Below are 230686 nucleotides of genomic sequence, written 5' to 3' on the forward strand. Positions count from 1 at the left end.
GCGGGTTCTTATTCTGTAACCAGAACTTGGACCGCTACAGATGCTTGTGGAAATTCATCTACTGCGTCTCAAACTATCAATGTTCAGGATACAACTGGTCCTACAACGACGACCGCATTTAGCGCAACTATAGATGTAAGTTGTGATGCTATTCCTGATAAACCGGCACTCGTTTTCGTAGATAATTGCTCTACAGCGACTGAAAAAGAATATACTGTAGGTCCTAAAATTAATGAGGTGGCAGGCTCCTATTCGTTTGTGAGAACATGGATTGCAACCGATAATTGTGGAAACGAATCTACATTTAAACAAATTATTAATGTAGCTGTTACTAATAGTCTGGTGACAATACCAAGCACAGCTTGTAATAATGGAGAGGTGACAACTGTCAATCTAACTAGTCTATTACCTGTTGGAACTCCTACTACCGGAACTTGGACAGCAGTAAATAATGCTGCAGCCTTACAAGGAGATGTACTTACTGTTTTTGGTCTTCCTATTACAACTCCAGAAAATCCTGCTTATGTTTTCGAATATAAAATTACTGATGCCGATTGTCCTAGAACTATTCGAATAAATATGACCATTGATGATTCTTGTGCAGGTATAGTGTTACCATGTGGTGTGGTATTGGTTCATAACGCCTTCTCTCCAAACGGAGATGGAATAAATGAAAATTTTATAATCGACAATATTGATGATATTAACTGCTACCCAACTAATACGGTTGAAATTTATAACCGTTGGGGAATATTAGTTTTTGATACTACTGGTTATAATAATACATCAAGGGTTTTCAATGGTATTTCACAAGGCAGATCAACAATCAGCCAATCTTCTGGATTACCAAGCGGAGTTTACTTTTACATTTTGAATTACACTTCAATAGACGGTAATGGTAACCTTCAGACCAATAAAAAAGACGGGTATTTATACCTTACGAAATAATTAAATTTAAAATCCTGAGGACTTATGAGTCCTCAGGTTATTATTAAAATAGAATCCAATGCTCCTATCTTCAATTGATAAACACTAAGACTGTTATCAATTTGACCTGTTGAACTCTTTATTTATTCGTTCGATAGTTAATTTAAAATAATAAATATCTACTATGAAAACAAAACTATTTTCTTTCGTTTTGATGTTTACAGCCATGTTAAGTTTTGCTCAACAAGATGCTCAATTTACACAATACATGTACAACACCATTAATATTAATCCCGCTTATGCAGGATCAAGAGGAGTGCTGAGTATCTTTGCTTTGCATCGCACCCAATGGGTAGGGCTGGACGGCGCGCCAGTTACCAATACGGTATCTGTTAATACGCCGCTGAACGCAAATAATTTGGGACTGGGAGTCTCTCTCGTTAATGATAAAATAGGACCCACTCATGAGAATACACTCTCCGCTGACTTGTCCTATACCGTCCCAACTTCCGAGACTTTTAAACTTTCATTTGGTATCAAAGCTACTGCTAATCTCTTCGATTTAGATGTATCCAGATTGAATCCAGCTGATGATGATCCTAGCCTACATGATTATAGTAATAAATTCACCCCTAATATTGGTGCTGGGGTTTATTTACATTCTGACAAGGCTTATGTTGGTTTTTCGGTACCTAACTTTATCGAATCTAAAAGATATGATGATAATGAAGTAGCAATTTTCAAAGAAAAAATTAATTACTACTTAATTGCCGGTTACGTATTTGACTTGAATAATGACATCAAATTCAAACCTGCGGTACTTACTAAAATAGTGGCGGGAGCCCCGCTTCAAGTCGATGTCTCTGCTAACTTTATGTTTATTGACAAATTCGTGGTTGGCGCAGCCTATAGATGGAGCGCCGCATTAAGTGCAATGGTAGGGTTTCAAGTTTCAGAAGGTTTATACATAGGATATGGCTACGATCATGAAACGACCAATTTGAATCACTATAATTCCGGTTCGCATGAAATATTTTTGCGATATGAATTATTTAAAAATGATAACAAAATAATTACACCGAGATTTTTCTAAAATCAAGTATTATGAAAAATAATATAATTCTTTACATCACAACAACACTAAGTTTTATATCATTTAAAATTTACTCCCAAAATGAAAATTTTTATGTGACCAATAAAATAAATGACAAGTATGCATATATCGATGTGATTAAAACATACGAAAGAGTGGCGGAAAAAGGATATAAATCAGTGGATTTGTTTCAAAAGCTAGGAAATTCCTATTACTCCTATGCTGAAATGGAAAAAGCTGCAAAATGGTATGGTGAACTATTTGCACTGACTAGTGATCTAGATCCAAAATATTATAATCAATATGCCCAATCTTTAAAATTCATAGGTGAAATTGGTAAAGCCAATGAAGTGTTGGAAAAGTTAAAGCAAAAATTAGAAGCAGTCGCTTCTAAAAGAAATCAAAAAAAAAGATAAAATCAGTACTCCAAGATTCTTCTAAAAATTAATTATTATGAAAAATATTACACTCCTTTACATAACAATAGTAAGTGTTTTTTCATTTAACATTTACTCCCAAAAAGCTAGGGTAACTGCAGCCGATAAAAAATACGATAACTATGCTTACATAGATGCTATAAAAACCTATGAAAGAGTAGCGGAAAAAGGATATAAATCGGCAGATATGTTTAAAAAATTGGGAAATGCCTACTACTTTAACGGCGAACTTGATAAAGCGGCAAAATGGTATGGTGAATTATTCGCAATGGCTACTGATACTGATTTGGAATCGGAATATTATTACCGCTATGCGCAATCTTTGCGTTCTATTGGTCAAAATGATAAGGCCGACGAAATGTTACAAATATTTATTCAAAAATCTGGAAACGACAGTAGAGGAAAGCTGTTTAAACAAAATGTGAATTATTTAGAAGCAATCAAAGCTAATTCAGGAAGATACCAAATAGAAGATGCAGGTATTAACTCTAAATACTCTGATTATGGAACTGCTATCTATTCAAACAAGATTGTTTTTGCATCAGCCAGAGATACAGGGAGTTTAGCACATAGAACTAATTCGTGGACTGGTCAACCGTTTACAAATCTTTATGCTGCTGATTTAGTAGACAACATGATTCCGGGATCACCAAAGAAATTTGATAAAAACATAAACTCAAAATTTCATGAAGCCTCTCCTGTTTTTACAGCTGACGGTAAAACAATGTATTTTACCCGTAACAACTATCTTGCTGGAAAAAAAGGCAAAGATGGAAATGATATTACTTTAATAAAAATCTACAAAGCGAGTTTAGTGAATGATAAATGGTTGAATATAATGGAATTGCCCTTTGACAGTGATAATTATAGTACAGCGCATCCTGCTTTAAGTCCCGATGGAAAAACATTATATTTTGCTTCCGATATGCCCGGAACATTAGGACAATCTGATTTATTTAAAGTGACAATTAATGAGGATGGCAGTTTTGGCACTCCTACTAATCTTGGAAATACAATCAATACCGAAGGAAGAGAAACATTTCCGTTTGTAAATGATGAAAATGAGATATATTTTGCCTCAGACGGGCATCCGGGCCTTGGAGGATTAGATGTTTTTATGTCTAAAATAAATGAAGATGGGACATTCAGTGCCGTTCAAAATGTAGGTGCCGATGTAAATTCTCCTAAAGACGATTTTGCCTATTTGATTGATACAAAATCAAGAAGAGGTTTTTTTAGTTCCAATAGAGATGGTGGACAGGGTTATGACGATATTTATAAATTTCTGGAAACTAAAAGACTGATTTGTGAACAACTGTTATATGGGGAAATAACTGATCTTGTTACAAAAGAACTTCTACCTGACGCAAAAATCAGTCTGTATGATAGTCAATTTAATCTTCTTAACTCGACTGTTTCAGATGACAAAGGCAACTACACTTTTAAAGTGGAATGTGGGAAAACATATAATATAAGAGCTGAAAAACCAGAATACACCACAAAAGAAGAGAAAATTACTATTGCTGACACAAACGGAAAAACATATTTCCCAATAACGTTGGAAAAAGCAAAATGTAAAGTAACTATAGGTGATGATTTAGGTAAGTGCTTTGGAATAAAAATGATTTACTTTGATTTTGATAAATCTAACATTAGACAAGAGGCAGCTTTAGATTTAGAGAAAATATTAGATGTTTTAAATCAAAATCCAACTATGAAATTAGATATACGTTCACATACAGATAGTCGTGGAACATTCAAATACAATGAGGCTTTATCGCAAAGAAGAGTCAAATCTACTATAGGATGGTTGATTAAAAATGGGGTTGATTCGAATAGATTAAGCGGAAGAGGATATGGAGAAAATCAACTAGTTAACAATTGTTCTGATGGGATCAAATGTACTGAAGAAGAACATCAGTTGAACAGACGAAGCGAGTTTATAATTACTGCTTTGTAAAAATTAAAAAGAGGCTGCGACTTGGGGAAGACAGCCTCTAATTCCAAAATAAAAAACTCAACTTATATTTTTGCAAAAATGTTAGTGTAATATTTTCTACCATTCGTTGGATTCTCTCTAATTGATATTCCAAAATGAGTAAAATTACCTTCGATATTCTCTTTATGTCCTGGACTTGCTAACCACGCATTTACCGCAGCTTGAGGGGTACTATAGTTATATGCTATATTCTCACTAACAGTTTTAGCACCTAAAACTTTCATTATATTTTCAGAGCGAGCAACAAAATCATTATGGTTCACTACATTATTAGCAATCATGTAATTGTCATGCTCTTCTGACTTGTACGACATGTGATTGATCTTTTCTAACGGATTTAAACCAACACTAACTCTGTAAGTATTTATTAATTCCATTGTTTGTAATTCTGTTGCATTGTATGTGTATTCTGCTACTTTTAATGATGAAACATCTGTCGCCGATGAAGCATTATCTGAAGAACAGGAATTCAAAGTGCATACCATTGAAACAATCAACAATGTACGAAGTAGATTTCTTTTCATAAAAATAGTAGTTTAAGTTTAAAGTAGATTGTGGGGCAAACTTCTTTAATGTATTAACAAACATTTTGCTTTAATAATATTTAAAACTACATTTTTTATCGTTAAAACACCAAATAAAATCGATGAACTACATCATAAAAATAAATAATTATGTATATTTCCTACATTAACAAAATATTAACCAGTTTATTAATGGTAATCTTGGCACGTCAAAAATGAAAATTAAACAAAAGTTATATACAATATTTCTTGCCAAATTGTTAAAACATAAGGTGTTAAACATTATTCCAATAAAGCTTTAGCTAGATATATAATTACAGAATTGTAATTAAAAAAAAAAGACCGCCTTTTGGGGAAAAGACGGCCTCTAATTTTAAAAAAAAAAAATAACTCATATTTTTACAAAAATATTCGTATAATATTTTGCCCCATTTGCAGGGTTTATTCTAATTGCAATACCAAAGTGATTAAAATCCCCTTCAATATTTGCTTTATGACCTGGACTAGCCAACCACGCATCAAAAGCGGCCTGTGCTGTATTATAGTTATAAGCAACATTCTCACCAACAGTTTTCGCACCTACAACATTCATTATGTCCTGAGAACGAGCAACAAAATCATCATGATTAACAACATTGTTTGTAATCATGTAATTATCATGCTGTTCTGACTTTAAAGAAATGTAATTAATTTTTTGCAGAGTATTTAAACCAATACTAACTCTGTAGTTGTTTATTAAATCCATCGTCTGAATTTCTGAACTATTATAAGAATAATTAGTTGCTGTTAGAGAAGAAGTGCTTGATGCTGGATTTGCAGAAGAATCTGAAGAACACGAATACATAGTATTCACCGCTAAAAAAAGTAATAATGTACGAAGTAAATTTAATTTCATAAAACCTAGTAGTTTAATTTTAAAGTAGATTTTGGGGTCAAAATTCTTTAAAAATTTAAAATATTATTCTTTAATAATACTCAAAACTACTTATTTTACCGCTTAAGAGCCAAATAAAATCGACAAACTACACAAATCAAATAATTTACTCTATGTTTTTCTTACACTAAGGAGATAAACGTTCAATTTTCCAGTCAAAATCTTCTTGACTTGTATATCGAATCCTGTCATGCAATCTATTAGGTCGTCCCTGCCAAAATTCAACTTCTACAGGAGTTACCAAAAATCCTCCCCAATGCTCTGGTCTTGGAATTACAATTCCCTCATAATCAATCTCTAACTGTTTTAAGTTTTCTTCCAAAAAAGCACGTGAGGGAACAACTTCACTTTGATTTGAAACTATAGCTCCTAATTTACTTCCGTCTGGTCTGGATTCGAAATAATTGTTTGAAGTAATTTCTGAAGTTTTACTTGCAATTCCTTTTATAATAACTTGACGTTCCATAGTATGCCAAAAAAAGGAAAGACATATCTTTGGGTTTTGAGCAATTGCCTTCCCCTTTTCTGAATTGTAATTGGTATAAAATATAAATCCTTCTTCTGTGAATTTTTTTAACAGCACAACTCTTGATCGTGGAAATCCATCTAAACCAATTGTAGCAACAGTCATAGCATTGACTTCTTCATTTCCTCCAAAATCTTCTACCTCATGAAACCATCTATTAAAAAGATTAATGGGATCTTCAGGAATATTAGATTCTAATAACTCGCTCTTTTCATACGATTTTCGGTAATGACTTAAATCTTCCATATTTTATATTTTTTGGTATTCTAGAGTATTCGATTTTTATAAATTCAGGTTTTAAATTTAAAACTCAAAACATTTTCCATCATCAGCTAACAGCACTTCGGGAAAAATAGTTTCGGCCTCTTCTTTAAAAAAAGTTATACTTTCATATCGTGTAGAATAATGTCCTAGAATTAATTGTTTTGCATTAGATTTTAAGGCAATCATTGCCGCTTCTTTTGCCGTAGAATGAAGTGTTTTTTTAGCTAAATTCTCTTCCGATTGTAAAAAAGTCGATTCATGATACAAAACATCTATATTTTCAATAATAGGAAGTATAGATTCATTGTAAGCAGTATCAGAACAAAAAGCATAATTCTTTGCAGGAACAGGATCAAAAGTTAATTTTTCGTTTTCAATTACTCTCCCGTCCTCAAGAGTAATATCTTTTCCGTTTTTTATTTTTTGATAGTAACAAGTATCAATTTCATAATTTTGTACAGCATCTAAATTAAGTTTCCTCTCCCCTATTTTTTCTTGGAACAAAAAACCATTCGTATAAATACGATGTTTTAATGGTATGGTTTTCACCAAAACCTTTTCGTCTTCAAAAATCACTTCACTTTCTGCAGATTCTAATTCATGAAAAAACAAGCCGTAATTAGTCCCGGAATTCGATAATCTCAATTGTAACTTGATGATTTCTTTAATTCCTTTTGGACCATAAATATGCAAATCGGTTGTTCTATTCAATAATGTAAAAGTGGACACTAATCCTACCAAGCCAAAAAAATGATCCCCATGCAAATGAGATATGAAAATGTGATTAATCTTCGAAAACCTGATCTTGTTTTTCCGCAATTGCACTTGAGTCCCCTCTCCACAATCAATTAAAAAAAGTCTGTTTTTAATTTCTAAAATCTGAGATGTCGGATTGGTAAAAGTGCGAGGTGTAGCTGCATAGCAACCAAGTATTGTTAGTTTCAATTTCTTGTTTATTCGGTTATTTATTGATTTGATTTAAAAACCTAAATCTCTTTCAATTTCTTCCATTTCAATAATATCATGTGCTTCTAATAAAGATGGTACAACAGTCAATTTGCTTGGGACTGCATTATAGTCAAAATCTGAGGTCACTATTACAAATGATTTTTTAGCTTTTTTATGCTGTTTGGATAATGGCATAAATGATTTGATATCATCAGTAGAAAAGCCTTTATAAAGCAAAAGATCAATAATCAGATTATGCTTTTCAAATGTTTTATATTGATGTGTAACTTTCATCAAAAAAGAGGTAAAATCACCTTGTGTGTCTCTAATGGTTATCGTGTGGGCTTTTTGATCTACTTTCATTTTTTTATTAATTTCAGAGAATGCAAAATCGCAAATTTTATGAATAGCTAAGTTACTAAGTTTTCAATTGAAATTACTGAATTTTTGAAGCTAAAAGATAAATAACTGCCATCCTTATTGCTACACCATTTTCTACCTGGTTTAATATCACAGATTGATGAGAATCAGCCACTTCACTTGTAATTTCGACTCCACGATTAATGGGCCCTGGGTGCATGATTACGATTTCTTTATTGAGAGAATCCAATAATGTTTTATCAACACCATACTGTTGAGCATATTCTCTTGTTGAGGGAAAATAATTCACATCCATTCGTTCATTTTGAACACGTAACATATTAGCAACGTCACACCATTCAAGCGCTTTTCTTAAGTTAGGCTCAACAGTTACACCTAGAGACTCAATATGTCGTGGTATAAGCGTTTTAGGTCCGCACACTTTCACTTCTGCACCCTGCATTTGCAAAGCATATATATTCGATAACGCTACTCTTGAATGCAAAACGTCACCCACAATAACTACCTTTTTACCAGCCACTTCTCCCAGTTTTTCTCTAATCGAATAACTGTCTAATAAAGCTTGTGTTGGGTGTTCATGTGCTCCGTCACCTGCGTTTACGATACTGGCTTTTACGTTTTTGGACAAGAAATAAGCAGCGCCAGGATTAGCATGTCTCATAACGACCATGTCCACTTTCATCGAAAGTATATTATTTACAGTGTCAATTAGCGTTTCTCCCTTTTTTACAGAAGATTGTGCTGCTGAAAAGCTAATCACATCTGCTGATAATCGTTTTTGTGCTAATTCAAAAGAGAGTTTTGTTCGTGTACTGTTTTCGAAAAAAATATTGGCAATTGTAATATCTCGTAAGGAAGGCACTTTCTTTATTGGCCTATTAATGACTTCTTTAAAATGATCGGCTGTTTCAAAAATTAAGTCAATATCATTCTTGTTGATGTATTTTATACCTAATAAATGATTTACGCTTAATTCTTTCATTTCTTTTTACGATTATTAGTTTTTTAATAGTTAGATTTTAAAATTAAAATCTAATTTGTTATCAAATAAACGGCATCTTCACCATCATTTTCTTTCCAGCTCACCTTAACTTTTTCGTTATTTATAGCATCTACCTGCCTTCCTCTATAATCTGGTTGTATGGGTAAATTTCTACTGAAACGTCTATCAATTAGAACCAATAATTCTATTTCAGAAGGTCTTCCAAAAGACTGAATAGCAGTCAAGGCTGATCTAATGCTTCGTCCTGTAAATAAAACATCATCTATAAAAATGACTTTTTTATTTTCGACAATAAAATTAATCTTGGTTTTATTTGCTTCCAATGGTTTATCGGTTCTGCGAAAATCATCTCTAAAGAAAGTAATATCCAAATAACCCAATTGAATTTCAGGAGTTTGGTATTCATTTTCTAATATTTCTTTCAAACGTTCTGCTAAGAAAACGCCTCTTGGTTGAATCCCTACCAAAATAGTATCTGAAAAATCCAAGTGTTTTTCAATTAACTGACAGGCCAAACGATGTAATATGATAGTAACTTCTTTTGCAGTAAGTAATACTTTTTGACTCATGTTAAAGTGTGTTGTTTGGTTTTGCAAATATACGAATTCCCCCTTATGATTTTATAATTATAAAGCGAGAAAATGGTTGCACTTATTTTTTACCAAATGAAATCCATGTTGCTTTGTGCCAAATATATTCTAAAGGTCCTTGCTTATGCGTTTTAAGCCACCAAGTACAGAAAGATAATTGGATAAAAAACAATACAATTCCTATCAATAAACAGTAAGTAGCCCCAGTATACTCAAAAAGACCAAGACCATATCTATAATAAATAAAAGCCCCAATCATGGATTGCATAATATAATTTGTCAAACTCATTTTCCCGAAAGGAACTAATTTAGACAAGGCCTTGTTTATCGATTCCTTTTGATACAGTAAAACAAATGAAGAAACAATGACTAACATGAATGCGACATTTGACCATGATGCAAAGATTATTGTCAGTTTATTTGACAATGTTACTCTAGTTACTAAGTCTACCATATAAGTCTTTAAAAAATATAATGGTATGAAGAAAGCAATTGCATAGCCTAATACTTTGCTCCAAAATTGGTTAGTTGCAAGAGTTGTTGTGAAAAGTTGTTTTCTACCTACTAACATTCCAAACATAAACAAAGCCGGAGCTTGGAAAAACCTCCCATTTTCCCATGACCATAATAAAGAGGCGGTTTTCCCTAATGTCAAGTCTCCAATTACATAATCTATAAAAGAACCATGTTTCATATAATAACCTATACTTTCATAATAGGCATTAGATAAATTAGGAGGAGCCACATAATCTGGATTTAAAATATAATAAATACATCTTGCCCATTCCAAAGGTTGCAACATCAAAATAACAGCAGTAATAAACACCGCTTTATTACTCCAATTTACAACTGGTATCAATAAAAGTCCCAGAAAAGCATATAAAGTAAGAATATCACCCTGGTAAAAAGCCGTATTAAAAAGTCCAAAAACTAACAACAGCATCATTCTCCAAAAGAAACGACCTCTAAAATCATTTCCTTTTTTAGCTTGATTGTCATTTTGAATATAGAAACTAAACCCAAAAAGTAGTGCGAAAATAGCGTAGGATTTACCACCAAAAAGGAAAAATAGCGAATCCCAAACAATTTTATCTAATGCTACGAGCCACGTTGGAAAATTTTCCGGCAAATGATAATATTCAAAATGTTCCACATTATGTAGTAACATAATTGACATAATGGCAAAACCGCGCAACGCATCAACCACTTCTATTCTTGGAGATTTTAAGTTTAATGTAATGTTGGTCATAATGATGGCATGCGTTAAATAAAATAGTAAACCTCAAAAATATATTTTTTTGGATAAATAGTAGTTAAAAAAAATATTTATAAACATCCATTTTGTGATTTTTTGGATAAACTATTCAAAAAATTATACAAAACTCTGTAGAAATTATATAACTAATCAGTCCATTGATTTTGTACCTTTATGTAAATAAAAACTAAAAAAATAAAAACCCATGCAAAAAAAAATAACAAGATTATTGATGCTGTTCATAGTGTTAATTTCATTTACAAGCTGTTCAGTAATAGAAGGTATATTTAAAGCCGGTGTTGGTGTTGGTATTTTTATCGTGGTTGCTATAATTGCCATTGTTGTACTTATTATAAGCAAAGTCTTCGGTAAGAAATAATTAAATATTATCAGCATTTAGACCTTTTACAAAGGCATACGCCACTATTTAAAAAAAACGCCAACTGAAAAGTTGGCGTTTTTTTTTATCAAGATAAACGGCTGTTTAAATAGTATACATTTTAGTTCTTAATTCCTGAACTTTTTCATCATCAAGATAATCATCAAAAGTCATATAACGGTCAATTGCTCCGTTTGGAGTTAATTCAATAACACGATTTGCAACCGTTTGAGAAAATTCATGATCATGAGTGGTGAAAATTACAGATCCTTTGAAGTTTTTCAATGAATTATTGAAAGCTGTAATAGACTCTAAGTCCAAGTGATTCGTTGGTTCATTAAGCATCAAAACATTTGCACGCTCCATCATCATTCGAGACAACATACAACGTACTTTTTCTCCTCCGGACAATACTCTGCAGGTTTTCAATGCTTCTTCTCCTGAGAAAATCATTTTACCAAGGAAACTACGAATATTAACCTCATCACGCTCTTCCTCCGTTTTTACCCATTGGCGTAACCAATCCACAAGGGAATAATCGCTCTCAAAAAAAGAATGATTTTCTACTGGCAAATACGCTTGATTTGTAGTAACTCCCCAATCAAAAGTACCTGAATCCGCTTTTTGATTTCCATTTAAAATTTCGTAAAATGCAGTTGTTGCACGTGAATCTTTTGAGAAAAGGACAATTTTATCCCCCTTAGCCATATTCAAATCAACTCCTTTAAACAAAATATCTCCATCTATTGAAGCACTTAGATTTTGTACATTCAAAATTTGATCTCCTGCTTCACGCTCCTGATCAAAAATAATCGCTGGATAACGACGGCTTGATGGTTTTATATCCGAAATATTCAACTTACTAATCATTTTTTTACGAGAAGTAGCTTGTTTTGATTTGGCCACATTCGCACTAAAACGGCGTATAAATTCTTCTAATTCCTGTTTCTTTTCTTCAGCTTTTTTGTTTTGTTGCGCACGTTGTTTTGCTGCTAACTGGCTTGATTCATACCAAAAAGTATAATTACCTGAATAATGGTTTATTTTACTAAAATCAATATCCGAAATATGGGTACAAACGGAGTCTAAAAAGTGTCTGTCGTGAGAAACTACAATTACTGTATTTTCATAGTTTGCCAAGAAATTCTCCAACCAAGCAATGGTTTCAAAATCCAAATCATTGGTAGGCTCATCCATTATAAGTAAATCTGGATTTCCAAAAAGTGCTTGTGCCAAAAGGACACGAACTTTAATTTTACCCTCAAGATCCCCCATTAAAGTATAATGATGTTCTTCTGAAATTCCAAGATTTGACAACATCGATGCGGCATCAGAGTCAGCATTCCAACCGTTCATTTCTTCAAATTGAACTTGCAACTCCCCTATTCTATCTGCATTTTTATCATTGTAGTCTAAATACAAAGCATCCATTTCTTTTTTGATCGCATACAATGTTTTATTTCCCATCATTACGGTCTCAAGAACGGTGCTTTCGTCAAACATATTGTGGTTTTGGTTCAAAACCGACATACGTTTTCCGGGTTCCAAATGAATATGTCCTGATGTAGGATCCATTTCACCTGCAATTATTTTAAGAAAAGTAGATTTTCCAGCACCGTTGGCTCCGATAACTCCGTATATATTACCGTGTGTGAAGGTAGTATTTACTTCATCAAACAAAATTCGTTTGCCAAACTGAACTGATAAATTATTAACTGTTAACATAAATATTTTTTATAAAAATTTTTGCAAAAGTACGAAAAAAATACTGATTTTTATAAATTGTAGATAGCTTAACATTAAAATAGTAGTCCAGAAAAAATGCGATGAAAATTCATTCGATTTGCACTATTATTTTCTTTAAAATTAACAGCCAAACAAACTTAGTTTTAATACTTATTTATTTGATTTCATCACTGACTTAATTTTTTCAAACTAGCTAAAACTGCCACTTCAACATCCGCTGGGCTTCTTGTATTAAATTGTTCTAATAAACCATTTATTACATCAAGGTTAACTGTTTTTTTATTTTCTACAACTAGTAAAAGTTGTTCCGATATCTCCTTTAAATTTTTGGATAAAGGCAAAATTGGTTGAATCAACGGAGCATTCGCACTTAAATTAATTAGATCCGCATCCATTGCAATCCATTTTCTAAAAAAATTGGTTACCAAAGTTTGATTTTCTATATTTTTATTTTCTAAATAGTTGTTTACCGCTATATCAAAATCATATGCATCAAAAGCATCAGCAGTGCAGGCATCAGCAAATAAAGTCAAAGGAGAAAACATAAAATATTTTTTTCCTCCACCATTTCGCTTGTAATTTTTTAGGGGTTCACAAACATTAGAAAAATCTCTCAATGCTTTTATTTCCTGATTGTTGGTAATATTTCTTAAGATTACGTCTTTATTTCTCAGATGCATAATCCCTAATTCTTCCAATCTAAAAGAGATTGTTTTCAATCTTTTATGCAAACTATTCAAATCAGTAATATTTTCATTAGACCACAATCTTTCGGCAATAGCTGCTGTTCTTGGCCAAATTCTGGAGTCAATATTCAAAGGCGTTACCAATTCACTCCACATCGTAGCTTCGCCACCTAATATTCTTGCTTTTTCCTCGGCAGTAAGAACAATGTTTTTTGGTATCGGATCGTTCAAATAATGACTTTGAATCCCTAACATTAGATCAATGTAGTAACCATTGGACAGAACTGTTTTATACCCGTTTTTTGCAGCAGCGATAAGAGAGCCTCCTGGAACAACGCTTTCATTTACCCCTTTCCAGGAATGAATTATAGCCTCTTTGGACATGTTTTTTGTCATTATTTCTTCCCAACCCATTAATTCTTTATTATGTTTTTTTAACATTGGAATCAATTTCATTGTGAAATAGGTCTGCAATTCATGATTGTTGGCTAATCCGTTTTTCTTTTTAAATTCTTGTATTTTAGGATTTGCATCCCATTCTTTCCCTTGATTTTCATCACCTCCAATATGAAAATAGTTTCCTGGAAACAATGGACAAACTTCATCGAAAATATCACCTAACAATTGATATGTTTTTGGGTTTGTCGGATCTAATGTTGGTGTATAAATTCCTGATCTTCTTCCAACAGTATAAGTAACCTCATTACTTACTTTACTTCCTATTTCTGGATACGCAGTCAATATTGCAGAACCATGGCCAGGAACATCTATTTCCGGGACTACTAAAATTCCTCTTTCAGAAGCATATTTTACGACCGTTCTAATTTCCTCCTGAGTATAATAATATCCATCCGAAGCTAGTTCAGTCAATTTGGGATGTTTTTTAATTTCAATTCTCCAACCTTGATCATCTGCTAAATGCCAATGAAATACATTCATTTTCATAGAAGCCATTGCATCGAGATTCCTTTTAATAACATCTACAGGCTGAAAATGTCTTACTGCATCTATCATCAATCCTCTCCAAGTAAATCTTGGAGAATCCGTAATTTCAACCACTGGAAAATAATACGAAGTACTTGTGTTTTGCAATAATTGCAACAATGTTTCTAACCCATGCAATGCACCAAGATCTGTTGCCGCATTAATCATTATTCTATTCGAAGAAATCGTTAATGCATAACTTTCGTCTTCATTCAATCCTACTTTTCCATTTCGAACACAATTAATTTGTAATTCTGCAGCAGGAACTTCATTGTTCTTTGTTATAAAAGCCTGTTCCAGAAATAATCCAGTTCTACCATCTAATCGTCGTAAAAAATTGGTCGCTCCTACAAAAATTCGAAGGTTGGGATTACCTGTAATATTTAATTTAAAACTTTTAGATAAAGCAAAAGTTCCTGAGGTCAAATTTATATTTTGTGGCCAAGGCATCAGATCTAATTCTTCTTTTTTAATTTGTGAAATAGATAAAAAAGGAATAAACAGTAGGATTAAGATGTATTTCATGTTTTTATTGTTCTTTTTAATAATCAAAACGCTTAAAAGCTTCAATCGCTTCGTATTCCGCTAAACCTAAGTCATCATACAATTTAGCCGTATGCTTATTGCGATCTTCTGCTCTTACCCAGAATTCTCTGGAGTCATTTCCCTGAAACATCACTCTGTCTTTTTGAGATTGGTGATATAAAATAGCATGCCTTTTTAGTAGCACTTCATCTGGACTCAAAGGTACGGCCATGTCAATTTCATGAATATCCCATTCATGCCAAGCCCCTCGGTACAACCACAACCAACAATCATTCATGTATTTCTCTGGCTTCAATTGTTTCATTGCCGCAAATATAGCATTAAGACAAACTTCATGTGTACCATGTGGATCTGCTAAATCTCCTGCGGCAAAAACCTGATGGGGTTTAATTTTTGCGATAATAGCTTGAACTATTGCAATATCTTCAGGACCTAATGGATTTTTCTTTATATGACCTGTTTCATAAAACGGCATATCCAGAAAATGAATATTCTCTTCCTTTAATCCAATATATCTTGTTGCTGCATAAGACTCTCTGCGTCTAATCAATCCTTTCAATTTTCTAGCCTCAACTGTATCGACTTCATTTTCTGATTTATTATTTAAAAAATCTATAACCGCTTGAAAATTCATTTTAGTTTTAGCATCTCCAATGAAATCATTACAAACCTCAGCAAATTTCAAAGCTTCATCGTCTGTTACTGCAATGTTTCCAGAGGTTTGATAAACCACATGAACATCGTGCCCTTGTTTTATTAATTTAGAAAAAGTTCCTCCCATAGAAATCACATCATCATCAGGATGCGGACTAAAAAGGATTACTCTTTTCTTAGCAGGATTTGCTCTTTCCGGCCTATGTGAATCGTCAGTATTAGGTTTACCTCCTGGCCATCCGGTTATGGTGTGCTGCAACACATTGAACATGTTTATATTCAAGTCGTAAGCTGAACCTTCTAATGCTAAAAGATCAGACATTCCATTGTTATTGTAATCTCTGTCGGTCAATTTCAAAATGGATTGATTGGTACTTTGACACAGCCAAACAATTGCTTTGCTTTTTAACTCTTGAGTCCAAATACATTCTCCAACTAACCACGGTGTTTTGAAACGGGTTAATTCTGAAGCTGCTGCTTGGTCTAAAACGAACGTAGCATTAGCGTGATTTTGCAAAAATGTCGCAGGAACTTCAGAGCTAATTTCACCCTGAATAGTTCTTTTAATAATATCTGCTTTGTTTTGGCCCCAGGCCATTAACACAATTCGTTTAGATCTAAGAATAGTAGATACACCCATGGTAATTGCTCTTTTAGGAACATTGTCAATCCCATTAAAATCAGATGAAGCATCGACTCTTGTAATGTGATCCAGAGTAATTATTCGAGTACCTGAGTTGATATGAGATCCTGGTTCATTGAACCCAACATGACCTGTACGACCAATACCTAATAATTGAAAATCAAGTCCGCCAGCATTTTTAATATTCATTTCATAATCAATACAATATTGATTCAGCTCTTCAATGGCTACAGTTCCGTCTGGAATATGTATGTTTTCAGGCTTAATATCAATATGATTAAAAAGATGCTGATGCATAAAATAATGATAGCTCTGATTGTTCTCTTTAGTCATTGGATAATATTCATCCAGATTAAAAGTGATTACATTACTAAAACTAAGTCCCTCTTCTTTGTGCATTCTAACTAGTTCTTCATACACTTTAATTGGTGAAGAGCCAGTAGCCAAACCAAGAACACAAGATTTATTTTGCTTTTCTTTTGATTTAATCAATTCAGCAATTTCCTGCGCTACAATTACAGAAGCTACTGTCGAGTTTTTGAAAATTTCATTGTGAATTTTTTCAAATCTAGTTTCTTCAAATTTACCTGCGCTTTTATAGCTGATGTCTGGTTTAATTTCTAAAGCACTTTTCATTTTTATTCTGTTTTAATTCTAATTTATAAAGATATGCATTTTTTTAAATGGTGTAAACGCTCCGGAATGCATTTAGGTTGGACATTATTTTAGTCTTTTCATGTAAATATAGCTTTAACGTGATTTTAGAAAAAATAATTTATACCAACAGCACCTAATATTCAACCAACGACATTTTTTTATCAACAACGCGTTTTAAAAAACGACAAATGAAAGCGTTGATTTTTACTGATTTCAAATTATTGATTTTCGTAAATAAGTGTTTTTTTGCTATAAGATTGATTAAATTGCACTATCAAGATCACTAAAAACATTTAATATTTTTTTCTATTAAATTCTCTTGGAACATTCCATAGATACTTTTTAAATCTCTTTTAGAAAATGTTTGTGAACATGATGGCATAAATAATGGCAGATTAAAAATAAAGATTAATTGTTAAGTCACTAACGGAAGTACCATGAGTTTTGAAATTCTGAATAATTTTGTACTTTCACCACATACAAAAACAAAAAGGTATTGGTACAATAAACACTAAGAAGCGGTTGAAATTAATTTTCAAAAACCAATACACTTTCGAACATAAAGTAAAGTTAAATTATTATATCATCTCTTTACAAATACCTATTCCTTATGAAGATTAAATGTGTTTTAGTAGATGATGAACCATCAGCTATAAAAATCCTGCAGAATTATTTCACCAATTTTGCGGATTTTGAGATTATTGGCACTTTTAGCAATGCACTGGAAGCACTGGAGTTTATCAATAACAATAGCGTAGATGCCGTATTTCTCGATATCAATATGCCTATGATGACTGGTTTTGAATTGATCCGATTGATAGAGTATAAAACTAAAATTGTAATCACCACAGCCTTTAGAGAATTTGCTGCCGAAAGCTATGAATTAGATGTATTGGATTATTTACTAAAGCCAATCCCTTTACCCAGATTTATTAAATGCATCAATAGGATTTCAACAGAAATCAATTTAAAGAATAACACAAAAATTGAAGCGCATCGGATTGAACCTCATATTTTTATCAAAGTAGATAAGAAAATGATAAAAATAACAATCGAAGAAATTCTTTTTATTGAAGGAATGAAAGAATACATTAAGGTCGTGACGAGCGATAAAACTTATATTACACACAAATCATTAACTTCCTTATCAGACGAATTACCAGTGGATCGATTTGTAAGAATTCATAAATCGTTTATCATTGCAATAGACAAAATAAAATCTATAGAAGGAAACCGAATTCAAATAATTTCTTACACTTTGCCCATAGGACGAAATTACAGCAAAGATGTAAAAAGTAAAATTTTAGAATAGAAGTCATTTCAATATTTTACTTGAAAGCGTAAAAAAATAAAAAAAAAGCATCATTTTTTAATAAAACGTGATTATTCTATAATTTTAAGAATATTTATTCTAAATAATTTTTTTTTAATTTACTTAACAAATATATTTACCATCTTACTGCAAAAAAAAACAAAAAATTAAACTAAAAAACCAAAAAAAATTATGAATTCAGAACAGACGAAGTCGAATAATTCGGCTCTTTATACCTTAATTACAGTATTCTTCTTTTGGGGATTTATTGGAGCATCAAATGGTGTTTTCATCCCTTTTTGTAAAGCTAAATTTGGTTTAGACCAGTTCCAAAGCCAGCTTATCGATTTTGCTTTTTACGGGGCTTATTATATAGGAGCGTTACTGCTTTTCATTTTTAGTAGCTTAGCAAAAAATGATATTCTAAATGCTTGGGGTTTTAAAAAAGGAATTATCAACGGATTATTAGTAAGTACTTTTGGAGCTTTATTAATGATTTTGGCCGTATCTCAAGGAAGTTATTTATTCATTCTTGGTGCTTTATTCATAGTAGCTTTAGGTTTTTCTTTACAACAAACTTCCGCACAACCCTTTGCAGCTTCCTTAGGAGAAGCTCATACAGCATCAAACCGTTTAAACTTAGCTGGTGGAATCAATTCACTTGGAACCACAATAGGACCAATAGTTGTTTCTTTTGCCTTATTTGGAGTTATTTCCGGTGTCAGCATTGAAGAATTTGCTCAAAAAGAAGACTCATTAGATTCCATGAGAATACTTTATGTATTTGTTGGAGGTTTATTCTTATTGGCCGCCGCCTTATTCTATTTTTCAAAAAAATTACCATCCGGTAAAAGTGATTCTACTTTTGAACCTGCAAGCAAGGCAATGAAAACGCTTATAGCAATTACGGTAATTTTAGTAGCAATATTTGCTTATATATTCTCTCGATATGAAGATCAAGAGTTCATCACTCGTTTTATTGACAATAAAGAAAAGGATTATTTAGGTTTAGGATTGACAGTTGCAACATTATTAGTTGTGGTTATAGGGTTATTATTCGCTAATACCACAGCACAAAAAAATCCTGAAGGATGGGGAGCAATGAAATACCCACAATTAGTTTTGGGAATGTTAGCGCTCTTTACTTATGTAGGTGTCGAAGTAACCATTGGTAGTAATCTTGGATCATTATTAGAAACGGATACTTTTGGTAAAATTGCAGGTCCTGCATTAGCACCATATATGTCAATGTACTGGGGAAGTTTAATGATTGGTCGTTGGGCAGGAGCAATTTCAGTGTTTAATCCATCTTCTCAATTAAAGAAAATTTTACTTATCGTAATTCCTTACGTAGCTTTTGGAGTAGTATTAGCTGCTAATGCAATCTCTGGCCAAGATGTTACACCATTATACGGTTATGCATTCGTAATTTTGTTCCAAATCGCAGGTTTCTTTTTAGGAAAAGATCATCCATCAAGAACATTAATGATTTTTGGTTTAATGGGAATGACAGCAATGCTAATTGGTTTATTCACTACGGGAACAACAGCAATTTATGCTTTTATGAGTGGTGGTTTATTTTTAAGTATCATGTGGCCATCTATTTTCTCATTGGCAATCGCTGGTTTAGGAAAATACACTTCTCAAGGTTCTGCCTTTTTAGTAATGATGATTTTAGGAGGTGGAATTATCCCACCCTTACAAGGAAAAATATCCGACATTATTGGGATTCACGATTCTTATTTCATTCCTGTTTTATGTTTTGCTTTTATAGCATTCTATGGTTGGAAAGTGATTGCAATACTAGAAAAACAAGGAATTGGACACGAAATAGAAGTTGGTGGAGGACACTAATTTTCAAATAGAATAACAAACCAAAAAACCAAACCAACTAAAAAATCCCATCAACCTAGGTTGAAGGGATTTTTTTATTCAATTCATTGAGACTAAAAACCGCTCACTGAAAATTTCTTTTATTTGTTTCCTTTTTCGAAATCAGCAACAAACTGCGCTAATCCAATATCAGTTAAAGGATGCTTTAATAAACCGTAAATTGCAGAAAGTGGTCCAGTCATAACATCAGCACCAATTTTAGCACAGTTTACAATGTGCATTGTATGACGAACAGATGCAGCAAGAATTTGAGTTTCGTAACCGTAGTTGTCGTAAATCAATCTGATTTCTTCAATCAAAGCCAAACCATCAGTAGATACATCATCTAAACGACCAATAAACGGAGAAACATAAGTAGCGCCCGCTTTAGCAGCCAATAAAGCCTGTCCTGCAGAGAATACTAAAGTTACATTCGTTTTTATTCCTTTATCCGAGAAATATTTAGCAGCCATAACTCCTTCTTTAGTCATAGGCAATTTTACAACGATTTGATCGTGCAAATCAGCTAATTCTTCACCTTCTTTAATCATTCCGTCGTAATCCAAAGCATTCACTTCAGCACTTACATCACCATCAACTAGGTTACAAATATCTACATAATGCTTCAAAATACTGTTTTTTCCAGTAATTCCTTCTTTTGCCATCAATGATGGATTTGTAGTAACTCCATCCAAAACGCCTAATGCTTGTGCTTCCTTAATTTGAGCTAAATTAGCCGTGTCAATAAAAAATTTCATAGTATTTATATATTTAATTGTGTGTTTTTTTATTTGGGCGTGACCGCAAGGGTCAGGCTTTTCGCTATATCCTAGCTAAAAAGCGAGGGATGCCGCTACAATCCTTCACGCAAATTCGGTGCAAAATTACAACTTATAACGGTTCATTAGTATTTTTGTTTTTTGAATTATTAGAAATTTTCAATTCATCTCGAATTTCTTCTAAAATAGTTGTTAAATTTTGCTTATAATCTTCAGCATCGTTAATTCTATTACTGTAAGCTTTAACAATTCTACGAATAAGATACCAAAAAGAAATAACAATTAAAACTGTTATTATACCCGAAATAATTTCAGTGAATTTTCCCATAATTTTATAATTTATAATGGTTCATCAGCATTTTTTCATACACTTTATCTGGTAAAACTCTTTTCAGAACAATAGAGAACTTTTGCATAAAAGCTCCTACTTTATAATGAACTTGTGGTACTGGAGTTTTAATAATCTTATAAATCGCTTCGGCCATTTCATTTGGATTGCTGCCGCTATCCACATGTTCATCCATTGTTTTAAGGGTATTCCCATACGGAATTTCATAAGCAGAACCTTTAATTAAAGGAGCATGAAAACGTCCCGAAGCAATATTAGTCGCAAAATCTCCCGGAGCAACATTCGTAATATGGACTCCAAAAGACTTCACTTCCATTCGTAAAGCTTCTGTGATTATTGAAAGAGCTCCTTTTGAAGCCGAATAAATACTTCTGTAAGGCAAACCCATATATCCTGCAATAGATGTTACATTAATGATTAAACCCGATTTCTGCGAACGCATTTGTGGCAAAACCGCTTTCATAACTTCTATTGGTCCAAAGAAATTGGTCTCAAAATTATTTTTGATTTCATGCATTGGGATTTCTTCCAATGGTCCGGTAATTCCAACACCAGCATTATTTATTACAACATCCAGTCTTCCAGAAATCGCAATTACTTTGGCTACAGCCGCATGAATCGAATCCGTATCCCGAACATCTAAAGCTACCAAAGGAAAAACCGAATTCAAAACCCTTTCCGGATTTCTGCTGGTACCATAAACAACAAAACCTTTATGATGCAAAAATTCACCTATAGATTTCCCTATTCCCGATGAACCGCCTGTAATTAGAACTACTTTACTCATTGTTTTTTGTTTGAGGTTAAAAGTTACATATCCTTTAAAAAAGAATTTTATTAAGACTCTTCTCTTTTATGGAGTGGTCCAAAAATAAAAAAATCCTCCCGAAGGAAGACTACTTTTGTACGAAATAATTCAAAAAAAAATCTCCCGAAGTGGAAGATAAAAAAAAATGGCAAGCGACCTACATCGCATCGCTCAACCGCTTACCCTTGCTATGTTCCCATCCTGGGGGAGTCTGCAGGAGCAGATCGTGTAGGACTTGCCGGTGCAAATATACAATACTTTTTATATTTTTGCAATACCTTTGCACCTATAAAATAACGTTGTATATTGTCTTATTAAAATTTTAAACTATGAAAAATTATAACTTCCTATCTATCATTTTATTAGGAATTACGCTAGCAAGTTGCAGCGATACAAAAAAAGGAGAAAATTCTATATTTACTATCGATAATACTAATTTTAAGGCAAAATATCAGCCTCAAGAGTCACTTCAGATAGGTGTTTTAAACCCAAACAAGGAGACTATAGACAGTATTATCTACTATGTAAACGATAAAAAAATAGCTTCAAAAAAAGGGCTTGACAAATTGACTTTTGAATTAAAAGACCAAAAATTAGGCTACCAAAGCCTAAAAGCATTAGTTTATTTTGGAGGTGAGAACTCAGAAGCTACAGCTAGAGTAGAATTGGTTTCGAATGTGCAACCAAAATTATTGAAATACAAAATAGTAAATACATTTCCGCACGACACAACCTCTTTTACTGAAGGATTAGAATTTTATAAAGACACTTTATATGAAAGTACAGGACAAAATGGTGCTTCTCATTTTAGAAAATACGATTATAAAACGGGTAAAGTTTACAAACAGGTAGATCTCGAAAATAAATATTTTGGAGAGGGAATTACTTTTGTAAACGGAAAATTATTCCAATTGACTTGGCAAGAAAAAACAGGTTTTATCTATGATGCCAACACATTAAAACTGGAAAAAACCTTTACTTATGATAAAGATATTGAAGGTTGGGGAATGACAAATGACGGGAAATACATTTATCAAACAGACAAAACAGAGAAAATTTGGAAAATGGATCCAAGCACTCAAAAAATGATTGATTACGTTAATGTATATTCTGGAGAATCAAAAATTCCAAGCATAAACGAATTAGAATGGATTAATGGAAAAATTTATACCAATGTTTGGCAAAAAGATGCGATTGCAATCGTAAATCCTAACAATGGTGCGGTAGAAGGAATTTTAGACATGTCAGGTCTGAGAAAATTTGTAAAAAATAAAACTGCTGAAGTTTTAAATGGTATCGCTTACAATCCAAAAACCAAAACCATTTTTGTAACCGGTAAAAACTGGGACAAAATTTTTGAAATAACAGTTTCAGAATAATTTTATAAAAAATGACAACCTTAATCATCAATATCAAAGAATTACTTCAGGTTCGAGATTCCTCTATTTTGAAAGTATCCGGCGCTGAAATGGCAATTCTGCCAACAATAAAAAACGCCTATTTGATCATTCAAAATGGGCATATTTCTGATTTTGGTTCAATGGACGATTTACCAAACATAAATCCAGAAAAGTGTATTGACGCCGACGGAAAAATAGTTTTACCTTCCTGGTGCGACAGTCATACTCATATTGTTTATGCGGGTAATCGGGAGCAGGAATTTGTAGATCGAATAAATGGCTTGACATACGAGGAAATAGCCAATCGTGGCGGTGGGATCTTAAATTCTGCTGCGAAATTGAACGAAGCTACTGAAGAGGAAATTTTCGACCAATCAAAAAATCGTCTGGAAGAAGTGATTAGTTTGGGTACTGGAGCTGTCGAAATCAAATCAGGTTATGGATTAACAGTTGATGGAGAACTAAAAATGCTTCGTGTTATTCAACGTTTAGCACAAAATTATCCAATAACCATAAAAGCGACTTTTCTGGGTGCTCATGCATTCCCTCTAGTATACAAAGAGAACCACAAAGGTTATATTGATTTAATCATCAACGAAATGCTTCCTGAAATAGCGAAAAACAAACTGGCTGATTATATCGATGCCTTCTGTGAAACCGGTTATTTTACAGTTGAAGAAACAGAACAAATCATGAAAGCGGGAATTCGTTTTGGCTTAAAACCAAAAATCCATGTCAATCAATTCAACTCTATCGGAGGAATTCAAGCTGGAGTAAAATACAATGCACTTTCTGTAGATCATCTGGAAATTATGAAACCCGAAGATATTGAGGCATTAAAAAATACAGAGACCATGCCTGTTGCTTTGCCTTCGTGTTCCTATTTCTTGAGTATTCCTTATACTCCAGCACGTGAAATGATTGCCGCGGGCCTTCCATTAGCACTCGCAACAGATTACAATCCGGGTTCTACTCCATCAGGAAATATGAATTTTGTTGTCGCAACCGCCTGCATAAAAATGAAGATGACACCAGAGGAAGCTATAAATGCGGCGACACTTAACGGAGCTTATGCAATGGGAATTTCTGAAACGCACGGAAGCATAACCATTGGTAAAAAAGCCAATCTGATTATTACAAAACCTATTCCCTCCTATTATCAATTACCTTATGCTTTTGGCAGTAATCTAATTGATACTGTAATTCTAGAAGGAGAAATAATCGTATAAAAAAAGAGGAACCGAAGTTCCTCTTTTTTTATGCGAATCCTTTAAAATATTATTTTAAAGAAAAACTTGTTTTAGAAACTAATTGATCTTTATCAAAAATATTTACAAAATAAGTTCCTTTTGGAAAGTCTTTACCTCGTAAATTCTCTGTTACATCAACTGTTTTGTTTTCATAATTAACATTAGACATAAAACTATAAGTCAAAGTGTTATCACCAAAAGTTTCTGTTTTTTTATCTCCTAAAACATTGTTTTTACTGTCAATAACTTGAACATAATAAGATTTAGTCCCTGATTGTGCTACTTGATTTTCAGCAATAGTAAAACTTATTTTAAGAACATCCGCTCTACTTGCTTTGTCTGTAGCAACTTCTTTTCCAGAACTTTTTAGTTTATAAGCTGAACCTCTTGTATTCAAAACAGTTAATTTTGCTGCTTTTTCAACTACTTTAGATAATTCTTCATTTTGTCCAGCTAACGCTTCATTAGATTTTTTAGCTTCTCCTATTACAACTACTGCGCTATCACGTTGTGTTGTTAAGGTTGTATTTTGTTTTTTCAACCCTTCATTTTCAGCCATCAAAACTTTCATTTTTGATTGTAAAGCAACTGATTGCGTTTTGTATTTTGCTAATGAAGCCACATCTCCTTTTGATTTACTAAGATCATTCATCAAGTTTACCACTTTATCTCTCTCTTGAGTTAACTCATCAGACATTGAAGTGTTTTCTGAAATTGCAGCATCATAAGTAGATTTTAATTCCTGCAAATCTTTCATGACGGACTCTTTTTCAGTTAATGTTGTTTTTAATTCTGTCTTAACAACATCAGTATCAGAAGTCATTTTAAAAATATATACTAAACTTCCCACTAATAAAACTGCTAAAACTGCAATAACCGCTTTTAGACTTGAACTGCTTTTTTGATTTTCCATATTCTATTTAATTTATTTTTTACAAATTTAACAATATATAACTACCATATAACGTAAGTTAACACAATTATAGTATTTTTGGAAAAAACATTTTCTTAAAATGGAAAAGATTACCCCTTTTACAATCAATGACCTTGCTAAAGTTACCAACCACAGAAGTGGTGAAATAAAATTTGGTGAGAAAATGATAACAATACCAAAAGATAGCGATGCATTAGATTTTCTTAAAACGTCTGACGCTAAATATGTACTATTTGGAATCCCGGAAGATATTGGCATACGCGCTAATTTTGGGCGACCAGGAGCAGCATCTGCGTGGGAAAGTGCAATAAAAAGTATTGCTAATATTCAGCATAATCGGTTTTGCAAAGGCAATCAACTAATTGTTTTAGGCCAATTAGAGGTTAGCAAAGAAATGCAGGAAGTTGAAAATTTAGATTTTAATGACATTGACGATCGAGCTAAACTAAGTCAACTGGTAGAGCAAATAGATAAAGATGTATCTCATATAATTTTTAATATCGTAAAATTAGGAAAAACCCCAATAATCATTGGTGGTGGACACAATAATTCTTACGGAAATATTAAAGGGTCGGCTCTTGCCAAAGGTAAATCTGTAAATGCAATAAACTTTGATGCCCATTCCGATTTTAGAATTTTAGAAGGACGTCACAGTGGTAATGGCTTTTCCTACGCTTACGAAGAAGGTTTTCTTAAAAAATATTTTATTTTTGGTTTACACGAAAACTACACCTCAAAAAGCGTTCTTGATATAATTAAAAAAATTGAAGATCGGGTGCGCTACAATACGTATGACAGCATCAACATTAGAAGAGAAAAAGAGTTTAATCAAGAAATGGAACAAGCTTTAGAATTCATAAATGATGACTTCTATGGTATCGAAATTGACTTGGATGCTATTCCCAACATAGCTTGCAGCGCAATGACGATGAGCGGTTTCTCTGTTGAACAACTGCGACAATTCATTTCCTTTTTTGCAAAATATAAAAATGCTACTTATTTACATATTTGTGAAGGTGCACCGGATCTGGGAGAAGATAAAAACAATCATTTAATTGGAAAACTTATTGGTTATCTCGTTACTGATTTTATCAAATCGAACCAACAAATCTCATAACTGTTTATACTATAAATTGCTTAAACGCATAACCCATTTACCTAATCCATAAATAACACTATCTTTGCAGCACTATCTATGTACCTAATACAAGATATTTAATATTAAAAATATGTTATTCGAAGATTTTTCACTTTCAAAAAGTATACAAAGGGCCGTATTTGAACAAGGCTATTTAGAAGCAACACCAATACAAGAACAAGCAATTCCAATCATTTTATCAGGCAGAGATATGATTGGTTGCGCACAAACCGGTACTGGAAAAACTGCCGCTTTTGCAATACCTATAATTCACCAGTTGCATAGAATAGTAGGCTCATCTAAAAAAGCAAGCCCAATTCGTGCCTTAATTATTACGCCTACAAGAGAACTAGCTGTACAAATTGGCCAAAACTTTGACCAATACGGAAAATATACAAACTTAGTCCAACTTACCATTTTTGGAGGAGTTTCCCAAGTACCTCAAGTAGAAATGCTTAAAAAAGGTATTGATGTTTTGATTGCCACTCCGGGACGTTTACTAGATTTAGTAAAACAAGGTTTTATAGATTTAGATCATTTACATACTTTGGTTCTTGATGAGGCAGATCAAATGCTTGATATGGGATTTGTAAATGATGTCAAAAAAATTGTAAAATTGACACCTAATAATAGACAAACACTCTTTTTTTCTGCAACAATGCCAATTGCCATCAGAGAATTAGCCGAAATGTTTCTTAAAGATCCTGTAACTGTTACCGTTTCTCCTGTTTCTTCTACAGCTGAAAATGTCGAGCAAAGAGTTTATTTTGTAGAAAAAACAGAAAAAAGAAATTTATTATATCATTTAATCAAAAATGAAAATCTATCTGATGTATTGGTTTTTTCAAGAACCAAACATGGGGCAGATAATGTTGTCAAAGCGCTTCGAAAAAATAACATTGCTGCTGAAGCCATTCATGGTGACAAATCTCAAAACGCAAGACAATGTGTTTTAGATGCTTTCAAAAATAAAGAAATTGGTGTTTTAGTTGCAACTGATATTGCCGCCAGAGGAATTGATATTGATCAATTACCTTTTGTCATCAATTTTGATTTACCAAATATTCCTGAAACTTACGTCCATAGAATTGGTAGAACAGGTCGTGCTGGAAATGGTGGAGTAGCAATTTCTTTTTGCAGTAAAGACGAGCATACTTATTGGAAAGACATTCAAAGACTGACAAAGACCGATGTAAAAATAGTAAGTGATCATCCTTATCCATGGCATTCAGGAAGTCCTGAGACAGCTCCTGGAGCAAAGCAAAACAACTCTAATCGCAGTGGAGGAGCTCACAAGTCAAGAAAATCTGATGTTTCAAAACAGAATAAAAAACGCTGGTATTAATCTATTCTTAGTTTAAATTTAGACCTTTACGAAATGCCATAAAATAAGAAATAGAGTATTTATTTTATTCAAACAATTAAAAATCGTTAAATCATTGGAACTATTAAATTTTCCATTTTGATTTAACGATTTTTATATTTTAAAGGAAATTAAAAATTTCCCTGAAATAATTAATTGGAAATAAAATCTATAATTCCACCTTTCTTAAGTTTTTAGAACTAAGATTATCAATACATTTAAACAATGTATTTGAATCAAAAGGTTTTACTATAATGTCATTTATTCCTGCTGAAAGAGCTTCCTCCGTTATTTCTTCTTTATCAAAAGCAGTTAGTGCAACAATTGGTGTTTTTATACCAATATCCCGAATTCTTTTTGAGGTCTCAAACCCGTTCATTAATGGCATATTAATATCCATAAATATAATATCAAATTCTTCTTCTTCCAGTAGTTTTAAAGCCTGAAATCCGTCATCTACAATGCTACAGGTGTAGTTGTTTTTTTTGAGTATTTTTTCAGTTACAATTTGGTTAATTCTATTGTCTTCTACAACTAAAACCTTCAACAATTTGTTTAACGATAAATCAACTTGAATGTTATTTATTATTTCGTTGCTTTTATTAGTATCCGATTCAAAGGCTATCGTGAAGGCAAACTCGGTTCCAACACCAACGCTACTTTCTAAAGAAATATCGCTTCCAAACAATTTAAGGAGACGTTTGACTATAGACAAACCTAAACCAGTTCCTTGATAATCGTCTTCTTTTCTTCCGACCTGCACAAATTTTTCAAATATCTTATCTTGATCCTCCATGGCTATACCTACTCCATTATCCTTGATCTTGAATTCAATAAAATGAAATTTATTTGTTATTTTTAATAAATTCACCGCAATTAATACTTCTCCATTAGTGGTGAATTTCAAAGCATTGCTTACAATATTTATAAGAATTTGGGAGAGTCTTAATTTATCACCAATTAAATTCTCAGGAATTGTTGACCCAATCTTCAAAACAATTGTATTGTTATTATTTTTTGCTAAAAACAAAAGGGAGTTTTTAATCATATTTAATTCATCCGAAATATTGAATGTTAAATTTTCAAGTACAACTCTATTCTCCTCTATTTTATTAATTTGGAGGACGTCATTAACCAACGACAATAAGTACCTCGCTGAAAATTTTAAAGATTTTAAATGTGGACTATCAGCTAATTCTTTATGCTCATCTAAAAGCATATTAGTAATTCCAATAACACCATACAAAGGCGTTCTCAGTTCATGAGTTATTGTTGAGACAAATTGTGATTTTAATAATGATGCTTCTTCTGCTTTATTTTTTGCAAGAATTAATTTGTCATTAGTAAATGAAAGCTCAGTGTTTATTTTTTTCTTAAAATTATTATTTTTAAACAGTGTATAAATGAGTAATAATAAAACACTTAAAACAATAATAAATAAAAGAACAATAATTTTGGATTTCCTTAGACTTTGAGATTGCAATTCTTTTTCAATTTCAATTTTTTCTATCTCTCTTTTATACTCATCCAGCTCAAGATTAATTCCGGCCATTTTCGCCTTCTCATTCATCTTTTTATTAAAAAGATCAATCGTTAATTTATCGTAAAGGACTAAGTTTTCGTACGCTTTTTTATAGTTCCCGTTTTTGAATAAATACTTAGAATATTCTTGATGAGTATAAGACAAATCTAATTTTTCATTTCCTTCATTTCCTAGTTTAATTCCTTTTAAAAAAGAATCGGTGGCCCTTTTATCATCGTCTTTAAATCCATAATACATGCCATTAAGCATATTTAGGGCTACAATAGTAGTTTGATCTCCAAATTTTTTATGGTAGGCATTAACGAACTTCAAATACGGGAAACCATCATCGTAAAAACCAAGATCAAAAAAAGCCCATGCTATATTGAGTTTAGTTAAAACTATTTTGCTTGTATCCGCTATCTTATAACAATTCTCTAAGGATGTTTTGTAGTAAGTAATTCCTTTTTTATATTGCTTTTTTTCAAAACAATATATATTTCCTAAATTATTATTAATAATATATTTAATAGTATCATTATTGGTGTTGTTAACGTAAGAAATCGCTTTTTTGTAAAAAAAAAGAGCTTTGTCAAATTCTGATAATTCCTCGAAATTTGCACCGATGGTTTTGTAACACTTTGCGATAAGGTTATCATCCTTGGCTTTAATTGCATGGCGCAAGGCAAGTCTCGCAGTCACTAATGATTTTTCAAAATTAGAATTATAATAATAAATAGCTGCTTGTTTGGTTAATATAGCAATTTCTTTATTGGAGGGTGGTTTAGTTAATGAATAACAATTTACGCTAAACAAGCTAAGTATTGTAAGAAGTAATAAAAATCTCATTTGCTGCATAGATAATTTTTTATTTAACTCAAATGTACAATATATTAATAAAAAGACAATTTTATTTGTAAATATATTCCTAAGTATATCTTATAATACGCCTAAAATTAGCACAATATTAAATTAAGCCTTTTACTACTTCACTCGGTTTTTTTAAGGTATGTAAAGACATAATTAAAAAATTATGAGCAAAAAAAACCCATTTGAAAAACAAATGGGTTATATGAGACTATTATTTTATTTTCAAATTGTATCAGTTGGTACCGTTTCAATTTCATCTCCCGCTTCCCATTGGCCTACAACTGAAGTGGCTAATGCATTTCCTAAAACATTAGTTGCACTACGAAACATATCACAAAAATGATCTATTGGTAAAATAAGTGCAATTCCTTCTATTGGAATTTTAAACATACCACAAGTAGCGGCAACAACAACTAAACTAGCTCTTGGTACACCGGCAATACCCTTACTGGTAAGCATTAATACTAGCAACATGGTCATTTGTGTCCCTAAATCTAAATCAATTCCGTAGGCTTGTGCAATAAAAATACTGGCAAATGTCATATACATCATACTACCATCTAAATTGAAAGAATAACCCAGAGGCAACATAAAAGAAACGATACGATCTTTAACCCCAAAACGTTCCAATTCTTCTGTAAGCTTTGGAAAAACAGCTTCGCTACTAGTTGTACCAAAGGCTATGATTAAAGGACTTACAATACGCTTAAGCAATAAACTCATTCTGCTTTTAAGGAAAATATACCCTACAAGTATTAAAACAACCCATAAAGACGATATTCCAATTAAGAAAGATCCAAAGAATTTAAAATAAGTAATTGCTAATTCCTGAAAATCTCGTACTGCAAATACGCCCGCAATAGCACCAAAAACACCTATTGGAGCAAACTTCATTACATAGTTTACCATTTTTAAAACAATGTGCGAGGTTTTATCCAAACCATTTATAACTGGCTTTACATAATCTCCTAATGCAGCTGCAGCCAAACCAAAGAAAATAGAAAAAATTACAATCTGTAAAATTTCATTGGTTGCCATTGCTTCAAAAATACTTTTAGGTACAATATGTTCAATAAAATTTTCGAAGGTCAAACTTTGTGTTTTAGCGGTAACTTCGGAAGCTGAGGCTAAATCAACATTCGATAAATTAAGTCCAACTCCTGGTTTTAATATATTCACAAAAAACATTCCCAATAACAAAGAAATGAATGAAGCTGTAAAGAACCATCCTAATGCTTTACCTCCAATTCTTCCTACCGCTTTAATATCCCCTAATTTTGCTATTCCAACAACCAATGTCGTAAAAACTAATGGAGATATAATCATTTGAACCAATCGAATAAAAACGGTCGCCAACATCTTTATTTTGCCACTAAAGGATTGGGCTGTGTCGGCATCAGTTGAATTATGAATAATAATTCCTAGAACAGCCCCGAAAAGCATTGCTATTAGAATTTGACCTGTTAAGCCTTTAAAAAATGATGGTTTCTTAGTTGTAGTTGTATTCATTAATGTAACAAATTGATTTCAAGGTTATGGTTCAGGATTTAGCTCGTCAAAATCCTGAGTATGCAATGCTATTTTAAATAGGTTTTGTTTATTAAATAAAAATCTGCAAGAACAATCGCTGCCATGGCTTCAACAATAGGAACAGCACGAGGAACAACACAAGGGTCATGACGTCCTTTACCAGTCATTTCAGTAATATTACCTTGATTATCCAATGATTCTTGTTTTTGCATTATCGTTGCAACAGGTTTGAAAGCGACACGGAAATAAATATCCATTCCGTTACTGATACCGCCTTGAATTCCACCTGAAAGGTTAGTTTTAGTGGTTCCGTCAGGATTATACAAATCGTTGTGCTCGCTACCTTTCATTTTAACACCTTCAAATCCGCTTCCGAACTCAAATCCTTTTACGGCATTTATAGAAAGCATGGCTTTACCCAATTCAGCATGAAGTTTATCAAAAACAGGTTCTCCTAAACCAATAGGCACATTCTGAATTACACAAGATACGGTTCCTCCCACAGTATCGCCCTGTTTACGTATGTCACGAATATAATCTTCCATTTCAATCGCCATGGCTTCGTCTGGACAACGCACCGGATTACTCTCTGTTTTAGAAAAATCCAATTCTTGGTATGGTTTTTCTAAAAAAATAGGTCCTACCGATGAGACATAAGCATTTATTTTAATTTCAGGCAACATTTGTTTTGCTACTGCGCCCGCAACTACTCTGCTGGCTGTTTCACGAGCAGAACTGCGTCCTCCACCGCGATAATCACGAACACCGTATTTTTTTTCATACACATAATCGGCATGACTTGGTCTGTAATTATCTTTTATATGAGAGTAATCGTCTGATTTTTGATTGGTATTAGGAATAATGAAACCAATAGGTGTTCCAGTTGTTTTCCCTTCAAAAATTCCTGACAAAAATTGCACATCATCCGGTTCTTTTCTTTGGGTAACTATCGCTGACTGACCAGGCTTACGTCTTGACATTTCAAGTTGAATTGCTTCTAAATCAATTGTGATTCCTGAAGGACAACCATCTATTATTCCGCCTAAAGCTTCTCCGTGTGATTCTCCAAAAGTTGTTAATCTAAATAGGGTTCCATAGCTATTTCCTGCCATTGTAGTAAGTTTTGAACAAATGTATGATTTTAGTTTAAAGTTCAAAAGTTTATCCCGAGATTTCAGAATAAACTTTTAAGAAATCTTTAAGAATTATTCACTTTAAATTAATCCCAGCTCCTTTTCTTAACCTTTAATTAAATTTCAATTAATACCAAGGTCCTTAATTTGTTAAAATTCAAAAAAGAATCAATTGAAAAAAAGAAAAGTTGAAGTAGTTGTGATTTCTGATGTACATCTAGGAACTTATGGAAGTCATGCTAAAGAGCTTTATAATTACCTATCCACTATAAAGCCCAAAATTTTGGTATTAAACGGAGACATTATAGATATATGGCAATTTAGAAAATCCTATTTTCCAAAAGCCCATTTAAAAATTATTCAAAAAATTATAAGTCTGGCAACGAAGGGAACCAAGGTCTATTATATAACAGGGAATCACGACGAAATGCTACGGAAATTTAGCGATATGAACATGGGTAATCTTACTCTGACAGATAAATTGATACTTGATTTAGACGACAAAAAAGCTTGGATTTTTCATGGAGATGTTTTTGACACTTCCGTTCAACACTCTAAATGGATTGCAAAACTAGGTGGTTTAGGATATGATTATTTGATTCTCTTGAATCGACTTGTAAATTGGTGTTTATTAAAAATAGGAAAAGAACCTTATTCCTTTTCTAAAAAAATAAAGGCAAGCGTAAAAAAAGCGGTAAAACACATTTCTGATTTTGAAAAAACAGCTACTGAATTGGCCATTGAAAAAAAATACGATTATGTTATTTGTGGTCATATTCATGAGCCCAAAATGGTGCTAAAAGAAAATAAGAATGGTTCTACTATGTATTTGAATTCAGGGGATTGGGTAGAAAATTTAACAGCCTTAGAATACAACAAAAAACGATGGAAATTATATCGTTACGCTGAAGCTAACTACCCAATAGAAGAAAACCTCCTAGAAATGGAAGACATTTTAAGCAATGAACTAATAGCATCAATACTATTTCCTAAGTAAAATCTTTTTATTAAGTTTCCGTTATTAAAAACTTAAAAATGATGAAAAGTGGGAATTATATAACAATTAACAAAAATTTTGTAAATTGATTAATCGACTTTCAATCTATCTTTGTACAACAAAAAATCACTTATGAAAAAAATTATTTTATCAGTTATAATGCTAGTTGGATTAGCATTTACTGCACAGGCTCAGGATATTTCGAAAAACGCATTAGGTCTACGTTTAGGAGGCAATAATGGTTTTGGTGGAGAACTTTCTTATCAAAGAGGGTTGTCTAAAAACAACAGACTTGAATTAGATTTAGGTTGGAGAAACAGAAATAACTATAACAATAATGGTTATGATGACAATGCAATCAAATTAGCAGCATTATACCAATGGGTTTGGAACATCGATGGTGGTTTCAACTGGTATGCAGGTGTTGGTGGTGGTTTAGGTAGCTACAGCTATGATGATAACAACAACAATCACTATAATGACACTTTTGCATTTGCAGCTGGAGATATAGGTATTGAATATAATTTTGACATTCCATTATTGATCTCTTTGGATTTCAGACCAGAATTTGGTGGAAACGGTTATTATGAAAACAATTATGGTTCTGATATTGCTTTAGGTTTAAGATACCAATTCTAATAATTAGAAAATATATTTTAAAAGAGAGCTCCAAATGGAGCTCTCTTTTTTTATGAGTAGAATTATCCCAATAAATGTTAATTAAAATTTATTGGCATAGTTCTTGGATTTACAAAAAAAGTATTAACGCCAAGAGTTAATATTAAATGATTACTAATTAAATATTTGAAAAGATGAAAACATTAAAACTACTCGCCTTAGGAATAATCCTTTTTGCCTCAAGTGCCATACATGCACAAGTCTCAGTGAGTTTGAATATAGGAACAGCTCCTGCATGGGGTCCCGTAGGATACTCTGAAGTAGACTATTATTATTTGCCTGATGTTGAAGCCTACTATGATATCAGAGCTACACAATTTATTTATTTCAATGGTGGAAGATGGACAAGATCTAGATATTTACCAGGACAATATAGAAATTATGATTTGTATAGTGGATACAAAGTTGTGTTGAATGATTATCACGGGTCAAGACCTTATAGTAACTACCGAAATGATAGAGTGAAATATTATAGAGGATATCATGGTAGACCACAAAGAAATATAGGGTATCGTAACAATGATCGTAGAGAATATGAAAATCGCGGTAACTACGGAAATCAAAGACACGACAATCGTGAATATGAAGGACGCCAGAATCATGGAAATGAAGGACGCGGAAACAACGGTCACGGAAATAAACATGGACGTGGCCATGATAAAGACTAATTAATTACTGATTAAAGAAATGATAAAAAGAGAGAACCTTGATTGGTTCTCTCTTTTTTGTTGTATACCTTTTCTTTTTTTAAAGAAAATCAAAAACATTTCAAAAAAAATTTAATTAATTCCTACATTTGAAGCTATTGCAAATAAATTCTAGAAAATGCAAAATAAATATATACAGACCTTTATACTTTTCCTTTTTTGTTTTCAAATAGCAATCGCGCAACAGCCTCAGAAACTAAATTCGGTAGAAATTTATAACCAGATTCAAAAGCTTAATTTTTTAGGATCGGTACTTTATGTAGCTGCACATCCTGATGATGAAAATACCCGATTAATTTCTTATTTGTCAAACGAGAAGAAAGCAAGAACCGGTTACTTATCTCTAACACGTGGCGACGGCGGCCAAAATTTAATAGGCCCTCAGTTGCGAGAATTATTAGGAGTAATACGCACACAGGAACTTATTGAGGCCAGAAAAATAGATGGCGGCGAACAGTTTTTTTCACGTGCCAATGATTTTGGGTTTTCTAAAAATCCTCGGGAAACATTAGAAATTTGGGACAAACAAAAAGTACTTTCTGATATTGTATGGGCAATTAGAAAATTTCAGCCTGATGTAATTATCAATCGATTTGACCATCGTTCATCGGGAACGACACATGGTCATCATACAGCATCAGCACTATTAAGTGTAGAAAGTTTTAATTTAGCGAACAATCCAAGCATTTTTCCGGAACAATTAAAATTAGTGGAGCCATGGCAACCTAAACGCCAGTTTTTCAATACATCATGGTGGTTTTATGGAAGTAAAGAAAAATTTGATGCAGCAGATAAATCTAATTTAATAGAAATGAAAACCGGCATTTATTATCCCACCATCGGTAAATCAAATCAGGAAATTGCCGCACTAAGCAGAAGCAGACACCAGTCTCAAGGTTTTGGAAGTACAGGAACCCGAGGGGAAGACATAGAATATCTTGAGTTTATAAATGGTACTGCATTGCAAAACAAGAATTCACTTTTTGAAGGGATTGATACCAGTTGGAACCGTGTAAAAGGCGGAAAACCTGTCGGAGAATTATTGACAGCCATCGCTTCTCAATTTGATTATAACAACCCTTCGGCCAGCATTCCACATTTGGCGAAAGCCTATACCATGATGCAATCTTTAGAAGACAAACATTGGGCAACTATAAAATCTTCGGCAATAAAAGAAATTATTGCCTCTTGTTCCGGTTTGTATCTAGAAGCAGTAGCTCAAAATCAGGAAACTACTCCCGGAAGTACTATAAAACTAAAACTTGAAGCCATAAACAGAAGTTTAATTCCAATGCAATTAATGAGTGTAACCACTTTGCCGGAACAAAAAAATATTTCTCAGAACATAGCATTAAGCAATAACATTTTAAAAAACATTAATATCGATTTACAATTACCTATTTTCATTGACTATACACAACCATATTGGTTAAAAGAAAATGGAACAGTGGGAATGTACACCGTTACTGAACAAAAAAATATAGGAATTCCTGATATAATTAGAGAAGTAAAAGTGGTTTTTAATGTCTTAATTAATGACATAGAAATTCCTTTTGAAAGAACGGTTGTTTATAAATACAATGATGATGTAAAAGGCGAAATGTATAATTATTTAGATATCGTTCCTGAAGTAACAACAAGTATTCTTGATAAAGTTTCTCTTTTTAAAAACGGGAAAAATAAAGAAATAGCCGTAAAAATAAAATCTGGAAAAGATGCTGTAAAAGGAGATTTAATATTGGAATTACCTAATAACTGGATTGTTTCACCAAAAGTAATTCCTTTTAGTTTAGAAAAAAAAGGAACAGAACAAATCGTTTATTTTCAAGTAACACCACCTAATCAAATCCATGAAGCAATAGCCAAAAGTATTGCCGTTGTTGATAATAAACGATACGATAAAGATCAAATAAGTATTGATTATAGTCACATTACAAAACAACAAGTTTTGAAACCCGCTGAAGCAAAATTTATCAAATTAGATTTAAAAACTAATGAAGAAAAAATTGGTTACATAATGGGAGCTGGAGATGAAGTTCCTAAGAGTTTATCACAAATGGGGTATAAAGTAACACTTCTTAAACCCGAGGAAATAACTCCCGCAAAACTAGCCAATCTTGATGTTATAATGACCGGAGTTAGAGCCTACAATACCGTGCAAGAATTAGCTAATAAACAATCTATACTTTTTGATTTTATCAAAGAAGGAAAAACAATGATTGTACAATACAACAATCCTAATGATCTTGTAACTAAAAACATAGCACCTAATACCCTGAAAATTTCTGGTGACAGAGTAACCGAGGAAAATGCAGAAGTTCGTTTCTTAGCGCCTAATCATCCTATACTGAATTTCCCAAATAAAATCACAGCTAAGGATTTTGAAGGCTGGAAACAAGAACAAGGATTGTATTATCCAAATGAATTTGATAAAGCCTTCACTCCTATTTTATCATCGAATGACAAAGGAGAAACTCCTAAAAATGGCGCCTTATTAGTCGCTCCTTATGGAAAAGGATATTATATTTATACCGGTTTAAGTCTTTTCAGAGAATTACCGGAAGGTGTATCAGGCGCTTTTAGATTATTATCCAACATGATTTCATTGAAAGCAAACGTGAAAATTCCTGCTCAAAGTATTAAGCCTTAATATCTTCAAAAATGGAAACAAAAAAAATAAAAACTTGGAAAAAAAACTACACCTGGGTTCTTGTAGTCAACGCCATCTATATTTTGATTTTTTATCTAATAATGCACTTATACTCATAACTTATGCAACTATTTGATTGGATTGTTCTAATAGTCACACTACTTTTTATTGTTATTTATGGCGCTTGGAAAACCAAAGGAAGTAAAAATGTAGAAGATTTTATTCTTGGCAGCAACGAGACGCCTTGGCATGTAGTGGGGCTTTCAGTTATGGCAACCCAAGCCAGTGCCATTACGTTTCTATCTACACCCGGGCAAGCCTATCATGATGGAATGGGGTTTGTACAATTCTATTTTGGACTCCCTATTGCCATGGTCGTTATTTGTGTCACTTTCATACCAATCTATCATAAATTAAAAGTATACACTGCTTACGAGTACCTTGAAAAAAGGTTTGATCTTAAGACTCGTTCTCTTGCTGCTCTTCTTTTCCTGTTTCAACGAGGATTAGGAACTGGGTTAACCATTTATGCACCTGCTATCATTTTATCGGCATTATTGGGTTGGAATCTTACCATTATGAATATTATTATTGGTGTTTTAGTAATCATATATACCTTCTCTGGCGGGACAAAAGCGGTAAACGTAACGCAGAAACAGCAAATGTTTGTAATCATGTCCGGAATGTTTATCACCTTTTTTCTGATTTTACATTATTTGCCAAATGATATGACTTTTACCAATGCTTTGCATATTGCCGGCGCAAATGACAAAATGAATATTGTTAGCTTTTCAATAGATCCCGAGGAAAAATATACTTTTTGGAGTGGTATTACAGGCGGTTTTTTTCTGGCGTTAGCTTATTTTGGGACTGATCAATCTCAGGTTGGACGTTATTTATCAGGAAAATCGGTAAGGGAAAGCCAAATGGGATTGATCATGAATGGTCTTTTAAAAGTTCCTATGCAATTCTTTATTTTACTTACCGGGGTAATGGTTTTTGTCTTCTTCCAATTCAATCCAGTTCCATTAAATTTTAATCCAAATAATAAAATTATAGTTGAAAAATCGGCTTTTAAAGGAGAATATCACGCATTGGAAAAAAAATTGGATGATTTATCCGAAGACAAAAAAGTGATTAATCTACTCTATATCGAGCAGTTAAATCAAGATTATGACAATCCAATTCTTCGAAAAGAATTAATAACTTTATCCAATAAGGAAAAAGATTTAAGAGATCGAGCTAAAGAAATTATTCTAAAAGCCGATAGTGGCAGCGAAACTAACGACAAGGATTATGTTTTTTTTCACTTTATCCTGCATTACTTACCTAAAGGCCTTATTGGTTTATTACTGGCAGTTATTATTTCCGCAGCCATGTCTTCAACAGCTTCTGGACTGAATGCACTGGCGTCAACCACAGCAATTGACATTTACAAACGCAATCTAAAAGAAGAAAAATCAGAAAGGCATTATTTGAATGCCACTAAGTTTTTTACGCTGCTTTGGGGAATTGTCGCTATTCTTTTTGCTTGTATTGGTACTTTATTTGAAAATCTGATTCAATTAGTAAATATAATCGGATCTATTTTTTACGGAACAGTTCTTGGAATTTTTCTGGTAGGATTTTATGTTAAACAGGTAAAGTCTCAAGCTATATTTTATAGCGCCGTATTTAGCCAAATTACAATTTTTGTTATATACTATTATGCGATTTATATTTACCCAAGCGGTGAAGAAAAACTGGGTTATCTCTGGTTGAATTTTATTGGAGCAATGTTATCAATTATAATTTCGTCAATATTACAAACGACTATTTTTAGAAAGGAAAAAGCAGTCGCTTAGCAGTACAAACTTTTAAATCAATTAATCATTTACAATAGAAAATCCCGTCTTGGAATTAACAAGACGGGATTTTCTATTAAGTTTAAAAAACAAAGTATTAATTCTTACTCCATTCTGCTATGCTTTCTTTATTCATTTTTACGTAGTCTTGGTTTTTTGCTTTTTCAGCTGCAGCCAATGAAATTTTAGCAGTTTCAATAGCTCCTTTTTTATCACCAAGTTTTGCTTGTATCAATGATTTTAAACGGTAGTAAAAAAATGGTTTGTCCTGATTCATATCTAACGCTTTATTCACATAAACTAATGCTTTAGCATTATCGCCATTTGATTGATATAAAAATTGTGCCGCAGAAAAATAATCACCTGCAGTTGGACCTGCTAATGCTTTTTCTATACTTGCCATTGCCGTTTTTTGAGTAGGTACATCAAATTTTAAAGCTACATAAGAACTTTCCCAATACATTTCTAAGTAGGCAAAATTATTATCTAAATTACTTATTCCGATGGTAAAAGTTTCAACTGGTTTTGGCAAAGTCTCTTCCTTTACAGTTGTTCTTAATACGACATTAGCTTCGTTCCAAACTTCTGGATTTCCCCAATTATCAGTCGTAGAATAAAATATTATTTCCCAGCTTTCTATTTTAGGTACAGTGTACAAAGCATACTTACCTTTTTTGAGAGTCTTACCATCAATAACTACATCATCACTAAATGATATTGTTGTATTTTCATTAGCTCCCGTTCTCCATACTTTTCCAAAAGGGATTAAATTACCAAAAACAGCTCTTCCTCTGGCACTTGGTCTGGAATAATTAATTTCAACTTGGGTTAAACCAACGGTTTGATTGATTATCGCTCTAGGACTGGCTTGCGGTGTTTTAACTTGTGCTTCAATGGTGAAATTTGCAATAATGATAGCAAATGCAATTAGAATGTTTTTCATAGTGTCTATTTTTATGTTTTCCAAATTTACAAATTCAGGTATTCTAAAATGTTAATTATTCCTTAATTTGGAATCCATTTTTTTTACTTCCTCGAAATCCAATTCATTGAAATGATTAATTATAATATCTGCTTCCGATAAATCTTGATCTTTTGAATGAATGCTATTATAACCTACACACAAAATTCCAGCAGCTTTTGACGCTCTGACCCCGTTAGTACTATCTTCAATTACAATACAATTTTCTTTAGGAGCAACTGATAAACTCGCCGCATGTTCAAAAATCGCGGGATGAGGTTTTGATTTAGGAAAATCTTCTCCACTAACCACATGGGTAAAATATTGATGCAACCCAAAGCGCTTAAAAACACGCTCGATAGTAACTTTTGAGGCCGAAGAAGCCAATATCAATTGCATTCCGTTTTCGTGTAAATCTTTGATTAATTTCCCAACGCCCTCCAGCAATTCTAAATCTTCTTTACTGTCAAAAGCATCATTAAAAATGTTTCTTTTTCTTTGAATTAAATCCTCAACATTATGATTCAATTGAAAAGCTTCTTTCAAAGTCTGGAATGTATTTCTTGTGGAAAAACCAGTAAATGAGGTATACATTTCTTCAGTAACAGCAATATTTAATTCTTCAAATTGTTTGAAATAAGCATAACGGTGTACTGGTTCTGTGTCGACAATTACGCCATCCATGTCAAAAATTACTGTTTGTATCATTTTATTTTTAGATTATTAGACCTTTTAGATTTCTTAGATTTTTAGAACTGAATTCTGACAACTATTTCTTAAGCAAATACCGAATCGCCGTTTCCGCAGCATACAAACCAAATAATCCTGGCATATAACTATTCGTTCCGTAAAATGATTTTTTAAAATTGGAACCATCCGTCATTTTTAAACTGGATTCGTCTTGAATTTCAGAAGAAAAAACGACTTTCAATTTGTCAATTTTAAATTCTTTTAATCGTCTTCGGATGGTTTTTGCAAAGAAACAATTGACAGTATTTGTAATATCAGTCACTTTCACTTTAGAAGCTTCCATTTTTCCGCCAGCACCCATACTGCTTATAATTTTTACTCTTTTCCTTTTGGCTGCAATAATCAAATTCAGTTTTGGAGTTACGCTGTCAATGCAATCCAAAACATAATCAAATTCATCCGAAACAATCTCGAAAGCACGCTCAGGCGAAAGAAATTCCTGCACACGGGTCAATTTCAATTCAGGATTAATATCCATTAGTCGATCGCCCACAATAGTAACTTTGGGCTGTCCCACAGAAGAATGCAAAGCGGGTAACTGTCTGTTTATATTGGTAATATCAACTACATCTCCATCTACAATTGTCATTTTTCCCACTCCTGCTCTCGCCAAAAATTCGGCAGCAAAAGATCCCACACCACCAAGTCCTACGACTAGTACATTTGCATTTTGTAATTTATTTAAACCTTCTTTTTTAAATAAAAGTTCGGCTCTTTCCGTCCACTCTGCCATAATAAAAGTTTATTCGTTAATTTGGTTATCTGTTTATTTGTTTAAAAATAGTATCAAAATTACTATTCACCAATTCCTGTATTTCTTCTACCGAAACTCCTTTGTATTTTGCTGCCAAAGCATAAACGGTAGCCAAACTTTCTACAGCAGTATCCGTTTCCAAGAAAAATCGATCATTCGGCATACTTTTAAAAACGGTTTCCAGCTCGGGATTTAACAATAAATATTTCCCAAACGAAATATAAAATCCGTTTTCCAATAACTGTTTCGCTAACTGTTCACTTTTGGAAAACCCATGAATTAATATTGGAACCGTAATATTTAATTTTTGTATAGTTTCAATTAATTCCTGAAAAGCCGCAACACAATGAATCACAACTGGTTTTTGATATTTCTGTGCCAAAAGCAATTGCTTTTCGAAAACCAACTGCTGTAAATCCATTGGAACTTCAATGCGCTTATCAAGTCCGCATTCACCCAAAGCTAGGCAACTTGGTTCTTGCAATTTACTTTCTAATACTTCAAAATCAGATTCTAATCGTTCTTCAACAATAAACCAAGGATGAATTCCAATCGAATAAAATGGAATCGTTTCATCAAATTCCCAAGGATATTGATTTACTAATTCCAAAACTCCCGGTTGATTCGTGAATTTATGGGTATGTAAATTAAAGAACTCCATTAGTCATGGAATTTTTTAACTCCGGCTTTTATTTCGATATTCAAATCGTTTTCCAAAGGTACTTTTGGACAAGAATATTTATGACTGTAAGCACAATACGGATTATAGGAAGTATTAAAATCAATAACCATCGCTGCGCCTTCAGGAACTTTCATATCAATATATTTTCCACCTATATAGCTTTCATTACCGCAAGTCAAATCTGAAAACGGTAAAAATAAATAGTCTTTGTATTCCTCTTTTTTTGAAAGTTCAATATTTTTGTAAATATTCAGTTTAAAATCTTTTCCATCTAAAACAAAATAAGCTTCACCGTATTTTACATACATTGGTTTTCTTTCCCCGGTCGTCTTCATTTCAAATGGCTTTTCATTTTCTGTTCTGACAAATTTTGCGATCACAAAGAACTTCTCGTTTATAGGATAAAAATCTAACGTTTTAAAAACCGCTAAATCTTCCGCCAATAAAGGACTTGTGTTTGCATCGGCATACTCCGAGTTTATGACTTCTTGAAATTTAGTAACAGATGATGCATCGAATTTTTCTTGGCCAAAGCCAAAATTCAATTGCACTAAAAAAACGAATAGCAGAATAGTTCTCATTTTTATAATTTTAAGCAAAAATAGTTTAAAAGTTACAATGCTACAAAGACGCATCACTACAAAGTTTTCTACCTTTGCAAAATTAGAACTTTATATATGATCCAAACCGCTTTCCAACGCTACATTAACAATTTTAGAGGATTCACAAGAGAAGTATGGATTCTTACTTTGATTACTTTTATCAATCGCGCTGGCACGATGGTTTTGCCTTTTTTATCCAAATATTTAAAAGAAGATTTACAATTTTCTTACGCACAAGTAGGATGGATTATGGTTGCTTTTGGTTTTGGTTCCATGTTAGGTTCTTGGCTGGGTGGTAAATTATCTGATAAAATTGGCTTTTATAAAATCATGGTTTTCAGTTTATTTACCAGTGGAATTCTTTTATTCTTAGTGCAATACATTCGTACTTTTTGGGGATTGTGCATTGGGATGTTTATTATTATGACCGTCGCCGATATGTTTCGTCCTGCCATGTTTGTTTCCCTTGGCACGTATGCAAAACCTGAGAATCGCACCAGAGCATTGACTTTAGTACGATTAGCTGTTAACTTAGGTTTTACTGCAGGACCTGCTTTGGGAGGTTTAATCATAATGAATTTAGGATATAGCGGGCTGTTTTGGGTAGATGGAAGTTCTTGTATTGTTTCCATTTTGATTTTTGCATTATTGGTAAAAGAACGCAAAAAACCCGCCGACTTAAACTCGGTAAATAATGAAACCGAAATCCCTGCATCTGTTTTCAAAGATAAAATATTCTGGATCTTCCTGTTTGTATGTTTTGCCACTGCGATGTTATTTTTCCAACTTTTCACCACTTTACCCTTATATCACAATGAGAAATTTGGTTTAACTGAATTTCAAAGTGGACTTTTGTTATCCCTGAACGGATTATTAATCTTCTTTCTGGAAATGCCAATTGTCAGTTTCAGCCAAAGAAAAGGTATTGATAAACTCAAAATTATCCTTTGGGGCAGCTTACTGATGTCCATAAGTTTTTACCTGCTTTTGATAAATACTTGGGCAGGAATATTAGTAATCAGCATAATCATAATCACTTTTGGTGAAATGTTCATCTTTCCTTTCTCCAATTCTTTTGCTCTAAGCAGAGCTCCAAAAGGACATGAAGGACGCTATATGGCGTTATTTACCATGAGTTTCAGCTTAGCGCATATTGCGAGTTCTAAGACTGGACTGGAACTCATTGGTCATTTTGGCTACCAAACCAATTGGTTTTTCATGGGAACCCTAGGATTACTTTCAGTGTTGGGCTGCATTTGGCTGCAAAAATTAGTGCAATTAGAAAATAAATAGCTGGTCTTTTAACACATTATTATTCGATTTTTTCATCTAAATGATTTCGGTTTCAGTTTCAAACTTAAAATTTAGTTAAATAACTATAAAAATAGTTTGCAAACTAAAAATATAGTTGTACGTTTGATTTAAATAAAGAAATCATGCAAAAGTTAACTAACAAAGAAGAAGAAATCATGCATATTTTATGGAAGCTAAAAAAAGCATTCGTAAAAGAAGTCATGGCAGAAATCACTGAAGATCAACCTCATTACAATACCCTTTCAACTATTGTACGTAACTTGGAAGAAAAAGAATTTGTGTCACACAATGCATTTGGAAACACACACCAATACTTCCCCATCGTGAGTATTGAAGACTACAGAAAACGCTTCATGAATACAGCAATTGATAATTACTTTAATAGCTCGTATAAAAACATGGTTTCCTTTTTTGCCAAAGAAGAAAAAATTTCTGCCGCCGAATTACGAGAGATCCTGACCATGATTGAAAATCAAGAAGAAAAAAAATAATTCCTGATTAATAGTAGTTTTATTCAAACCAAAAAACACAACCGCAATAATTTATAATCCAAAGCTTATGGAAGCACTATTTATTTATCTCATCAAATCCAGTGGATTAGTTGCTCTATTTTATATAGCTTATGTTTTACTGTTACGCAAAGAGACCTTTTTCAACAGTAACCGTTGGTTTTTATTGGCTGGATTAGTTACTTCAGTTGTTTTACCATTTGTTTTTATCACAAAAATAATCTGGGTTGAACCTGCTGCAACTCCTATAAATTGGTCAAATGTTCCCATGACTAATCATTCAGAGGAAAAAACATTCGAAGATTATTTACCACTGCTTACAGCTCTTTCGTACGGAATTGGAATACTGCTTTTATTGGCCAAATTTGCTTTTGATTTTTATAGTTTGAATACAGTTCTAAAAGGAAAATCCATTCAACAACAAGCCGATTTTAAATTTATAGATACCAATGAAAATGTAGCGCCATTTTCCTATTTCAATACCATCGTTTACAATTCGGCTTTATACACTGCCTCCGAATTAGAAAATATTCTGGAGCATGAGAAAGTACACAGCGAACAAAATCATTCCGTTGATGTATTGATTTCGAGATTATTTTGCATCGTATTTTGGTTCAATCCATTCATTTGGTTGTACAAAAAAGCAATTTTACAAAACCTTGAATTCATTGCAGATAATGAAGCCACGAAAAAAATATCCGACAAAAAAGCCTATCAGATTACGCTTTTAAAAATAACAACACACGAGAATTGTGTTGCCATTACCAATCATTTTTATCAATCATTAATCAAAAAACGAATCGTTATGTTAAACAAAAATCAATCAAAAAAGTGGAATTCATGGAAGTATGCTTTAGTGGTCCCTGCATTAATCGCTTTTGTCCTATTATTTCAAATTGAAGTAGTAGCGCAGGAAAAAGCAAAAGAAATGACAACTACTGTCAAAGAAAGTTCTGATAAGGAATTACAAACGGAACTTAACCTAAGTACAGCAGACACTATTAAAAAAATCACTGTACACAAAAAAAAAGAGGGCAATAATACTGTAGATGCAGATGTAATTAAGACTATGAATGTTAATAAAGACGGTGACAAGTCAACTATTAAAATAATCACTAAAAATAGTAATGATATTCCGGACGACACTCAAATTTTTGTAAACGGAAAAAAAATAAGCAAAGAAGAATTAGACGAATTAGATCCAAATGAAATTGAGACAATCAATGTAAACAAATCTGATTCAAAGAATTCTACCCAAAACACAATAAGAGTAGTTACTAAAAAGAGAACTCAATATTTAAACAATAAAGAACTTCCTGAACCTCCAACTCCACCTACGCTACCAAAATTTCCAAGTGGACCAATGCCAACAGCTCCAAAACCTGATATGTCAAAAATGCCAGTTCCTCCTACTCCTCCTAAGGATAAGACGGATAGAAAAGCAATGGTTCAATTTGAGAAAAAAATGAAAGAATTCGAAAAAAAAATAGAAGCATTCGAACCAGACATGCGCGCTTATGAAAAAGAAGTAGAAGAAGTAATGACTAAGCGCGAACAAATATTTGAAAAAGAAATGGCTAAGTACGAAGAAGCTATGGAAAAGTACAGAGAAACCATGGAAAAACGCAATAATTAATCTTAAATTTCTGAAAATCATTATAAAAGACGGCCTAAATCAAGACCGTCTTTTTTTATATCTTTGAAAAAAAACAACATGTATAAAATCCTGGCAAAAATCAATAAAATATTATTACCTAGTTTTACTAAACAGCGATTGGATTTGGCTAAAGCCAAGAAATGGCAAATGGCAATTATTGGTTATCGATATTACGTAACAACTCATGCTTTAACTAATAAGTAATCGCAGCAAAAATCTCATTTCCATTGATTTTTGCTCTTCCGTTTAGGAAAGCCAATTCCATCAAGAAATTGCATTGCACGATTTCACCACCCAATCTTTCTACCAGCTCACAAACCGCTTTTGCCGTTCCTCCCGTTGCCAAAACATCATCGTGAATCAAAATTCGGTCTCCGTTTTGAATCGCATCGATGTGAATTTCTAAAGTATCCGTTCCGTATTCTAAATCATAAGCTGCAGAAATCGTTTTATAAGGTAGTTTATTCGGTTTTCTAACCGGAATAAAACCAACATTTAATTCCTGTGCGATAAGCATCCCAAAGAAAAATCCTCTGCTCTCTACTCCTACAACCTTGTCTATTTTTTTATCTTTTAGTGTTGAAACCAATAATTCAAGGCATTTATTCCTAGCTTCTGGGTTAATTAATAGAGGAGTGATGTCTTTGAACAAAATTCCTTCTTTAGGAAAACCCTGAATATCACGTATATACTTTTGTAAGGACATATTTTTTTATTTTTTTACAAATTTAGACTTGCAAATTACACATTTATCCTTATATTTGCACCCGCTAAGACGCCTTAATAAGATGTCAACAGCAAAAAAATGGCCTTGTGGCGCAACTGAATAGCGCACTTGATTACGGCTCAAGAGGTTACTGGTTTGAATCCAGTCAAGGTCACAAAACCCCAATAGATATTGGGGTTTTTTTATGTTTTTTATCGAAATTATACGAGCCAGGATAATGAAAAAACATCAAAAAGCAAATACATCCCAAATGCATTATTTTATACGCTCTCTGAATTTGTCCCACTTTGGAGTATCGCCAATTTATTTAAGAAAACTGCAGTCCATAAATTAGATTTCTAAAATTAATGACCTCCACTTATTTTATTATCAAAATTAATTCCTTGACTTTTAAGAATGCTACTTACTTTCCACGCATAGAAACATAAGTAAGAAAAACATAATACACCTACAATATAACTATTTTGAATGCCGATACTTTCAGAAACAAATCCTTGAAACCAGCTGATAATTCCGCCACCCATAATCATCATAATCAGGAAACTACTCCCTTGACTTGTATTTTTACCTAATCCGCTTACAGCTAATGTAAATATACAAGGCCATAATGTGCTGCAAAACAAACCAACGCTTGTAATTGCGTAGACACTTGCAATACCGCTAGTTAACATTCCTATTAAGAGGGATACTATTCCTAAAGATGAAAATATAAGCAACATTCTCGCAGGATTTCCCTTACTAGCAATATCTGCTGCAATAAGCACCAAAATGATTAATCCGTAAACATAAAAGGGAGTTAAATCATGTTTAGCAATCGCATTTACTATTAAAAAAACACCAAAAGCTAAGTAGGGAGCTAAAAATCTCAGAATTTTTCGCAATTTAATCTCACTGGTAAAAGCCTCTACAGCTCCGGTCCATCGGCCAATCATTAAACTCGCCCAATACAATGAAATGTAAGGTGCAACGTCTTGAGTCAAGAAACCTAATTTGGTTTCCATATAAGCAGGTAAATTGCTTGCTGTTGAAACCTCAACCCCTACATATAAAAATATAGCAAACATTCCTAAGACCAATTGAGGGTATTCCAAAGCAGATTTCTTCGCGATTTTTGTTTCATCGACTACTTCAGCTATGGTCTTTGGTTTATCAGGAAGCGAGGAAAATTTTAATAAAACAGCAACTAATAAAAATGCAAACCCTAAAATTAAATAAGGAATCTTAACACTTTCTATACTCATTGTAGTACTACCATTTGTATTTGAGCCAAAAATCGCAAAACTAACAATTAAAGGACCGATTGTTGTTCCTAAATTATTGATCCCTCCAGCCATCGTGAGACGTTGTGATCCCGTGGAAATTGGACCTAGAGCAATAGCTAAAGGGTTCGCAACGGTTTGTTGCAAAGAGAAACCTAATCCTACGATAAATAATCCGGCTAACATTAGCGTATATGACCCTGAATTAGCAGCAGGATAAAACAATAAGGTTCCTAGAGCCGAAATAAATAAGCCTAATGATAATCCATTTTTATAACCTATTTTATTAACTAAATCCTTTCTTATCAATATAGAAATCCCCATGTAGAGTAAGGAACCAACTGTATAGGAAATATAAAAAGCTATTGAGACAAACTGACTTTGCCCCTGTGATAAATCAAAAGCTTTTTTAAATACAGGGATTAAAATATCATTACTGGCAGCAACAAATCCCCAAAAAAAGAATACTACGGCTAAAGGGATAAATTGTCTCCATTTTGTTTGTAAATTTTCTGAATTCATAATCGAATAAATTGTTATTTTTAGATTGGTTAATTACTATTTCAATATTCTTTCTATAAATATTGATTGTTTTATGGTCTTGCTAAATTTCAAGCTTACATTAATTTTTTTAAGCTTTTATAAACAGCTAACTCAACATCAGCATGCTTTTTAGAATTACATTGTTCCAATAAATTATTTAATAAAGAAGGATTAACTTTTTGTTTGTTTTCTATAACTAATAAAAGTTGTTCGGAAATATCCTTAAGACTGTTGGATAAAGGTAAAAGTGGTTGAATTAGTGGAGCATTTGAACTTAAATTAATTAAATCCTCGTTCATAACTATCCATTTTCTAAAAAAACTAGTTACCAAAATCTGATTCCCTATATTTTTATTTTCTAAATAGTTGTTTACTGCTCTATCAAAATCAAATGCATCAAAAGCATCAGTTGTACAAGCATCAGCAAATAAAGTGAATGGAGAATACATCTGATATTCGGTTCCGCCATTATTTCGGGAATATATTTTCAATGGTTCACAAACATTCGAAAAATCTTCCAAAGCAGCTGTATTTTGATTGTTACTGATATTTCTTAAAATCACTTCTTTGTTTCGCAAATGTGTAATTCCAAGTTCTTCTAATCTAAATGAAATCATTTTCAATCTTTTGCGCAGGCTATTTAAATCGGTAACATCCTCATTAGACCATAATCTTTCCGCTATTGCTGCTGTTCTTGGCCAAATTCTGGAATCAATATTCAAAGGAGTAACAAGTTCGCTCCACATTGTCGCTTCTCCTCCTAATATTCTTGCCTTTTCCTCAGCGGTGAGTACAGTATTTTTGGGTATCGGATCGTTCAAATAATGATCAGCCACGCCTTGCATCAAATCGATATAATAACCATTCGATAAAACGGTTTTATACCCGTTTTTTGCGGCTGCAATTAGTGATCCTCCAGAAGACATTCCTTCATTTAAACCTTTCCAAGAATGAATGATAGCATTTTTAGACATGTTTTTTGTCATGATCTCTTCCCATCCCATCAATTCTTTATTATGCTTTTTTAGCATCGGGATTAATCGCATTGTAAAATAAGTTTGCAACTCATGGTTATTAGCCAACTTATTTTTCTTTTTAAATTCTTGTATTTTAATATTTGAATCCCAATCTTTACCCTCATTTTCATCTCCTCCAATATGAATATAATTCCCAGAAAACAGCGGACAAACCTCATCAAAAATCTCACCTAGTAATTGATATGTTTTTGGATTTGAAGGATCTAATGTTGGTGTAAAAATCCCTGCATTTCTTTCGATCGAATACGTTGTCAATGCTGAAGATTGCATTTTACCTTTTGAAGTTCCATTAGTGAAATTAGTTGTCTTACTTCCAATTTCTGGATAAGCAGTCAATAGTGCCGAAGCATGACCAGGAACGTCAATTTCCGGAACTACTAAAATACCTCTTTGATCCGCATAATTTACAATATCCTTAATTTCTTCCTGGGTAAAATATTCACCATCCGAAGCCATTTTAGTAAGTTTTGGGTGTTTTTTTATTTCAATTCTCCAACCTTGATCATCCACTAAATGCCAGTGAAAAACGTTCATTTTTACCGCAGCCATGGCATCTAGATTTCTTTTGATAACAGCAACTGGCTGAAAATGTCTTGCCGCATCAATCATGAGTCCTCTCCAGGTAAATCTTGGTGAATCCGTAATAATAGCAGTTGGAAAGTAATACGAAGTGCTATTATTTTGCAACATTTGCAATAACGTTTCCAGTGCATGAAGCGCACCAAGATCTGTTGTAGCATTAATAATTATTTTATTAGACTTAATCTCTAATTGATAACTTTCGTCTTCATTTATCCCTACTTTCCCGTTTCGAACACAATTTATTTGTAATGCTGCTTCTGGATTTTCATTGACTTTTGTCAAAAAGCCTTGTTCAAAAAACAAACCTGTTCTTCCGTCTAATCTTCGTAAAAAATTCGTCGCTCCTATAAAAATTCTAGCATTAGGATTGCCGGTAATATTTACGTTAAAATTTTTGCTTAAAGCAAAAGTACCGGCAGTCAAATTTATATTTTGTGGCCACGGCATAAGATTTAATGACGTAGATTGTATTTGAGCATTAGAAACAAAAACTGCGAATACTAAAATTAAGGCGTATTTCATTTTTTTATTCGTTTTTTAATAATCAAAACGCTTAAAAGCTTCAATAGCTTCATATTCAGCTAAACCTAAATCATCATACAATTTAGCAGTATGCTTATTACGATCTTCTGCTCTTACCCAAAATTCTCTCGAGTCATTTCCTTGAAACATTACTCTGTCTTTTTGCGATTGATGGTATAAAATAGCATGTCGTTTCAGCAAAACTTCATCTGGGCTTAAAGGAACAGCCATATCTATTTCATGGATATCCCATTCGTGCCAAGCTCCACGATACAACCACAACCAGCAATCATTCATATAAGATTCTGACTTCAGTTGTTTCATTGCAGCAAAAATCGCATTCAAACAAACTTCATGCGTACCGTGAGGATCTGCTAGATCACCGGCAGCGAAAACTTGATGGGGTTTAATTTTTGCGATGATATCCTTTACAATTGCAACATCAGCAGTACCTAATGGATTTTTCTTTATTTGGCCCGTTTCATAAAAAGGCATATCCAGAAAATGAATATTCTCTTCTTTTAAGCCAATATATCTTGTGGCAGCATACGATTCTCGACGTCTGATGAGGCCTTTTAGCTTTCTGACTTCTAATGAGTCGATTTCATTCTCCTTTTTTATTTTTAAAAAATCAATAACCGCTTGAAAATTCATTTTAGTTGTATCATCTCCAACGAAATCGTTGCAAACTTCGGCAAATTTGAGTGCTTCATCATCTGTAACAGCAATGTTTCCGGAGGTTTGATACACCACATGAACATCATGCCCTTGTTTTATTAATTTTGAAAAAGTTCCACCCATGGAAATTACATCATCATCAGGATGCGGACTAAAAAGAATTACTCGTTTCTGGGCTGGATTGGCTCTTTCGGGTCTATTAGAATCATCAGTATTGCGCTTACCTCCCGGCCATCCGGTTATGGTATGCTGTAATACATTGAACATATTGATATTTAGATCATACGCAGAACCTTCCAAAGCCAAAAGATCAGACATTCCGTTATTATTGTAATCTCGGTCTGTCAGCTTTAGTATTGATTGTTTTGTTTCTTGGCAGAGCCAAACAATAGCTTTACGTTTTAATTCTTCTGTCCAAATGCATTCTCCAACTAACCACGGAGTTTTAAACCTAGTTAACTCTGAAGCCGCAGATTGGTCTAAAACGAAAGTCGTATTGGTATGATTTTGTAAAAAGGTAGCAGGAATTTCAGAGCTTATATCACCCTGAATAGTCCTTTTTATGATTTCTGCTTTATTTTGGCCCCAAGCCATCAACACAATTCTTTTGGATCTCAGAATCGTAGAAACTCCCATTGTAATCGCTCTTTTAGGAACGTTATCAATCCCATTAAAGTCAGAGGAAGCATCAACTCTGGTAATGTGATCCAAAGTAATTATTCGAGTTCCTGAATTAATGTGGGAACCCGGTTCATTAAATCCTACGTGACCAGTACGACCAATTCCCAATAATTGAAAATCAATCCCACCAGCATTTTTTATTTTCATTTCATAATCAATACAATATTGATTTAGGTTTTCAATTGTAACGGTTCCATCAGGAATATGTATATTTTCCGGCTTGAAATCAACATGATTAAAAAGATGCTGATGCATGAAATAATGATAGCTTTGATTATTCTCTTTTGTCATTGGATAATATTCATCCAAATTAAAAGTGACTACATTACTAAAACTAAGTCCTTCTTCTTTATGCATTCGTACCAATTCCTCGTAAACCTTTATAGGTGAAGAACCAGTTGCCAAACCAAGAACACAAGATTTATTTTTCTCTTGTTTGGATTTAATTAACTGCGCAATTTCTTGAGCAACAACAATGGAAGCTTCTGTTGAGTTTTTGAAAATTTCGTTATGAATTTTTTCAAATCTTGTTTCTTCAAATTTACCGGCACTTTTATAGCTAATGTCTGGTTTAATTTCTAAAGCACTTTTCATTTTTGTTATTTTTAGTTCTTAATAATCAAGATATGTATATTATAATAATTTCATTTTTAATAATTTCACCTCATCTCCGTTTGCTGTTTCACTAGAATCGGTAATGGCCGATGAATGATAAAAGGAAGCATTTGTTTTTTGTTTTAATAATGCAATATTGGATGACCGCAAGCCACCACCAGGCATGATGGCGATTCGATTGTTAGCTTTTCCGACTAATACAGCCAATACATAAATTCCTTCGACTACATTTTTTTCTTGTGCTGACGTTAAAATGGTTTTAAAACCACATTCAATTACAGATTCAAGCGATTGATTTATGACTTTTACCACATCAAAAGCGCGGTGAAAAGTACATGGAAGCGGATGTGCCAGTGCTACTAATTCCTTGTTTTGCTCTTTATTAACGCTTCCATCTTCTTTTAAAATTCCAAAGACAAATCCATCAACATTTAGTTTTTTGAATTGTTCAATTTCCGTTTTCATTTGCTCAAATTCGCCATCCGAATAGACAAAATTTCCACCACGAGGCCTAATCATTACATTCAAATCGATAGAGAGAACATTGCGGACAGCTTTAGTTATTTCAAAATCAGGCGTCGTTCCGCCTTCTTTCATATTGGCACACAATTCTACTCTATCAGCACCATTTTCTTGTGCAATAATGGCCGATTCACGATTAAAACACGCTATCTCCAGTTTACTTTGTTCCATTTATTTCATATGTAGTTCCTATTGTTTTTATTGGAATATGTAATTCGCATAATATGATGAGTGTTTGCATTAAACTCTGGTTATGCTTATTTCAAAAAATAATCGGCATCAATTAATCGGTTTCCCGTTGCATCATTAACAGCATAGTTAAAACCTCCTTGTATACAATAAGAGCCATATTCTCCTTGCTTATTCAAGGCAATAAAACCAACTTGAATATCTTTTAACTCTTTATTTCTATTCTTATTCAATTTTACAATTCGAGCAACTGCTTCTTCACACGCTTTTTGTGGTGATTTACCTTGACGCATCAATTCGACGACCAAATGACAACCTGAAATCCTGATCACTTCTTCTCCGTGACCTGTGGCTGTGGCTGCTCCAATTTCGTTATCAACATATAATCCTGCTCCAATAATTGGGGAATCTCCCACACGGCCGTGCATTTTGAAAGCCATTCCGCTTGTAGTACAAGCACCGGAAAGGTTTCCGTCTGAATCCAAAGCAATCATCCCGATAGTATCGTGATTTTCAATATTGGCAATAGGCTTATATTGACTGGTTTTCAACCACTCTATCCATTCTTTTTCGGATTCTTCTACTAATAAATTCTCTTTTTTAAAACCTTGTGATAAAGCAAACTGCAAAGCACCGTCTCCTACTAACATTACGTGAGGTGTTTTTTCCATCACTGCTCGAGCCACTGAAATAGGATGCTTAATATATTCCAAACAAGCTACCGAGCCAATATTAGCATTTTCATCCATGATACAGGCATCAAGTGTAACCCGCCCATCTCTATCAGGTCTTCCGCCATACCCAACACTCCTTTCTTTTGGGTCTCCTTCCGGAATTTTCACCCCAGCTTCAACAGCATCAAGGGCGCGTCCGTTATTTTTTAAAATTTCCCAAGCGGCAGCATTCGCTTCAATTCCAAATCGCCAAGTAGAGAGCACAATGGGTTTCTTTACTTTTTTGGATAAAAAACCACTCTCCTCCTCCGGTTTCCCATTAAATGAATTTAATGCCACAGCAACTGAACCTATCGCTGCGGTTTTTATAAAATTTCTACGGTTTGTCATATTTTCTATTTTATATTAACCCTGATTTCATTTAAAAACTAGTACACTTGAACAAATTCTTTAAATATTAAAACACTACATTTTACACAGTAAACTGGTTGCTCCCAGCAAAGCAGCTATTTCATTATCGGCAGAAACCAAAACAGTAACTTCAATGCCTGCAATCTTTATTTTCTCTTGAAAAGAAGGAAGGAAATAAGCACTTGCATTTGCAATTTTTCCCCCAATTATGAAACTGTCAGCCCCAAAACTTTTTAACCACGGAATTACAATCTCCGCTAAATCCTCTCCCATTTCCTCAAGTACTTTTATTGCCATAACATCTCCAGTTTTAGCAAGACAAAAAAGTTCAAGACTATTGCTGATTTCTAAACCACTTGCAGCTTTATAACCAGATAAAAGCCCTCGAGCTGAAACATAATCTTCCGCAATTCCAGTTTTAAATGGAATATTATACAACTCGCCATCTGCAGGTACTTTAGTTCCTGAATCTATTGCTTTGCCATTGTCTATAAAAGAAGCTCCAAGACCAGTCCCAAGTGTAACTGCCATAAGTTTTTTTGAACTATTTTCTACATTTTTAAAAAATTCTCCTTTACCAAAACAATTCGCATCATTATCGAAAACAATCGGTAAATCGTTAGACAAATTCAGTCTTTCTCGAATTAATTCACGAATGTTTAAACTATAAAAATGTTCGTATTTTGCTTGGTCTTTTATCCAGCAAATACCATTTGTGTAATCAAATGGACCTGGCACGCAAACTGCTAAACCTATCAAATTTCCTATACCAGAATTCTTCCATGAAGTACGGATAGCTTTCTCCCAAATATCCAAAATCTCATCGGCAGGCAAGTTAGAATCAAAAGACTCTTTATGCACTGAAAAATCAAGCACTCTCATCTCGTTAATAGCTATAACTGCCACAGTAATGTGAGTTCCTCCAATATCTAAACCTAATGCATATTCTTTATTCATTTATTTTTTTCTTGTATTTACTTTTTGTTTCATTATCTCTAATCTATTCTACTATAATTTCATCCGCAAATAACCATCCCGATTTTCCTGCTCCGCTATGACCTGGAGGACAAAGATTATTTTTAGCCGTTACTCTGATATATCTTACTTTTTGCATTGCAAATGCTGCACTGAAATCATATAAAACTGTTTTCTGATTAATATCAATTGGGTTGTTGATTGTTTTTATTTCAGTAAAGGTGATTCCATCAGTTGACACTTCAAATTTCACGGATTGCGGCAAAAAAATCCAGCTGCCATAATTTTGCAAACAGCCTAATGAAATACTTTTAATTGGTTTTGGTTCACCCAAATCAACTGTTGCAATCATATCTTTCCCACTGAATCCATGCCAATATTTACCAACCGCATTAGTACCTCGAACACCATCCGTTAAAGAGTTTGGACCATCGGCCAAGTAATATTGGCTTACTGGATTAGTATATTGTACCGGTCTTCCAAGAGCTTTATGCATCACAAAATTTTGTTTTGCAGCTTGTGGACCCTTTATCTGACCATCTACAACAGTGGATGCTTTTAGCACAAGAGAAGATTTGACAGCAATAGGTTGTTCGTATTTTTCGCTTTGCAAAGTAGGTTCTGAACCATCAGTTGTGTACCGAATTTCTCCGTTCAGTGCTTCCGAATAAAGATTCACCAGCAATTGACCGTTTTGAGAAGAAGGTTTAATATCTACCGTAAAATTACCGGGAGAATAATGCAACCCTTTTTGTCCGTATCCTTTAAACTGATATTGCAATCGTTCGCTAAAGTTATCCCAATTTTTATTTTCTTTGGGAGACCATAAAACTTCTGCTAAAGCTGCCATACGAGGCAGTACCATGTATTCCAAATGCTCTGTAGTAGTAATAAATTCTGTCCAGACGTTACCCTGAGCACCTAACACATATTTCTCTTCCTCCGCATTTAACTCTTTTGGAATAGGTTCATAATCGTATACTTTTTTTACCGTATTAAAACCGCCAATAGCAAAAGGTTCTCCTTCTGGTCCTGCTTGATAATGGTCAAAGTAACATGGAGAACCCGGAGTCATCACTACATTATGTTTCATTTTTGCCGCTTCGATTCCACCAGCTTCACCACGCCAGCTCATCACAGCTGCTTCGGGAGCAAGTCCACCTTCTAAGATTTCATCCCAGCCAATCATTTTTCTTTGCTTGCTGATGATAAACTTCTCCATTCTTTTCATGAAGTAACTCTGCAACTCATTTTCATCTTTCAGTCCTTCTGCTTTCATTCTTGCCTGGCAACGGGAGCATTTTTTCCAAGGGGCTTTGTCAACCTCATCTCCACCTAAATGGATATAAGTTGACGGAAAAAGTGCCATGACTTCAGTTAAGACATCCTGCAAGAAAGAGAATACTTCGTCATTACCGGCACAATAATTAGATGACATATTGGTATAATTCCCACCTGTTAAGGGCAACTGCGGCTGTTGTGTACAACTCAATTGCGGATAAGACGCAATAGCAGAAGCCACATGTCCAGGCATTTCGATTTCAGGAACAATCGTTATGTTTCTTTCTGCGGCATATTTTACAATGTCATTAATCTGTTCTTGTGTATAAAATCCGCCGTAAGTTGGCTGTTCTCTTTCTTTAGCCTGAGGTCTTTCTCTCCAATTCAAATTGGTATGATCCACTCTCCAAGCACCAATTTCAGTAAGTTTTGGATATTTTTTTATTTCAATCCTCCAGCCTTGGTCGTCTACAAGGTGCCAGTGAAACACATTCATTTTATAAGAGGCCATAAGATCAATGTATTCCTTTATTACGTCAGGACCAAAGAAATGACGACTTACATCCAGATGCATTCCTCTCCATTTAAAACGAGGATAATCATTCACTTGCATAACAGGTACTTCCAAAGCTGCATTAGTACGTATCGCCGATAGGGTTTGGAATACCGATTGCATACCGTAAAAAATACCTTTAGAACTGCTTGCTTTAATGACAATAGCAGTTGGCGATACATTTAACTGATATCCTTCATCTTGAATGTCTTTATCAATTACAAGCTCAATTTTTTTCGCTGCCGTCTTATTGGATTTCAAAGAAAATCCTGAAATATTTTTAATATAGGAAGCAAAAAAATGGGCAGTTGCTTTAAGCTCTTTTTGTGATTTTTTGTATTTAATAGCCGTATTTCCATCAATCGTAAAGTAGCCATTTCCTATTTTAAGATCAACAGGTTTTGGAATAATGGAAGGAAGTTGTTGCGCATTTATTAACATTGAAGTTACGAAAAGAAGTAGTACAACTGTTTTTTTTAATATCATAAGGTTTTTTTTATAGTGAATCCATTTTTATAGATCCAAATTTAATTATTTAGTAGTTTTTATTTTATAAATGGCATCTAACATCCCATTTCTCGGACTATCTAAAACCAGTTCCCAAAACATAATACCACCCAGTTTCTTTTGCATTACATAGTTCGTTTTTGCTTTAACTGAAGAAATATCATCGCCAGTTGCAAATAATTTTTCTTTTGCATTATACCAGTAAGGCGCTTTTGCTTTTTTATCCCAAAAATAGTTCCAACCCTTAGGTTCAGTAAATGAGGTCGAATATTCTCTAAAATTTACACCACTAGTTGGTTCACCAGATTGATATAAACCGTTATTAACAGCAGCTACCTCTTTCCAAACCCGGGTATAAAAGGCTGCTCCAATAACTAGTTTCTTGGCTGGAATTCCTAATTTCAATAAATAACTTACCGCTTTATCTGTAGATTCTTCATCCTTTTTCGTACTAAACAATGGCGTATGATGTCCTGTGACTTTTGAATAACCGTTGATTAAATCATAACTCATAATGTTTACTCGATCTACCAATGGCATTATTTTTTTCCACTCCACGGATTCGTCTAAATATTTCTGAAATCCTCCTGCCGCAAAGCTCAATTCATTCTTATTTCCTAAAGCTTGACGAAGTATTTTTATAAGTTCCGTAAAATTCTTTTTATCGGCTTGTTGATATAAATGACCTGGATATCCTTCAATGGTAGGATATTCCCAATCCAAATCTAATCCATTGCACTTAAAATAAGTATTGACTTCCTTTACCGATTTTGCAAAAACGGCTCTTCCTTTTTCAGTTGAAAAAACATCGGAACAAGGAGCGCAACCTCCCCAGCCTCCTAAAGACAACATAATTTTGAGTTGTGGATTTTTAGCTTTTAAGGATACCAAATATTTAATGGTGATAGAATCCTTAGCGGTGTCGACATTTAATTTACCATCCTTCAAATGACAGAAACTATAGATGATATGCGTCAGTTTATTGACCTCAAATTCATTTATTAGTTTATCATCACCCGTATAATAAGCAATTACAGCTAATTTTTTATTGCTTTGAGCAGTTATGCCGTTAGTAATAAGAAGTAACAAAAAAAGGAATTTTATACTTTTCATTTTTACATTATTTATTGATTTTTACATTGTAATTGTAATTGATATGTCTATATCTACATAAAAATAGGCACGCATATCTCGCAGATTTACGCAGATTTTAAAGCAACAAAATGAAGCTATGATTTTCTTATAGATTAAAAAATTGTTTATTTTAAAAGCTAATGCCATTACAATTGATATGCTTAAATATTTTTATCTTTTAAAATTTGAGGATATTTGATACTTGTATGAACAATCAATTCGCCAAACAATGTATTCGCCCAAGCAAACCATTTACGGGTAAATTTTGTGACATCGTCTTTGTGAAAGGATTCATGCATAAACCCCGTATCTGCATTTGTTTTTATCAAATTGCTAATACATTTACTAATTTCTTTTTCATCTACGCTTGTAATTGCTCTTAAAATTATACTCATAGGCCAGATGGTATCAGCGCCAGTGTGCGGACCTCCAATACCTTCTCCAGCTTTTCCGTTATAGAAAAACGGATTGTTTTCTGAAAGCACTACTTTTCGAGTATTAAGATATAAAGCATTATTAGGTTGAATGGCTCCTAAATAAGGTAATGACAATAAGGAAGGCACATTCGCATCATCCATCATGTGAAAACTTCCATATCCATTTACTTCAAAAGCGATGATTTTTCCAAATTTTGGATGCTCAATAATTCCGTTTTCTTTTAATCCTTTCTGAACCTGTTCCTGCAATTCTTTTGCTTTAGCGACCAAATCAATATCCTTCATTTCCGGCAAAGAGAAAATCTCCATTAAATAACCGAGCACTTCAATGGCAAACATATTACTCGGAATCAAATACCCAAACAAAGTACTGTCATCACTTGGCCTGAAAGTAGAAACGATTAATCCGCAAGGTTTTACCGGATAACCATAACCACTTAAAGGAACTCCGTCAGTTGCCCAAGCCGTTTCGCGCTGAAAACTGTAAGGCCCTTTATCATGCATTCGTTGTTGTTCTTTGAACGTTTGCAATACTAAAAGCATCGCTTCTTTCCATTTTTTATCAAACAAGCTTGTATCTCCAGTTTGTTTCCAATACCCATGCGCCAGTCTGATAGGATAACACAAACTGTCTATCTCCCATTTGCGCTCATGAATACCGGGTTTCATTTTTGTTATGTCATTTTTCCACTCACTTACTTTCGTGAAATCTTTATAAAAAGCATTCGCATACGGATCGAGCAAAATACATTTAGCCTGACGGTTGATTACTCCTTTTACCAATTCCCCAAGTTTAGCGTCTTCTTTTACAAAAGGGAGATATGGCCAAATCTGGGCGGTACTATCCCGTAACCACATGGCATCTATATCTCCAGTTATCACATACGTATCCGGTTTACCATCGATGATTTCAAAATCGACTGTAGTGTCTAATGTGTTTGGAAAACAGTTTTCGAACAACCAAGCCAACTCAGGATTCGCTATTTGTTTCTTGATGCGTACAATAGCGGCTTCTACTGCTTTACTGGTGAATTTTCTCTCGGCCAATGGAGGACGTTTGCTAACAAAATCCTTCATTGGAAAATTAAAAATATTAGACTCAGAAGCAAAAACTTTCGATTGAACTGCTAATAATCCTGCGGATAAAATCCCTGTGTTTTTTATAAATTTTCTACGTGTTTGCATCGTATTATTTTGAAGTTGAATAAGAATATGGATAACTACTCGCTGAAGTTCCTCTTGCTAGGTTCGGTGTACTAATCATGTCAAAATTCAACTCGGCACCTTTCAAAACATCAAAATGATTGATATAGTTCTTTGTGTAGGTTTCATTATTCCATTTTAACTCCTGAACATATTTATTATCTCCGGAATTATTTGGGGCATTTATAATTACTTCTTTTCCGTTTTCTAATTGCAGTGTAACTTTTTTAAATAACGGTGCACCAAGTACATATTCCTCTGTGGCAGGACAAACGGGATAAAAACCCATAGCTGAGAAAACATACCAAGCCGAAGTTTGTCCGTTATCTTCATCACCACAATAACCGTCTGCTGTTGGTTTATACAAACGATTCATTACTTCTCTGGACCAATACTGCGTTTTCCAGGGCTGACCAGCATAATTATACAAATAAATCATGTGCTGAATAGGCTGATTGCCGTGTGCATACTGTCCCATATTCATGATTTGCATTTCGCGTATTTCATGAATAACCGAGCCGTAATAACTATCATCAAAAACTGGAGGAGTTGTAAAAACGGCATCTAATTTAGCTGTGAATTTTTTCTCACCACCCATTAAATCAACCAAACCTTGAACGTCATGAAACACACTCCAGCTATAATGCCAGCTATTTCCTTCGGTAAAAGCATCTCCCCATTTAAACGGATTAAAATTTGCCGGAAAGCTCCCATCTTTATTTCTACCGCTCATCAATCCCATCTCTGGATTATAAAGATTCTTATAATTCATCATTCTCTTTTCGAATAAACTGATTTCTTTTTTAGGACGATTTAAAGCTTTCGCCAATTTCCAAATCGCAAAATCATCATACGCATATTCTAATGTTCGTGCCGCATTTTCATTAATTTTTACATCATAAGGAACATAGCCTAAAGTATTGTAATACGATACTCCTGTTCTTCCTACCGCGTCCATTGCTCCTTCATTATTGGCTCCGTGCAATAATGCTTCGTACAACTTATTAATATCATATCCTCGCAATCCTTTTATATAAGCATCAGAAACTACGGAGGCCGAATTGTTCCCCACCATCACATTTCTAAATCCAGGACTGGACCATTCCGGTAAAAAGCCACCTTCTTTATAATCATTAATCAAACCTTCCTGCATTTCTTTGTTTATAGAAGGATAAACTAAATTAAGCAAAGGATATAAGGCACGAAAAGTATCCCAAAAACCAGTTCCAGCGTACATATAACCGGGTAGAACTTTTCCATTATAAGGACTGTAATGAACAATTTTCCCCTTCGAATCTATTTCATATTGCTTTTGGGGGAAACAGGCAGTACGGTACAAACAAGAATAAAAAGTTTTGAATTGTTCGTCACTTCCACCTTCCACTTTTATTTTTCCTAAAACTTTATTCCATTCTTCTTTTGATTCCGCAACAGTTTTTTCAAAAGAAGCATTCCCTAATTCCGTTTTCAAATTCAACTCAGCTTGCTCGACACTTATAAATGAAGAAGCGACTCTAACATTGATTTTCTCCCCTTTTTTAGTTTTAAAACGTACTACAGCACCTGCATGATTGGCTAGACTTTCCAATTTATCTTTTTCCAAAACAGTGTCTTTCCAGGTATAATTTGATGAAAAAGACTTATCGAATAGTAGCACAAAATAATTTTTAAAATTAGCAGGAACACCACCGCTATTGCGAGTTGTGTATCCAATAATTTTATTTTCGGAAGGGATAATTTTAATATAAGAACCTTTATCGAAAGCATCAATTACGATGGAAGATTGCTCATTTTCCGGGAATGTAATTTGAAAGTGCGCTGCTCTTTCGGTTGTTGTTATTTCAGTCGTCACATCATAATCAGCCAGATATACGCTGTAATAATACGGCTTTACAGTTTCGGCTTTATGACTGAACCAACTGGCTCTTTCCTCTTCTTTAAAAACTAATTTTCCTGTAACGGGCATGATAGAAAACTGTCCGTAATCATTCATCCACGGTGAAGGCTGATGTGTTTGTTTGAATCCTCTAATTTTTTCAGCGGTATACGTATAAATCCATCCGTCTCCCATTTTACCGGTTTGCGGTGTCCAAAAATTCATTCCCCAAGGTCTTGCAATCGCCGGATACGTATTCCCATTAGAAAGACTGTGCACCGATTGTGTACCCATCAAAGGATTTACATATTCTACTGGATCTAAAACTTTAGTTTGTGCATTTACAACAACACAGAGTAACGATAAACCAAAAATCAAACTCTTTATCTTCATAATTTTAATATAAAATAATTCCTAAAATCCTCTCCCGATTCTCTAAACTGTTACTGATTACTTTTACAGCGGTCTGTCTTCTTTTTTTACACCCCAAGTTCCTGAAGGTTTACTTCCCATATACAATTTCAACTCTCCTCCTTTAGTAATCATTTCATGAGTGATATAGGATTTAGTATAGGATTTCCCATTGTATTCTGCTTTCTGAATATAAATATTAGTGCTGCTGTTATCTATTGCTTTCAATGTAAATGAAATACCATCTTTATTCTTTACAGTTGCATTATTCACCAATGGGCTTCCCAAAATATAAATTCCATTCGCCGGATTAACCGAATAAAATCCCATCGCGGAGAAAACATACCAGGCCGACATTTGTCCCAAATCTTCGTTACCGCATAATCCATCCGGTTTTGTGGAATAGAATTTATCATCAATTTCCCGAATCAGTTTTGCTGTTTTCCAAGGCTGTCCAGCGTATGCATATAAATAAGGAATATGATGATTCGGTTCGTTTCCTTGCGCATATTGTCCAATCAAACCACTAATATCCGGAGAAGCTTCTTCGCCTTCCACTTTGTCAGTTATCAAAAACAGAGCATCTAACTTGGCTAGAAATTTATCTTCACTTCCAAATAAATCAATTAAACCATAAGGATCTTGAGGCACCAACCACGTGTATTGCCAAGCATTTCCTTCTACATAATCGTCTTTGCGATGAGCAGATGAAAGCGGGTTAAACGGTGTTCTCCAGTTTCCATTGGCCAATTTCCCTCTCATAAACGTTGTTTCTTTATCAAAATAAAGTTTATACAAATTAGCTCTTTTTGAAAAATAAGTATAATCATCGGTCTTGTTCAAGGCTTTTGCCATCTGAGCCACGCACCAATCGTCTATAGCATATTCCAAAGCATTTCCAACAGTTTCTAACATCGTATCGGCAGGAATGTATTGCAGTTTTTGAACATAATCCATTCCGTCACGGGTTTGCATCGCCGTTTTCTTGATGGCTTCATACGCAAGTGCCGTATCGTAATCACGGTATCCTTTTAGATATGCATCGACAATAACTGCAATCGAATGATTTCCGTTCATTGTGTTAGTTTCGTTACCCATCAAATGCCAAACCGGTAATCTTCCTTGCTGCTGATAAATGGCCAAGAATGATTTGACAATATCATTAATTTTGTCTGGTTGTGTAATGGTGTACAAAGGATGTAAAGCACGATAGGTATCCCAAAGTGAAAAAGTGGTATAATTAGTGAAATTTGCTTTTTCATATACTTTTTTATCTGTTCCTCTATAATCGCCATTGGCATCATTAAAAATAGAAGGTGCAAAAACCGTATGATACAACGAAGTGTAAAAAACTTTCATCGTTTTTTCATCGGCCTTAATCTGAATTTTATTTAATTCGGTATTCCATTTTGAATTGGCTTGTTTCACCGTTTTTGTAAAATCCCATGTTGGAATCTCCGCTTTTATATTTGCGGAAGCATTCTCATAACTCACCGGAGAAAGACCAACTTTGACTAAAACCTGTTTATTTTTTAAAGTTGCAAAATCTATTACCGCTTTCATTCGGACACCTTCTCCTTGATTTCCTAACACCGCTGAAACATTGTCATACAAGGAAATATTCGAAATAGGTTCCGAAAATTCCATTGCAAAATAAACTCTTTGATCATCAGCCCAACCTTTCGAATGGCGATAACCAACAATAGTCTTAGCTCCAGTTTTTTTAATGAATGTTTTCATTGGTTTATCCCAACCCACACCATCAGCTAAATCAAGTAAAATATGGGAATCATCAACAGAATTAAAAGTGTATTTATGAAAACCTACTCTTTCGGTAGCCGTTAATTCCGCTTTTATTTTGTATTTATCAAGTAAAACACTGTAATATCCTGGCTTAGTAATTTCATTTTCATGCGAAAAATAAGAACCATAACCAGTAACCATATCTTCCTTTGTTCCTTTGGTAAGTGGCACTTTTCCTGATACCGGCAACAAAAGAATGTCATTCAAATCTCCAATTCCTGTGCCACTCAAATGGGTATGTGTAAACCCTAATATTGTATTACTCGCATAATTATAACCACTGCACCAATCCCAGCCTTCAAAAACATTTACCGGTCCTAACTGAACGGCTCCAAAAGGAACATTGGCACCCACAAAAACATGGCCGTGACCAGCAGAACCAATCAGAGGATTTACATATTGGGTGTAATCTAAATTGTTTTGTTTTTTGGTTTTTACCTGTGAAGTAACCGGTAAAGTGCATAATACACTAAGAGCGAAAATTCCAGAGAAAACTATTTTGCTATATCTTGTAAACATTGATTCTGTTATATTTTAAAGTAAGTTAAAATTAGCCAAAGTTCAACTGATCAACAGTGGCTTACATCATATTTTGTTTGGTTTTACTTGTATCGATTAATTACATCGTACAATGACATAACCGTTATAATTGGCTTTGTTAGTTTTCCTTCAAACGAAATTTTCATTTCTTCTCCAGCTTTCAAATCCATATAATTAGTACTTAGTTTTCCTTTGTATCCTTTAATTTCCACATAGACATATTTGGCTGGTTTCAAGGCTTTAATGATTATTTCATTTCCTTTAATAGTCCAACTTATTTTAGGATTTTCCAATTTCAAATCTATAGGTCGAGTCAGGTCAATCTCAGGAGTTTTGTCATCCCGATACGCTTCCCGCATGGCATACCAAGCTGCTTTGGGTTGTCGGTTATAATAATCCGTAACACTCCAACTCGCCACAGGCCAACAATCATTCAATTGCCAAACTAAAGTTCCCATATTATAAGGCGCTTTGGAACGATGAATCCCAATAATATTCTTTAGCGAATAATACTGTAAACACTGTGTGAGGTAGGTATAATCGGCCACTTTCATGTTTTTTACTTTGGTGGAATCAATAAAATAGCGATTCAAATAGGAGTTTAACTTGGTAAACCCTTTTCCCGCTTTTTGATGTGCTTTTAATACATCCGAAAATAAATGACGGTCTTCAGGTAACGTAAATTTTTCTATTGAAGAATAATTCGGCATGGCTTGCATTCCGTATTCACTAACAAAATGTCCTGTTTTATTTTTAACCACTTCAATATCTTCCAATCCCCACCAAGTTCCCCAATAATGGCTATCTCCTTCTGTAATACTTTGCTTCCTACCCCAACCAAATAATGGCGAGCTGCTGATATATGGTCTTTTATCATCAACTTCTTTTACCCATTTTGGAATACTGTCCTGAAACAAGCGAACATAATCTTTCCACAAACGAGTCGAATCCTGCTTTGACATATTCATCGATTTTTGCCAGCCCCAGTTTTTAAATGCTTCGTCAGATTCGTTATTCCCACACCACAAAACAATGCTTGGATGATGACGCAAACGCTTTACTTGGTACTGTACTTCCTCTTTCACATTATCGAAAAACGCTTTATCACCGGGAACCATCGTTCCGGCAAACATGAAATCCTGCCAAACATTGATTCCATATTTATCACATAAATCATAGAAATAATCGTCTTCATAAATTCCGCCACCCCAAACACGAAGCATATTCATATTGGCATCTTTAGCAGACAAAACTATCTTTTCGTAATCTTTTTTGGTAACTCTCGAAAGAAAAGCATCCGATGGAATATAATTCGCCCCTTTCATATACACCGGCTTGTCGTCAATTTTAAAATAAAATGATTTTCCAAGACTGTCCGGTTGTTGCACCAATTCAATCTTACGATTTAAAACATAAGGCCTCTCTGGTGTTTTTTCATCGAAAGTTTCCAATCGTACTTCTTTCCAAATTCCACAGGTAGTAAATTTAGGTCCCCAATCCCAACCAAAATGATACTGTGCTTTCCGAACATAAGCACGAGGATTGTCTGGAATTACAAAAGGCAAATCTTTCTTGGCAAGTAAATCCACTACATTTTGTGCCGATACAAAGACAACAACTAATTTATTCGTACCGGGATTCAAATACTTTTTCACATCAACACGCCATTGACGGAACATGTTATTCGCTTTTAATATCTGTTTTCCATTCAAATAAACCGTTGCATAGGTATCCAATCCGTCAAAAACGAGTGCTGTATTTTTTTTCTTTAATGTTACTGGATTTACCTGAAATGAAGTTTTATACTCCCAGTTCTTTTTTTCAATCCATTGGAGTTTTTTTTCATTATCACGATAAAATGGATCTGGAATGAGTTTGTTATTCAGCAAATCAGTATGCACTTCTCCCGGAACTGTAGCGGCATTCCATTTTACCGTTTTCTCCTGACGAAATTGCCAGCCGTTTTTGAGAACTACTGAACTATTTTGAGCATTCGCCACAAAAAACAGGTTTATAAAACAAAGGATCCCAAACCAACAAAAGGATTTATTACATTTCATCGTGGCTGATTATTTGGTTATTGTGTTGCTTTTTATCTTTCATAAAAGTAAAATTTCTATTATTTGATTCCAATATTTTTATGACAATGTATTTCCCAATTTGCTCTCCTTGCAAAGCGCCATTTTCAATGGCGTCCCTAAAATGAATACCTCCGTACAACCTTGAAATAGCTGCTTCTTGCGATGCCTGTAAAAAGGATTTAAATTTTCTTTCAGGCAAACCAAATTCTGTTTCAGTTGTATCTGTAAAGGAAAAATTATCTCCGAAAATTTTAGTAAGCACAGTTGCCGCCGCCGTAGATATCACACTATGTCCTGAGGTATATTCCGGAAAAGGCGGTGTTTGTAATAATGGCTTCCATCTATTGTCTATCCATTTATTAATCGCCGTTTCTGGTCTTACCCTATTCGTTTTAAATTTTCCATCCCAACAGGAAATAAATGCATCGGTTAATGTAATAGCGACAGTTGTATGAATAAAAATAGTTTGCTCTAAACTTGTTTCCTTTTTTAAACAGGCCTTCCCCGTAATACCAATCCAATGTCCACCTGGAGATATTTTTTTAAACCCAAATTCTACATGTCCAATCTGCTGTAAAGCAAAAGGATTACAATCCCAAAAACTGGCTATTGCTTTTTGTTTTTTGGTCAATTTGTTTACAATATTATAAACCTCGTCCATTTGTTTATAGAAAGAGGATGTTTTCGCAGTATCGAATACAATGGGAGCAATGGGTTTAAATTGTTGGGCAGAATCCAATAAAAAAGGTCGTATTTGGTTCCAGTTTGGTTCCACTGCTTGCATATACCCCGGTCCGGTTGGTTGCCAATGTCCGTCACCGCTTAATGGCGTATATTTTTTAAAGTTGCTTAATTTTCGAAAATTATCAGCTCTTATATACGGTGTGATTTGAGCTATTGCAATTTGCACCAGCTGTGAAGTACGCTTCGTTTGTTCTTTAGAAATTCCTTTTTTTACAGCTACCCGCATTAAAGAATCTGCTTCGGTTGAAAACTTATATCCAGATGGCAACAGTTTTTCTGCCATTTTATAAACGGTATACACGGATGCTAAAGAAGCGTCACTTTTTGTGATAAGCGTATCGGCAACCTCTACTTTTGGAAAACCATTGAGCGATTTCGAAAAAGATCGCTCCGGCATTTGAAATAACGACATTACTTCATTCGACGCAAGCGTTACATAAGCATAGTATCGGGCTGCTGCCACTGGTGATGTAACATCATTAACCATTACATCGGTTACTTTTTTTAAAGCTGAAACATAATCCTTTGAAGAAAATTTTTCAGAATTCTGGGAAAAACATGTAGTTCCCAGAAAAAGTATAATCGCGATAAAAATATATTTTCTCATATTGGATATATTAATATTTGTAAACCGCAGGAAGCTGATTGTTGATAGAAAACAAGACCTTTTTTTTACCCTTAGATTCTATAGAAATAATGTCCTTTACGCAGCCCTTTACATTCAAACCAGAACTTAGTTGAGGTATATAAGTAAAGTTCCCTTTTCCGTCTCCTGTCAATAAAACACCATAATTAGCATCTATTTTTCCAATTTTTATTCTTGTTTTTTCTATATTTCCTCCTAATAGAATGTCATTTTTACCATCATGATTATAATCTGCGATGGCAATAGCATAAACAGGAGCATAATTTGCCTGCATGGGTAAACTGTGTGGCATGAAAATACCATTCTTATTTTCGAACCAACTTGTTTCAAAAGAATCCGCTTTCAGAACTTTTCCCAATTGCAATTGCTCTGGTGATAAAACGTCATTGATAGTTGCTTCTGAATAGGAGTCATAAGTAGGAAAGCGTTGTCTGAGGCTCACCATCTGATCGGTCAATTCATCTCTACTCGCCACAGGAAAAGATTTGCCCTGAATGTATTGACATAAAAATGGATCTACAGAACCGTTTTTGTCAAAATCGCCATAATAAAGTGTGGCAGGTTCCGTATTGCTAACCTTGATTTGACTGTTGGTACCCCAGTTTGCGGCTACCAAATCTAAATCGCCATCACCATCTAAATCGGCTGAAGCCAATCGGTTCCACCAACCAGATAAAGCAGTGGGGAAATATTTTTGAGTGGCATCGACAAGCTGACCATTTTTGTTTTCGAAACAAGATATTTTCATCCATTCCCCACAAACAACCAAGTCCGGTTTTCCATCGTTATTTACATCCATCCATATGGCATCAGTAATCATACCTAACCGTTGTAATCCAGGTGCCACTGTTGCAATAGCATTCGTAAACTTCCCTTTTCCATCATTCAATAATAAAAAACTCTCGGGTGCTTCAGGATATTTTCCAGAAATAGCACGACCACCAATAAATAAGTCAGGATCGCCATCACCATCTGCATCCGCTGATTTCACACAAGAACCAATACTTGTTTCTATCGGTAGCGCTTCCTGACTTTTTATATACGTTCCATTGTCATTTATGTAAATTCGGTCCTGTAAAGCCGCGTCATTTTCATCAAATGCATAACCACCGCTTACGACATACAAATCCATATCTCCATCCATATCGGTATCAAAAAATAATGCATCTACATCCTCAGAAAGACTGTCTTCAACAAATGCCTTCTGGGGGGAACGAATAAAACTTCCATTTTGCTGTTGCAATAATAACTGCCCTGCCTGATTTTTAGCTCCGCCAATGAAAATATCTTCCAGCCCGTCTTTGTTGATATCAGCTTTGGCAATTTGTGGTCCGCTATATGAAAGCATACTCGTCATTAAAGGCTGTGTTTTAAAATCATTCGTTTCTTCTTCAGTATGTCTGTAAGGAACAAAAACATCTGCTAAAGAAAATACAGTTGAAGTACTAGTTGAAGCAGGATAAATACGATTTGGATTATTATATGTAACATGTATCGTTTGATTTACGGTGTTATTTTTAAGTGTCTCCAATTTGCCATTCGGCCAATAAACAGCAATCGAATCAATTACAGCTGAAGGCAAACCAATATGCATTGGCTCTTGCATTGCACTTTGAAAACCGTGTACCGGATAATTTTCCTGTGTCACTATACCGGCGGGAGTATACACTTTTACTTTCGCTCCCAAAGCATTTCTATTTTGCCCCGGCATTTGCAATACTACGTTAATATAATTCCCCGTTTTATTTATTTCAACAGCATTATTACGATATATGGCTGCCACATCATTCATCCTGTTTATTACCAAATCAAGATCTCCGTCATTATCAAGATCTGCATAAACTGATCCATGAGAAAAATTTTCGTCTTCAAGTCCCCAATCCATGGAGCAATCTTTAAACTGAAGATTTCCTTTATTTTCAAAAATATAATTGTGAAGTGGTGTAGATTGGATTCCTTCCAGCATTTGAAACATTCTTTCTCCGGACTCTCCTCGCAAATATTTCAATCGTTCATTGGCATAAAATTTTGCAAAATCGCGGTTTATCATATCCCTGCCATAACCATTGGAAACAAAAAGATCTTTATTACCATCATTATTAAAATCGGCAAACAAAGCTGACCAACTCCAATCCGTATTAGAAATTCCGCTTAATTGTCCCGTTTCGCTAAAGGTGTTATTCCCATTATTTACCTGTAACATATTACGCATTAACTGGTGGTAAAATCCATTTTGTAAGGTGTTGTTATAGAGCTCATAATTATCTGGAGCGTATAATAATTTCTGTCTTTTATTATCTGCAGGCAACATGTCCAAAGTATAAATATCTGGCCATCCATCATTATTGATATCTGCTATATCAGCTCCCATAGAAAAATTAGAAATATGACCCATTTGCTCTTTTAAACGATCCGTAAAAGTTCCATCTCCATTATTGATATAGAGATAATCTTCTTCTACATAATCATTGGACACATAAAAATCTGGCCATCCATCATTATTAACGTCACTTACAATAACTGAAAGCCCATATCCAAGTGGATTGGAAATAATTCCAGCTTCTACAGTTACATCTGTGAAATGATTGCTATCATTACGATAAAGTCGGTCACCCGCATAAGGGTCTACCATCTTTTTGACAAAAGCAGCATCAAAATTCCGTAATTCTTTAATGTTATGATTCAATACAAAAAGATCCAAATCACCATCACGGTCATAATCAAAAAAAGCGGCTTGGGTAGAATAGCCCGAATCAGCAACACCCATTTCTTCAGCTTTATCTGTAAATGTAATTTCACCGTTGACAGAGGGAGAAGGTCCATTATTTATAAACAACTGGTTCCTTCTCTTTTCAGGTTCGGTATCGCCGGAATAACTAACATACAAATCCAGCCATCCATCCCCATTAACATCTGCCACACTTACTCCTGTTTTCCAACCTTTGTGCCCTTCTACACCAGCACTTTTTGTACTATCTTCAAATTTAAAGTCTCCTTTATTTAGAAATAATTTATTAGGGACTATGTTTGCCGTAAAATATAGATCTATTAATCCATCATTATTAAAATCTCCGGCAGCTATACCACCACCATTATAAAAATATTCATAAGTTATTATGTTCAGTTGAGGTGTTTCTTTCAAAAGGTTATTGAACGTAATTCCAGTTTTTTCAGCAGGGAGCAAAGAAAACAATTTTGTCTGCTGCGAAAAAACAGGTAAAAAGAACAGTAAACCAATCCCAATAGGTAACAAAAACTTTTTCATACTTTCTTGTTGTTATTAATATCGATAGCTAAATTTAAAATAAGTCGGGTAGGTTTTACTACCCGACTCAGATTAAGTTTCATCTAAACTACTACTTTAAAATCAAGGCTTATCCCACCAAACTCGAGTAGTGAATTCATCGGTACCTTGTTGTGTAATAGCTGTATTATAATTAGTGGTATTATTAACACGTTCGGTTTCATCATAAATTAAACGTCTTGGTAATGTACCGCCAGTTAAATTACCAGGAAAATTTACTGGTATTATAGTAGGATAACCCGTTCTTCTAAGTTCAGCAAATGCTTCTAATCCATTGAAGAATAATACTATCCATTTTTGTGTTCCTATCTGATTTAATTTAGCGGCAGTTGTACCCAATGTCATAAAAGGATTTGCGACTAAATAAGCAGCAACTTCAACATTACTTACAGGAGCCACGGCATTTCCATATACAGTAAGCATTTGCATAGCAGTAGTTACTCCGTTGTTGTAATAGGTTTGTGCATTTCCGGAATCCCATCCTCTTACAGCTGCTTCAGCTAATAAAAATTGTACTTCGGCATAACTCATAATAATATCTGGGGCATCCTGACGCAATATAGTCAAGGTATTAGGATCAGAATACGCTTTAATTCCTGCAGCAGTCCAACTCGGATGTGCTGTAATTGTTCCTGAAGTATACCCATTAGGTAATCCTTTTTGAGTAGCAGGTGTATTGTCACCCGTGCTTTCAATACGAGCATATATACGCAAACGCGGATCACTGGTGTTTTGCAATTGATCAACAAATGTCTTACCTAGTTTTGTACTACCATTTCCTTCTTGTAAATCTTCACGTAAAAAAGGAGTTGTATAAGGATTTCTGTTTACGCCGTCTGGCCCAGTAGCATGATTTAAAACTACATTATCAGCATTGGATTGAAAAACGCCTCCAGCAATTGCTTTACCAACCCAAAGTTGTGCTTTTGCAGGATCTACTTTAGACATGCGCATTCCTAATCTAAGCATCATAGAGTAAGAAAACTTTTTCCATTTAGCAACATCTCCAGAATAGAACAAATCTGAAGAACCAAAAAACGGTTTGCTTGCATCCAATGCCTGCGCTGATTCGTCTAATTCTTTCAAAAGATCAGTATAGATATCTTGCTGCTTGTCATATTTAGGTTTCAAAATTAAACCTGTATATCCTTTCCCAGCATCGAAATAAGGAATATCACCGTATAAATCAGTTAAACGATGAAATAAATATGCTTTCATAATTCTAACAGCACTACGCTTATTTACATTTTCTGGAGTATTAGGAATTGTGGATAACAATTGTGATGTTTCCTTTATTCCGTTACTATAAGTTGATCCAAAAAAAGCACCAGACCACTCGGTTGAATAGGCATATTTATCTCCAGAATAGGCAAATGAACCTAAATGTTGAACCATAGCACTGGCATAAATTAAGTTTGCTCTATGATTTTCATAATCTTGTCCATTCATGTACACTTCTGACAAAGAAAAAACGGAATTTACATCAGGAGTTACATAGGCATTAGGGTTTTTATTTAAATCTTCAAACCCATTATCGCAGGAAGTAAGTACTAGAATACATCCTAAACCAGCGCTTAAATACTTTATTAAATTATTTTTCATTTTCGTATGTTTTTTTTATTAAAACTTAACATTCAGGTTTACTCCAAAGCTTCTGGTTACAGGCACTCCACCTCTTTCAAGTCCTTGTTCATTACCATTTTGATAATTTGATTCAGGATCAACATTAGGAACCTTACTATAAAGACTAAGTAAGTTACGAGCTACGAAAGAAATATTAACACCTTCGATATGTGATTTTCCTAACATGCTTTTTGGAAAGTCATATCCTAGCGATACCGATCTCAATTTGATGAAATCAGAAGAATAAACAAAATTAGACGTTTGTCCACGTGCCCATGCTCTCCAATAATCCTGTGCATTTGCAGTTACATTTACCGGAGCTCCATTTACATCTACCCCACTCACCGGAATACCATCTTCTCTACCTTCTAATGTTCCTTTATGCAATCCCAATCGATATCCTAAATAATTACTGGATGAAAATACATCACCGCCAAATTTAGCATCAATCAATACTGACAATCTGAAGCTTTTATAAGATAAATCATTAGTAAAGCCCAAACTATATGGAGCTACACCTTTACCGGCAGTAACTAACTTGCCTCTGCGTAAAGTACCATCGGGATTGTATACCAAAGCTCCACTGGCATTTCTTTCATAATCATACGCTTTAATGATGCCAAACGGTTGCCCTTCTTCCAAAACAATAAAAGCATTCCCATCTCTGTTATCTGCTAAAGTTTTTGATTTAAGCTCATCTGAAAGTTTTACAACTTTGCTCTCATTGTATCCCATATTGAAACCGGTGTTCCATGTAAAATTATCAGTTTTAAAAGGGATTCCGCTTATTTGAAGTTCTATTCCTTTATTAGATATTTCACCTACATTTATTTTTGTTGAATTATAGCCTGATGAAATAGACACATTTGCATCAGCAATGTCATTGGTGGTCGTTTTATTATACCAAGTCACATCTAAGCTCAATCTGTTTTTAAAGAAAGAGTTTTCTGTACCAAATTCTATAGTTCTTACATTATACGGTTGTAAATTTCCATTAGGTATAGTATTTCCATTTGTTCCAACCAGTGGTTGTCCAAAATAACCTTGTCCTACAGGATTGTAAGTTAATACCAAAGCATAGGCATCAGGCAAAGCACCTCCTACATTCCCCCAACCTGCTCTCAACTTTCCATAGCTCCACCAGTCTGGCAATTTTACAGCATCCGAGTAAATAAAACTGGAACTAACAGAAGGATAAAAGGTATGGTTGTTTTTTGGACTTAAGGTAGAGAACCAGTCTTCACGTCCGGTAAGGCTGATAAAAAATAAATTTTTATAACCCAAATCAGCAGAACCAAACAACGAGTTCACTTCACTTTCTGCAAAATTTTCATTGGAAGATTTATTTTTCAGGTTGCCATAAAAATACTGAAAAGGTACAATGAATTCACTACCGCTAAGGCTGATTCCCTTGCTTCTATTGTGCTGACGGTTTGCCCCTACAAAAGCATTTACTTCAAAATCTCCAAAAAATGTATTTTTATATCCAAGGATACCCTCAGCATTATATTCATATCTGGTTTGTTGGATAACATTCATCCCTCCTTTTGGGTTATAAGCTATACCAGTAGGCTCAATATCAGTATATTCATAATTAATATGGTCAATACCTAATTTACCTTTTGCATAAATATTTTCATTTAAGTTATAAGTAATACTGGAAGAACCAATAAATCGGTTTCTACGATCAAAATTCTTTACATAATTTGTAGCAAAATAAGGAGTTTGAGAATAAATATTACCTCCAAAATGATTCGCTTCAAACCCGTTTGCATCTACACCAGGTTGCAGCCATCTAACATCTGTATTGGTAGCCAATTGATAAACAGATAGATTCGCATTCTTTGGTGAATCCGAAAGAAATGGTCTGTTAGTTGCACCTTCAATAACATATTGTGCATTGGTCTCCAAAGTAATTTTGTCATTAGGAGTTGCATTCAACGCTAAAGTGAAGTTTTTTCTATTAAAACCGGCATTATGCAAAATGGCTTTATTCTCAACATTTCCTAATGAAAATCGATAGTTAATTTTATCATCCCCACCAGTTAAAGCAATAGTATTCGAATTAGTCGTACCATTATTATAGAAGTTTTTCATGTTGTCCTTTTGAGCACTATAAGGATGCATCAAACCATCGATAGAAAGTACCTGAGAACCATCTAATTTTGCTCCCCAAGAATAATTATATAAATCCTGCGCATCCGCTAAATTTGCTGGTTTTTGTCCTCTGTCTCCTGAACCATAAACATATTGCCAATCGGTAGTTTTAAATACTTTTTCAAAAGTGTAGTTTGATGTGTATTCCACGCCTATTCCATGCCCGGACTTCCCTCTTTTGGTAGTAATCAAAATAACTCCATTTGACCCTCTATATCCATAAAGTGCAGAAGCAGCACTCCCTTTCATAACAGAAACTGAAGCGATATCATCTGGGTTAAAGGATGATAAACCATCCCCTTTATCGGCACCACCCCATTTACCAGCATTGCCCTGCTGTGTATTGTCTATTGGAATTCCATCAACAACGTACAAAGGCTGATTAGATCCAGAAGCTGAAGTAGCCCCACGAATTACCACTCTACTAGAACCTGCTGGCCCTGTGGCGGTTCCGGAAACGTTTACTCCAGCAACTCGACCTTGCAAAGCATTTCCTAAGTTGATTTCCTTTGCTTTTGATAAATCATCCCCTTTTACCTGACCCACTGCATATCCAAGCACTCGTTTTTGTTTTTTTACTCCTAAGGATGTAACGACAACTTCACCAAGCTCTTGCGTGCTTATAGCTAGTATAACAGTAATATTATTTTCATTTTCAGTAACATCTACTGATTTTGAAGCAAACCCGATAGAGGATACTGTCAGAGTTGCTTTACCCGAAGGGACCATGACCGCAAAGTGTCCGTCCGAATCTGTTATGGTACTAATGGATTTCCCTTTTACCTTTACGGTTGCAGAAACAATACCCTTGTTTTCTGCATCTGCGACTACGCCTGTTATGGATCGGTTTTGTGCTATTGCGCCAAAGCAGCTGAGCATAACCAATCCTAACACTGCTAAAATTCGTTTCATAAGCAATTGTTTTAGTTTGTTTTTGGTTTTGTTTAAAATATTAATAAAAAATAAGAACTTAATTTCAAAATAAGACTAGAATGAATTCTTCAATTCAACCCTAATTCCCCGTATTTTAAAAAATGTAAATCGACGGTAAATCGATTTAGTAATTAGCCGTAAAAACATCTATTGTCATTAAATAACTTCAATATTTTCACTTAACAAAAATTGAATAGAGCAATTATCAATTTACTGACTAACAAAAAAATATGAATTTCAACTTGCAAATTGTCATCTCAACTCTTTAAAAGAATTGTATGAAACAACTATATCTATTTAGTACTTATATAAAAATCAACTATATTTTCATCTTTTAAATAATATCTTCTTCGAATAACAAATTATTTAAATTTACTAAATCGTTTTAGTAAATTGATAAAAAAAACAGATTAATCATTTTTAGCTACAAAATGACCAATCCCAACTCTAAATTATACCGATTCCCTTAATACTAATTTCCCTTTTTGAAGCACTTTCTCAATAACAAAATCAGTATCATTCCTCATTTGACCCATAAGCAAATCAACAGCTTTTACTGCTATGGCATCTATTGGCTGTTCAATAACAGATATTGATGGTGTATGCAATTTAAAACTGTAATGATCATCAAAACTAATAATAGACAAATCCTCTGGTATCTTTAAACCCATTTTACGAAAAGCCTGAAGTCCTGCAAGACCCATATAATTAGCAGCGAAGAGTACTGCATTAATCATTGGATTCTTTTCAAAAAAACGAACTATTGCCTCAATTTTACTATCTTCAGTACTATGATAATCTAAATGAAGCATAAGAGATTCATTGTAATAACCTGCCGCTTTCATGGCATCAACATACCCTTTTTCTCTTAATTGCATCTGTATCATTCCAGATGTATTGTTTATAAAAGCAATATTATCATGACCGTGTTTAATAAAATATTCTGTTGCCGAGAAGGCTTCTTCATAATTATCCATTACAACATGACTAACATTTTGTCCCGGAAAATACCTGTCAATTAATACTACAGGCATTTTTAATTTTATTAGGTGATCGATACTTTTCTCCAGCTTTTCTGTTGGGGTAATAATAAAACCATCCACATTTGCTTGAAGAAGACTTTGTATCAATTCAGCAGAGCGTTCATCGTCATTTCCTGTACTACAATAAAACACTCTATATCCCAACTTTTTTGCTTCATCCTCTATTACTCTGGCGAGATCAGAAAAAAACTGATTGGAAATATCTTCCACAATAAGACCAATAGATCTTGTTTTCCCAGTTCGAAGACTACTCGCAATCATATTAGGCCTGTAATGTAACTTTTCAGCGACATCCTGCACCTTTTTAATAACAGCCTTGCTAATGTTCATTTTTTCACCTTTGTCATTAAGGACAAAAGATACTGTAGAGATAGAAACCTTAGCTTCCATGGCAATATCTTTAATGGTGATCTTTTTCATTTAGCGCGTTAATTTTATATTAAACTGTTATTAATTCTGTCACAAATATATATAAAAACAATTACTAAAACGATTTTGTAACTATTTTTTTTAAATAAATTATTTTTTTAAAGTTAATAAACTAGTAAACACACAGTATTTAAGGATATATACAGAGATATCCCTATATCTGAATAATAAACCAATTCGCATTAAAATTTGGTTCCGCCTAATGTTAATCTGATAAAAATAACTGTATTTAGTAAAAATAATAACTACTTAAGAAATAAATATTTCTTAAGTGGAAGCTTTCCCATTGAGGACAAATGTTTTCATGGCAGCAGGAATTAAAACGGTATCCCCTTTTTCATATTGCCATTTTGAATTGTTGCACTCAATTTCAAATGATCCTTCTACACACATATAAACCGTAAAGGTTTTGCCTGTTTTAATAGCCGTAATTTCACCATCTTGATTTATAATCACAATAAAACTCTGGCTTTGGAAAAAAAACTTGCCCAAATAAACAAAGAACTCCAACAGCAACAAGTCACTTTCGAAAAAAGACAAAAACCATATAATTAAAAAATGAAACAGCAGCACGCAGAAATTGAACTTATATAAAAGAAATAGTAGATATAATTTGAAATTAATTGCGCAACAATCACCCTTAGTTGGAGGTTTCATATTTTCTTATTGTATTATAAATTCCTATTATGTAGTTTCTAACCAATTGTGGTAATGTTTCTAATTCTTCAGACGCATTTTCGTCAATTTTACAAATATCACAAATCATTAAACAAGTGATATAACTACCTAGTTTAGTTATCGGGTTACCTTACACATCAGTAATTGGAATACCTCTTACTTGTTAGATCGCTAAATTTTATTTAGAATAAATTTAAATAAAAAATTTGTTTGTTACAGTTTAGGTTTTATATTTGCAGAAATTATTTTAATTCAATCTAAATTAACTAAAATGAACTTTAAAAAATTATCTCTTTCCGCATTACCAATTTTGCTATTAGCACTTGCTTCTTGTTCAAATGATGATAATGCACCAGTTGAAGAAACTTTTAATTATACTGTTCCACCAACTTACACATTCGAAAGAAATGCGGTAACTTCTGTAGATTATTCAGGGCAATCAAGTCGATTATTAATGCTTGATGAAATGGGTAATTATTTTAAAACAAGCGCAACAAATGGAACTGTTGCAGATGATGCAGTACTATCTGATATGTATGCTAATGTCAATAACCGTTTTACGGGAACGGGTTTAAACACTTCAGGGAAACAATTAAAAGATAAAACGGCTGCTTCAAAAGATTATTTTTCATTATATCTTGGTGGTGGTTCAATTACTGAACAAGTTAGTGTTCGTGATTTATTTGAAACCCAATTCGACAATGCCGATGCTGCCAGTCAAGGAGCAACAGCTGCTGCGGGTGTTTCCGGTGTTTATTTAGATGGAACAAGCAAACGGTTATTTGCTGCAAATGGATTAGAGCCACAACAAGTATTATTAAAAGGAATGATGGGGGCTTGCTTTATGGATCAAATAGCTAATAATTATTTAAGTCTGAACAAGCTTGATGGCGGAACTAATAAAGTTGACAACACGAACAAAGTATTGTTAACTGGAAAGAGTTATACTGAAATGGAGCATAATTGGGATGAAGCTTATGGCTATATTTATGGTGCAGATAATTTAACTTTTACACCAAATGTTTTCAAATTCTGGAGTAGTTACATCAATCAAGTTAATGCCGATACTGATTTTAATACTCTTAAAGCAGATATTGACTTGGCTTTCCGTAAAGGTAGAGCAGCAATCGTAGCTAATGATTATAAAGTTCGTGACGCTCAAATCGATATTATCAAAGCAAAATTAGCAATGGTTCCTGCGGTTAGAGCGGTATTTTATTTACAAGAAGGAAAAGGTAAATTAGCAACTGATAATGGAGCAAAAGCTTTCCACGCTTTATCAGAAGCATACGGTTTTATTATGTCATTACGTTACACAAATAAACCGGGAACAAACAATCCTTATTTTACAAAAGCAGAAGTAGATGCAATGTTAGCTTCTATGGTAAGCGGAACAAATGGGTTGTGGGCTATAGATACTTTAGGAGCAAAATTAGATACTATATCTGCACAAATTGCAACGAAATTTGGTTTTACGGTAACTCAAGCTGCAACGGTAAATTAATTCAGTAAAAAAAACAAAGCAAGAGAAATTAACCCTCTTGCTTTTGTACTTTTGCGTAAATTTTTAAGAATATGAAAAAGATACTATTAATTTTAAGTTTTGTTGCCGTATTTGTAGGTTGCTCATCAAATGATGGTGCAAACAATACGGACGGGAATAATTACGATAGAACAGCACTTTTAACCAACTGGGCTGATAATATTATTGTTCCAAGTTATGTAAATTATCAAGCGAAAGTACAAATATTGGTAACTAGCACAAATACTTTTGTTGCAACTCCAACGGAAGCAAATCTTCAAATTCTAAGAACTTCTTGCTTTGAGGCTTACAAGGCATATCAATATATATCGATGTATAATTTGGGTAAAGCAGAAGAAATTAATCTTAATATGGCTTCCAATACCTATCCAACAAATACAATTGGTATTGAATCAAATATTTCATCCGGAACTTACAATCTGGCATTGTTGTCTCAATTTGATAAACAAGGTTTTCCAGCATTGGATTATTTGGTAAATGGATTGGGTGGAAATGATGCTTCAATTGTTGGTTTTTATGCTACAAATGCAAATGCTGCAAATTACAAGCAGTATTTAACAGCTGTTGTAAGCAAACTAAAAACTAATGTTGATGCAGTTGTAACCGATTGGAATTCAGGTTTCAAAAATAGTTATGTAGCGAACAGCGGGACTTCGGTAAGTAGTTCAGTGAATAAAACAACAAATCTATTTGTAAAAAATCTTGAAAAAGATATTCGTACAGGTAAATTAGGAATTCCGGCAGGTGTTTTTTCAAGTGGCGTTAAATATCCGGAAAAAGTGGAAGGGTATTATAAAAATGATATATCTAAAGAGTTGTTAAATGTTTCATTAAAAGCGCAACAAGATTTTTTTAATGGAAAACATTTCAATAGTACAGCTACAGGTGAAGGTCTAAAAAGTTATTTGGATTTTTTAAATGTGATTAGAAATGGTCAAAAATTAAGCGATATCATAAACAATCAATTTGCTGCCATTTATACTGTAACCAACACGCTTAACAACAGTTTTTCACAACAAGTAACTACTGACAATTCAAAAATGATTATCACTTATGATGCTTTACAGCAAAATGTAATCTACACAAAACTAGATATGATGCAAGCATTAAACATCACTATTGATTATGTAGATGGGGATGGAGATTAATTATGGGTTTTAGTATAACAAAATATCTAAATAAATATTCAGAGGCATCAACGCTAGCTTTTTTCAGGCTAGCGTTTGGCTTTATGATGGTTTTAAGTCTAATACGATTTGCGAGTTACGGTTGGATTGATAAATTTTATATCCAACCCCAATTTCACTTTACGTATTATGGCTTTGAGTGGGTTAAACCGCTAGGGAATTACACCTATTTATTATTTTTTATTTCAGGATTAGCTGCTTTATTTGTCGCCATTGGATACAAATATAAATTATCGATCATTACCTTTTTCCTGATCTTTACCTACATTGAATTTATGGATAAAACCACGTACCTGAACCATTATTATTTTATTACGGTTGTGAGTTTTATATTGATATTTTTACCGGCAAATGCCTATTTTTCAATTGATGCCTATAGGAACCCTAAAATTGCCCATCAGAAAATCCCGAGTTGGACTATTGATATTTTAAAATTACTTTTAGGTATTGTATATTTTTATGCAGGCTTGGCAAAACTCAATTCCGACTGGCTTTTTGAAGCGATGCCACTCAAAATCTGGTTACCCAATAATTCAAATTTACCTATAATTGGTTCTTTATTAAACGAGAATTGGGTGCACTACGCATTTAGCTGGACGGGAATGATTTACGATTTAAGTATACCTTTTTTATTACTGTATAGAAGAACTCGTTTATTCGCTTTTGTTTTAGTGGTAGTCTTTCATATTCTGACTAAAATTCTTTTCCCCATTGGTGTTTTTCCTTATATAATGATTGTAAGTTCATTACTCTTTTTTGATGCGGATTTTCATAAAAAGTGTTTACAATTTATTTCGAAATTATTCAATTTCAGTATAACTGTTTTTGAGAACGGAAAAGAAAAAATTCAGAATTTCAATGGTATTTATAAAACAAAAATAGCCTTTTTAACCTGTTTTTTAGCTTTTCAGTTCCTGTTTCCTTTTCGATATCTATTGTTTCCGGACGAATTATTTTGGACAGAAGAAGGTTTTCGGTTTTCGTGGCGCGTGATGCTTATGGAAAAAGCCGGTTATACCCAATTTATTGTTACCGATGCGAAAACGAAAGAAAATATAATGATAAATAACAGTCATTTTTTAACCACTTTTCAGGAAAAGCAAATGTCGTTCCAACCGGATTTTATTTTGGAATACGCACATTTTTTACATGATTATTACCAAAAAAAAGGCATTCAAGAACCCGAAGTCAGAGTACAAAGCTACGTTGCTCTCAACGGAAGATTAAGTCAAAAATATATCAATCCAAAAATAAATTTAGCCAAAGAAAATGAAACTTTCAAACACAAAACTTGGATATTACCTTTTAACGATGAAATTAAAGGATTTTAGTTGCATTCTACTTTTATTATTTACCATAAATAGTTTTTCCCAATATAAAATTTCAGGAATAACTAAAGCTGACAATGGTAGAATACTAGCTTTCGTTGAAGTATATAATAAAACTTCCGGGACTAAATATTTATCTAATCCTAAAGGAGCGTTTTCAATCGAATTAGACAAGTCAGGGAGTTATGAACTTGTTTTTTACAAAGAAAACTATGCTGTTTTAGAAAAAACAGTTTCAACATCTGATGAAAGCATTGTTATTGTTTTGGATAAAATCACCAACCTTTCGGAAGTAGTTATCAATACACAAAAGGAAAAAATATTTGCACTCAATAAATTAAAAGATATTGATGAAACGGCCATTTATGCCGGAAAGAAAACCGAAGTAATCTCATTAAACAAACTAACGGCAAACAAGGCAACCAATAATGCACGTCAAATATTCGCGCAAGTTGTAGGATTAACAATCAACGAAAGTTCCGATGGCGGTTTGCAATTAAGTATTGGTGGACGAGGATTAGATCCAAACAGAACATCGAATTTTAATACCCGTCAAAACGGCTATGACATAAGTGCTGATGTTCTGGGTTATCCTGAAAGTTATTATGCCACACCTACCGAAGCATTAGAAGAAATACAAGTAGTTCGCGGCGCAGCATCTTTACAATACGGAACGCAATTTGGTGGATTAGTTAATTTTAAATTAAAAACACCCAGCAAAAAACCATTCGAATTTACAACAAGAAATACTATTGGGTCTTATGGATTGTTCACCAATTTTACTTCATTAAGCGGTACAAAAGATAAATTCAGATACTACACCTTTTATAATTACAAACAAGGAAACGGTTTTAGAGCCAATTCTGAATTTGAAAGCAAAAATTATTTTGGGAATTTGAATTATCAGTTCAACGATAAAACATCATTGCATTTTGACTACACATATTTTAATTATTTAGCCCAACAAGCCGGCGGATTAACTGATGTGATGTTTAACGAAAACCCTACACAAAGCAATAGAACCCGAAATTGGTTTGCTGTAAATTGGAATTTATATGCATTGCGATTAAAACATAAATTTAATGCTAATGCCGATTTTTCATTGCAATTATTTGGGTTAGATGCTAGTCGAAAAGCAGTTGGTTATCGTTCTAATAGGGTTTCTAATCCTGATGTAGTAGGTACGGAAAGAGATTTAATAGTAGGCCAATTTGTCAATTGGGGTGCAGAAGCACGATTTTTAAAACGCTATAAAATTAAAGAAAACACTAGCGCATTTTTGATTGGCGCAAAATACTATCAATCTAAAAATTCTGGAATTCAAGGTCCGGGAAGTTCGGGTAGTGATGCCAATTTTAATGTTGCTAATACAGAATTTCCTTTTTATCAAAATCAATCCAATTATACGTATCCAAACTTGAATGTTTCGGTTTTTGGAGAGAATATTTTCAAAATAACTTCTAATTTTTCTGTGACACCTGGTTTTAGATTTGAAAAAATAAAAACAAAAGCAGAAGGTTCTTATCGAAAAATAAATCTGGATTTAGCCGGAAATGTAATTTTAGATGAAACCAAGTTTGAGAATAATATAAAAGACAGAAATTTTGTTTTATTAGGTATAGGATTAAGTTATAAACCATTGAATAGAATAGAGTTTTATGGGAATATTTCACAAAACTATCGTTCGGTAACATTCAACGATATTCGAACCGTAAGCCCAAGTCAAGTGATTGATGAAAATATTACGGACGAAAAAGGCTATACATCAGATATCGGAGTACGCGGACAATTAGGAGATAAAGTAACATTTGATGCCAGTATATACGGATTGTATTATGATGACAAAATAGGCGAATATGAAACCAGAAACCCCAATGGTTCAGCGGCAATTGTAAGGTTTCGGGACAATATAGGAACTGCCGTGACATATGGTTTCGAAACGATGTTTGATTGGAGTTTGAATAAAACTTTTTTCAAAGAAAAAGAGAACTTTGTTTGGAATGTATTCTCCAATATCGCTATTACAGATTCGGAATATTTAAAATCGGACGCACCAAATATTGAAGGAAATAAAGTGGAATTCGTACCGCTTTACAACTTAAAAACAGGAACAGGGATTGGATATAAAAATTTTATTTCGAGTGTACAATTTACCTATGTATCTTCTCAATTTACGGAAGCAAACAACAGTAAAACAGATGTGAATGACAATACGTATGGTATTTTTGGTCAAATTCCTGCCTATTATGTAGCTGATTTTTCAACTTCCTACAAATGGAAAAAATGGAAACTGGAAGCTGGGATTACTAATTTTACAAACAATAGTTATTTTACAAGAAGAGCGACTGGTTATCCCGGTCCCGGAATAATACCATCTGATACTAGAACTTTTTATACTACGCTTGAGTTTGTATTTTAATATATTAAAAGCCTATTTTTTTAAGACAGAAACTTTTCAAAAGTATTTATTATTTTGCTCTTCTTTAAAAACACCTCAACTAAATTCCAAAAACAATATGACCTATTATAATTCCAATCATAATCAATTTCTTTTAATTGTTGAAAAAACGGTCAAAGACATTGATTAAAGATATTTGTTATTATACAATAAATATGTCCAGCCTTTTGTTTCTTATTTCCATAAATAACTAAAATGTCTGTAAGCCGTGTAAAAAAGTGCCAACCAAATTGAAATGATAATTGCTGCAAATATCCAATTGTTTTTTTTAATTTTTTTCGGATTATCTTTTATACTTTGTCTAGCTTCTGTCAAAACGACTGAGGGAATTAGTTTGATAGAAAGTGTAATTAGAAGAGGAACAATAAGTAAGTCGTCAAGATATCCTATAACCGGAATAAAGTCAGGTATCAAGTCAATCGGACTTAACAAATAGCCAACTGTTAGTCCTATGATAATTTTTGCAGACAGCGGTGTCCGTTTGTCAGAATAGGCTAAAATCAAAACTTGTGCTTCCGATTTTAATTGTCTTGCTTGTTGCTTTAGTTTATCTATTAATTGCATTGTCGTTTTTTTTTAGCTTTCCGTTATTAGGCGATTGTGCTTTTTGCCTCATAGGTTATGGATTATTTATAATTACTGATTTAGTAAATCTAACTTTGTGATCAATAATAGAATCCCAATCCCACAGTTGCATTTTTTCCAATAGAAAATCCCTCGAGAAAATTTCATCTATTTGTTTAAACCCTATCCATTCATAACCTTCATGTTCATCAGATAAATAAATGGCATCTGTCATCATCTCACTAAAGTATATAATACCTGTAATTTGACATTTATCATTATGCATATAATTCCAAGTATCAATCACTTTAATTGGTTTAATTTCAATATTCAGTTCTTCAAATATTTCTCTTTTCAGCGTTTCTTCGGCAGTTTCACCAAACTCCATTCTACCACCGGGCAAGTCCCATAATTTTCGACCATCTTTGAGATTATAAACCGCTAAAAACGTATTGTTTTTAATAATTAAGGTTTTTACAGAAAAGAATGTTTTTTTATCCATGTCAATTAATTTTTACAAACTTAATCATAATGCTTTATTTTTGAAAAAGTTGCGAATTTGAAACTACAAATTTTCGATGTCTGCTAATAATATTCAAAGCTACTTTATTTTTTTGGTTACAGATAGTAATTGTTTCTAATTGGAGAGACACAGCTATTAACTTATAAATTTCAAGAGCAGAACAAGAGCTAATGGAAGGAGCGTTTATCCGTTATGAAATCAAGTACTAAAGAAACATTGTTTCCAAAAACAAACCTCGCTTAAAATGACTTAAGCGAGGTCGATTTTTATGTTATTTAGTGTCGATTTAGATTCTTATAGAAGTCGGCAATGGCTGCCAATGTTGTGTAGTGCTTATATCTAAACTATTATAACCTAATTTTAACTCCGCCATTCAATATAAATCCATCTGTTGGCGTGTAAACTTCTCTAAATTGTGGGTTTTGAATTGTTCCCGAATACATATACTCCCATTTAGATTGTCGGCTGTCTAAAAAGTTTTCAAGGTTCAAGAATAAACTAAAATATTTAAACTTGTATTCTCCCGAAACTCCCATAACCCAATAATCCCTAACTTTTTCGTTGTTTGTCAAATACTGGTTTCCAACATAAAAAACTTCGTAAGCAATTCGCAATTTTTCTTCCCACTCATACATTAGGTTTGCGTTTATTCTATGTTTTGCTGTTAATGGATTTACGGTTGAGTTATTATCAAAATTTCTTTTTGCGTCAATGTAAGTGTAACCAATGTAACAGGAAATGTCCTCAAAACGAAGCTTTACGTTTGTTTCAAAACCTTTGGTTTCTATATTTCCGTTGGCATTTTCAAAGGCATAATTTATAGAAAACGGAACTTGATTAAGTACTAACGGATTTTTGATAATGGTGTAAAAAAACATTTGATTAATGGCAAAACTTACTTCGTCAAAAATGGTAGTTTTATAATTGACATCAGCATTTAATCCATATGATTTTTCAGGATTGACTTTTGAAAAGTCCAGTGAATTTATATTTTGAAACGCTTTTTCTTCGGTTTCTTCCGAGAAAATGGTAGGTGATTTGTAGCCTAAACCACCGCCAAATCTTGAAGATAATTTTTCGTTGATTTTGTACAGTAATGATAGACGAGGCAAAACAAAAACATTGCTTCTGTTTGTAATGTCTAAACGTAAACCGCTTTCCAAAATAAATTTTTCGGTTATGTTCAGATTGTTTTGAGCAAAAACACCTAAAGCTGCATTGTAATAATCTAATTTATCAGCGACTAAATTAATTTGCTTAAAATTATCCGAAACTAAATTCGCTCCCAAATTCCATTCTGATTTTTCGTTAGCGATAAGATAATTGGCTTCTGTAAAAGTGGCTATTTGTTGTCCTTCAAAATTATATGTTTGTTTTTCTATTTTCCGGTTAAAATACCCAACACTATTTTTAATTGTCAATATGTTTTTATTCTCAAATATCTTTTCAAACTTTGCCTGTGTTGAATATCGTTTACTGTTATTTCGCTCAAAAAACGTATCTGCAGCATCTCTATTATTATCAATCACTTCCATATCTCCACCTATCCGTTTTTCAAATCCTGCGTTTACACCTAAACTAAATGTTGTTTTTTCGTTTGGATAATAGAAGAATTTTGAATTTATCGTAAATCTTTCGAAATTTGGAATATCCGAAAACCCATCGTTATTTACATCGCTTGCTTTTTGAGAATTACTTGAAGCATAAATTGTAAGTCCTGATTTTTTGTATTTTTCGGCATAAAAACCGCTTAAATCCAGCGCTTGTGTTTGATTTATGTTTGTCAAAAACGAAATTTCTCTTGTCTCGGTTGGTTCTTTTGTAATCAAGTTTATCAATCCCGCAATGGCTCCGCCGCCATAAAGTGTTGAAGTGGAACCTTTGATAACTTCTACACGTTTTAAATTCAATGGTGGAATTTGCAAAATACTCAAACCACTTGCAAAACCTGAATACAAAGGAAATCCGTCTTGTAAAAGTTGCGTATATTTTCCGTCTAAACCTTGAATACGAATACTCGCACTACCTGAAACTTGGGAAGTTTGTTGCGTTTGAATTCCTGTACTTTCAGTAAGCAACATTTTTATATTCCCTGGTTGCATTGAAGATTTTTCTTCTAATTCTCCCGCTGCAATCGCTTCGATTCGAGTTGGAGCGTTTTTTATTGTTCGACTACTTCTCGTTGAAGTAACTTTAACTTCTTCTAATTCTTCCGATAATGGTTCTAGAAATATTACAATGATTTCATTTTGAGGAAATAAAATGTTTCTTTCCGTTTTTCGGTAACCAAAAGAACTGAAAACAATGGTTTGCTTACCGTTGGGAATGTTTTCAATTACTACAAATCCTTTTTCGTCAGAAGTGGAACCGCTTTGAGTTCCGGTTAGAAATACAGAAATGCTGTCAAGTGCTTCTTTTGTTTTTTCATCTTTGATGATGGCTTTAAAAGTGTTTTGGGCTGTTGCTAAAAATGGAAATAGCAAAAGAATGAATATTATTTTCTTCATTTTAAATTTAAATAAAATTGTTCTGAAATAGTAAAACTGGAAACTGCGTAGCAATTACCTAAAAAAGACAAATCAGAAAATCATCAAATCAAGAAAGAAGAATATAGGATAAAAAGCTTATCCTGTTTTGGAAAGAAAGAGCTTTTGTAAAATGAAATGCATTTAGATGCAGGTAGAATTCCATTTAAATGAAATTGAATTGGCGTGTTACAATTAATGTCGCAATGCGGAATACTTTGTGTTACGCTCTTTGCAAATATTTGACTACAAAATTGTTGAATATAGGCATGACTTTCATTTTCAAAATTAGCCTTCTCCTCGGTCTCCGAAAATTCAAAAACGGTGTTGAAATAGCAACACGATATTAGAATTAGAAGTACTATTTTAATGTATCCTTTCATCGTCACAAATGTACAAACAATAATTTTGTTTTGTCGGTAAATTGACTGTAATACATAAATGAAGGATTAAGTTGTAAATTACAAAGGATTTCTAATCATAACAAAAAGATACCTCTCAGCATCTTCTATATCTTCCAATTACTCTTCCAACTATCATTACAAAAATAATCCCTCCTAAGCTCATAAATCTTCCCCTCAGGTAAAGACCTAAAAACCAAAAAAAAAATAAATCCTATTTTTTCATACCATTCCATACCTCAAATACAGTAGGTAAAAAATTTCCTTTTTTAGAGTGAAATCAGAGAATCTGTTTTTGATAAGCTTTAATCCCGAATTAATAAGTATTCCTTTTCTCCATAAAAACACAAAAGACACCTCACAGCATCTTTTCCTATATAATCCTATGGCAATAGCAATTCAATCACAAATCCAAAAAGCTGGCATTAGATTAGCCACTTACTTTTTCTTTTCTTCGTCAACAATTAGTTTCAAAGAATTGATATAATCAGTATCAAATTCTATAACTCTTATTTTGTTTTGCTTAAAAGTCATTTCACCCTCAAATTTCCCTTCGGTTCCCAAAAAATCTATTACTAGTTCTTCCTCATTTAGTTCTATAAGTTTACCTAGATAAACAGCTTTGTCTGACTTTTTTGCAATCTGAAAAATCTCATATTTATTAGCCAGAAAATTTGTAATTGAAGACAAATCTTTAAGCGGAATTATTTCGGCTGTACTTGTTTTTAAACCTTTTAGTTTAATTACTCTTTCTGTGAATTCATGATCCTTGTCTTGAATAATTGACTTTACATTTTCGTTTTTTAATACCGTATAGCCATCAATTATAAAATCAAAAGGGTTATTTTTCAGTAAAATCCAATCTTCTGTCCAATCAATGAGAAAACCACTAAAGATTTCTTTTTTGTCATCAAATTCTATTGAAATTAATTGTCGTAAGTATTTTTCCATTATGCTTTTTTAAGTTTCAAGAACAGTTTACTACTAACGTCAGTTCTCCCGAAGCATCGGGGAAAAAACCTCGAAACGAACTTCATTTTGCACATTATCGACGATTTTGGACTCCAGGTCATCAACAATGAGAAACAGATGATATTGATGGATTTGATAGAAGATCGCAATCAAAAAAGAGCTACTATTTTTTGTTCACAACTACCGATAAAAAACTGGCACGATCTGATAGAGCAAAAGGCAATAAGCGATGCGATTTTAGATAGGATAATTCACTCGGCCATACGCTTCGAATTACAAGGTGAATCCATGCGTAAAAAAATGAAAAAATAGTAAAAAAATTTATCTAATTTTAAACCAAGAAATCATCAGTAAAAAAACTGTCAATTTTGCTTCGGAATTACCTGTCCAGTTTACCCCGGAATAGGGTGTACACTTTCACCGGAATAAGCACTATGTTTTTTTTGTCACAAATAGATACTCTTTTTGTTACACAATTAATCGTCATAATATAGTCCAAACGTTTGGGTATAATAGCGCTGTATATTGCATTTAATCCAATAAATTGGACTAGTTTGAAATCACTAGCGGTACTAAAATTAAAGCAATTATTTTGTCGCAAAAACAGGAGGTATTTGCGACAAAACAGTAAAAATAATTCAAGTCCAAACGATAAAAAAAAGGAGTTCACGATAATTAAAAAGACAAAATGTATGTTATTTCAAACATAATTGCTGTTTTTGTATATAATAACGAACATTATTAAAAATGACAACTAAAAAACAAACCATTTTCCCAAAGTATGACAAAGTATTGGGACAAATGGGAGAAAATATAAAGATGTCTCGTAAAAGGCGAAAATTGACTATGTTACAAGTAGCCGAACGAGCAGATATCGCAAGATCAACGTTGCACTTAATCGAGTTAGGAAATTCAAGTGTGGCAATGGGAGCCTATTTCAATGTGCTCCGAGTATTGGGGTTGCAAGACGATTTTCTAAAGCTAGCTGCAGATGATGAACTAGGAAGAAAACTCCAAGACCTCGAACTTCTAAAATAGTAAATATATCGTCAGTTCGAGTGATTTTTACACAATGCATGGAGTAAAAATAGTATCGAGAACCATCTAATAATCTAAAATGGCCACAAAAACCAACATATACGTTTACGCACATTGGCAAGATTTGATTTTAAGAGGAGGACTGCCAGTGGCAGTCAGGTATAATCTCAATTTAACAATATAAGATGTCTATAAAAACTGAAATATACGTATATGCACATTGGAAGGGTTTACCTGAACCCAAAATCATTGGTGTTTTGTCTGCACAACAAGCTACAGGTAAAAAAGCATTTAGCTTTGAATACGATAACAACTGGATAAAATCGGGACAAAAATTCTTATTAGACCCAGACATTCAACTGTATGGTGGACCACAATACCCGAATCAAAAAGAAAACTTCGGAATATTTCTGGACAGTATGCCCGACACTTGGGGAAGAACTCTCATGAAACGGAGAGCGGCCCAAGAAGTAAAAGAAAAAGGAGAAAAAGCACCAACACTTTATGATATTGATTTTCTGTTAGGAGTATACGATGAAAGTCGTATGGGAGCCCTGCGCTTCAAGACAGATCAAAACGGTGAATTTCTCGACAAAAACAAAACAGCTTCTACTCCACCATGGTCATCCATTCGTGAGTTGCAAAACGCAGCTGCTAATTTTGAAAATGAAGATGATAATGATGCCGTAAAAAAATGGTTGTCTGTCTTGATGACAGCAGGTTCCTCACTCGGTGGTGCTAGACCAAAAGTGAATATTCTAGACAATGATAAAAGCCTTTGGATCGCCAAATTTCCATCCAAAAACAGACACCACAGACAAAGGAGCTTGGGAGTTCCTTGCCTATCAACTAGCAATTAAAGCAGGTATAGAAATGGCTCCCTGTCGAATAGAAAAAATAATGGGCAACCACCACACCTTTTTTACCAAACGATTCGACCGGGAAAATGGAGAAAGAATACACTTCGCTTCCGCAATGACCATGACAGCCAACAATGAAGATACCATCCGGGACAATCCGGCAAGCTATTTAGACATAGATGAATTCATTAGCAACCATGGAACAAATATAGAAGCTAACTTGCACCAATTATGGCGCAGAATAATCTTCAATATTTCTATATCCAATACCGATGACCGTCTAGAAACCAAGGCTTTATCCTGACCAAAGGAGGTTGGATATTATCACCGGCCTATGACCTCAACCCATCAATTGAAAAGGATGGCTTGGCTTTAAATATCGATACTGATAACAATGCCCTCGATTTTGAATTGGCAAAAAATGTTGGAGAATATTTCAGATTAAACGAAAAGCAAATGGTGACCATCATAAAGAAGTACTAGCGGTAACAACAAATTGGAAAACCATAGCTAAAGAAATTGGAATTTCAAGAAGTGAACAAGAACTGATGTCTAAGGCATTTAAATTAGAAAGTAGCAAATCATAAACATCACGGGCAATCCTTTAACGGAAAATTGTGTTTTAAAATCTTTAAATTTGAACATCCATGAATCTAGTTCAATCTATTAAAAGAAACTATTAACATAATAAGTAGAATTTTAAGTCCTTATACAATTATTCTTAAGAATATAAAAATAATCCCCAACTATGAACTCAAAAAATACAAAACCCGTACTCCTCTTTGATGTAAATGAAACTTTGTTAGACATGACTCCGCTTAAGAATGCGATCAACACTTTACTGGAGGAACCACTGGCGTTCAAAATTTGGTTTGGAATGGTATTGCATTATTCGCTAGTGGATAATTGTACAAATCAGTATCATGATTTTAGCGCAATAGGTGCTGCGATGCTTGAAATGGCGGCAACTTCTTTAAATAAAACCATAACCGCAGATGAAATTAAAAAAACTCTTTCAATAATTCGGAATCTGAAAGCGTATCCTGATGTTTTGAAAGGATTACAGCTGTTGAAAGAAAATGGTTTTAGATTAGCCACTTTGACAAATTCGCCTGAAAACGCACTTAAAGAACAATTAATTAATTAATTCAAATCTGACTGATATATTTGAGTTTGCTCTAAGTATTGATACCCTTAAAATATATAAACCAGACCCTAAAACCTATAAATGGGCAGCAACTAAATTAGATCAGCAACCGCAAAATATAATTATGATTGCGGCACACGGATGGGATTTAGCCGGCGCGATACATGCTGGATTGCAAACCGGTTTTGTAGCGCGTGAAGGACAATCATTGTATTCCCTTTCGGACAAACCTACCTATGAAGCCAAAGATATTTATGAAATGGCAATGGTTCTGATTGAAAAATACAAATAAAGATCTACGGAAGTGGAAAACAAAGTTGTTTTTATCGCCTTTTGATCATCTTGTAAAGCAAAATAGATAGTATTAAATAATTCAACAAATAATACAACAAGTATTTGCAAAAAACGACCCGTTCGCGCAGAATTGCACTCTGTGCCAATCCATTTAATATACAATAACTAATTACCTCTCATTTTTCACCTCTCTACACTTAGAACACTAAACTAATAATCGCCATCCAATAAAAGAATGATAAAACTGCTTTATCTTTGAAGTAATTTAAAAGAAACCATCCTTTTATGCATTATACAAAAATAGTATGCCTGAAAAAATCAACGATAAGACCATTTTTTCGCTGCTGGAGGTCACTAACAGTATCAAAAAAACATTAGAACAAAGATATAATAGTGCGTTTTGGATTAAAGCTGAAATGAACAAACTGAATCATTACAGTCAATCCGGTCATTGCTTTCCCGAATTAATAGAAAAAGTAGACGGTAAAATAATTGCTCAAATAAAAGCAACATTATGGCGTGACGATTACCAGAATATCAATCGCAATTTTATAAGAATACTAAAGGAACCCCTCAAAGATGGAATTAAAATTTTATTCCTTGCCAAAATATCCTTCGATCCAGCTTTTGGACTTTCACTTCAAATAATAGATATTGATCCCCAATACACGTTAGGAGATTTAGAAAATGAAAAGAGGGAAACGATAAAAAAACTACAGCTTGAGGGTATATATGATCAAAACAAAAAATTAGAACTCTCTTTTTTACCCCAAAGAATTGCCATAATTTCGGTAGAAACCAGCAAAGGCTATGGTGATTTTATAGATGTAATTGAAAAAAATTCGTGGAATTACAAGTTCTTTTATCTTCTATTTCCATCCATACTGCAAGGAGACAAAGCAGTTCGCGGCATCATGGCGCAATTAGAAAGGATTAAAAAAGTAATCCATCATTTCGATGCAGTCTCCATTATTAGGGGTGGCGGCGGTGATGTGGGCCTGTCATGTTATAACAATTATGAATTGGCCAAAGCAATTGCGGTATTTCCTATCCCAGTTATTACCGGTATTGGCCATGTCACAAATGAAACGGTCTGCGAAATGATTGCACATACCAACGCAATAACACCAACAAAACTTGCCGAGTACCTCATTCAAAAATTTCATAATTTTTCGGTTCCAATTCAAAAAGCAAAAGAAAAAATAGCAGACAAATCCAGACGGTTGCTAAGCGAAGAGAATACAAAACTAGAATCCGAACTTAAATTGTTTCGCTCCATAACGGTTTCTATTTTGAACACCAATGAAAACCGTATCAAAAATGCCAGCTACGCAATTCAGCATCAATCACAATTTATAGTAAAAAACAACCACGAAAAGTTAAACGTATTACAAGCAAAAACACGCATTGCAACTAAATTCAATCTAAATCAATTAAAAGTAGCTATAATTCAATTGCAAGAAAAATTAGAATTGCAACCCATACTGTATCTTAAAAATTCCGAACTTGCGTTGGAAAACATAGAAAAAAACATCCAGATCATGGATCCTATAAATGTTTTAAAAAGAGGTTTCAGCATCACGTATTCAAATGGAAAAGCTATCAAAGATGTTTCCCAATTACAAGAAGGCACAGTAATAAACACAATGCTATTTAGCGGTACAATAGACAGTACAATCACAAAAATCAAAGAATAAAATGGAAGAAGAATTGAATTATACGAATGCTTTTGAGGAATTACAACTAATTGTTACCGAAATAGAGCAAGGAGAAATCTCGGTTGATGAACTTTCTGAAAAAGTAAAAAGAGCAACGGCACTAATTAAATTTTGCAAATTAAAATTAACCACAACGGAAGAGAACGTGAATGCAATTTTGAAAGAACTAGAAAATTAATAAATTGAGTTATTTACCTAATAAACAACTAAAGGTCTAGGATTAAGTTTTGAAGTAATTAATGAAAAAACAGATGCTGAGTTAGAACTTTTGTTTAACATAGATAAAGAATTAAATGTCAATATTAAATCACTATTCAATTTTGAAGGAATTTAAAACAGAAAAAGATGCGTGGGTATCTTTTTCTGTTTTAGAGCGGTAAAGAATACTTATCAATTCGCTATGCTAGAGTCCAAATCCGCATATTGTGTTAAGAAATGATTCAAGATGTGATCAAATTAAAACGCTAAAAAACTAATTTATCAAAAAGAGCTGTTTGAAAGAGTTGCATATTTTTTGAAGAAAGAAATATCTTTGCAAAGACAACGACCAATTGAAATTATTTTTTTTAAATTTTTGTTAATTATCTGTAAAACAAATTAATATAATTATTTTTATTAGTAATTTTAATCCTCAAAAAAAAAAACTCCAAAAGTAAAAAGGAAACTGGAATGAGCAGAAAGTTAGTTCCAGCAAAAAATTGAATTCTTAAGTGATGTCTACCGTATTTTTGGAAAAAAATGCTTGAAAATCCCAAATCGAGCTTAGTAATACCGTTTAATCTTTGAAAATACCGTACAAAGTTTTGTGTAGCATTCATATCCTGTAATTGAATGCTACAAAAAGTCCTGATTTTCATTCAATTGAATTTATATACAGATTATATTTCTATCATTATATTTAAAACACATAAAATGAAATCAAAACTAAAAAAAGTCGGGACATTATTGTTAGCTATTGCTTTTTCTGGTGAAGTAGCCGCACAAACAAAAGATGCTTCACAAGATCCGAACATTGAAAGCAATATCAGAGGTTTTTTAAAAGTCCTTAATTCAGGAACTGGCAAGCCTATAGAACAATTACCCCCTCAAGAAGGTCGGGCAGTGCTGAGTGGCTTACAAACATCTGTAAAAGTTGATATATCTGGAATAATTGTTACAGAGAAAACAATTGTTGTGGATGGCCAAAATATTAAACTAAACATCGTTAAACCTAAAAATTCGAAAGACATATTGCCGGTATTTATGTTTTTCCATGGAGGAGGTTGGGTCCTTGGAGATTTTCCTACCCATCAGCGAATGGTTAGAGATTTAGTGGTGGAATCTGGCGCAGCAGCAGTGTTTGTTAACTATTCACCATCTCCTGAAGCGCACTACCCTGTCGCTATTAACCAAGCCTATAACGCTACTAAATGGGTAGCTGAACATGGGAAGGAAATTGGAGTTGATGGTAAAAGACTAGCGGTTGCAGGAAACAGTGTCGGAGGAAACATGGCTACCGTGGTTGCACTGATGGCTAAAGAAAAAAAAGGGCCGAATATTAAATTGCAGGTTTTATTTTGGCCGGTTACCGATGCTAATTTTGAAACCGAATCCTATAACTTGTTTGCTAAAGATCGATTCCTGACTAAAAATTTGATGATGTGGATGTGGGACAATTATACAACTGACCCGAAACAACGTAAAGAAATTTATGCCTCTCCTTTGCAGGCTACAAGTAGTCAGTTGAAAGGGTTGCCGCCAGCATTGGTGCAAACCGCACAAAATGATATTTTAAGAGATGAAGGAGAAGCGTATGCCCGAAAATTAGACGAAGCAGGGGTAAAAGTTACTGCAACACGTTACAATGGAATGATTCACGATTGGGGGTTATTAAATCCAATAAGTACAATTCCCGGAACTAAATCAGCTTTATTACAAGCAGCTTCTGAAATAAAAAAAGCATTAAAATAAAACTTGATTTTGTAACGATGGCTACAAGTTTTAACAAATTACTTTGGGGTAAGCCCAGGTATTAATCTGGGAAAAGTTGCCTTTTTAGTTCGATGAAAACCTACGTTTTTAAACTTTCCTTTTTTGAAGTAGAGTTTCGAGGAATTAAACCCAAAAGAGATTAAATTTTGTGCTGAATATTTTTGGAGCTAAATACGACATTAAATTTCAACAATTACTTATTTACAAAAACTTACTTTTTCAACACTGGAAAACACTGCCGTTCCTGACATAAATACCAAAGGATTGACTAAAGAAGATGTAATAAAAGGCATGAAAAAAACCGGAGCAAAATAAACAAATTATAAAACAATAAATAACAGCAAAAATTTAAACTTAGATACATAATTATAATCCTAATCCATTTGATTATTATTTATTTAAGTTCTAATATTCCCAAACCTAACACACCTACTGCATCATTAATTAATATCATTAGTAACCTTTTAATTGTGTAAATTATGAAAAATGTAGTAAAGATTAAAGAAGTAGAACCTTCCTTTACCGACAGGAGGAAATTCCTTAAAATCAGTGGACTCACTATTGTGGGCACAGGCTTATTATTAACCGGTTGTAACAAAGACGACGATCTCTTTATTAGCCCTAATGACGTTAATTTAACGGCAAAATATGGTGGAGGCCATTTCCCTGGGTTAAAAGATGGTATATTTGATTTAGGAGGGAACGATTTAGGAGTGTTGACCTATGCATATGCCTTGGAACAATTAGAAGCCGATTTTTATACTAAAGTGGTAAATGCTACTGGTTTTACAACAAATTTCACAGCCGAAGACCAACAGGTGCTGACCGATTTGTACTACCATGAAGTCATTCACCGAGAATTCTTTAAAGCGGCTTTGAGTGGCGCGCTTCCAAATCCAAAAAAACAATTACTTCCTAATCTAGCTTTTGATTATGGAAGTTTAGATTTCAGCAGTCGCAACCAGGTTCTAGCTACTGCTAAAGCCCTTGAAGACACTGGGGTCGCAGCTTATAATGGCGCAGGAAGATTACTCTCAAACCCTGATTATCTGGTGTTAGCCGGAAAAATAGTTTCGGTTGAAGCGAGACATGCTTCTGCCATCAGAAGTTTAATTAATCCTAATTCTGATGATTTTGCCGGGGATGATGTCGTAGATCCTACAACAGGGCTTGATGTAAAGAAAAATCCATCAGAAGTCCTCGCTATTGCTGACGGATTTATTACAACTCCATTCACTGCATTATACTTACCATAACATTCACATTTAAATATAGAAATTATGAACATATTAAAATTTATACAGTCTTTTGCTAATGAGAGTTTAATGCAAAGTAAAGGCTCCAGAAGAGAAAGTTTTGGACAATTTGGTCAATTGGGAAAAAATCTGGCATTGGCATCCATTCCATTCGGACTGTCATCACTTACAAATTCTGCCTATGCAGCAGACATTACCCCAACGCCAAGCACGCCAATCGGCGCCCTGCAACTTGCCCTGACATTGGAATACCTTGAAAAAGAGTATTATATCATGGGATTAGAATCGGGTGTTATCCCTGCAGGCGGAAGAGATGAGAAAGTTTTCATGCAGATTTCAGACCATGAAACGGATCATGTTACTTTTTTAATCAATGGATTAGGTGGGGTTGGAAGCCCTAATTTTGTTGCAAAGCCTACATTTGATTTTACAGTTGGCGGAGCTTTTGACCCGTTTAATCATTATCCGACATTTCTGGCTTTGGCACAAGCTTTTGAAGATACAGGCGTAAGAGCTTATAAAGGCCAGGCCGGAAATTTAATTTCAACACCTGATTTATTGACAGCAGCTTTGCAGATCCACTCCGTTGAAGCGCGCCATGCTTCTGAAGTAAGAAGATTACGTGGACTCAAAGGGTGGATTACATTAAATGAAAGAGGAGCAGGAATGCCGGCAGCAACTCAAGCTGTTTACGACGGTGAACAGCTTACAATCCAAGCAGGTTATAACACAGCCGAATTATTTGGTGCCGCTGCAGGATCAGAAGCTTATGACGAGCCATTAACAACCCAAGAAACGGTTAATATTGCCAATTTATTTATTGTGTAGCTAATTTGATTACAAAATTATCCTTAGGTGGCATACTGAGAAAAAACATTTGATTGTCCCATGACGGTTCCCGTTTACCAAAGGCAAAGTAATAAACGGCCCCGCAACCTCCGATTTAAAAAAAATCATTACTAACAAAGAACCTAAAGTTTAAAGTTAATACCGGTCTAAAAATACTCATTTCAAGTGGTAAAATAAATTAACAAATTTTATTTATTATGGCAAAGAAGGAAACATCAAAAACAAAAGAGATTGATAATCTTAAAATTAATGACCTTGCTAAAAACACAGAGAGTGGTCAGGGTGAATTTTTAACCACGAATCATGGATTGCGAATCAACGATGATCAAAACTCATTAAAGGCAGGCGAACGTGGCGCGACTTTGCTGGAAGACTTTCACTTTCGTGAAAAGATTACGCACTTTGATCATGAAAGAATTCCAGAACGCATTGTGCATGCAAGAGGAAGTGCGGCACACGGATATTTTGAACTTCACGAATCCATGTCAAAATATACCAAGGCTAAATTCTTGCAGACTCCAGGCAAGCAAACTCCCGTATTTGTAAGGTTCAGTACCGTAGCGGGATCGCGTGGGTCATCGGATTTAGCGCGTGACCCACGGGGATTTGCAGTTAAGTTTTATACCGAAGAAGGCAACTATGATTTAGTCGGGAATAATATTCCTGTGTTTTTTATTCAGGATGCCCTTAAGTTTCCGGACCTTATTCATGCAGTAAAACCAGAACCACACAACGAAATGCCACAGGCGGGATCCGCACACGATACCTTTTGGGATTTTGTTTCTCTGATGCCGGAGAGCATGCACATGATTATGTGGGCGATGAGTGACCGTGCTATTCCGAGAAGCTTGCGGATGATGGAGGGATTTGGCATTCATACTTTTCGTTTCATAAATGAAAATAATAAATCAGTATTTGTAAAGTTTCATTGGAAACCCGTGTTGGGTGTTCATTCTGTTACATGGGATGAGGCACAAAAAATTTCGGGAAAAGACACTGACTATCATCGTAGAGATTTATGGGAAGCTATAGAAACCGGCAACTTTCCGGAATGGAATTTTGGAGTGCAGATTGTAGCGGAAGAAGACGAACATAAGTTTGACTTTGATTTGCTTGATCCTACCAAAATTATTCCTGAGGAAATTGTTCCGGTGCAGATAATTGGTAAAATGACATTGAATCGCAACCCCGATAATTTTTTCGCAGAAACCGAGCAGGTAGCTTTTCATCCCGGTCATATTGTTTCAGGAATTGATTTCAGTAATGATCCTTTATTACAAGGTCGATTATTCTCCTATACAGACACACAGCTCAGCCGACTGGGAGGCCCTAATTTTCATGAAATACCGATCAATCGCCCTATCGCACCTGTACACAACAATCAACGGGACGGAATAATGCGTCAAACCATTAATACAGGTCAGTCGAGTTATAATCCTAACGCGACAGGAAATGGATGTCCGTTCCAAGCCGGAGCGGCAGATGGAGGATTTGTTTCGTACAATGAGCGAATCGATGCCAGAAAAGTCCGTGCACGCAGTCAAAGTTTTTTTGATCATTTCAGTCAGGCAACATTATTCTACAACAGCCAAAGTGAAACCGAAAAAAATCATATTGTCGATGCCTTGCTATTTGAATTAGGTAAACTGGAAACAGAGACTATTCGCGTGCGGGTAGTAGGCATGCTTACACAAGTGGACAAAACGCTGGCTGAAAAAGTTGCGGATGGCTTAGGCATACCTGTTCCAAAAGCCCCTGAACAACCAATGAATCAAAGTATTCCTGCTGATGGTTATCCAATGAAATTTCAACCCATAAAAGTGGAATCTTCATTGAAAAGTTCAGCAGCACTAAGTATGGAAAATACAGTTAAGGATAGTATTAAGACCCGACAAGTAGCGATACTTGCCGCTGATGGGATTGATGAGATTTCATTAAATACAATGAAAGAAGCACTCGAAGCCGCAGGAGCACAAACAAAAATTATTGCGCCTCACTTAGGATTTATTGCAACGGCAACAAGTAAACAAATCAAAGTTGATCAAAGTTTTTTAACCGCAGCTTCCGTTTTATTTGACGCAGTATATGTGCCGGATGGAAAGCAAAGTGCTACTGCATTAAAAGAAGAACCTGATGCTATTCATTTCATTAATGAAGCGTATAAACATTGTAAAGCTATAGCTGCAGATGGATCTGGTGTAGATTTCATATATCTGACTGCTGTCGGGGTTAAAATTCAAAACGAAGACAAAGCAGATAAAAGCAACCTTGCAACCGGAGTGTTGCTCAATCGTGATTCTAAAGAATTTATAAATGCAATCGCACAACATCGTTTTTGGGAACGCGAAAAACGGGGTAAGGTTCCCGCTTAGGATGAATTATCGCATGACAAACACTTCGGATAAAATAATTATAAACCATGAATCTAAAGTTTAAAAATTAACGGCAAAAGTTTACAATAAATAACAATGATTCTTAACAATTTAAAAATAAAATGGATAAGGAAAAATAAATTGAAGTGCTAAACAAATTCATCTAAATCAACAACGAAAGAATTGAAGAGTACGAAAACTTATTTTTAAAATTATATAATGCTTTCTGGCATTAACTGGGATACTTTTAATTAACTTCTAAATCATATTTTATGTCATTACTTACTGTATTACTTGTATTAATTGTTGTAGGTGTTCTTCTTTGGCTTGTCAATACCTATATACCTATGGATGGCACAATAAAAAAATATTTAACATTGTGGTGATTATTGTTGTGATTATTTGGCTTCTCAAGGTGTTTGGACTTTTCAATAGCTTGATGGATGTACATGTATAAAAATGCATGTTGCATTCAAATATCGATTCTGAAATCGAACAATTTTCAAAAACAATAATCAAATTCAAAAATTAAATTTTATAGCAACAAATCTTTAAAACTAAAAATCATGAATCTAAAAAGAATCTTTGAAGCGTAACTTACTGCTCTCGGAATAGGTGGTCTTATTTATACTGCTGTAATATTTATGGATACCTCTGGTGGTAAACTTGACATTATTATACTCGTCATTTATGGTATACTGGGCCTTATACTATTCATATCAGGCATTAGTTTAGTTCGTACAACAAAAGATGAATCATAGTTTTTGAAATTAAAAAAATAATTAATTTAATAGTATTTATCTGATTGGTGGGTCGCCCGTAACGGCAGCTAAAGCATAGAACTTTTTAAACCTTCCTTCTATTACCAACGAAGGTATAAGAGCTACATACCCGTTAAACCGTAAATGCTTTTGAAATACCCATACAAATTAGTAATTGATTTGCATTTCTAACTTTTTTTTAAAAAGAAGCACGGTTTGGCTCATCAGACAGAGACGATAAATGTCCTGATTCTGATAGAGACGTTGTTGCCGCTACTGATAACCGTTGTTTAACTACAAAAAGGAACTATCCTAAAAATCAGATTGTCCTGAAATTATTCCTCAGGATATCAAAAAAATCAAGGATATCGCCAATACACTTTTCTTCAAAAACACCAACGATAAACTAAAAATAGTTACTTTGATTCAACTAGACGAGTTGGAAAATCCAGTAAACCGTCACAAAGGTACATACTTGTTTATTGAGAGCTGTAGACAACAGATGTTTACAACTTAGATCGCTAACATAGTTATACCGATTCTGTAAAAGATCCTTAGCTGGTTGAGCAATCTCCAATACTAATTTAAAACTATAAGATTTGGTAAAAGTAAACCAATAGTGAGTAAATAAGACTTCTTTTGGTCGTGCAAAAAACAGATCTGTCTAATTGAAAACATCGTATTAAAGAGATATATTACCTGGTTCAATGTTAGTTTGGAAGAAGAAGTTGTTAGTCATCAACAGCTTTTTTTGTTTAAAAATTTTGAAAAAAATCTGTGTCTAACTACAAGAATTTTAAATGTTTTATTTGCTTCACAAGGAATCCCTATAAAAATTTTGCGAAGTTATTATACAAACCTCCTAACTAGTTTACATGGCTAATAACCTACCAATATTAATTGCGGGCGTTTCTTTTATAACAACTTGACAATATGTAAATAACATAACTTTTTAACAAATTTTTGCAACGGATTTTAACATTAGAAATCGAACTTTACATTTCAATAGCGAAAACAATTAGAAAAGTTATTGTCTTCTTGCTAATGTTTTTTTTAAGTAAGCCAATCAAAATAAGAAATCATGATAGCGGGTAAAAAAGAAAGTATACTATTTATATCCTAGCGGCTGCGGTAATGGACTTACAAAATTCGATAAAAGAAATTACTCGATTGCCTTAGCCTTCATTTAAACCCGAATTGATATGGGAATTGAAATAAGAAGTAAAGAATGTGTGTTTCCTTATTGCTAAGGCATTATGTAGAAATACATTTTAACTTTTTTGTGGCGCTGTCGACAAACGGATAGTTTACACATCTGTTGGTCAATATTAATTACTGAAAGAATTAATGCCTAATACTAAAAAAATGAGAAACAGATTCACAACTAAAAGTTCCAAATTACGATCTGCAGGACGTCAAAAAAAAGGGTATTCTTCTGAGTCGAGTGCTATATGTATTCCTGAGCCTAAAATGAAGTTGCCCGAAATTTTATTTATTACTTCGTATCCTCCTCGCGAATGCGGCATTGCGACTTATTCTCAGGATTTGATCAAGGCATTGAATAATAAATTCAAACATTCGTTCAAGATAAAAATATGCCCGCTAGAATCCAAAAATGAGCAACATGTTTACTCCGAGCCAACACAATATATTCTGAATACCGACCATACAAATGCTTTCCAAAATTTAGCAACCAAAATTAATGACAACAATGCTATTCAAATTGTATTGATACAACATGAATTTGGATTGTTTAGAAAAAAAGAGGCCGATTTTAGACAGTTTTTAAATACTCTTCTAAAACCGGTAATCCTTGTTTTTCATACCGTATTGCCAAATCCAAATGAATCATTAAAAGAAAACGTAAAAAAAATAACCGAATCGGCCCATTCTATTATTGTAATGACCAGTTCATCCGCTAAAATTTTAATAAATGATTACGGGGTTACTTCAGATAAAATAACCATCATCGCGCATGGAACGCATTTAGTTCCTCATTCTGACAAAGCACTTTTGAAGGAAAAATATAAATTAACGGGTAGAAAGGTACTTTCCACTTTTGGGTTACTTAGTTCCGGAAAGAGCATTGAAACCACATTAGATGCGTTACCCAAGATAATCAAAGAAAATCACGATGTATTGTTTCTAATTATTGGAAAGACACATCCATCTGTCGCAAAAGAAGAGGGAGAAAAATATCGATTAATGCTTGAAGCGAAGATTGAAACCCTGCAACTGCAAAATCACGTACAATTTATTAATCGCTATTTGTCGCTATCGAATCTATTGGAATATTTACAACTTACCGATATTTATTTGTTTACATCCAAAGATCCAAACCAAGCTGTCAGTGGCACTTTTTCTTATGCGATGAGTTGCGGATGTCCAATTGTCTCTACCCCTATTCCGCATGCCAGCGAAGTATTGTGTGGTGGATCTGGAATTATTGTAGATTTTGGAAACGTTCAACAATTAGCCATAGAAGTAAACCATTTGTTACTAGACGAGCAGTTGAGAAAAAACACCAGCGCCAATGCATTGCACAAAATAGCACCAACAGCATGGGAAAATGCGGCAATTGCTCACGCTTTATTATTCGAAAAAATTGCAGAAATCACGCTTTCTTTGCATTATAAAATGCCCAAAATTAATTTGGATCACATAAAAAAATTAACCACTTCTTTTGGAATGATTCAGTTTTCAAATATCAATAAGCCAGATATAAATTCCGGCTACACATTAGATGATAACGCAAGAGCTATGGTTGCAATGTGCCAACATTTTGAATTGACAAAAGACGTAACCGATTTAGAATACATTTATATCTATTTTGATTTTATCAAATATTGTATGCAGCCTGGAGGACATTTCTTAAACTATATAGATGAATACCACCAATTTACAAATCAAAATAATACCACTAACTTATCCGATTCCAATGGAAGAGCTATATGGGCATTGGGATATTTAATTTCTATAGGTGATTTGATACCACAAGATTTAGCGAAAGCCGCTCAAACTACCATGGATACCGCTTTGTTGAATGTCAATAAAATATATTCTACCAGAGCAATGGCATTTATAATAAAAGGAGTGTATTATAGTAATGCAAAAAATAAATTAGCACAAAATGTAGTTTTAATAAAAGAACTGGCCAATCGATTGGTTCAAATGTACAGACATGAATCCGACAAAAAATGGGCTTGGTTCGAGAGCTACCTCACTTATGGAAACAGCATTTTGCCCGAAGCCTTATTATGCGCTTGGTTAGCAACTGGAGATGATGTTTATAAAAAAACTGCCAAATCCTCATTTGACTTTCTTTTGTCAAAAATATTCAGAGAAAATTGCATAAATGTAGTTTCTAACAAAGGGTGGCTGCATAAAGAAAAGGAGTCTATTCCGACACCATTAGGCGGTGAACAACCAATAGATGTTGCTTATACCATTTTGGCGTTAAGCAAATTCTATGATGTATTTAAAGAAGACGCCTATTTACAAAAAATAGAAATTGCTTTCAGCTGGTTTTTAGGAAACAATCATTTGAAACAAATAATTTATAACCCCTGTACCGGAGGATGTTATGACGGGCTGGAAGACACTTATATCAATTTGAATCAAGGAGCAGAATCTACAGTAAGTTATTTAATGGCAAGGCTAACCGTTAAAAAAACATTCAAAAAAATACTTAAACATTTCAGGACCACTGAAAGTCAAAGGGAGCTTTATTTGAAATTGAACAGCAAAAATCAATTTGCATAATACCTTTATGATATCAGGATCTTAGAAGCAGTAAGAACACTTATCTTCTAGCTTACTCATAATCCAAATATTTATATTAAATAAGCCGTCTCACTACATTGAGATGGCTTTATTTTATCTAACATAAACATTTGTTTTTGGGATATTTGACTAGATCTTACCTAAACAAAAAAACAAATTTGTTATCTAAAAATCAATATAAAAGCTACGAAATAATTAAAGGTGAAGAGTGATTTGTTGCTTTTAACATCTTTATATTATTAAAATAATTTATGTAATAAAACTATTAATTAATTTAACAATCAGATCATTAATAAACTATTTAGTATTAATATTTAATTACAGTAAAGCTTTAGCTAAGTATGTTGTCTTGTTTAGTTTTTTTGATGCAATACCTAACTTAGTTGCACTAAAATTTAGTCACTTTTAGTTGTTTTTTAGACGACTTTCAGTTTAAATTAGGAGATAGATTTTGTTCCCCACATTTTATATTTCTATGCTTGACGGTTCCCTTCAATAATTTTTACTTGGAGATGACTTAGCAGAAACCATTATCTATCAATATTTATAGATACTAATAGTGTGCGATTTTTCCCTAATAAATTATAGAAATGAAATCGCTACCGTATTTTAAAAATAGTTTGCAGAACACTACACTGCAAAAACTGATATGCAATAAGAGAAACAAATCTCTCTTTATCCGCAAAAGAAAACCAAAAAATTATGTTTTGGTTTTTCTGTTTTTAAATAAGTTCTTATTTTATACTTTTTACGACTTACACTATTGATCCTAAATGCTGGGTAGTCTTTATAAAAGAAATTTGAAGCCTTCACCTTACATGTGAGACGACATTATTCAGTTAAAGTCTGAAGGATAGAGCTAATAGAAATTAATATTTAAAATTTGGTTGCCATCAATCATCTGGCCTTTAAAAAAGCATTCGCTCCGTAAATCAAATATTAACACTTATTTTATTATTATTTTTGTAATTTTGATATAATCACTTAACGAAAGTTTGAGCTTCCAAAATTCCCAACTTCTTAACGTGATTCGTGCTGAAACAGGTTGAGACCGATAACGTCAACAAAATGACTTCAGAACAAAAGAATAAAGTCTTTTTGCATTAGCATTTCAATAATTTTATTTACTTCATCAACGCTTGGCCTGGGTATCAACACTTTTTGGACAGGTTTAGAGGTAGAAGTCACTTGGAGCGAAAATGTAAACGTTTCAAACAAATACCCTTCTAGGTTCGTCTAAAACAGGAACCAGCTACGAGGTAATAAACTTAAACGACTTTTTATCGCTACATAAAAAAGCGTACTTAATTTTATTATAATTTTAAAAATAAAGCTATGCGAGTTCCAGTAATCCGAAAAAATATAATATTCACTCCTGATTCCAAGAGGGTTGTTGCCCGGTATTTTATGAATGGTGATCAACGGACGCAACAGATGGTGAGCCGCATAATGATGTTGGATGAAAAACAAGTTATAGACACACTAGAACATACACTCCGGGAATTTGCCAGACGCCATAGAAATATTTCAAGTATATTTTTTAAGCATTGCGAAAAAATTAGAAGCATAATTGAAGGGATGCAAATCGACTATGACGGTCTGTCTCAGGAACGAAAAATGCTCATCGGTTCCTATTGTACAATGGAATATGCTATAGAATCCGCCGCCATTTTCAACCCTTCCATTGTGGAAGATTTCGACCAGTCGGATCTCGAAGAAGGAGAGAAACGTGTTATCATTTCTTTCCGTGCCACTGGGGAAGGTCATATCTCATCTATTGTCTTTAGAAGAGGAATCTTGGATAAGAATAACAATCTCCGAGTGATGAAAATTGGTAATAACATTGATAAAGCAGAGATTGTACACAAAACCTTATACAACAAAGAACGATTTCTGATGAAATTGGCAGAAATGCATACCTCTGACAAATACTCAACACGCATTATGCAGGACCTGCCAGACGAATTTGAGTACGCCATATTAAAAAGTTTGGTGAATAAAGCATTAAGCGATCCAATGATCCGCCAGGAGAGAAGAACTGCACTCGAAGAAGTAATCTGGTTGGCGGATTCATTTTATGATTTGCAATTCAAACACGATTCCGATATCACCGAGCGTGTTATATTTCCGATATCTGATTCTGAAAGCCGTGGTATTGAAGATGCCCGTTTTGTGCGCTTTGTGGATGATGATAAATCAGATAAAGTAATGGCTACATATACGGCTTATAATGGTCATGTAATTCTTCCAAAACTCATTTCTACTGAAGATTTTTATACGTTCCGTGTAATGCCCTTATATGGAATCGGTGCTCAAAATAAAAACCTGGCATTATTCCCTAGAAAAATCAAGGGTAAGTATGCTATGCTGTCCAGAATTGATGGTGTTAACAATTACCTTATGTATTCCGAGAGGCCTACGCAATGGAATGATCCAGTTATCCTCCAGGAGCCCCGTTATACATGGGAGTTTACGCAAATTGGAAATTGTGGATCGCCGCTTTGGACCGAAGAAGGCTGGCTGGTTATTACTCATGGTGTAGGTGCCATGAGACGGTATTGCATAGGTGCTTCACTGTTTGATCTTGATGATCCTTCAAAGGAAATTGGAAGACTTAAAGAGCCCCTGCTTTCACCACTGGAGGATGAGCGGGAAGGTTATGTACCTAATGTAGTGTATTCTTGTGGTTCGATTATTCACAACAACAGCCTTATATTGCCTTATGCCGTTTCAGACTATTCATCTACTTATGGTGTAGTCGATTTGGTAGAATTGATCGAGGCTTTGAAAAAAAGTAAATGATGACTTGAGGCGTTAATGTCTTTACTGATTTCATTGACGAGAGTTAAAATTATTCTAATAATTGTTATAAAAAACTTGCGCTATCTGAATCGTTTACTACCTGAATATACTTAGTTAAAGTGGATATGTCGGTACGAATAAATTAATATCTTTGTTAGCTTTATTAAATATATGATAGTCCACTCAAAAGCTTCAGATCTTCTAAAAAATGGTTCGAAAATTGTCCCGACAGGGTCACAAAAAAACCCTAAACATTGTAAAATGTTTAGGGTTTTTGCTTTTATTACTTCTTTACAATGTAGCCATATCAATCACAAAACGATAACGAACATCACCCTTTGTCATTCGGTCATAAGCGTCATTAATATTTTTGATGTCAATCATTTCAATTTCTGAAACAATACCATGTTCAGCGCAGTAATCTAACATTTCTTGCGTTTCTGGTAATCCCCCTATTAAAGATCCAACAAGACTTTTTCTTCCTCCAATTAAGCTAAAAGCATGAACTTCATATGGTGTGGGTGGAACACCTACACAAATGTGAACTCCATCTCTTCTCAGTAAGGACAAATATAAATTTAAATCATGCGGCGCAGAAACTGTATCCAGAATAAAGTCAAAATAACCAGTCACACTCTTAAGCTGTTCAGCGTCTTTTGTAACCACAAATTTATGAGCTCCCAATTTTAAAGCATCAGCCTCTTTTTCGGGAGAAGTACTCAATACAGTAACTTCCGCACCAAAAGCAACACCAAATTTAACTGCCATATGACCTAAACCGCCCAATCCTAATACAGCCAGTTTGTGTCCTTTTCCTACTTTCCAATGTCTTAATGGCGAATAAGTTGTAATTCCTGCACACAATAAAGGAGCAACTGCTGCTAAATCTAATTTATCAGAAACATGCAATACAAAATCTTCATGTACTACAATGGTATTAGAATAGCCGCCATATGTAGGCGTTTTATGATCTTGCTCTAAACTATTATAGGTTGCCGTGCTCCCGTTTATACAAAACTGTTCCAAACCTTCCTGACAGTTTTCACAAGTTCTGCAAGAATCTACCAAACAACCCGTACCTGCTAAATCACCAACTTTAAACTTCTTTACATGGCTACCCACTTTTATAACTTTTCCTACGATTTCATGTCCTGGAACCATTGGAAAGATAGATCCACCCCAATCATCTTTGATTTGATGCAAATCACTATGGCAAACGCCGCAAAATTGAATATCAAATTGTACATCATGTGGCCCCACTTCTCTTCTTTCAAAATCCCATGGAGCTAAATCCGTCTTTGCATCCTGCACTGCATATCCTTTTGTCTGTATCATAATTATTATTTTTTTTATAAAATTAATCCTTTTATTCGAACTCGTTGTTATACATTTTGTGAAGAAAAGTATAAAATTTAGTGAAGTAACATGCTCTAGATAGTCCATAAAAAAGTTGTAAAATGAATCTAACATTGTTTTTTTGCATTTACAAAATTTGTTTCATCCAAAAGAACTTGTTTTTACTACCTTTAAAATTTTAAAAGAAAATCATGGAAACTCAATCTTATAAAAATCACATTCGGTATTATACACCGCATCATTTTATCTATTATCCAATTATAATTGCATTGATGTCCTTCAGCATTTATTTTAGTTTTACAACTAAGGATCAATTAATTTGGACTTTTATCAGTGGGATTTTTGTTGTGTTATTTTGCCTGGCATTTATGTTGCGTCAACATTATGCCTTAACATTGCAAAACCGAATCGTGCGACTAGAACTTCGGTACCGCTATTTTTCTATTACAGGAAAAAGATTGGAAGATTTTGAACACCAATTGAATGACGATCAATTATTTGCTTTGCGGTTTGCACCAGATAAAGAGCTTCCAGCACTTATCGAAAGTACTTTGAACGAAAATCTCACAGGAACAGCAATTAAAAAAGCGATTATCAATTGGAAAGGTGATTACGAAAGAGTTTAAAGTTTCAAAATATTTTTTGCCTACCTGAATTTTATAGATTCAGAATTTTGTTACTTTGTCCCGTAACACAATCCTATTAAACCTGAATTTAAAACCCATAATGCCAGAATACTTATTAGATGTCGAGTACAACAACATCATTTATAGCGAAGAGGAAGTCAATTTTAAGGAATTTGAATGTTGTACGTTTACAAACTGCAACTTTTCCTCCTGCGTATTTCTGGCAGTAACCTTTATTGATTGTACCTTCAACGATTGCACTTTTAGCGGTACCAAGATCAATTACGTAGCCTTTAGAACCGTAACTTTCAATCGTTGCGAAATCAAAGACGTTAATTTTTCTATGTGTGATAAATTGATTTTCGAAATTGCCTTTACGGACTGTATTTTGGATTTTTCCAAATTTTATACGCTAAAAATTAAAGGTACATCTTTTACCAACTGCAGTTTAATTGCAGTAGATTTTATGGCTACAGATTTGACCGAAGTTCTATTTGAAAATTGTGATTTATACCGTTCTGAATTTGCAAAAGCAATCGCTAACAAAGCTAATTTCAAAACAAGCTATAACTACACTATTGATCCAACCAAAACCAAAATTAAGAAGGCTGTTTTTTCTCTGGAAGGACTTAAAGGATTGCTCTACAAACACGAGATTATAGTTAGATAGTTTTACGAAATAATACTCCCATCCTCCATAGTAATGATTCTATTAGTCCGTTCAGCAAAATCAGTATCGTGAGTAACGACCAATAAGGTTTGATTTTTTTCCTGTGTCAATTTTTTAAAAATATCAAAAACCAAATCGCTATTTTTTTTGTCCAAGTTTCCTGTAGGCTCATCCCCCATTATAATCAGCGGATCGTTTATCAAAGCACGTGCGATAGCCACACGCTGCTTTTGCCCTCCACTTAATTGATTTGGCATTTTCAGGGCTTGGTCTTGCATGTCCAATGTTTTCAAATGTTCCATCGCTCTATGCTCCAGTTCCTGATTGGTGAATTTACCTAATTTCATTCCTGGAAGCATCACATTTTTCAAGACATTATACTCCGCAAGTAAATAATGAAACTGAAATACAAAACCAATCTTTTCATTTCTAATCAAGGCTAATTCTTTGTCAGTTTTTCCTGTTACAAGTTCGTTGTGAATAAATATTTCACCGTCATAATCTGTATCCATCGTGGAAAGCAAATACAATAAAGTCGATTTTCCACAACCTGATTTTCCTACAATAGAAACAAACTCACCGTGATTGATGCTCATGCTAATTTCCTTCAGTACTTGAAATTTTACAGGATCGTAAAAATATTTGCTTAATCCAACAGCCTCTAAAACTTTATTATTTTCCATCTTTATTTTCCTCTGATAATTTCTACGGGATCAATTTTACTGGCTTTCAGAGCAGGAAAAAGTCCGGCAATTGTGGTTGTAAATAATGCAAAAGTGATTCCAATGATGTAATATAACGGATTGTAATTGATAGGATAGGTTTTTACAGTGGGTAATGAAGCCGTTTCAAAAGGAATAATATCTATAATAGAGGAAAAAATATACCCAAACAACAAGCCGAATAATCCGCCTGCAAGACCTATAATTATGGCGAGCGAAACAAAAATCCATTTGACATCATTACCTGAAAAACCAGTGGCTTTTAGAATCGCGATGCTATCCATCTTTTCATAAATCATCATATTCAAAATGTTGTAAATTCCAAAACCAGCTACAATTAGTAACACTACCCCTACTGCATAGGAAATAATATTTCTAATGGTGCTTCCTGTTTCAAATTGGGAATTAGCCGTTCGATAATCTATAGTATCAAGATTGAATTTATTATGAAACTCTTTGGCAACAGCCGGAGCTGTAGTCATATCATACAACTTGATTTGAATATCGGTAATGTAATTTGTGGGTTCACCCAATATTTTTTGTGCTGTGGTTAATGATGTATAGCTCATAGTATTATCGATTTCAGCAATTCCAATTTGTGAAATGCCTACAATTTTCAAAGAAGCCAAATTCCCTTTGGAAGAAGTGATTTTTATAATGTCACCTTTTATTAGTAGCATTTTGTCCGCTAGTCCTTTTCCTATTATTATACTGTTGTTTTGCGATAAATCTGCAATATTCCCTTCAATTATATAATCGCTGAATTTAAATAATTTTTCTTCTGCCCGAATATCAATTCCATTGATCAGCCCTGATATTTCGATAGTTCCTGAATTAAAAAAAACGGGAGTACTGATTTTTGGTGCAACATCTAAAATACGAGGGTCTTTTTTTAAATAACTGATAATCGATTTGCTGTTGTAAATTGATTTTCCAATATCTTTCGGTTTTACTGAACGAATGAAATTAGCATTATCCTTATAGCTTTCGGATAATAGTATTGGCTGATTTGCTGATGGTTTTATTTCATTATACAAAAGAACATGTGGTGTTCTGTTCAGCATGAGTCCATCCAGCAAATCATTTAAACCGTTCATGAAACTTACTAAAGAAATAAACATCGCAATACCAAAAGTGACACCCACAGCCGCAACGACAGTTTGCTTAAGCCTGGCTTGGAGTAGATGCAATGCAATATTTAAAATAAGTTTAAAATTCATCTCTAAGGTTTGTAAATCGTTTCTCCTGCTTTTAAACCTTCTAAAATTTCTACTTTTTGATAATCACTTAAACCTATTTTTACTTTGCGTTTTTCGTCTTTGTTTACCAAAACATAGTCACCTTGAATCAAATAACTCTTAGGAATAGTCATTGCATTTTTTATAGTTTTAATGACAATATTAGCCTCGGCGGTAAGATTGGGATACATTTTTTTTGGAGGACTTACAAAGTGGGCTTCAATTTTAAAAGTACGGGAACGCTCCTGCATAATAGGGTAAATTTTATCAATAGTTGCTTCAAAAACTTCACCCTTATAACTATCCATAGTCACTAAAGCCTGTTGCCCGATATTGACACGAACCATATCATTTTCATCTACTTCCAATTCCAATAAAAAGGAATTCGCTTTACCAATAATTGCTAAAGGAACTTGTGCACTAATTAGCGCCCCTTCTTTGACTAAGACGTCAAATAATTCTCCCGAGAAAGCACTTTTTATAGTAAAATCATTTTGTGACTTCTGACTGATTTTAAGATTTATATTATTTCGATTTTGATCATTTTTTAATTGTGCCTTGAGCTGCGCCAATTGCTTTTTAGTTGCTTCATAATTGACTTTGGAACTTTTGTATGCCAATTCTACTCGTTCAAAATCCACTTCTGAGATTCCACCTTGATTTTTAATGACTTTGTTCCTAGTGTAAATGGATTCATCTAAGGTCAGTTTATCTTGTGCTGATTGGACTTTCATTTCCATTTCAGCAATTTTATCCTGGATAAAACTATTACTTTGCTGACTTAGTTGATAAGCCAACCGTGCGTTTTCAGTATTTAGCTCCGCTTTTTCACTTTCTAGTTCGAATAGTGATTGTCCTTTATGTATCGATTCTCCCGCAGTCACATTTATTTTTTGCAGCGTTCCATTTACAGTTGAAAAAACAGTGTATTGACCTTCAGCTTTTACGACTCCTGAAGCATAAACGCTTTCCGTTACGTCTCCTACAGTGGGCTTCGTTTCTTCATTACCTTTCTTAGAACAAGATAATACACTGAAAATAAGCAAATAAAATAGGGATATTGATTTAAAACTCATTTTACTTTTATTTAAAACATCGATAGGTTTGAAATGGTTCATACTATCAAATGTACGAAAATATACATTTTGGCCGCAGAATCATTCTTACATAATTACGTTAAAAAAACAAAGATTTAAAAACAATTATAATTGCTTTTCCATCACATAATCTTCCATCAAATAACCAAAATCCAATTCAATATCTTCTTCGCACACCACTTTAAAACCTATTTTTTGATAAAATGAGAGCGCTTTATTAAATTTATTTACATTTAATGAAACAGCGACGGAAAGATTTTCCATAGCTAGACCTTCAATGGTATCAATTAATAGCTTTCCGGCTCCTTTACCTTGTGCTTCAGGGATTAGGTAAATTTTATGCAATCGAGTAACATTTTTATCTAAATAATTATGCTCATAAGATGCAAATCCTATGCAGCAGCCATCTTCATGAACGAGTATGAATTGATGCCCTTTTTTATTTAAATTCTCGCACAAAGTTTCATCCGAATAAAACAAATTAAGCATATACTCAATCTGTTCTTTAGATAAAATCGTACCGTAAGTAGCTGGCCAGGAACGATACGCAATTTCTCTAATTAATTTGATATCTTTAATTGTAGCCTGCGAAATTAGTATCATTAAGTATGTTTTTTTGAATTTATTAAAATTATACCATATCTACTTTGGGGAGGAAAATAGAGAATTTTGCACCTTCATTGGGTTGACTTTTTGCCCATATAAATCCGTTATGGTTATCTACAATGCGGCTACAAATAGCAAGTCCAAGTCCTGTTCCCGAATACTTTGGGTCAGTTTCTAAGCGTTTAAATAAAAGAAATATTTTTTCAGCATATTCTTGTTTGAATCCAATTCCGTTATCAGCTACTACTATTTTATAATAGTCCTCCTTATTGATTATTTTGTATTCAGACGCTTCTTCTTCCGTAATTATTTCTGAAGTGATGCTTATTTTAGGTATTTGCGTTTCTTGACTATAGTTAAGCGAATTACTGACGAGATTTATAAAAAGTTGCTTAATCTGGAAAGGAATAGCCTTGATGGTCGGTAATTTTCCAATTTGAATCACTGCGTTTTTCTCCTCCACATTTATTGATAAATCTATTAATGTCTCGGTTATCATTTTGTTTAAATCTGTTTCCACAAAAACTTTATCTCCTTTTACAGTTCGGGAATAGTTAACTAAGTCAATAAGCAATGTTTGCATTCTGTTGGCTGCCACTCTAACTTTAGAAAAATAGTCCCTTCCTTGCTGTGAAAGTACATCAAATTCTTTTTCTTCCAGTCGAGATATAAACATTTGAATCTTACGAAGTGGCTCCTGCAAATCATGGCTTACAATATTGTTAAAAGATTCGAGCTCCGTATTTATATATTTTAATTCTTTGTTATTTTCCTCTAGTTCAAGCGTCTTTTTATACTGATTTGTAATATCATAATTCACTCCTATTTTGATCAAATCTCCATTGCCATCCTTAGTAAAACTGCCAACACCCATGATATATCTCACCTCATTAGTCGCGGTTAAAAAGCGGAATACAATAGATGTAGATTGATGATTTATCAGTGATTCTCTATGAACTTTTGTCACATATTCCAAATCATCAGGATGAAAATATTTGATTGTATTCTCTAGATTAGGTTCAAATGCGTTGGGCTCAACTCCCATAAGTCGATATAAATTATCTGAAAAAGTATAGGTGTTTGTTTCTAAATTAACCATCCAGTGCCCAAAACCAGCCGTTTTTTCGGCGGTGTTAAAGGATTCATTTAGCAACTTTAATTTATCGTTTGCCTCTTTAAGGGCCTCAATGTCAATATTGGTTTTATTAAATGAAAGCAACAGAATCAAAAGTGACAGAATAATTAGTAAAAAAGCGGTCATTAACGAATCCTGAAGCTCAAATTGATGATTTGAATTTTGAAATTTAGCTTTCAATCTTTCTGAATTAATGACCTTGTACACGAACAATTTCATCATTTCAGTGTAATCATTACTTCTCTTCAACTTCAATTTAAGCCCTAATTGGTCTACATTATTACTTTTAGCGGCAATTAATGTTTCTCTGAATAATTTAAACCTGTAATTAATGAGTTTTTCAAGTGTTAGGATATCTTTTTTTCTTAATGGATCATTAACAGTTAAGACCTTTAATTTTTTTATGCCCTCTTCAATAATTCCTCGGTTCAAAAAACGATTTTGTAAATAAGACTCGTCATTAGTAATTATATAATTTCGTAAACTGTAGTCATAGCTGTTTATTATGGATAAAAGCTTTTCTAGTTCCAGTTGAGTATCATTGGATTTTGCAATTAGCTCCAGTGTTGAAGTAAGTTTTTGCATTTGGGAAAAAAACTTAGACCCAAAATAGCAAACAACAAGAATAGCAACACCCAAGGCTAATTTAAACACTTGAGAATTTTTAAATAATTTTAAAAATTTCATTAGTTTTTTTTATTAAATGCTAAAGAAAAACGTTTCTATATTTAACCCTGAGGTATGAAATTGCCAATTCATATTTATCACTTCCTTAATTACTTTTTTTAATGCCGAAAAGTCATTTGGTTTTTTTATATAAATATTTGCCCCTTCTATAAAGGTATCTTCAATGTCTTTTTCTGACGACGATGTAGAATATATGGCAACAGAAACATCTTTAAAACGAGTATTTGCCCTAATTTCTTTTAAACATTCTATCCCTGTTTTCCCTGGCATATTTAAATCTAAAAATAAAATATGAGGCAACTTGATATCTGGTAGCACTAAATAATCCATTAAGCCATTACCATTTGTAAATAAGGTCAGCTTATTATCCATCTTAAGCTCCATTATAGCTTCGCTAAAAAAAGCACGATCATCTTCGTCATCGTCAGCTAAAAGGATATGCATTGGATCTTTATGTGCAATCATATTGTATATGGTGTATTATATATTTTATTTATTCGTATTTGATTTATTCTGTATTTGATAATTTCCTTCTTTTGTCGATGACTCTTTTAAACATGGAAGGAGTTAATCCCGTCACTTTTTTAAATTGCGTTGACAAATACGCTACACTGCTATAATTTAGTTCATAAGAAATCTCTGTTAAACTTAATTTTTCTTCTATAATAAGCTTTTTCGCTCTTTCAATTTTCTGAATTATAATAAAGTTCTCTATAGATGTATAGGTATATTCAGAAAAAACATTCGTTATATAACCATATCTATAGTTCAATTTATCTGACAAATATTGAGAAATCGTTGTGTTAGGAAATTTGTCTTTATTGTAAACAATTTCAATTATTGCATCTTTTATTTTCTGTATTAATTGTGCTTTTGGGTTATCGATAATATGAATAGCAAATCTTTTGAGCGAAGTTTGAAGTTCATCAAAACTTTCCTCAGAAATATTATCACTAATTTCAATTTGACCTAAATCCAGTAATTGATAGCTTATATTTAATTTTTCTAACTGATCCTGTAATATTGTTCTGCATGCAATATTTCCATCATAATTATAATTGAGCTTCATTGCAGGTACTAATTATTAGAGTTGAATTTAAAAATATAAATGTATATTAAAAATTATAAATTGGTGCCAAATTACTACTATTTATAACCAACATTGTACTATTTAAAAACAAAATCAACTATAAATAGCTGATTTGTAATTGGTTTAAAGCGTTTTAAAAAAAAGATCCAATTCTTAATTTTAATAAAAAAATTAAGAATTTTAGCCGTGTATGGTTTCGTTTTTTCCGTAATTTTCAATGATAGATGCCTCAAATTCGATCCACTCTCTCCATCGTTTTTCAACATCTACTCCTACTCCATACTTTCTAGCATAAGTGATAAATGTTGTATAATGTCCAGCCTCACTTTCCATTAAATCCCTGTAGAATATAGATAATTCTTCATCTTGAATATTTTCTGAAAGCACTTTGAAACGTTCACAACTTCTAGCTTCAATCATTGCAGAAAACAACAACCGTTCCACCAAACTGGAAACTCGGCTCCCATTTCCACTTTTTTTCATATACAAATACAATTCATTCACATAATCATCTTTTCTTTCGCGCCCCAACTTTAATCCTCGTTTGATAATGATATTATGCACTTGTTCAAAATGATCAATTTCTTCTTTGGCTAAAGCCAACAAATCCTGAACTAAATCCTGATGCTCTGAGTTATTAGTGATAATTGTAATGGCATTTGTAGCAGCTTTTTGTTCACACCAAGCATGATCCGTCAAGATTTCCTCGATGTTTTTTTCTACAATATTTACCCATCTTGGATCGGTAGGTAATTTTAATCTTAGTACAGACATGTTTTAAGTCTTAAAGTTAGAAAGTCTCAAGTCTTAAAGATAAAAGTCGAAAGTCGAAAGTCGAAACTAAGAGAGAATATAAAATTCTATTCCAAGACTTTCGACTTTCGACTTAAAAACTTTAAAACCTATTATTTAGTATACGAAAATAGCTCTTTCGCTCATCATTTCGTTTACTTCATTAGCCACTTCTTCGATAATATCTTCATTAGTGTGGTTCATTAATACTCTGTCAATAAGTTCCACAATAGTTTCCATATCTTCTTCAACAAGACCACGAGTGGTAATAGCTGGAGTTCCTACACGGATACCTGACGTTACAAATGGTGATTTATCATCAAATGGAACCATGTTTTTATTAACGGTAATTTCTGCTCTTACTAATGCGTTTTCAGCATCTTTTCCAGATATATTTTTGTTTCTTAAATCAATTAACATCATGTGATTATCTGTTCCGCCAGAAATAATTTCATATCCTCTTTTTACAAAAGCATCAGCCATAGCATTAGCATTTTTTTGCAATTGTAAAGCATAAGTAAAAAATTCATCTTTCAAAGCTTCACCAAAAGCTACTGCTTTTGCAGCAATGATATGCATTAATGGACCTCCTTGATTTCCAGGAAAAACAGCTAAGTCTAATAAAGAAGACATCATTCTGATTTCGCCTTTTGGAGTAGTTAAACCAAATGGGTTTTCGAAATCTTTACCCATCAAGATTAATCCTCCACGAGGACCACGCAATGTTTTATGTGTTGTAGTCGTTACAATATGACAATGAGGTAATGGATCATTCATCAAACCTTTAGCAATAAGACCAGCAGGGTGAGAAATATCAGCCAATAAAATAGCACCAACACTATCCGCAATTACTCTGAAACGCTCAAAATCCATATCACGAGAATAAGCCGAGGCTCCTGCAATAATTAATTTTGGTTGCTCTTTAGTAGCTATTTCTTGAATTTTATCATAATCTAATCTTCCGGTTTCCTTATCTACACCATAGAAAGAAGGTGTATATAAACGTCCAGAAAAGTTTACAGGAGAACCGTGAGTTAAATGCCCACCGTGAGATAAATCAAAACCTAAAATTTTATCGCCTGGTTTAATACAAGCGTGGTAAACAGCTGTATTGGCTTGAGAACCTGAGTGTGGTTGTACATTTGCATAAGCAGCACCAAATAATTCTTTGGCTCTGTCAATAGCGATTTGTTCAATAACATCAACTACTTCGCAACCGCCGTAGTATCTTTTGCCAGGATATCCCTCAGCATATTTATTAGTTAAAACTGAACCAGCTGCTTCCATTACTTCGTCACTTACGAAGTTTTCTGAAGCTATAAGTTCTAATCCGTGAATTTGTCTTTCTTGTTCTTCTAGAATAAGGTCAAAAATTTGTTCGTCGCGTTGCATTTCTTTGATTTTCGTTAATATGATGCAAAAATACAAAAAAACGTTTGGTAAATAGTTAGATTATAATATATTTGATGAGTAATTTTCAACAAAATAATTAACACATCATGCCTATAACAGCTAACGATACTAATAGAAAATCATGGCTGGAAGTCCTAGAAAACAGTGACTTTCCCATCCAAAATATTCCTTTCGGAGTCTTCCTCACTAAGGAAAATGTAGTCACAGTGGGAACACGAATAGGTAATTTTGCAATCGATTTGGGTGCTTTACAACAATTAAACTACTTTGAAGGCATTGAATTAACAGATGATATGTTCATGCAGGACACTTTGAATGATTTTATCTCTGATGGCCAAAAAACATGGAGATTGGTTCGAAATCGTATTGCTGATTTATTCGATGAAAAAAATCCAAAACTAAGAGACAATATAAAGGACAAGGATATTATAATCTTCAAAATGGAAGATGTAGAAATGCAATTGCCAGTACTAATTGGTGACTACACAGATTTTTATTCCAGTAAAGAGCATGCAACTAATGTAGGAAAAATGTTCCGTGATCCAGAAAATGCTTTATTGCCAAACTGGCTTCACATTCCTGTAGGTTACCACGGTAGAAGTTCTACTATCGTTCCTTCTGGAATTCCAGTTCACAGACCAATGGGACAAACATTGCCGGCTGGGGAAACAACACCTGTTTTTGGCCCTTCCCGTTCAGTTGATTTTGAGTTAGAAACTGCTTTTATCACCACTGATGTCAATATCATGGGAGAAAACATTCCCGTAACGGAAGCTGAAGATTATATTTTCGGAATGGTTTTATTGAATGATTGGAGCGCACGTGATATTCAAAAATGGGAATATGTACCGCTGGGACCATTCCTTGCAAAGAACTTTGCAACTTCAATTTCTCCTTGGATCGTTACTATGGATGCTTTGGAACCTTTTAGAACTAAAGGTCCTAAGCAAGAACCAACTCCGCTTCCTTATTTACAACAAAAAGGAAAACATTCGTTCGATATTAATTTAGAAGTGGCTATCCAACCTGAACACGCAGAGCCTACGGTTGTTTCGCACTCTAATTTTAAATATTTATACTGGTCCATGTGTCAGCAATTAGCACATCACACCTCTAATGGTTGTCGCGTAAATTCTGGTGATATGATGGGATCTGGTACAATTTCAGGCCCAACCGAAGATAGTTTTGGATCAATGCTGGAATTAACTTGGGGCGGAAAAAATCCTATCAAGCTAAAAGACGGATCTGAACGTAAATTCATCAATGATAATGATACCGTAATTATGAAAGGATTCTGTCAAAACGGGCAGGTTCGTATTGGTTTTGGTGAAGTTTCCAGTAAGTTACTACCTCCTTTTGTGAGAAAATAAAAAATTAAAAATGCATATTTCAAAACCTAACATTTATTCTATTTTTGTTAGGTTTTTTTATGACAATTTTTAAAAAATTTTCAATCAAAAAATAGAATTAAGACTTCAAATACACATTTTTAATTTTTTATCCTCATGAAAAAAATTATACTTTTATTATCTTTCTCTATCCTTGTTTGTTCTTGTGGCGTCAAGCAAACCCAAAATTTACTAAGTTCAGGAAATTATGATCAGGCAATTGACAATGCCATTTCTAATTTGCGAACCAATAAAGATAAAAAAGGAAAGCAGGATTATGTTTATTTACTCGAAGAGGCTTTCGCCAAAGCAAAAGAACGAGATCTAAATGCCCTAAATTTATTGGCAAAGGATGCAAATCCGGTACAATTGGAAAAAATATACAATACCTATTTACAATTAAATAATCGACAGGAAAAAATCAAACCTTTGCTTCCTTTAAGATTAATTAAAGAAGATCGAAATGCCATTTTCCCCTTTGACAACTATAACAATCAGATCGTAAAAAGTAAAAATGATTTGTCCGCTTATTTATATGCTAATGCAAAAAAATTAATGACAACTTCTGACAAGATGAATTTCCGAAAGGCGTATGATGATCTGGATTATTTAAATCAAATAAATCCAAATTACAAAGACGTTTTGCAATTGATGGATGAGGCAAAATTCAAAGGTTCGGATTATGTTTTTGTCAATACAAAAAACGAAACAAATATGATTATCCCAACCCGTCTGCAAAACGACTTACTGGATTTCAGCACTTATGGGCTGAATGATAAATGGACCGTTTACCACAATAACAAACAAAAAGGAATTGATTATAATTACGGAATGATGATTAATTTTAGACAGATTTATATTTCGCCCGAGCAAATAAAAGAGAAAGAATTTGTAAAAGAGCGCATCATAAAAGATGGTGTTAAAAAACTTATAGATGCTAATGGAAAAGAAGTCGTTGATGAGAAAGGTAAAGTTGTAATGGTGGATAACCTTAAAACTGTAAATGCTCGTATATACGAATTTAGACAATTTAAGTCTTGTCAGATTACCGCTAAAGTGGATTATGTAAATTACAGAAGCAATCAACTTTTACAATCGTTCCCAATAACTAGCGAGTTTATATTTGAAAATATTTATGCTACCCATAAAGGTGACAGACGCGCCGCTGACGACAATTATTATTCCTATTTTGACAAAAGAGCAGTAGCTTTTCCTAGCAACGAACAAATGGTTTATGATACAGGTGAAGATTTGAAAGCCAAAATAAAAGAAGTAATTTCTAGAAACCCGTTTAGAAACTAATTAATTAGCAACAATCTATTTCAAAACCTCCTTGGGCAATCAAATTTCACAAGGAGGTTTTACATTTTAAAAATACAACAATACCTTAATTTTTTGTTAGAAAATGCAAAATCAGTATTGAGTTATAAAAATTAGTGTACTTTTGCACCAATGAATAACACCAGTATAAATATAACTCCTATCTCACGGACAAACAAACCGACTACTTCTCCCGAAGTACGGATGCTATTAGTATAGTTTCCACAAGTCTTTTGTTTTATTTTTATTCATTTTTCATTTTGCCGTTTTGAAATCACATTTATTTCCCATTGGAATAGTATATTCCAAAATCAGTATACATTTTTCATTAATATCTTGTAATTCAATTTATTGGACTATAAATTCGTATTTTAGTTTCTTATTTCAATGCGAGAAAGAGTGTATTTCAGAACAAACTTACAACTCATTTTATAACTCAAAAATTCAACTCTTGAAATGAATATATCAATAATTATAACTCAGGAAGAGCACTATAAGTATTCACAAGAAATATGTGAAACCATTGAATTATCAGCCTTATTGAGAGGTACTGGTATTGCAAAGAGAACTCCTGAATACATTCAGAAAAAAATGGAAAGCAAAGATGCCGTTATCGCATTAGACAACGGAAAATTTGCTGGTTTTTGTTATATCGAAAGTTGGGAACACGGTAAATATGTGGCGCATTCAGGATTGATTGTTCATCCTGATTATAGAAATTTAGGTTTGGCAAAACAAATCAAATCAAAAGTCTTTGAATATTCTTTAGAGAAATATCCGGATGCCAAAATATTCGGAATTACAACTGGACTAGCTGTTATGAAAATCAATTCTGATTTAGGTTATAAACCAGTTCCCTTTTCGGAATTAACAACTGATCCGACCTTTTGGGCCGGCTGTAAAACCTGTACCAATTTTGAAATTTTGCAAAGCAAAGACAACAAAATGTGCTTGTGCACCGGAATGTTGTTTGATCCAAAAGAAAAACCAAAAGATCCGCCAAAACATCCATTTAACATAAGAGTTCTCAATAGATTAAAATTAATTAAACAAGCGCTTTTCTTAAAAAAATAATATCATGAAAAAAGTAGTATTAGCATACAGCGGAGGATTAGATACTTCATATTGCCTAAAATATTTGAAGAACGAAAAAGGATACGAAGTTCATACAGTCCTTATAAATACAGGAGGTTTTGATGAAGCTGAACTAGCCGCTATTGAAGAAAGAGCTTACGAATTAGGAAGTGCGCAGCATGCAAATCTTACCATTGTAGATAAATATTATGACAAAGCCATTAAATATTTGATTTATGGAAATGTATTAAAAAACAATACATATCCATTATCAGTAAGCGCTGAACGTGTTTTTCAAGCAATTGAAGCCATTAAATATGCGAAATCTGTTGGTGCTGAAGCAATTGCTCACGGAAGTACTGGTGCAGGAAATGACCAAATTCGTTTTGATTTAATTTTCCAAACCATTGCTCCCGAAATTGAAATCATCACTCCAATCAGAGATTTAAAATTATCAAGACAGGAAGAAGTTGATTATTTATCTAAAAACGGAGTTCATTATTCTTGGGAAAAAGCACAATATTCCATTAATAAAGGATTATGGGGAACAAGCGTAGGTGGTAAAGAAACATTGACCTCAAATCAATCTTTACCAAGTGAAGCTTATCCTTCTCAATTGCAAAAAACGGGTGAAGAGAAAGTAACACTACAATTTGAAAAAGGACAGTTAGTAGGTATCAATGGGACGCTGGATATACCAACAAAAAACATCGTTGCATTAGAAAAATTGGCCAGCGCCTATGCTATAGGCAGAGACACGCACGTGGGAGATACTATTATCGGAATTAAGGGAAGAGTTGGTTTTGAAGCCGCCGCACCTTTAATCATCATCAAAGCGCACCATTTATTAGAGAAACATACCCTTGGGAAATGGCAACAATACTGGAAAGAACAACTAGGGAACTGGTACGGAATGTTGTTTCATGAAGGACAATTCTTGGATCCTGTGATGAGAAACATCGAGGCTTTCCTGGAAGATACTCAAACCACTGTAAACGGAACCGTTATCGTTTCGCTAAAACCATATCACTTTACATTGGACGGAATTGAATCTGAAAATGATTTAATGAATACCGGTTTTGGACAATACGGAGAAATGAACAACGCTTGGACGTCTGATGATGCCAAAGGATTTATCAAAATTCTGGGGAATGCCCAAAACATATTTTCATCTGTAAACAAACTAACACATGATTAATATTGGAATAATTGGTGGTTCAGGTTATACAGCGGGAGAACTCATCAGAATATTGATGTTTCATCCCAATGCTACACTTGATTTTGTTTACAGCACAACAAATGCTGGAAAACCACTTCATGTTGCGCATCATGATTTGATGGGCGATATCGAAATGAATTTTACCGATACTGTAAATCCAAATGTGAATGTTGTTTTCTTATGTTTAGGTCATGGTAAATCAAAATCATTTTTAGAGCAAAATCAATTTGCAAGTCATACCAAAATCATCGATTTAGGAAATGATTTCAGATTAACAAAAGACAAAGATTTTGACAGTAAAACTTTCGTTTACGGCTTACCCGAATTGAATAAAGCGGTTATCAAAAACGCTCAATTTATCGCTAATCCAGGTTGTTTTGCGACAGCGATTCAATTGGCTTTATTGCCATTGGCAAAAAACGAAATGCTTACTACTGATGTCCACATCAATGCCACAACTGGAAGTACAGGAGCCGGAGTTTCACCTTCGGAAACGACGCATTTTAGTTGGAGATCGAATAATATGTCGCATTACAAAGCTTTTGAACACCAACATCTAGGGGAAATAAACCAAAGCGTAAACCAACTGCAAGCGGATTATAAAAACGAATTGATTTTTGTACCCAACAGAGGGGATTTTGCTAGAGGGATTTTCGCCACATTATACACAACAATCGAAGAAAGTCTGGAAGATGTAGTTGCAAAATATGAGGCTTTTTATAAAGACCAACCTTTCGTAACCGTTACAACTACTGGAATCAATATGAAGCAAGTAGTTCAAACGAATAAATGTATTATTAGTTTAATGAAAAAAGGAAACCGGTTATTGATTACTTCAGTAATTGATAATTTAACAAAAGGAGCCTCAGGGCAAGCCATACAAAACATGAATTTAATGTTTGGATTGGATGAAACCACAGGATTACATTTGAAACCAAGCGGATTTTAAAATAATTGAAAGATTGAAGAATTTAATGACTTAAAAATTATTAGGATTCTATAAACAGAAAAAGATTTAAAAACGAATTGAATCTTTAAATTTTTAAATCTTTAAATCTTTAAATAATTAAAAATGAACTTATTTGACGTTTACCCATTATACAACATCACTCCTGTAGAAGCACTGGATTGTACTATTACAGATGAAAAAGGAGTGGAATATTTAGATTTATATGGTGGTCATGGAGTAATTTCCATTGGACACACCCAACCGGAATATGTTGCCAAATTAAAAAATCAATTGGACAATATTGGTTTTTATTCGAATGCGATTCAGAATCCATTGCAAGTAGAATTAGCAGAAAAATTAGGGAAACTTTCAGGATTGGAAGACTATACTTTATTCTTGTGCAGTTCTGGAGCTGAAGCCAATGAAAACGCTTTGAAATTAGCCTCTTTTCACAACATTAAATCGCGTGTAATTGCTTTTGACAATTCTTTCCACGGAAGAACTTCGGCGGCAGTTGCGGTTACAGATAACAAAAAAATTGTTGCGCCAATCAATGCACAACAAATCGTTACTTTTTTACCATTGAATAATATCGAGTTGGTAGAAAACGAACTAAAAAAAGGAGATGTTTCTTCTGTTATAATTGAAGGAATTCAAGGAGTTGGTGGTTTAGACCAAGGAACAACTGAATTTTTTCAGGCATTAGAAAAACTATGCGAGGCTTATGATGTTGTATTGATTTTGGACGAAGTGCAATCCGGATACGGAAGAAGCGGAAAGTTTTTTGCACACCAACACCATAACATCAAAGCAGATATTATTTGTCTGGCGAAAGGAATGGGTAACGGATTTCCTATTGGCGGAATCTTGATTTCTCCAAAATTTACAGCGAGTTACGGATTATTGGGAACTACTTTTGGTGGAAGCCATTTGGCTTGTGCTGCCGGAATTGCTGTTTTGGATGTGATTGAAAGCGAAAAATTAATGGATAACGTAAATGACGTTTACGCCTATTTTTTAGAAGCAATCAAACAAGTTCCTGAAGTTATTAAAGTAAAAGGAAGAGGATTAATGCTTGGTGTAGAATTTGATTTTGACGTAAGTACGCTTCGTAAAAAAATGATTATTGACAAACATATTTTTACCGGAAACGCTAATAATAAAAACTTATTAAGAATCCTTCCTCCAATGACAATCAAGAAGGAAGCAATCGATACCTTTATCATAGCTTTAAAAGAAGCATTAGCAGAATTGAAATGATTTTTAACATAAAAGTCATATTAGCTCTTAAAATCATATGACTTATATTTTTAGATTTTCCTTCTAAAATAGTAAAACCAAAAGCAATGAACCACTTATTACCAATAGAAAAACGAAATGCAGTTTTAAAGCGTATGGCCGAACTTCTCGAACTAGAAAGAGCCAATCTTAAGACTATAAATCAACAGGATATCAATAATTATTCTGGAGATGACTTGGCCATGGAAAAACGTTTATTGGTTGATGATGCCAAAATTGACGGAATGATTTTATCCATGCAACAATTAGCAAGTCAAGAAGATCCTATTGGTGTGGAGCGTTTTAATTTCAACCATGAAAACGGAATGAAAATCATCAATAAAACAGCGGCTTTTGGGACCATAATGATTATTTATGAATCCAGACCTGATGTTACCGTTGAAGCTGGTGGAATCGCTTTTAAATCCGGAAATAAAATTTTATTAAAAGGCGGAAAAGAATCTTTACTATCCAATTTAAAAATTGTGGAATTGTGGCATCAGGCTTTAACAGCAAATAATGTTGCGACAGAATGGGTAGAATACCTGAATTACAATCGGGAAGAAACGCAGGCATTTTTGGAGAAACCAACACAAAAAGTAGATTTAATCGTTCCTCGTGGTGGTGAAAACCTAATTGCTTTTGTAAAAAAACACGCAACCTGCCCGCTGATTATAAGTGGTCGAGGAAATAATTTTGTTTATGTAAATAAGGAAGCCGATTTGAAAAAAGCGCTTGATATTATTATTAACGGAAAGACCTCAAATATATCTGTTTGCAATGCTCTAGATAAAGTATTAATTGATACAAATCTTGAAAATTGGGAAGCTTTTGCAAAGAAAACAATTGCCGAATTACAACAAAGAAACGTAACCGTTTTAGGAGATGAAAATATTTCAAGAGTAACAAATGTTCCTCAGATCGAATCGGATTTAATTTGGTATGAAGAGTTTTTAGATTATAAAATTGTCATAGGAACAACAAATTCAGACCAAGAAGCGATTGACAAAATAAATAAATATTGTGGCGGACATTCGGCTTCGATAATCACAAAGAATGATGCAATTGCTCAGGAATTCATGGAAAATGTAGATACTGCAGCCGTATATCAAAACGCCTCTACCCGATTCACTGATGGAGGACAATTTGGTTTAGGAGGAGAATTGGCGATTAGCACAGACAAATTACACCAACGTGGACCAATTGGTTTGCAACATTTAGTTACTAATAAGTGGTATATTTACGGAAATGGACAAATTAGATAGTAGTCGTAAAGTCGAAAGTCATAAAGTCGAAAGATTATAAAAAAGAAGGATTCAGAATATTAACAAAACACTTTGCTTACATAGCGTTTAACGATGTTACGTTTGAAAATTAACTTTGCGCACTTTGCGGTTAAAAAAATGGCTAAAAAAAGAATTTTATTAAAGTTAGGAAGCAATACGTTAACCAAAGAAACCAATCACATTTCGAGAGGAAAGATTGAAGATATTGGGATGCAAATAGCGGCTTTACAAGACGATTACGAGTTTATCATTGTTAGTTCCGGTGCCATTGCTGCAGCAAAACAGTTCGTAAAACTGGAAAATCAAGATAAAGATGTTTTTGTAAAACAAGCGTTGGCTTCAATTGGTCAGCCTCATTTAATGCGGATTTATCATGAAAACTTCAGCGATTTAGGATTACTCATTTCGCAGTGTTTGCTTTCTTATTCTGATTTCGAAAAAGAACAATCTAAAGTAAATATTGTGAACACCATCAATGTGTTGGTAAAAAACAATTACATCCCAATTATCAATGAAAATGATACGGTGGCTACGGATGAGATTCGGTTTGGCGATAATGACAAATTAGCCGCTTTAACGGCCGTTTTATTAAATGTTGACATTCTGATAATTGCTACCAATACGAACGGGATTTACACTAAAACATCCATCCATGATGCCGTTCCTGAAACGATTTCTCTAGTAACCGATTTAAAAGTATTGGAAAAAGAGATTGGCGATTCTAAATCCTCGCACGGAACCGGCGGAATGCAATCTAAAATAGAAGCCTCAGCGATTGCCAAAGCAGCCAATATCGAAACCTGGATAGTCAACGGATTAGAAGACAATTTTATTTTGAAAGCTTTAAAAAACGAAATACCTTTTACTAAAATAATTTAATTCGAATAGTGGATTGTTTGATTTTTGGACAATTCATAATTCATAATTCATAACTATAATGAACTACATCTCCATACAAAAAATAGATTCACTTGATAAATGGGTGAAACAAGCGCTAAAAATCAAGAAAAAACCACTTAAAAACAAAAAACTGGGTAAAAATAAAACCTTAGGAATGTTATTTTTTAATTCCAGTTTGAGAACGCGTTTGAGCACGCAAAAAGCAGCTCTTAATTTAGGAATGAACGTTATGGTAATGAACTTTACCAGTGAAGGTTGGACACTTGAATTTGAAGATGGAGCCATCATGAACTCCGGTGCTTCGGAACATATCAAAGAAGCAGCCGCGGTAGTTTCTCAATATTGCGATATTGTTGCTATTAGGGCTTTTGCCGGATTGGTAGACAAAGAAAAAGACAATGCCGAAATCGTACTTTCCGGCTTCCTAAAATATGCCACTGTGCCTGTTGTGAATATGGAAAGTGCGACAGGACATCCTTTACAATCCCTTGCCGATGCCATTACTATGGCTGAACACAAAACAAAACACAGGCCAAAAGTAGTTTTGACTTGGGCGCCACACCCTAAAGCGTTACCTCAAGCAGTTCCTAATTCGTTTGTGGAAATGATGCAGTTACAAAATGCTGAATTCGTGATTACACATCCCGAAGGTTACGAATTGAATCCTGAAATCACTAAAGATTCCAAGATTGAATACGACCAAGACAAAGCATTTGAAAATGCCGATTTTATCTATGCTAAAAACTGGAGCAATTACAAGGAATATGGTCAGATTACAAATTCAGATCCAAATTGGACTGTAACTGCAGATAAAATGAAACTAACGAACAATGCTAAATTCATGCACTGTTTGCCGGTAAGACGTAATGTAATTGTTACTGATGAAGTGATTGACAGCGAAAATTCAATTGTTATCGAACAAGCCAACAATAGAACCTACGCTGCACAATTAGTGTTGCAAAAAATATTGAAAAATGGAAAATAAAACACCGGTAACGCTAATAAAAATTGGTGGAAACATAATTGATAATCCAACGGAATTATCACAGTTTTTATCTGATTTTTCTAAGATTGAAGGGTACAAGATACTCGTTCATGGCGGAGGAAAATCAGCTACCAAAATGGCCGAAAGTATAGGATTAGTACCTCAAATTATTGATGGAAGACGCATCACCGATGCCGCTATGCTTGATGTAGTTGTGATGATTTATGCGGGCCAAATCAACAAAAATATCGTTGCTCAATTACAAGCAAATTCCACCAATGCAATGGGTTTTTCCGGTGCTGATGGGAATTTAATTCAATCCGACAAAAGAAACCACCCAACAATCAATTATGGTTTTGTAGGCGATGTCAAAAAAGTGAATACACAATTATTGGAAACATTGCTTTCAAATGGAATAGTTCCTGTATTTTGTGCAATAACACACGATGGAAAAGGACAATTATTAAACACGAATGCAGATACCATTGCCAGTGAATTAGCGATTGCTTTATCGGAAGTTTTTGATGTCACTTTGAATTATTGCTTCGAAAAACCTGGCGTTTTATTTGATGCCGAAGATGATTCTTCCGTAATTGAGAACATCAATCAAGAATTATATTCCAAATTAAAAGCCGAAAAAGCGATACATTCCGGTATGATTCCTAAATTAGACAACTGTTTCAATAGTTTAACTAAAGGAGTTCAAAAAATAAAAATTGGTCATCACCGCATGTTGCAAGACATGACCGCTTTGTACACTACAATTACACTATGAAGAGTATAGAAATTCTTACACAAGAAGCCATTGCGCTATTAAAATCGCTGATTGAAACGCCTTCCTTTTCAAGTGAAGAAGACCAAACAGCCCTTTTAATCGAAAATTGGTTTACACAAAATAATATCCCTTTCGAAAGAGAGAATAATAATGTTTGGGCTTTCAATAAACATTTTGACGCTGACAAACCAACGCTTTTACTGAATTCGCACCACGATACCGTAAAACCAAACCAAGGCTATACCAACGATCCATTTGAAGCCATCGTAAAAGACGGTAAATTATTTGGACTGGGAAGCAATGATGCGGGCGGTTGTCTGGTTTCGCTTTTAGCCACTTTTGTACATTTTTATTCTAATGAAAATCTGCCATACAATATTGTGATGGTCGCTTCAGCCGAAGAAGAAAGCAGCGGGAAAAGTGGATTAAACAGCGTATTGAAACATTTACCGGAACTGGAATGTGCCATTGTTGGTGAGCCTACATTGATGCAATTGGCCGTAGCCGAAAAAGGTTTGTTGGTGCTGGATGTCATCGTAAAAGGTACCGCCAGTCACGCCGCGCATAACAATCCTGATAATCCAATTTACAATGCGATTCCCGTTATCGAATGGTTTAACAGCTATCAATTCGGAAAAATATCGGAGGTTTTAGGTCCCGTAAAGATGACTGTAACACAAGTGACTGCTGGAAAACAACACAATGTAGTCCCTGCGGAATGTCATTTGGTTGTCGATATCAGGGTGAATGATTGCTATAACAATCAAGAAATATTAGATACCGTAAAAAAACATTTGACTGCCGAAATTAATCCGCGTTCGATGCATTTGAATGCATCATCGATTCCTGTTGCACACGGATTAGTACAGGCCGGAATTGCCCTAGGAAGAACCACGTATGGCTCGCCTACCCTTTCGGATCAATCGGTTTTGAGTTGTCAATCCTTGAAATTAGGACCTGGCGAAACCCTGCGGTCACACTCGGCAGACGAATTTATATTTATAAACGAAATAGAAGAAGGAATCCAATTGTACATCAAAATACTAACTGATTTTTTCAAACAATAAAATAATTTGGAGCTAATCCCGCTATCCGCTATATCTTTTCCTGGCTAAAGAAGCCAGAAAAAGGATGTCGCTTCTATCGGGGCTAAAAATCTAACATTCTAAAAATCTAATTATCCACAATATGAAACTTTGGGAAAAAGGAATACCAACCGATAAGCAAATTGAACATTTTACCGTTGGAAACGACAGAGAACTGGATTTAGTTCTAGCCAAATATGATGCTTTAGGTTCTATCGCACATGCAAAAATGCTCGGACAAATTGGTCTTTTAACAGACTCAGAAACCGTTTCTTTGGTTTTGGCTTTGGAAGAAATTATAAAAGACGTTGAAAACGGAAAATTCGAAATCGAAGACAGTTTTGAAGACGTACATTCCAAAATCGAATATTTGCTGACGGTAAAACTTGGTGATGCCGGAAAAAAAATCCACACTGCGCGTTCTCGTAACGACCAAGTTTTGGTAGACGTTAATTTATACTTGAAAGATGTCGTTCAAGAGTTGAAAGAGCAAGTAAAAAGCCTTTTTGATTTACTGATGGAATCCGCAGATAAACACCAAAATGTGTTATTGCCAGGATACACGCACCTTCAAATTGCGATGCCTTCCTCTTTTGGAATGTGGTTTTCCGCTTACGCCGAAACTTTGATTGATGATATTACGATGCTGAATGCCGCTTTGAAAATTGTGGACCAAAACCCATTAGGTTCAGCTGCTGGATATGGAAGTTCATTTCCTATCAACAGAACATTCACTACTCAGGAATTGGGTTTTGAAACTTTAAAATTTAATTCGGTTGCCGCTCAAATGAGCCGAGGAAAATCAGAAAAAACAGTTGCGTTTGCAATGAGCAGCGTGGCTGCAACTTTGGCTAAATTTTCGATGGATGTTTGTTTGTATATGAGCCAGAATTTTGATTTCATCACCTTGCCCTCGCATCTTACAACAGGTTCGAGCATCATGCCTCACAAGAAAAATCCGGATGTTTTTGAGTTAATCCGTGGAAAATGCAATAAAATTCAAGCGCTACCCTACGAAATTACTTTAATCACCAATAACCTTCCAAGTGGCTATCACAGGGATTTGCAATTGTTGAAAGAAGGATTATTTCCAGCAATTCAAAACCTGAAAGCCTGTTTGGATATTGCTATTTTTGCAATCAAAGACATTAAAGTAAAAGACAATATTCTTGCGGATCAAAAATACAATTATTTGTTTACGGTTGACACCTTAAACGAAATGGTTGTCGCAGGAATGCCTTTTAGAGATGCCTACAAAGCGGTTGCTGAGCAACTGGAAAATGGTACTTTTCAATCTCCGAAAGAAACCAAACATACACATGAAGGAAGTATCAACAACCTTTGTTTGGAGGAAATAAAAGAGAAAATGAAGGATTCTTATTAATTCAAAACCACAATAATTATTACAAAAAAAATCCATTCGTTGAAGCGAATGGATTTTTTTATATTTCAAATTTAAATTTGTAGGTCTTTAAACTCTTTTACCTAATTCTTCCGCATCAATATCGCTGTGCGAAACATTATAAACAGCTTTTCCTTCTTTAATTAATATCAATTGTGGCGATTGATGTGTCACTCCAAAACGATTGGCAATTTCATTAGAAATAGCTCTATATTCTATTAAATCTAAAAAATAAGGCGTAACTTTATCTGAGCTATTAAACTCATTTTCAAACTGTTTCAGCGCCATCCTACTTACGCTGCATCGGGTACTGTGTTTGAAAATCGCTACCGGTTTTTCATTCGAAATAGCAATAATTTCATTCAGTTGCCCTAAATCGGTTAGTTCATTCCAGTTGATTTTGTTTTCGGTTGAATCTTTTTCTTCTGAACTGTTGAACATATTTTTAAAAAAACTCATAATTGTCTTGTTTTAAGACATTTTGACTTTGAAACATGATAAAAATCATGAAATTTCTGTCAATTTGTCTGTATTATTGTATTGGAATATATATTGAATATTGATTCGCAAAGTTAAGTAAATAACATAAACAATATAAAGTCATGAACATAAATAAATTCACCATCAAATCACAGGAGGCCATACAGCTTTCACAGCAATTGGTTCAAACTTTAGGTCAACAACAAATAGAAAACGAACATATTTTCAAGGCAATTTTTGAAGTCGATGAAAATGTGGCTCCTTTTATTTTGAAAAAATTAAATGTAAATGTTCCGCTATTTCTTCAAATATTAGACAGTACGATTCAGAGCTTTCCGAAAGTTTCCGGTGGCGAAATAATGCTTTCCAGAACCGCTAACACAACGTTGAACGAAGCAGAAATTATTGCACAAAAAATGAACGATGAATTCGTTTCCGTGGAGCATCTGATTTTAGCGATTTTTGATTCAAAAACTAAGGCTGCCCAAATCCTAAAAGACCAAGGCGTAACCGGAAAAGGATTGAAAGCTGCAATAGAAGAATTGCGAAAAGGAGAAAGAGTAACATCTGCCTCGGCCGAAGAAACCTATAATTCATTAAATAAATATGCCAAAAACCTGAACGAACTGGCACGATCCGGCAAACTGGATCCAGTTATTGGTCGTGACGAGGAAATTCGCAGGGTATTACAAATTCTAACTCGAAGAACGAAAAACAACCCAATGCTCGTGGGAGAACCCGGAGTGGGAAAAACTGCTATCGCTGAAGGTTTAGCACATAGAATCGTAGACGGAGATGTTCCTGAAAACCTAAAAGATAAAATTGTGTATTCTCTTGATATGGGAGCGCTGATTGCCGGTGCCAAATACAAAGGAGAATTTGAAGAGCGATTGAAATCCGTGGTGAAAGAAGTAACTTCTGCGGAAGGGGATATTGTTTTATTCATTGACGAAATCCACACGCTTGTGGGTGCCGGCGGTGGCGAAGGTGCTATGGATGCAGCTAACATTCTGAAACCTGCCTTAGCTCGTGGAGAACTTCGTGCTATTGGTGCGACAACATTAGACGAATATCAAAAATACTTTGAAAAAGACAAAGCACTCGAAAGACGTTTTCAAAAAATAATGATTGAGGAACCGGATACTGAAAGTGCCATTTCGATTTTACGTGGGATCAAAGAAAAATACGAAACACACCATAAAGTTCAGATAAAAGATGATGCAATTATTGCGGCTGTCGAATTATCACAACGCTATATTACCAATCGCTTTCTTCCGGACAAAGCCATTGATTTAATGGACGAGGCAGCATCAAAAATACGTATGGAAATCAATTCAAAACCAGAAGAACTGGATGTTTTGGATCGAAAAGTAATGCAGTTGGAAATCGAAATTGAAGCGATTAAAAGAGAAAAAGACGAAAGTAAACTCAAAGTTTTAGGAATGGATTTGGCCAACCTAAAAGAAGATCGAAACGAAATTTACGCCAAATGGAAATCAGAGAAAGATGTAGTTGATAATATTCAAGCCGTAAAAACGGAAATTGAAGACTTCAAATACGAAGCAGAACGTGCAGAACGTGAAGGCGATTATGGAAAAGTAGCCGAAATTCGTTACGGTAAAATCAAAGAAGCCCAAGAACGTTTAGCTATTTTACTCAAAGAATTACAAGAAAACCAATCGGGAACTTCGTTGATAAAAGAAGAAGTGACCCGCGAAGATATTGCCGAAGTTGTGGCCAAATGGACTGGAATTCCAGTGATGAAAATGCTTCAGGGCGAACGAGAAAAACTATTAAAACTGGAAGACGAACTGCATCATAGAGTCGTAGGACAGGAAGAAGCGATTGAGGCAGTGAGTGACGCCGTACGCAGAAGCCGTGCCGGTTTACAGGATATGAAGAAACCAGTTGGAACTTTCCTATTCCTCGGAACAACGGGAGTTGGAAAAACGGAATTGGCAAAAGCATTAGCCGAATATTTATTTGATGATGAAAATGCGATGACCCGTATTGACATGAGTGAATACCAAGAACGCCACAGCGTAAGCCGCTTGGTTGGTGCGCCTCCTGGATATGTAGGTTATGATGAAGGCGGACAATTGACCGAAGCCGTTCGAAGAAAACCGTATTCTGTGATATTATTGGATGAAATAGAAAAAGCGCATCCGGACACCTTTAATATCTTGCTGCAAGTCTTGGATGAAGGACGATTGACAGATAACAAAGGACGTTTAGCCGATTTCAAAAACACAATTATCATCATGACTTCTAATATGGGAAGCCAGATAATTCAGGAAAAATTCGAAAATATAAAAGGAAGCGTAGAAGCCGCCACCGAAGCTGCAAAAGTGGAAGTGCTGGGATTATTGAAACAAACGGTGCGTCCAGAATTCATAAACCGTATTGATGAGATTGTAATGTTTACGCCGTTAACCAATGAAAATATTACAAAAATCGTAGGTCTGCAACTAAAAAGCGTGACAAAAATGTTAGCGCTTCAAGGTATCACTATGGACGCCACTCCAGAAGCTGTCGCCTATTTAGCTGACAAAGGATATGATCCGCAATTTGGAGCCAGACCAGTGAAAAGAGTCATTCAAAGAGACGTACTCAATGAATTATCTAAAGAAATTCTATCTGGAAAAATAACTACAGACAGCATCGTTCTAATCGATGCGTTCGATGGAAAACTGGTTTTTAGAAATCAAAGCGAGTTAGTTTCTTAAGAATCGAGAACATTTAAACTTATGAAAACACTGGTCGAAAGGCTGGTGTTTTTTTATGTTGTCCTTTTTTTAGAAGTAAACCTGCTGATTTAATTACTGTTTTATAATTAAGTAATGGCTAAAATTTAATATCGTATTTTAATAAAGCACTAAATTTCTTTGCCACAGATTTCACAGATTACCACAGATTAATTCGTTATGTAATTTTAAAAATCTTTTTAATCCTTCCAATCTGTGGCAAAAACTCTTTTAATAATTGCGACTATATATCTTTCTTGCTACTTAGTATAAAAAAAAGTAAAAATGCGTTCCAACTTTAATTTGTAGCCGCAATTTCACAAGTTGGAAAATGCAGAATGGGAAAATTACACGAATTGGCTATAAAACAGAGTTGGTTGGCTTTTTTATGCAAGCTAAGCGCCTCCTCTATTTTTTCTTTGTTGCTGATACAAACTTTCGGATTCAGTTTAATAGCAATAAAACGTCCGCTACCGTCTTCCAAAACCTCCAGAGTCGCCTCCGCTTCGTCTGTATAAGACACCACGTCGATATCATTTTGTTTACAAACATACAAGTAAGACATCATGTGACAGGAAACAACACTGCTCAATAGCAGGTCTTCAGGATTGTATAAAGCGGGATCTCCTTTGAAAGCTTTAGCAGCCGAAACATGTAAAACAGCCTTACCGTCAATCGTTACGGTATGACTTTTAGCATACGTAGCCGCTTCCTTTTTCGAAAAAAGCCAATCTAATTTAGCTTTAAATACATGTTTATAACTCATATTATTTTTATTTCAAAAGTAAATAAAAACAATGCTACAAATACAGAAAGGTTTTGAGTGAATATTAACTAAAAATTCACCCATTTTATAAATAGAGTAAATAAAAAAAGTTTTAGATTCGCAGGAATAAACAAACAAAGCGCCAGAACAGAATTTCGTTTAAAAAAAATAATTCAGCGCAGTTTCTAAAACAATCAAAATGGCATCAGGTTTTTTCGCACTATTGGATGATATCGCAGCAATTATGGATGATGTTGCCGTAATGAGTAAATTTGCAGCCAAAAAAACGGCTGGTATTTTAGGTGATGATTTAGCCGTAAATGCCGAGAAAGCTTCCGGATTTATCTCATCGCGAGAACTTCCCGTATTGTGGGCAATTACTAAAGGCTCTTTCCTAAATAAATTAATCATTTTACCAATCGCATTTCTATTGAGTGCTTTTTTACCGGTAGCCGTAATTATAGTCTTAGTGCTTGGCGGACTTTATTTAGCCTACGAAGGCGCCGAAAAAATATACGAATACTTCTTTCCTCATGAGCATTCAAAGCACGAAATTTCTTTGGAACCAATGACCGAAGAAGAAATTTTGACTTTAGAAAAAGCAAAAATAAAATCAGCAATCGTGACTGATTTTATATTATCAGTAGAAATTGTAATTATTGCGCTCGGCACCGTAATTGGAAAACCCATCGTATCACAAATTCTTGTTGTTTCCATCATTGCAATAATAGCAACCATGGGTGTTTACGGCATTGTAGCCCTAATTGTAAGAATGGATGAAGCAGGTCTTAAACTAATTCAATTGAATAGTAAAGAGCAAAGTTTTACAAATAAGTTGGGGAACATTCTCGTCAAAGCATTGCCAAAAGTCATCAAAAGTTTATCCTTTATAGGTACCATCGCCTTACTGTTAGTAGCAGGCGGCATATTTGTACACAATATCGGTTTTTTACATGGCGTATTACCCCAATTACCTTCCATCATAACCGAATTTATAGTCGGAATTGTAATAGGAGGAATTGTTTTGGGAATTGTAACGGTGTTCAAAAAGATAATTGGCAAAAAGTAAGCAGCAATTGAATACACTTTAGCTGTATAAATAATTTAAAAATAAGGAGAACATCAGTCGAAAGTCTGGTGTTTTTTTGTGTCTTTTTTTAGGAGCAGAACATTTCTAATTTTTCATCACGAGTTGTCCCGCTGTCCGCAGTATCTTTTTATAAACGCAACCTATCGGGTTACATTTATAAAAAGGATACTTACTCCCATCGGGGCTATTTGACAACGAGTTTTTTCCAGAATAAAGTTTTCGAAAAAAGTGCTTTATTAAAGTTTAGAATCCGTTATAAATCAAATTGCATTAAAAAAGTTGATTACTAATTTGTAAGAAAATTTTAATATATTTGAGAAAATATAATGCAAAACAAACCTTCGACAATCTGCCCATATTTGGGTGTATAGTCGAAAGTTTGTATCGCCTATAGACAAGTTATCTACAACTTTTCATTCAACCCTCCCATTTGCACTTAAAGTGTTGTATTCATTGACTTTATAAAAATGAACAATGCAATTTTAAGCAACAAAAAGCAACGAAATACTTGTTTTGTTGTACCCAATGTTGTACCTTCGTATCACGATGCACCCGATTGAAAACCCTTTATTTACAATACTTTCACTGGTTTGCATTACTTTACAAAAGTAGTATAACATTTCTAAATTCCTAATCTTATGGCATCAGTAAAACTAATTTTAAGAACATATCAGGTAGACCAAACCGGACACAGCCCTTTGTATATCCGAATTATAAAAGATAGAAAAACGAAATTTATCACTGCTGGAGTGAAGCTAAAAGAGAACGAGTGGGATGAAGCAAAGCAGAAAGTAAAAAAGAACCATTCCAACAGTGCCAGGATGAATGCTGCATTATCTCAAAAGATTGCAGATGCCGAAGGTCAGGTTGCCGATATGGAACGCAAAATAAAAACGGTGTCCGTCAAAAAACTAAAAGAAGCCATCAAGGGTAAAGAAGTGCCTAATTTTTTTGAATATGCCAGAAAGAGATTAGAGAAAATCAAAAACACTGTTTCTTATTCCACTTACAGAGCATACACCTCCCAGATTGATAAATTTGAAAAATATATGGGAACAAAGGATGTCTATTTTGATGAAATTACGGTAGCTTTATTAAACGACTATAAATTTCATTTAGGCAATACATTAGGCAACGGAGATACAACTCAACGACTTTCAATCATTGTACTTGGAACCATTTTCAGAGATGCTATAAAAGAAGAAGTAATTCCCGAAACGATGTTTCCTTTTAACAAAATAACACTCAAAATTAGCGCTTCTAAAAGATTATTTCTTAATAAAGCACAGATTGACAAACTAACAAATGAAAAGCTTATGGAAGGCAAAAAAGCGGTGTTGTGGAGGGATTTATTCCTTTTCTCTATCTATGCCGGAGGATTGCGTTTTAGTGATGTAATCGAAATGAAATATGCTAATTATAATGAAGCAGAACATAAAATAAATAAACTCATTCGTAAAACTGGAAGAGTACACCAGTTCAAAATCGGTAAAGTGGCTATCGATATTCTGGAAAAATACAAAAAAGAAAACGCCAATCACGATGACTTTATCTTTCCGATTATTGAAGATAAAGAAGGTTATGAAAAAAGCGAAGCCAAACGTTATTCGCAAACTGCAAAATTCAATAAATTGGCAAATTGGCACCTGAATAAATTAGGAAAAAAAATTGAACTCCCTTTCGACCTTTCTTTCCACTTATCAAGACACAGTTTTGCGACCAATGCCTTAAATAATGGAATGAGAATTGAACACGTTTCTAAATTGATGGACCACAGAGACATTGGCACAACGCAGATATATGCCAAGATCATCAGTGAGGAACTCGACAAAGCGGTTGACAACTATATTTTTTAATTTCGAATTAAACAACACACAATCAATTAACAATCAAATACTTACTAAATTGTTGATAACTTAAACTGAAATCCTTTAACAAGGATTTTTTTTTATATCTACATTTACGTTGAAGAAAATTAGTAAATTCTAAAGCATTCTAAACGAGGAAGAAACGATTCATAGTTGAAAACACTATAGTTCGTTCCAAATTGAAAATAAGAGTACAATATTAATAGACTTTAATACCACAATGAAGTACTTAAATAAAATAATATCATTTGAACGCAAAGGATCAAAATATGCAAACAGCCCCGTTTGTAGAATTATTGGCAGTGCCTGCAGCACTGGCCAAAAATCCTTTATTTGATATAATCGTTGAAGATAAAATCACCATTCAAAATTATTGCAACGCATTAATAAGTAAAATTTTAGAGCTGCGCCAATCCCAATTCCCAGCTTTTATAGACTATCAATTTAACCAGGTGAAGAATCCAGAAATATGGTTAAACAAATTTGAAAAGTTACTGGCGAATAATGCCGAACAATTTGAAGGCATCCGTAACAATTCGAAATTCATAAAACTATACACTTTAATCGAGAAAAAAAGAACACACCTGCAATCTTCGAGCGTAAAAGAACCTATAACAAAAACCCCAAAAAGACTTATTAACGCCGAAAGTGAAGACCGTTATTTTTCGTTTTCAGAAGTAAAAATCCATATTGGAGCACTAACAAATTATCCAGATAAAATCCTTTATTTGAATGAGGAAATTTGCGAGTACAAACAATCAGAAGTGTATTTCATCAATAATAAACTGTTGGATTACAGAAAGCAATGCAAAGCTTTATTGAAGCAAATTCAGAATGAAAAAATCTTAAAATGTCAATTAGAGAAAGAGCAAGCAGACGAGAAAAATAAAATGGCTTTAGAGATAAAACCTACTTTCAAAATCCGTATAAATGGTCCAATCAATATTTTGACAGATGCTTACAAACAAATGATGAATGATGTAAAACCAAATGGAAAACCGTACATCGAATATAAAATTATAGAAATAGCAAAATTCATTTGTGATAATTATTTAGATGAAAATGGAAATGAGCTTTCGATGCTTACTATTCAAACCTATTTATCGCCAACGCGAACCGACAAGAATCCAAATAATGATTGGAAAATTAAACTGTAGTCCGATTTTTTACAAAATTAACATTTCAACTTCTCAACACCCATAAGGCCTAACAAACTATTTAGTCCAATCGGACTAAATAAGTCTAATCGGACTTTTTTTTATTTCTTCCATTTGCACCATAACAATTTAAAACATTTAAAAATGGATGCAATTATCTTCACAAAAGACCAGTTCACAGATCTAATGTCAAAATTAGACACGATTCAAAACCAAATTTCTTTCAAGGCAGACCCAAAAAAAGAAACCTTTCTGGACAATCAGGAATTCCTGTTGCTATTGAAAATCTCAAAACGTACCGCACAAACCTGGAGAGACGAAGGGAAAATTTCCTTTAGCCAAGTGGGGAGCAAAATCTACTACAAATTGTCCGATGTGGAAAAGCTAATGCAAGAGCATTACAACAAAGCTTTCAAAGGAAGATAAGATGAGCAGCTGCAACGGAACCTGCGAAAGCTGTGATTGCAAAGCGATCCCCACTTCCCCTCCTTTGGAGGGGTGCCTAAAGGGCGGGGTGGTTGAAACAACTTTAAACCCTAAACTTTAAATTATTCTTATGGTAACAATATTCAAAAACTTCAACGAGGTTGTAGAACACAAACCGATTCCAACAATTTTAGAAGAAATCAAAACAGGAAAATACAAACATGCAATTGTTTATTTGCGAAAATCTTTAGCTGAAAAAAAAGAGGAAGCGTATAACAAAGCCAAAAAATCACTGCCGGCATTTACACCTTCCGGCAAGTTTGTAGGTGGTAGAAAATTGGAATTTTTAGCAGAATATTCCAATACCATCATTTTGGACATTGACAAATTAAGCAAAGAAGACCTGACAAAAGCCAGTCATTTAGCCAACCAATCCGAGTTCACTTATGCAAGTTTCATTAGTCCATCAGGAAACGGATTAAAAATTTTAGTCAAAATCAACACGCTAAAAACGGAACACAACGAAACGTTTCTAAAAGTCCAGGCACATTATGAAGATATTCTGAAACTGGAAATAGACAAATCCGGCAAAGATCTAACCAGATTATGTTTTTATTCTTCTGATGAAAATTTATATCTAAATGAAAGTGCTAAAATCTTTTTCACAACTATTTACAATCAGAGCGCGTCATCCAGAGCGCAGTCGAAGGATGAGATGCCTTTAATTGAAGATGCTTCAAAACTGAAAACTGCGAATGCGACTGAAAACTTGGATAGCGATGCAATCTACAACCACTGCATAAATTTCACTGAAAAAAAAGTGCAATATGTGAATGGCAGTCGCAATGTATTTGTGCATCAATTAGCGTGTAATCTAAACCGCAAAGGAGTTGCATTACAAGAAGCATTAGGTTATATTCTGACAGATTTTGGATATGACGAAAAAGAAGTAACACAAGCAGTTAATAGTGCTTACGGAAATATTCACGAGTTTGGGCAGAATGAAAAATTTGAAGCTCCTAAAAAGGCAAAACAAAAAAAGGATTTCTCAATAACTGATAATATCGATGAAGACGACGAAGACAAACCAAAACCAACTCAAATAGACCGTTTAGAGCTGTTTTTATCAAACAAATACATCTTTCGTCACAACATTGTTTCAGGTAAATTAGAGTTTCAATATTTCGGAAAAAAGAAGTGGAATGTAATGAACGATTTTATTGAAAATTCAATGCTTCGGGAATGTTTAAAAGCACGAATTAGAACAAACATTTCTTCATTGCGAAACTTGCTTAACTCTGATTTTTGCCCGTTATACAATCCATTTGAAGATTACTTTTTCAATTTACCTAATTACGATGAAAAGACGGATTATATTACCGAATTAGCCAACACTATAACCACAACAAAGCAGGATTTGTGGCAGCAATGTTTTAAAAAATGGATGGTGGCAATGGTCGGCTGCGTATTGGACGAAAAAGTAATCAATCATACCGTAATCGTATTCAGCGGCAAACAAGGATTAGGGAAAACAACTTGGGTTGAAAAGCTCGTTCCAAAACAATTGAAAGAGTATTTATTTTCCGGAACCATAAACCCGAACAATAAAGATACTTTAGTTCAACTGGCGGAATGTATGTTGATCAATTTGGACGAGTTAGAAAACCTAAACCGTTCCGAAATTGGATCACTCAAAGAAATCATCACAAAAACCCAAATCCGAATGCGAAAAGCCTACGGACACAACAACGAAACAATGCCCAGACGGGCATCATTTGCCGGAAGTGTCAACACGGCTCAGTTCTTAAACGACACTACCGGCAGCAGAAGATTCCTTTGTTTTGAATTGGAAGGTATCCAATACCAACACAAGGTGGATATCAACATGGCATTTTCACAGGCTTTGTTTCTTTTCAAAAGTGGTTTTAGGCATTGGTTTGACCAGGAAGAAATCAAATTAATTACTGAGAATAACGAACAATACCAGCTACACAGCCCAGAAGAAGAATTATTGTTAACGTGGTTTGAACCTTGCGAAAGAGAAATTGCCACATTGTTTCTAAATGCCTCACAAATTGGAGCTAAATTAGCAGAAAAGGCAAAGATTAATTTGAATGACGGAACAATAAACAAAATTGGCAAGGCACTCAAAAAACACAATTTCGTAAAACTGATGAGGAAAGGAAGTCCAGTCTATGCTTTAAAAGAGTTTTCTTATGAAGAAGTAGATGAAGCTAACAAAAAATCCGAAACAGAAAAGTAATTTTTAACCAGAGTGGAAATCAAAAGTTTCCACTTTTTTTCATGCTTTCTACTCCTTTTTTATTCCCCCTTTGGGGGTTAGGGGGCGTGGGGTGTAAGGGGTGTAACCACTTTTCCTCACAAACATTTTTACTTTTTTTTATTTTCAAACTTTCGGGCAACATAAGACCATTACAATGCAGTTTGGTAAAGCAGTTGGATTAGTTTGCGCCAATACAGCCGTATGAATCCGTTTTTTTTATTTCTAAAAAATAAAAAATGTTTTACACGTTTTTCCCTTACACCCTACACCCTGCATTTATTTTCATTTATTTTCATCCGTTTACGGTTTTCCTCAATTGTTCTCGATTGCTTTTTCGTACTATTGTATCTAGTAAAAGAATGTTAAAAAACTATATTCAAGAACATTAATTATTCTGTAGAGAATGCCTCAATCAAGGAATACATAACTATGAAAACTATTTTAAGCAGTACTATTTGCAGCGCAATTATTTAAAATTATTATAGAAAAAGACCATAAATGGATTACATTATATTAACGCAATTCCCATATTAAGTTATTGGTATTTGTTGAAATAAATAAAAGATTACCCTCTACAGGCAAAAAAGAAGAACATAATCTATATAATTTTTTCTACAAACAAAGAAAACGATTTGAAGAAACGGATTTAGATAGTGAAGAAAAATTAAAATTTATTCAAATTACAAATTTACTGCAACAATATAAAAGTGAAAATCCTTATTAAAACTGGCTATGTAGCACCTTAACTTTTATCTTTTATTAAAATAAATAGATTTTAGAATAACTCTACAACGAAATAAATTTGCATATCTCATTATTTTGCTTACATTTGCATTGAAAATGAATATTATTACAAATATAATCAAATGGAAGTTAAGTTAAAGGAAATAGCAAATATTCAGTTCGGTTATTACGGGCAGCCAAGTAAAAACGGCACTATTCCGTATTTACAAGCCAAACATTTCAATGAATTTGGGCAATATAGTGGCGTAAATGACACCTTTTTGGAAGAAGATTCAAAAATAACAGCTAATCTATTACAAGATGGAGATGTGCTTTTTGTGGCAAAGGGGTTTCGTTTTTTTGCCACATTATATAAGGAAGAACTTGGTAAAGCCATTGCGTCTTCCATATTTTTTATTTTACGGACTGATAAAACTAAAATTATCCCTGCTTATTTGGTTTCAGTACTCAATCTTCCAAAAAACTTATTGCATTTTCAGCAGTCGGGTGCCGGAAGTACAATCCCATCCATTCGTAAAAACGAATTAGCCGACTTTACTTTTAATCTAATACCATTAGAACAACAACAAAAAGTGGTAGCATTACAAGACTTGTATTTTAAAGACATTCAAATTACAGAAACATTAATCAAAGAGAAACAAAAACTTTTTCAAACAACAATTTCAAAAATTATAAATTAGGAACTATGGCAGAGAATAAAATTACTCAAAAAGAAATCAATAACATTGTTTGGAAAGCTTGTGATACTTTACGCCCGGTAATGGGAAGTGAACAATACAAGGATTATATACTTACACTATTATTTATAAAATACTTGTCTGATGTTTGGAAAGACAAAGTAGAACAATACCGCATTAAGTATCCGGATAATGAAGAAATGGTACAACGCCAATTACAAAGAGAGCGGTTTATATTGCCCGAAATAAGCAATTTTGAATACCTATATGAAAACCGTAGCGAACCGAATATTGGAGAAATAATTGATATTGGATTAACAGCTCTAGAGGATGCCAACCGTTCCAAATTAGCGATGGTATTCCGTAGTATATCTTTTAATTCCGAAACGGTGTTTGGTCAAACCAAACAACGTAACGCTATCATGAAAAACTTATTGGTAGATTTTTCTGCTCTTGATTTGCAACCCTCCCATTTAGAAGGTAACGATATAATTGGCGACAGTTACGAGTTCCTAATCTCAAAATTTGCTGGAGAAAGTGGTAAAAAATCGGGCGAATTTTATACCCCAAGCGAAGTCAGCACACTATTAGCTAAATTACTTGACCCACAACCAGGTAACAGGATGTGTGATCCCACAGCGGGATCGGGTTCGCTGTTAATTAAAATGGGAAATGAAGTAGAGGGAAAAAATTATTCGCTTTACGGTCAGGAAAATAACGGAAGTACTTGGGCCTTGTGTCGTATGAATATGTTTTTGCACGAACAAGACAGTGCGACCATAGAATGGGGTGATACCATCAACAATCCAAAGCTGTTGGAAAATGACAAATTGATGAAATTCCATATTGTGGGAGCGAATCCACCCTTTTCACTTGACAAATGGGGTGCCGATACTGCCGCTTCTGACCAGTTCAACCGTTTCCATAGAGGTGTTCCTCCAAAGAGCAAAGGAGATTATGCTTTTATCAGTCATATGATAGAAACCACCTATGAAGATGTCGGTAAAGTGGGTGTAATTGTGCCACACGGCGTATTGTTTCGTAGCAGTAGCGAAGGACAAATTCGTAAAAAACTAATTGACGAAAATTTATTGGAAGCAGTTATAGGTTTACCTGCCAACCTGTTTTTTGGCACAGGAATTCCAGCTGCCATATTAATTTTCAACAGAGGAAAAGGAACGAATAAAGACATTTTATTTATTGATGCCAGTCGTGAATTCGAGAATGGTAAAAACCAAAATAAGTTAAGAGAAATTGACATTGAGCATATTGTAACAGCATTCAAGGCATTTAAATCTGCCACACCTTTAACTACTGAAAAAGGAGCTATTGTGGAAGACAAATATAGCTATCGTGCAACAATGGCTGACATTATAGAAAACGATTACAACCTTAATATTCCTCGTTATGTAGATACATTTGAAGAAGAGGAAGAGGTAGATATTAAGGCCACGCATACCAATATTACCGAGCTAAAAAAACAACTAACTGAAGTAGAAAACCAAATGGAAAACTACTTGAAGGAGCTAAACTTAATATAATATGCTAACAATACAACAGAAAACAGAATTCAGCGAAATATTAGATGAATTAGGAGAAACTTTAGACATAACTGAAAGTCAATTTAATGCAGCCGTAACCAGCTATAATGCAGTTGGTAATTGGCTATGTAATGATGATTCCAAATTAAAACCTTATAGTCCAAGTGTAAAACCTCAAGGCTCATTTTTAATTGGTACAACTATTCAGCCTTATACAGATGGTCAGGATATTGATATTGATTTAGTATGTGAATTAACAGGTAAAAATCCTCGATGGACACAAAAAGACTTAAAGGATATTGTCAAGGAACAATTAGAATCTCATAAAAAATATGAATCAATTCTTGATGAAGAAGGAAGAAGATGTTGGACTTTAAAGTACAGAGAAAACTCTATAAATAACGACCAGTACCATATGGATATTCTTCCGGCTGTTATTGCAAATGGCTACAATGTTGTATTGACCAAATTTTTTTCAGAATCAAGAAACATTAATTTTGATAGTTTGGCAATCAGAATAACGGATAAAGAATTATTAAACTATGAAGTTGCAACTGATCCTGATCATTGGTTACAAAGTAATCCTTTTGGTTATGCAAAATGGTTTATTGACAGAGCAGAAACCAGTAGACTTAAACTTTTCTCTTTAAACGAATCAATTCAACCTGTTCCTAAATTTCAAAAAGGTAGATTGCCTTTACAAAGAGTGGTTCAGATTTTAAAACGTCATAGAGATATGATGTTTAAAGATGATAAAGAAAAACCAATTTCAGTAATTATTACCACTTTAGCAGCTTATGCTTATGAAGGACAAACTAATGTTCTTGATGCTTTGGTTGGAGTAATTGACAGAATGCACTTATTTGTTGAAGATGAAATAGACCAAGATACTAGAGAAGCATACAGATTTGTAGGTAATCCTGTAAATCTTTCTGAAAATTTTGCTGACCGTTGGAGAGACACTCCAGCCAAAGAAAGAAAGTTTAATGATTGGTTGAAAAAGGTGAAATTTGATATTAATAATGCTGCACAACAAAATGGTCAACATAATATTATTAGAACCCTTTCAGAATCATTTGGAGATAATGCCGTTAAAAAAACATTCAGCAATATTGGAAATCGTAAACAATTATTAACCGAACAGGGAAATAATCGTTTTGATGCAGCGGTAGGTTTGTCAACAGCTGGAGCAAGTGCAATTAAACCACACAAATTTTATGGCTCAAAAGATTAAACCAATCTCAATTGCAATTCAGGCACTGAATATCAAGAAAATGTTTCCTGGTACTAAAGTGATGAACCATCGGGACCAATTATTAACTTGGACACACACCATCACTCCTTCGCCATTGGGAGATCATTATGATATAAAATTAGTTTATCAAATAACAGATAGACCTAAAATATATGTAATAAATCCTAAACCTTTAGTATTGGCTACCGATGAAAAAAAGCTACCACATTGCTATGATCAAAAGTTACAGTATTTGTGTTTATATTATCCTGATGGGAAGGAATGGAATAAATCAATGCTATTGGCTACAACCGTTATACCTTGGGCTTATGAATGGTTATACCATTACGAAATTTGGTTAGGAACAGGACAATGGACTGGCGGAGGTGTTCATCCTATTAAAAACAAACCTAAAGTGTCTGGTAAATAAAAACAATTCAAGAAACAAAACAATTAGCCAATCAATTTATTGGGCTAGTAAAATAAAAAGCTTTATGATAGAAACAATTAAATATAAACAAACTTCATTTGGTCTTATTCCAATTGATTGGGAGGTCAAAAAGTTAGGTAATTTAGGAAAAGTAATTTCAGGCTTAACATATAGCCCTGATGATATTTGTGAAGAAAGTGGAACTTTAGTTTTGCGTTCATCAAATGTTCAAGATGGACAAATAAAATTGGGAGATAATGTTTTTGTAAAAGTAAAAACCGGCGAGTATAATCCTGTAAATAAAGAGGATATTTTAATTTGTGTTAGAAATGGAAGTAAATCTTTAATTGGAAAAAATGCCTTAATAACAGAAGAAGCAGCAGGAATGGCTTTTGGGGCTTTTATGGCAATTTACAGAAGTGATTTTAATAATTATTTATATCAAATATTTAACACGGATATCTATTATAGAGAAATTCATAAAAATCTAGGTGCAACTATAAATTCAATTAATGGTAGCGATTTAAAAGAAATCAAAATTCCCATTCCACCTCTTCCAGAACAAAATCAAATAGTATCAATCCTAGCTACTTGGGATAAAGCAATTGATAACTGTAAAGGGATTGTTGATAATTTAAAAGTTAGAAATAATGGCTTAACTCAACAATTACTTTCCGGAAAAATGCGAGTAAAAGGTTTTGATAAAAAATGGAAAGTAAGAGTTTTGAGTGAATGTTTAAATTTTACTCCCAGACCAATTTTAAAACCTTCTGAAAATTATTTGGCACTTGGTTTAAGAAGTCACGGAAAAGGGATTTTTCATAAAAATGATTTTGACCCTGCCTCTATTGCAATGGAAACAATGTATGAAGTAAGGGAAAATGACTTAATTATAAATATCACATTTGCGTGGGAACACGCTGTAGCAATAGTTAGCAAAAAAGATGAAGGTGGTTTAGTTTCACATCGTTTTCCAACATACACATTCAATTCTCAAAATGCAATTCCTGAATATTTTAGACATTTTATTTTACAAAAAAGATTCAAATTTTTATTGGAGCTAATTTCTCCAGGCGGTGCAGGACGAAACAGGGTAATGAGTAAAACTGATTTCTTAAAATTAGAACTTAAAATTCCTGATGTAGAGGAGCAAAAAGCAATTGCAAATATTTTAGACAAAGCTACTTCAGAATTAAACCAATATCAAGAAAAACTGCAAACCTTGCAATTACAGAAAAAAGGCTTAATGCAACAATTATTAACTGGGAAAGTGAGAGTAAAAACCAATAATTAAAAGCTATGAGTGTTACAAGTATAACAGATAAAAACAAATATTTGCTTTGGGTAAAATCTGGTGGTCGATGCCAATATAGAGGGTGTAATTGTTCTTTGACACAAGATATTTTAACTAAACGAAATTTCAATCAGTCATATATTGCTCATATTGTAGCTGATGTTCCAGGTGGTCCAAGAGGTGACGTTGTTCGTTCTCCTTTATTAAAAGATGACATTACTAATTTAATGTTGCTTTGCGATACACACCATAGATTAATTGACAGAGCAGATGTTGGTGGAAACCCGGAAACGTTGTTATTAGCAATGAAAAAAGAACACGACGAACGCATTGAGAATGCTACTGCAATTTCACCAAATATGCAAAGTCATATACTTACATATAAAGCCAATGTAGGTGCATTTACGCCAGAAATGAGTTACCAAACAGTAAGTCAATTCCTTATGCCTACTTATTATCCAGCTAAGGCAGACACTATTGATTTAAGTTTATCCAATAGTATACAAAGAGATAGAGACACTGCCTTTTGGACAACAGAAATAGCTAATTTGGAAGCACAATTTGATAAAAAATTATTTCAGAATTATACAAAAGGAGAAATTAAGCATTTATCAGTTTTTGCTTTTGCTCCAATCCCATTACTGGTAAAATTAGGCACATTGATTAATGATATTTACCCCTGTCAAATTAACCAAAAAGTACGTAATCCGGATACTTGGACTTTAAACGATGACACCACAGAAGTAAAATATACGGTAGTAGAACCAGAGAATAAATACAGAACGGTGGCTCTAAATATTTCTTTAAGTGCAACTATTACTAATGATAGAATTATTCAGGTATTGGGTGATGAATGTGATATTTACACTATCACAATAGATGCCCCATTCAATGATTATTTAAAAAGCAAAAAACATTTAGAAGATTTCAGTATTACTATTAGAAGATTATTTAATCAAATAAAAGCTCGTTATAACGAACAAACACCTATTCATATTTTCCCTGCGATGCCTATTGCCAAAGCAGTAGAATTGGGTAGAGTTTGGATGCCAAAAGCTGATATGCCTTTGTATCTTTATGACCAAAATACAGCAAATAGTGGGTTTGTAAAAGTGATAGAAATAGTAAACAGTTAAATTATGAGCAACATTCAAAATCCTGAATTTGGAAATATAGTAAAAATAATACAAGAAGCACAAGGCAGAGTTAGGCAATATACCAATACGGCTTTGGTAACATTATACTTTGATATTGGTAAAATAGTAAGCCAAAAAGTAGCGAAAGGCACTTGGGGACAAGGTACAGTGCAACAATTAGCTGATTTTGTCAAAGATGAAATACCTACATTAAAATCCTTTAATCGTAGGGGTTTATACCGTATGAAACAGTTTTACGAAACCTATTGTCCAGGATCGGAATTTGATATTGCATTTCAAAATAGTATTGCTCTAAATGCTGAAAATCAAAACAGTAAAAATGGGTCAGCACCACCGACACATTTAAGTTTTGAGTTTGTGTCAACAGCGTTGACACAAACTCAAAAACCGCAAAATGAAAAAGTGCCACCACCGGTGACACAATTAGAAAACGACACAAATTCTAGTGATATTCAATTTGTGCCACCACTGGTGACACAAATAGCTTGGGCATCACATTTAGAGATTCTAAGCAGTTGCAAAAGTGCCGAAGAAAAAATATTTTACATTGTTCTTACTGCAAGAGAAAAATGGACTAAAAGAGAATTGAACCGTCAAATAGCAAGCTGTTTTTTTGAACGCTATGCTCTTAGTAATACAAAATTGTCGGCACTGCCGACACAATTACCCGCCAAGATAAACGAACACCTAAAAGACATTTATTCATTAGAATTTTTAGAATTAGGCGATGATTTCAGCGAAAGCGATTTGCAAAAATCAATAGTAAAAAACCTGAAGAAATTCATTCTGGAAATAGGAAACAACTATTCTTTTGTTGGAGAAGAATACAGAGTACAAGTAGCCAACAGAGATTACGAAGTAGATTTATTGTTTTACCACAGAGCATTACAATGTTTGGTGGCTTTTGAATTAAAAATTACTGATTTCAAACCAGAGTATTTAGGTAAAATGAACTTCTATTTAGAAGCACTCGACAGAGAACACAAACAACCACACGAAAACCCAAGCATTGGGATAATTCTTTGTAAAAGTAAAGACGATGAAATAGTTGAAATAGCAATGAGTCGTTCACTATCTCCAACAAAAGTAGCAGAATATACCACTAAATTAATTGACAAAAAACTCCTGCAAGCCAAATTACACGAATTGGGAGAGTTGTATAATCAATCAAAAAACATAGAGTCATAATGAGTATTCCATCATATATAGAAGACCATATCAGTCAAATTCCAGCATTGCAGTTACTTATAAAAATGGGCTATCAATATGTGTCGCCAGACGAAGCAATGGAATTACGTGGCGGTAGAACCAGTAATGTATTGCTTGAACCAATTTTGAAGAAACAACTCGAAAAAATAAACAGCATTCAATACAAAGACAAAGAGTTTTCTTTTTCAGATAGCAATATCAATGCGGCAATTATTGCCTTGCGAGAATTACCAATACAAGATGGTTTTATAAAGGCAAATCAAGCATTTTATGACTTAATAACTTTGGGTAAAAGTTTGGAACAAACCATTCTAAACGATAAAAAAAGTTTCTCTTTTCAATACATCGATTGGAAAAATATAGAAAATAATACCTTTCATGTTACAGAAGAATACGCAGTATTGCGAAGTGAGAGGAATGATACCTATCGTCCGGATATTGTTTTGTTCATCAACGGTATTCCAATGGTAGTAATTGAATGCAAAAGCAATGTCATAAAAGACCCGGTAAACGAAGCAATTTCTCAACATTTACGCAACCAACAAGAAGATGGAATAAGAGGATTATACCAATATGCTAACATCGTGATGTCATTAGCAGTAAACGAAGCAAGATATGCCACCACAGCCACCCAAAAAGTGTTTTGGAGTGTATGGAAAGAAGTATTCCGAACCAAAGAAGAAGGACTGCATTATGGCGATGCAATTAGACAACTAAAAAATAGTGAATTGCCTAATACAGAACGAACAGCAATTTTCAAACAACGATTTAGTAATGTATTGCATTATTTCAATCAACTGGAAAAAGAAGAAGTAATCGTAACCGAACAAGATAAATTAGTATTCAGTTTATGTCAAAAATCAAGAATATTAGACCTAATTTTCAATTATATAGTCTATGATGATGGCGTTAAGAAAATAACCCGATACCAACAATATTTTGCAATAAAAGAAACGCTCAAAAAAATTAGTGTTGCCGATGCTAATGGTAAGCGAATTGGTGGCGTAATTTGGCACACACAAGGAAGTGGAAAATCATTGACAATGGTAATGTTGGCCCAACTAATTGCAACCCAAAAAACCATAAAAAACCCAAAAATAATCCTGGTTACCGATAGAATAGACTTAAACACGCAAATAACAGAGACATTCCAAAAATGCCACGTTGATGTAGAAGAAGCACAAACTGGAAAACATTTAGTAGAATTAATAAACAGTCCAACCGATGCTGTAATTACAACACTGATACACAAATTTGAAGCGGCTATAAATCAAGTAAAAGACGGATTTACTTCGCCTAATATTTTTGTACTAATCGATGAAGGACACCGAAGCCAATATGGTACATTTAATGTAAAAATGCAAAAGGTTTTCCCAAATGCTTGTTTTGTAGCATTTACAGGGACGCCATTAATGAAAAAAGAAAAAAGCACAGCTAATAAATTTGGTGGATTAATTGATGTGTATTCTATAACCGATGCCGTTGAAGATAAGGCAGTAGTACCATTGCTTTACGAAGGAAGACATAATTTAATCGAAGTAAACGAAAAACCATTAGACACTTTTTTTGATAAGGTTTCCGAACCGCTTACACCTTATGGGAAAGCTGCACTAAAAAGAAAATACAGTTCAACTAATCAGCTGAACAAAGCCGACCAAGTGATTTATGCAAGAGCTTGGAATATTAGTGAACATTTTGAAGATAACATTCAAGGAACTGGTTTCAAAGGGCAATTAGTGGCACCAAATAAAACTACAGCTATAAAATACCGAGAATATTTAAAAGAAATTGGCAAAGTAAGTTGTGAAGTATTAATTTCTGCACCCGATACAAGAGAAAATTACGAAGATGCTTTTGAAGAAAACGAAGATGTGGTATTGAAGTTTTACAAAGCAATGATGAGTAAATACGGTAAACAATCCGATTACGAAAAATCAGTAATTAGTGCTTTCAAAAAACAAGAACAACCCGAAATAATAATTGTAGTAGATAAATTATTAACAGGATTTGATGCTCCAAACAATCAAGTATTATACATAACCAGAGCATTAAGAGAGCATACTTTGCTTCAAGCTATTGCAAGGGTAAACAGGGTAGCACCAGGAAAGGAATATGGTTTTATAATTGATTATTTTGGAAATTTAGAAAACCTCGATAGTGCATTAAATACTTACAGCGGCTTAAATGATTTTGAACAAGAAGAACTATCAGGAACTATAATAAACATCAATAAAGAAATAGAAAAATTACCACAAGCGCACAGCGAGTTATGGGATATTTTCAAAACTATAAAAAACAAATACGATGCCGAAGCCTATTCAGAATTATTGAGTGACGATAGTATTAGACATCCTTTTTATGAAAAGTTATCTGCTTTTATCCGTTTGTTCAAATTAGCAATGGCATCAATAGAGTTTAATGATATTGAAAACGAAAAAACCATTGACAAATACAAAAAAGACAGTAAATTTTTCTTGCAATTAAGAGTAGATGTTAAGCGACGATATTTTGATGATTTAGATTATGCAGCTTATGAGCCACAAGTACAAAAGTTAATAGATAAGCATATTACAACGGAAGGTGAAGTATTAAAAATAACAGAACTGGTAAATATTTTTGATAGAGAAAAAAGAGAAGCTGAAGTAGAAAAAGTAGTAGGAAAAGCGGCAAAAGCGGATCATATTGCAACCCGTACCGTTAAAGCGATTAATGTTAAAATGAATGAAGATCCAATCTTCTACAAAAGTTTATCCGCATTAATAAGAGAAGCTATTAACGATTACCATCAGCATCGAATTGATGAGGCCCTATACTTGAAAAAGGCAAAAGAATACGAAAACCAATTTCTTACCGGAAAACAAAATAATGTTCCCATTGCAATTCAAGACAAACCAAATGCAATTGCATTTTACAATCTGATAAATGCGGTTTTAGAAAATAGCTTTAGCAATACTCCAGAGCCAAAAGAAGTACAAGCCAATACAGCATTAGAGGTAGAAGATTGTATCAAGAATATTGTGTATGAAAACGGTACGCTAATTATCGATTGGCAAACCAATACAGAGATTGAGAAAGAATTGAAAAATAATCTCGATGATTTGCTTTTCGAAAAACAACAACAATACGATACACAATTCTCTTTTGATAAAATTGATGAATTAATAGAAGAAGTAATTAAAATTGCTAAACTAAAATACGTTTAATGCTACATTCAATCCAAAAAGTAAATTATGGTAGCAAAAGCATTGAATATAAATTGTCTTTTGCAGCAAGAAAATCACTAGGTATAAAAGTATTACCTGATGGTTTGGTAAAAGTTATTGCACCTAATGACACCAGCATAATTGACATCAATAAAAAAGTAAAATTAAAAGCCAATTGGATATTAAAACAGCAGGCATTCTTTTGTAGTTACAAACCAAATACGCCGGAACGTAAATATGTTAATGGGGAAACACATTTGTATTTAGGAAGACAATATAAGTTGCAAATCATAGAAGATACTATAAATGAAATAAAGATTTATAGAGGTGCAATGATTATGAAAACTAAAAAAACCAATCCAGAATATTTAGAAAAAAAACTAAACGAATGGTACAAGGAAAAAGCAATCATTCATTTCGAAGAATTGTTAAATAGTTCTTTAGAAAAATTCAATAAGTATAAAATTGAAAAACCTGTTTTAGACATAAGATTAATGCAAAAACGTTGGGGCAGTTGCACTAAATCAGGCAAAATAATACTAAATACAGAATTGATAAAAGCGCCGAAAGGAAGCATAGAATATGTTGTCATTCATGAATTATGTCATTTGATTCATCACAATCACAACAAAAACTTTTATGATTTGCAAAACAGCTTATCTCCTAATTGGGAAAAATGGAAAGAAAAACTAGAGCATGCTTTAGTTTGATTTATAAAAAAGTAATGTGTATTTTTAGAAACCAAAATTTTAATAGATATGTCTGAACATGTGATTAGATTGAACAAAGTTTTAAGAGAATTAAATATTTCTTTATATACAGCTTGTGATTTCTTAAAAAGAAGAAATATTATCATAGTTGCAAATCCAAACACAAAAATTGATGAACATATTTATAATCTTTTAGCTAAACAATTTAATGCTGAATATTATAGAAAGAAACATATACTATTAGAATTGGATAGTAAAAAACCGAGTGTAACAAGTAATTCGATATCAAAAATAATGATCAATAGCCATAGGGCTTTTACTGTATTAGAGCAAAAAGAAAGAAGTACAATCTTAAAAGATTGTCTTACACACACAACCTACCCATATAGAAAAATTTCAAAATTAGTTGGGGATTATGTAAAAATGCAGGTTACTTCTTTGGAAGACCCTGAAAAACCAAAGTTTAGTTATAGTGTATTGAATGATTTTATTGAAAACAAAGAATATGATTTTGATATAGTAGAAAAAAAAGAAAACGGTTTTAGAATTGAAAATTCGGAGGACTTTACATCTTTTATACCACTATCTTTTGAACGTTATATTGAGAATGGTAAAAAAATAAAATTAACCGTTGAAAAAATAGATTTAGAAAAAAATCAGTTGAAGTTCAAATCTTTTGAAGTAAAAAAACAAGAAACTGGTAGATCTCAATATCCAATTAATAATATTAACCCTGAAAATATATTTTCTCAAGGAGAAAAATATGTTTTTAATGTGAATGGATTTAGGATAATTGATGAGAATACTTCTATATTATTAGTCGAAAACCTAGGGTTTTCAGCAACTGTTAAAGCTTTTGATTTCCAAAACGAAAACAATTTACCAGAAAAAGTTACCTGTTTGGTATCTCAGGTTTTAGAAAACAAAATATACCTGCAACAGGACCGCTTTTCTATATTCTCTGAACTCTATAAAGAAGGGAAATCATATAATTTTACAATATTAAGTTTAGAAAATGATTATAAAACCAATGCGCAATACTATTTATTAGTAGATAATTATGGTTTTAATCATAAACTTTACTACCACGAATTTGATAGTTCCGGTTTTGACACAATTAAAATTGAAAGTCAACAATCTTTATATCTTAGAAAAATTGACGAAAAAGGACATTTAGTTTTAAATCTTAATACGCTATCAAGTCTAGGTGTATTTGTAACTGTTTATTCGGTCTTTGAAAGCATTAATCAATCAGATAATGTAAACAAATATTTTTTTGACCTTAAAGAAGAATTAAAAAAGAGTATATACAAAGAACAACCTTTCGCGCAGCTTTTTGAAGATTATACAAACAAAGAAAATCTTTGGGTCTTCTCCTATTTAAGTTTTTTGGATGCATCTATCCAAAATTATGTTAAAGAAAATAAGTTAGAAAAAGCGCTTGAATTCAATAAAATCTATATTGCCATTGAAGAATGGATGTTAGAAGGGTCAGATTTTCTTCAAAAATTTAGTCCGGAAAAAAAACAAAACATTATTATTAAAGCAGAAGACCAATTGGTAAAAGCTAAAGCTAGAGAAGAAGCTTTAAATCTAATATTAGAAGAAAAGAGTGAAAGTTACATTCAGGAAGTTTTAAAAACACTTAGATTAAGTGGCCATTTAAGAGGTAATAAAATAAATGTCTTTAAATATATCATTTTTTCATCGAAAGATAGTATTAATAAGAAAACAAGTGAAATTATTGAAATAGTCTTGCTTTTAATAAAAGGAGACATAATGGATACCTATGATATAAATAATTTCTTAGACTTGCTCCAGAAAAGAATTTATTTTGAAAGTTATGAACTCAATCATAATTTCATTCGAAATAAAATAGACAATTTTAATGATGATGCAAAGTTAGGTATCCTAAATATTGTTAAAGTATTAGGATTGCAGATTTTATTATTTCAAAAATCTAATAGTAACCAGAAGGCAGTAACTAAATCGGCCATAATGTGTCGTTATCTAAGTTTTTTAACAGAAGATATTTCAACAAAAAAAATGTTTTTGAATAAAGCAATTAATTGCATAACAAGTAATGTACAGATTGAACTTTCTCCTGAAATGATTACAAAATTTGATTTAAATAATTATACACAATCATTTAAAGACTCAATAAAACCATTTTTAAGTAAGTACTATTCTGGTAAACTTATATATAGTTTAAATGGTGCTATATACAGCTCTATAAATGGTTGGACGCTTTTATCTCGGCAACAATTTTCAAATTTACATAGCAAAAAAGAAATTAATCTAAATTCATTGGCTACTTTTTTTAATAATAAAATAGCAGTTGCTTCTCCTTTTGATTTAAAATTAAAATTACAAAATACTGACAGTATTGAAGAATGCAATACCAATTGGCAAAATTACTATTCAATTACTGAAGATCAACACAAAAAGGTCAGCCATAGAAATGGAAAAGACATCTTGGGTATGAATGTCAGCGTAATAGCTAAAAATTATTTAAAAGGAAATTACAATATATTATTTCTTAAAATAAGTGATTCCGCTCTAGAGGGTGAAGGAATATTACCTATTAATGAAGTTACAAATATTCATTTTGAGGGTCTTAATGATATTATCAATCCTGGTGATGAATTTAATGCAGAAATAATTAACATTACAGAAAAAGGAATATCATTTTCTATTGCCGATGAAGTATGGAAACAGACAGTTAAAGAAGTTAATGAAGGGGATTTAGTAGATGCTAAAGTGCTTAATATTTCGGGTAATAACATTTTTATTATTACAGAGAATGGTCATTATGCACATATAAAAAAGGATATCAACACAAATACCATTGAAGAACGAAAAGTATATAAATTTAAAATTGAAAGCTTAAATTATAATGAAAAGAAACTAAATTTGATATTTTTAGCTAATTCAGAAAGAATTTTTAATGAAAAAGTCATTTTAAGAACATTTTTTGAAAGAACTAATATTATAAAAATTACCGAAACAATTGATGATGAAAATAATAACTTTAATTATTCACAGCTGATTTATGAATTAATATTATGTATTGAGAGTTTAATGATTTTTGAGATTGATAATATCAAAAAAATGGAAAATTTTGAGTTATTAAAACTTTTGGCATCAATTTCTAGAAATAATAAATCCTATTATTTTGATGCTCATATTAATTACCTTCTCAATATAAATAAGTTCAAAAATGCAGATTATAAAACCAATAATTTACAATTTGACCTGATTGATGAAAAAACAACCATGCTCTTTAAAAATTTAGAACAGATTAACGGTATATATAAATATCTTAATTATTACAATCAACCAGATAATTTTGACGAACTAAATCAGTTAAGGAAAGATGAGAAAGATGAAGGTAATATTAAATTAATTAAAATGTTACTGGCCCATAATTTATTACTTTCTGAAAATCCTGATGAAATTATTCTGCAAAGAACCAAAGATTTAATTTACGAATATCTATCAAATGAAAAAGTGAATACTTTCAATAATATAATTTCGCCAATTCAGAATGAGGAGTATATTGAAATTGAAAAAGAAATCGAAAAAGAAGTTGAAGAGGTACAAATTGAGCTAACTAACTTAGGTAAAGAAGGAACCTATCGTGAATTTAAAACATCATTCTTGTATTATGCAGGTTCAAATACCATAGATATAGAGAAGCAATCTTTTATTATAGTGAAAACAATTGCAGGCTTCTTAAATGCTAAAGGGGGAAGTTTATTTTTGGGTGTAAATGATAAAGGTGATATTATTGGATTAGAAAATGAATATAAACACTTCGGTTCATCAGCAAATCACGATAAATACGAAAGAGAAATCAGAAGTGCAATTGTAAATTTATTTAATAAAGATGTGAATAGTCAAATTGAATTTAAATTTCATAGGTCAAATAATATAGAGTATTGTGAAATAATTATTCCTGAATATGAAAAACCAATTCCATTACAAAATAATTTCTACCAAAGACAAGGCAATGAAACTAGAATAATTACAGGCCACGATTTGGTTTTGTTTTTCGAAAGAAAACTACAAGCCAATTTGGTTTTAGATAGATTAACATTTAATATCAATAAGGAAAGTAATAATGGGAAAAACATAAAATTGTATCCTTTAGTAGAACAACCTCTGGAGTTAGATCTTTTCCAGGAAAACCTTGATTTTTATGTTGACCAGAAATCTGCTAATGATCAATTAATAATAGATTATAATAGTAAAACCCCTAAAATATTAGCACACTTATATATATTTATAAACGGTAAATATTTGCTCAACCGTGAAAAATTAATTGATTTTAAAGGTGCTGAGGAAATAGTTATTTATGACAATATGAGAAAGGGCTTTCTACTTCAATGTTATGATAATGGTTGTGTTAACAAAGTTGAAGTTCGAACTTTATTAGATAAAACATTTAATTTTCCTTATAGTGGTGCTTTTAGTCCTGAAGGTAATCTAATTGGTCTGTTTTTAATAAAAGAAGATTGTCTTATACAAGTTAATACCACAAGAAATCAAATTCAATATGTTAAGCTTTACAAAACAATAGATATAACAACTCATAGCCATTTAAAGTTAAAGGGGAATAATATTGTTCAAGAGGATTATGATAAACTAGACAATTATAAAATAATAGACAATTTTCATAAAGATAAGCTATCCAGAGTAACTTATTCTTCAAAACAAAGTTTGGGAGTAAAAGTTGATAATACTTCTTATAAAGAGGAGATCAAATATTTAAACTTGTTATAGTTTCAAAATAAAATTATTCCGAAAATAATAAACCCTCGGATTTTTTATAAAAAAACAATTGATGTTAAATTTCAAGAAAATAACAAATATACTGATGAACCTTTACGATAACAAATACACTTTTATAAAAGACCTTGGCTCAGGTGGTTTTGGCAAGGTTTTTTTAGCGAAAGAAAAAGTATCAAATCGTTTTGTAGCAATTAAACAATTAAAAAACACCAATAAGTCGGAACAAGAAGATATAATCCACGAAATAGAAATAGTTTCAAAGTTTGAAAATCCAAATATTGTTACCTACTACCATCATTTTTACGAAGAGGATATTTTGTATTTAGTAATGGAATATTGTTCAGGCGGTAGTTTAAGAGATAAAATTTCAAGTAGTAAGATTACAAACTCAGAAGTAATAGAATGGATTCAGACATTGGCTTCTTGCCTTAGAGTAATTCATAAAAAGGGAATAATTCATCACGACATTAAACCAGATAACATTGTTTTTACTCAAAACGGTACTATTAAAATTGCTGATTTTGGTGTTGCGAACAAAGACATAGGTACTAGAGCATATATGAGTCCAGAAGCCTTCCGATGGGACATAGACAGCACAAAAGATCCTAGGATTGACATTTATGCTTTAGGAGTTACTTTAATGGAGTTGCTTACAAGTCAAAATCCCTTTTTGGGTTTATCAAGAGAGGAAATAATTGAAAAACACCAAGCAGCAGATTTCCCAATTCAGGAACTTCCAAATTGGCAACAGGAAATAATTTTAAAAGCAATCAACAAAGTACCCGAACTCCAATTTCAGTTTATGATTGAATTGGAAGAGGCTTTAAAAGCCAGATCAGTCCCAATAATATTCAACAAAGACAATCTAAAAGCAGCTGAATTAATTGCATTGGCAGATAAAGCTTTAAAAACTAATAAATGGCGTAATGCTTTGAAATTTTTAGAATTAGCGCACAAAAGATATGATAATAACGTTACCGTATTACAGGCTTTAGGAAAATACAATCTAAAAATTCAAAAGATTGATGCTGCTAAATTTTTCTACGATAAAGCACTAAAACTCAATCCAAGATTAGACATTCAAAAGGATTTAGGTTGGATAAATTTAGAAGCAAAAAAATACCCTATTGCTATTGGTTTATTGTCAGATCATCTTCACAGAAACCCCGCTGACTATGAAGCCTACAATCTACTAATTCGTTGTTATTACGAAACGACAAGATACGAAGCCGCTATGGAAGTATCAAAAATGATAATGGTAGCCAATCCATCATTTCCTTGTTTTGCAAACAATTACTTCATTGCTTTTGTATTGAACAGTAACGGCAAATCGATTCCTCCAAAATCAAACTACGACCATAGCAACAATCCCTTTATTGCTTATAATCTTTCAGTAATCGAAGAAGAAGTGTTAAGTCATAATTATAAAAAAACGCCAACATTAAAATCAAAATTATTGTTTATGGACTTTCAATTCAACACATTGAAAGAAAATTCAATAACGATTTTGGAAACGAATAATAGAAATGATACACCAATATCCATATCAGAACCAATAATAAAATTTGGTAGAACAGAATACAATCAAAACAATATCGAAGTATCGGGAGGAAATGCAGTAAGCAGAAGGCATTGTGTAATTATAAACAACAAAGACAATGTTTGGCTTTATGATTTAGAGAGCACCGGTACTGATGTAAATGATGAAAAAGTTACAAACAAAGTGCCATTAATTGGTTTCAATAAAATAACCATAAATGAAGTGAATTTCACAATTACAACGGATAAAAGCAAATTACTTTAATAACTCTACCAATAATTATTCTATTAATTTTAAATAGGAGTTATGGTATAAAAATTCACTATCTCATTCAACTTTACAGAATCCTCTTTTAATCAAAGTATTTCTAAACACACTGTGATCCCGCGTGCAGTCGAACGATTTGTTTATTTCATTTCACTAATTTTATATTAAAAAATGGAAAATCCTTTTGAACTTATTTTAGAAAGACTTGATAGAATTGAAAAAGCTATCGAAAAACTGAATGCCAGCGGTCCATTAGCTCAGTTTAATGATCCAATGGACATTAAAGACCTGGCAACATACCTAAAAATGAGTGTATCTGCCATTTATAAATTTACTTCCACGGATACAATTCCCCATTATAAAAATGGTAAAAGACTCTATTTCAAGAAAGAAGAAATAAACCAATGGATATTCTCCAACAAAAATAAAACCACCGATGATATCGATAGAGAAGCAAATGAATACATAAGAAAACATCCACGTCACTAACCTTAAAAATAATTACAAATGAAACTATTTGATTTCCTAAAACTTTCAGATGAAGAGCAATTTAAGGTAACTTGGAATAAGGGAGTTTATGTTGACCTGTATTTAAAAGATAATATTGCTATCATTCTTTACACAGTTAATGATTTTTATGTCGAAATTTATTATGAACGTAATACAACTGAAAGACTTTATAAGAAGACTTTTAAACAAGGGGAACTTTTAGACAAATATCTTGACCGGATTAAAGCAGAAATAACCTCAATTCTTTAAAACAACATTTCCGTTATCAACAACACGCGCAATCAAGTTGTCTCTCTTCGGTCGTTCTCTTTGTTCCGTTCGGCAGCTCCAGTCGGTTGTCGGCAAAAAAGCCTCCTCCCTCCATTCCGCAGACTCTACGCAGCACAATAAAAATAGCAGCTTGAAAATAAGCAACTATTTTTATTGCGCCGCTTCGTTCCTCATCTTCACACGTTCTCTTCCTGCGTTCGGCAGGGCTTTTACATCCACAATACAGCTTCATTCCGTTTCGCTCCGCAAGCTACGCTCCACTGCATTCCAGCCGTATCATGTCTGTCGCCCTTTATTTTTTCAGCGGTTGCTCCTTCGCCCAGCCATCGGGGTTGGCTCCGTTCCGTGAAAAACGTCACTTCGCCCTAAATCAAGGTACTCCGCCGAAAAGGCGGATGATTTTAATTTTCCCCCCGCCGTTTCACGCTCATATCCGCTACGTTTCGCTCCGTACCTCCGCTCAACTCTCGCGTCTATGGTGGCTGTTCGATTGCCGCAACACCGCCACTGCGCTCCTCGAAAAATAATAATTTCCGCTATCGCTACAATTATTATTTTCTGCGGTGCTTGGGGGTGTTTGATTGCCGTTTCCATAAGAACTCCCCCGAAAAAAGGAAAACAAGAACGCCCGTCTTCGAAAAAAAATAAAAAAAAGAAAGTAAAGGTAAGCTCCGGTTTCAAAAAGTAAAGTTCAAGCCCTACGGGTTTTTGAAAAAATCTCCACCTTTGCATTTCCATAATAACTTTCGATTATACGATGGCGTTTCCGCTTCTTAAGAAATGGTAGAGTAGTATTTTTTCAAAAAAACTTGACTTCTTTTGAAACCTCCACTATTACGACGACTTTCTTTTTTTTCTTTTTTTCTTTTGAAGATATTTAGAAGAAAAAAAATTGCCTTGCCCGAACTGACTCTGGAATATACAAAAGCAAGCAGCCACCCGACTGCACTCCATTCCCGACCAAACCACAACATAAGTGCCATACAAAAGCCCTACCTAAATAAATCAGTAAAAAGTAAAGCAAATACCTATTATTTACTACCAAAAACGAAAAAAGCCCCGAATATTCGGAGCTTTGGAAATAGATTTTAGTTTTTTTATTTGATTGGTTGCGGTTCTTCTTCGCTTTTTACTCCAGTTTGAGAAACTGCCGAAATAATACTTCCGCCCAGGACTAAATATCCTGCTGCCGACACTAATCCGACAGGCAAAATAACTGGAGAAGCAAGAATAACCCCACCAACAGTGGCCAAAGCAATGCCAACATTCCTGATAATTTTAAACCATTTTGGAGTGGGTGCTTTTACTCTTTCTACGAGATTCATATTGTTATTTTTCATGATCAGTTTTTTTTAAAATTGTTAGTTCGATGATATTCACTCTTTTTTCTAAATATTCTACCTTTTGGTTTAACAAATCGCTGCCGCTTTTAAACTCGGTTTTGATGATTAAAGCCATTGTTTTTACTTCAACCAAATCTTTTTCCATACTCTTAAAATCGGTGTGTAACTGCTTGATAAAATAAGCCACAACCGAAAGCAATAAGGTGATTAATGTTCCAAAAAGTACCGTGATGTTATTGATGTTTTCCATTTGTTTATGGTTTTAAAATTGGAAATTGTTTTCAATGGTTATTATATTGGTTTGAAGTTTTGACAATACAACCAACTTTGGATAAATCATTTTGTAAGCTGCAACACTTTGGGAAACTTGAAAATTGCCATCAACAAACTGGAAACCAAAACCACAAAGCGGACACCCGGCAGTTTCTTTGATGGTATTTCCGGTATGGATATACACAAAACTGAAGTTGGGTAAACCGGAAATCTCAATCATTCCTTCGTGCAGCTTTCCAAAAGCTTTTTTGTAATCCACGTTTTTAGCTCCGTAAGTGTTCAGTTTTAAACTAAAAATACCTTTTGGAATGGCAGTTTCAGAAGCAATTTTCACTTCTCTGATTTTATCTTCCAACAAATAGCACTGGAATATTCCGTTAATGTATAACTGGCTCAATGTGCTTTCTTTGCCTTGGGCGACTCTTATGATTTTACTTTCCATAGTAGTGTTGTTGATGGTTTTAAATAAGAAATCCCTCGTTTTTGGCGAGGGATCTTCTGGAATTGTTTTTAGAAAACTTCCTCAACTTTCAAGCAACTTCCACTTGAAAATAAGTAGTAATTAGGTCCTACTTGTTGGTAGAATTCAATTCCGATACATTGCAGAATTGAAGTGTCAGCTGTTGCAGCTGCACCACCTGGTAAAGTCGCAGTGATTGTAGTTTCGGGAACCGGAGCATACAAATCTAAAAAATCGCTGAACTGAACATCATTCACTTCGTTGATTTCCGGATGCATAGGATCGTAGCTGTTTGTGACAGCGTTGTACTCAAAATCACTGATTACTGATACCGAAGTAATCAAACGGAAATGAGTGGCACCAGCCGGAGCACTGATCAAGTTTGCAGGATTGAACGCAGGAACGATAAAATCGCCTCCATCTCTTGCCACGGTATGTGTCAAAGAATAGGGAGCATTCAAAATACCATTAAGGGAAATGTTTTTGTTGAATTCAAACCCTTTAAGGTAGTTTTGCTGTGTACTGATTTCGATTTTGCGATACCCTCTCGCTTCGGTTTGATCTTCCAGATTGATTTTCTTCATGATGGAAGTCAAACGCCCGGTCACTTGACTGTCCGACATTTGTTTCATCAACTGGGAAAGTCCTGATCGAACTGATTTACCGGCTTTTGCGCAAGCGCCAAACTCGTTCATGTTCTCACGGGTTCTCTCAAATTCAGGAGCAGTTAAAACTTGATCTCCAGTAGGACCGCCAACCATTCCGGCGAAGTAGCCTTCTTGTCCTTTAATTTTGAAATGTCGGATATCTCCAAGAGTTCCAACATACTTGATAACACCTTTCTGTCTTGCCATTTTGTAAAGATTTAAATTGTTAATATTTTCTTGCAATTGCTTAACCAAAGTTCAATTATTATCTTTGAATATCACTAATTTAAAATACTGTAAACCAATGAAATACAACGCAAAAGCACCGTGTACAGTGGAAACCCACTGGCAAATTGAAGAAGTCCTGGATGGAGACAGCATCATCATTAGCCATAGATTCTCTAAAATGCAAAAAGAGATTCGGCTTTATGGTTTAGATGCACCGGAAATAAAGATCAACAGGAAGATGAAAGAGGATGAAGAGAAAAGCCATTTACCGGCTCAGATATTGATCCAATTTGGTTTGCAATCCTTACACTTCGTTTTGTCGGTTGCACCGCCAAAAACGAACGTAACCATCATTACTGAACAGGAGAATTACTTTGACTATTGGAACAGGCAATTGGGATATGTATTTCTTCCCAGTGGGGAATGTTTAAATGAATTGCTTTTACAAAATGGCTATGCAAAAGCTGCTAATCAATATTATTGTGGTAAACTTGCGGAGTATCAAACAATGAACCGCCATGCGCAGCTCAATGGTGTCGGTATCTATAGTGTAGTAAAAGTATTCTGATTTGTTGTACTTATGTTGTACTATAGGAGTTTGAAAATCAATGATTATCAATAAATATAGCTCCTTACAGGCGCTAAGAGGATATAGACAAGTTATGGCTTATTATAAAAGAAGATGACAACAAACATTGAAAATTTTGCAGATATTGATACGGTTAAATTAGCAATCCAAAAATTTCAAGAGATTGGTTGGCCTAGCTTTAGTGAAACTGATAATATTGATGAATTCGTTGAAAAGATAACAAAACAAATTACTGAGGAGTTAGGCAAATTTCCTAACTATTTAATGCCATTAAAACCGAAAAACTTCCCTTTTGGTATTTTTAGAGTTAGAGAAATGACAGAGTCTACTAATTTTGATTTATATGCAGGAAATTCTTATCCACCAGTAGCATTTACAAAACTTGGAAGATGCAATTTTCCCAAACATCCTGTTTTTTACGCCTCTAATAACCCAATAACAGCGCTTTCGGAAGTTGTTAGGAATGAAGAATTCAAAGGCAAGAAATTTTGTATTTCATCATGGGAAATAATAAAGTCAAATGACACATTCATATTTGAAAATTTTCTTCAAACATCCTTGCATCCAAATAATCATTTTGCTGTATTAGCAAAAGCCTTAGTAAATAGAGTAAATGAGCCTTTCGATATTAAGCTCTCCGAGGAACAAACACAGGGAATAGTAGAATTCTTAAAATACATTGACAGTCAATTTATTAGTGATGAAAATTATTCCTTTTCTGCATCTTTAGCGCACAGACGTATTTATGGAAAACATAATTTCTGTACAGATATTCTAATGTATCCTAGTGTCCAAACATTAATGCAAGGTGTTAATCTCGCAATTAACCCAAACTTTGTTGATAATCACATGCGCGTAAAAAGATTTTATGTAATTGAACTACAGAGTTTTGATAAGCAAAGTGGTAAATTTATAATTACATTTCATAAATATGGAGAGATAAAGAAAAACGTAATTTTTTGGAAAAAAATACATCCAGAAGATAAACTATATCAAAAATATGTGAAATTAGATTTTAAAAGTTTTATAAGTGACGATTTTAAATTTGACTTTATAAAATAACAAGCCATAACATACTCTACAAGCAATTTGGGTTTTAGGCTTAATTTGAAGTTGGTTTTGTATTTGGAAGATTTGGCAAATCGTCGCTCCAAAGCTTCCCGACTTCAGAATCGTAATGAGGAAATCCAAATAAGAAATATCCACAGACTATTTAAAACCAACCAAATAAAACAAAAAAATATGAAAAAAATAATACTACTCCTTGCCTATTTTACTGTTAGTAATTTTGCTTATTCTCAAGCTGACAAAGTGGATGTTGCAATAAAAGATTTGATGCAAAAAAATAGAATTGTTGGTTTACAATTAGCAGTAATTAAAGACAATGTGATTGTTAAAACAAGTCATTACGGATTAGCATCAGTCGAAGATTCAATTGCGGTGGATAGCCAGACTATTTTTAGCATTAATTCCATTACTAAAGCATTCACAGCAGTTGCTATTATGCAATTAGTAGAAAATGGTAAATTAAATCTTGACGAACCTATTTCAAAATATTTGGATAAGCTGCCTAAAACTTGGCAAAATATTACAGTAAAACAAATAGTGACTCATCAATCGGGACTTCCTGAAATTTGGGATGCACAAGGAAATATGTTATCTGAAAATAGTGAAACTTTATTCCAAAAAATAAAAGAATTGCCTCTTATTTTTAAACCTGGTAAAGAATTCAGAGACAGCCAAGCCAATTACCTGCTACTTGGAATGCTTATTGAAAAAATAAGTGGACAGCCATTTGAAAAATTCATTACAGAAAACCAGTATAAAAAAGCGGGAATGAAGAATTCCATCAAAGCTGGGATAGGCGATTTTTACAACATAATTAAGCACTCCGCAAAGCCATATTCTTATTTTAGAAATAATGTTCTAACCAATGTGTATCAACCGATACCTTCAAATTTGTATCCAGCCGGCGGAATCTATTCAACGGCAACTGAAATGGCACAATGGGTAATCGCATTACAAAGTAATCAATTAATTAATGCCGAAAATCTTAATACGCTTTGGACTCCAATACGATTAGATAATGGAGAAATATATCAAGAAAACGGTTTTCTGAATCAAAGTTCGATTGGTTTTTATTCCTCTTCAAGAGTTAAAAACCCTGTAATTGCCTCTCTCGGTGGAAATAGAAATGCTTTATACATTTATCCAAAAGACAATGTTTCTGTAGTGATTTTGACAAATTTAGTGGGTTCGCGCCCAGAAAATTTTATTGAAGATTTAGCAAATTTATATCTAACAGAAAATAAATAACAATACTGCCAAGCGTCCCGCTCGTGAACACGAACATAAGCAAGCAGCTTATTGACAAATATCAAAAGGGCTTTAACTATTATAATTTCAACACAATAAATATGAAAATATTTAAACCAACCCATAAATTACTGACTGTTGTAGTCACTTTATTTATACTTTCCTTTATCACAAATACTCTGGCTCAGGAAAAAATTCAAATGGTAAGATTGGCAAAAATTAAAGTTGATCCATTGCAATTGGACAAGTATAATATTGCGTTAAAAGAACAAATGACTACTGCAGTTCGTCTTGAACCAGGAGTGTTAACGTATTACGCTGTTGCTGACAAAAACGAACCATCACACATCACAATACTTGAAATATATGCTGATACAACGGCATACAAATCTCATATAGAAACAACTCATTTTAAGAAATATAAGGAGACAGTTAAAGATATGGTTAAATCTTTGGAACTTGTAGATGTAACTCTAATTGGCTCGGCTAATAAGATGGAAAAATGACCTTCCCAAATAATTAAAGAATATACACTAAAACAACTTGTATATTCTATGAATTGGAATCATCACTCCTTGTTTTAACATCACATTTTTGTCTGTAACACCCCAAACGGTAGTATCTACTATTTTTTTGGATTCGTCATCTTCAAAGAAAATTTTAATTTTTGAATGTTCTAAATTTCCCAATGATAAAGCCCTATTGATATCGCTTATTCTGGTTTTTATTTCGTCAACATCGTCAAGAACATCTGTTGTCGGAAATTTAAGAAGTGCGATGTCTTCTTTATCGATGATTGTGAATTCTTCTGTCATAATGGTGAAAATTTAATGAATACTAAATTACTTGTATTGTAGTAAAACTTAACCCGTTTTATTAGCCATAATACGCTATACAAAAATAAAACCTCCTTGACTTTGTTAATGCCAATTTTATATTAATTTTTTCTTTGGCTTAATTCCTAAAAATTCAATACAATGAACCTACAGACAATTTAAAACCTAAAAAACGCATTGCCTCTATTTTCTACTCTTTATAAAATTCACTATTTTTGCAATCTAAAATTTTAGTCATGCCAAACAAAAAATACAAAATAGCGGTCATTCAATTGAATCTTAATGATATTGCCGAAAACAACTTGAAAAAATGTATCAGTTGGGTTCGTGATGCCGCCAACCTTGGTGCCGAAGTAATTTCGTTACCGGAATTATACAGCAGTCATTATTTTTGTCAGAGCGAAGATGTAGATAATTTTGCTTTGGCAGAACCATTGTACAGTACTTCGTTTATTGCTTTTAGCGCTTTGGCAAAAGAATTAGGCGTGGTGATTATTGTTCCTTTCTTCGAAAAAAGAATGGCAGGAATTTACCATAATAGTGCGTACATCATTGACACAGACGGTTCAGAAGCAGGATTGTACCGCAAAATGCACATTCCGGACGATCCTCATTTTTATGAAAAATTCTATTTCACGCCTGGTGATTTGGGTTTCAAAACAATTCCAACCAAAAAAGGAAAAGTGGGAACCTTAATCTGTTGGGATCAATGGTATCCTGAAGCGGCTCGTTTGACTGCTTTACAAGGTGCTGAGGTGTTGTTTTACCCAACAGCAATTGGATGGCATCCACAAGAAAAAGAACAGTACGGTGAAAACCAACATGGCGCTTGGATGAGTGTTATGAAAGGTCATGCCGTTGCGAATGGCGTTTATGTTGCTGCAGCAAACAGAATTGGTTTAGAGCAATACTTGCCAGATACGGCGGGAATTCAGTTTTGGGGATCTTCGTTTATAGCGGGACCACAAGGCGAAATTTTGGCGCAAGCCTCACACGACGAAGAGGAAATCCTGATTGCCGAAGTAGATTTAGACTTACAAGAAAATGTACGTCAAAACTGGCCGTTTTTTAGAGACAGAAGAATTGACGCTTTTGGAGATATTACGAAAAGAGCAATCGACTAATTATGAGCACTACCAATAACAGACGATTCCCTGCCGAATGGGAAAAACAACAAGGAATTTTACTTTGTTTTCCGCACAACGGTAAGGATTGGCCAGGAAAATACGAAGCGGTTCAATGGGCTTTCGTAGAATTCATTAAAAAAGTAGCTACTTTCGAAACTGTTTTTTTAGTGGTTGCCGATGAAAATCAGAAAGAAAAAGTCAATACGATGCTGGAAACAGCTCATGTTGAACTCCCTAACATTTCGTACATCATACACAAAACTAATAGAAGTTGGATGCGTGATTCCGGTCCGATAATAGTAAAAAACGGAACCGAAAGAGAAGCTTTAAACTTTAATTTTAATGGTTGGGCAAAGTATAAAAACATTCAATTGGACAAATTTGTTCCAGCCAAAGTGGGTGAATTTCTGAATATTCCTGTGACTCAAGTCATGTACAAAGGAAAACCGGTAATTGTAGAAGGTGGCGCGATTGACAGTAACGGTCGTGGAACTTTATTGACTTCAGAAGAATGTTTGATGCATCCGGATATTCAGGTTCGGAATCCAAATTTCTCCAAAGCAGATTACGAAGCGGTTTTCAAGGAATACCTTGGAATTACGAATGTGATCTGGCTAGGCGACGGAATTGAAGGTGACGATACCCACGGTCATATTGATGATTTATGCCGATTTATAAATGAAGACACGATCGTGACTATTGTAGAAACAGATCCAAAGGATAATAACTACAAACCGCTGCAAGATAATTTAAAACGCTTGCAAAATGCTAAACTGGAAAATGGTAAATCTCCAATAATTGTTGCTTTACCAATGCCTAAACGCTTGGAATTTGATGGTTTAAGATTGCCAGCGAGTTATGCGAATTTCCTGATTTTAAACAATTGTGTTTTGGTTCCTACTTTTAACGACAGTAATGACAGAAAAGCATTAAACATACTTGCAGAATGTTTTCCTGATAGAGAGATTATCGGGATTAGCGCGACTGATTTTATTTGGGGTTTTGGAACTTTACATTGCCTTAGTCAACAAATTCCAGAATAAAAATTAAGCATTTACTTTTAAATATAAAGCAAAAAAAACGCCAACTTCACAGTTGGCGTTTTTTGTACATAAATACAAAAATTATTTATCTCTTGTGAATAGGAAACTTTGTCCGTTTACTTCCAATGTAAATTCACTTTTATTTTCATTAAACTGAATGGTAAGACCGGCTTGATTAGCCAAGAACTTATCCTTTCCAGACGGCCCAAAACTCAAATTAGGCTGACCTTCAGATTTCCCTATCAAAACACCTTTATCTTCAGAAAAAACAATTTTTACAGGAATTTGCTTACTCGAAAATGTACCTAAATAAGCATCCAAGATTACATCTTTCTCTAATTCTCCTTTTCCGGCAGTCCAAGTATCATTATCTGAATTTACATCAGGGAAAACATGTCCTGGATCTAGCGTAATTGTTTCAATTTCTTCAGTTGTATTAGATTTGAAAGACCAACTTTTGTTACGTTCCCATATTTCTACCGGAAGATTAACTCTAGTTACTTTACCTGATTTGGATTTAATATCCATGATAACTGGAAAAGGCATTTTTTCTAAATTCTCGATAGTAATAATAGCTCCTTTAGTTGCATCATTTTTTACATATTTCACTTTAGAAACCGCTTGATCAAAACGCCAGTTGTTAATAATCCAACCTCTCCAAAACCAGTTTAAATCTTCTCCGGCTACATTCTCCATCGTACGGAAAAAGTCATCTGGTGTTGGATGTTTGAAAGCCCAACGCTCCGTATACGTTCTAAAAGCATAATCAAAACGTTCTTTTCCTAGAATTTGCTCACGTAACATAGTAAGACCTGAAGCCGGTTTGTAATACGCTAAAATACCTAAGTTAGCTTCTTTCAATCCATCTGGAGCTGAAAAAACAGGCTCTAAATCAGGATTTGTCAATCTGTTTGAAGAACGATGTAAGTCTGAAGCAGGTTGTTTGTATTCGCCATTGTTAAAATCAACTGAACTCAATGAGTTGATAAATGTATTGAATCCTTCGTCCATCCAAGCAAATAATCTTTCGTTTGAACCTACAATCATAGGAAACCAACCGTGACCAAATTCATGATCTGTTACGCCCCATAAATCATCCTTTTTAGATTCCCATCCACAAAAAACAATTCCTGGATATTCCATTCCACCTTCGTTACCAGCAACATTAGTAGCCGATAAATAAGGATATTCGAACCAACGTTTTGAATAATTTTCAACCGATGTTTTAGTGTATTCTGTTGCACGACCCCATGCATCCTGTCCTTCACTTTCAACTGGATAAGCAGAGATGGCAATAGATTTTTTTCCGCTTGGTAAATTAATTTTGGCAGCATCAATAATAAAAGCAGCTGATGATGCAAAAGCAACGTCTCTGGAATTTTTAATTTTAAATTTCCAAGTTAAAGTAGTTTTTCCAGCTGGTCTAGAACTTGCATTGGTAACTTCCGCAGCGGTACGAATCATAATCGTTTTGTCACTGGCAGCAGCTTGAGCCCAACGTTTTTGCTGTTCAGCAGTGTAAACTTCTGAAGGGTTTTGTAAATCCCCAGAGCAAACTACAATATGATTTGCAGGTACTGTAATCGAAACATCAAAATCTCCATATTCTAAATAAAACTCCCCTGCACCTAAATAAGGTAACGTGTTCCATCCTTTTACATCGTCATACACACACATTCTAGGATACCATTGCGCAATAGTAAAAATTTTACCGTTTTTAGTATCTAAAACTCCTGTTCTGTCTGAACCGTATTTTGGTGAAATATAAGAAAATTCAATTTTCACTTTAATTGAAGTACCATTACCATTTAATTCTTGTGGCAAAATAATTTGCATACGAGTATCTGCGATAGTGAATTTTGCTTCTTTTTCAACAGATTTCCCACCTATAGTGGCAATTACTTTGATAGATTTAATTTTGTGACCTCCATCAAAATCTTCTCCGTCAGCTCCATTGCGACTACCGCTTACTGGGATAACTGAAATTCCACGAGAATCTTTTTTGAATAAGTTTTGGTCAACATTCATCCATAGAAAAGCCAATTTATCAGGGCTATTATTGGTATACGTTAATGTTTCAGTTCCAATGATTTCGCTGGTTTTATCATTTAAATTTGCTGTTAACTGATAATCAGCTCTATTTTGCCAATACTTTGCTCCCGGCTGTCCACTTGCAGAACGAGTTTCGGTTCCATTTTTAGTATAAAAACCTGGCACAAATGCATCATGATAATCGTACTTTGATACGTTTGTTTTCGTGTCCTGAGCCTGTAGCGAGGAAACTCCACAAAATAAAGCTAAACAGAATGTAGCTTTAAAGAAATTGTTTTTCATAATTTGATTGATTTTTTATTTTTTTATTTGTTTGATTACCGATAAGTATAAAAGTGAATCCTTTTGTTACACTATTTATTGAAATTAAAAAGGGATTCATTGGTTCTCAAAAATTGAAAACGGTTTAAAATCAAATAAATATTATAATAAATAAAAAATTACTCATATTATAACAAGAAAAGGGAATTATTGAAAAGCTAATAACTATTTAACTTAAATAGATTTCACCTGATTTATATTTTTAAACAAATTTTAAAATATATTTACATTTTAAAATTTAAACCTGAATGGCTTTGAAAACAGTAATTAAAAATGCCTTTTTAACCGCTACAATAAATAGTTTTGGCGCGGAATTATGTTCGCTGAAAAATAAGGATAATAAAGAATACATCTGGGAGGGAAATCCTGATTTTTGGGGCAAGCACTCTCCTATTTTGTTTCCAATTGTAGGTACACTAAAAAATAATTCATTTCATTACAATGCCAAAGAATATCATTTATCTCGACATGGTTTTGCACGTGATATGGATTTTGAAATAGTTGATGAAAAAGATAATTCTGTTACTTTTTCGATACATTCATCTGAAGAAACAGTAAAAGTTTATCCGTTTGAATTTGAATTGCAAATCATTTATACTTTAGATAATTATAATTTAAGCATTGAATATAAAGTTATAAACAAGGGCAATTCGAAGATGCCTTTTTCTATTGGGGCTCATCCCGCTTTTGCTTTACCAGGAAATTTTGAAGATCATTCCATTCAATTTGACAAAGAGGAATCTTTAGAGTATTATCTTTTAGAAAATGATTTAATTTCAAATCAAACAAAAAAACTAGAAACACAAGAAGGACAAATTCCGTTGACATATGAATTATTTAAAAATGACGCTTTAATATTTAAAACATTAAACTCAAAGTCACTAACTATTTTAGAAGATAGAAATCCGGTTTTAAGAGTAAACTTCAAAGATTTCCCAAGTTTAGGAATTTGGACCAAAATGAATGCTCCATTTCTTTGCATAGAGCCCTGGTTTGGTTATTCAGATACAAATGAGAATTCAGGAAATCTTTTTGAGAAGGAAGGGATTCAAGTCCTTGAAGAAAAAGCAACTTTCAGATCAGAATTTAGTGTTGAAGTTCTATAAATTATTAAAATAAATTAACAAGATATGTTGACTATAAATTTCACTCCATTTCCCATTTTAGAAACCGAACGATTACTGTTGAGAAGAGTCAACGAGAATGATGTAGACGAAGTTTTCGCTTTGCGTTCTAATCGAGAAACCATGAAATATATTCCAAGACCATTAGTAAAAACGGTTGAAGATGCTTTGGAACACATAGCAATGATTGATACAAAAATTGAAACTAATGAAGGAATCAATTGGGCAATTACATTAAAAGATGATCCGAAGCTAATAGGGATTATAGGTCATTACAGAATTAAACCTGAGCATCACAGAGCGGAAATTGGTTATATGTTGCATCCGGAATACAATGGAAAAGGTATTATTACAGAGGCCGTTCAAGAAGTGGTAAAATATGGTTTTAATGAAATGAAGCTGCATTCTATTGAAGCTGTTATTGACCCTGAAAATCAAGGATCAGAAAAAGTTTTGCAAAAATGCGGTTTTATTAAAGAAGCTCATTTTAAGGAAAATGAATTCTTCGAAGGACGCTTTTTAGATAGTGTTATATATTCTATTTTGAATAAATAGCGCTTTGAATCTTTACTAAATCATTACAGATTATTTATTACAAAAAACCGTATTAATACCTATTTGAAAGAATAATCTTTACATTTGCAACCAAAAAAATGTTACACCATTGAAAAAGCATTATTCAACCTTCATTATGAAAAATTTATTATTAGTTACTATCTTTTTATTTTCTATCCATTCCCAAAGTCAAACCTATGTAAAAGTAAATGCTTTGACTACTTTATTGGGCGTGCCAAATGTAGGTATTGAAACTAGTATTGGAAAAAAATCAACTTTACAATTAGATCTTTTAGCCTCACCTTGGAAATCCGTAGATGGTAAGCCACTTCAATTTTATATTTTTATTCCTGAATATCGTTACCATTTTAAAGAAAAATATAACGGTTTTTATGTAGGAGCACACATAGGAGCAACTGCATTTAATTTCCAAAAATGGAACTATCTAAATACTGACATGTATGAAAAGGGGTTTGGTTACGTTATAGGAGCCACAATTGGATATCAAGCTAAAATAAATGATAAGTTTCTATTAGATTGCTTTTTAGGAGGTGGAAACCAGCAGGGATTTTACCATGGCTATTATTTAAGTACCGGAGAACGCTACGAGACTGCTCAACATTGGAATAAAAGTGGCGAATGGTTACCTTACCGAGGTGGTGTTATGGTTTCCTATCGTATCCAATAAACGGAAACTATTTGGCAAATTTAGACAAAGACTGAACATACAAATCCTCAACTTGTTTTCTTGCCCAATCTGTTTTTCGTAAAAAAGTTAAAGAAGATTTTATACTGGGATTATCTGTAAAACATTTAATTTTGACTAATTCTCCTAATGTATCAAATCCATAATAATCTACTAATTGTTCCAGGATTCTTAGCAGGGTTGTTCCGTGAAGGGGATCTTTTGATTTTAAATTTTCCATTTTGCAAATTTAAGTATTTATATAAAAACAATTGGTGTTTCGTAGATTTGTTTCTACCTTTGTATTCCTATGCTGAAAACAATAAATATCTACAATAAAAGAGCCAAATTCGACTACGAAATAATCGAAACATTTACTGCTGGAATTGTTTTAGCAGGCACTGAAATTAAATCCATTCGATTAGGAAAAGCTAATATTACGGAGAGTTTCTGTGAATTTAGCAATAATGAGCTTTTCGCAATCAATACTTATATTGAAGAATATACTTTTGGTAATCAATTTAACCACAAAGCGAGAAGCGAACGTAAGTTACTTTTGAACAAAAGAGAATTGAAAGGGTTAATTAAAAGTGTTCAAGCAAAAGGACTAACAATTGTTCCTTTGAAATTGTTTACTAATGAAAAAGGAATGGCTAAACTACAAATTGGTCTTTGTAAAGGGAAGAAAACCTATGACAAACGTGAATCCCTAAAAGAACAAGATACTAAAAGAGATCTTGATCGAATCAAAAAAGCATTTTAAATAAAAAATGAAGTTAAAAATAGTTACACTTTTTTATTTATAAAAAAATGACTAAATTTGTCAAGACAATTTTAAACTTAATCTAAAAAATGAAAACACTACTCAAAAATGCAAGAGAACAAAAAGGACTCAAAACCAGAGAAGTGGCTCAACTTTTAGGAATTGATCAAGCCTTAATTAGTAAATTTGAAAGTGGCAACAGAAAACCCACCAGAGAGCAAGTTACAAAACTAGCATCGTTATTGGAAATTGATTTAGAAACAATAATGGTAGCTTGGCTAAAAGAAAAAATTCTTTATGAAATAGGTCAAGATGAATTTGCACTGAAAGCATTATTAGTTGCTGAAGAAGAAATAAGATATCAAAGTAAATCTTCAAAGAAAAAAATATCTACGACGTTACAAAAAATCTTAGATGAAATAGATGCTTTAAAGACAAAACTGGATGGTTTTCGTCAATTTGACAGCTATCGAATCGCTCAGGCATTAGAACTGGAATACACTTTTGAAAGTAACCGTATCGAAGGAAATACGATGACACTTCGAGAAACTGATTTGGTTATTAATGAAGGTCTGACAATTTCAGGCAAAAGTATGCGGGAACATCTTGAGGTAATTAATCATCAGGAGGCGATTGCTTATATCAAAGATTTGATGCAAAAAAATACTTCTATAAATGAAAGAGAGGTCTTATCAATTCACAATCTAATTTTAAGAGGTATCCATCCCGAAGATGCAGGTCGCTATAGAAAAGTGCAAGTGATGATACAAGGAAGCAGTCATATGCCACAGCAACCATTTCTTGTTGCCAAAGAAATGGAAGATTTTTTCATTTGGTATGAAACCAACAAAAACAATCTTCATCCTATCGTTTTGGCTGCCGAAATACACGAGCGATTAGTCACTATTCATCCGTTTATTGATGGAAACGGCAGAACTTCTCGTTTAGTGATGAACTTAATTTTGTTGCAACATGGCTACATCATTGCTAATATAAAAGGTGATTATGAAAGTAGAATGCAATACTATCAGGCACTTGAAACAGCTCAGACTAAAAACAATAAGGAAGATTTTTTACAGTTTATCGCTCAAATGGAAAAAGAAAGCTTGGAACGATATCTAAGTATTATTGGTCAATAAAAAATATCTTCAGCTCCGTTCCCTTTGGGAAGGATTGGGGATGGGATTTTAATTTTTATCTTCTAATAATGGTACAAATCGAAACTCTCCAAACTCATGTTTCTCAAATTGCTTCTCATTTTTTCTGATTAACAAAGTCATAATTTGGACCTCTTCTCCTAACGGAATAACTAGTCTTCCTCCTATTTTCAGTTGCGCCATCAAAGGCTGAGGAATAAAAGGAGCTCCTGCCGTAACAATAATACTATCAAAAGGCGCATAACTTGGTAATCCTTTATAACCGTCGCCAAAAGAAAGATGTTTGGGACGAATACTTATTTTTGGAAATAAATTGGATGTTTTTTTAAATAATTCATTTTGTCTTTCCACACTATAAACCTTTGCTCCCATCGTACACAAAACTGCAGTTTGATAACCTGAACCCGTTCCAATTTCTAATATTTTGTGTTCTTTTTTTACTTCTAATAATTGCGATTGAAAAGCTACAGTGTATGGTTGAGAAATAGTTTGACCAGCACCAATAGGGAATGCCATGTCCTGATAAGCATAATCCTCAAAACTGGAATCTAAAAATAAGTGTCTTGGGATCTTTTTTATCGCATCCAAAACATTTATATCGGTAATCCCTTTTTGTTCCAAAGCGCTTACTAATTGATTTCGAAGTCCTTGATGCTTGGCTTTATCTTTCAAAATTTGATGTTTTATTTTGGTAAAAATAGAAAACAATTTTTAATATTAAATAGTGAATATTAAATATTAAATTGGTTAAATAATTGTTTGATATCCTTAAAAAAGTAATCAATTTATTGCTATTTTTGTACAAATTAAATCATTATGCTGAAAATTGGAGTGTTAGGTGCTGGTCATCTGGGTAAAATACATTTGCGTTTATTACAACAATCTGAAAAATATGAATTAGTTGGTTTTTATGACCCAAACCAAGAAAATGCCGAAAAGGTTTCTAAAGAATTTGGCTATAAACATTTTAGCACCATAGCGACCCTCATTCATGCTGTTGACGTTATTGATATTGTAACCCCCACTCTTTCCCATTATAAATGTGCCAAAGTCGCCATCAAATCAGGCAAGCATGTTTTTATAGAAAAACCGATTTCAAATACCGTTGAAGAGGCCGAAGAAATTATTGCTTTAGCAAAAGAATACAATGTTAAAGGGCAAGTTGGACATGTAGAGCGTTTCAACCCTGCATTTATTGCAACTAAAAACATGATTGAGAACCCAATGTTTATTGAAACACACCGATTAGCGGAATTCAATCCTCGTGGTACGGACGTTCCTGTAGTTCTCGATTTGATGATACATGATATCGATGCTATTTTAAGCGTTGTTAAATCTAAAGTAAAAAGCATCAATGCAAGCGGAGTTTCGGTTATAAGTGATACCCCAGATATTGCAAATGCCCGAATCGAATTCGAAAATGGATGTGTCGCTAATTTGACAGCGAGTAGGATTTCGATGAAAAATATGCGAAAATCTCGCTTCTTCCAGAAAGATGCTTACATCTCTGTCGATTTTTTAGAGAAAAAATGCGAAGTGGTAAAAATGAAAGATGCGCCAGAAGTTCCTGGTGATTTTGACATCATTTTGCAAAATGCGGAAGGAGTAAAAAAACAAATATACTTTTCAAATCCAGATGTGGAACAAAACAACGCAATTCTTGACGAATTAGAGTCATTTGCTGATGCTATTAGTAATGATACAACTCCTGTTGTAACGCTAGAACAAGCGACTGAAGCATTAAGAGTTGCCTACCAAATTATCGATTGTTTTAAAAAATAAATTAAATTTCTTTAAAGTTTAAGGTTTAAAGTTTCTCAAAAGAACTTTAAACTTTAAACTTTTAAACTTTAAACCAAAAAAAAATGAAAAACATAGCCGTAATCGGAGCAGGAACAATGGGTAACGGAATTGCTCACACATTTGCCCAAAGTGGTTTTACCGTAAAATTAATAGATGTTTCCGAAAAATCTTTAGACAAAGGAATAGCTACTATTGCTGCAAATCTGGACAGAATGTTGGCAAAAGGAACTATAACCGAAGAAGATAAAGCAAGAACAATTACTAATATAATCACCTATACGGACATAAAAGATGGTGTTGTTGGTGTAGATTTAGTTATTGAAGCAGCTACCGAAAATGTAGAGTTAAAACTTAATATTTTCAAGCAATTGAATGAGGCTTGTTCTCACAATACTATTTTAGCAACCAATACTTCTTCCATTTCTATTACACAAATTGGAGCTGTTGTAGCACATCCGGAGCGCGTTATCGGTATGCACTTTATGAATCCGGTGCCAATTATGAAATTAGTTGAAATCATCCGTGGTTATACTACTTCTGATGAAGTGACTAAAACTATCATGGATTTATCTGAAAAATTAGGAAAAACGCCTGTTGAAGTAAACGATTACCCTGGATTTGTAGCCAATAGAATTTTGATGCCCATGATCAATGAAGCTATTGAAACTTTGTACAACAAAGTTGCAGGTGTTTATGAAATTGATACTGTAATGAAATTAGGGATGGGTCACCCAATGGGACCTTTACAATTAGCTGACTTTATAGGTCTTGATGTATGTTTGGCTATTTTAAACGTAATGTACGATGGTTTCAAAAATCCAAAATACGCACCGTGTCCTTTATTGGTAAATATGGTTCGCGCAGGAAAAATGGGTGTGAAATCTGGCGAAGGTTTCTATGATTATTCTGAAAGCAAAAAAGCAGAGAAGATTTCTAAACAATTTATATAGTCTCAATATTAAAAAGTCGAAAGTCTTAAAGTTAATTTCTTTAGACATTCGACTTTAGGACTTATGACATAATTATGGCTATAATAGTTCCTTTTAAAGCAGTTCGTCCTACTCGTGATAAAGTCTGCCTTGTCACCTGTCGTTCTTATGAAGAATATGTGAATGCCGAGTTAGCAGCACAATTAGATTTTAATCCATTGTCTTTTTTGCACATTCTAAAACCGGCCTATACCAATCAGGAAACTGTTTCTTTTGAAAAAAGATACAGACAAGTACATCAAAAATATCAGGAATTCAAAAATGAAATTATTTTAGTTAAAGATAATAAGCCTGCTATCTATATTCATAAGATTGTTACCAAAACACATTCTTTCACCGGAATTATTGTGGGAACAAGTGTTGAAGATTACCGCAATAATGTCATAAAAAAACACGAAGATATCCTAGCTTTCAGAGTTCAGTTGCTTAAAGATTATATGAAATATGCAGAGTTCAACACAGAGCCTGTTTTAATGACATATCCTGATAATAAGACAATAGAAAACTGGATTTATAACTGCACGCAAAAATTAGCCGATTTCGAATTCTCGACTACCAAAAAAGAGATTCATTACCTTTGGAAAATTGAAGATTCATTAGAGATTAGCTGGTTACAAAATATATTTGAAAAAACAGAAAGTCTTTATATTGCTGACGGTCATCATCGCACGGAAGCTTTAAAATTATTATCTGAAGAGAATACAGACCCAGAAAACACTGCAAAAGATTATATTCTAAGTTATTTAATTTCCGAAAATAATGTCAAAATTTATGAATTTAATCGATTGGTAAAAGATTTGAATGGTTTCTCGAAAGAGGATTTTATAAATGAATTAAGTGGGAGTTTTATTATTGAAAATAAACATAAGCAACCTTTTCAGCCTTCTGAAAAACATCAGTTCGGAATGTATCTTGACAATGATTTTTATAGCCTGGTTTTACAAAAAGACAACGAAGTTTTCGAAACTGCTTTGGAAAGTTTAGATACACAAATTCTGTACAAAAAAGTACTTTTGCCTCTTCTTGGAATCGAAGATTTACGCAATGATGAACGCATCGAGTATATCTCGGGAAAGCAATCCATTTTAGAAGTAAAACAAAAAATTGATCTGGGAGAATTTGAACTTGGTTTTATTCTCTTTCCTTCAAATATAGAAGAAATAAAAGCTTTGGCTGATAATAATTTGATTATGCCTCCAAAAAGCACTTACATCGAACCGAAGTTTAGAAGTGGTTTAGTAATTTATGAACTTTGATTTCACACAAATAAATTAAAAGATTAAAAAATGTCGATAGCTCAAAACTTACTTTCTATAAAAGCCACATTACCGGAGCACGTAACCTTAGTGGCTGTTTCTAAAACCAAACCAATTCCTGACTTGATGGAAGCTTATCAAGCAGGGCAACGCATTTTTGGAGAAAACAAAATCCAGGAAATGGCAGAGAAATGGGAACAAATGCCAAAAGACATTCAGTGGCATATGATTGGTCATGTACAGACGAATAAAGTCAAATTTATGGCACAATTTGTGAGCTTGATTCATGGAGTAGATAGCCTGAAATTACTACAGGAAATCAACAAACAAGCTCAAAAAAACAATAGAGTTATCGATTGTTTATTGCAAATACATATTGCTGAAGAAGAAACTAAATTTGGTCTTGATGAAGAGGAATTATCTTCTCTCTTATCTTCCAATGAATTTCAGGAGATGAAAAACATTAGAATTGTAGGATTGATGGGAATGGCGACTTTTACTGATAACAAAAACCAAATCAAAAAAGAATTCACACACTTGAAATCTATTTTTGATGGATTGCACCCACTGAAAACTGTAAACTGTAAACTGAAAACTATTTCTATGGGAATGTCTGGAGATTATAAACTCGCAATTGAATGCGGAAGCACAATGGTTCGAATAGGAAGTAGTATCTTTGGGGGAAGAAATTAATTTTTAATTTCAGATTAACGATTTTTGATTTCAGATTTTTCACATCCTGAAAACTTAAACAATAAATACAAAATTTGTACGCAATACTAGACATAGAAACCACAGGAGGACAATTTAACGAAGAAGGAATAACTGAAATCGCCATCTATAAATTTGACGGCCATGAGGTTGTAGACCAATTTATTAGTTTAGTGAATCCCGAAATTCCAATTCAGCCGTTTGTAGTTAAATTGACTGGAATCAATAATGAAATGCTGCGCTCCGCTCCCAAATTTTTTGAAGTAGCAAAACGCATTATCGAAATGACTAATGATTGCGTAATTGTAGCACATAATGCTTCTTTTGATTATAGAATTCTTCGAACTGAATTTAGACGATTAGGCTATAATTTTGAGGCAAGAACACTTTGTACCGTTGAATTGTCAAAAAAATTATTACCGGAGCAACCTTCGCATAGTTTGGGCAAACTGGTGCGTGCCCTTGGAATCCCAATGGCAGATAGACACAGAGCTAGCGGTGATGCTCTGGCAACAGTGAAATTATTTAAAATTCTTTTGGAGAAAGATTTAGAAAAAGAAATTGTAAAAGATTTCATTAAGCTAGAAATCGAAAAAGGAATCGCTCCCAAATTATTAGACATTATATCAAATTTACCCGCAAAAACCGGAACTTACTATATTCATAACGAAAAAGGCAATCTGATTTATATTGGCAAAAGCCTAAACATAAAAAAACGTGTCAACCAGCATTTCACGGGAACTACAACTAAATGCAAAAAAATTCAAGCAGAAGTTTTCACGGTAACTTACGATGAAACAGGAAGCGAATTGATTGCTCTATTGAAAGAGAGCGAAGAAATAAAAATCAATAAGCCTATTCATAACCGAGCGCAAAGGAAGAGTATTTTCCAACTGGCTTTGTATGCGGAAAAAGATGAAAAAGGATATTTGAATCTGAAATTGCAAAAAGCAGACGGTCGTAAAAAAGAAATCACCTCATTTACTTCGTTGCAAGAAGGAAAAAATACATTGTTTAGAATTACTTCGGCGTATCATTTGTGCCAAAAATTAACGGGTTTATATGCCTCCAAAACAAACTGTTTTCAATATACTATAAAAGAATGTGATGGAGCTTGTATTGGACAAATTACTCCCGAAGAATACAACACAAGAGTTCAAGGTTTCATTGACAAAAACAGCTTTGACAATCAAAATATGGTATTGGTTGACAAAGGGAGAACCATCAACGAGCGAAGTGCCATATTAATAGAAAACGGAATTTATAAAGGGTATGCATTTTATGATTTGAATTATCAAATTCACAATATTGAAATTCTTAAAAATATTATTATACCAATGCAAAATAACAGGGATACTAAGAATATTATTCAAGGTCATGTTCGAAAAAGTAAAACATTGAAAATTATCAAGTTTTAAGTTTTATTTTGAAGTCAATTTTAGCCATTCGTTATAACAAAACATGAAATACTTAATTACTATAGTTGGCCCTACAGCGATTGGAAAAACTTCTTTGAGCATTGTTTTAGCAGATTATTTCAATTCCGAAATTATTTCCTGTGACAGCAGACAGTTTTTCAAGGAAATGACTATTGGAACAGCAGTCCCCAACAAATCAGAATTAGCAACTGCAAAACACCATTTCATTCAAAACAAATCTATTTTTGAAAACTACACTGTGGGTGATTTTGAAAAAGAAGCCATAGCTAAACTCGATGAATTATTTGTGACAAATGATTATGTTATTTTAGTTGGTGGATCTGGTTTGTATGTCGATGCCATTCTAAAAGGTTTTGATGAGTTTCCTGAAATTGATTCTTCAGTACGTTTAGCAGAAAATTCAAATTACGAAAAATTAGGAATTGGTTATTTACAACAAAAATTAGAGGCATTAGATCCTGATTATTATAAAACACTGATTAAAGAGAATCCTCAAACCTTGCAAAATCCGCAACGAATGATGCGTTTTGTAGAAGTTTGTATAGGGTCCGGAAAACCATATTCATCCTTTTTAAATCAGAAGCAAAACAGCCGAAATTTCACTCCTATTCTTATTGGTTTAGAAGCTGACAGATCTATAATTTATAATAGAATCAACCAGCGTGTTGATATAATGATGAACGAAGGTCTTTTGGCTGAAGCCAAAGTTTTATTCCCAAACAAAGAATTGAATGCACTGCAAACCGTGGGTTATAGAGAATTATTCAGTTATTTTGATCGTGAAATTTCATTAGAATTTGCCATCGAAGAAATAAAGAAAAATACAAGACGATTTTCTAAACGCCAACTGACTTGGTTCAAAAGAAATGAAAATACCAAATGGTTTGATTTTGAAACTCCGTATGAAACTATTGTGGATTTCATCAATTCGAAAAAGTAAAAAAAAAAAATAAATCTAAGAATTCAAATTCGTAATTTGTAATTCACTATTCATTACTATTTATATGCCGATAGCTCCAAATTTCTCTTCTATTTTAAGCAAAGACTGGGAAATCAATTTTACCCAATGCGCTCCAAATGGAAATCTAAAATATACTGACTTATGCAATATCCTGCAACTGACAGCTGCCGCACATTCTGAAGTTGGAGGCATTAGCTTTTTGGATATGCAGGAATTCAACCAAGCTTGGGTTTTAAGCAGAATGCGTGTTGAAATAGATACTTTGCCTAAATGGGGAGATATTGTGACAGTAAAAACGTGGATTAACTCTTTAGAAAATTCTCGTTCCGTACGCGCGCTGGAAATGTATCTTAACGGAAAAAAGATTGCAGGTTCTGAGACTTTTTGGGCTGTTTTTAATACTAAAATGCGCCGTCCGGAAGCATTGGCTTTACCATTCGAACATTTTGAATTGTATCCTGATACACGAGCTACAAAGCATGGTTTTTCAAAAATTAATTTGAATTATGAAAAAGAAATAGTTTTTGAGAAAACGGTATTCTTATCTGATTTAGACATTGTAAATCACGTAAATAATGTAAAATATCTGGAATGGTGTTTGGATCTGGTTGATGAAAAACTAATTCTAAACCAAAAAATAGAAAGTTTCGAAATGAATTTTATGAAGGAACTATCTTTGAAAGATACTGTAATCATTCATGAGAGCTTGAATGAAACCGAAACGACTTTTAGCATTACAAAAGAGAATAAAACCAGTTTTGCTTTACAATTAAATTGGAAATAGTACAAAATTATTTCTCAAAAGCCCTAACCTTGGTAAAAGTGGCAATAACCCAAAAAAATGGCTTCGATTTCTCGAAGCCATTTTTATTATGCTACTTTGTTTTTTACAACTAGTCTAAATCCCTCACCGTGAATATTTAAGATTTCAACATCTTCATCTAATTTAAGATATTTTCTTAATTTAGCGATGTATACATCCATGCTTCTTGATGTGAAATAGTTATCATCTCTCCATATTTTTGTTAAGGCCAATTCTCTTGGCATTAAATCATTTTCGTGAAGAATCAACATTTTCAATAACTCGTTCTCTTTCGGAGACAATTTAATAGGCTCTTCATTGTTAAATGTTAAAAAACGAAGCTTTGAATTAAAATGAAATTTTCCAATATTAAATTCAAACTGTGCTTGTTCCGCTTTAGTATCAGATGATTTTCTTTGAATTATAGCTTTAATTTTCATCAAAAGCACTTCAGAATCAAAAGGTTTGTTCAAATAATCATCCGCGCCAGCCTTATATCCTTTTAAAACATCCTCTTTCATAGATTTTGCTGTCAAGAAAATAATTGGCACTTCATTGTTTTTCTCTCTGATTTCTTTTGCAAGCGTATAACCATCTTTATATGGCATCATAACATCCAGAATACACAAATCAAAAGTATCTTTCTTGAATTTTTCAAATCCTTCCATTCCATTTTTCGCTAAAGTAACATCAAAATCATTTAGCATTAAATAATCTTTTAGCACTGCACCAAAATTCAGGTCATCTTCAACTAAAAGTATTTTTTTATTTACATTTTCCATATTTTAATTTATTAATGGTAATTTTATTATGAAGGTACTTCCTTTTCCCTTTTCACTTTCTACATAAACTTGACCGTTATGGTCCTCAACAATTCTCTTTACATAAGCTAAACCTAAACCATGCCCTTTAACATTGTGCAAATCTCCAGTATGCTCTCTGTAAAATTTTTCGAAAATTCTTTTCTGAGCTGTTTTACCCATTCCTAACCCATTATCCTTAACTTTAATGATAACCATATCTTTTACATTTTCAGTATAAACATCAATTTTAGGAACATCGGGAGAATACTTAATTGCGTTTTCTAATATATTAACCAGCACGTTTGTAAAATGTACATCATTTAATAAAACGGTCTTTCTTGTGGCATCATAATGCGTTGTAACTGTTCCCTCTCTATCTTCCAAAATCAAATTAACATGCTCAATTGCTTCATTAATGATTTCTTCTAAATTACAAGACTCCTTAGCTATGTCTAACTCTTTTTTCTCTAATTTAGAAATTCGCAGAACATTTTCTACTTGGGCATGCATCCTCTTATTCTCATCCCTAATCATTTGAAGGTAACGTAATACCTTTTCCTTATCATCAATTATTTTTGGATTTTTTATAGCATCCAGAGCTAAATTGATAGTTGCAATAGGCGTTTTAAATTCATGTGTCATATTATTAATAAAATCTGTTTTTATCTCAGATATATGACGTTGCCGAATCAATTGATTCAATGCACTCGAATAAGCAATAAGAATGATTAGCGTAAATATTATCGACAGTATCGTTATACTAACGAGCTCAGATAATAAAAATTTCTTTTTATGAGGAAATGTAACCAGCAATTGATATTTACTATTTCCCTCGTTATCCGTAAAAATAGGGATTGAATAAGTGGCATTTTTATCATATTTAAAATCATCCGACTTTACCTTTGTTGCCAAGTTATTACTATAAATCCCAAATTCGAATTTTGTATTTACACCGCGCTCCTCTAATTCTTTTTTTATTAGTTTCTGCAATATTTCTTTTGAAACTCTTTCTTCCAAAGGCATTGCTGAGGCAATATCTTTAAAAAATATTTCAAATTGAGCATTATCTAAAATATCCAAATTTCCTGATTTTTCAATTCTAACATCTGGAATTAAGCTTTGTCCAACGCCTGAATTATCAATATTATTGTTATTGTAAACTTCAGTAACACGCTTAGAATTAAAATTCTTAAATCTTTCCGTATCAAATTTCTTATCAAAGAACGAAGAAGATATTTTGTAATCTTCAGATATAATGCTGTTAGAATATATTATTGTTTTATTCGTTTTTGGATTTTTTTGAACGTAATAAAACTCTAATAAGTCATTTTTTTTAGGAACTTTTCCAGTACTGTCTTTATAATGATTGTACTTATCATAAAAACTGTATGCTTCTTGTTTTTGAAGTTTATCAGCAACATTACCAATAACTTGTTTAACATGAAATTTGAATTGCTCATCATTGTTTTTGAATGATGTATTAAACCAGTAAACTTGAACCAATATTATCCCAATCAAGGACAAGCTCATCAATAATACCAGTAATCTAAAAAAAAGTTTATTCATCGAAACAAAATTAGTATTTTAACAATATATTAAATAATACATTAACCAAACATTAACATCTAAGTAACATTTTGTTTAATCTTTAAAAATTTAAGAATTTTAACAATTTCTGACTTAGTTTCTTCAATATTTGTGTTTTTAATGACAAAATCACTTTTTGAAATGCGTTTTTCGTCATTCCATTGCATATTAATTCTTTTTAAAACCTGCTCCCGGGTGGTTTTATCTCTATCGATAACCCTTTGAATCCTTGTTTCTAAAGGTGCAATGACCGATATTATTATATCACAATTTTTATAGCCGCCACTTTCAAACAAAATGGCTGCTTCGTAAATTACAAATGGAGCGTCTTTATGATTTAATAGCCATTCCTTAAAATGTTTCTTTACGGCAGGGTGAACAATACCATTCAATTGTTCCAGTTTTTCAGGATTACTAAAAACTATTTCGGCAAGTTTTTCTCTGTTTAAAATATCATTTTCAAAAACTGTTTTACCAAATACAGTTTTAATTGCATTAATAACTTCTGAGGATTGCATCAGTTTTCTTGCTTCATCATCAGCAATATACACAGGAACTCCTAAAGATAGAAATTCATTGGCAATTGTAGTTTTCCCACTGCCAATACCACCTGTTAACCCAATAATTTTCGTCATATTACAATTTAAAGAATAACTCTGGAAAAGCTTCCTGTGGTTTTTGTTTCAGAATGATGATTTTTATAAATGATTCTAAAAATCCTCTTCCGTAACCATAGAATTGCTTCCAAACAGCAATTAGAGATAAATAGCCTATTTTCAGGCTCTTATTCTGGTAAGTAGACACCAAAAATAATACCAAAAAATAGCCAAAATAAAATTTAAGCAGTAAATCAAGATTAAAAATCAATAATACTATTGCTAAAATAAATCCTATTAAAAAGAAGGTTGGGAAGAAAAAAGTAATTTTATTATATTTAGGGTACCAGCTATTTAAGATTGGTCTTGCCTTACCAAATTTGTTCACCTGGACAGAAAACTTATCCCAGTCTATTCTTCGCTTGTGGTATACAAATGCTTTAGGAAAAAGTTTAGTTTCAAAACCCAAATTCCATAATCGTATGGATAAGTCTGGATCTTCTCCTGGGTGAATATTCCCAAAACCTTTTGATGCTTCAAAAGCTTTTCGAGATAATCCCATATTAAAACTTCGAGGCTGAAACTTATCTATTTTTTCTGAACCACCTCTGATTCCTCCAGTAGTAAGGAATGAAGTCATGGCGAAATTGATCGCTTTTTGAATATCTGAAAAACTATCCAAGGCTTTATCCGGCCCTCCAAAACAATCAACATAGTTTTGCTTCAAAGCGGTATCTACTTCCGATAAATAGTTTTTTGGAATAATGCAATCCGAATCAAAAATGATAAAATAGTCTCCTCTTGCCTTTTTCATTCCATAATTCCTGGAATCCCCGGGTCCTGAATTTTCTTTGTAATAGTAGGAAATATCTAATTTATCTCCATATTTTTGAGCAACATCCTGACATCTTATTGTTGAGCCATCTTCAACAATCACAATTTCAAAAATTTCATTATAATCCGTTTGTGATAAACTTTCTAAAAGCTCATCAACTTCGTCCGGACGATTGTAAACTGGAATGATTAGGGAAAATAACATACTCTTGAATGTGGTATTTAGGTATTATTTTTATTGATTCGAAAATTTTAACAAATGTAATCTTTATCCATAAAAAAACCATCAAATAGCAGTTGATGGTTTTTATAAAAATACAATTTTATTTATTCAAACATTTCCATTACCTCCTGGCTTACTCCCATATTTGAGAATCCACCGTCATGTAATAAATTTTGTAAAGTTACTTTTCTGGTTAAATCAGAAAATAGAGATACATTATAATTAGCACAATCTAAAGCAGTTGCATTCCCTAAAGGTGACATTTTTTCAGCAAAAGCTGTAAATCCACCAAAACCTTTTACCCCCTGACCTGCTTTTGTGGCTGTTGGTGATTGGGAAATAGTATTAACTCTTACTTTTTTATCTCTTCCAAAGAAATATCCAAAACTGCGGGCGATAGATTCTAAATAAGCTTTATTATCCGCCATATCATTATAATCAGGAAAAACACGTTGCGCTGCCATATAAGACAATGCAACGATACTTCCCCACTCGTTCATGGCATCTTTTTTATACAAAACCTGCATTACTTTATGAAAAGAAACGGCCGAAACATTCCAGCCTTTCTCCGTGTAATCGTAATTTTGATTGGTGTAATGGTTTCCTTTTCGGACATTTACAGACATTCCAATCGAATGCAAAACAAAATCGATTTTTCCTCCTAGAATTTCAATTGCCTGATCTACTAGGTTTTCAAGATCGTTTACAGATGTGGCATCCGCAGGTATAATTTGCGAACCTGTTTTTTGAGCGAGTTGATCAATAGTCCCCATTCTCATCGCGGCCGGCGCATTCGAAAGAATAAAAATCCCTCCTTCTTCATGCACTCTTTCAGCCGTTTTCCAAGCAATAGAATTTTCGTCTAATGCGCCAAAAATAATTCCTCTTTTTCCTTTTAGTAAGTTGTACATAATACAATTAATTTAAATTTTTTTTTATAAAAATAATGCACCTTAATTTCGAAATGATTAAACCATTGTGAAATTAAGATGCATTATGTAAACTAAATATTTAGTATAGGATTAAACGATACTTTCGATGTTAACTACTTCGTTTGTATCCGCTTTATAATCTACTCCTTCAACATCAAAGCCAAACAGATTGTAAAAATCTTTTCTGTACCCTTCTAAATCTCCTATTTCAGATAAATTTTCAGTTACAGCTTCAACCCACAATTTAGCCACTTTTTCCTGAACGTCAGGACGCATTTCTAAATCGTCAATACGAATTCTACCTTTTTCATCAACCGGAACTTCGTTTCCAGTATATAATCTTTCTTGATATAAACGTTGAATTTGCTCAATACAACCTTCATGAATTCCTTCTTCTTTCATTATTTTATACAATAAAGAAATATACAATGGAATAACAGGAATCGCAGAACTTGCTTGGGTTACCAATGCTTTATTTACAGAAACGAAAGCTTTCCCTTCAATATCAGCTAAACTGTCTGTAATAGAAAAAGCCGTCGCTTCAAGATGATCTTTAGCACGACCAATAGTACCTTTTCTATAAACTGCTTCCGTCAATGATGGTCCAATATAAGAATAAGCAACAGTTGTAGCGCCAGGAGCCAATAGATTTTCAGCTTTTAAAGCGTCAATCCACATACCCCAATCTTCACCGCCCATAACTGCAACAGTATTTTCAATATCATCACCACTGCAAGGCTCAATTGAAATTTCTGAAACTTTCCCGGAATGAAAATCAACGGTTTTATTGGTAAAAGTACTTCCGATAGGTTTCAAAACTGAACGATGCAAAACACCTGTAACCGGATGCATACGAACCGGAGAAGCTAAACTGTAGATTACTAAATCAACTTGACCTAAATCAGCTTTTATTAAATTTAATGTTTGTTTTTTAATTTCATTTGAAAACGCATCGCCATTAACACTTTTTGCGTATAAACCTGCTTTATGTGCTTCATTTTCAAAAGCAGCAGAATTATACCAACCCGGTGAAGCTGTTTTCCCTTCAGAAGGTGCTTTTTCAAAAAATACACCGATAGTTGATGCATCAGAACCAAAAGCACTTGTAATTCTGGAAGCCAAACCAAAACCAGTTGAAGCTCCAATTACTAATACTTTTTTAGCTCCTGCAATAGGACCTTTTGATTTAATATATTCAATTTGATTTTTAACATTTTGTTCGCATCCTTTTGGGTGAGATGTCGTACAAATAAATCCTCTCATTCTAGGTTCTATAATCATATTTTGTTATTCTTAAATTTATTATCTTGACATTACTTTTTTGCAAAACCACGCACAGTTCCTTTTTCTTAAAAGGAAACAAATATAAAGCTAAAAATTAATTCAGCAAGGCTTTTGCGTGATTTAAGGCTGAATCTGAAACGATAGTTCCCGATAACATTTGAGCTATTTCGACAATTCTTTCTTCATTACTCAATAACTTTAATTCAGATTGTGTGTCCTCACCAACAGTCGATTTGAATACTTTGAAATGTGCATTTCCTTTTGCAGCAATCTGTGGTAAGTGGGTAATGGCAAAAATTTGCATTTCATGACTCATCTCTTTCATGATTTCTCCCATTCTAATTGCAATCTCTCCCGAAACGCCAGTATCAATTTCATCAAAAATTAGTGTTGGTAATTTTGAGTATTGGGCCAATATCGCCTTTACAGCAAGCATAATTCTGGACATTTCTCCTCCAGAAGCCACTTTCTTCAACAAGCCGAAATCTGTTCCTTTATTAGCAGAAAACAAAAACTGAAGTTCATCTTTTCCGTTAGGCAAATAAGTTGAAGTTTCATTAAGCTCTATTTTAAAGCGCACATTTGGCATTCCCAAAGTTTCTAAAATACTAATTAATTTTTGAGACAAAACAGGAATTGACTCCAATCTATTTTTATGAATGGCATCCGAAAAATCATCTAATGCAATTGTTTTTTGCTTAATTGAATTAGTCAGTGCTGTAATTTCTTCTTCTATATTCCCTAATTCTAAAACTGAATTCTCTAATTTGGCCTGAATTTCCAATAATTCGTCCACTGCCGAAACCTGATGTTTCTTCTGCAGATTAAAAATCACTTGCAATTTTTGACTAATTAAATCCAATTGTTCAGGGTCATTAATAAGTTTCTCTGAGCATCGGTTTAGCTCATCTGAGATATCATCAAATTCAATTGTTATACTCGTAATTCTTTCTAATAAGGAATGATATTCTGTAGAGAAAGAAGCAATTTTCTGCAATGAAACTTTGATTTCATTCAAATTGTGTAAAACTCCTATTTGTTCTTCATTGGCAATAGCCAAAGATTTATCTATAGATTCTTTTATAATCTCAACATTATTCAACTTTTCAAAATCAGCTTCAAGAACTTCCTGTTCACCAGATTTTAATTGTGCAGCAACTAACTCATCTAGTAAAAAAGTATTGTATTCTTGTTCTTTTAGAGATTCAGTTTGTTTTTTAACCAGCGAATTAAGTTTAGATTTATCTGATTTATAACTTTTCAAAAGACTTTGATAATCTAGAATAGTCAACTGATTATTGGCAATTGCGTCTATAATTTCGAACTGAACATTTTCATCCGAAAGTTCTTGGGTTTGCTGTTGCGAATGAATATCAATCAAAAAAAGACTCAATTCCTGAAGCTCCTGAAGATTTACAGGACTGTCATTTATAAAAGCTCGTGATTTTCCCGAAGGCAGGATTTCACGTCTAATTATAGTGTCCTCTTCATAATCCAAATCATTTTCATCAAAAAAAGGACGCAAATTATATTTTGAGATTTCAAAATGAGCTTCAATAATACACTTTTCTTCTTTGTTTTTCAAAGATGTCAACTCGGCTCTTTTTCCTAAAACCAGGCCTAAAGCTCCTAAAATTATTGATTTACCTGCGCCAGTTTCTCCAGTAATTATTGAAAAACCTTTTGAAAAATCAATGGTTAATTTTTCTATAAGTGCATAATTTTTTATCGAAAGAGAGGTAATCATTTAAATTTATTTTGTGATGAAGAACAATGGGTATTTAGTTAATTGGAAAATCAATTAGTACTTAATTAATGCCCATTTAGTAGAGTTTAAAGGAGATACTTTATTCAAGTTTTCGACCAAATCCGTAATAGATATACTGGGACCACCTGAAAAAATTGAAACTATCTCATCTGATTTAGCGTCAAAAAATACACGTGTCAAAAATGCATTTGGTCTTGATTTATTCAATTTGGACAAATTAGATAAAGAGGTTTTGATTTTTTCTTTTGAAGATTTCAAATCCTGACTCATCAAATCTATTCCTGAATGATAATCGAATAAGGTTTGTCTAATGTCAATAAATGTAGGAGATAATAAATCGTTTATTAAAAAGTAACGATTTTGGTTACTATCGCTTTGAGTCCAACCTTTGTAACCGCCTTGTTGTGCAACATTTGAAATATTTTGGGCTGCTTCAAAATAAGGGTTTCCTGATTGTAATACAAAAGTATCCGCATCCATTCCTAAAATTATATTGCTATAAAAAGCTAACACAGATACTAAATTTGAATCGAAAGAAGTTGGATTGAAAATTAAATTCTCAAATTCAGTATATCGAAAACTGAAGTCTTTATCATTATAATTTAATACGGGAGAGGAATACGAGGAATTGAAAACCGGTCTTGATGATTGTACTTGAATCGTTGCCGTAAATTGATCAGAGTTGTTCGATAAAACAGTAATATACATCGAACAGTTAATCTTTTCATTTTGTTTAAAAGATTGTCCGGTCCAATCTGTTTTATTAACAAATTCACTTACTGAAGCTTCTAAAGTTTTAAAAACTTGTTGATTGGCATTACTTAATTTTTGTGCATTTACAGTCACCGTACAATTTAACTGTTGCGCTTGCGAAAGCCCAGAAGTCAGTAATAAAAGAAAAGTAATTATTTTATTCATAAAAATGTGCTACTACCTTGTTTAATATATCATCAGCAACTGCTTCCTTAGATTTTAAATCCATTGGTTCAATATTAAAAAACTTATCTATAAAGGTAACTTTATTTGTTGGTTTTCCAAAACCCGCTCCTGAATCTTGTAATGAATTTAAAACAATCAAATCTAAGTTTTTTTTCTGAATTTTCAGCTTCGCATTCTCAATTTCATTTTCAGTTTCCAAAGCAAAACCAATTAAAAACTGATTATCTTTGATTTCCCCTAAAGAAGCTAAGATATCCTTTGTTTTCTCCAGTTCAATAGTAAAATCATCTGCACTCTTTTTTATTTTTTGTGCAGCTACAATTTTCGGTCTGTAATCCGCAACAGCTGCTGCGGCAATCGCCACATCAACTTCACCATAATATTGATGACAGGCGTCATACATTTCCTGAGCAGAAACGACAGGAATCACTTTTATCAAAGGATTGCTTACTTTACAATGAGTGGGACCAGTAACCAGTATTACCGAAGCACCTAAATTTGCAGCGCTTGAAGCAATATCAAAACCCATTTTTCCTGATGAATGATTTCCTATAAAACGCACCGGGTCTATCGCTTCGTAGGTAGGACCAGCGGTAATTAATATTTTTCTACCTTTTAATGGCAACCTGCTTTCTAAATCAGCTTCTATAAATGCAACGATATGTTCCGGTTCCGCCATTCTTCCTTCTCCTGAAAGTCCACTAGCCAATTCTCCGCTTTCAGCAGGAATTATAGTATCACCAAATTGAGTCAGAGAGAAAAAATTAGCAATGGTGGATGGATGTTTGTACATATCCAAATCCATCGCAGGAGCATAATAAACTGGGCATTTTGCAGATAAATAAGCTGCAATCAAAAGATTATCACAGGTACCATTTGCCATTTTAGACAAGGTATTTGCAGTAGCTGGAGCAATAACCATTAAATCAGCCCAAAGAGCTAATTCAACATGATTGTTCCATTTTTCATTCTCGTCATCTTGATTGTAAAAGCTGGAAAATACAGGATTTTTTGATAACGTAGATAACGTTAATGGAGTTATAAAATCCTTAGAAGCAGGTGTCATTATCACTTGGACATGTGCACCTGCTTTTATGAAAAGTCGCACTAATGAAGCTGTTTTATAGGCTGCAATTCCACCAGAAATACCTAGTAAAATTTTCTTACCGTTTAAAACTGACATTGTACTATTATTTATTTGAATCCCTGTGGTAGATTTTACCATCCAACCATTCTTGAACTGCTAAAGCGTGTGGCTTAGGCAATTTTTCGTAAAATTTAGAAACCTCAATTTGTTCTTTATTTTCAAAAACTTCTTCAAGACTGTCATTATATGTAGCAAATTCTTCCAATTTTTCTGTCAATTCCTTTTTGATTTCAGAATTGATTTGGTTTGCTCTTTTAGCCATAATTGTTATCGCTTCATACACGTTACCAGTAGGTTCTTCAATAACGTTTTTGTTGTATGTTATTGTATTTACCGGAGCATTCGTCTTTTTTAAATCCATGACTTTATTTATTAAATTTTTGTAAATCTTTTTCAATTCGAGCTAACATTTCGTCCGCTGTCTTTTTATATTTTGAATTCGCATTAAATTTTACAAGATTTGAATGTGCTGTTTTTGCTACATTTAATCTTTCTTCCATTTTTGCAGGAATACTGTTAATTGCTAATTGGTAAGCAGAATCATATTTATAAAACAAGGCATCTTCCTTGTATGTTGTACCAGGATAATCGCCTAAAAAATTATCAAAAGCTACTATTGCAGACTTGTAATCTGAAATAGTATTATATCCTTTAGCATTTTCATACACCTTTTTTTCAATCTTTTCGGTTAGCACTTTTACAGTTGCATTTGCCTCAGCTAAATATTCAGAATTAGGATAATTATCTATAAATGCTTGTAATTTCTCAATGGCTTTAAAAGTATCCTTCTGATCCAAGCTATATACTGGCGAAAGCATTGAATAGCTTTTTGCACCTAAATAAGCAGCTTCTTGTATTTTTTCACTTTTTGGATACCCAGATACAAAACTCTCAAATTGATATCCCGCTAAATAGTATTGTTTGGTTTTGTAATAGGATTGGGCAAACATGTAAAACAACTTTTCAGCTTGTGGTTTCCCTCTGTAAGCGGGAGCAATTTGCTCAAAAATGCGTATTGCTTTGGTATATTTACCTGAATCATACAATTTAGTTGCCATATCAAATTTTACAGCAACATCTTCGGTTTTCAATGCTTTTTGATATTCATTGCAAGAACTAAAAACAACAATAAGAAGCAATAGAGATATTATTTTTTTCATTTTTTTACTTTTTTCCTGATTTTCGCAGTTTATTTTAACATAAAAAATCATACCGAAGTTTCGGTGGCAAATTTAGTTATTAATTTAGCTACTTCAAAATATATTTTTGTTTAAAAAAATATAACGTTTATTACCCTATTTTATTGATTTTTTTAACAAACTGATCAATTCGTTCCGCTAATATTTCATCTGCTTTTATCAATGGCAGACGAACTACATTTTCAGCTATTCCCAGTGATAGAAACACTTGTTTGATTCCAGCAGGATTTCCTTGTTCGAAAATCATATCAATACAATCATCTAAAATGTATTGTGTTTTGAATGCTTCATCCACTTTTCTATTCAAACCCAGTCGAATCATTTCAGAAAATTCTTTTGGAAAACCTTGTCCGATTACAGATATAACGCCCGATCCACCTGCCAAAACCATTGGTAAAGCAATCATGTCATCTCCAGAAATCACCAGAAAATCTTTTGGCTTATTTTTTAGTAACTGCATGGCCTGCACCAAATCCCCTGCAGCTTCCTTGATGGCAACCACATTTTTAAAATCATTTGCCAAACGCAAAACAGTTGAAGGCAACATATTACTAGCCGTTCTTCCTGGAACATTATATAAAATTACTGGAATTGGAGATGCTTCGGCGACTGCTTTGAAGTGTTGATAAATACCTTCTTGCGTTGGTTTATTATAATACGGTGAAACAGAAAGAATTGCCGCAAACGATGATAAATCTCTAGTTTTAAGCTCGTCGACTACTTTCATCGTGTTATTTCCACCTACTCCTAAAACTAAAGGCAAACTACCGTTATTAGCATCAATAACAGTTTTAATAACTAATTCTTTTTCCTCTTGAGACAATGTAGCATTTTCGGCAGTTGTGCCTAGCACTACAAGATATTCAATTCCTCCGTCGATTGAAAAATTTACAATTCTTCGCAATGCTTCCGTGTCAATTGAAAAATCTTCTTTAAATGGAGTTACAAGGGCAACACCAGTTCCTATAAATGATTGCATATTATTGTATTATATTTTGTTTAAATAATTTTAAATATCTGAATAATTCAGCTGTGAAAACCTTATAATTTTTGACATTTGTATCAACCGTCAAATGGTTTAATTTTTTGTCTATTGCGGAAAAACCTACTTTAAATGATGCTTTCGAATTATGAGTAATAAGCATTAATATTGCTTTTTCTACATCATAAAAACTGATCAGTAAATCAAACTTCTCATTGATAAAATCGTTTACATTTGGGTTTTCAATTTCTCCCTTCCAATTAAGATGTTTATCACTGAAACCAACTTGTGAATTTACTTCATTTGACTTAAATCTGTCTCTGTAAACTATAACTTTAATACTTTTCTTTGGAATTCCGTTTGCTATTAACTCATTAATCAGGACCTCCTTTTCTGAGAAATGACTTGCATCAATAAGCAAACCAACAGTTTCTATTTCAACTGAAAGTATATTACTTTTTAAATCATGCAAACTGTTTTTCAATTTATTTTTTACGTAGAAATCCTTTATATAATTTAAAAACATACTACTTTTACTTTGTTACAAAATTAATTAATTAAGTCGCATTTAAAATGGTAAATCTAAAAAAGTATAACGATGTTTTAAAACTTTTTGTTATATTCTTAACATTTTTTTTTATTGTTTCCTGTAGTAAACAAAATTACCATGTTTCTAAAATAGAAGGCAAACGAATTCCCATCACTGAAAAGGGAAATGTGGTTGCTAATTCAAGCGAACAGGCAATACAAATCGAAAACTTCATTAAACCGTATCGCGAACATATTAATAAAGATCTAGACAGTATTCTTGCCTATTGTCCGGTTACGCTAGATAAAAGCTCCGGTAAATGGCAGTCAACTATTGGGAATTTAATAGCTGACGTTACACTGAAGCGAGGCAATCTGGTATTTAATGCCCGAGAAAAAAAGAAAATCGATATTTGTTTACTCAATCACGGTGGCATTCGTTCTATTCTCCCAAAAGGGCATGTAACCAGCAGAACGGCTTTTGAAATCATGCCTTTTGAAAATACTATGGTTGTTATTGCTTTGAAAGGAGAACAAATTCTTGAATTGGTTGACTATTTTATCGCCGAAAAAAAACCACATCCAATCTCCGGAATTAGTTTTACAATTGGCAAAAATAACGCAGCCAAAAACATCTTAGTTCAAGGAAAACCAGTTGAAAAAGACAAAATTTATTATGTTGGAACTAATGATTATTTATCAAATGGTGGTGATAACATGAGTTTCTTTAAAAAAGGAGTTCAGAAATTTGATTTGGATTACAAACTGCGAAATATTCTGATTGATTATTTCAAAGAAGTGGATACAATTCCTGTTATCAATGATATCCGAATTTCTGTTGAATAAAAAATATGAATTCAGTCTCAGTATTCAGTTTTGAATAGCTAGAAAATTGTTCCATAAATATATAGCCCTAGCCCCGAGTGAAGTGTAAATCCTTTTTATCCGCCTTTTTGGCGGATAAAAAGATTGAAACGGAAAGCGGGACACGAGCAAAGCGAACTGACGAAGTAAATAGCTCCAAAAAAAATAATAATGAAAAGAAGAGATTTTATAGAAAAAACAGCTGCCAGTTCGGCATTATTAAGTTTAGGTTTATCATTGAGCAGTTTTGAAAATAAGGAAACGAAACATCTCACAATTCTGCATACCAATGACGTACACAGTTATATTGATCCATTTCCTGCAAATCATCCCAGAAACCCAAATATGGGGGGCGTTGTTCGAAGAGCTGCTCTAATTGAAACAATAAGAAAGGAAAATCCAAATGTTTTGTTACTTGATGCTGGCGATATTTTTCAGGGGACTCCTTATTTTAACTATTATGGCGGTGAGTTAGAGTTCAAGTTAATGAGTATGATGCAATATGATCTTTCGACCATAGGAAATCATGATTTTGACAATGGAGTTGAAGGCTTGTATGCCCAAATGCCCCATGCTACGTTTGAATTTGTATCGGCAAACTATGATTTCAAAAATACGGTAATGGATGGCCTCGTGAAGCCTTATAAAATTTTCAATAAAAACGGAATTAAAGTGGGCGTTTTTGGACTTGGAATAGAATTGGATGGTTTGGTAGATAAAGCAATGTATAAAGAAACGGTATATAACAATCCTGTTGAGGCTGCACAAGATATGGTTCGCATATTAAAGAAAGAAAATAAATGCGATTTAGTGATTTGTTTGTCACACTTAGGATATAACTACAAAGACGAACCCAATAAACTTTGTGACTTAAAATTAGCTGCAATTACACAAGATATTGATTTGATAATTGGAGGACATACTCATACATTTCTTGATAAACCTGCTATTGTTAAAAATCTTGTCGACAAAGAAGTTTTAGTAAATCAAGTGGGTTGTTACGGAATTAATTTGGGCAGAATTGATTTTTATCTGAATAATAATAATAATAAGCAGAATGCCTTTAAAGGAACATCAATTATTGTTTAATTTTCTTAAAGACCTGTCATTTGCAATAAAGTAATTTACCATAAAAAAATACGAAAATACCTGAGTACTTATTTCGATAAGACTAAAAGCGGAAAGTGGTAGGTAAAATCCATTTAAAACATAAAAAATATCAGAAAACAAAAAACACAATGACATTAGAAGTAAATTTAGAAAAGCAAAATTGCTTTTTGTAATATATTTTACAACAGATATGCAAATCATAATACTTAGTACGATACTGTAAACTATAATAAGCGAAAAATCTGTTTTCATCTTCTCAAATGGCAAGCTTAAAATAGTAATCGATAAAACTACCATCACGATTATTATGCTTATCAAGGATATCAAATCTAAAGTTCCGAACTTAATTTTTTTTATACTAGGAATAAGATGTATGATGAGAAGTAAATAAACAATCAAAAAACTAAGTACAGCGCCAATTTCTGAATCTTCATAGTCCATCAAAATAAAGACATCTCCTATAAAAGAAAAGAGAAAAATTCCTCCTTTAATTAAGTCAATTTTATAATTATTTGTAGTAAGATAATAGATAAAAATTGATGATACTACCAGAGATTTTGCGTAAATTAAATACGAATCTGGTCCTGCTAAAGTAAATACTATAGAAAGAATACTAGCTATAAAATATAATATTAGTGATGGTGTATTAGCTTTCATTTATCAATATCATAAAATCATCTTCAGAAATTATTGGAACATTTAATTTATTTGCTTTTTCTAATTTAGCAGGTCCCATATTATCTCCTGCAATCACATAATCAGTTTTTGCCGAAATAGAACTTCCCACTTTACCTCCGTTATCTTCAATTGCTTTTTTCAAATCATCTCTTGAATATTTTTCGAAAACGCCAGAAACGACAAAGGTTTTTCCAGAGAGTTTATTGGTTGCATTTGGATTTACTTTTTCAACAATTTCAAATTGGATTCCGTAGCTTTTTAATCTTTCAATAATAATTCTATTTTCTATATTTTCAAAAAAATCAATCACACTTTGTGCTATTCTATCTCCTATTTCATCCACTAAAACCAAATCCATCAGTGTAGCCTGACTTAATGCGTCAATACTTTTATAATGTTTGGCTAATTTCTTAGCAACAGTTTCTCCCACAAATCGTATTCCGATAGCGTACAGAACCCGTTCAAAAGGAATATTTACTGAATTTTTGACGCCTTTAACTAAATTCTCAGCCGATTTTTGAGCCATTCTTTCCAAAGGAAGAATTTGTTCCACTGTTAATTCATACAAATCTGCAAAATTATGAACCAATCCGTTATTAAAAAGTAGCGCAACTGTTTCTCCGCCAAGGCCTTCAATGTCCATGGCTTTTCGTGAAATATAATGCTGAATTCTTCCAATAATCTGCGGTGGACAACCGTAAAAATTGGGACAATAATGATTTGCTTCCCCTTCTCCTCTTACCAATTCCGTATGGCATTCCGGGCAATGAGTGATATATTTTGTAGGTGCCGAATTTTCATTGCGTTTTGTAAAATCAACGGCAATAATTTTAGGAATAATCTCCCCTCCTTTTTCGACAAAAACAGTATCGCCAACACGTATATCTAATTTTTCAATTTGATCGGCATTATGCAGTGAAGCACGCTTTACGATTGTTCCCGCTAATTGCACTGGTTCTAAATTTGCTACTGGCGTAATCGCACCCGTTCTTCCTACTTGATAGGAAATTGAACTTAATTTTGTTGAAACTTGTTCTGATTTAAATTTGTAGGCAATCGCCCAACGTGGTGATTTAGCAGTAAAACCCAATTCATCCTGAAAATAAAAAGAATTTACTTTCACCACTACTCCATCCGTTTCATAAGGAAGATTATGTCTGTGGATATCCCAATAATCTATAAATTCAAAAACTTCTTCCAAATTATGAGCTAATTTAGCTTCTTTCGGCACTTTGAAACCCCATTTTCTGGCTGTTTCTAATCCATCAAACTGAGAATTGAAAGGTAATTTATGTCCAATTAAAAAATATAGTAAACAATCCAAGGGTCTTTTTGCAACTTCAGCACTGTCCTGCAATTTCAAACTTCCCGAAGCGGTATTTCTAGGATTTGAATAAGGTAATTCACCAATTTCCATTAGCTCTTGGTTCATTTTTTCGAAGCCGGCAAATGGCAAAATAATTTCGCCTCGGACATCAAATTTCTCAGGAAAATTGCCTTTTAATTTTAAAGGAATTGACTTTATAGTTTTTATGTTATTAGTCACATCATCTCCCTGAAAACCATCGCCACGAGTCACCGCTCTTTTTAATTTTCCATTTTCATAGGTAATACTGATGGAAGCGCCATCGTATTTTAATTCGCAGGTATATTCTAAAGGAACATCTCCTAATACTTTTTGAATGCGTTTTTCCCAATCCGATAACTCTTCTTTGGAATAGGAATTATCCAACGAATACATCCGATGCTCATGAGGAACTGTTTGAAAGTTTTTAGTAATTGTTCCTCCAACTCTTTGCGTAGGCGAATTTTCATCAAAATATTCGGGATATTTATCTTCTAAATCCTGGAGTTGCTTTAATTTCAGATCAAATTCAAAATCAGAAATTGTTGGTTTATCTAACACATAATAATTATAGTTGTGTTGATTTAATTCCTCTCTTAATGTTTGAATCGTATTTTGAATGTCCATAGAAAATAAAAATTGGCTATTTTAGCTTTATAAATAATCTACTAAAATAACCAATTTAAAAAGAATAGCAATAAAATTATGACTCTATAATTGTATTTATTTGTTTGTATAAAAGGCCATCACTTAAAAAAGCACCTTGTTGTATTAAGGCAAAAATAGAAGTGTTGCGCTCCTCTGAAAATTCTTTTTTTCCAGTTTTCATTTCAATGGTCTCGGTAAACATATTATCGCTAAGCCATTGCAATCCTTCTCTAGTCAAAAAATCAGTTTCTGGAACTAGTGATTTTAAAACTATTGATTGAACGTGAGTATCAAAGCACTCAAAAAGGAAAATATGGTTCTTCGAAAAATGCTCTAAATAAATTGCTTTTAAAAGAACTCCTTCCCAAATTAAATCAGAAAATACGTCCAATTCCTGCTCGGCCACTTCTGGTTTTTCTGCTTTAATTTTATCCCATTCGGCTTTGTCAATTGCTTGAGTAGCTAAGAATGTGCTGAATTCCTGATTCAACTCTTCAAATTGTTCTTTTGTTAATCTTGAATATTTCATTGTTATAATTTTTACCACCAGGGCGCTAAGACGTAAAGTTTTTTTTGCATTTAATTTCTGGTGCAAATTTAGATTTTTTAAACCAAAAAAAAGCCTTCTTTTTCAAGAAGGCTTTCAAAATTTTATAATACTAATTTAGAAGATATATCTAATTCCAAATTGCGCTTGCCATCTTGAAGCTAAACTAGCATCATAGTTGAAAGTTTTAGTTTGGGTACCATTAAATGTATATGTTGGTACATTTGTAGTTTGATTAACTGAAACGCCTATTGGTTGAACACTTGTAGGTACTTGAACCAATCCCCAATCAGAATTCAATAAATTTCCTACGTTCAGTACATCAACACTAAATTGAATGGTATTCTTTTTATCTGAAGCGGATGAGATTTTAAAATTATAATCTTGCATTAATTTAAGATCCCATTTTCCTCTCCAAGGAGATAATGCTCCATAACGCTCAGCATACTGTCCTCTTCTGCCGTTTAAGTAATCATCCTGACTGATGAATTTATCAAAAGCGGCACCTTGGCCCGCTCCAGAAAAAATCATAGTATTGATTTGAGCAGTTGTAGGAATAAAAATTAAATCATTGGCACCTGAACCATCATTGTTGATATCACCACCATAAGTATAATTAAAACGACCTCCCTGAGCGTACTCAAAGAAAGTAGAAACAGTAGTTGCCCACTTGTCATTAGTACCATATTTCCATTTTTTAGAACCTACTCCAATAAAACGGTGCGTATCTCCATATTTAGAATTTGAAAGAACATCATTGTTCACATTCCCTAAAGCAGGATTAAAATTAAAGGCATCCCCTGTAATCTCTGCTTCTATCGAATTCACATCTTTAGATTTCAAATAATTATAGGCTAAACTTGCAAATAACCCATTATCAAAAGTCTTTTGCACTTTTACAGAACCATTAAATGCACTTCCTTTTTTTGAATTAGTCAGTACATAAGCGTGTGCTCTTGCAGGAAAACCATATTCATTCCAAGTACCAAAATCATTAGATCCATAAATTGGTCTATTGTCTGCGCCAACTAATTGACTTGTTGGTGTTTTTAATCCCCAATCCTGAACATGAACAGCATTTAAATCCTTGTTATAAGACATATCCACTGTAAATATGTAATTGTTTTCAAATTTATGATCGATCCCTAAACTTGTTCTCCAAACTTGAGGAAATTTAAAATCATTGTTCACTACTTCATAGAAAAATGGATCTGTACCTCCTACTTGATTTCCAACCCATACAAATGGAAGTTTCCCTGTAAAAATACCAGAACCTCCACGTAATTGTGTCACTTTATTTCCATTTACGTCCCAATTGAAACCAACTCTAGGTGACCATAATAAATCATTTCCAGGTAATTTTGTAGAATCAAAATGCACAACACTGCCATCTTTTGGATTATAATAATTAATTGTAGGAACGTATCCTTCAGAATTATCTGTGTCAATAAATTTCTGAATTAACTCAGATGTATTGAAATACAAAGGCTTATCAGCTCTCAATCCATATATTAATTTAAAATTATCATTGATATTCCACTCGTCCTGAACATAAAATGCTAATTGACCCACAGTAGTTTCAGCTAAATTCCACCCACCATCAGTACCGTCTTTCAATTTATTTTTTGCATCAAAAGTAGTTTGTGCTGCGGCAATTGCTGAGGCATAATACCCGTTTGCGATATTTGCATCGAAGCCAGCCATATTTACACTACCAAAAACATCAAAACCATATCCTTTTAAATTAAATGAATTTTTGAAAATGAATTTTTCAAAAGAGAAGCCTGCTGTGTAAGTATGATTTCCTTTTACAAAATTTAAGTTGTCCGTTATTTGAATTACTTTTTGATCTAATTTATTGTTGATTGAGAATGGCTCATGACCTGCAATAATATAAGGAGAACCATCTTTTGTTATTGTAATAACTGGAGCTGGTGCAGAAAATGGTTTTCTAAAATCATTAAAATGCGTGTATCCTGCCTGTAATTTATTTGTTACCGTTTCACTAAATTTAGAGTTCAATTCAACTAAAAAAGATTGAATTTGATTATTAATTTGGTAACCTGATTTTTCAAATTGCATTGTATTAGCGTCAGGTCCTCTTCGAAAAATTGCAGTAGGATGCGCTGGTTTATCTTTTGAAGCATCTAGAAAATTATAAATAACGGCTAATTTATTATTATCATTTATATTCCAATCAAATTTGATAATTCCCTTGTTCGAATCTGAATTATGAGTAAAACCTTGATAAGCACCCGTATTATAGCCTAACTTACCTAATTCTGTAGAAACATGCATTAAATCAGTAGCTGAAACTCTCGACTCATTTACCCCAGTTGTGCTATTACCATCATTAGCAACAACACTTGACCCTAAATCGCTTCTTTTGTCAATTTCATAATTGGCAAAAAAGAATAATTTATCTTTAATAATTGGACCTCCAATACTTACCCCAGCCTGAGTTTGTTCTAATGAAGGAACAAATATTTTTTCTCCTTTAACTTTACTTCCAGTTAAATCCTGATTTCTATAAAATGAATAAGCAGTTCCATGAAACTCATTAGTTCCTGATTTTGTAACCGCATTCACCGAAGCTCCTGTAAAACCTGATAAAGTTACATCATAAGGAGCAGTAGCTACCTGAATTTGATCAATAGCGTCTAATGAAATAGGTTGTGAATTCGTTTGCCCTCCAGGAGTAGCTGCATCTAATCCGAAAGGATTATTAAACACCGCGCCATTCAAAGAATAACTGTTATATTGGTCATTTCTGCCACCAAACGAACCACCACTTGCTGAAGGCTCCAAACGTGTAAAATCCTCAGCAGATCTTGAGATAGATGGCAAAGCTGCTAATTCTCTTCGACCAATTGTAGTTTCGGCACCAGTTCTTCCACTTGCAAAAACCTTGTTTTTAGCACCTGTAACTTTTACTTCCTCAAGCTTTTGACTTTCATCTTGTAAAACAACGTCCATACTAAATGCTTTACCTAATTCAAGATAAATATCACTAAATTCTTGATTTTGAAATCCTACGTAAGTAACTGTAATTTTATACGGCCCACCTATTCTCATATTCAACAAATTGAACCTTCCGTCTGCGTTTGACAATGCAGAGTATTTAGATCCTGAAGGAGTATGAATTGCCAAAATTGTTGCTCCCGGGAGCAATTCAGCCGAAGAACTTCGTACCGTTCCCTTAATACTAGATGTAGTCGTTTGCGCAATCATCGAATGAAGAGAAAGCACAAAAAATAATAAACTAATAACTTTTTTCATATTTTTTGTTTGATTTATTTTTGGCAAAATTAGGCAAAAAAAAACCACTCGTAGGAGTGGTTTTTGATAATTTATTAACAAACTGTTAACTAAAAATTATTTTTCAGCAACAATTTCATAAGGTAATTCAACTATCACATCTCTGTGCAATCTAACGTTAGCAGCATATTTTCCTGTACGTTTAACGATTCCACTAGTAATAAATTTTCTGTCAATTACTTGACCACCTTTTGCTAATGCTTCAGCGATATCAATATTCGTGATTGAACCGAATAATTTCTCACCACCTGCTTTTGCGAAAATTTTAATCTCAATAGCTTTCAAAGCCTCAGCCAATGCTTTTGCATCGTTTACTACTTTTTCTTCTTTGTGAGCTCTTTGTTTTAGATTTTCGGCTAACACTTTCTTTGCAGAAGAAGTAGCTAAATGCGCGTGACCTTGTGGGATTAAAAAGTTACGACCGTAACCATTTTTTACCGTTACAATATCATCTTTAAAGCCTAAATTTTGAACGTCTTGTCTTAATATAAGTTCCATGTTGTTGTCCTTTGTTATAGAAGTTAGGTTTCATGTTTCAGAAAACCAACAACTGAGTTAATTTATTATTTTAGTAAATCAGCCACATATGGCATTAATGCTATGTGACGTGCTCTTTTTACAGCTACAGACACTTTTCTTTGGTACTTTAATGAAGTTCCAGTTAAACGACGAGGAAGAATTTTCCCTTGTTCGTTTACGAATTTCAATAAGAAATCAGCATCTTTATAATCAATATATTTGATACCTGATTTTTTGAAACGACAATATTTTTTTTGTTTGTTTGTTTCTATGTTCAAAGGAGTAAGATATCTGATATCTCCGTCTTTTTTTCCTGAAGCCGATTGTTGTAATGTTGCCATGATAATTAAGCTTTTGTAGATTTTAATTTAGTTCTTCTTCTTTCAGCCCAAGAAATAGCGTGTTTATCTAAACTTACAGTTAAGAAACGCATTACTCTTTCGTCACGTCTAAATTCAGTTTCAAAAGCAATAAGAACTTCTCCTGCTACTTTAAATTCAAACAAATGGTAGAAACCACTTTTTTTGTTTTGAATTTCGTAAGCCATCTTTTTAAGACCCCAGTCTTCTTTCGATACCATTTCAGCTCCACGACTAGTAAGAAAATCTTCAAATTTGCTTACTGTTTCCTTTACCTGAACTTCAGATAAAACGGGATTTAAAATGAAAACAGTTTCATAATGATTCATAAATATGTATTTATTTGTTAAATTGGGTGCAAAAGTAGCGAATTAATTGATATAAACAAGTACTTTTTTGCTTTATTCGTTAAACGACAAAAATAAAAACATTGGCGGTAGTTTTTTTAATAATTTAATGTTAAATTTACTAATCCAAATCTAAAATAAAAAATTATGAAACTTAATTGCGTAGTAGTTGATGATAGCTCCATTCAAAGAATGATCATCGCAAAATTAGTAAATAATCATACAAACTTACATTTAATTGGGGATTTTTCGAATGCAATTGAAGCAAGAAGTTGTATGTCAGTTCACAATGTAGATTTAATATTTCTAGATATTGAAATGCCCGTAATCAGCGGTTTTGATTTTTTAGACGGTCTAAAAATTAAGCCTCAAATTATTTTCATTACTTCTAAAGCAGAGTATGCAATGAAAGCCTTTGATTATGATGCAACCGATTATCTTCAAAAACCAATTGCCATAGACAGATTCAATGCGTCTGTACGAAGAGCAATGGATTTGTATTTACTTAAAAAAGAAAACAAAGAAGAAGAAGGCGATCATATTTTCATTAAAAGCAATTTGAAAAAGCTGAAGATTTACACTTCAAAAATAAAATGGATTGAAGCTTTTGGTGATTACGTGCGAGTTGTAACCGAAGAAGACAGCAATCTGGTCCTTTCTACCATGAAATCTTTTGAAAACGATTTGTCTAAAGAAAAATTCATCAGAGTACATAAGTCATATATTATCAATATTGACAAAGTAGAGCGCTTTAACAGCAAGTTTGCTGAGATTGGAATTACAAAAATACCTTTAAGCAGAAACAAAAAAGAAGATTTAGTTAAAGCCTTATCATTTGCATAAAAAACTACTTTTAATAAAAATCGACGTTTAGCGCAACTTTTATAGCTCTGTATTGAGCAACAGCCTCAAAACTATTCAATATCTTTTGAATTGTCTTTTTAGTGCTTATTATGGACGCCTCTTGTGGAATTTTGATAATTATTGTTCTTATAAATTCATTTCTAATTCTACTGATTGCTGGTTCTTCAGGACCTAATACCGGCATGTTCAAATTTTGCGTCATCACCTGATACAACCACATAGAACCTTCTTTTAATTTGTCGAAATCGCGTTGTTTCAGTGTTAGTTTAATTATTCTGAAATAAGGCGGGTATTTATAAATTTGCCTGTCATACAACTGCTCCTTATACATGCCAAAATAGTCGTTATTTGTAACTTGTTGTATTGTATTATGATTTGGATTATAGGTTTGTATAATTACTTTTCCTTGCTTTTCAGAACGTCCGGCACGACCAGCTACTTGTGTCATCATTTGGAAACTTCTCTCAAAAGCCCTGAAATCAGGATGATACAACATATTGTCCGCGTTCATGATTCCTACTAAACTCACATTATCAAAATCCAATCCTTTTGCAAGCATTTGTGTTCCTACAAGAATATCTATTTCTCTATTCTTGAAACTATCGATAATTTTTTCGAAACCAAATTTCCCTCTTGTAGTATCCTGATCCATTCTTCCCGTTTTTGCGCTTGGAAAAATGGAGATTAATTCCTGTTCAATTTGTTCTGTTCCAAAACCTTTTGTAGCTAAATCGACACTGGAGCAGGAATGGCAATGCGTCGGTTTTGCCATTGTATAACCGCAGTAATGGCAACGCAATTGGTTTTTATGCTTATGATAGGTCAAACTCACATCACATTGCGCACATTGTGGAACATGACCACACGTCATACATTCAATTATAGGAGAGTAACCTCTTCGATTTTGAAATAAAATTACTTGCTCACCTAATGCTAATGCATTGGTAATTTCCTCGATTAAAACATCGCTAAAATGTCCAGTCATTTTCTTGCGAAAATATTTATCTTTTAAATCTACCAATTCAATATTTGGCATCATCACATTTCCAAATCGTTCCGAAATCTCAACTAATCCAAATTTTCCAGACTTGGCATTAAAATACGTCTCTAAACTTGGTGTTGCTGAACCTAATAAAACCTTTGATTTATGCGAATGAGCCAAAACTATAGCCGCATCTCGTGCATGATATCTTGGTGCTGGATCTACTTGTTTGAAAGTTTGTTCGTGTTCCTCATCTACAATTATGAATCCCAGATTACAAAACGGCAAAAATAGAGCCGACCTCGCTCCTATCACCACTTGGGCTTTTTCGGAATTTTGTAAAACCTGATTCCAAACTTCGACACGCTCGTTATTGTTATATTTCGAATGAAAAACGGCCACTTTATTGCCAAAATAAGTTCTCAGCCTTCCCACTAGTTGAGTCGTCAAAGCAATTTCGGGAAGTAAATACAGTATTTGTTGTCCAGAATCAAGATATTCTTCGATGAGTTTGATGTAAATCTCCGTTTTACCGCTGGAAGTTACCCCGTGTAAAAGACAAACATCTTTTTGGATAAAATTTTCTTTAATCCCATAAAATGCAGTTTGCTGCGCAGTACTTAATTGAAGTAGTTCATCCGTTATTTTACCTTTAAAATTTACTCGGTCTTCTTGAATAAAATAATCCTCAAATATTTCCTTCTCTATCAATGCCTTTACAATCGCAGCAGAAGATTTAGTAGCTTCGACCAGTTTTTTTACCGTTAATGGCTTCTTTTCCATAGCACTCAATTGAAAATAGCCCAGCACAATTTCCTTTTGTTTGTTGGCATTTTTAAGTGTTTCAAGCAATTCACTTAATCCGGCATTCGAATCGTATTTAGAATGCAACCTCACGTACCGAACTAATTTGGGCTTATAGCTTTCCAGCATTTCTTCCTGAAGCACCAGTATGTTTTTATCTATCAATTTTTGAATAACAGGAAAGATATTTTTCTTGTTTAAAATTGGTATAATATCTTGAACTTTTAGTGAATTTTGTTGTTGCAAGGCCTGATAAACCAAGTATTCATCATCAGAAAGGAGGCTTTCATCAACAAATAAATCTTGTTTTTGAGAAATTACAGTTTCACTTTCCAACAAAAGCGCACTTGGTATTGCACCACGATACACATCACCAATGGCGCACATATAATACGAAGCAATCCATTGCCAATGTGCAATTTGGATTTCGGTTACAATCGGTTTTTCGTCAAGAATTTGGTGAATTTCTTTAGCTTCGTATAATTCAGGTTTGTTTTGATGAATTTCGATAACTAAAGCAGTGTAGATTTTGCTTTTGCCAAAAGGTACCGCAACACGCATTCCTTCTTTTATATAATGGAATTCGGCTTCAGAAACACTATAAGTAAAGGTTTTGGCAAGGGAAAGTGGTAAAATTACTTCTACGAAATACATATTTTACGTTGTGAATTATGAATTTTAAATCAGAAGCCAGGAATCATGCGCCTGAATATGGCTAATAATTCCTAACTTAAAATTTTTTACTACTTTGCTCTGTACCAGTATTGCGTTCTTCCAAATAATGAAATTCCAACGAATCCACGCACTTTAAGTTTATCTTTTGATTCTAAAGTGATGAAACATTTATAGGTTTTTCCGTTTTTAGGATCTAAGATTTTTCCATTTGTGTATTCGTCTCCTTCTTTTGTCAAACCTTTTATGATAACCATCCCAAGAATGGGTTTATTTTTATCACTTCCCGTACAATTGGCACACACGTTGTTTTTGTGTTCCAAGTCTAAAATTTCAGCCACTTTTCCGTAGATTTTTCCAGATTTTTCATAGATTTCTACTATCGATTTTGCTTTACCTGTTTCATCGTCAATGGTTTTCCATTTTCCTATAACGGTTTGATTTTGAGCATAAAAAATAGTTGTAAAAAATAATACTGCGATAATTAAGATTTTGTTTTTCATAATGTGTTTTTTTTTAGCCCTGATGGAAGCGGAAATCCTTTCTAGTCCTGAACTTGTTTCAGGATCCTGAAACAAGTTCAGGACTAGAAAGATTGAAGCGGACAGCAGGAAATAGCTCCTAAAAACTATTCTTCTTTTTTAATTTTTAATTTGTTTACTGTAGCATTTAATTCGAAACCCAGAAGTAATATCATACAGTTTATCCAAATGTAAAACATTAGGATTAATAATGTACCTATTGACCCATACAATTCATTATATTTTGAAAATCGTATTACCCAAATTCCAAAAATATAGGAATCAAGAAGAATCAAAATCGTTGTAAAAACCGAACCAATTGAGATAAAGGCTCTGTTTTTGTCATGTTTTGTACCAAATTTAAACAGTATTGAGGTGGTGGCCAGTATCATGAGAATTACGAATGCATATCTCCCCAAAATAATCAATTGATTGACATCGCTAAAGACCGTTTTTTGAATAAATACCTCGAAAACAAGAATCGTTGAAATGGTTACTATCAACAACAATGACAACAATAATGACATCCCTAAAGCCACTATGTATTGATGTATAAATCCTCTTTTGATAAGGACATGACGGGAGGATTCAAAGCCTCCAAGAATTCCATTCAATCCATTTGCCATCAAGAAAATAGACAATATAAAACCAGACGATAATAATCCGGAATGACTGTTGTGAAGAATATCATTAATGATTTTATAAATGGCATCATAGGTATTTGGCGGAACTCCCTGTCTAACAAATTGAAGAAAATCATTTTGAAAACCTTCGATGGGAATGTATGGAATAAGATTTAATATGAACAGTGCAAAGGGAAATAATGCCATAAAAAAACTAAATGCAATGGCACTCGCGTGATAGGTCAAGGCACTTTCCACAATTCCCAATCCGTACAATTCTAATAAATCATATAATGACAATCCTTGCAGCCAGGGGAGTTTTATCTTTTTTAACCCTTGGGCAAGATTCCGTATTACGGGAATTCTTTCTATTCTTTCCTCTATTTCCTTACTCATATTGCTTTCAAGCTCAAGTCCATATTATAAACAGAATGCGTTAAGGCTCCGGACGAAATATAATCTACACCGCATTCCGCATAATGACGGATCGTTTCTTCATTGATATTTCCCGAGGATTCCGTTAAGCATCGATCTCCAATTAAGGCCACCGCTTTTTTAGTATCTTCATAATTAAAATTATCTATCAAGATTCTATAAACACCTTCACTTTCCAAAATCTCTTTGATTTCAGTCAGATTTCTGGCTTCGACAATGATTTTTAAATCTAAATTATTTTCTTTGAGATACGCTTTGGTTTTGGCTATTGCCAAAGTGATTCCGCCTGCAAAATCATTGTGATTATCTTTCAACATTACCATGTCATACAAAGCAAAACGGTGGTTTTCGCCTCCGCCAATTTTCACTGCCCATTTCTCACAAGCCCGGAAACCAGGTGTCGTTTTACGAGTATCGAGAATTTTAGTTTGTGTTCCTTCTAATAAATGAACATATTCTTTGGTTTTAGTAGCGATTGCCGACATTCTTTGCATCGAATTCAAAACTACCCGTTCCGATTTCAAAATGGATTGTGAACTTCCCGAAACATGAAAAACGATATCACCTTTTTTTACAGTCGTTCCGTCCTCTATAAAAGTTTCGACTTGCAAATTCGCATCCACAAATTGAAAAACCATTTTGGCAAAAGCCACACCTGCAATTATACCATCCTCTTTTACAAGCAACTTCGCTTTTCCCATTGCTGTTGTCGGAATACAAGCCAAAGAGCTATAATCTCCAGGACCAACATCTTCCCGAATGGCGTTTTTTATTAGTATTTGTAACTCGTTTTCGAACAGTGCTTCGCTAATCATTTTATAAGAAATTTATTGGAATGCTAAAGTAAGATATATTTTGTGGATTTGAAAATATGTGCGCTTGGTTCTTAAGAAAAGAAACAAATAAATCTATTTCTAACAAAGCATTGTCCTATGTGAAAGATGAAGCTGAAACGGAAAGTTGCATTAGCAATTTTGACTATCAACATCCCACATCAATAGATTAAAACGAATTAATCAGATCTATTATTTTGGAATAAATTATTAAAATCTTATATTTGAGTTGGTAACATCAAAAAAACTGACTATGAAATCTTTCTTAACCCTCCTTTTTGTATCCACACTACTATTAATTTCTTGCAAAAAAGAAATCGAGCCGCAAAATAGCACTACTCCAACAAACATGGTTCCATTTACGGAGGTTGGCAAGCAGATGCGAAATGAAGCTACAATGACGTCTGAGGCCAAGCAAAACTCAAATATTGTCAATCAAAATCAAGCACTAGCAGCGCCACTTCCTGTTGCCAAAGGAATGAACCCTGCTCATGGTCAACCTTTACATCGTTGTGATATAGCTGTTGGAGCACCGTTAAATTCTCCTATTGCCGTTCCTAAAAACACACCATCAACGCAGCAAATAACACCCCAACAAAATCAATCGGTCGCAACTGACCCGGCAAATACTGCTACAAGTCCAATAGTTACAACACCCACTCCTGAGGGAATGAACCCGCCACACGGTCAAACAAATCATAGATGTGATATTGCAGTTGGTGCTCCGTTGCCAAAATCTTAAAGCGCTAGAGAAATTTTAAAAATTTTGAATTCACAACAATTGATTTCAGACAAAATAAAACTGGATCTTTCGATTTAAGCATAATTTTAAAAAATAGCCACAATGGAACCTCTTCTGATTTTCGAATTTAATTTAAACAGTGACATCAGTAATTGGAAAATTGTGAATGACGTAGTAATGGGTGGTAAATCAGAAAGCAAATTCTACCTAAATCACGATGGAAATGGAACTTTTGAAGGCAAAGTATCCTTAGATAATAATGGCGGATTTTGTTCTGTGAAATATAATTTTGAAGCAATTACCCTAAACAAAAACAAACGTATTTGCATCCGTCATAAAGGAGATGGCAAAAAGTACCAATTTAGAGTAAAGACCAATCGTAATGATACCCATTCTTATGTATATTCGTTCCAAACCTCCACTGACTGGCAAACCACTGATATTCCTATTTCCGAATTGCATCCCACTTTTAGAGGTCGTAAATTAGATATGCCGAATTATGATGGCTCAAATTTAGAAGAAATTGCCTTCTTGATTGGGAATAAAAAAGAAGAAAATTTTCAATTACTTATTGATAGAATTGAGGCCTTATAATTTAAAAACTTCAAGAGACCCAATTGATCCTCTGTAAAAGTTAAATCAGCCTTCAGAATCCATTAAAAAAAATTAAGAAATCTATTATTTAAATGTTCATTCCAAAGATACTATTCATAAAACCTCATAATATTCTATCTTTGCGGCTCAGAAATTCCACAAAATGAACATTAAATTAATTGCTATTGGTAAAACCGATAACAAAGCTTTACAATCCTTAATAGACGATTATACCAAGCGTTTGTCATTCTATATCAAGTTTGATTTGGATATTATTCCTGATATCAAGAACGTAAAAAACTTATCTGAAAGTCAACAGAAAGAGAAAGAAGGCGAATTGATTTTGGCAAAAATAACGCCAACAGACCAACTCGTTTTATTGGACGAAAATGGAAAAAACTTTTCGAGCGTTGGCTTTTCAGGAGAACTACAGAAGAAAATGAACTCCGGTGTAAAGACTTTAGTTTTTGTAATTGGCGGTCCTTATGGATTTTCGGAAACTGTTTATGCCAAAGCTCAAGGAAAAATATCGTTGTCTTTAATGACTTTTTCGCATCAAATGGTGCGGTTATTCTTTATAGAACAGTTGTATCGTGGATTTACGATTTTGAGAAACGAACCCTATCATCATCAATAAGAAGTATTCAGTCCACGTTTTAAGTTAATTTAATTAAAAAATAAATTACAGTTCTTTCAACATTTAAAAAGTGGAAGGTTTGAAAACCAAAACAAATGCAATATTTTCCATTGTTGTAATTAAAAATTGAGATTTAAACAAACTCACAATTTACAATAAAAATGTATTGAATTTTAGAAATAAAACACTAAATTTATATGATTAAAAATCAGCACTATACGTTAAGAAAAATATGTAAATTATAAACTTTCTAGCAGAGGTGATAATTATTATTTTTTTAATCTTTAAAAAACTTTATCATGAAACACTTATTTAGATTTTCAGCTATTTTAATTATTTTTTTTGGCATTACCTCGTGCAGTAATGATTACAACAATCCAAATCCAAACCCAACTCCAAGCATTACAACTTTTAATGCGACATTAGATGGAGCTAGTGAGGCACCTGCTAATAGTTCAACAGCGACTGGGTCGGCTACACTTTCATTTAATAATACTACAAAAATATTTTCAATTTCTGTAACCCACTCTATTGCTTCCCCAACTGGCGGACATATACATATGGGTGCCATAGGAGTAAGCGGAGGTGTTATATTTCCTTTTACAACTTTAGTTTCTCCAATTAGCTTCACAAGCCCTGCTTTAACTGCCGCACAAGAAGCAGACCTTAAAGCAAATCTTTACTATGTAAACATTCATACTGCAGCATTTCCAAACGGAGAAATAAGAGGTCAACTTATTAAAGGCACTACCTCAGGCGGTGGATATTAAACAATATTTTTAATAAATAAAGCCTTTTTTTTAAAAAATAAAGGCTTATAAAAAAAACATAATTCTTATCGAGAATTATAATTAAAGAATTAATTTTTAATAAATGAATTCCTCGTTTTCAAAATTTATTTTTGATTTTGGAAGTTTTAAACTTTCAATGAAAATTTTATCTTGAATATAACTTCCAAAACTTAAGTTTTTGTCAAAACAAAAAACGTATTGGTTCGGTTTATTATTTGATAATTTATTTAGATATCCTAGAAATTCTTCTTTTTTCATGACCACATTATTTACTAAAACTTCATTGCTTTTGGTAAATAAGACAACAATACCTGACTTCGGTTTTTCTAATTTATAGAATACTTTTGTAAAAGGAATAAAGGCTAAGTTTTTACCAATAGTATCTGCATAGGAATAATAATTTAGAGCTTTTTCATTCTTATGCGCTTTTTCTTCTCGTTTTTTATTTTGCAATTTCACGACTTCAGGAATTACTAATCGCAAAGGCAAACGTTTGTCTATGTTGAAAATCCAATTGGTTGAAATAATTTCGTTTTTCCGGTTTACTTCTGCCAAAGTATCCTTTTCCTTTGTTCTAAAAAAAATATAGATTGGCGAATGATCTTCTACATTTTTGACAATAGTTGTATTCGATTTCGGTAATAGAATATCTTCTTTGTTTCCACACGAAACAACTATAAAAAGTACAATCAGAGTAAAGTATTTCATATTTATGAATTGATTTTATTAAATAAAGTAACGCATTCCATTGCTTCTTTTACATCGTGAACACGGAGGATTTTTGCTCCTTTTGATAATGCTAAAGTATTTAATATTGTTGTTCCGTTTAAAGCTTGTTCGACACTGGTATTTAAGGTTTTATAAATCATTGATTTTCTGGAAATTCCAACTAAAAGTGGCAACTCAAGGATGTTAAACAATTCCATTTTTTTAAATACTTCGTAATTTTGGTCTAGTTTTTTGGCAAAGCCAAAACCCGGATCGATAATTAAATCATTGATTCCAAAACTTCTGGCTATAGAAATTCGTTCCGAAAAATAGAACAACATTTCTTTTATAATATCATCATAAACAGTTAAAGTTTGCATGGTTTGAGGCGTTCCTCTCATGTGCATCATAATGTAAGGAACATTATATTTTCCTATTACCACCAACATTTTATCATCTAAATGTCCTGCCGAAATATCGTTGACGATAGCAGCTCCATTTTCTATACTTGCTTTCGCCACTTCGCTTCTAAAAGTATCAATGGATAGAATTGCTTCTGGAAAATGTTTTAGAATCAAATTAATAGCTGGAACAATTCTTGAAATTTCTTCCTCTTCAGATACGAACTCAGCATTTGGTTTACTGGAATAAGCGCCAATATCAATAAAAGTAGCACCTTCGATTATCATTTTTTCGACTTGAGATAGTATTTCGTTTTCATTTTTATACTTTCCACCATCAAAAAAAGAGTTGGGTGTTACATTCAAAATCCCCATTACCTTGGGAGTTGATAAGTCTATGAGTTGTCCTTTGCAATTAATAGTCATTGTTTTAGTGTTCAGTTACGGTAAACCGTTATCAAAAAATTCTAGTTTCAAAAATCATTAATCCCTATTCCAACAATATTTCTCCTTCATTCTTAATTTAAAAAAAATATGCTATTTTTGAGGAAATTTTAGACAAATATACATCAATAATGAAGAATACTTCAAATGAATACGATAACGTAATTGCGATTTGTCGTTCACTGTTTATCAATAAAATGAAAGATTATGGATGCGCTTGGCGTATTTTGAGATTGCCTTCATTAACTGATCAAATTTATATAAAAGCACAAAGAATCAGAAGTTTACAAGAAAACGAGGTTCGTAAAATTGACGAAGATGAGACAGGCGAATTCATCGGAATTATCAATTATTCGATAATGGCTTTGATCCAATTAGAATTAGGCGTTGTTGATCAACCTGATTTAGACGTTGATAAAGCAACCGAATTGTACGATGCCAAAGTAAAATCAACCAAAAACTTAATGGAAGATAAAAATCATGATTATGGTGAAGCTTGGCGCGATATGCGTGTCAGTTCGCTCACTGATTTGATTTTGCAAAAACTACTTCGTGTCAAACAAATTGAAGATAATAAAGGAAAAACTTTAGTCTCAGAAGGAATTGATGCTAATTATCAGGATATGATTAATTATGCTGTTTTTGCTTTAATTTTGATGGGATTTGGAAATAAAAATTAAAATAAAACTATGAAAAATATAATTACTCAATTTGCACGAATTTTCGTTGGGATTCTATTTATTATTTCGGGATTAATTAAGCTGAACGACCCTATTGGTTTTTCGTACAAACTGGCGGAGTATTTCAGCGAACCGGTTTTCAATATGCCATTTTTTGTGCCATTTGCATTAGCAATAGCTTTATTTTTAGTCACTGTTGAAGTGGTTTTGGGCGTAATGTTACTCATTGGCTACAAATCAAAATTTACGATTAACAGTCTGTTATTATTAATTGTGCTTTTCACATTCTTAACTTTTTATTCCGCTTATTTTGACGTAGTAAAAGATTGCGGTTGTTTTGGCGACGCTTTGCATTTAACGCCTTGGCAATCCTTTACCAAAGATGTGGTTTTGTTGTTTTTTATTCTAATTCTATTTTTTAATAAAAAATTGGTAAAACCGTTATTTGGAAATACTGTTCAAAATATTTTGGCCTTGGCAAGTATTGTTTTGTGTGCCTTTATGGGATATTGGGTTATAAACCATTTGCCACTGAAAGATTTTCGTCCTTATAAAGTGGGGACTAATATCCAAAAAGGAATGAGAATTCCGGATGGCGCTCCAAAAAGTGTAGTCGAAATGGTTTTTATCTACAAAGTAAACGGTGTTGACAAAGAATTCACAGAAAAGGATTTAATGAATATTCCGGCTGGAGCCACTTTTGTAGATAGAAAAGATAAGGTAATTACAGAAGGCTATGTCCCTCCTATTCATGATTTTGCAATGGAAAAAGACGGATCTGACTATAAAGATGAATTTTTGCAGGAACCAAAATTGGTTATGATTGTATCATATGACTTAATTCATGCCGACAAAAACGGTTTAATGAAACTCGAAAAATTAAACTTGCAAGCTAAAGCAAAAGGATATAAAGTAATAGGCATGACGGCTTCAACTCCAGAGGATATTGAAAAAGTAAAAAAACAATTCGGTTTCACTTTTGATTTTTACTTCTGCGATGCAATTGCTTTGAAAACGATCGAAAGAGCGAATCCTAGTATTGTAATTTTGGAACATGGAACTATTCTTCAAAAAGTTCATCATAATGATATTTCAGATTTGAAATTGAAATAATTTTTATAGTCTAAGGTTTAAAGTTATAAACATTTTAAACCTTAGACTATTTCTTCTATTTACTCAAAAAATAGATTTGAAAGCGATTGATTTTTAAATTTTCATCAAAAAAGCAGTCAATAATTTATATTTTGAATTTAAATCATCTCCTTTTTTATTAACTATAACGATATTATATTTAGATTTTTGAATTCTGCTTTCAAAAATTGTAATTCTATATATCTCTTTCCATTTCTTTGTTTAACTTTACTTAAAATTATAAAAAAATGAAAAAAATATTCGCTTTAATTATAGCTTTCCTTGCAATTTCTTGCACAAATGCACAACAAAAAACAGCATTTTCAAAAGTAGCTTTATCAGAAAAATTATTATCAACTAATGATAGCCAAGTTGCTTTTAAGAATATCTTAAAAAAATATAAAGGCAAAACTTTAGTGATCGAAGTTTGGGCTTCCTGGTGTGGTGACTGTGTAAAAGCAATGCCGAAAATCAAAGATTTACAGGCTAATAATCCTGCTGTTGCTTATGTATTCATTTCAATGGATAAAACTGCAGATAAGTGGAAAGCAGGTATTGAAAAACACGAATTAAAAGGAGAGCACTTCATGGCGAATGATCAGATGAAAGGCGTTTTTGGGAAAGCAATTGATTTAGATTGGATTCCGAGATATATCATCATTGACAAAAAAGGAAAAATCGTTTTATATCGCGCAATAGAAACTGATTTTGACAAAATAAATGAAACTTTAAAAAAATTGAAATAACAAATTACAATTCCGTAATTGGATTATTTCGATGATAATAAACAGCTAAAAAACTAAAACTAAATAAAAACACGAACTAAAATGAGAAAGAAGATTGTTGCAGGAAACTGGAAAATGCATAAAAATGCAGAGCAAACTGAGGATCTATTGAATGAGCTAATCGCTAAAATATCGACAGATACAACTGCACAAGTAATTGTTGCTCCTACATTTATCAACTTGGCTTCTGCTGTTGATCATTTAGAATTTACCAATATTGATGTTGCAGCCCAAAACATGCATCAAGCAGAAAGTGGCGCTTTTACAGGTGAAATTTCAGCTGATATGTTACAAAATGTAGGTGTAAATACTGTAATTCTTGGACACTCAGAACGCAGAGCTATTTTTAATGAAACTGATGCCTTAATTGCTAGTAAAGTAAATACCGCTTTGGAACATGACATGACTGTTATTTTCTGTTTTGGCGAAGAGTTGAAAGATCGTCAATCTAAAAATCATTTTAATATTGTTGAAAATCAATTAAAAGATGGTTTATTCAGTATAGAAGCTTCAGATTGGGGAAATATTGTTTTGGCATATGAACCAGTATGGGCAATAGGAACAGGTGAAACTGCTTCTCCGGAACAAGCACAAGAAATGCACGAATTCATCAGAGAAACAGTTCGCAAAGCTTTTGGAAGTGATATCGCAGAAGACGTATCAATCCTTTACGGTGGAAGTGTAAAACCTGAAAATGCAAAAGAAATTTTCTCTAAACCAGATGTTGACGGAGGTCTTATCGGTGGAGCTGCACTAAAAGCAGACGATTTCGTTGCAATCGTAAATGCGATCTAAAATAAATTTATACCGTTAAAAAAGAGGTTTGGATTCGTTCAAACCTCTTTTTTTTTTGGTTTTCATTATTCATTGGAAATAGATAATACTACCTTTGCAAAAAAAATAAACATGTCAAACATATATATTGGATATCATTTCGCTATCGAGCCAAAAGAACTAGGTTCAGAAATATTAATTGCCGAATTGGGCGAGAAAGCATTTGAAAGTTTTACAGAAACCGAAACTGGTATTTCGGCTTTTGTTCAAAAGGATTTATGGGATGAAAATATTCTTGACGGTATCTTTATTTTGCAATCAGAGGAATTTAAAATCGAATATACTTTTGAAGAAATCGAACAAGTAAATTGGAATCAAGAATGGGAAAAGAATTTTGAAGCTATTGATGTGGAAGGAAACTGTCATATACGTGCACCTTTTCATCCAAAAACGGATTCCGAATTTGATATCGTAATCGAACCAAAAATGAGTTTTGGAACCGGTCACCACGAGACTACTCACATGATGGTTCAACATTTATTAGAAATGGATGTTACGGGAATGAAAACACTTGATATGGGTTGCGGAACAGCAATATTAGCTATTCTTGCCGAAATGAAAGGAGCACAACCTATTGATGCAATCGACATTGACAACTGGTGTTATTTGAACTCAATAGAAAATGCTGAACGCAATAAATGCAAACAGATTACAGTTTATGAAGGTGACGCAGCATTATTAAAAGACAAAAAATACGATCTGATTATAGCCAATATCAATAGAAATATTTTATTGAACGACATGCAAAGTTATGTGGATTGTTTGAATCCAAAAGGAACCTTGCTTTTAAGCGGTTTCTATGTTGAAGACATTCCATTTATTGATGCTTCCTGCACGGAGAAAGGGTTAACTTATGTTAAAAAATTCGAAAGAAACAATTGGGTTTCATTAAAATACGTAATTTTGTAATATATTTTATGAAAACGAACAGCAGAAATCATTGGGAATTGTTTTATGAAACAAAACAACCCAACGAAGTAAGCTGGACGCAAGAAAATTCTAAGATCTCCCTTGATTATATACGAGAAACTGATTTGTATAAATCGGTAAATCAAAACTTTGTGTTTTGTATGTTTAGAAAAAAATAGATAACTGTGTTTTTATTTAAACCCCAAATTATGTAAAAATGAGTACCAAAGAAAAAGTAAGAGAAAAAGTTAGCAAAAAAGAAGTAACATCGATTAATAATGAAATCGTAGTTTATAATGATGATGTAAATACTTTTGATCACGTAATAGATACTCTAATTCGTGTTTGCCAACACACCGCCGAACAAGCGGAACAATGCTCCTTAATAGTGCATTATAATGGAAAATGTACCGTAAAAACTGGTTCGTACGACAAATTAAAACCACAATGCACACAATTACTCGAAGCCGGTTTGAGTGCTGAAATAGTTTAACAACTGTTTTAAAATTATAGAAAATTCCAAGTTTAAAATTCGCTACAGTAACGAAAATTAGACTTGGAATTTTTAGTTTTAAAATCTAATCTTAAGTAAATATTCTGCTTACTAAAGATGAAAAAAACTTAAAAATAGATTTCCTTTTTTCAAAATCAATATAATTCAGAAACATAACTACTTTCTTTTTTAGTTAAGAAAATATTGACTCCTAAACAGATAGAATGGAAAAATAAAATATCTGTAATAATTCATAAAATTTCTAGTTTTATTATATATTTGAAAAAATAATAACACCAAATGGAAGAATACGGTAAAATTTTAGTTTTTGTGATGCCCATTTTTTTAATATTAATTCTATTAGAAAAACTATACGGACATTACAAGGGAGAAAATACGGCACCCAATATGGATTCAATTTCTAGCGTAAGTTCAGGAATGGTCAATTCTGTGAAAGACGTCCTGGGCCTTAGCATAACGCTTATATCGTATGATTGGATTGCTTCAAAAATTGTCGTTTTTCATTTGGAAGCCACTATTATGGCATATATCATTGGTTTTATTGCCATTGATTTTTATGGATATTGGAGTCATCGATTGTCTCATCAAATTAATTTTTTATGGAACAAACATGCTATACATCACAGTAGCGAAGAGTTTAACTTGGCTTGTGCTTTGCGTCAGCCAGTATCTAGTTTCGTAAATCTATTTACCTTTTTATTGATTCCAGCAGCTCTTTTGGGCGTTCCATCAAAGGTTATTGCAATTACGCTTCCTATTCATTTATTTCTTCAGTTTTGGTATCATACGAAACATATTAAGAAAATTGGTTTTCTTGAAAACATATTGGTTTCCCCTTCTCATCACAGGGTTCATCATGCTATAAATCCAGAATATATGGATAAAAACCACTCTCAGATATTTATAATTTGGGATAAGTTATTTGGAACTTTTCAAGAAGAATTAGAAACGGTTCCTCCTGTCTTTGGCATAACTAGGCCTGCTAAAACGTGGAATCCAATTCGGATTAACTTTCAACATCTGTGGTTATTGATTACAGATGCCTGGCGGGCGGAAAATTGGAAAGATAAATTTACCATTTGGTTTAAACCAACAGGTTGGCGTCCTGAAAATTTTGAAGAAAAATATCCTGTCCACAAAATTACGAATGTCTATGATTTTGAAAAATATGGAACTAACCACTCCACAAAATTAATGATTTGGTCCATGACTCAAGCCTTAATCACCTTAATATTTATTACGTATCTCTATAATTCTATTGCTATTATTGGTTTGCCAAATGTATTTGTATATGGCGCTTTCATCTTTATTACTGTTTATAGTTATACGGAATTGATGGACACAAGGAAGATCTCAATATTATGGGAAAGCATACGATTTATTTTTGGGATTGGGATTATTTCATTTTTTGGTGATTGGTTTGGTATGAATCAATTATTCCCTTACGCCAATTATATCATTATCGGATATCTTACGTTATCCTTAGTAGCCTCCGTCTACTTTGTCAGTGTAAATTTTGAAAAAGAAACAGTAGTTGTAGCATAATCTTAAAAACATTTCATGAGAAGTACCCTATCATTCAAAGCCTATATTACAATTAGTTTCGCTTATCTTTTATTAATTATTATGGGCAGAGAAGACATATCTTGGTTTATAAAACCATTTTTGATACCTTTTCTTTTTCTTGCCGTTTATTCTTGCGGAGATTTCCCTTCTAAAAAATTCCTTTTAACAGCTTTAGTATTTTCTTGGATTGGAGATGTTGTTTTACTATTTTCTGACAAAGGGGAAGTGTATTTTATAATTGGATTAGTTTCCTTTCTATTATCTCACATCGCTTATATTATATTGTTCAGCAAACAATTACGAATATATTCAAATAGAAATAAGGCCATATTTTGGGTAGGCATCACTGCAATTATAGTATACCTAATGGTAATGCTTGCTATTTTATTACCAAGGCTAGGTGATCTAAAAATTCCTGTTATCGTGTATGCAATCGTTTTATCTACTATGCTTTTGTTTGCTTTTAAAGGGTATTTAAAATGGAACAGTCCCGCAAATATTTACATTTTATCAGGAGCGGTTGTTTTTGTTAGCTCTGATAGCATTTTGGCTTTAAATAAGTTTTACGAACCTCTTAAATTCAGTTCTCTACTAATTATGTCCACTTATATCACCGCTCAATATTTAATCGTTGTTGGTATTTTAAAATTAAACAAAAAAAAATAGCATTCTCTTTTATGAAAATGCTATTTTGAATATCGTTTTAGGATGATTAATGAGGCAGTTTATCTTTGAATACTCCATATATAAAAGTTCCCAATAAAGCACCAAAAAAGATGATTAGGACACTCCAGAAACCAGCGCCAAGAAGAATGAATATAGGCCCGGGGCACGAACCTACGAGTGCCCAACCCAGTCCGAAAAATATTCCGCCAATCCAATAACGGGTAGAACCTTTTTCTTTGTCCTGAATTTCTATTGGTTGCCCTTTTATGTCCTTTATATTGTTTCTTTTTATAAGTTGAATACCAATCACACCTGTAGCAATTGCCACAGAAATAATTCCGTACATGTGAAACGATTGAAATTGAAACATTTCATAAATTCGATACCACGAAACGGCCTCCGATTTTGTAAGTACAATTCCAAAAACAAATCCTACGAGTAAATATTTTAATACGTTCATATTCTAAAAAATTAATGGTAATAAAAAATGAGCCATAATTAAACCCCCAATAAAAAATCCAATAACGGCTTTCAAGGATGGAAGCTGTAAATTACTCAATCCTGATATGGCATGACCTGAAGTACAGCCACCTGCATAACGGGTTCCAAATCCAATTAGAATCCCTCCTATTAGTAGAATAAGAATGCTTTTTGGAGATTGCCAAATTTGGGTTCCAAATAGTGCATCCGGCATCAGCTTTCCGTTTGGAGCATCGATTCCTAATTGTGCTAACTGGGCAATAGTTTTTGGGTTTATATCAACATTTGAAGGATCACTCATAAAATGAACCGCGATAAAACCACCCAACATTGCACCTAAAACAACCACTAAATTCCACCGTTGTGATTTCCAGTCAAAATTAAAAAAAGAAACATATTTCCCTGCTCCTGCCATAGAACACAATGATCGCAAATTAGATGACATTCCGAATGCTTTCCCGAAATAAATCAGACAGAGCATAATCATGCCTATTAAAAACCCAGAAACATACCAAGGCCAAGTTTGAAAAATAATATTCATATTGTTTATTTTTTTACAAAAATAAGGATTCTGCTTTTTAAAAATATCACAATTAAGGTACAATTCTTGTTTGAAGTAGCGAAACCGTTTGAAGTTCTGTTTATATTTGTGGTTAAATTAGTGTTTACTATTTTTAATAGGAATAAAAAACAAAATATGCCTTGCTTCAAAGAGTAAGTAAATAAAAAAATTTATGAAAAAAACTGTCGTTTTTATCGCTTTGGCAATTGTCACTGCATCTTGTGTAAGCAGTAAATCTACTTTGAAAAATGTAGATGATAACGCCCCTGTTCTCACATTATCTCAAAACAAT

General features: G+C 33.4%; 202 protein-coding genes, 1 tRNA gene and 1 other RNA gene (1 of these 204 running past the window's edge). 108 read left to right on the plus strand and 96 right to left on the minus strand.

What is annotated here, in order from left to right:
• From BUC23_RS04045 to BUC23_RS04060, 4 genes are all read left to right on the plus strand, one after another.
• A partial coding sequence (locus tag BUC23_RS04045; RefSeq protein WP_167365555.1) for a T9SS type B sorting domain-containing protein occupies positions 1-948 on the plus strand: 948 nt, incomplete at its 5' end.
• 163 nt (positions 949-1111) lie between these two features.
• A complete protein-coding gene (locus BUC23_RS04050) occupies positions 1112-2020 on the plus strand; it encodes a PorP/SprF family type IX secretion system membrane protein (RefSeq protein WP_073205851.1) in 909 nt (302 codons plus the stop codon).
• Between the two features lie 11 nt (positions 2021-2031).
• Positions 2032-2436, plus strand: a complete 405-nt coding sequence (locus tag BUC23_RS04055; RefSeq protein ID WP_073205853.1) for a tetratricopeptide repeat protein — start codon at positions 2032-2034, stop codon at positions 2434-2436.
• Between the two features lie 37 nt (positions 2437-2473).
• The gene (locus BUC23_RS04060) at positions 2474-4417 is read left to right on the plus strand and encodes an OmpA family protein (protein WP_073205855.1); all 1944 of its coding nucleotides are present in this window, start codon (positions 2474-2476) and stop codon (positions 4415-4417) included.
• Positions 4418-4479: 62 nt separating this feature from the next.
• On the opposite strand, the gene BUC23_RS04065 is transcribed toward BUC23_RS04060, so the two are convergent.
• The 8 genes from BUC23_RS04065 to BUC23_RS04100 all read right to left on the minus strand — a co-directional run bounded on the left by BUC23_RS04065 (position 4480) and on the right by BUC23_RS04100 (position 10875).
• On the minus strand, positions 4480-4980 hold the full coding sequence (locus tag BUC23_RS04065; protein WP_073205857.1) for a CAP domain-containing protein: 501 nt from the start codon (positions 4978-4980) through the stop codon (positions 4480-4482).
• A gap of 391 nt (positions 4981-5371) precedes the next feature.
• The gene (locus tag BUC23_RS04070) at positions 5372-5875 is read right to left on the minus strand and encodes a CAP domain-containing protein (protein WP_073205859.1); all 504 of its coding nucleotides are present in this window, start codon (positions 5873-5875) and stop codon (positions 5372-5374) included.
• 166 nt (positions 5876-6041) lie between these two features.
• Positions 6042-6686: a pyridoxamine 5'-phosphate oxidase gene (gene pdxH / locus BUC23_RS04075; protein ID WP_073205861.1), complete on the minus strand. Its 645-nt coding sequence runs from the start codon at positions 6684-6686 to the stop codon at positions 6042-6044.
• Positions 6687-6743: 57 nt separating this feature from the next.
• On the minus strand, positions 6744-7649 hold the full coding sequence (locus BUC23_RS04080; RefSeq protein WP_073205863.1) for a ribonuclease Z: 906 nt from the start codon (positions 7647-7649) through the stop codon (positions 6744-6746).
• A gap of 33 nt (positions 7650-7682) precedes the next feature.
• Positions 7683-8015: a ribonuclease Z gene (locus BUC23_RS04085; RefSeq protein ID WP_073205867.1), complete on the minus strand. Its 333-nt coding sequence runs from the start codon at positions 8013-8015 to the stop codon at positions 7683-7685.
• Between the two features lie 73 nt (positions 8016-8088).
• On the minus strand, positions 8089-9015 hold the full coding sequence (locus BUC23_RS04090; protein WP_073205870.1) for an aspartate carbamoyltransferase catalytic subunit: 927 nt from the start codon (positions 9013-9015) through the stop codon (positions 8089-8091).
• A gap of 50 nt (positions 9016-9065) precedes the next feature.
• A complete protein-coding gene (pyrR, locus tag BUC23_RS04095) occupies positions 9066-9605 on the minus strand; it encodes a bifunctional pyr operon transcriptional regulator/uracil phosphoribosyltransferase PyrR (protein ID WP_073205873.1) in 540 nt (179 codons plus the stop codon).
• Between the two features lie 82 nt (positions 9606-9687).
• Positions 9688-10875 carry a DUF418 domain-containing protein gene (locus BUC23_RS04100; RefSeq protein ID WP_073205875.1) on the minus strand — a complete coding sequence of 396 codons (1188 nt, stop codon included), beginning with the start codon at positions 10873-10875 and terminating at the stop codon, positions 9688-9690.
• 211 nt (positions 10876-11086) lie between these two features.
• On the opposite strand from BUC23_RS04100, the gene BUC23_RS17455 reads away from it, so the two are divergent.
• A complete protein-coding gene (locus BUC23_RS17455) occupies positions 11087-11260 on the plus strand; it encodes a hypothetical protein (RefSeq protein ID WP_167365556.1) in 174 nt (57 codons plus the stop codon).
• A gap of 105 nt (positions 11261-11365) precedes the next feature.
• Here the strand turns inward: BUC23_RS17455 and BUC23_RS04105 are convergent, their stop codons facing one another.
• The 3 genes from BUC23_RS04105 to nagB (BUC23_RS04115) form a co-directional block, all read right to left on the minus strand.
• Positions 11366-12985 (minus strand): ABC-F family ATP-binding cassette domain-containing protein, encoded by a 1620-nt coding sequence (locus tag BUC23_RS04105; protein ID WP_073205878.1) that lies wholly within the window; start codon positions 12983-12985, stop codon positions 11366-11368.
• Positions 12986-13173: 188 nt separating this feature from the next.
• Entirely contained in the window at positions 13174-15201 is a 2028-nt protein-coding gene (locus BUC23_RS04110) for a beta-N-acetylhexosaminidase (RefSeq protein WP_073206771.1), read from the minus strand.
• A 16-nt stretch (positions 15202-15217) separates the two neighbouring features.
• A complete protein-coding gene (gene nagB, locus BUC23_RS04115; protein ID WP_073205882.1) occupies positions 15218-17155 on the minus strand; it encodes a glucosamine-6-phosphate deaminase in 1938 nt (645 codons plus the stop codon).
• Positions 17156-17786: 631 nt separating this feature from the next.
• Here nagB (BUC23_RS04115) and BUC23_RS04120 point away from each other — a divergent pair.
• Positions 17787-18488: a LytR/AlgR family response regulator transcription factor gene (locus BUC23_RS04120; RefSeq protein ID WP_073205886.1), complete on the plus strand. Its 702-nt coding sequence runs from the start codon at positions 17787-17789 to the stop codon at positions 18486-18488.
• A 192-nt stretch (positions 18489-18680) separates the two neighbouring features.
• Positions 18681-20342, plus strand: coding sequence for an MFS transporter (locus BUC23_RS04125; RefSeq protein WP_073205889.1), 1662 nt, complete (start codon positions 18681-18683; stop codon positions 20340-20342).
• A gap of 119 nt (positions 20343-20461) precedes the next feature.
• On the opposite strand, the gene fsa is transcribed toward BUC23_RS04125, so the two are convergent.
• The 4 genes from fsa to ffs form a co-directional block, all read right to left on the minus strand.
• Complete coding sequence (gene fsa, locus BUC23_RS04130; protein WP_035672771.1) at positions 20462-21118, minus strand: fructose-6-phosphate aldolase; 657 nt, start codon at positions 21116-21118, stop codon at positions 20462-20464.
• A 133-nt stretch (positions 21119-21251) separates the two neighbouring features.
• On the minus strand, positions 21252-21467 hold the full coding sequence (locus BUC23_RS04135; RefSeq protein WP_073205892.1) for a hypothetical protein: 216 nt from the start codon (positions 21465-21467) through the stop codon (positions 21252-21254).
• Between the two features lie 4 nt (positions 21468-21471).
• Entirely contained in the window at positions 21472-22275 is an 804-nt protein-coding gene (locus BUC23_RS04140) for an SDR family oxidoreductase (RefSeq protein WP_073205896.1), read from the minus strand.
• A gap of 164 nt (positions 22276-22439) precedes the next feature.
• An RNA gene (ffs, locus tag BUC23_RS04145) (signal recognition particle sRNA small type) lies at positions 22440-22537 on the minus strand.
• Positions 22538-22625: 88 nt separating this feature from the next.
• Between ffs and BUC23_RS04150 the strand changes: the two genes are divergently transcribed.
• Positions 22626-23675, plus strand: a complete 1050-nt coding sequence (locus BUC23_RS04150) for a glutaminyl-peptide cyclotransferase (RefSeq protein ID WP_073205900.1) — start codon at positions 22626-22628, stop codon at positions 23673-23675.
• A gap of 11 nt (positions 23676-23686) precedes the next feature.
• Complete coding sequence (gene hutI / locus BUC23_RS04155) at positions 23687-24925, plus strand: imidazolonepropionase (protein ID WP_073205903.1); 1239 nt, start codon at positions 23687-23689, stop codon at positions 24923-24925.
• A 49-nt stretch (positions 24926-24974) separates the two neighbouring features.
• On the opposite strand, the gene BUC23_RS04160 is transcribed toward hutI, so the two are convergent.
• Positions 24975-25859, minus strand: coding sequence for a hypothetical protein (locus tag BUC23_RS04160; protein WP_073205907.1), 885 nt, complete (start codon positions 25857-25859; stop codon positions 24975-24977).
• A 100-nt stretch (positions 25860-25959) separates the two neighbouring features.
• Here BUC23_RS04160 and BUC23_RS04165 point away from each other — a divergent pair, with 100 nt between their 5' ends.
• Together BUC23_RS04165 and BUC23_RS04170 are read left to right on the plus strand one after the other, a co-directional pair.
• On the plus strand, positions 25960-26997 hold the full coding sequence (locus tag BUC23_RS04165; RefSeq protein WP_073205910.1) for a formimidoylglutamase: 1038 nt from the start codon (positions 25960-25962) through the stop codon (positions 26995-26997).
• A gap of 112 nt (positions 26998-27109) precedes the next feature.
• The gene (locus tag BUC23_RS04170) at positions 27110-28363 is read left to right on the plus strand and encodes a DEAD/DEAH box helicase (protein ID WP_073205913.1); all 1254 of its coding nucleotides are present in this window, start codon (positions 27110-27112) and stop codon (positions 28361-28363) included.
• A 187-nt stretch (positions 28364-28550) separates the two neighbouring features.
• On the opposite strand, the gene BUC23_RS04175 is transcribed toward BUC23_RS04170, so the two are convergent.
• From BUC23_RS04175 to aroC, 3 genes are all read right to left on the minus strand, one after another.
• A complete protein-coding gene (locus tag BUC23_RS04175; RefSeq protein ID WP_073205917.1) occupies positions 28551-30761 on the minus strand; it encodes a response regulator in 2211 nt (736 codons plus the stop codon).
• 234 nt (positions 30762-30995) lie between these two features.
• On the minus strand, positions 30996-32282 hold the full coding sequence (locus tag BUC23_RS04180; protein WP_073205921.1) for a dicarboxylate/amino acid:cation symporter: 1287 nt from the start codon (positions 32280-32282) through the stop codon (positions 30996-30998).
• A gap of 68 nt (positions 32283-32350) precedes the next feature.
• Positions 32351-33415, minus strand: a complete 1065-nt coding sequence (aroC, locus tag BUC23_RS04185; RefSeq protein WP_073205923.1) for a chorismate synthase — start codon at positions 33413-33415, stop codon at positions 32351-32353.
• 193 nt (positions 33416-33608) lie between these two features.
• On the opposite strand from aroC, the gene BUC23_RS04190 reads away from it, so the two are divergent.
• From BUC23_RS04190 to BUC23_RS04210, 5 genes are all read left to right on the plus strand, one after another.
• Positions 33609-34433, plus strand: coding sequence for a UDP-2,3-diacylglucosamine diphosphatase (locus BUC23_RS04190; protein WP_073205927.1), 825 nt, complete (start codon positions 33609-33611; stop codon positions 34431-34433).
• A gap of 132 nt (positions 34434-34565) precedes the next feature.
• Entirely contained in the window at positions 34566-35072 is a 507-nt protein-coding gene (locus BUC23_RS04195; RefSeq protein ID WP_073205931.1) for a hypothetical protein, read from the plus strand.
• 173 nt (positions 35073-35245) lie between these two features.
• Positions 35246-35779 (plus strand): hypothetical protein, encoded by a 534-nt coding sequence (locus BUC23_RS04200; RefSeq protein ID WP_073205934.1) that lies wholly within the window; start codon positions 35246-35248, stop codon positions 35777-35779.
• 157 nt (positions 35780-35936) lie between these two features.
• Entirely contained in the window at positions 35937-38468 is a 2532-nt protein-coding gene (locus BUC23_RS04205; protein WP_073205939.1) for a PIG-L family deacetylase, read from the plus strand.
• Positions 38469-38590: 122 nt separating this feature from the next.
• Positions 38591-40312 (plus strand): sodium:solute symporter family protein, encoded by a 1722-nt coding sequence (locus BUC23_RS04210; protein WP_073205942.1) that lies wholly within the window; start codon positions 38591-38593, stop codon positions 40310-40312.
• A gap of 97 nt (positions 40313-40409) precedes the next feature.
• Here BUC23_RS04210 and BUC23_RS04215 read toward each other — a convergent pair whose 3' ends face one another.
• The 5 genes from BUC23_RS04215 to BUC23_RS04235 all read right to left on the minus strand — a co-directional run bounded on the left by BUC23_RS04215 (position 40410) and on the right by BUC23_RS04235 (position 44040).
• Positions 40410-41255, minus strand: a complete 846-nt coding sequence (locus BUC23_RS04215) for a DUF2911 domain-containing protein (protein ID WP_073205946.1) — start codon at positions 41253-41255, stop codon at positions 40410-40412.
• Between the two features lie 51 nt (positions 41256-41306).
• Complete coding sequence (locus BUC23_RS04220) at positions 41307-41981, minus strand: HAD family hydrolase (RefSeq protein WP_073205949.1); 675 nt, start codon at positions 41979-41981, stop codon at positions 41307-41309.
• A gap of 61 nt (positions 41982-42042) precedes the next feature.
• Positions 42043-42756, minus strand: a complete 714-nt coding sequence (locus BUC23_RS04225) for a tRNA threonylcarbamoyladenosine dehydratase (protein WP_073205952.1) — start codon at positions 42754-42756, stop codon at positions 42043-42045.
• Positions 42757-42781: 25 nt separating this feature from the next.
• Positions 42782-43438, minus strand: coding sequence for a TatD family hydrolase (locus BUC23_RS04230; protein WP_073205957.1), 657 nt, complete (start codon positions 43436-43438; stop codon positions 42782-42784).
• The gene (locus BUC23_RS04235; protein WP_073206774.1) at positions 43438-44040 is read right to left on the minus strand and encodes a DUF1684 domain-containing protein; all 603 of its coding nucleotides are present in this window, start codon (positions 44038-44040) and stop codon (positions 43438-43440) included. Before BUC23_RS04235 ends, BUC23_RS04230 begins: the two co-directional genes overlap by 1 nt.
• Positions 44041-44136: 96 nt before the next feature.
• Here BUC23_RS04235 and BUC23_RS04240 point away from each other — a divergent pair, with 96 nt between their 5' ends.
• From BUC23_RS04240 to BUC23_RS04255, 4 genes are all read left to right on the plus strand, one after another.
• The gene (locus BUC23_RS04240; protein ID WP_073205961.1) at positions 44137-45354 is read left to right on the plus strand and encodes an MDR family MFS transporter; all 1218 of its coding nucleotides are present in this window, start codon (positions 44137-44139) and stop codon (positions 45352-45354) included.
• Positions 45355-45497: 143 nt separating this feature from the next.
• On the plus strand, positions 45498-45866 hold the full coding sequence (locus BUC23_RS04245; protein ID WP_073205964.1) for a BlaI/MecI/CopY family transcriptional regulator: 369 nt from the start codon (positions 45498-45500) through the stop codon (positions 45864-45866).
• Between the two features lie 67 nt (positions 45867-45933).
• Positions 45934-47520 carry a M56 family metallopeptidase gene (locus BUC23_RS04250; protein WP_073205968.1) on the plus strand — a complete coding sequence of 529 codons (1587 nt, stop codon included), beginning with the start codon at positions 45934-45936 and terminating at the stop codon, positions 47518-47520.
• A gap of 78 nt (positions 47521-47598) precedes the next feature.
• Positions 47599-47745, plus strand: coding sequence for an SsrA-binding protein (locus BUC23_RS04255; RefSeq protein ID WP_073205970.1), 147 nt, complete (start codon positions 47599-47601; stop codon positions 47743-47745).
• Here the strand turns inward: BUC23_RS04255 and BUC23_RS04260 are convergent.
• Complete coding sequence (locus tag BUC23_RS04260; RefSeq protein WP_073205972.1) at positions 47735-48247, minus strand: adenine phosphoribosyltransferase; 513 nt, start codon at positions 48245-48247, stop codon at positions 47735-47737. The two genes, BUC23_RS04255 and BUC23_RS04260, sit on opposite strands and share 11 nt — an antisense overlap.
• A gap of 101 nt (positions 48248-48348) precedes the next feature.
• On the opposite strand from BUC23_RS04260, the gene BUC23_RS04265 reads away from it, so the two are divergent.
• A tRNA-Arg gene (locus BUC23_RS04265) sits at positions 48349-48422 on the plus strand.
• Positions 48423-48612: 190 nt separating this feature from the next.
• Here the strand turns inward: BUC23_RS04265 and BUC23_RS04270 are convergent.
• From BUC23_RS04270 to BUC23_RS04355, 18 genes are all read right to left on the minus strand, one after another.
• A complete protein-coding gene (locus BUC23_RS04270) occupies positions 48613-50049 on the minus strand; it encodes an MFS transporter (RefSeq protein ID WP_073205974.1) in 1437 nt (478 codons plus the stop codon).
• A 95-nt stretch (positions 50050-50144) separates the two neighbouring features.
• Entirely contained in the window at positions 50145-52211 is a 2067-nt protein-coding gene (locus BUC23_RS04275) for a beta-N-acetylhexosaminidase (RefSeq protein ID WP_073205977.1), read from the minus strand.
• A 15-nt stretch (positions 52212-52226) separates the two neighbouring features.
• Positions 52227-54164: a glucosamine-6-phosphate deaminase gene (nagB, locus tag BUC23_RS04280; protein ID WP_073205980.1), complete on the minus strand. Its 1938-nt coding sequence runs from the start codon at positions 54162-54164 to the stop codon at positions 52227-52229.
• Positions 54165-54203: 39 nt separating this feature from the next.
• Positions 54204-54878, minus strand: coding sequence for a copper homeostasis protein CutC (locus BUC23_RS04285; protein WP_073205984.1), 675 nt, complete (start codon positions 54876-54878; stop codon positions 54204-54206).
• Between the two features lie 86 nt (positions 54879-54964).
• Positions 54965-55960 (minus strand): isoaspartyl peptidase/L-asparaginase family protein, encoded by a 996-nt coding sequence (locus BUC23_RS04290; RefSeq protein ID WP_073205987.1) that lies wholly within the window; start codon positions 55958-55960, stop codon positions 54965-54967.
• A gap of 75 nt (positions 55961-56035) precedes the next feature.
• Positions 56036-56938 (minus strand): ROK family protein, encoded by a 903-nt coding sequence (locus BUC23_RS04295; protein ID WP_073205990.1) that lies wholly within the window; start codon positions 56936-56938, stop codon positions 56036-56038.
• Positions 56939-56981: 43 nt separating this feature from the next.
• Entirely contained in the window at positions 56982-59276 is a 2295-nt protein-coding gene (locus tag BUC23_RS04300; RefSeq protein WP_073205994.1) for a glycoside hydrolase family 20 protein, read from the minus strand.
• A gap of 45 nt (positions 59277-59321) precedes the next feature.
• The gene (locus BUC23_RS04305) at positions 59322-60410 is read right to left on the minus strand and encodes a glycoside hydrolase family 18 protein (RefSeq protein WP_073205997.1); all 1089 of its coding nucleotides are present in this window, start codon (positions 60408-60410) and stop codon (positions 59322-59324) included.
• Positions 60411-60592: 182 nt separating this feature from the next.
• Positions 60593-62053, minus strand: a complete 1461-nt coding sequence (locus BUC23_RS04310) for a glycoside hydrolase family 125 protein (protein WP_073206000.1) — start codon at positions 62051-62053, stop codon at positions 60593-60595.
• A gap of 4 nt (positions 62054-62057) precedes the next feature.
• Complete coding sequence (locus BUC23_RS04315; protein WP_073206003.1) at positions 62058-64340, minus strand: GH92 family glycosyl hydrolase; 2283 nt, start codon at positions 64338-64340, stop codon at positions 62058-62060.
• A 63-nt stretch (positions 64341-64403) separates the two neighbouring features.
• Entirely contained in the window at positions 64404-66680 is a 2277-nt protein-coding gene (locus BUC23_RS04320) for a GH92 family glycosyl hydrolase (RefSeq protein WP_073206006.1), read from the minus strand.
• 83 nt (positions 66681-66763) lie between these two features.
• Complete coding sequence (locus BUC23_RS04325; RefSeq protein ID WP_244153765.1) at positions 66764-68701, minus strand: beta-mannosidase; 1938 nt, start codon at positions 68699-68701, stop codon at positions 66764-66766.
• A 49-nt stretch (positions 68702-68750) separates the two neighbouring features.
• Positions 68751-70133, minus strand: a complete 1383-nt coding sequence (locus tag BUC23_RS04330; protein ID WP_073206008.1) for a vanadium-dependent haloperoxidase — start codon at positions 70131-70133, stop codon at positions 68751-68753.
• 10 nt (positions 70134-70143) lie between these two features.
• On the minus strand, positions 70144-73437 hold the full coding sequence (locus BUC23_RS04335) for a VCBS repeat-containing protein (protein WP_073206011.1): 3294 nt from the start codon (positions 73435-73437) through the stop codon (positions 70144-70146).
• A gap of 102 nt (positions 73438-73539) precedes the next feature.
• Positions 73540-75078: a SusD/RagB family nutrient-binding outer membrane lipoprotein gene (locus tag BUC23_RS04340; RefSeq protein WP_073206016.1), complete on the minus strand. Its 1539-nt coding sequence runs from the start codon at positions 75076-75078 to the stop codon at positions 73540-73542.
• An 18-nt stretch (positions 75079-75096) separates the two neighbouring features.
• Entirely contained in the window at positions 75097-78168 is a 3072-nt protein-coding gene (locus BUC23_RS04345) for a SusC/RagA family TonB-linked outer membrane protein (protein ID WP_073206019.1), read from the minus strand.
• 473 nt (positions 78169-78641) lie between these two features.
• A complete protein-coding gene (locus BUC23_RS04350) occupies positions 78642-79652 on the minus strand; it encodes a LacI family DNA-binding transcriptional regulator (RefSeq protein WP_073206021.1) in 1011 nt (336 codons plus the stop codon).
• Between the two features lie 276 nt (positions 79653-79928).
• Entirely contained in the window at positions 79929-80117 is a 189-nt protein-coding gene (locus tag BUC23_RS04355) for a hypothetical protein (protein WP_139259769.1), read from the minus strand.
• Positions 80118-80610: 493 nt separating this feature from the next.
• Between BUC23_RS04355 and BUC23_RS04360 the strand changes: the two genes are divergently transcribed.
• The 4 genes from BUC23_RS04360 to BUC23_RS04375 all read left to right on the plus strand — a co-directional run bounded on the left by BUC23_RS04360 (position 80611) and on the right by BUC23_RS04375 (position 86816).
• Positions 80611-81843, plus strand: a complete 1233-nt coding sequence (locus BUC23_RS04360) for a DUF4856 domain-containing protein (protein WP_073206027.1) — start codon at positions 80611-80613, stop codon at positions 81841-81843.
• 71 nt (positions 81844-81914) lie between these two features.
• Positions 81915-83030 (plus strand): imelysin family protein, encoded by a 1116-nt coding sequence (locus tag BUC23_RS04365; RefSeq protein WP_073206030.1) that lies wholly within the window; start codon positions 81915-81917, stop codon positions 83028-83030.
• Between the two features lie 2 nt (positions 83031-83032).
• Positions 83033-84400, plus strand: coding sequence for an HTTM domain-containing protein (locus BUC23_RS04370; RefSeq protein ID WP_073206033.1), 1368 nt, complete (start codon positions 83033-83035; stop codon positions 84398-84400).
• Complete coding sequence (locus tag BUC23_RS04375; RefSeq protein WP_073206036.1) at positions 84381-86816, plus strand: TonB-dependent receptor domain-containing protein; 2436 nt, start codon at positions 84381-84383, stop codon at positions 86814-86816. The genes BUC23_RS04370 and BUC23_RS04375 overlap by 20 nt, the downstream gene beginning before the upstream one ends.
• 213 nt (positions 86817-87029) lie before the next feature.
• Here BUC23_RS04375 and BUC23_RS04385 read toward each other — a convergent pair whose 3' ends face one another.
• The 4 genes from BUC23_RS04385 to BUC23_RS04405 all read right to left on the minus strand — a co-directional run bounded on the left by BUC23_RS04385 (position 87030) and on the right by BUC23_RS04405 (position 91819).
• The gene (locus BUC23_RS04385; protein WP_073206042.1) at positions 87030-87419 is read right to left on the minus strand and encodes a YkvA family protein; all 390 of its coding nucleotides are present in this window, start codon (positions 87417-87419) and stop codon (positions 87030-87032) included.
• Between the two features lie 55 nt (positions 87420-87474).
• On the minus strand, positions 87475-87921 hold the full coding sequence (locus tag BUC23_RS04390) for an NUDIX hydrolase (RefSeq protein WP_073206045.1): 447 nt from the start codon (positions 87919-87921) through the stop codon (positions 87475-87477).
• 368 nt (positions 87922-88289) lie between these two features.
• Positions 88290-90449, minus strand: a complete 2160-nt coding sequence (locus BUC23_RS04395; protein WP_073206048.1) for a TonB-dependent receptor — start codon at positions 90447-90449, stop codon at positions 88290-88292.
• A gap of 857 nt (positions 90450-91306) precedes the next feature.
• Positions 91307-91819 carry a hypothetical protein gene (locus BUC23_RS04405; RefSeq protein ID WP_073206054.1) on the minus strand — a complete coding sequence of 171 codons (513 nt, stop codon included), beginning with the start codon at positions 91817-91819 and terminating at the stop codon, positions 91307-91309.
• 87 nt (positions 91820-91906) lie between these two features.
• Here BUC23_RS04405 and BUC23_RS04410 point away from each other — a divergent pair, with 87 nt between their 5' ends.
• From BUC23_RS04410 to BUC23_RS04480, 16 genes are all read left to right on the plus strand, one after another.
• A complete protein-coding gene (locus tag BUC23_RS04410; RefSeq protein ID WP_244153766.1) occupies positions 91907-92152 on the plus strand; it encodes an ATP-binding protein in 246 nt (81 codons plus the stop codon).
• A gap of 435 nt (positions 92153-92587) precedes the next feature.
• Positions 92588-92878 (plus strand): helix-turn-helix domain-containing protein, encoded by a 291-nt coding sequence (locus BUC23_RS04415; RefSeq protein WP_073206056.1) that lies wholly within the window; start codon positions 92588-92590, stop codon positions 92876-92878.
• 185 nt (positions 92879-93063) lie between these two features.
• The gene (locus tag BUC23_RS17810) at positions 93064-93738 is read left to right on the plus strand and encodes a type II toxin-antitoxin system HipA family toxin (RefSeq protein ID WP_341868408.1); all 675 of its coding nucleotides are present in this window, start codon (positions 93064-93066) and stop codon (positions 93736-93738) included.
• A 13-nt stretch (positions 93739-93751) separates the two neighbouring features.
• On the plus strand, positions 93752-94042 hold the full coding sequence (locus tag BUC23_RS17815) for a HipA domain-containing protein (RefSeq protein ID WP_341868409.1): 291 nt from the start codon (positions 93752-93754) through the stop codon (positions 94040-94042).
• A gap of 14 nt (positions 94043-94056) precedes the next feature.
• Complete coding sequence (locus BUC23_RS17820; RefSeq protein WP_341868410.1) at positions 94057-94221, plus strand: hypothetical protein; 165 nt, start codon at positions 94057-94059, stop codon at positions 94219-94221.
• Positions 94222-94486: 265 nt separating this feature from the next.
• Positions 94487-94885 carry an HAD family hydrolase gene (locus BUC23_RS17670; RefSeq protein ID WP_244153767.1) on the plus strand — a complete coding sequence of 133 codons (399 nt, stop codon included), beginning with the start codon at positions 94487-94489 and terminating at the stop codon, positions 94883-94885.
• Between the two features lie 52 nt (positions 94886-94937).
• The gene (locus BUC23_RS17675; protein ID WP_244153775.1) at positions 94938-95177 is read left to right on the plus strand and encodes an HAD hydrolase-like protein; all 240 of its coding nucleotides are present in this window, start codon (positions 94938-94940) and stop codon (positions 95175-95177) included.
• Between the two features lie 307 nt (positions 95178-95484).
• Positions 95485-96876: an exodeoxyribonuclease VII large subunit gene (xseA, locus tag BUC23_RS04430; RefSeq protein ID WP_073206059.1), complete on the plus strand. Its 1392-nt coding sequence runs from the start codon at positions 95485-95487 to the stop codon at positions 96874-96876.
• Position 96877: 1 nt separating this feature from the next.
• Positions 96878-97075, plus strand: coding sequence for an exodeoxyribonuclease VII small subunit (gene xseB, locus BUC23_RS04435; RefSeq protein ID WP_073206062.1), 198 nt, complete (start codon positions 96878-96880; stop codon positions 97073-97075).
• Positions 97076-97809: 734 nt separating this feature from the next.
• Entirely contained in the window at positions 97810-98847 is a 1038-nt protein-coding gene (locus tag BUC23_RS04445; RefSeq protein WP_073206780.1) for an alpha/beta hydrolase, read from the plus strand.
• 500 nt (positions 98848-99347) lie between these two features.
• Positions 99348-100124, plus strand: a complete 777-nt coding sequence (locus tag BUC23_RS04450) for a ferritin-like domain-containing protein (RefSeq protein ID WP_073206068.1) — start codon at positions 99348-99350, stop codon at positions 100122-100124.
• Between the two features lie 24 nt (positions 100125-100148).
• Positions 100149-100952, plus strand: a complete 804-nt coding sequence (locus BUC23_RS04455) for a ferritin-like domain-containing protein (RefSeq protein ID WP_073206071.1) — start codon at positions 100149-100151, stop codon at positions 100950-100952.
• A gap of 218 nt (positions 100953-101170) precedes the next feature.
• Positions 101171-103345 carry a catalase gene (locus BUC23_RS04460; protein WP_073206074.1) on the plus strand — a complete coding sequence of 725 codons (2175 nt, stop codon included), beginning with the start codon at positions 101171-101173 and terminating at the stop codon, positions 103343-103345.
• A gap of 272 nt (positions 103346-103617) precedes the next feature.
• Positions 103618-103731, plus strand: a complete 114-nt coding sequence (locus BUC23_RS17835; RefSeq protein WP_407918674.1) for a Thivi_2564 family membrane protein — start codon at positions 103618-103620, stop codon at positions 103729-103731.
• 1740 nt (positions 103732-105471) lie between these two features.
• Positions 105472-107868: a glycosyltransferase gene (locus BUC23_RS04475; RefSeq protein ID WP_244153768.1), complete on the plus strand. Its 2397-nt coding sequence runs from the start codon at positions 105472-105474 to the stop codon at positions 107866-107868.
• 1356 nt (positions 107869-109224) lie between these two features.
• Positions 109225-110691: a glycoside hydrolase family 130 protein gene (locus tag BUC23_RS04480; protein WP_073206080.1), complete on the plus strand. Its 1467-nt coding sequence runs from the start codon at positions 109225-109227 to the stop codon at positions 110689-110691.
• Positions 110692-110982: 291 nt separating this feature from the next.
• Here BUC23_RS04480 and BUC23_RS04485 read toward each other — a convergent pair whose 3' ends face one another.
• On the minus strand, positions 110983-112026 hold the full coding sequence (locus tag BUC23_RS04485) for an NAD(P)-dependent alcohol dehydrogenase (RefSeq protein WP_073206083.1): 1044 nt from the start codon (positions 112024-112026) through the stop codon (positions 110983-110985).
• Positions 112027-112238: 212 nt separating this feature from the next.
• Here BUC23_RS04485 and BUC23_RS04490 point away from each other — a divergent pair, with 212 nt between their 5' ends.
• Positions 112239-112673: a DUF6526 family protein gene (locus BUC23_RS04490; protein ID WP_073206086.1), complete on the plus strand. Its 435-nt coding sequence runs from the start codon at positions 112239-112241 to the stop codon at positions 112671-112673.
• Positions 112674-112773: 100 nt separating this feature from the next.
• Positions 112774-113343, plus strand: coding sequence for a pentapeptide repeat-containing protein (locus BUC23_RS04495; RefSeq protein WP_084538297.1), 570 nt, complete (start codon positions 112774-112776; stop codon positions 113341-113343).
• A gap of 2 nt (positions 113344-113345) precedes the next feature.
• Here BUC23_RS04495 and BUC23_RS04500 read toward each other — a convergent pair whose 3' ends face one another.
• The 9 genes from BUC23_RS04500 to glyA form a co-directional block, all read right to left on the minus strand.
• Entirely contained in the window at positions 113346-114026 is a 681-nt protein-coding gene (locus BUC23_RS04500; RefSeq protein WP_073206089.1) for an ABC transporter ATP-binding protein, read from the minus strand.
• A gap of 2 nt (positions 114027-114028) precedes the next feature.
• Positions 114029-115285 carry an ABC transporter permease gene (locus BUC23_RS04505; protein WP_073206092.1) on the minus strand — a complete coding sequence of 419 codons (1257 nt, stop codon included), beginning with the start codon at positions 115283-115285 and terminating at the stop codon, positions 114029-114031.
• Positions 115286-115287: 2 nt separating this feature from the next.
• Positions 115288-116379 (minus strand): efflux RND transporter periplasmic adaptor subunit, encoded by a 1092-nt coding sequence (locus BUC23_RS04510; protein WP_073206786.1) that lies wholly within the window; start codon positions 116377-116379, stop codon positions 115288-115290.
• A 126-nt stretch (positions 116380-116505) separates the two neighbouring features.
• On the minus strand, positions 116506-117003 hold the full coding sequence (locus BUC23_RS04515; protein ID WP_073206095.1) for a GNAT family N-acetyltransferase: 498 nt from the start codon (positions 117001-117003) through the stop codon (positions 116506-116508).
• 28 nt (positions 117004-117031) lie between these two features.
• On the minus strand, positions 117032-118828 hold the full coding sequence (locus BUC23_RS04520) for a sensor histidine kinase (RefSeq protein ID WP_073206098.1): 1797 nt from the start codon (positions 118826-118828) through the stop codon (positions 117032-117034).
• A 12-nt stretch (positions 118829-118840) separates the two neighbouring features.
• The gene (locus BUC23_RS04525) at positions 118841-119293 is read right to left on the minus strand and encodes a response regulator (RefSeq protein WP_244153769.1); all 453 of its coding nucleotides are present in this window, start codon (positions 119291-119293) and stop codon (positions 118841-118843) included.
• Positions 119294-119336: 43 nt separating this feature from the next.
• Positions 119337-119897 carry a helix-turn-helix domain-containing protein gene (locus tag BUC23_RS04530; RefSeq protein ID WP_073206103.1) on the minus strand — a complete coding sequence of 187 codons (561 nt, stop codon included), beginning with the start codon at positions 119895-119897 and terminating at the stop codon, positions 119337-119339.
• Positions 119898-120098: 201 nt separating this feature from the next.
• The gene (miaE, locus tag BUC23_RS04535) at positions 120099-120692 is read right to left on the minus strand and encodes a MiaE family protein (RefSeq protein WP_073206106.1); all 594 of its coding nucleotides are present in this window, start codon (positions 120690-120692) and stop codon (positions 120099-120101) included.
• Positions 120693-120827: 135 nt separating this feature from the next.
• Positions 120828-122102 (minus strand): serine hydroxymethyltransferase, encoded by a 1275-nt coding sequence (glyA, locus tag BUC23_RS04540; RefSeq protein WP_073206109.1) that lies wholly within the window; start codon positions 122100-122102, stop codon positions 120828-120830.
• Positions 122103-122209: 107 nt separating this feature from the next.
• Here glyA and fahA point away from each other — a divergent pair, with 107 nt between their 5' ends.
• The 12 genes from fahA (at position 122210) to argH (ending at position 135766) form a co-directional block, all read left to right on the plus strand.
• Positions 122210-123493 carry a fumarylacetoacetase gene (fahA, locus tag BUC23_RS04545; protein ID WP_073206112.1) on the plus strand — a complete coding sequence of 428 codons (1284 nt, stop codon included), beginning with the start codon at positions 122210-122212 and terminating at the stop codon, positions 123491-123493.
• A gap of 135 nt (positions 123494-123628) precedes the next feature.
• Positions 123629-124813, plus strand: coding sequence for a hypothetical protein (locus BUC23_RS04550; protein WP_073206114.1), 1185 nt, complete (start codon positions 123629-123631; stop codon positions 124811-124813).
• A 474-nt stretch (positions 124814-125287) separates the two neighbouring features.
• Positions 125288-125905, plus strand: coding sequence for a GNAT family N-acetyltransferase (locus BUC23_RS04555; RefSeq protein ID WP_073206117.1), 618 nt, complete (start codon positions 125288-125290; stop codon positions 125903-125905).
• Between the two features lie 4 nt (positions 125906-125909).
• Positions 125910-127103 (plus strand): argininosuccinate synthase, encoded by a 1194-nt coding sequence (locus tag BUC23_RS04560; protein WP_073206121.1) that lies wholly within the window; start codon positions 125910-125912, stop codon positions 127101-127103.
• The gene (argC, locus tag BUC23_RS04565) at positions 127096-128073 is read left to right on the plus strand and encodes an N-acetyl-gamma-glutamyl-phosphate reductase (protein ID WP_073206124.1); all 978 of its coding nucleotides are present in this window, start codon (positions 127096-127098) and stop codon (positions 128071-128073) included. The genes BUC23_RS04560 and argC overlap by 8 nt, the downstream gene beginning before the upstream one ends.
• Before the next feature lie 123 nt (positions 128074-128196).
• Positions 128197-129333, plus strand: a complete 1137-nt coding sequence (locus BUC23_RS04570) for an aspartate aminotransferase family protein (RefSeq protein WP_073206129.1) — start codon at positions 128197-128199, stop codon at positions 129331-129333.
• A gap of 86 nt (positions 129334-129419) precedes the next feature.
• Complete coding sequence (locus BUC23_RS04575) at positions 129420-130616, plus strand: glutamate-5-semialdehyde dehydrogenase (RefSeq protein WP_073206132.1); 1197 nt, start codon at positions 129420-129422, stop codon at positions 130614-130616.
• 138 nt (positions 130617-130754) lie between these two features.
• Positions 130755-131516: a glutamate 5-kinase gene (gene proB, locus BUC23_RS04580; protein WP_073206788.1), complete on the plus strand. Its 762-nt coding sequence runs from the start codon at positions 130755-130757 to the stop codon at positions 131514-131516.
• 58 nt (positions 131517-131574) lie between these two features.
• Entirely contained in the window at positions 131575-132522 is a 948-nt protein-coding gene (locus BUC23_RS04585) for an N-acetylornithine carbamoyltransferase (RefSeq protein WP_073206135.1), read from the plus strand.
• Positions 132512-133297 (plus strand): acetylglutamate kinase, encoded by a 786-nt coding sequence (gene argB / locus BUC23_RS04590; protein ID WP_073206137.1) that lies wholly within the window; start codon positions 132512-132514, stop codon positions 133295-133297. The genes BUC23_RS04585 and argB overlap by 11 nt, the downstream gene beginning before the upstream one ends.
• Positions 133294-134364 carry a M20 family metallo-hydrolase gene (locus tag BUC23_RS04595; RefSeq protein ID WP_073206142.1) on the plus strand — a complete coding sequence of 357 codons (1071 nt, stop codon included), beginning with the start codon at positions 133294-133296 and terminating at the stop codon, positions 134362-134364. Before argB ends, BUC23_RS04595 begins: the two co-directional genes overlap by 4 nt.
• A gap of 121 nt (positions 134365-134485) precedes the next feature.
• Complete coding sequence (gene argH, locus BUC23_RS04600) at positions 134486-135766, plus strand: argininosuccinate lyase (RefSeq protein ID WP_073206145.1); 1281 nt, start codon at positions 134486-134488, stop codon at positions 135764-135766.
• 87 nt (positions 135767-135853) lie between these two features.
• Here argH and ytxJ read toward each other — a convergent pair whose 3' ends face one another.
• Complete coding sequence (gene ytxJ / locus BUC23_RS04605; RefSeq protein ID WP_073206148.1) at positions 135854-136243, minus strand: bacillithiol system redox-active protein YtxJ; 390 nt, start codon at positions 136241-136243, stop codon at positions 135854-135856.
• 143 nt (positions 136244-136386) lie between these two features.
• On the opposite strand from ytxJ, the gene clpB reads away from it, so the two are divergent.
• Positions 136387-138990, plus strand: a complete 2604-nt coding sequence (clpB, locus tag BUC23_RS04610) for an ATP-dependent chaperone ClpB (RefSeq protein ID WP_073206151.1) — start codon at positions 136387-136389, stop codon at positions 138988-138990.
• A 316-nt stretch (positions 138991-139306) separates the two neighbouring features.
• On the opposite strand, the gene BUC23_RS04615 is transcribed toward clpB, so the two are convergent.
• Positions 139307-139774: an OsmC family protein gene (locus BUC23_RS04615; RefSeq protein ID WP_073206154.1), complete on the minus strand. Its 468-nt coding sequence runs from the start codon at positions 139772-139774 to the stop codon at positions 139307-139309.
• A 199-nt stretch (positions 139775-139973) separates the two neighbouring features.
• Here BUC23_RS04615 and BUC23_RS04620 point away from each other — a divergent pair, with 199 nt between their 5' ends.
• From BUC23_RS04620 to BUC23_RS04710, 18 genes are all read left to right on the plus strand, one after another.
• Complete coding sequence (locus tag BUC23_RS04620) at positions 139974-140843, plus strand: DUF808 domain-containing protein (RefSeq protein WP_073206155.1); 870 nt, start codon at positions 139974-139976, stop codon at positions 140841-140843.
• A gap of 659 nt (positions 140844-141502) precedes the next feature.
• The gene (locus tag BUC23_RS04625) at positions 141503-142720 is read left to right on the plus strand and encodes a site-specific integrase (protein ID WP_073206158.1); all 1218 of its coding nucleotides are present in this window, start codon (positions 141503-141505) and stop codon (positions 142718-142720) included.
• Between the two features lie 281 nt (positions 142721-143001).
• Positions 143002-143889: a hypothetical protein gene (locus BUC23_RS04630; protein WP_073206161.1), complete on the plus strand. Its 888-nt coding sequence runs from the start codon at positions 143002-143004 to the stop codon at positions 143887-143889.
• 144 nt (positions 143890-144033) lie between these two features.
• Positions 144034-144315: a helix-turn-helix domain-containing protein gene (locus BUC23_RS04635; protein WP_073206164.1), complete on the plus strand. Its 282-nt coding sequence runs from the start codon at positions 144034-144036 to the stop codon at positions 144313-144315.
• A gap of 130 nt (positions 144316-144445) precedes the next feature.
• A complete protein-coding gene (locus tag BUC23_RS04640) occupies positions 144446-146578 on the plus strand; it encodes a VapE domain-containing protein (RefSeq protein WP_073206167.1) in 2133 nt (710 codons plus the stop codon).
• A gap of 887 nt (positions 146579-147465) precedes the next feature.
• The gene (locus tag BUC23_RS04650; protein WP_073206173.1) at positions 147466-148023 is read left to right on the plus strand and encodes a restriction endonuclease subunit S; all 558 of its coding nucleotides are present in this window, start codon (positions 147466-147468) and stop codon (positions 148021-148023) included.
• 5 nt (positions 148024-148028) lie between these two features.
• The gene (locus BUC23_RS04655) at positions 148029-149561 is read left to right on the plus strand and encodes a type I restriction-modification system subunit M (RefSeq protein WP_073206176.1); all 1533 of its coding nucleotides are present in this window, start codon (positions 148029-148031) and stop codon (positions 149559-149561) included.
• A gap of 1 nt (position 149562) precedes the next feature.
• Complete coding sequence (locus BUC23_RS04660; RefSeq protein WP_073206179.1) at positions 149563-150795, plus strand: nucleotidyltransferase domain-containing protein; 1233 nt, start codon at positions 149563-149565, stop codon at positions 150793-150795.
• The gene (locus BUC23_RS04665; RefSeq protein ID WP_073206183.1) at positions 150779-151225 is read left to right on the plus strand and encodes a type II CBASS E2 protein; all 447 of its coding nucleotides are present in this window, start codon (positions 150779-150781) and stop codon (positions 151223-151225) included. The genes BUC23_RS04660 and BUC23_RS04665 overlap by 17 nt, the downstream gene beginning before the upstream one ends.
• A 64-nt stretch (positions 151226-151289) precedes the next feature.
• Entirely contained in the window at positions 151290-152519 is a 1230-nt protein-coding gene (locus tag BUC23_RS04670) for a restriction endonuclease subunit S (protein WP_073206186.1), read from the plus strand.
• A 5-nt stretch (positions 152520-152524) separates the two neighbouring features.
• Positions 152525-153655, plus strand: coding sequence for an HNH endonuclease (locus tag BUC23_RS04675; protein ID WP_073206190.1), 1131 nt, complete (start codon positions 152525-152527; stop codon positions 153653-153655).
• Positions 153656-153658: 3 nt separating this feature from the next.
• Positions 153659-154864 (plus strand): PDDEXK nuclease domain-containing protein, encoded by a 1206-nt coding sequence (locus BUC23_RS04680; protein WP_073206195.1) that lies wholly within the window; start codon positions 153659-153661, stop codon positions 154862-154864.
• Entirely contained in the window at positions 154864-158088 is a 3225-nt protein-coding gene (locus tag BUC23_RS04685) for a type I restriction endonuclease subunit R (protein ID WP_073206200.1), read from the plus strand. The genes BUC23_RS04680 and BUC23_RS04685 overlap by 1 nt, the downstream gene beginning before the upstream one ends.
• Positions 158088-158798 (plus strand): M48 family metallopeptidase, encoded by a 711-nt coding sequence (locus BUC23_RS04690; RefSeq protein WP_073206203.1) that lies wholly within the window; start codon positions 158088-158090, stop codon positions 158796-158798. Before BUC23_RS04685 ends, BUC23_RS04690 begins: the two co-directional genes overlap by 1 nt.
• Before the next feature lie 48 nt (positions 158799-158846).
• Entirely contained in the window at positions 158847-163583 is a 4737-nt protein-coding gene (locus tag BUC23_RS04695; protein ID WP_073206208.1) for an AlbA family DNA-binding domain-containing protein, read from the plus strand.
• A 94-nt stretch (positions 163584-163677) separates the two neighbouring features.
• A complete protein-coding gene (locus BUC23_RS04700) occupies positions 163678-165396 on the plus strand; it encodes a protein kinase domain-containing protein (protein WP_167365557.1) in 1719 nt (572 codons plus the stop codon).
• A 174-nt stretch (positions 165397-165570) separates the two neighbouring features.
• A complete protein-coding gene (locus BUC23_RS04705; RefSeq protein ID WP_073206217.1) occupies positions 165571-165888 on the plus strand; it encodes a helix-turn-helix domain-containing protein in 318 nt (105 codons plus the stop codon).
• An 18-nt stretch (positions 165889-165906) separates the two neighbouring features.
• Positions 165907-166158 (plus strand): hypothetical protein, encoded by a 252-nt coding sequence (locus BUC23_RS04710; RefSeq protein ID WP_073206222.1) that lies wholly within the window; start codon positions 165907-165909, stop codon positions 166156-166158.
• A gap of 230 nt (positions 166159-166388) precedes the next feature.
• Here the strand turns inward: BUC23_RS04710 and BUC23_RS17460 are convergent, their stop codons facing one another.
• The 5 genes from BUC23_RS17460 to BUC23_RS04745 form a co-directional block, all read right to left on the minus strand.
• Positions 166389-166538, minus strand: coding sequence for a hypothetical protein (locus BUC23_RS17460; RefSeq protein WP_167365558.1), 150 nt, complete (start codon positions 166536-166538; stop codon positions 166389-166391).
• Between the two features lie 738 nt (positions 166539-167276).
• Positions 167277-167519 carry a hypothetical protein gene (locus BUC23_RS04730; RefSeq protein WP_084538298.1) on the minus strand — a complete coding sequence of 81 codons (243 nt, stop codon included), beginning with the start codon at positions 167517-167519 and terminating at the stop codon, positions 167277-167279.
• The gene (locus BUC23_RS04735) at positions 167509-167772 is read right to left on the minus strand and encodes a hypothetical protein (protein ID WP_073206241.1); all 264 of its coding nucleotides are present in this window, start codon (positions 167770-167772) and stop codon (positions 167509-167511) included. Before BUC23_RS04735 ends, BUC23_RS04730 begins: the two co-directional genes overlap by 11 nt.
• 12 nt (positions 167773-167784) lie before the next feature.
• Positions 167785-168237, minus strand: coding sequence for a DUF5675 family protein (locus tag BUC23_RS04740; protein ID WP_073206246.1), 453 nt, complete (start codon positions 168235-168237; stop codon positions 167785-167787).
• A 68-nt stretch (positions 168238-168305) separates the two neighbouring features.
• Positions 168306-169109, minus strand: a complete 804-nt coding sequence (locus BUC23_RS04745) for a hypothetical protein (protein WP_073206794.1) — start codon at positions 169107-169109, stop codon at positions 168306-168308.
• A gap of 97 nt (positions 169110-169206) precedes the next feature.
• Here BUC23_RS04745 and BUC23_RS04750 point away from each other — a divergent pair, with 97 nt between their 5' ends.
• The 4 genes from BUC23_RS04750 to BUC23_RS04765 all read left to right on the plus strand — a co-directional run bounded on the left by BUC23_RS04750 (position 169207) and on the right by BUC23_RS04765 (position 172541).
• Complete coding sequence (locus BUC23_RS04750; RefSeq protein ID WP_073206250.1) at positions 169207-169698, plus strand: thermonuclease family protein; 492 nt, start codon at positions 169207-169209, stop codon at positions 169696-169698.
• A gap of 114 nt (positions 169699-169812) precedes the next feature.
• Positions 169813-170781 (plus strand): RES domain-containing protein, encoded by a 969-nt coding sequence (locus BUC23_RS04755; RefSeq protein WP_073206253.1) that lies wholly within the window; start codon positions 169813-169815, stop codon positions 170779-170781.
• A gap of 180 nt (positions 170782-170961) precedes the next feature.
• Complete coding sequence (locus BUC23_RS04760; RefSeq protein ID WP_139259770.1) at positions 170962-172035, plus strand: serine hydrolase domain-containing protein; 1074 nt, start codon at positions 170962-170964, stop codon at positions 172033-172035.
• Positions 172036-172058: 23 nt separating this feature from the next.
• The gene (locus BUC23_RS04765) at positions 172059-172541 is read left to right on the plus strand and encodes a putative quinol monooxygenase (RefSeq protein ID WP_208609304.1); all 483 of its coding nucleotides are present in this window, start codon (positions 172059-172061) and stop codon (positions 172539-172541) included.
• Between the two features lie 27 nt (positions 172542-172568).
• Here BUC23_RS04765 and BUC23_RS04770 read toward each other — a convergent pair whose 3' ends face one another.
• The gene (locus tag BUC23_RS04770; RefSeq protein ID WP_073206262.1) at positions 172569-172850 is read right to left on the minus strand and encodes a hypothetical protein; all 282 of its coding nucleotides are present in this window, start codon (positions 172848-172850) and stop codon (positions 172569-172571) included.
• 257 nt (positions 172851-173107) lie between these two features.
• Between BUC23_RS04770 and BUC23_RS04775 the strand changes: the two genes are divergently transcribed.
• A complete protein-coding gene (locus BUC23_RS04775) occupies positions 173108-173995 on the plus strand; it encodes a carbon-nitrogen hydrolase (RefSeq protein ID WP_073206265.1) in 888 nt (295 codons plus the stop codon).
• A 2-nt stretch (positions 173996-173997) separates the two neighbouring features.
• On the plus strand, positions 173998-175041 hold the full coding sequence (locus BUC23_RS04780) for an agmatine deiminase family protein (RefSeq protein ID WP_073206268.1): 1044 nt from the start codon (positions 173998-174000) through the stop codon (positions 175039-175041).
• A gap of 81 nt (positions 175042-175122) precedes the next feature.
• On the opposite strand, the gene BUC23_RS04785 is transcribed toward BUC23_RS04780, so the two are convergent.
• Entirely contained in the window at positions 175123-177375 is a 2253-nt protein-coding gene (locus BUC23_RS04785; RefSeq protein WP_073206272.1) for a M1 family metallopeptidase, read from the minus strand.
• Between the two features lie 287 nt (positions 177376-177662).
• On the opposite strand from BUC23_RS04785, the gene BUC23_RS04790 reads away from it, so the two are divergent.
• From BUC23_RS04790 to BUC23_RS04800, 3 genes are all read left to right on the plus strand, one after another.
• Positions 177663-178520, plus strand: a complete 858-nt coding sequence (locus tag BUC23_RS04790) for an aldose 1-epimerase family protein (protein ID WP_073206274.1) — start codon at positions 177663-177665, stop codon at positions 178518-178520.
• Positions 178521-178544: 24 nt separating this feature from the next.
• Entirely contained in the window at positions 178545-179093 is a 549-nt protein-coding gene (locus BUC23_RS04795) for a GNAT family N-acetyltransferase (protein ID WP_073206278.1), read from the plus strand.
• Between the two features lie 136 nt (positions 179094-179229).
• Positions 179230-179781: a DUF3575 domain-containing protein gene (locus tag BUC23_RS04800; protein WP_073206281.1), complete on the plus strand. Its 552-nt coding sequence runs from the start codon at positions 179230-179232 to the stop codon at positions 179779-179781.
• A gap of 7 nt (positions 179782-179788) precedes the next feature.
• On the opposite strand, the gene BUC23_RS04805 is transcribed toward BUC23_RS04800, so the two are convergent.
• Entirely contained in the window at positions 179789-180019 is a 231-nt protein-coding gene (locus BUC23_RS04805; RefSeq protein WP_073206284.1) for a VF530 family protein, read from the minus strand.
• A gap of 69 nt (positions 180020-180088) precedes the next feature.
• Between BUC23_RS04805 and smpB the strand changes: the two genes are divergently transcribed.
• Both smpB and BUC23_RS04815 read left to right on the plus strand, forming a co-directional pair.
• A complete protein-coding gene (gene smpB / locus BUC23_RS04810) occupies positions 180089-180541 on the plus strand; it encodes an SsrA-binding protein SmpB (protein ID WP_073206287.1) in 453 nt (150 codons plus the stop codon).
• A gap of 89 nt (positions 180542-180630) precedes the next feature.
• Complete coding sequence (locus BUC23_RS04815; RefSeq protein ID WP_073206290.1) at positions 180631-181680, plus strand: Fic family protein; 1050 nt, start codon at positions 180631-180633, stop codon at positions 181678-181680.
• A gap of 48 nt (positions 181681-181728) precedes the next feature.
• On the opposite strand, the gene BUC23_RS04820 is transcribed toward BUC23_RS04815, so the two are convergent.
• Positions 181729-182370 (minus strand): protein-L-isoaspartate(D-aspartate) O-methyltransferase, encoded by a 642-nt coding sequence (locus BUC23_RS04820; RefSeq protein ID WP_073206797.1) that lies wholly within the window; start codon positions 182368-182370, stop codon positions 181729-181731.
• A gap of 144 nt (positions 182371-182514) precedes the next feature.
• Between BUC23_RS04820 and BUC23_RS04825 the strand changes: the two genes are divergently transcribed.
• The 7 genes from BUC23_RS04825 (at position 182515) to BUC23_RS04855 (ending at position 189641) form a co-directional block, all read left to right on the plus strand.
• Positions 182515-183480, plus strand: a complete 966-nt coding sequence (locus BUC23_RS04825; RefSeq protein ID WP_073206293.1) for a Gfo/Idh/MocA family protein — start codon at positions 182515-182517, stop codon at positions 183478-183480.
• 83 nt (positions 183481-183563) lie between these two features.
• Entirely contained in the window at positions 183564-184451 is an 888-nt protein-coding gene (locus BUC23_RS04830) for a 3-hydroxyacyl-CoA dehydrogenase family protein (protein ID WP_073206296.1), read from the plus strand.
• Positions 184452-184525: 74 nt separating this feature from the next.
• Entirely contained in the window at positions 184526-185746 is a 1221-nt protein-coding gene (locus BUC23_RS04835; protein WP_073206299.1) for a DUF1015 domain-containing protein, read from the plus strand.
• Between the two features lie 30 nt (positions 185747-185776).
• The gene (locus BUC23_RS04840) at positions 185777-186439 is read left to right on the plus strand and encodes a YggS family pyridoxal phosphate-dependent enzyme (protein WP_073206303.1); all 663 of its coding nucleotides are present in this window, start codon (positions 185777-185779) and stop codon (positions 186437-186439) included.
• A 74-nt stretch (positions 186440-186513) separates the two neighbouring features.
• Positions 186514-187875 carry an exonuclease domain-containing protein gene (locus tag BUC23_RS04845; RefSeq protein WP_073206307.1) on the plus strand — a complete coding sequence of 454 codons (1362 nt, stop codon included), beginning with the start codon at positions 186514-186516 and terminating at the stop codon, positions 187873-187875.
• A gap of 43 nt (positions 187876-187918) precedes the next feature.
• Positions 187919-188836: a tRNA (adenosine(37)-N6)-dimethylallyltransferase MiaA gene (gene miaA / locus BUC23_RS04850; RefSeq protein WP_073206309.1), complete on the plus strand. Its 918-nt coding sequence runs from the start codon at positions 187919-187921 to the stop codon at positions 188834-188836.
• A 64-nt stretch (positions 188837-188900) separates the two neighbouring features.
• The gene (locus tag BUC23_RS04855) at positions 188901-189641 is read left to right on the plus strand and encodes an acyl-[acyl-carrier-protein] thioesterase (RefSeq protein ID WP_073206313.1); all 741 of its coding nucleotides are present in this window, start codon (positions 188901-188903) and stop codon (positions 189639-189641) included.
• 86 nt (positions 189642-189727) lie between these two features.
• Here BUC23_RS04855 and BUC23_RS04860 read toward each other — a convergent pair whose 3' ends face one another.
• The 13 genes from BUC23_RS04860 to BUC23_RS04920 all read right to left on the minus strand — a co-directional run bounded on the left by BUC23_RS04860 (position 189728) and on the right by BUC23_RS04920 (position 202479).
• Positions 189728-190441 carry a response regulator transcription factor gene (locus BUC23_RS04860; protein WP_073206317.1) on the minus strand — a complete coding sequence of 238 codons (714 nt, stop codon included), beginning with the start codon at positions 190439-190441 and terminating at the stop codon, positions 189728-189730.
• A 3-nt stretch (positions 190442-190444) separates the two neighbouring features.
• Positions 190445-192028 (minus strand): sensor histidine kinase, encoded by a 1584-nt coding sequence (locus BUC23_RS04865; RefSeq protein ID WP_073206319.1) that lies wholly within the window; start codon positions 192026-192028, stop codon positions 190445-190447.
• A 59-nt stretch (positions 192029-192087) separates the two neighbouring features.
• On the minus strand, positions 192088-192684 hold the full coding sequence (gene coaE / locus BUC23_RS04870) for a dephospho-CoA kinase (RefSeq protein ID WP_073206322.1): 597 nt from the start codon (positions 192682-192684) through the stop codon (positions 192088-192090).
• 1 nt (position 192685) lies between these two features.
• The gene (locus BUC23_RS04875) at positions 192686-193684 is read right to left on the minus strand and encodes a glycosyltransferase family 2 protein (protein ID WP_073206326.1); all 999 of its coding nucleotides are present in this window, start codon (positions 193682-193684) and stop codon (positions 192686-192688) included.
• Positions 193685-193806: 122 nt separating this feature from the next.
• A complete protein-coding gene (locus tag BUC23_RS04880; protein WP_073206328.1) occupies positions 193807-194613 on the minus strand; it encodes an enoyl-ACP reductase FabI in 807 nt (268 codons plus the stop codon).
• A 111-nt stretch (positions 194614-194724) separates the two neighbouring features.
• Complete coding sequence (fabV, locus tag BUC23_RS04885) at positions 194725-195915, minus strand: enoyl-ACP reductase FabV (protein ID WP_073206331.1); 1191 nt, start codon at positions 195913-195915, stop codon at positions 194725-194727.
• 97 nt (positions 195916-196012) lie between these two features.
• Entirely contained in the window at positions 196013-197665 is a 1653-nt protein-coding gene (recN, locus tag BUC23_RS04890; RefSeq protein WP_073206334.1) for a DNA repair protein RecN, read from the minus strand.
• A gap of 54 nt (positions 197666-197719) precedes the next feature.
• Complete coding sequence (gene porD, locus BUC23_RS04895; RefSeq protein ID WP_073206337.1) at positions 197720-198604, minus strand: type IX secretion system protein PorD; 885 nt, start codon at positions 198602-198604, stop codon at positions 197720-197722.
• Positions 198597-199808: a bifunctional phosphopantothenoylcysteine decarboxylase/phosphopantothenate--cysteine ligase CoaBC gene (coaBC, locus tag BUC23_RS04900; protein WP_073206800.1), complete on the minus strand. Its 1212-nt coding sequence runs from the start codon at positions 199806-199808 to the stop codon at positions 198597-198599. The genes porD and coaBC overlap by 8 nt, the downstream gene beginning before the upstream one ends.
• A gap of 7 nt (positions 199809-199815) precedes the next feature.
• Entirely contained in the window at positions 199816-200133 is a 318-nt protein-coding gene (locus BUC23_RS04905) for a DNA-directed RNA polymerase subunit omega (RefSeq protein ID WP_035671643.1), read from the minus strand.
• A gap of 4 nt (positions 200134-200137) precedes the next feature.
• Complete coding sequence (locus BUC23_RS04910; RefSeq protein WP_073206803.1) at positions 200138-200932, minus strand: outer membrane protein assembly factor BamD; 795 nt, start codon at positions 200930-200932, stop codon at positions 200138-200140.
• A 130-nt stretch (positions 200933-201062) separates the two neighbouring features.
• The gene (gene dapA / locus BUC23_RS04915; protein WP_073206341.1) at positions 201063-201950 is read right to left on the minus strand and encodes a 4-hydroxy-tetrahydrodipicolinate synthase; all 888 of its coding nucleotides are present in this window, start codon (positions 201948-201950) and stop codon (positions 201063-201065) included.
• Position 201951: 1 nt separating this feature from the next.
• Positions 201952-202479, minus strand: coding sequence for a DUF6913 domain-containing protein (locus BUC23_RS04920; protein ID WP_073206345.1), 528 nt, complete (start codon positions 202477-202479; stop codon positions 201952-201954).
• Positions 202480-202526: 47 nt separating this feature from the next.
• Here BUC23_RS04920 and BUC23_RS04925 point away from each other — a divergent pair, with 47 nt between their 5' ends.
• Together BUC23_RS04925 and BUC23_RS04930 are read left to right on the plus strand one after the other, a co-directional pair.
• On the plus strand, positions 202527-203327 hold the full coding sequence (locus BUC23_RS04925) for a 5'-nucleotidase C-terminal domain-containing protein (RefSeq protein WP_073206349.1): 801 nt from the start codon (positions 202527-202529) through the stop codon (positions 203325-203327).
• A 189-nt stretch (positions 203328-203516) separates the two neighbouring features.
• Entirely contained in the window at positions 203517-204434 is a 918-nt protein-coding gene (locus tag BUC23_RS04930; RefSeq protein WP_073206352.1) for a bifunctional metallophosphatase/5'-nucleotidase, read from the plus strand.
• Here the strand turns inward: BUC23_RS04930 and BUC23_RS04935 are convergent.
• The 7 genes from BUC23_RS04935 to rpsF all read right to left on the minus strand — a co-directional run bounded on the left by BUC23_RS04935 (position 204420) and on the right by rpsF (position 212198).
• Entirely contained in the window at positions 204420-205112 is a 693-nt protein-coding gene (locus BUC23_RS04935; RefSeq protein WP_073206355.1) for a lysoplasmalogenase family protein, read from the minus strand. The genes BUC23_RS04930 and BUC23_RS04935 overlap by 15 nt on opposite strands.
• Positions 205102-207105 carry an NAD-dependent DNA ligase LigA gene (ligA, locus tag BUC23_RS04940; protein ID WP_073206358.1) on the minus strand — a complete coding sequence of 668 codons (2004 nt, stop codon included), beginning with the start codon at positions 207103-207105 and terminating at the stop codon, positions 205102-205104. Before ligA ends, BUC23_RS04935 begins: the two co-directional genes overlap by 11 nt.
• A 76-nt stretch (positions 207106-207181) precedes the next feature.
• A complete protein-coding gene (locus BUC23_RS04945) occupies positions 207182-207655 on the minus strand; it encodes a DUF6495 family protein (RefSeq protein WP_073206806.1) in 474 nt (157 codons plus the stop codon).
• Between the two features lie 135 nt (positions 207656-207790).
• Positions 207791-210952, minus strand: coding sequence for a TonB-dependent receptor (locus BUC23_RS04950; RefSeq protein ID WP_073206361.1), 3162 nt, complete (start codon positions 210950-210952; stop codon positions 207791-207793).
• Between the two features lie 96 nt (positions 210953-211048).
• Positions 211049-211489, minus strand: a complete 441-nt coding sequence (gene rplI, locus BUC23_RS04955; RefSeq protein ID WP_073206364.1) for a 50S ribosomal protein L9 — start codon at positions 211487-211489, stop codon at positions 211049-211051.
• 65 nt (positions 211490-211554) lie between these two features.
• Positions 211555-211851 (minus strand): 30S ribosomal protein S18, encoded by a 297-nt coding sequence (gene rpsR, locus BUC23_RS04960; RefSeq protein WP_073206367.1) that lies wholly within the window; start codon positions 211849-211851, stop codon positions 211555-211557.
• Between the two features lie 5 nt (positions 211852-211856).
• Complete coding sequence (gene rpsF / locus BUC23_RS04965; RefSeq protein WP_035671622.1) at positions 211857-212198, minus strand: 30S ribosomal protein S6; 342 nt, start codon at positions 212196-212198, stop codon at positions 211857-211859.
• A 165-nt stretch (positions 212199-212363) separates the two neighbouring features.
• Between rpsF and BUC23_RS04970 the strand changes: the two genes are divergently transcribed.
• Positions 212364-213059 (plus strand): LytR/AlgR family response regulator transcription factor, encoded by a 696-nt coding sequence (locus BUC23_RS04970; RefSeq protein WP_073206370.1) that lies wholly within the window; start codon positions 212364-212366, stop codon positions 213057-213059.
• 10 nt (positions 213060-213069) lie between these two features.
• On the opposite strand, the gene priA is transcribed toward BUC23_RS04970, so the two are convergent.
• From priA to nadC, 4 genes are all read right to left on the minus strand, one after another.
• Positions 213070-215520 (minus strand): replication restart helicase PriA, encoded by a 2451-nt coding sequence (gene priA / locus BUC23_RS04975; RefSeq protein WP_073206373.1) that lies wholly within the window; start codon positions 215518-215520, stop codon positions 213070-213072.
• An 89-nt stretch (positions 215521-215609) separates the two neighbouring features.
• Positions 215610-216041, minus strand: coding sequence for a DUF2147 domain-containing protein (locus tag BUC23_RS04980; protein WP_073206809.1), 432 nt, complete (start codon positions 216039-216041; stop codon positions 215610-215612).
• A gap of 125 nt (positions 216042-216166) precedes the next feature.
• The gene (locus BUC23_RS04985; protein WP_073206377.1) at positions 216167-217078 is read right to left on the minus strand and encodes a YihY/virulence factor BrkB family protein; all 912 of its coding nucleotides are present in this window, start codon (positions 217076-217078) and stop codon (positions 216167-216169) included.
• On the minus strand, positions 217075-217932 hold the full coding sequence (gene nadC / locus BUC23_RS04990; RefSeq protein ID WP_073206380.1) for a carboxylating nicotinate-nucleotide diphosphorylase: 858 nt from the start codon (positions 217930-217932) through the stop codon (positions 217075-217077). The genes BUC23_RS04985 and nadC overlap by 4 nt, the downstream gene beginning before the upstream one ends.
• A 271-nt stretch (positions 217933-218203) precedes the next feature.
• Here nadC and BUC23_RS04995 point away from each other — a divergent pair, with 271 nt between their 5' ends.
• The 4 genes from BUC23_RS04995 (at position 218204) to BUC23_RS05010 (ending at position 220693) form a co-directional block, all read left to right on the plus strand.
• Entirely contained in the window at positions 218204-218692 is a 489-nt protein-coding gene (locus BUC23_RS04995) for a RodZ family helix-turn-helix domain-containing protein (protein WP_073206383.1), read from the plus strand.
• A gap of 102 nt (positions 218693-218794) precedes the next feature.
• Positions 218795-219286 (plus strand): CIA30 family protein, encoded by a 492-nt coding sequence (locus BUC23_RS05000; protein ID WP_073206385.1) that lies wholly within the window; start codon positions 218795-218797, stop codon positions 219284-219286.
• A gap of 163 nt (positions 219287-219449) precedes the next feature.
• Positions 219450-219923: a 23S rRNA (pseudouridine(1915)-N(3))-methyltransferase RlmH gene (gene rlmH, locus BUC23_RS05005; protein ID WP_073206387.1), complete on the plus strand. Its 474-nt coding sequence runs from the start codon at positions 219450-219452 to the stop codon at positions 219921-219923.
• Between the two features lie 299 nt (positions 219924-220222).
• The gene (locus tag BUC23_RS05010) at positions 220223-220693 is read left to right on the plus strand and encodes a CHRD domain-containing protein (protein ID WP_073206390.1); all 471 of its coding nucleotides are present in this window, start codon (positions 220223-220225) and stop codon (positions 220691-220693) included.
• A 96-nt stretch (positions 220694-220789) separates the two neighbouring features.
• On the opposite strand, the gene BUC23_RS05015 is transcribed toward BUC23_RS05010, so the two are convergent.
• Positions 220790-221422: a hypothetical protein gene (locus tag BUC23_RS05015; RefSeq protein ID WP_073206395.1), complete on the minus strand. Its 633-nt coding sequence runs from the start codon at positions 221420-221422 to the stop codon at positions 220790-220792.
• Positions 221423-221424: 2 nt separating this feature from the next.
• Complete coding sequence (folP, locus tag BUC23_RS05020; RefSeq protein ID WP_073206398.1) at positions 221425-222249, minus strand: dihydropteroate synthase; 825 nt, start codon at positions 222247-222249, stop codon at positions 221425-221427.
• A gap of 149 nt (positions 222250-222398) precedes the next feature.
• On the opposite strand from folP, the gene BUC23_RS05025 reads away from it, so the two are divergent.
• The 8 genes from BUC23_RS05025 (at position 222399) to BUC23_RS05060 (ending at position 229352) form a co-directional block, all read left to right on the plus strand.
• Positions 222399-222947, plus strand: coding sequence for a DUF1599 domain-containing protein (locus tag BUC23_RS05025; RefSeq protein WP_073206401.1), 549 nt, complete (start codon positions 222399-222401; stop codon positions 222945-222947).
• A 9-nt stretch (positions 222948-222956) separates the two neighbouring features.
• Positions 222957-224060, plus strand: a complete 1104-nt coding sequence (locus BUC23_RS05030) for a BT_3928 family protein (protein WP_073206404.1) — start codon at positions 222957-222959, stop codon at positions 224058-224060.
• 266 nt (positions 224061-224326) lie between these two features.
• Positions 224327-224824 carry a TlpA family protein disulfide reductase gene (locus BUC23_RS05035; RefSeq protein ID WP_073206407.1) on the plus strand — a complete coding sequence of 166 codons (498 nt, stop codon included), beginning with the start codon at positions 224327-224329 and terminating at the stop codon, positions 224822-224824.
• A gap of 81 nt (positions 224825-224905) precedes the next feature.
• Complete coding sequence (tpiA, locus tag BUC23_RS05040) at positions 224906-225658, plus strand: triose-phosphate isomerase (RefSeq protein WP_073206410.1); 753 nt, start codon at positions 224906-224908, stop codon at positions 225656-225658.
• A 111-nt stretch (positions 225659-225769) separates the two neighbouring features.
• Positions 225770-226606 carry a 50S ribosomal protein L11 methyltransferase gene (prmA, locus tag BUC23_RS05045; RefSeq protein ID WP_073206413.1) on the plus strand — a complete coding sequence of 279 codons (837 nt, stop codon included), beginning with the start codon at positions 225770-225772 and terminating at the stop codon, positions 226604-226606.
• A gap of 217 nt (positions 226607-226823) precedes the next feature.
• Positions 226824-227099: an ATP-dependent Clp protease adaptor ClpS gene (locus BUC23_RS05050; protein ID WP_073206416.1), complete on the plus strand. Its 276-nt coding sequence runs from the start codon at positions 226824-226826 to the stop codon at positions 227097-227099.
• A gap of 300 nt (positions 227100-227399) precedes the next feature.
• Positions 227400-228665 (plus strand): sterol desaturase family protein, encoded by a 1266-nt coding sequence (locus tag BUC23_RS05055; RefSeq protein WP_073206419.1) that lies wholly within the window; start codon positions 227400-227402, stop codon positions 228663-228665.
• Between the two features lie 15 nt (positions 228666-228680).
• Positions 228681-229352, plus strand: a complete 672-nt coding sequence (locus tag BUC23_RS05060) for a lysoplasmalogenase (protein WP_073206422.1) — start codon at positions 228681-228683, stop codon at positions 229350-229352.
• 46 nt (positions 229353-229398) lie between these two features.
• Here BUC23_RS05060 and BUC23_RS05065 read toward each other — a convergent pair whose 3' ends face one another.
• Together BUC23_RS05065 and BUC23_RS05070 are read right to left on the minus strand one after the other, a co-directional pair.
• Positions 229399-229812 (minus strand): DUF6691 family protein, encoded by a 414-nt coding sequence (locus BUC23_RS05065; RefSeq protein ID WP_073206425.1) that lies wholly within the window; start codon positions 229810-229812, stop codon positions 229399-229401.
• A gap of 3 nt (positions 229813-229815) precedes the next feature.
• Positions 229816-230373: a YeeE/YedE family protein gene (locus BUC23_RS05070; RefSeq protein ID WP_073206427.1), complete on the minus strand. Its 558-nt coding sequence runs from the start codon at positions 230371-230373 to the stop codon at positions 229816-229818.
• 193 nt (positions 230374-230566) lie between these two features.
• On the opposite strand from BUC23_RS05070, the gene BUC23_RS05080 reads away from it, so the two are divergent.
• A protein-coding gene (locus BUC23_RS05080; protein ID WP_073206433.1) for a 2-dehydro-3-deoxyphosphooctonate aldolase crosses the window boundary here: on the plus strand, positions 230567-230686 show its start. Its footprint extends 333 nt past the window's final position; 120 of the gene's 453 nt are visible here — the first part of the coding sequence; its start codon is at positions 230567-230569; its stop codon lies off the right edge, out of view.

Origin of the sequence: Flavobacterium xinjiangense (assembly GCF_900142885.1) — a bacterium.
GTDB lineage: Bacteria > Bacteroidota > Bacteroidia > Flavobacteriales > Flavobacteriaceae > Flavobacterium > Flavobacterium xinjiangense.

What these genes read in the sequence shown, in the direction of transcription:
- BUC23_RS04050 (WP_073205851.1), top strand. Translation starts at nt 1,112, where the DNA reads ATGAAAACAAAACTATTTTCTTTCGTTTTGATGTTTACAGCCATGTTA.
- BUC23_RS04055 (WP_073205853.1), top strand. Translation starts at nt 2,032, where the DNA reads ATGAAAAATAATATAATTCTTTACATCACAACAACACTAAGTTTTATA.
- BUC23_RS04060 (WP_073205855.1), top strand. Translation starts at nt 2,474, where the DNA reads ATGAAAAATATTACACTCCTTTACATAACAATAGTAAGTGTTTTTTCA.
- BUC23_RS04065 (WP_073205857.1), bottom strand. Translation starts at nt 4,980, where the DNA reads ATGAAAAGAAATCTACTTCGTACATTGTTGATTGTTTCAATGGTATGC.
- BUC23_RS04070 (WP_073205859.1), bottom strand. Translation starts at nt 5,875, where the DNA reads ATGAAATTAAATTTACTTCGTACATTATTACTTTTTTTAGCGGTGAAT.
- pdxH (WP_073205861.1), bottom strand. Translation starts at nt 6,686, where the DNA reads ATGGAAGATTTAAGTCATTACCGAAAATCGTATGAAAAGAGCGAGTTA.
- BUC23_RS04085 (WP_073205867.1), bottom strand. Translation starts at nt 8,015, where the DNA reads ATGAAAGTAGATCAAAAAGCCCACACGATAACCATTAGAGACACACAA.
- BUC23_RS04090 (WP_073205870.1), bottom strand. Translation starts at nt 9,015, where the DNA reads ATGAAAGAATTAAGCGTAAATCATTTATTAGGTATAAAATACATCAAC.
- pyrR (WP_073205873.1), bottom strand. Translation starts at nt 9,605, where the DNA reads ATGAGTCAAAAAGTATTACTTACTGCAAAAGAAGTTACTATCATATTA.
- BUC23_RS04100 (WP_073205875.1), bottom strand. Translation starts at nt 10,875, where the DNA reads ATGACCAACATTACATTAAACTTAAAATCTCCAAGAATAGAAGTGGTT.
- BUC23_RS17455 (WP_167365556.1), top strand. Translation starts at nt 11,087, where the DNA reads ATGCAAAAAAAAATAACAAGATTATTGATGCTGTTCATAGTGTTAATT.
- BUC23_RS04105 (WP_073205878.1), bottom strand. Translation starts at nt 12,985, where the DNA reads ATGTTAACAGTTAATAATTTATCAGTTCAGTTTGGCAAACGAATTTTG.
- BUC23_RS04110 (WP_073206771.1), bottom strand. Translation starts at nt 15,201, where the DNA reads ATGAAATACATCTTAATCCTACTGTTTATTCCTTTTTTATCTATTTCA.
- nagB (WP_073205882.1), bottom strand. Translation starts at nt 17,155, where the DNA reads ATGAAAAGTGCTTTAGAAATTAAACCAGACATCAGCTATAAAAGCGCA.
- BUC23_RS04120 (WP_073205886.1), top strand. Translation starts at nt 17,787, where the DNA reads ATGAAGATTAAATGTGTTTTAGTAGATGATGAACCATCAGCTATAAAA.
- BUC23_RS04125 (WP_073205889.1), top strand. Translation starts at nt 18,681, where the DNA reads ATGAATTCAGAACAGACGAAGTCGAATAATTCGGCTCTTTATACCTTA.
- fsa (WP_035672771.1), bottom strand. Translation starts at nt 21,118, where the DNA reads ATGAAATTTTTTATTGACACGGCTAATTTAGCTCAAATTAAGGAAGCA.
- BUC23_RS04135 (WP_073205892.1), bottom strand. Translation starts at nt 21,467, where the DNA reads ATGGGAAAATTCACTGAAATTATTTCGGGTATAATAACAGTTTTAATT.
- BUC23_RS04140 (WP_073205896.1), bottom strand. Translation starts at nt 22,275, where the DNA reads ATGAGTAAAGTAGTTCTAATTACAGGCGGTTCATCGGGAATAGGGAAA.
- BUC23_RS04150 (WP_073205900.1), top strand. Translation starts at nt 22,626, where the DNA reads ATGAAAAATTATAACTTCCTATCTATCATTTTATTAGGAATTACGCTA.
- hutI (WP_073205903.1), top strand. Translation starts at nt 23,687, where the DNA reads ATGACAACCTTAATCATCAATATCAAAGAATTACTTCAGGTTCGAGAT.
- BUC23_RS04160 (WP_073205907.1), bottom strand. Translation starts at nt 25,859, where the DNA reads ATGGAAAATCAAAAAAGCAGTTCAAGTCTAAAAGCGGTTATTGCAGTT.
- BUC23_RS04165 (WP_073205910.1), top strand. Translation starts at nt 25,960, where the DNA reads ATGGAAAAGATTACCCCTTTTACAATCAATGACCTTGCTAAAGTTACC.
- BUC23_RS04170 (WP_073205913.1), top strand. Translation starts at nt 27,110, where the DNA reads ATGTTATTCGAAGATTTTTCACTTTCAAAAAGTATACAAAGGGCCGTA.
- BUC23_RS04175 (WP_073205917.1), bottom strand. Translation starts at nt 30,761, where the DNA reads ATGCAGCAAATGAGATTTTTATTACTTCTTACAATACTTAGCTTGTTT.
- BUC23_RS04180 (WP_073205921.1), bottom strand. Translation starts at nt 32,282, where the DNA reads ATGAATACAACTACAACTAAGAAACCATCATTTTTTAAAGGCTTAACA.
- aroC (WP_073205923.1), bottom strand. Translation starts at nt 33,415, where the DNA reads ATGGCAGGAAATAGCTATGGAACCCTATTTAGATTAACAACTTTTGGA.
- BUC23_RS04195 (WP_073205931.1), top strand. Translation starts at nt 34,566, where the DNA reads ATGAAAAAAATTATTTTATCAGTTATAATGCTAGTTGGATTAGCATTT.
- BUC23_RS04200 (WP_073205934.1), top strand. Translation starts at nt 35,246, where the DNA reads ATGAAAACATTAAAACTACTCGCCTTAGGAATAATCCTTTTTGCCTCA.
- BUC23_RS04205 (WP_073205939.1), top strand. Translation starts at nt 35,937, where the DNA reads ATGCAAAATAAATATATACAGACCTTTATACTTTTCCTTTTTTGTTTT.
- BUC23_RS04210 (WP_073205942.1), top strand. Translation starts at nt 38,591, where the DNA reads ATGCAACTATTTGATTGGATTGTTCTAATAGTCACACTACTTTTTATT.
- BUC23_RS04215 (WP_073205946.1), bottom strand. Translation starts at nt 41,255, where the DNA reads ATGAAAAACATTCTAATTGCATTTGCTATCATTATTGCAAATTTCACC.
- BUC23_RS04220 (WP_073205949.1), bottom strand. Translation starts at nt 41,981, where the DNA reads ATGATACAAACAGTAATTTTTGACATGGATGGCGTAATTGTCGACACA.
- BUC23_RS04225 (WP_073205952.1), bottom strand. Translation starts at nt 42,756, where the DNA reads ATGGCAGAGTGGACGGAAAGAGCCGAACTTTTATTTAAAAAAGAAGGT.
- BUC23_RS04230 (WP_073205957.1), bottom strand. Translation starts at nt 43,438, where the DNA reads ATGGAGTTCTTTAATTTACATACCCATAAATTCACGAATCAACCGGGA.
- BUC23_RS04235 (WP_073206774.1), bottom strand. Translation starts at nt 44,040, where the DNA reads ATGAGAACTATTCTGCTATTCGTTTTTTTAGTGCAATTGAATTTTGGC.
- BUC23_RS04240 (WP_073205961.1), top strand. Translation starts at nt 44,137, where the DNA reads ATGATCCAAACCGCTTTCCAACGCTACATTAACAATTTTAGAGGATTC.
- BUC23_RS04245 (WP_073205964.1), top strand. Translation starts at nt 45,498, where the DNA reads ATGCAAAAGTTAACTAACAAAGAAGAAGAAATCATGCATATTTTATGG.
- BUC23_RS04250 (WP_073205968.1), top strand. Translation starts at nt 45,934, where the DNA reads ATGGAAGCACTATTTATTTATCTCATCAAATCCAGTGGATTAGTTGCT.
- BUC23_RS04255 (WP_073205970.1), top strand. Translation starts at nt 47,599, where the DNA reads ATGTATAAAATCCTGGCAAAAATCAATAAAATATTATTACCTAGTTTT.
- BUC23_RS04260 (WP_073205972.1), bottom strand. Translation starts at nt 48,247, where the DNA reads ATGTCCTTACAAAAGTATATACGTGATATTCAGGGTTTTCCTAAAGAA.
- BUC23_RS04270 (WP_073205974.1), bottom strand. Translation starts at nt 50,049, where the DNA reads ATGAATTCAGAAAATTTACAAACAAAATGGAGACAATTTATCCCTTTA.
- BUC23_RS04275 (WP_073205977.1), bottom strand. Translation starts at nt 52,211, where the DNA reads ATGAAATACGCCTTAATTTTAGTATTCGCAGTTTTTGTTTCTAATGCT.
- nagB (WP_073205980.1), bottom strand. Translation starts at nt 54,164, where the DNA reads ATGAAAAGTGCTTTAGAAATTAAACCAGACATTAGCTATAAAAGTGCC.
- BUC23_RS04285 (WP_073205984.1), bottom strand. Translation starts at nt 54,878, where the DNA reads ATGGAACAAAGTAAACTGGAGATAGCGTGTTTTAATCGTGAATCGGCC.
- BUC23_RS04290 (WP_073205987.1), bottom strand. Translation starts at nt 55,960, where the DNA reads ATGACAAACCGTAGAAATTTTATAAAAACCGCAGCGATAGGTTCAGTT.
- BUC23_RS04295 (WP_073205990.1), bottom strand. Translation starts at nt 56,938, where the DNA reads ATGAATAAAGAATATGCATTAGGTTTAGATATTGGAGGAACTCACATT.
- BUC23_RS04300 (WP_073205994.1), bottom strand. Translation starts at nt 59,276, where the DNA reads ATGATATTAAAAAAAACAGTTGTACTACTTCTTTTCGTAACTTCAATG.
- BUC23_RS04305 (WP_073205997.1), bottom strand. Translation starts at nt 60,410, where the DNA reads ATGAAAAGTATAAAATTCCTTTTTTTGTTACTTCTTATTACTAACGGC.
- BUC23_RS04310 (WP_073206000.1), bottom strand. Translation starts at nt 62,053, where the DNA reads ATGCAAACACGTAGAAAATTTATAAAAAACACAGGGATTTTATCCGCA.
- BUC23_RS04315 (WP_073206003.1), bottom strand. Translation starts at nt 64,340, where the DNA reads ATGAAGATAAAGAGTTTGATTTTTGGTTTATCGTTACTCTGTGTTGTT.
- BUC23_RS04320 (WP_073206006.1), bottom strand. Translation starts at nt 66,680, where the DNA reads ATGTTTACAAGATATAGCAAAATAGTTTTCTCTGGAATTTTCGCTCTT.
- BUC23_RS04330 (WP_073206008.1), bottom strand. Translation starts at nt 70,133, where the DNA reads ATGAGAAAATATATTTTTATCGCGATTATACTTTTTCTGGGAACTACA.
- BUC23_RS04335 (WP_073206011.1), bottom strand. Translation starts at nt 73,437, where the DNA reads ATGAAAAAGTTTTTGTTACCTATTGGGATTGGTTTACTGTTCTTTTTA.
- BUC23_RS04340 (WP_073206016.1), bottom strand. Translation starts at nt 75,078, where the DNA reads ATGAAAAATAATTTAATAAAGTATTTAAGCGCTGGTTTAGGATGTATT.
- BUC23_RS04345 (WP_073206019.1), bottom strand. Translation starts at nt 78,168, where the DNA reads ATGAAACGAATTTTAGCAGTGTTAGGATTGGTTATGCTCAGCTGCTTT.
- BUC23_RS04350 (WP_073206021.1), bottom strand. Translation starts at nt 79,652, where the DNA reads ATGAAAAAGATCACCATTAAAGATATTGCCATGGAAGCTAAGGTTTCT.
- BUC23_RS04360 (WP_073206027.1), top strand. Translation starts at nt 80,611, where the DNA reads ATGAACTTTAAAAAATTATCTCTTTCCGCATTACCAATTTTGCTATTA.
- BUC23_RS04365 (WP_073206030.1), top strand. Translation starts at nt 81,915, where the DNA reads ATGAAAAAGATACTATTAATTTTAAGTTTTGTTGCCGTATTTGTAGGT.
- BUC23_RS04370 (WP_073206033.1), top strand. Translation starts at nt 83,033, where the DNA reads ATGGGTTTTAGTATAACAAAATATCTAAATAAATATTCAGAGGCATCA.
- BUC23_RS04375 (WP_073206036.1), top strand. Translation starts at nt 84,381, where the DNA reads ATGAAATTAAAGGATTTTAGTTGCATTCTACTTTTATTATTTACCATA.
- BUC23_RS04385 (WP_073206042.1), bottom strand. Translation starts at nt 87,419, where the DNA reads ATGCAATTAATAGATAAACTAAAGCAACAAGCAAGACAATTAAAATCG.
- BUC23_RS04390 (WP_073206045.1), bottom strand. Translation starts at nt 87,921, where the DNA reads ATGGATAAAAAAACATTCTTTTCTGTAAAAACCTTAATTATTAAAAAC.
- BUC23_RS04395 (WP_073206048.1), bottom strand. Translation starts at nt 90,449, where the DNA reads ATGAAGAAAATAATATTCATTCTTTTGCTATTTCCATTTTTAGCAACA.
- BUC23_RS04405 (WP_073206054.1), bottom strand. Translation starts at nt 91,819, where the DNA reads ATGGAAAAATACTTACGACAATTAATTTCAATAGAATTTGATGACAAA.
- BUC23_RS04415 (WP_073206056.1), top strand. Translation starts at nt 92,588, where the DNA reads ATGACAACTAAAAAACAAACCATTTTCCCAAAGTATGACAAAGTATTG.
- BUC23_RS17810 (WP_341868408.1), top strand. Translation starts at nt 93,064, where the DNA reads ATGTCTATAAAAACTGAAATATACGTATATGCACATTGGAAGGGTTTA.
- BUC23_RS17815 (WP_341868409.1), top strand. Translation starts at nt 93,752, where the DNA reads ATGGCTCCCTGTCGAATAGAAAAAATAATGGGCAACCACCACACCTTT.
- BUC23_RS17670 (WP_244153767.1), top strand. Translation starts at nt 94,487, where the DNA reads ATGAACTCAAAAAATACAAAACCCGTACTCCTCTTTGATGTAAATGAA.
- xseA (WP_073206059.1), top strand. Translation starts at nt 95,485, where the DNA reads ATGCCTGAAAAAATCAACGATAAGACCATTTTTTCGCTGCTGGAGGTC.
- xseB (WP_073206062.1), top strand. Translation starts at nt 96,878, where the DNA reads ATGGAAGAAGAATTGAATTATACGAATGCTTTTGAGGAATTACAACTA.
- BUC23_RS04445 (WP_073206780.1), top strand. Translation starts at nt 97,810, where the DNA reads ATGAAATCAAAACTAAAAAAAGTCGGGACATTATTGTTAGCTATTGCT.
- BUC23_RS04450 (WP_073206068.1), top strand. Translation starts at nt 99,348, where the DNA reads ATGAAAAATGTAGTAAAGATTAAAGAAGTAGAACCTTCCTTTACCGAC.
- BUC23_RS04455 (WP_073206071.1), top strand. Translation starts at nt 100,149, where the DNA reads ATGAACATATTAAAATTTATACAGTCTTTTGCTAATGAGAGTTTAATG.
- BUC23_RS04460 (WP_073206074.1), top strand. Translation starts at nt 101,171, where the DNA reads ATGGCAAAGAAGGAAACATCAAAAACAAAAGAGATTGATAATCTTAAA.
- BUC23_RS17835 (WP_407918674.1), top strand. Translation starts at nt 103,618, where the DNA reads ATGTCATTACTTACTGTATTACTTGTATTAATTGTTGTAGGTGTTCTT.
- BUC23_RS04475 (WP_244153768.1), top strand. Translation starts at nt 105,472, where the DNA reads ATGAGAAACAGATTCACAACTAAAAGTTCCAAATTACGATCTGCAGGA.
- BUC23_RS04480 (WP_073206080.1), top strand. Translation starts at nt 109,225, where the DNA reads ATGCGAGTTCCAGTAATCCGAAAAAATATAATATTCACTCCTGATTCC.
- BUC23_RS04485 (WP_073206083.1), bottom strand. Translation starts at nt 112,026, where the DNA reads ATGATACAGACAAAAGGATATGCAGTGCAGGATGCAAAGACGGATTTA.
- BUC23_RS04490 (WP_073206086.1), top strand. Translation starts at nt 112,239, where the DNA reads ATGGAAACTCAATCTTATAAAAATCACATTCGGTATTATACACCGCAT.
- BUC23_RS04495 (WP_084538297.1), top strand. Translation starts at nt 112,774, where the DNA reads ATGCCAGAATACTTATTAGATGTCGAGTACAACAACATCATTTATAGC.
- BUC23_RS04500 (WP_073206089.1), bottom strand. Translation starts at nt 114,026, where the DNA reads ATGGAAAATAATAAAGTTTTAGAGGCTGTTGGATTAAGCAAATATTTT.
- BUC23_RS04505 (WP_073206092.1), bottom strand. Translation starts at nt 115,285, where the DNA reads ATGAATTTTAAACTTATTTTAAATATTGCATTGCATCTACTCCAAGCC.
- BUC23_RS04510 (WP_073206786.1), bottom strand. Translation starts at nt 116,379, where the DNA reads ATGAGTTTTAAATCAATATCCCTATTTTATTTGCTTATTTTCAGTGTA.
- BUC23_RS04515 (WP_073206095.1), bottom strand. Translation starts at nt 117,003, where the DNA reads ATGATACTAATTTCGCAGGCTACAATTAAAGATATCAAATTAATTAGA.
- BUC23_RS04520 (WP_073206098.1), bottom strand. Translation starts at nt 118,828, where the DNA reads ATGAAATTTTTAAAATTATTTAAAAATTCTCAAGTGTTTAAATTAGCC.
- BUC23_RS04525 (WP_244153769.1), bottom strand. Translation starts at nt 119,293, where the DNA reads ATGATTGCACATAAAGATCCAATGCATATCCTTTTAGCTGACGATGAC.
- BUC23_RS04530 (WP_073206103.1), bottom strand. Translation starts at nt 119,897, where the DNA reads ATGAAGCTCAATTATAATTATGATGGAAATATTGCATGCAGAACAATA.
- miaE (WP_073206106.1), bottom strand. Translation starts at nt 120,692, where the DNA reads ATGTCTGTACTAAGATTAAAATTACCTACCGATCCAAGATGGGTAAAT.
- glyA (WP_073206109.1), bottom strand. Translation starts at nt 122,102, where the DNA reads ATGCAACGCGACGAACAAATTTTTGACCTTATTCTAGAAGAACAAGAA.
- fahA (WP_073206112.1), top strand. Translation starts at nt 122,210, where the DNA reads ATGCCTATAACAGCTAACGATACTAATAGAAAATCATGGCTGGAAGTC.
- BUC23_RS04550 (WP_073206114.1), top strand. Translation starts at nt 123,629, where the DNA reads ATGAAAAAAATTATACTTTTATTATCTTTCTCTATCCTTGTTTGTTCT.
- BUC23_RS04555 (WP_073206117.1), top strand. Translation starts at nt 125,288, where the DNA reads ATGAATATATCAATAATTATAACTCAGGAAGAGCACTATAAGTATTCA.
- BUC23_RS04560 (WP_073206121.1), top strand. Translation starts at nt 125,910, where the DNA reads ATGAAAAAAGTAGTATTAGCATACAGCGGAGGATTAGATACTTCATAT.
- argC (WP_073206124.1), top strand. Translation starts at nt 127,096, where the DNA reads ATGATTAATATTGGAATAATTGGTGGTTCAGGTTATACAGCGGGAGAA.
- BUC23_RS04570 (WP_073206129.1), top strand. Translation starts at nt 128,197, where the DNA reads ATGAACTTATTTGACGTTTACCCATTATACAACATCACTCCTGTAGAA.
- BUC23_RS04575 (WP_073206132.1), top strand. Translation starts at nt 129,420, where the DNA reads ATGAACCACTTATTACCAATAGAAAAACGAAATGCAGTTTTAAAGCGT.
- proB (WP_073206788.1), top strand. Translation starts at nt 130,755, where the DNA reads ATGGCTAAAAAAAGAATTTTATTAAAGTTAGGAAGCAATACGTTAACC.
- BUC23_RS04585 (WP_073206135.1), top strand. Translation starts at nt 131,575, where the DNA reads ATGAACTACATCTCCATACAAAAAATAGATTCACTTGATAAATGGGTG.
- argB (WP_073206137.1), top strand. Translation starts at nt 132,512, where the DNA reads ATGGAAAATAAAACACCGGTAACGCTAATAAAAATTGGTGGAAACATA.
- BUC23_RS04595 (WP_073206142.1), top strand. Translation starts at nt 133,294, where the DNA reads ATGAAGAGTATAGAAATTCTTACACAAGAAGCCATTGCGCTATTAAAA.
- argH (WP_073206145.1), top strand. Translation starts at nt 134,486, where the DNA reads ATGAAACTTTGGGAAAAAGGAATACCAACCGATAAGCAAATTGAACAT.
- ytxJ (WP_073206148.1), bottom strand. Translation starts at nt 136,243, where the DNA reads ATGAGTTTTTTTAAAAATATGTTCAACAGTTCAGAAGAAAAAGATTCA.
- clpB (WP_073206151.1), top strand. Translation starts at nt 136,387, where the DNA reads ATGAACATAAATAAATTCACCATCAAATCACAGGAGGCCATACAGCTT.
- BUC23_RS04615 (WP_073206154.1), bottom strand. Translation starts at nt 139,774, where the DNA reads ATGAGTTATAAACATGTATTTAAAGCTAAATTAGATTGGCTTTTTTCG.
- BUC23_RS04620 (WP_073206155.1), top strand. Translation starts at nt 139,974, where the DNA reads ATGGCATCAGGTTTTTTCGCACTATTGGATGATATCGCAGCAATTATG.
- BUC23_RS04625 (WP_073206158.1), top strand. Translation starts at nt 141,503, where the DNA reads ATGGCATCAGTAAAACTAATTTTAAGAACATATCAGGTAGACCAAACC.
- BUC23_RS04630 (WP_073206161.1), top strand. Translation starts at nt 143,002, where the DNA reads ATGCAAACAGCCCCGTTTGTAGAATTATTGGCAGTGCCTGCAGCACTG.
- BUC23_RS04635 (WP_073206164.1), top strand. Translation starts at nt 144,034, where the DNA reads ATGGATGCAATTATCTTCACAAAAGACCAGTTCACAGATCTAATGTCA.
- BUC23_RS04640 (WP_073206167.1), top strand. Translation starts at nt 144,446, where the DNA reads ATGGTAACAATATTCAAAAACTTCAACGAGGTTGTAGAACACAAACCG.
- BUC23_RS04650 (WP_073206173.1), top strand. Translation starts at nt 147,466, where the DNA reads ATGGAAGTTAAGTTAAAGGAAATAGCAAATATTCAGTTCGGTTATTAC.
- BUC23_RS04655 (WP_073206176.1), top strand. Translation starts at nt 148,029, where the DNA reads ATGGCAGAGAATAAAATTACTCAAAAAGAAATCAATAACATTGTTTGG.
- BUC23_RS04660 (WP_073206179.1), top strand. Translation starts at nt 149,563, where the DNA reads ATGCTAACAATACAACAGAAAACAGAATTCAGCGAAATATTAGATGAA.
- BUC23_RS04665 (WP_073206183.1), top strand. Translation starts at nt 150,779, where the DNA reads ATGGCTCAAAAGATTAAACCAATCTCAATTGCAATTCAGGCACTGAAT.
- BUC23_RS04670 (WP_073206186.1), top strand. Translation starts at nt 151,290, where the DNA reads ATGATAGAAACAATTAAATATAAACAAACTTCATTTGGTCTTATTCCA.
- BUC23_RS04675 (WP_073206190.1), top strand. Translation starts at nt 152,525, where the DNA reads ATGAGTGTTACAAGTATAACAGATAAAAACAAATATTTGCTTTGGGTA.
- BUC23_RS04680 (WP_073206195.1), top strand. Translation starts at nt 153,659, where the DNA reads ATGAGCAACATTCAAAATCCTGAATTTGGAAATATAGTAAAAATAATA.
- BUC23_RS04685 (WP_073206200.1), top strand. Translation starts at nt 154,864, where the DNA reads ATGAGTATTCCATCATATATAGAAGACCATATCAGTCAAATTCCAGCA.
- BUC23_RS04690 (WP_073206203.1), top strand. Translation starts at nt 158,088, where the DNA reads ATGCTACATTCAATCCAAAAAGTAAATTATGGTAGCAAAAGCATTGAA.
- BUC23_RS04695 (WP_073206208.1), top strand. Translation starts at nt 158,847, where the DNA reads ATGTCTGAACATGTGATTAGATTGAACAAAGTTTTAAGAGAATTAAAT.
- BUC23_RS04700 (WP_167365557.1), top strand. Translation starts at nt 163,678, where the DNA reads ATGAACCTTTACGATAACAAATACACTTTTATAAAAGACCTTGGCTCA.
- BUC23_RS04705 (WP_073206217.1), top strand. Translation starts at nt 165,571, where the DNA reads ATGGAAAATCCTTTTGAACTTATTTTAGAAAGACTTGATAGAATTGAA.
- BUC23_RS04710 (WP_073206222.1), top strand. Translation starts at nt 165,907, where the DNA reads ATGAAACTATTTGATTTCCTAAAACTTTCAGATGAAGAGCAATTTAAG.
- BUC23_RS04730 (WP_084538298.1), bottom strand. Translation starts at nt 167,519, where the DNA reads ATGAAAAATAACAATATGAATCTCGTAGAAAGAGTAAAAGCACCCACT.
- BUC23_RS04735 (WP_073206241.1), bottom strand. Translation starts at nt 167,772, where the DNA reads ATGGAAAACATCAATAACATCACGGTACTTTTTGGAACATTAATCACC.
- BUC23_RS04740 (WP_073206246.1), bottom strand. Translation starts at nt 168,237, where the DNA reads ATGGAAAGTAAAATCATAAGAGTCGCCCAAGGCAAAGAAAGCACATTG.
- BUC23_RS04745 (WP_073206794.1), bottom strand. Translation starts at nt 169,109, where the DNA reads ATGGCAAGACAGAAAGGTGTTATCAAGTATGTTGGAACTCTTGGAGAT.
- BUC23_RS04750 (WP_073206250.1), top strand. Translation starts at nt 169,207, where the DNA reads ATGAAATACAACGCAAAAGCACCGTGTACAGTGGAAACCCACTGGCAA.
- BUC23_RS04755 (WP_073206253.1), top strand. Translation starts at nt 169,813, where the DNA reads ATGACAACAAACATTGAAAATTTTGCAGATATTGATACGGTTAAATTA.
- BUC23_RS04760 (WP_139259770.1), top strand. Translation starts at nt 170,962, where the DNA reads ATGAAAAAAATAATACTACTCCTTGCCTATTTTACTGTTAGTAATTTT.
- BUC23_RS04770 (WP_073206262.1), bottom strand. Translation starts at nt 172,850, where the DNA reads ATGACAGAAGAATTCACAATCATCGATAAAGAAGACATCGCACTTCTT.
- BUC23_RS04775 (WP_073206265.1), top strand. Translation starts at nt 173,108, where the DNA reads ATGCCAAACAAAAAATACAAAATAGCGGTCATTCAATTGAATCTTAAT.
- BUC23_RS04780 (WP_073206268.1), top strand. Translation starts at nt 173,998, where the DNA reads ATGAGCACTACCAATAACAGACGATTCCCTGCCGAATGGGAAAAACAA.
- BUC23_RS04785 (WP_073206272.1), bottom strand. Translation starts at nt 177,375, where the DNA reads ATGAAAAACAATTTCTTTAAAGCTACATTCTGTTTAGCTTTATTTTGT.
- BUC23_RS04790 (WP_073206274.1), top strand. Translation starts at nt 177,663, where the DNA reads ATGGCTTTGAAAACAGTAATTAAAAATGCCTTTTTAACCGCTACAATA.
- BUC23_RS04795 (WP_073206278.1), top strand. Translation starts at nt 178,545, where the DNA reads ATGTTGACTATAAATTTCACTCCATTTCCCATTTTAGAAACCGAACGA.
- BUC23_RS04800 (WP_073206281.1), top strand. Translation starts at nt 179,230, where the DNA reads ATGAAAAATTTATTATTAGTTACTATCTTTTTATTTTCTATCCATTCC.
- BUC23_RS04805 (WP_073206284.1), bottom strand. Translation starts at nt 180,019, where the DNA reads ATGGAAAATTTAAAATCAAAAGATCCCCTTCACGGAACAACCCTGCTA.
- smpB (WP_073206287.1), top strand. Translation starts at nt 180,089, where the DNA reads ATGCTGAAAACAATAAATATCTACAATAAAAGAGCCAAATTCGACTAC.
- BUC23_RS04815 (WP_073206290.1), top strand. Translation starts at nt 180,631, where the DNA reads ATGAAAACACTACTCAAAAATGCAAGAGAACAAAAAGGACTCAAAACC.
- BUC23_RS04825 (WP_073206293.1), top strand. Translation starts at nt 182,515, where the DNA reads ATGCTGAAAATTGGAGTGTTAGGTGCTGGTCATCTGGGTAAAATACAT.
- BUC23_RS04830 (WP_073206296.1), top strand. Translation starts at nt 183,564, where the DNA reads ATGAAAAACATAGCCGTAATCGGAGCAGGAACAATGGGTAACGGAATT.
- BUC23_RS04835 (WP_073206299.1), top strand. Translation starts at nt 184,526, where the DNA reads ATGGCTATAATAGTTCCTTTTAAAGCAGTTCGTCCTACTCGTGATAAA.
- BUC23_RS04840 (WP_073206303.1), top strand. Translation starts at nt 185,777, where the DNA reads ATGTCGATAGCTCAAAACTTACTTTCTATAAAAGCCACATTACCGGAG.
- miaA (WP_073206309.1), top strand. Translation starts at nt 187,919, where the DNA reads ATGAAATACTTAATTACTATAGTTGGCCCTACAGCGATTGGAAAAACT.
- BUC23_RS04855 (WP_073206313.1), top strand. Translation starts at nt 188,901, where the DNA reads ATGCCGATAGCTCCAAATTTCTCTTCTATTTTAAGCAAAGACTGGGAA.
- BUC23_RS04860 (WP_073206317.1), bottom strand. Translation starts at nt 190,441, where the DNA reads ATGGAAAATGTAAATAAAAAAATACTTTTAGTTGAAGATGACCTGAAT.
- BUC23_RS04865 (WP_073206319.1), bottom strand. Translation starts at nt 192,028, where the DNA reads ATGAATAAACTTTTTTTTAGATTACTGGTATTATTGATGAGCTTGTCC.
- coaE (WP_073206322.1), bottom strand. Translation starts at nt 192,684, where the DNA reads ATGACGAAAATTATTGGGTTAACAGGTGGTATTGGCAGTGGGAAAACT.
- BUC23_RS04875 (WP_073206326.1), bottom strand. Translation starts at nt 193,684, where the DNA reads ATGTTATTTTCCCTAATCATTCCAGTTTACAATCGTCCGGACGAAGTT.
- BUC23_RS04880 (WP_073206328.1), bottom strand. Translation starts at nt 194,613, where the DNA reads ATGTACAACTTACTAAAAGGAAAAAGAGGAATTATTTTTGGCGCATTA.
- fabV (WP_073206331.1), bottom strand. Translation starts at nt 195,915, where the DNA reads ATGATTATAGAACCTAGAATGAGAGGATTTATTTGTACGACATCTCAC.
- recN (WP_073206334.1), bottom strand. Translation starts at nt 197,665, where the DNA reads ATGATTACCTCTCTTTCGATAAAAAATTATGCACTTATAGAAAAATTA.
- porD (WP_073206337.1), bottom strand. Translation starts at nt 198,604, where the DNA reads ATGAATAAAATAATTACTTTTCTTTTATTACTGACTTCTGGGCTTTCG.
- coaBC (WP_073206800.1), bottom strand. Translation starts at nt 199,808, where the DNA reads ATGTCAGTTTTAAACGGTAAGAAAATTTTACTAGGTATTTCTGGTGGA.
- BUC23_RS04905 (WP_035671643.1), bottom strand. Translation starts at nt 200,133, where the DNA reads ATGGATTTAAAAAAGACGAATGCTCCGGTAAATACAATAACATACAAC.
- BUC23_RS04910 (WP_073206803.1), bottom strand. Translation starts at nt 200,932, where the DNA reads ATGAAAAAAATAATATCTCTATTGCTTCTTATTGTTGTTTTTAGTTCT.
- dapA (WP_073206341.1), bottom strand. Translation starts at nt 201,950, where the DNA reads ATGCAATCATTTATAGGAACTGGTGTTGCCCTTGTAACTCCATTTAAA.
- BUC23_RS04920 (WP_073206345.1), bottom strand. Translation starts at nt 202,479, where the DNA reads ATGTTTTTAAATTATATAAAGGATTTCTACGTAAAAAATAAATTGAAA.
- BUC23_RS04925 (WP_073206349.1), top strand. Translation starts at nt 202,527, where the DNA reads ATGGTAAATCTAAAAAAGTATAACGATGTTTTAAAACTTTTTGTTATA.
- BUC23_RS04930 (WP_073206352.1), top strand. Translation starts at nt 203,517, where the DNA reads ATGAAAAGAAGAGATTTTATAGAAAAAACAGCTGCCAGTTCGGCATTA.
- BUC23_RS04935 (WP_073206355.1), bottom strand. Translation starts at nt 205,112, where the DNA reads ATGAAAGCTAATACACCATCACTAATATTATATTTTATAGCTAGTATT.
- ligA (WP_073206358.1), bottom strand. Translation starts at nt 207,105, where the DNA reads ATGGACATTCAAAATACGATTCAAACATTAAGAGAGGAATTAAATCAA.
- BUC23_RS04945 (WP_073206806.1), bottom strand. Translation starts at nt 207,655, where the DNA reads ATGAAATATTCAAGATTAACAAAAGAACAATTTGAAGAGTTGAATCAG.
- BUC23_RS04950 (WP_073206361.1), bottom strand. Translation starts at nt 210,952, where the DNA reads ATGAAAAAAGTTATTAGTTTATTATTTTTTGTGCTTTCTCTTCATTCG.
- rplI (WP_073206364.1), bottom strand. Translation starts at nt 211,489, where the DNA reads ATGGAACTTATATTAAGACAAGACGTTCAAAATTTAGGCTTTAAAGAT.
- rpsR (WP_073206367.1), bottom strand. Translation starts at nt 211,851, where the DNA reads ATGGCAACATTACAACAATCGGCTTCAGGAAAAAAAGACGGAGATATC.
- rpsF (WP_035671622.1), bottom strand. Translation starts at nt 212,198, where the DNA reads ATGAATCATTATGAAACTGTTTTCATTTTAAATCCCGTTTTATCTGAA.
- BUC23_RS04970 (WP_073206370.1), top strand. Translation starts at nt 212,364, where the DNA reads ATGAAACTTAATTGCGTAGTAGTTGATGATAGCTCCATTCAAAGAATG.
- priA (WP_073206373.1), bottom strand. Translation starts at nt 215,520, where the DNA reads ATGTATTTCGTAGAAGTAATTTTACCACTTTCCCTTGCCAAAACCTTT.
- BUC23_RS04980 (WP_073206809.1), bottom strand. Translation starts at nt 216,041, where the DNA reads ATGAAAAACAAAATCTTAATTATCGCAGTATTATTTTTTACAACTATT.
- BUC23_RS04985 (WP_073206377.1), bottom strand. Translation starts at nt 217,078, where the DNA reads ATGAGTAAGGAAATAGAGGAAAGAATAGAAAGAATTCCCGTAATACGG.
- nadC (WP_073206380.1), bottom strand. Translation starts at nt 217,932, where the DNA reads ATGATTAGCGAAGCACTGTTCGAAAACGAGTTACAAATACTAATAAAA.
- BUC23_RS04995 (WP_073206383.1), top strand. Translation starts at nt 218,204, where the DNA reads ATGAAATCTTTCTTAACCCTCCTTTTTGTATCCACACTACTATTAATT.
- BUC23_RS05000 (WP_073206385.1), top strand. Translation starts at nt 218,795, where the DNA reads ATGGAACCTCTTCTGATTTTCGAATTTAATTTAAACAGTGACATCAGT.
- rlmH (WP_073206387.1), top strand. Translation starts at nt 219,450, where the DNA reads ATGAACATTAAATTAATTGCTATTGGTAAAACCGATAACAAAGCTTTA.
- BUC23_RS05010 (WP_073206390.1), top strand. Translation starts at nt 220,223, where the DNA reads ATGAAACACTTATTTAGATTTTCAGCTATTTTAATTATTTTTTTTGGC.
- BUC23_RS05015 (WP_073206395.1), bottom strand. Translation starts at nt 221,422, where the DNA reads ATGAAATACTTTACTCTGATTGTACTTTTTATAGTTGTTTCGTGTGGA.
- folP (WP_073206398.1), bottom strand. Translation starts at nt 222,249, where the DNA reads ATGACTATTAATTGCAAAGGACAACTCATAGACTTATCAACTCCCAAG.
- BUC23_RS05025 (WP_073206401.1), top strand. Translation starts at nt 222,399, where the DNA reads ATGAAGAATACTTCAAATGAATACGATAACGTAATTGCGATTTGTCGT.
- BUC23_RS05030 (WP_073206404.1), top strand. Translation starts at nt 222,957, where the DNA reads ATGAAAAATATAATTACTCAATTTGCACGAATTTTCGTTGGGATTCTA.
- BUC23_RS05035 (WP_073206407.1), top strand. Translation starts at nt 224,327, where the DNA reads ATGAAAAAAATATTCGCTTTAATTATAGCTTTCCTTGCAATTTCTTGC.
- tpiA (WP_073206410.1), top strand. Translation starts at nt 224,906, where the DNA reads ATGAGAAAGAAGATTGTTGCAGGAAACTGGAAAATGCATAAAAATGCA.
- prmA (WP_073206413.1), top strand. Translation starts at nt 225,770, where the DNA reads ATGTCAAACATATATATTGGATATCATTTCGCTATCGAGCCAAAAGAA.
- BUC23_RS05050 (WP_073206416.1), top strand. Translation starts at nt 226,824, where the DNA reads ATGAGTACCAAAGAAAAAGTAAGAGAAAAAGTTAGCAAAAAAGAAGTA.
- BUC23_RS05055 (WP_073206419.1), top strand. Translation starts at nt 227,400, where the DNA reads ATGGAAGAATACGGTAAAATTTTAGTTTTTGTGATGCCCATTTTTTTA.
- BUC23_RS05060 (WP_073206422.1), top strand. Translation starts at nt 228,681, where the DNA reads ATGAGAAGTACCCTATCATTCAAAGCCTATATTACAATTAGTTTCGCT.
- BUC23_RS05065 (WP_073206425.1), bottom strand. Translation starts at nt 229,812, where the DNA reads ATGAACGTATTAAAATATTTACTCGTAGGATTTGTTTTTGGAATTGTA.
- BUC23_RS05070 (WP_073206427.1), bottom strand. Translation starts at nt 230,373, where the DNA reads ATGAATATTATTTTTCAAACTTGGCCTTGGTATGTTTCTGGGTTTTTA.